General features: G+C 47.8%; 205 protein-coding genes, 6 tRNA genes and 1 other RNA gene (2 of these 212 running past the window's edge). 102 read left to right on the top strand and 110 right to left on the bottom strand.

The window, feature by feature from the left end; genetic code table 11:
- Window positions 1-213: the beginning of a Fe-S cluster assembly protein SufB gene (gene sufB, locus EHS89_RS04395; protein WP_124924859.1), read on the bottom strand. 1,236 nt of this gene lie to the left of the window's left edge; only the first 213 of its 1,449 coding nucleotides appear in the window; the start codon lies at window positions 211-213; its stop codon lies beyond the left edge, outside the window.
- Between the two features lie 27 nt (window positions 214-240).
- Complete coding sequence (locus EHS89_RS04390; protein ID WP_124924858.1) at window positions 241-801, bottom strand: SUF system Fe-S cluster assembly regulator; 561 nt, start codon at window positions 799-801, stop codon at window positions 241-243.
- A 129-nt stretch (window positions 802-930) separates the two neighbouring features.
- On the opposite strand from EHS89_RS04390, the gene EHS89_RS04385 reads away from it, so the two are divergent.
- On the top strand, window positions 931-1,509 hold the full coding sequence (locus EHS89_RS04385; protein ID WP_124924857.1) for a CPBP family intramembrane glutamic endopeptidase: 579 nt from the start codon (window positions 931-933) through the stop codon (window positions 1,507-1,509).
- Between the two features lie 75 nt (window positions 1,510-1,584).
- On the opposite strand, the gene amrS is transcribed toward EHS89_RS04385, so the two are convergent.
- Together amrS and fdxA are read right to left on the bottom strand one after the other, a co-directional pair.
- A complete protein-coding gene (gene amrS, locus EHS89_RS04380) occupies window positions 1,585-2,685 on the bottom strand; it encodes an AmmeMemoRadiSam system radical SAM enzyme (protein WP_124924856.1) in 1,101 nt (366 codons plus the stop codon).
- A gap of 87 nt (window positions 2,686-2,772) precedes the next feature.
- The gene (gene fdxA / locus EHS89_RS04375) at window positions 2,773-3,096 is read right to left on the bottom strand and encodes a ferredoxin FdxA (RefSeq protein WP_124924855.1); all 324 of its coding nucleotides are present in this window, start codon (window positions 3,094-3,096) and stop codon (window positions 2,773-2,775) included.
- 194 nt (window positions 3,097-3,290) lie between these two features.
- Between fdxA and EHS89_RS04370 the strand changes: the two genes are divergently transcribed.
- The 10 genes from EHS89_RS04370 to EHS89_RS04325 all read left to right on the top strand — a co-directional run bounded on the left by EHS89_RS04370 (window position 3,291) and on the right by EHS89_RS04325 (window position 10,782).
- Complete coding sequence (locus tag EHS89_RS04370) at window positions 3,291-3,950, top strand: peroxiredoxin (protein ID WP_124924854.1); 660 nt, start codon at window positions 3,291-3,293, stop codon at window positions 3,948-3,950.
- Between the two features lie 215 nt (window positions 3,951-4,165).
- A complete protein-coding gene (locus EHS89_RS04365; RefSeq protein WP_124924853.1) occupies window positions 4,166-5,314 on the top strand; it encodes a YeeE/YedE family protein in 1,149 nt (382 codons plus the stop codon).
- Between the two features lie 117 nt (window positions 5,315-5,431).
- A tRNA-Glu gene (locus tag EHS89_RS04360) sits at window positions 5,432-5,507 on the top strand.
- Window positions 5,508-5,518: 11 nt separating this feature from the next.
- A tRNA-Gly gene (locus EHS89_RS04355) sits at window positions 5,519-5,594 on the top strand.
- Between the two features lie 278 nt (window positions 5,595-5,872).
- Window positions 5,873-5,948: transfer RNA gene (locus EHS89_RS04350), tRNA-Glu, on the top strand.
- A gap of 11 nt (window positions 5,949-5,959) precedes the next feature.
- Window positions 5,960-6,035: transfer RNA gene (locus EHS89_RS04345), tRNA-Gly, on the top strand.
- A 22-nt stretch (window positions 6,036-6,057) separates the two neighbouring features.
- Window positions 6,058-6,133, top strand: a tRNA-Glu gene (locus EHS89_RS04340).
- A gap of 154 nt (window positions 6,134-6,287) precedes the next feature.
- Window positions 6,288-6,704 (top strand): hypothetical protein, encoded by a 417-nt coding sequence (locus EHS89_RS04335; RefSeq protein ID WP_124924852.1) that lies wholly within the window; start codon window positions 6,288-6,290, stop codon window positions 6,702-6,704.
- Window positions 6,694-7,896 carry a TonB-dependent receptor gene (locus EHS89_RS04330; RefSeq protein WP_124924851.1) on the top strand — a complete coding sequence of 401 codons (1,203 nt, stop codon included), beginning with the start codon at window positions 6,694-6,696 and terminating at the stop codon, window positions 7,894-7,896. The genes EHS89_RS04335 and EHS89_RS04330 overlap by 11 nt, the downstream gene beginning before the upstream one ends.
- A gap of 21 nt (window positions 7,897-7,917) precedes the next feature.
- Window positions 7,918-10,782: a putative bifunctional diguanylate cyclase/phosphodiesterase gene (locus EHS89_RS04325; protein WP_124924850.1), complete on the top strand. Its 2,865-nt coding sequence runs from the start codon at window positions 7,918-7,920 to the stop codon at window positions 10,780-10,782.
- Between the two features lie 81 nt (window positions 10,783-10,863).
- On the opposite strand, the gene EHS89_RS04320 is transcribed toward EHS89_RS04325, so the two are convergent.
- Window positions 10,864-11,259, bottom strand: a complete 396-nt coding sequence (locus tag EHS89_RS04320) for a PA2817 family protein (protein ID WP_124924849.1) — start codon at window positions 11,257-11,259, stop codon at window positions 10,864-10,866.
- 146 nt (window positions 11,260-11,405) lie between these two features.
- Between EHS89_RS04320 and EHS89_RS04315 the strand changes: the two genes are divergently transcribed.
- The 5 genes from EHS89_RS04315 to EHS89_RS04295 all read left to right on the top strand — a co-directional run bounded on the left by EHS89_RS04315 (window position 11,406) and on the right by EHS89_RS04295 (window position 15,319).
- Window positions 11,406-12,341, top strand: a complete 936-nt coding sequence (locus tag EHS89_RS04315) for an ABC transporter ATP-binding protein (protein WP_124924848.1) — start codon at window positions 11,406-11,408, stop codon at window positions 12,339-12,341.
- Window positions 12,334-13,107, top strand: coding sequence for an ABC transporter permease (locus EHS89_RS04310; RefSeq protein ID WP_124924847.1), 774 nt, complete (start codon window positions 12,334-12,336; stop codon window positions 13,105-13,107). Before EHS89_RS04315 ends, EHS89_RS04310 begins: the two co-directional genes overlap by 8 nt.
- Window positions 13,108-13,299: 192 nt before the next feature.
- Window positions 13,300-14,127: an NADPH-dependent 7-cyano-7-deazaguanine reductase QueF gene (gene queF, locus EHS89_RS04305; protein ID WP_124924846.1), complete on the top strand. Its 828-nt coding sequence runs from the start codon at window positions 13,300-13,302 to the stop codon at window positions 14,125-14,127.
- Between the two features lie 144 nt (window positions 14,128-14,271).
- Window positions 14,272-14,826 (top strand): nitroreductase family protein, encoded by a 555-nt coding sequence (locus EHS89_RS04300; RefSeq protein ID WP_124924845.1) that lies wholly within the window; start codon window positions 14,272-14,274, stop codon window positions 14,824-14,826.
- A 31-nt stretch (window positions 14,827-14,857) separates the two neighbouring features.
- Window positions 14,858-15,319: a YiiD C-terminal domain-containing protein gene (locus EHS89_RS04295; protein ID WP_124924844.1), complete on the top strand. Its 462-nt coding sequence runs from the start codon at window positions 14,858-14,860 to the stop codon at window positions 15,317-15,319.
- A 69-nt stretch (window positions 15,320-15,388) separates the two neighbouring features.
- Here the strand turns inward: EHS89_RS04295 and EHS89_RS04290 are convergent, their stop codons facing one another.
- From EHS89_RS04290 to EHS89_RS04280, 3 genes are read right to left on the bottom strand one after another with little or no spacing between them, the layout of a single operon-like run.
- On the bottom strand, window positions 15,389-15,958 hold the full coding sequence (locus EHS89_RS04290) for a peptidylprolyl isomerase (RefSeq protein ID WP_124924843.1): 570 nt from the start codon (window positions 15,956-15,958) through the stop codon (window positions 15,389-15,391).
- A 9-nt stretch (window positions 15,959-15,967) separates the two neighbouring features.
- Complete coding sequence (locus tag EHS89_RS04285; RefSeq protein WP_188885226.1) at window positions 15,968-16,732, bottom strand: DUF4197 domain-containing protein; 765 nt, start codon at window positions 16,730-16,732, stop codon at window positions 15,968-15,970.
- 28 nt (window positions 16,733-16,760) lie between these two features.
- A complete protein-coding gene (locus EHS89_RS04280) occupies window positions 16,761-17,033 on the bottom strand; it encodes a hypothetical protein (protein WP_124924841.1) in 273 nt (90 codons plus the stop codon).
- A 154-nt stretch (window positions 17,034-17,187) separates the two neighbouring features.
- Here EHS89_RS04280 and EHS89_RS04275 point away from each other — a divergent pair, with 154 nt between their 5' ends.
- Window positions 17,188-17,742 carry a cytochrome b gene (locus EHS89_RS04275; RefSeq protein WP_229753463.1) on the top strand — a complete coding sequence of 185 codons (555 nt, stop codon included), beginning with the start codon at window positions 17,188-17,190 and terminating at the stop codon, window positions 17,740-17,742.
- Window positions 17,743-17,850: 108 nt separating this feature from the next.
- Here the strand turns inward: EHS89_RS04275 and EHS89_RS04270 are convergent, their stop codons facing one another.
- The 6 genes from EHS89_RS04270 to hisA all read right to left on the bottom strand — a co-directional run bounded on the left by EHS89_RS04270 (window position 17,851) and on the right by hisA (window position 21,761).
- A complete protein-coding gene (locus EHS89_RS04270) occupies window positions 17,851-18,294 on the bottom strand; it encodes a hypothetical protein (RefSeq protein ID WP_124924840.1) in 444 nt (147 codons plus the stop codon).
- Window positions 18,295-18,464: 170 nt separating this feature from the next.
- Window positions 18,465-19,157, bottom strand: a complete 693-nt coding sequence (locus EHS89_RS04265; RefSeq protein ID WP_229753465.1) for a GDSL-type esterase/lipase family protein — start codon at window positions 19,155-19,157, stop codon at window positions 18,465-18,467.
- Between the two features lie 70 nt (window positions 19,158-19,227).
- Window positions 19,228-19,653 carry a rhodanese-like domain-containing protein gene (locus EHS89_RS04260; RefSeq protein WP_124924839.1) on the bottom strand — a complete coding sequence of 142 codons (426 nt, stop codon included), beginning with the start codon at window positions 19,651-19,653 and terminating at the stop codon, window positions 19,228-19,230.
- A gap of 54 nt (window positions 19,654-19,707) precedes the next feature.
- Window positions 19,708-20,118 (bottom strand): hypothetical protein, encoded by a 411-nt coding sequence (locus EHS89_RS04255; protein WP_124924838.1) that lies wholly within the window; start codon window positions 20,116-20,118, stop codon window positions 19,708-19,710.
- A gap of 192 nt (window positions 20,119-20,310) precedes the next feature.
- On the bottom strand, window positions 20,311-20,739 hold the full coding sequence (locus EHS89_RS04250; RefSeq protein ID WP_170167407.1) for a GNAT family N-acetyltransferase: 429 nt from the start codon (window positions 20,737-20,739) through the stop codon (window positions 20,311-20,313).
- A 257-nt stretch (window positions 20,740-20,996) separates the two neighbouring features.
- On the bottom strand, window positions 20,997-21,761 hold the full coding sequence (gene hisA, locus EHS89_RS04245; protein WP_124924836.1) for a phosphoribosylformimino-5-aminoimidazole carboxamide ribotide isomerase: 765 nt from the start codon (window positions 21,759-21,761) through the stop codon (window positions 20,997-20,999).
- Between the two features lie 172 nt (window positions 21,762-21,933).
- Between hisA and EHS89_RS04240 the strand changes: the two genes are divergently transcribed.
- From EHS89_RS04240 to EHS89_RS04215, 6 genes are all read left to right on the top strand, one after another.
- On the top strand, window positions 21,934-23,292 hold the full coding sequence (locus EHS89_RS04240) for a peptidoglycan DD-metalloendopeptidase family protein (RefSeq protein ID WP_229753467.1): 1,359 nt from the start codon (window positions 21,934-21,936) through the stop codon (window positions 23,290-23,292).
- Window positions 23,293-23,335: 43 nt separating this feature from the next.
- Window positions 23,336-24,268 carry a LysR substrate-binding domain-containing protein gene (locus EHS89_RS04235; protein WP_124924835.1) on the top strand — a complete coding sequence of 311 codons (933 nt, stop codon included), beginning with the start codon at window positions 23,336-23,338 and terminating at the stop codon, window positions 24,266-24,268.
- A 93-nt stretch (window positions 24,269-24,361) separates the two neighbouring features.
- On the top strand, window positions 24,362-25,159 hold the full coding sequence (locus tag EHS89_RS04230) for a DUF1338 domain-containing protein (RefSeq protein WP_124924834.1): 798 nt from the start codon (window positions 24,362-24,364) through the stop codon (window positions 25,157-25,159).
- A 135-nt stretch (window positions 25,160-25,294) separates the two neighbouring features.
- Window positions 25,295-26,482: an acyl-CoA dehydrogenase gene (locus EHS89_RS04225; protein WP_170167406.1), complete on the top strand. Its 1,188-nt coding sequence runs from the start codon at window positions 25,295-25,297 to the stop codon at window positions 26,480-26,482.
- Between the two features lie 81 nt (window positions 26,483-26,563).
- Window positions 26,564-28,828: a dehydrogenase E1 component subunit alpha/beta gene (locus EHS89_RS04220; RefSeq protein ID WP_124924833.1), complete on the top strand. Its 2,265-nt coding sequence runs from the start codon at window positions 26,564-26,566 to the stop codon at window positions 28,826-28,828.
- Window positions 28,821-29,942: an ACP S-malonyltransferase gene (locus tag EHS89_RS04215; protein WP_229753469.1), complete on the top strand. Its 1,122-nt coding sequence runs from the start codon at window positions 28,821-28,823 to the stop codon at window positions 29,940-29,942. Before EHS89_RS04220 ends, EHS89_RS04215 begins: the two co-directional genes overlap by 8 nt.
- Before the next feature lie 160 nt (window positions 29,943-30,102).
- Here EHS89_RS04215 and EHS89_RS04210 read toward each other — a convergent pair whose 3' ends face one another.
- A complete protein-coding gene (locus tag EHS89_RS04210) occupies window positions 30,103-31,164 on the bottom strand; it encodes an arginine N-succinyltransferase (protein WP_124924831.1) in 1,062 nt (353 codons plus the stop codon).
- Window positions 31,165-31,429: 265 nt separating this feature from the next.
- Here EHS89_RS04210 and EHS89_RS04205 point away from each other — a divergent pair, with 265 nt between their 5' ends.
- The gene (locus EHS89_RS04205) at window positions 31,430-31,906 is read left to right on the top strand and encodes an Lrp/AsnC family transcriptional regulator (protein ID WP_124924830.1); all 477 of its coding nucleotides are present in this window, start codon (window positions 31,430-31,432) and stop codon (window positions 31,904-31,906) included.
- Window positions 31,907-32,002: 96 nt separating this feature from the next.
- On the opposite strand, the gene EHS89_RS04200 is transcribed toward EHS89_RS04205, so the two are convergent.
- The gene (locus EHS89_RS04200) at window positions 32,003-32,416 is read right to left on the bottom strand and encodes a winged helix-turn-helix transcriptional regulator (RefSeq protein WP_124924829.1); all 414 of its coding nucleotides are present in this window, start codon (window positions 32,414-32,416) and stop codon (window positions 32,003-32,005) included.
- 157 nt (window positions 32,417-32,573) lie between these two features.
- Between EHS89_RS04200 and EHS89_RS04195 the strand changes: the two genes are divergently transcribed.
- The gene (locus tag EHS89_RS04195) at window positions 32,574-33,224 is read left to right on the top strand and encodes a glutathione S-transferase family protein (protein ID WP_124924828.1); all 651 of its coding nucleotides are present in this window, start codon (window positions 32,574-32,576) and stop codon (window positions 33,222-33,224) included.
- A 116-nt stretch (window positions 33,225-33,340) separates the two neighbouring features.
- Here EHS89_RS04195 and astB read toward each other — a convergent pair whose 3' ends face one another.
- From astB to EHS89_RS04165, 7 genes are all read right to left on the bottom strand, one after another.
- Window positions 33,341-34,675, bottom strand: a complete 1,335-nt coding sequence (gene astB, locus EHS89_RS04190; RefSeq protein ID WP_124924928.1) for an N-succinylarginine dihydrolase — start codon at window positions 34,673-34,675, stop codon at window positions 33,341-33,343.
- A gap of 18 nt (window positions 34,676-34,693) precedes the next feature.
- The gene (astD, locus tag EHS89_RS04185; RefSeq protein WP_124924827.1) at window positions 34,694-36,163 is read right to left on the bottom strand and encodes a succinylglutamate-semialdehyde dehydrogenase; all 1,470 of its coding nucleotides are present in this window, start codon (window positions 36,161-36,163) and stop codon (window positions 34,694-34,696) included.
- Window position 36,164: 1 nt separating this feature from the next.
- Window positions 36,165-37,193, bottom strand: a complete 1,029-nt coding sequence (astA, locus tag EHS89_RS04180; RefSeq protein ID WP_124924826.1) for an arginine N-succinyltransferase — start codon at window positions 37,191-37,193, stop codon at window positions 36,165-36,167.
- A gap of 136 nt (window positions 37,194-37,329) precedes the next feature.
- A complete protein-coding gene (astA, locus tag EHS89_RS04175; RefSeq protein ID WP_124924825.1) occupies window positions 37,330-38,364 on the bottom strand; it encodes an arginine N-succinyltransferase in 1,035 nt (344 codons plus the stop codon).
- Window positions 38,364-38,516, bottom strand: a complete 153-nt coding sequence (locus EHS89_RS21025; RefSeq protein WP_170167405.1) for a hypothetical protein — start codon at window positions 38,514-38,516, stop codon at window positions 38,364-38,366. The genes astA (EHS89_RS04175) and EHS89_RS21025 overlap by 1 nt, the downstream gene beginning before the upstream one ends.
- On the bottom strand, window positions 38,516-39,745 hold the full coding sequence (locus tag EHS89_RS04170; protein ID WP_124924824.1) for a hydrolase: 1,230 nt from the start codon (window positions 39,743-39,745) through the stop codon (window positions 38,516-38,518). The genes EHS89_RS21025 and EHS89_RS04170 overlap by 1 nt, the downstream gene beginning before the upstream one ends.
- 342 nt (window positions 39,746-40,087) lie before the next feature.
- Window positions 40,088-41,332, bottom strand: a complete 1,245-nt coding sequence (locus EHS89_RS04165) for an aspartate aminotransferase family protein (protein WP_124924823.1) — start codon at window positions 41,330-41,332, stop codon at window positions 40,088-40,090.
- A gap of 388 nt (window positions 41,333-41,720) precedes the next feature.
- Between EHS89_RS04165 and EHS89_RS04160 the strand changes: the two genes are divergently transcribed.
- A complete protein-coding gene (locus EHS89_RS04160) occupies window positions 41,721-42,749 on the top strand; it encodes a GlxA family transcriptional regulator (RefSeq protein WP_229753471.1) in 1,029 nt (342 codons plus the stop codon).
- 157 nt (window positions 42,750-42,906) lie between these two features.
- On the opposite strand, the gene EHS89_RS04155 is transcribed toward EHS89_RS04160, so the two are convergent.
- Entirely contained in the window at window positions 42,907-43,335 is a 429-nt protein-coding gene (locus EHS89_RS04155) for a GNAT family N-acetyltransferase (protein WP_229753473.1), read from the bottom strand.
- A 502-nt stretch (window positions 43,336-43,837) separates the two neighbouring features.
- Between EHS89_RS04155 and sbcD the strand changes: the two genes are divergently transcribed.
- On the top strand, window positions 43,838-45,109 hold the full coding sequence (sbcD, locus tag EHS89_RS04150) for an exonuclease subunit SbcD (protein WP_124924822.1): 1,272 nt from the start codon (window positions 43,838-43,840) through the stop codon (window positions 45,107-45,109).
- Window positions 45,106-48,816, top strand: coding sequence for an AAA family ATPase (locus EHS89_RS04145; RefSeq protein ID WP_124924821.1), 3,711 nt, complete (start codon window positions 45,106-45,108; stop codon window positions 48,814-48,816). Before sbcD ends, EHS89_RS04145 begins: the two co-directional genes overlap by 4 nt.
- A 90-nt stretch (window positions 48,817-48,906) precedes the next feature.
- Here EHS89_RS04145 and EHS89_RS04140 read toward each other — a convergent pair whose 3' ends face one another.
- The 3 genes from EHS89_RS04140 to EHS89_RS04130 all read right to left on the bottom strand — a co-directional run bounded on the left by EHS89_RS04140 (window position 48,907) and on the right by EHS89_RS04130 (window position 51,760).
- The gene (locus tag EHS89_RS04140) at window positions 48,907-50,178 is read right to left on the bottom strand and encodes an MFS transporter (protein WP_124924820.1); all 1,272 of its coding nucleotides are present in this window, start codon (window positions 50,176-50,178) and stop codon (window positions 48,907-48,909) included.
- Between the two features lie 134 nt (window positions 50,179-50,312).
- Window positions 50,313-50,603, bottom strand: coding sequence for a putative quinol monooxygenase (locus EHS89_RS04135; protein WP_124924819.1), 291 nt, complete (start codon window positions 50,601-50,603; stop codon window positions 50,313-50,315).
- A 119-nt stretch (window positions 50,604-50,722) separates the two neighbouring features.
- A complete protein-coding gene (locus EHS89_RS04130) occupies window positions 50,723-51,760 on the bottom strand; it encodes a zinc-binding alcohol dehydrogenase family protein (RefSeq protein ID WP_124924818.1) in 1,038 nt (345 codons plus the stop codon).
- Window positions 51,761-51,871: 111 nt separating this feature from the next.
- Here EHS89_RS04130 and EHS89_RS04125 point away from each other — a divergent pair, with 111 nt between their 5' ends.
- The gene (locus tag EHS89_RS04125; RefSeq protein WP_124924817.1) at window positions 51,872-52,771 is read left to right on the top strand and encodes a LysR family transcriptional regulator; all 900 of its coding nucleotides are present in this window, start codon (window positions 51,872-51,874) and stop codon (window positions 52,769-52,771) included.
- A gap of 225 nt (window positions 52,772-52,996) precedes the next feature.
- Here EHS89_RS04125 and EHS89_RS04120 read toward each other — a convergent pair whose 3' ends face one another.
- The 4 genes from EHS89_RS04120 to EHS89_RS04105 form a co-directional block, all read right to left on the bottom strand.
- Complete coding sequence (locus EHS89_RS04120; RefSeq protein ID WP_124924816.1) at window positions 52,997-53,641, bottom strand: DsbA family protein; 645 nt, start codon at window positions 53,639-53,641, stop codon at window positions 52,997-52,999.
- On the bottom strand, window positions 53,638-54,078 hold the full coding sequence (locus EHS89_RS04115; protein WP_124924815.1) for a disulfide bond formation protein B: 441 nt from the start codon (window positions 54,076-54,078) through the stop codon (window positions 53,638-53,640). Before EHS89_RS04115 ends, EHS89_RS04120 begins: the two co-directional genes overlap by 4 nt.
- A 151-nt stretch (window positions 54,079-54,229) precedes the next feature.
- On the bottom strand, window positions 54,230-54,538 hold the full coding sequence (locus EHS89_RS04110) for an AzlD family protein (RefSeq protein ID WP_124924814.1): 309 nt from the start codon (window positions 54,536-54,538) through the stop codon (window positions 54,230-54,232).
- Window positions 54,535-55,245: an AzlC family ABC transporter permease gene (locus EHS89_RS04105; RefSeq protein WP_124924813.1), complete on the bottom strand. Its 711-nt coding sequence runs from the start codon at window positions 55,243-55,245 to the stop codon at window positions 54,535-54,537. The genes EHS89_RS04110 and EHS89_RS04105 overlap by 4 nt, the downstream gene beginning before the upstream one ends.
- A 415-nt stretch (window positions 55,246-55,660) precedes the next feature.
- Here EHS89_RS04105 and EHS89_RS04100 point away from each other — a divergent pair, with 415 nt between their 5' ends.
- The gene (locus EHS89_RS04100) at window positions 55,661-56,848 is read left to right on the top strand and encodes an amino acid aminotransferase (RefSeq protein WP_124924812.1); all 1,188 of its coding nucleotides are present in this window, start codon (window positions 55,661-55,663) and stop codon (window positions 56,846-56,848) included.
- 188 nt (window positions 56,849-57,036) lie between these two features.
- Here EHS89_RS04100 and EHS89_RS04095 read toward each other — a convergent pair whose 3' ends face one another.
- The 8 genes from EHS89_RS04095 to rraA form a co-directional block, all read right to left on the bottom strand.
- Complete coding sequence (locus EHS89_RS04095; protein WP_124924811.1) at window positions 57,037-57,255, bottom strand: hypothetical protein; 219 nt, start codon at window positions 57,253-57,255, stop codon at window positions 57,037-57,039.
- 217 nt (window positions 57,256-57,472) lie between these two features.
- Window positions 57,473-57,622 carry a hypothetical protein gene (locus EHS89_RS21020; RefSeq protein ID WP_170167404.1) on the bottom strand — a complete coding sequence of 50 codons (150 nt, stop codon included), beginning with the start codon at window positions 57,620-57,622 and terminating at the stop codon, window positions 57,473-57,475.
- A 121-nt stretch (window positions 57,623-57,743) separates the two neighbouring features.
- Window positions 57,744-58,334, bottom strand: a complete 591-nt coding sequence (locus tag EHS89_RS04090; protein WP_124924810.1) for a hypothetical protein — start codon at window positions 58,332-58,334, stop codon at window positions 57,744-57,746.
- A 98-nt stretch (window positions 58,335-58,432) separates the two neighbouring features.
- Entirely contained in the window at window positions 58,433-59,005 is a 573-nt protein-coding gene (locus EHS89_RS04085; protein ID WP_124924809.1) for a DUF6037 family protein, read from the bottom strand.
- Between the two features lie 95 nt (window positions 59,006-59,100).
- A complete protein-coding gene (locus EHS89_RS04080) occupies window positions 59,101-59,436 on the bottom strand; it encodes a hypothetical protein (protein WP_124924808.1) in 336 nt (111 codons plus the stop codon).
- 60 nt (window positions 59,437-59,496) lie between these two features.
- Window positions 59,497-60,126 (bottom strand): hypothetical protein, encoded by a 630-nt coding sequence (locus tag EHS89_RS04075; protein WP_124924807.1) that lies wholly within the window; start codon window positions 60,124-60,126, stop codon window positions 59,497-59,499.
- A gap of 98 nt (window positions 60,127-60,224) precedes the next feature.
- Complete coding sequence (locus EHS89_RS04070; RefSeq protein WP_124924806.1) at window positions 60,225-60,860, bottom strand: hypothetical protein; 636 nt, start codon at window positions 60,858-60,860, stop codon at window positions 60,225-60,227.
- Between the two features lie 710 nt (window positions 60,861-61,570).
- Window positions 61,571-62,050 (bottom strand): ribonuclease E activity regulator RraA, encoded by a 480-nt coding sequence (gene rraA, locus EHS89_RS04065; protein ID WP_124924805.1) that lies wholly within the window; start codon window positions 62,048-62,050, stop codon window positions 61,571-61,573.
- A 114-nt stretch (window positions 62,051-62,164) separates the two neighbouring features.
- On the opposite strand from rraA, the gene glmS reads away from it, so the two are divergent.
- The 4 genes from glmS (at window position 62,165) to EHS89_RS04045 (ending at window position 66,792) form a co-directional block, all read left to right on the top strand.
- Window positions 62,165-62,578 (top strand): methylaspartate mutase subunit S, encoded by a 414-nt coding sequence (glmS, locus tag EHS89_RS04060; protein ID WP_124924804.1) that lies wholly within the window; start codon window positions 62,165-62,167, stop codon window positions 62,576-62,578.
- Window positions 62,575-63,939 carry a methylaspartate mutase gene (locus EHS89_RS04055; protein ID WP_124924803.1) on the top strand — a complete coding sequence of 455 codons (1,365 nt, stop codon included), beginning with the start codon at window positions 62,575-62,577 and terminating at the stop codon, window positions 63,937-63,939. Before glmS ends, EHS89_RS04055 begins: the two co-directional genes overlap by 4 nt.
- 8 nt (window positions 63,940-63,947) lie before the next feature.
- Entirely contained in the window at window positions 63,948-65,147 is a 1,200-nt protein-coding gene (locus tag EHS89_RS04050; protein ID WP_124924802.1) for a glutamate mutase L, read from the top strand.
- A 70-nt stretch (window positions 65,148-65,217) separates the two neighbouring features.
- Window positions 65,218-66,792, top strand: coding sequence for an AMP-binding protein (locus EHS89_RS04045; RefSeq protein WP_229753475.1), 1,575 nt, complete (start codon window positions 65,218-65,220; stop codon window positions 66,790-66,792).
- A 96-nt stretch (window positions 66,793-66,888) separates the two neighbouring features.
- Here the strand turns inward: EHS89_RS04045 and EHS89_RS04040 are convergent, their stop codons facing one another.
- The 3 genes from EHS89_RS04040 to EHS89_RS04030 form a co-directional block, all read right to left on the bottom strand.
- Window positions 66,889-67,146, bottom strand: a complete 258-nt coding sequence (locus EHS89_RS04040; protein ID WP_170167403.1) for an HlyU family transcriptional regulator — start codon at window positions 67,144-67,146, stop codon at window positions 66,889-66,891.
- Window positions 67,147-67,280: 134 nt separating this feature from the next.
- On the bottom strand, window positions 67,281-68,828 hold the full coding sequence (locus tag EHS89_RS04035; RefSeq protein WP_229753477.1) for an SLC13 family permease: 1,548 nt from the start codon (window positions 68,826-68,828) through the stop codon (window positions 67,281-67,283).
- A gap of 216 nt (window positions 68,829-69,044) precedes the next feature.
- Window positions 69,045-70,394, bottom strand: a complete 1,350-nt coding sequence (locus tag EHS89_RS04030; protein WP_229753478.1) for an aminotransferase-like domain-containing protein — start codon at window positions 70,392-70,394, stop codon at window positions 69,045-69,047.
- 74 nt (window positions 70,395-70,468) lie between these two features.
- Here EHS89_RS04030 and EHS89_RS04025 point away from each other — a divergent pair, with 74 nt between their 5' ends.
- The 5 genes from EHS89_RS04025 (at window position 70,469) to EHS89_RS04005 (ending at window position 75,230) form a co-directional block, all read left to right on the top strand.
- On the top strand, window positions 70,469-71,083 hold the full coding sequence (locus tag EHS89_RS04025; protein ID WP_124924799.1) for a DJ-1/PfpI family protein: 615 nt from the start codon (window positions 70,469-70,471) through the stop codon (window positions 71,081-71,083).
- Between the two features lie 105 nt (window positions 71,084-71,188).
- The gene (locus EHS89_RS04020) at window positions 71,189-72,124 is read left to right on the top strand and encodes a DMT family transporter (RefSeq protein WP_188885227.1); all 936 of its coding nucleotides are present in this window, start codon (window positions 71,189-71,191) and stop codon (window positions 72,122-72,124) included.
- Between the two features lie 110 nt (window positions 72,125-72,234).
- Complete coding sequence (locus EHS89_RS04015) at window positions 72,235-72,756, top strand: MerR family transcriptional regulator (RefSeq protein WP_124924798.1); 522 nt, start codon at window positions 72,235-72,237, stop codon at window positions 72,754-72,756.
- Window positions 72,757-72,877: 121 nt separating this feature from the next.
- Window positions 72,878-73,822: an AAA family ATPase gene (locus EHS89_RS04010; protein WP_124924797.1), complete on the top strand. Its 945-nt coding sequence runs from the start codon at window positions 72,878-72,880 to the stop codon at window positions 73,820-73,822.
- Between the two features lie 22 nt (window positions 73,823-73,844).
- Window positions 73,845-75,230 carry a vWA domain-containing protein gene (locus tag EHS89_RS04005; RefSeq protein ID WP_124924796.1) on the top strand — a complete coding sequence of 462 codons (1,386 nt, stop codon included), beginning with the start codon at window positions 73,845-73,847 and terminating at the stop codon, window positions 75,228-75,230.
- A 202-nt stretch (window positions 75,231-75,432) separates the two neighbouring features.
- On the opposite strand, the gene EHS89_RS04000 is transcribed toward EHS89_RS04005, so the two are convergent.
- Window positions 75,433-76,620, bottom strand: a complete 1,188-nt coding sequence (locus EHS89_RS04000; RefSeq protein WP_124924795.1) for a pyridoxamine 5'-phosphate oxidase family protein — start codon at window positions 76,618-76,620, stop codon at window positions 75,433-75,435.
- 170 nt (window positions 76,621-76,790) lie between these two features.
- Window positions 76,791-77,777: a cyclase family protein gene (locus EHS89_RS03995; RefSeq protein WP_124924794.1), complete on the bottom strand. Its 987-nt coding sequence runs from the start codon at window positions 77,775-77,777 to the stop codon at window positions 76,791-76,793.
- 126 nt (window positions 77,778-77,903) lie between these two features.
- Between EHS89_RS03995 and EHS89_RS03990 the strand changes: the two genes are divergently transcribed.
- Entirely contained in the window at window positions 77,904-78,851 is a 948-nt protein-coding gene (locus EHS89_RS03990) for a LysR family transcriptional regulator (RefSeq protein ID WP_124924793.1), read from the top strand.
- 263 nt (window positions 78,852-79,114) lie between these two features.
- Here EHS89_RS03990 and EHS89_RS03985 read toward each other — a convergent pair whose 3' ends face one another.
- Window positions 79,115-79,327: a hypothetical protein gene (locus tag EHS89_RS03985; RefSeq protein ID WP_124924792.1), complete on the bottom strand. Its 213-nt coding sequence runs from the start codon at window positions 79,325-79,327 to the stop codon at window positions 79,115-79,117.
- A gap of 383 nt (window positions 79,328-79,710) precedes the next feature.
- Window positions 79,711-82,617: an aminomethyl-transferring glycine dehydrogenase gene (gene gcvP, locus EHS89_RS03980; RefSeq protein ID WP_124924791.1), complete on the bottom strand. Its 2,907-nt coding sequence runs from the start codon at window positions 82,615-82,617 to the stop codon at window positions 79,711-79,713.
- 371 nt (window positions 82,618-82,988) lie between these two features.
- Here gcvP and EHS89_RS03975 point away from each other — a divergent pair, with 371 nt between their 5' ends.
- Window positions 82,989-85,031: a TonB-dependent copper receptor gene (locus tag EHS89_RS03975; protein ID WP_170167402.1), complete on the top strand. Its 2,043-nt coding sequence runs from the start codon at window positions 82,989-82,991 to the stop codon at window positions 85,029-85,031.
- Between the two features lie 312 nt (window positions 85,032-85,343).
- Here the strand turns inward: EHS89_RS03975 and EHS89_RS03970 are convergent, their stop codons facing one another.
- The 8 genes from EHS89_RS03970 to EHS89_RS03935 form a co-directional block, all read right to left on the bottom strand.
- A complete protein-coding gene (locus EHS89_RS03970; protein WP_124924789.1) occupies window positions 85,344-86,432 on the bottom strand; it encodes a lipid A deacylase LpxR family protein in 1,089 nt (362 codons plus the stop codon).
- Window positions 86,432-86,950, bottom strand: coding sequence for a disulfide bond formation protein B (locus EHS89_RS03965; RefSeq protein ID WP_170167401.1), 519 nt, complete (start codon window positions 86,948-86,950; stop codon window positions 86,432-86,434). The genes EHS89_RS03970 and EHS89_RS03965 overlap by 1 nt, the downstream gene beginning before the upstream one ends.
- A 155-nt stretch (window positions 86,951-87,105) precedes the next feature.
- Window positions 87,106-87,438, bottom strand: a complete 333-nt coding sequence (locus tag EHS89_RS03960; protein ID WP_124924787.1) for a YdbL family probable chaperone protein — start codon at window positions 87,436-87,438, stop codon at window positions 87,106-87,108.
- An 11-nt stretch (window positions 87,439-87,449) separates the two neighbouring features.
- Window positions 87,450-87,650, bottom strand: a complete 201-nt coding sequence (locus tag EHS89_RS03955; RefSeq protein WP_124924786.1) for a YnbE family lipoprotein — start codon at window positions 87,648-87,650, stop codon at window positions 87,450-87,452.
- A 48-nt stretch (window positions 87,651-87,698) separates the two neighbouring features.
- Entirely contained in the window at window positions 87,699-90,071 is a 2,373-nt protein-coding gene (locus EHS89_RS03950; protein WP_124924785.1) for an intermembrane phospholipid transport YdbH family protein, read from the bottom strand.
- An 84-nt stretch (window positions 90,072-90,155) separates the two neighbouring features.
- Complete coding sequence (locus EHS89_RS03945; RefSeq protein ID WP_188885228.1) at window positions 90,156-90,608, bottom strand: hypothetical protein; 453 nt, start codon at window positions 90,606-90,608, stop codon at window positions 90,156-90,158.
- 16 nt (window positions 90,609-90,624) lie between these two features.
- Window positions 90,625-91,266, bottom strand: a complete 642-nt coding sequence (locus EHS89_RS03940) for an O-methyltransferase (protein WP_124924784.1) — start codon at window positions 91,264-91,266, stop codon at window positions 90,625-90,627.
- Window positions 91,263-91,586, bottom strand: a complete 324-nt coding sequence (locus EHS89_RS03935; protein ID WP_188885229.1) for a hypothetical protein — start codon at window positions 91,584-91,586, stop codon at window positions 91,263-91,265. Before EHS89_RS03935 ends, EHS89_RS03940 begins: the two co-directional genes overlap by 4 nt.
- A gap of 449 nt (window positions 91,587-92,035) precedes the next feature.
- Between EHS89_RS03935 and EHS89_RS03930 the strand changes: the two genes are divergently transcribed.
- The 10 genes from EHS89_RS03930 (at window position 92,036) to EHS89_RS03885 (ending at window position 100,872) form a co-directional block, all read left to right on the top strand.
- Window positions 92,036-92,389, top strand: coding sequence for a hypothetical protein (locus EHS89_RS03930; protein WP_124924783.1), 354 nt, complete (start codon window positions 92,036-92,038; stop codon window positions 92,387-92,389).
- A gap of 28 nt (window positions 92,390-92,417) precedes the next feature.
- A complete protein-coding gene (locus EHS89_RS03925; RefSeq protein WP_124924782.1) occupies window positions 92,418-93,941 on the top strand; it encodes a DNA recombination protein RmuC in 1,524 nt (507 codons plus the stop codon).
- Entirely contained in the window at window positions 93,941-94,585 is a 645-nt protein-coding gene (locus EHS89_RS03920; protein WP_124924781.1) for a gamma-glutamylcyclotransferase, read from the top strand. Before EHS89_RS03925 ends, EHS89_RS03920 begins: the two co-directional genes overlap by 1 nt.
- Window positions 94,586-95,220: 635 nt before the next feature.
- Window positions 95,221-96,459 carry a cell division protein FtsA gene (ftsA, locus tag EHS89_RS03915; protein ID WP_124924780.1) on the top strand — a complete coding sequence of 413 codons (1,239 nt, stop codon included), beginning with the start codon at window positions 95,221-95,223 and terminating at the stop codon, window positions 96,457-96,459.
- Window positions 96,460-96,579: 120 nt separating this feature from the next.
- The gene (gene ftsZ / locus EHS89_RS03910; RefSeq protein WP_124924779.1) at window positions 96,580-97,785 is read left to right on the top strand and encodes a cell division protein FtsZ; all 1,206 of its coding nucleotides are present in this window, start codon (window positions 96,580-96,582) and stop codon (window positions 97,783-97,785) included.
- Between the two features lie 362 nt (window positions 97,786-98,147).
- Window positions 98,148-98,235: transfer RNA gene (locus tag EHS89_RS03905), tRNA-Ser, on the top strand.
- A gap of 107 nt (window positions 98,236-98,342) precedes the next feature.
- A non-coding RNA gene (locus tag EHS89_RS03900) (RtT sRNA) lies at window positions 98,343-98,483 on the top strand.
- Window positions 98,484-99,159: 676 nt separating this feature from the next.
- The gene (locus EHS89_RS03895) at window positions 99,160-99,567 is read left to right on the top strand and encodes a PilZ domain-containing protein (RefSeq protein WP_124924778.1); all 408 of its coding nucleotides are present in this window, start codon (window positions 99,160-99,162) and stop codon (window positions 99,565-99,567) included.
- Window positions 99,560-99,877 (top strand): hypothetical protein, encoded by a 318-nt coding sequence (locus tag EHS89_RS03890; protein WP_124924777.1) that lies wholly within the window; start codon window positions 99,560-99,562, stop codon window positions 99,875-99,877. Before EHS89_RS03895 ends, EHS89_RS03890 begins: the two co-directional genes overlap by 8 nt.
- Complete coding sequence (locus tag EHS89_RS03885; protein WP_124924776.1) at window positions 99,874-100,872, top strand: AAA family ATPase; 999 nt, start codon at window positions 99,874-99,876, stop codon at window positions 100,870-100,872. The genes EHS89_RS03890 and EHS89_RS03885 overlap by 4 nt, the downstream gene beginning before the upstream one ends.
- A 543-nt stretch (window positions 100,873-101,415) precedes the next feature.
- Here the strand turns inward: EHS89_RS03885 and EHS89_RS03880 are convergent.
- From EHS89_RS03880 to EHS89_RS03870, 3 genes are all read right to left on the bottom strand, one after another.
- On the bottom strand, window positions 101,416-102,318 hold the full coding sequence (locus tag EHS89_RS03880) for a c-type cytochrome (RefSeq protein WP_124924775.1): 903 nt from the start codon (window positions 102,316-102,318) through the stop codon (window positions 101,416-101,418).
- A 10-nt stretch (window positions 102,319-102,328) separates the two neighbouring features.
- Complete coding sequence (locus EHS89_RS03875; RefSeq protein ID WP_124924774.1) at window positions 102,329-102,949, bottom strand: c-type cytochrome; 621 nt, start codon at window positions 102,947-102,949, stop codon at window positions 102,329-102,331.
- A 72-nt stretch (window positions 102,950-103,021) separates the two neighbouring features.
- Window positions 103,022-103,336 (bottom strand): hypothetical protein, encoded by a 315-nt coding sequence (locus EHS89_RS03870; RefSeq protein WP_124924773.1) that lies wholly within the window; start codon window positions 103,334-103,336, stop codon window positions 103,022-103,024.
- Between the two features lie 535 nt (window positions 103,337-103,871).
- Between EHS89_RS03870 and EHS89_RS03865 the strand changes: the two genes are divergently transcribed.
- Window positions 103,872-106,727: an AMP-binding protein gene (locus EHS89_RS03865; RefSeq protein WP_124924772.1), complete on the top strand. Its 2,856-nt coding sequence runs from the start codon at window positions 103,872-103,874 to the stop codon at window positions 106,725-106,727.
- A 139-nt stretch (window positions 106,728-106,866) separates the two neighbouring features.
- Here EHS89_RS03865 and EHS89_RS03860 read toward each other — a convergent pair whose 3' ends face one another.
- Window positions 106,867-108,282 (bottom strand): nucleobase:cation symporter-2 family protein, encoded by a 1,416-nt coding sequence (locus EHS89_RS03860; protein ID WP_229753479.1) that lies wholly within the window; start codon window positions 108,280-108,282, stop codon window positions 106,867-106,869.
- Between the two features lie 401 nt (window positions 108,283-108,683).
- On the opposite strand from EHS89_RS03860, the gene bktB reads away from it, so the two are divergent.
- A complete protein-coding gene (gene bktB, locus EHS89_RS03855; RefSeq protein ID WP_124924921.1) occupies window positions 108,684-109,868 on the top strand; it encodes a beta-ketothiolase BktB in 1,185 nt (394 codons plus the stop codon).
- Between the two features lie 364 nt (window positions 109,869-110,232).
- Here bktB and EHS89_RS03850 read toward each other — a convergent pair whose 3' ends face one another.
- Window positions 110,233-111,243, bottom strand: a complete 1,011-nt coding sequence (locus EHS89_RS03850) for an AraC family transcriptional regulator (protein WP_124924771.1) — start codon at window positions 111,241-111,243, stop codon at window positions 110,233-110,235.
- A 247-nt stretch (window positions 111,244-111,490) separates the two neighbouring features.
- On the opposite strand from EHS89_RS03850, the gene EHS89_RS03845 reads away from it, so the two are divergent.
- From EHS89_RS03845 to EHS89_RS03825, 5 genes are all read left to right on the top strand, one after another.
- Window positions 111,491-112,240: an electron transfer flavoprotein subunit beta/FixA family protein gene (locus EHS89_RS03845; protein ID WP_124924770.1), complete on the top strand. Its 750-nt coding sequence runs from the start codon at window positions 111,491-111,493 to the stop codon at window positions 112,238-112,240.
- 14 nt (window positions 112,241-112,254) lie between these two features.
- Window positions 112,255-113,184, top strand: a complete 930-nt coding sequence (locus tag EHS89_RS03840) for an electron transfer flavoprotein subunit alpha/FixB family protein (RefSeq protein WP_124924769.1) — start codon at window positions 112,255-112,257, stop codon at window positions 113,182-113,184.
- Window positions 113,185-113,244: 60 nt separating this feature from the next.
- A complete protein-coding gene (locus EHS89_RS03835) occupies window positions 113,245-115,014 on the top strand; it encodes an acyl-CoA dehydrogenase family protein (protein WP_124924768.1) in 1,770 nt (589 codons plus the stop codon).
- A gap of 23 nt (window positions 115,015-115,037) precedes the next feature.
- Window positions 115,038-116,741, top strand: a complete 1,704-nt coding sequence (locus EHS89_RS03830) for an electron transfer flavoprotein-ubiquinone oxidoreductase (RefSeq protein ID WP_124924767.1) — start codon at window positions 115,038-115,040, stop codon at window positions 116,739-116,741.
- A 385-nt stretch (window positions 116,742-117,126) separates the two neighbouring features.
- Complete coding sequence (locus EHS89_RS03825; RefSeq protein WP_124924766.1) at window positions 117,127-119,061, top strand: FAD-dependent monooxygenase; 1,935 nt, start codon at window positions 117,127-117,129, stop codon at window positions 119,059-119,061.
- A 236-nt stretch (window positions 119,062-119,297) separates the two neighbouring features.
- Here the strand turns inward: EHS89_RS03825 and EHS89_RS03820 are convergent, their stop codons facing one another.
- Window positions 119,298-120,062 (bottom strand): IclR family transcriptional regulator, encoded by a 765-nt coding sequence (locus EHS89_RS03820; RefSeq protein WP_124924765.1) that lies wholly within the window; start codon window positions 120,060-120,062, stop codon window positions 119,298-119,300.
- Between the two features lie 329 nt (window positions 120,063-120,391).
- Between EHS89_RS03820 and bhcA the strand changes: the two genes are divergently transcribed.
- From bhcA to EHS89_RS03795, 5 genes are all read left to right on the top strand, one after another.
- Window positions 120,392-121,573 carry an L-aspartate--glyoxylate aminotransferase BhcA gene (bhcA, locus tag EHS89_RS03815; RefSeq protein WP_124924764.1) on the top strand — a complete coding sequence of 394 codons (1,182 nt, stop codon included), beginning with the start codon at window positions 120,392-120,394 and terminating at the stop codon, window positions 121,571-121,573.
- Between the two features lie 33 nt (window positions 121,574-121,606).
- On the top strand, window positions 121,607-122,581 hold the full coding sequence (gene bhcB, locus EHS89_RS03810; RefSeq protein WP_124924763.1) for a beta-hydroxyaspartate dehydratase BhcB: 975 nt from the start codon (window positions 121,607-121,609) through the stop codon (window positions 122,579-122,581).
- A 46-nt stretch (window positions 122,582-122,627) separates the two neighbouring features.
- Window positions 122,628-123,785 carry a 3-hydroxy-D-aspartate aldolase BhcC gene (gene bhcC, locus EHS89_RS03805; RefSeq protein WP_124924762.1) on the top strand — a complete coding sequence of 386 codons (1,158 nt, stop codon included), beginning with the start codon at window positions 122,628-122,630 and terminating at the stop codon, window positions 123,783-123,785.
- A 71-nt stretch (window positions 123,786-123,856) separates the two neighbouring features.
- Window positions 123,857-124,888 carry an iminosuccinate reductase BhcD gene (gene bhcD / locus EHS89_RS03800; RefSeq protein WP_211340278.1) on the top strand — a complete coding sequence of 344 codons (1,032 nt, stop codon included), beginning with the start codon at window positions 123,857-123,859 and terminating at the stop codon, window positions 124,886-124,888.
- A gap of 273 nt (window positions 124,889-125,161) precedes the next feature.
- On the top strand, window positions 125,162-126,010 hold the full coding sequence (locus tag EHS89_RS03795) for an isocitrate lyase/PEP mutase family protein (RefSeq protein WP_124924761.1): 849 nt from the start codon (window positions 125,162-125,164) through the stop codon (window positions 126,008-126,010).
- Window positions 126,011-126,047: 37 nt separating this feature from the next.
- Here the strand turns inward: EHS89_RS03795 and EHS89_RS03790 are convergent, their stop codons facing one another.
- On the bottom strand, window positions 126,048-126,707 hold the full coding sequence (locus EHS89_RS03790) for an HAD hydrolase-like protein (protein ID WP_124924760.1): 660 nt from the start codon (window positions 126,705-126,707) through the stop codon (window positions 126,048-126,050).
- A gap of 171 nt (window positions 126,708-126,878) precedes the next feature.
- Window positions 126,879-128,360: a pyruvate kinase gene (gene pyk, locus EHS89_RS03785; protein WP_124924759.1), complete on the bottom strand. Its 1,482-nt coding sequence runs from the start codon at window positions 128,358-128,360 to the stop codon at window positions 126,879-126,881.
- 442 nt (window positions 128,361-128,802) lie between these two features.
- Here pyk (EHS89_RS03785) and EHS89_RS03780 point away from each other — a divergent pair, with 442 nt between their 5' ends.
- Window positions 128,803-129,240 (top strand): GlcG/HbpS family heme-binding protein, encoded by a 438-nt coding sequence (locus EHS89_RS03780; RefSeq protein WP_124924758.1) that lies wholly within the window; start codon window positions 128,803-128,805, stop codon window positions 129,238-129,240.
- 306 nt (window positions 129,241-129,546) lie between these two features.
- Window positions 129,547-130,542: a metal-dependent hydrolase gene (locus EHS89_RS03775; RefSeq protein WP_124924757.1), complete on the top strand. Its 996-nt coding sequence runs from the start codon at window positions 129,547-129,549 to the stop codon at window positions 130,540-130,542.
- 149 nt (window positions 130,543-130,691) lie between these two features.
- On the opposite strand, the gene EHS89_RS03770 is transcribed toward EHS89_RS03775, so the two are convergent.
- The 9 genes from EHS89_RS03770 to puuE form a co-directional block, all read right to left on the bottom strand.
- Window positions 130,692-133,418, bottom strand: coding sequence for an EAL domain-containing protein (locus EHS89_RS03770; protein WP_124924756.1), 2,727 nt, complete (start codon window positions 133,416-133,418; stop codon window positions 130,692-130,694).
- Window positions 133,415-134,548 carry a substrate-binding domain-containing protein gene (locus tag EHS89_RS03765; RefSeq protein WP_170167400.1) on the bottom strand — a complete coding sequence of 378 codons (1,134 nt, stop codon included), beginning with the start codon at window positions 134,546-134,548 and terminating at the stop codon, window positions 133,415-133,417. The genes EHS89_RS03770 and EHS89_RS03765 overlap by 4 nt, the downstream gene beginning before the upstream one ends.
- Window positions 134,549-135,057: 509 nt before the next feature.
- Window positions 135,058-135,480, bottom strand: a complete 423-nt coding sequence (locus EHS89_RS03760; protein WP_124924754.1) for a VOC family protein — start codon at window positions 135,478-135,480, stop codon at window positions 135,058-135,060.
- Window positions 135,481-135,609: 129 nt separating this feature from the next.
- Window positions 135,610-136,230 carry a TetR/AcrR family transcriptional regulator gene (locus EHS89_RS03755; RefSeq protein WP_124924753.1) on the bottom strand — a complete coding sequence of 207 codons (621 nt, stop codon included), beginning with the start codon at window positions 136,228-136,230 and terminating at the stop codon, window positions 135,610-135,612.
- Between the two features lie 272 nt (window positions 136,231-136,502).
- Window positions 136,503-137,681 (bottom strand): urate hydroxylase PuuD, encoded by a 1,179-nt coding sequence (locus tag EHS89_RS03750; RefSeq protein ID WP_124924752.1) that lies wholly within the window; start codon window positions 137,679-137,681, stop codon window positions 136,503-136,505.
- A gap of 112 nt (window positions 137,682-137,793) precedes the next feature.
- Window positions 137,794-138,312, bottom strand: coding sequence for an ureidoglycolate lyase (locus EHS89_RS03745; protein WP_124924751.1), 519 nt, complete (start codon window positions 138,310-138,312; stop codon window positions 137,794-137,796).
- Between the two features lie 10 nt (window positions 138,313-138,322).
- Complete coding sequence (alc, locus tag EHS89_RS03740) at window positions 138,323-139,324, bottom strand: allantoicase (protein ID WP_124924750.1); 1,002 nt, start codon at window positions 139,322-139,324, stop codon at window positions 138,323-138,325.
- A 26-nt stretch (window positions 139,325-139,350) separates the two neighbouring features.
- Window positions 139,351-139,872, bottom strand: a complete 522-nt coding sequence (gene uraD, locus EHS89_RS03735) for a 2-oxo-4-hydroxy-4-carboxy-5-ureidoimidazoline decarboxylase (protein WP_124924749.1) — start codon at window positions 139,870-139,872, stop codon at window positions 139,351-139,353.
- Window positions 139,872-140,792, bottom strand: coding sequence for an allantoinase PuuE (gene puuE, locus EHS89_RS03730; protein WP_124924748.1), 921 nt, complete (start codon window positions 140,790-140,792; stop codon window positions 139,872-139,874). Before puuE ends, uraD begins: the two co-directional genes overlap by 1 nt.
- A gap of 305 nt (window positions 140,793-141,097) precedes the next feature.
- Here puuE and uraH point away from each other — a divergent pair, with 305 nt between their 5' ends.
- Window positions 141,098-141,454 (top strand): hydroxyisourate hydrolase, encoded by a 357-nt coding sequence (gene uraH / locus EHS89_RS03725; RefSeq protein WP_124924747.1) that lies wholly within the window; start codon window positions 141,098-141,100, stop codon window positions 141,452-141,454.
- Between the two features lie 88 nt (window positions 141,455-141,542).
- Here the strand turns inward: uraH and EHS89_RS03720 are convergent, their stop codons facing one another.
- Together EHS89_RS03720 and EHS89_RS03715 are read right to left on the bottom strand one after the other, a co-directional pair.
- Complete coding sequence (locus tag EHS89_RS03720) at window positions 141,543-142,163, bottom strand: LysE family translocator (RefSeq protein WP_124924746.1); 621 nt, start codon at window positions 142,161-142,163, stop codon at window positions 141,543-141,545.
- Window positions 142,164-142,335: 172 nt separating this feature from the next.
- Window positions 142,336-143,784, bottom strand: coding sequence for an NCS2 family permease (locus EHS89_RS03715; protein ID WP_124924745.1), 1,449 nt, complete (start codon window positions 143,782-143,784; stop codon window positions 142,336-142,338).
- Window positions 143,785-144,221: 437 nt separating this feature from the next.
- Between EHS89_RS03715 and EHS89_RS03710 the strand changes: the two genes are divergently transcribed.
- Window positions 144,222-144,950 carry a GntR family transcriptional regulator gene (locus EHS89_RS03710; RefSeq protein WP_124924744.1) on the top strand — a complete coding sequence of 243 codons (729 nt, stop codon included), beginning with the start codon at window positions 144,222-144,224 and terminating at the stop codon, window positions 144,948-144,950.
- A gap of 74 nt (window positions 144,951-145,024) precedes the next feature.
- Here EHS89_RS03710 and EHS89_RS03705 read toward each other — a convergent pair whose 3' ends face one another.
- Window positions 145,025-146,023 (bottom strand): HlyD family type I secretion periplasmic adaptor subunit, encoded by a 999-nt coding sequence (locus EHS89_RS03705; RefSeq protein ID WP_124924743.1) that lies wholly within the window; start codon window positions 146,021-146,023, stop codon window positions 145,025-145,027.
- A complete protein-coding gene (locus EHS89_RS03700) occupies window positions 145,998-146,351 on the bottom strand; it encodes a biotin/lipoyl-binding protein (protein WP_124924742.1) in 354 nt (117 codons plus the stop codon). The genes EHS89_RS03705 and EHS89_RS03700 overlap by 26 nt, the downstream gene beginning before the upstream one ends.
- Before the next feature lie 77 nt (window positions 146,352-146,428).
- Here EHS89_RS03700 and EHS89_RS03695 point away from each other — a divergent pair, with 77 nt between their 5' ends.
- The 8 genes from EHS89_RS03695 to EHS89_RS03670 all read left to right on the top strand — a co-directional run bounded on the left by EHS89_RS03695 (window position 146,429) and on the right by EHS89_RS03670 (window position 157,731).
- The gene (locus EHS89_RS03695; RefSeq protein WP_276330359.1) at window positions 146,429-148,591 is read left to right on the top strand and encodes a type I secretion system permease/ATPase; all 2,163 of its coding nucleotides are present in this window, start codon (window positions 146,429-146,431) and stop codon (window positions 148,589-148,591) included.
- Between the two features lie 134 nt (window positions 148,592-148,725).
- On the top strand, window positions 148,726-149,697 hold the full coding sequence (locus tag EHS89_RS03690) for a hypothetical protein (protein ID WP_124924741.1): 972 nt from the start codon (window positions 148,726-148,728) through the stop codon (window positions 149,695-149,697).
- 356 nt (window positions 149,698-150,053) lie between these two features.
- Complete coding sequence (locus EHS89_RS21320; protein WP_170167399.1) at window positions 150,054-154,982, top strand: calcium-binding protein; 4,929 nt, start codon at window positions 150,054-150,056, stop codon at window positions 154,980-154,982.
- Window positions 154,979-155,125 (top strand): hypothetical protein, encoded by a 147-nt coding sequence (locus EHS89_RS21015; RefSeq protein ID WP_170167398.1) that lies wholly within the window; start codon window positions 154,979-154,981, stop codon window positions 155,123-155,125. The genes EHS89_RS21320 and EHS89_RS21015 overlap by 4 nt, the downstream gene beginning before the upstream one ends.
- A complete protein-coding gene (locus tag EHS89_RS03680; protein ID WP_124924739.1) occupies window positions 155,091-155,474 on the top strand; it encodes a toxin-activating lysine-acyltransferase in 384 nt (127 codons plus the stop codon). Before EHS89_RS21015 ends, EHS89_RS03680 begins: the two co-directional genes overlap by 35 nt.
- A 307-nt stretch (window positions 155,475-155,781) precedes the next feature.
- Window positions 155,782-156,849, top strand: a complete 1,068-nt coding sequence (locus EHS89_RS03675) for an alcohol dehydrogenase family protein (RefSeq protein WP_124924738.1) — start codon at window positions 155,782-155,784, stop codon at window positions 156,847-156,849.
- A gap of 161 nt (window positions 156,850-157,010) precedes the next feature.
- Window positions 157,011-157,187, top strand: a complete 177-nt coding sequence (locus EHS89_RS21010) for a hypothetical protein (protein WP_170167397.1) — start codon at window positions 157,011-157,013, stop codon at window positions 157,185-157,187.
- Window positions 157,188-157,515: 328 nt separating this feature from the next.
- Entirely contained in the window at window positions 157,516-157,731 is a 216-nt protein-coding gene (locus tag EHS89_RS03670; protein WP_124924737.1) for a hypothetical protein, read from the top strand.
- 189 nt (window positions 157,732-157,920) lie between these two features.
- On the opposite strand, the gene guaD is transcribed toward EHS89_RS03670, so the two are convergent.
- The 4 genes from guaD to xdhA all read right to left on the bottom strand — a co-directional run bounded on the left by guaD (window position 157,921) and on the right by xdhA (window position 164,009).
- Complete coding sequence (gene guaD / locus EHS89_RS03665; protein WP_124924736.1) at window positions 157,921-159,231, bottom strand: guanine deaminase; 1,311 nt, start codon at window positions 159,229-159,231, stop codon at window positions 157,921-157,923.
- Between the two features lie 66 nt (window positions 159,232-159,297).
- Entirely contained in the window at window positions 159,298-160,128 is an 831-nt protein-coding gene (gene xdhC / locus EHS89_RS03660) for a xanthine dehydrogenase accessory protein XdhC (protein WP_124924735.1), read from the bottom strand.
- A 49-nt stretch (window positions 160,129-160,177) separates the two neighbouring features.
- Window positions 160,178-162,577, bottom strand: a complete 2,400-nt coding sequence (xdhB, locus tag EHS89_RS03655; protein ID WP_124924734.1) for a xanthine dehydrogenase molybdopterin binding subunit — start codon at window positions 162,575-162,577, stop codon at window positions 160,178-160,180.
- Entirely contained in the window at window positions 162,570-164,009 is a 1,440-nt protein-coding gene (xdhA, locus tag EHS89_RS03650; RefSeq protein WP_124924733.1) for a xanthine dehydrogenase small subunit, read from the bottom strand. Before xdhA ends, xdhB begins: the two co-directional genes overlap by 8 nt.
- 668 nt (window positions 164,010-164,677) lie before the next feature.
- On the opposite strand from xdhA, the gene EHS89_RS03645 reads away from it, so the two are divergent.
- From EHS89_RS03645 to EHS89_RS03620, 6 genes are all read left to right on the top strand, one after another.
- Window positions 164,678-166,108 carry a nucleobase:cation symporter-2 family protein gene (locus tag EHS89_RS03645; protein ID WP_124924732.1) on the top strand — a complete coding sequence of 477 codons (1,431 nt, stop codon included), beginning with the start codon at window positions 164,678-164,680 and terminating at the stop codon, window positions 166,106-166,108.
- 41 nt (window positions 166,109-166,149) lie between these two features.
- A complete protein-coding gene (locus tag EHS89_RS03640) occupies window positions 166,150-167,493 on the top strand; it encodes an 8-oxoguanine deaminase (protein ID WP_124924731.1) in 1,344 nt (447 codons plus the stop codon).
- A gap of 197 nt (window positions 167,494-167,690) precedes the next feature.
- Window positions 167,691-168,407 carry a DUF5020 family protein gene (locus EHS89_RS03635; RefSeq protein ID WP_124924730.1) on the top strand — a complete coding sequence of 239 codons (717 nt, stop codon included), beginning with the start codon at window positions 167,691-167,693 and terminating at the stop codon, window positions 168,405-168,407.
- 256 nt (window positions 168,408-168,663) lie between these two features.
- Window positions 168,664-169,527, top strand: a complete 864-nt coding sequence (locus EHS89_RS03630) for an urea transporter (protein ID WP_124924729.1) — start codon at window positions 168,664-168,666, stop codon at window positions 169,525-169,527.
- Window positions 169,528-169,628: 101 nt separating this feature from the next.
- Window positions 169,629-170,204: a phosphoribosyltransferase gene (locus EHS89_RS03625; RefSeq protein WP_124924728.1), complete on the top strand. Its 576-nt coding sequence runs from the start codon at window positions 169,629-169,631 to the stop codon at window positions 170,202-170,204.
- A 17-nt stretch (window positions 170,205-170,221) separates the two neighbouring features.
- Window positions 170,222-170,797 (top strand): phosphoribosyltransferase, encoded by a 576-nt coding sequence (locus EHS89_RS03620; protein WP_124924727.1) that lies wholly within the window; start codon window positions 170,222-170,224, stop codon window positions 170,795-170,797.
- Window positions 170,798-170,909: 112 nt separating this feature from the next.
- On the opposite strand, the gene EHS89_RS03615 is transcribed toward EHS89_RS03620, so the two are convergent.
- The 8 genes from EHS89_RS03615 to EHS89_RS03580 form a co-directional block, all read right to left on the bottom strand.
- Window positions 170,910-172,535, bottom strand: coding sequence for an NADP-dependent glyceraldehyde-3-phosphate dehydrogenase (locus EHS89_RS03615; protein WP_124924726.1), 1,626 nt, complete (start codon window positions 172,533-172,535; stop codon window positions 170,910-170,912).
- A 95-nt stretch (window positions 172,536-172,630) separates the two neighbouring features.
- A complete protein-coding gene (gene tpiA, locus EHS89_RS03610) occupies window positions 172,631-173,383 on the bottom strand; it encodes a triose-phosphate isomerase (RefSeq protein ID WP_124924725.1) in 753 nt (250 codons plus the stop codon).
- 17 nt (window positions 173,384-173,400) lie between these two features.
- The gene (gene eno, locus EHS89_RS03605; protein ID WP_124924724.1) at window positions 173,401-174,696 is read right to left on the bottom strand and encodes a phosphopyruvate hydratase; all 1,296 of its coding nucleotides are present in this window, start codon (window positions 174,694-174,696) and stop codon (window positions 173,401-173,403) included.
- Window positions 174,697-174,719: 23 nt separating this feature from the next.
- A complete protein-coding gene (locus tag EHS89_RS03600; RefSeq protein WP_124924723.1) occupies window positions 174,720-174,899 on the bottom strand; it encodes a hypothetical protein in 180 nt (59 codons plus the stop codon).
- Window positions 174,900-174,979: 80 nt separating this feature from the next.
- A complete protein-coding gene (gene pyk / locus EHS89_RS03595) occupies window positions 174,980-176,428 on the bottom strand; it encodes a pyruvate kinase (protein ID WP_124924722.1) in 1,449 nt (482 codons plus the stop codon).
- A gap of 19 nt (window positions 176,429-176,447) precedes the next feature.
- Window positions 176,448-177,458: a type I glyceraldehyde-3-phosphate dehydrogenase gene (gene gap / locus EHS89_RS03590; protein WP_124924721.1), complete on the bottom strand. Its 1,011-nt coding sequence runs from the start codon at window positions 177,456-177,458 to the stop codon at window positions 176,448-176,450.
- A gap of 56 nt (window positions 177,459-177,514) precedes the next feature.
- Window positions 177,515-179,035 carry a glycerol-3-phosphate dehydrogenase gene (gene glpD, locus EHS89_RS03585; RefSeq protein ID WP_124924720.1) on the bottom strand — a complete coding sequence of 507 codons (1,521 nt, stop codon included), beginning with the start codon at window positions 179,033-179,035 and terminating at the stop codon, window positions 177,515-177,517.
- A 205-nt stretch (window positions 179,036-179,240) separates the two neighbouring features.
- On the bottom strand, window positions 179,241-179,999 hold the full coding sequence (locus tag EHS89_RS03580; RefSeq protein WP_124924719.1) for a DeoR/GlpR family transcriptional regulator: 759 nt from the start codon (window positions 179,997-179,999) through the stop codon (window positions 179,241-179,243).
- A gap of 233 nt (window positions 180,000-180,232) precedes the next feature.
- Between EHS89_RS03580 and glpK the strand changes: the two genes are divergently transcribed.
- A complete protein-coding gene (glpK, locus tag EHS89_RS03575; protein WP_124924718.1) occupies window positions 180,233-181,711 on the top strand; it encodes a glycerol kinase GlpK in 1,479 nt (492 codons plus the stop codon).
- A 78-nt stretch (window positions 181,712-181,789) separates the two neighbouring features.
- On the opposite strand, the gene EHS89_RS03570 is transcribed toward glpK, so the two are convergent.
- Window positions 181,790-183,679 carry a sigma-54-dependent Fis family transcriptional regulator gene (locus EHS89_RS03570; protein ID WP_124924717.1) on the bottom strand — a complete coding sequence of 630 codons (1,890 nt, stop codon included), beginning with the start codon at window positions 183,677-183,679 and terminating at the stop codon, window positions 181,790-181,792.
- 345 nt (window positions 183,680-184,024) lie between these two features.
- Between EHS89_RS03570 and EHS89_RS03565 the strand changes: the two genes are divergently transcribed.
- The 7 genes from EHS89_RS03565 to EHS89_RS03535 all read left to right on the top strand — a co-directional run bounded on the left by EHS89_RS03565 (window position 184,025) and on the right by EHS89_RS03535 (window position 191,208).
- Entirely contained in the window at window positions 184,025-185,116 is a 1,092-nt protein-coding gene (locus EHS89_RS03565; RefSeq protein ID WP_124924716.1) for an ABC transporter ATP-binding protein, read from the top strand.
- A gap of 1 nt (window position 185,117) precedes the next feature.
- Complete coding sequence (locus EHS89_RS03560) at window positions 185,118-186,218, top strand: ABC transporter ATP-binding protein (RefSeq protein ID WP_124924715.1); 1,101 nt, start codon at window positions 185,118-185,120, stop codon at window positions 186,216-186,218.
- The gene (locus EHS89_RS03555) at window positions 186,215-187,081 is read left to right on the top strand and encodes a carbohydrate ABC transporter permease (protein WP_124924714.1); all 867 of its coding nucleotides are present in this window, start codon (window positions 186,215-186,217) and stop codon (window positions 187,079-187,081) included. Before EHS89_RS03560 ends, EHS89_RS03555 begins: the two co-directional genes overlap by 4 nt.
- A gap of 72 nt (window positions 187,082-187,153) precedes the next feature.
- Entirely contained in the window at window positions 187,154-187,960 is an 807-nt protein-coding gene (locus EHS89_RS03550) for a carbohydrate ABC transporter permease (protein WP_124924713.1), read from the top strand.
- A gap of 14 nt (window positions 187,961-187,974) precedes the next feature.
- The gene (locus tag EHS89_RS03545; protein WP_124924712.1) at window positions 187,975-188,247 is read left to right on the top strand and encodes a DUF2160 domain-containing protein; all 273 of its coding nucleotides are present in this window, start codon (window positions 187,975-187,977) and stop codon (window positions 188,245-188,247) included.
- 163 nt (window positions 188,248-188,410) lie between these two features.
- Window positions 188,411-190,153 (top strand): ABC transporter substrate-binding protein, encoded by a 1,743-nt coding sequence (locus EHS89_RS03540; protein WP_124924711.1) that lies wholly within the window; start codon window positions 188,411-188,413, stop codon window positions 190,151-190,153.
- A 278-nt stretch (window positions 190,154-190,431) separates the two neighbouring features.
- Window positions 190,432-191,208, top strand: a complete 777-nt coding sequence (locus tag EHS89_RS03535) for a CLCA_X family protein (protein ID WP_124924710.1) — start codon at window positions 190,432-190,434, stop codon at window positions 191,206-191,208.
- 11 nt (window positions 191,209-191,219) lie between these two features.
- On the opposite strand, the gene EHS89_RS03530 is transcribed toward EHS89_RS03535, so the two are convergent.
- A complete protein-coding gene (locus tag EHS89_RS03530; protein ID WP_124924709.1) occupies window positions 191,220-192,884 on the bottom strand; it encodes a formate--tetrahydrofolate ligase in 1,665 nt (554 codons plus the stop codon).
- 372 nt (window positions 192,885-193,256) lie between these two features.
- Here EHS89_RS03530 and ubiU point away from each other — a divergent pair, with 372 nt between their 5' ends.
- The gene (gene ubiU / locus EHS89_RS03525; RefSeq protein ID WP_124924708.1) at window positions 193,257-194,261 is read left to right on the top strand and encodes a ubiquinone anaerobic biosynthesis protein UbiU; all 1,005 of its coding nucleotides are present in this window, start codon (window positions 193,257-193,259) and stop codon (window positions 194,259-194,261) included.
- 186 nt (window positions 194,262-194,447) lie between these two features.
- On the top strand, window positions 194,448-195,368 hold the full coding sequence (locus tag EHS89_RS03520) for a U32 family peptidase (protein ID WP_211340277.1): 921 nt from the start codon (window positions 194,448-194,450) through the stop codon (window positions 195,366-195,368).
- Window positions 195,369-195,923: 555 nt separating this feature from the next.
- On the opposite strand, the gene ubiT is transcribed toward EHS89_RS03520, so the two are convergent.
- Entirely contained in the window at window positions 195,924-196,412 is a 489-nt protein-coding gene (gene ubiT / locus EHS89_RS03515; protein ID WP_124924707.1) for a ubiquinone anaerobic biosynthesis accessory factor UbiT, read from the bottom strand.
- 47 nt (window positions 196,413-196,459) lie between these two features.
- Window positions 196,460-197,428, bottom strand: a complete 969-nt coding sequence (locus EHS89_RS03510; protein ID WP_124924706.1) for a DMT family transporter — start codon at window positions 197,426-197,428, stop codon at window positions 196,460-196,462.
- A gap of 140 nt (window positions 197,429-197,568) precedes the next feature.
- Between EHS89_RS03510 and EHS89_RS03505 the strand changes: the two genes are divergently transcribed.
- Window positions 197,569-198,039, top strand: a complete 471-nt coding sequence (locus tag EHS89_RS03505; protein ID WP_124924705.1) for an Lrp/AsnC family transcriptional regulator — start codon at window positions 197,569-197,571, stop codon at window positions 198,037-198,039.
- A 47-nt stretch (window positions 198,040-198,086) separates the two neighbouring features.
- On the opposite strand, the gene EHS89_RS03500 is transcribed toward EHS89_RS03505, so the two are convergent.
- Window positions 198,087-199,037 carry a GlxA family transcriptional regulator gene (locus EHS89_RS03500; protein ID WP_124924704.1) on the bottom strand — a complete coding sequence of 317 codons (951 nt, stop codon included), beginning with the start codon at window positions 199,035-199,037 and terminating at the stop codon, window positions 198,087-198,089.
- Between the two features lie 150 nt (window positions 199,038-199,187).
- Between EHS89_RS03500 and EHS89_RS03495 the strand changes: the two genes are divergently transcribed.
- Window positions 199,188-199,742 (top strand): cysteine hydrolase family protein, encoded by a 555-nt coding sequence (locus tag EHS89_RS03495; protein WP_124924703.1) that lies wholly within the window; start codon window positions 199,188-199,190, stop codon window positions 199,740-199,742.
- Between the two features lie 167 nt (window positions 199,743-199,909).
- Entirely contained in the window at window positions 199,910-200,818 is a 909-nt protein-coding gene (locus EHS89_RS03490) for a hypothetical protein (RefSeq protein WP_124924702.1), read from the top strand.
- A gap of 67 nt (window positions 200,819-200,885) precedes the next feature.
- Here EHS89_RS03490 and EHS89_RS03485 read toward each other — a convergent pair whose 3' ends face one another.
- Together EHS89_RS03485 and EHS89_RS03480 are read right to left on the bottom strand one after the other, a co-directional pair.
- Window positions 200,886-201,593, bottom strand: a complete 708-nt coding sequence (locus tag EHS89_RS03485; protein WP_124924701.1) for a response regulator transcription factor — start codon at window positions 201,591-201,593, stop codon at window positions 200,886-200,888.
- 52 nt (window positions 201,594-201,645) lie between these two features.
- Window positions 201,646-204,498 (bottom strand): cache domain-containing protein, encoded by a 2,853-nt coding sequence (locus EHS89_RS03480; RefSeq protein ID WP_229753480.1) that lies wholly within the window; start codon window positions 204,496-204,498, stop codon window positions 201,646-201,648.
- A gap of 353 nt (window positions 204,499-204,851) precedes the next feature.
- On the opposite strand from EHS89_RS03480, the gene EHS89_RS03475 reads away from it, so the two are divergent.
- From EHS89_RS03475 to EHS89_RS03460, 4 genes are all read left to right on the top strand, one after another.
- Entirely contained in the window at window positions 204,852-205,427 is a 576-nt protein-coding gene (locus EHS89_RS03475; protein WP_170167396.1) for an adenine nucleotide alpha hydrolase family protein, read from the top strand.
- A gap of 826 nt (window positions 205,428-206,253) precedes the next feature.
- On the top strand, window positions 206,254-207,186 hold the full coding sequence (locus EHS89_RS03470; protein ID WP_124924699.1) for an ABC transporter ATP-binding protein: 933 nt from the start codon (window positions 206,254-206,256) through the stop codon (window positions 207,184-207,186).
- Window positions 207,183-207,944: an ABC transporter permease gene (locus EHS89_RS03465; RefSeq protein WP_124924698.1), complete on the top strand. Its 762-nt coding sequence runs from the start codon at window positions 207,183-207,185 to the stop codon at window positions 207,942-207,944. The genes EHS89_RS03470 and EHS89_RS03465 overlap by 4 nt, the downstream gene beginning before the upstream one ends.
- Before the next feature lie 427 nt (window positions 207,945-208,371).
- A complete protein-coding gene (locus tag EHS89_RS03460; RefSeq protein WP_124924697.1) occupies window positions 208,372-208,761 on the top strand; it encodes a VOC family protein in 390 nt (129 codons plus the stop codon).
- 32 nt (window positions 208,762-208,793) lie between these two features.
- On the opposite strand, the gene EHS89_RS03455 is transcribed toward EHS89_RS03460, so the two are convergent.
- Together EHS89_RS03455 and EHS89_RS03450 are read right to left on the bottom strand one after the other, a co-directional pair.
- Window positions 208,794-209,678 (bottom strand): DMT family transporter, encoded by an 885-nt coding sequence (locus EHS89_RS03455; RefSeq protein WP_229753481.1) that lies wholly within the window; start codon window positions 209,676-209,678, stop codon window positions 208,794-208,796.
- Between the two features lie 317 nt (window positions 209,679-209,995).
- Window positions 209,996-210,193, bottom strand: coding sequence for a (2Fe-2S)-binding protein (locus tag EHS89_RS03450; RefSeq protein ID WP_124924696.1), 198 nt, complete (start codon window positions 210,191-210,193; stop codon window positions 209,996-209,998).
- 247 nt (window positions 210,194-210,440) lie between these two features.
- On the opposite strand from EHS89_RS03450, the gene bfr (EHS89_RS03445) reads away from it, so the two are divergent.
- Complete coding sequence (gene bfr / locus EHS89_RS03445; RefSeq protein ID WP_124924695.1) at window positions 210,441-210,905, top strand: bacterioferritin; 465 nt, start codon at window positions 210,441-210,443, stop codon at window positions 210,903-210,905.
- Window positions 210,906-210,915: 10 nt separating this feature from the next.
- Window positions 210,916-211,383 (top strand): bacterioferritin, encoded by a 468-nt coding sequence (bfr, locus tag EHS89_RS03440; RefSeq protein WP_124924694.1) that lies wholly within the window; start codon window positions 210,916-210,918, stop codon window positions 211,381-211,383.
- A gap of 36 nt (window positions 211,384-211,419) precedes the next feature.
- On the opposite strand, the gene EHS89_RS03435 is transcribed toward bfr (EHS89_RS03440), so the two are convergent.
- The 10 genes from EHS89_RS03435 to EHS89_RS03390 all read right to left on the bottom strand — a co-directional run bounded on the left by EHS89_RS03435 (window position 211,420) and on the right by EHS89_RS03390 (window position 223,821).
- Complete coding sequence (locus tag EHS89_RS03435) at window positions 211,420-212,022, bottom strand: YfbM family protein (protein WP_124924693.1); 603 nt, start codon at window positions 212,020-212,022, stop codon at window positions 211,420-211,422.
- A 66-nt stretch (window positions 212,023-212,088) separates the two neighbouring features.
- Window positions 212,089-212,766, bottom strand: a complete 678-nt coding sequence (locus tag EHS89_RS03430) for an SDR family oxidoreductase (protein ID WP_124924692.1) — start codon at window positions 212,764-212,766, stop codon at window positions 212,089-212,091.
- A gap of 31 nt (window positions 212,767-212,797) precedes the next feature.
- Window positions 212,798-213,361 (bottom strand): hypothetical protein, encoded by a 564-nt coding sequence (locus tag EHS89_RS03425; RefSeq protein ID WP_124924691.1) that lies wholly within the window; start codon window positions 213,359-213,361, stop codon window positions 212,798-212,800.
- A 48-nt stretch (window positions 213,362-213,409) separates the two neighbouring features.
- On the bottom strand, window positions 213,410-213,889 hold the full coding sequence (locus tag EHS89_RS03420; RefSeq protein ID WP_124924690.1) for a universal stress protein: 480 nt from the start codon (window positions 213,887-213,889) through the stop codon (window positions 213,410-213,412).
- Window positions 213,890-213,976: 87 nt separating this feature from the next.
- The gene (locus EHS89_RS03415) at window positions 213,977-217,171 is read right to left on the bottom strand and encodes an NAD-glutamate dehydrogenase domain-containing protein (RefSeq protein WP_124924689.1); all 3,195 of its coding nucleotides are present in this window, start codon (window positions 217,169-217,171) and stop codon (window positions 213,977-213,979) included.
- A gap of 229 nt (window positions 217,172-217,400) precedes the next feature.
- The gene (locus tag EHS89_RS03410; protein ID WP_124924688.1) at window positions 217,401-218,708 is read right to left on the bottom strand and encodes a TRAP transporter large permease; all 1,308 of its coding nucleotides are present in this window, start codon (window positions 218,706-218,708) and stop codon (window positions 217,401-217,403) included.
- The gene (locus tag EHS89_RS03405) at window positions 218,708-219,226 is read right to left on the bottom strand and encodes a TRAP transporter small permease (protein ID WP_124924687.1); all 519 of its coding nucleotides are present in this window, start codon (window positions 219,224-219,226) and stop codon (window positions 218,708-218,710) included. Before EHS89_RS03405 ends, EHS89_RS03410 begins: the two co-directional genes overlap by 1 nt.
- Before the next feature lie 57 nt (window positions 219,227-219,283).
- Window positions 219,284-220,264, bottom strand: a complete 981-nt coding sequence (locus EHS89_RS03400) for a TRAP transporter substrate-binding protein (protein WP_124924686.1) — start codon at window positions 220,262-220,264, stop codon at window positions 219,284-219,286.
- Window positions 220,265-220,525: 261 nt separating this feature from the next.
- A complete protein-coding gene (locus EHS89_RS03395) occupies window positions 220,526-221,881 on the bottom strand; it encodes a sigma-54-dependent transcriptional regulator (RefSeq protein ID WP_124924685.1) in 1,356 nt (451 codons plus the stop codon).
- Complete coding sequence (locus EHS89_RS03390) at window positions 221,878-223,821, bottom strand: ATP-binding protein (RefSeq protein WP_124924684.1); 1,944 nt, start codon at window positions 223,819-223,821, stop codon at window positions 221,878-221,880. The genes EHS89_RS03395 and EHS89_RS03390 overlap by 4 nt, the downstream gene beginning before the upstream one ends.
- 184 nt (window positions 223,822-224,005) lie before the next feature.
- Here EHS89_RS03390 and EHS89_RS03385 point away from each other — a divergent pair, with 184 nt between their 5' ends.
- Window positions 224,006-225,073 carry a TRAP transporter substrate-binding protein gene (locus EHS89_RS03385; RefSeq protein WP_229753482.1) on the top strand — a complete coding sequence of 356 codons (1,068 nt, stop codon included), beginning with the start codon at window positions 224,006-224,008 and terminating at the stop codon, window positions 225,071-225,073.
- A 145-nt stretch (window positions 225,074-225,218) separates the two neighbouring features.
- Here EHS89_RS03385 and nhaA read toward each other — a convergent pair whose 3' ends face one another.
- Both nhaA and EHS89_RS03375 read right to left on the bottom strand, forming a co-directional pair.
- Window positions 225,219-226,595: a Na+/H+ antiporter NhaA gene (nhaA, locus tag EHS89_RS03380; RefSeq protein WP_124924683.1), complete on the bottom strand. Its 1,377-nt coding sequence runs from the start codon at window positions 226,593-226,595 to the stop codon at window positions 225,219-225,221.
- A 190-nt stretch (window positions 226,596-226,785) separates the two neighbouring features.
- Window positions 226,786-227,190: a Rap1a family protein gene (locus EHS89_RS03375; protein WP_124924682.1), complete on the bottom strand. Its 405-nt coding sequence runs from the start codon at window positions 227,188-227,190 to the stop codon at window positions 226,786-226,788.
- Between the two features lie 132 nt (window positions 227,191-227,322).
- On the opposite strand from EHS89_RS03375, the gene EHS89_RS03370 reads away from it, so the two are divergent.
- The gene (locus EHS89_RS03370) at window positions 227,323-228,252 is read left to right on the top strand and encodes a LysR family transcriptional regulator (protein ID WP_124924681.1); all 930 of its coding nucleotides are present in this window, start codon (window positions 227,323-227,325) and stop codon (window positions 228,250-228,252) included.
- 102 nt (window positions 228,253-228,354) lie between these two features.
- Here EHS89_RS03370 and modF read toward each other — a convergent pair whose 3' ends face one another.
- Window positions 228,355-229,785: a molybdate ABC transporter ATP-binding protein ModF gene (gene modF / locus EHS89_RS03360; protein WP_124924680.1), complete on the bottom strand. Its 1,431-nt coding sequence runs from the start codon at window positions 229,783-229,785 to the stop codon at window positions 228,355-228,357.
- A gap of 212 nt (window positions 229,786-229,997) precedes the next feature.
- On the bottom strand, window positions 229,998-230,686 hold the 3' end of the coding sequence (gene ilvC, locus EHS89_RS03355; RefSeq protein ID WP_124924679.1) for a ketol-acid reductoisomerase. 787 nt of this gene lie beyond the right edge of the window; 689 of the gene's 1,476 nt are visible here — the last part of the coding sequence; its start codon lies off the right edge, out of view — the gene reads right to left on this strand; the stop codon is at window positions 229,998-230,000.

Here is a 230,686-nt window from a genome sequence, read left to right as displayed (position 1 = left end):
GGACCAACGGGGGACGGGCATGGTCAGCCAGTGAAAATAGGCCTGCAGGCGCCATTGTAGCAGGAATTCTGGCTCGTTTTTTTTCGCGGAAATTTGTCGAATCACCGCTTCACTTAATCCTGGTGCCAAACTGTCAGAATCTACTTCTGTCACAAATCCCTGGCTATAACCTCGCTCGAGCATGCGCTCAAGTGGAGGTGTTGTAGTAGCCATGCGGGGCGCTCCTCCCTTTTCAGGGGCTTATATTTTCAGGTCGAAATACTCTTCGGATTCAGTTGATAGCTCTGTGTTCGTAGCTGATGGCTCCCTGTTATCAGTTGAAGGCTTTGTGTTATTCGCTGAGGGCTCTTTAATATTAGCTGAGGGCTCTTTAATATTAGCTGAGGGCTCTATCTGAGCGGGTTGTCTCAGCAGAGTCTCCAGGCTTACCTGCTGCAGTGCTTTATGGATCACACCATTAATTCCCTGCCACTGCTGGCGAATAGCACAATGAGATTCTAACTGGCACAGGCCGCTATGGCGGCTGCATTCTGTTAATCCTACCGGGCCTTCCAGAGCATTGATTACGTCGGCCAGCGATATCTCCTGCGGTGTCTTTGCCAGTGTGTAGCCTCCATGTTTGCCGCGACTGGAATAGAGCAGGCCGTTACGGCTCATTATCTTCAGCAGTTTGCTGACGGTACTGGCAGGTAATGTAACCTGCTGAGCCAGACTGGCAGCACTATAAGTAGCCGCTGGGCTAAGTGCCATCCGGGCCAGTATGACGGTGCCATAATCTGTCAGTTTGCTTACACGCAACATTGAGTATTTCCTTTACCTTTATACAGTACCAGTATAGTCCCATATTGATTGCCTGCTCAGGTTTATCCCCGGTTTCATGCTGAGTCAGCTAGGCTGATACTGGATCAAACACTAGTCTCTGGAATTGTGATGCGAGGAAAGCCGATATCATCGAACAGGAAAATCATCCGCTTAGCGTTGGGTTTCGAGGGCGGCCTGGTTGTCGTCGCTTTGATGCTGGGCTGGCTGCTTAATTCGCCACCGTTCGTACAATTTCAGTTTGGCTGGCAAGGCGTAGCATTGGGGTTGCTGGCGACGTTACCGCCGCTACTGCTTTTGCTTGCGGCCGTTCAGCTCGAGTACCGTCCTGTTCAGAACCTGTTTCGTTTGAGCCGTGAACATGTAGCAACTTTCTTTAATGGGGCTTCACTACTGGATCTTGCCCTGATCGCCTGTGCTGCCGGTATCGGTGAGGAAGCGCTTTTCAGAGGTGTTATTCAAAGTCGATTGGCAATAGAGTTCTCTCCCTGGGTCGGCGTCGTGATCGCCAGTCTTCTGTTTGGTCTTGTGCATTTTATATCACTGACTTATGCGATATTTGCGGCTTTGTTTAGTCTCTACCTTGGCTGGTTGTTACTTAGTTTTGATAATCTTCTGGTGCCGATCATCACGCATGGGCTTTATGATTTTATTGTACTGGCGTATCTGGTGAGCCACCGGTCCGATTAGACTTATTCTCAATAACCAGGTCGTTTTAAAAAATTATTGAAATAGAACAGACGCTGAAGTTGAAAGCTGGGCTGCTCAGGTTTGCAGAATACGCACCATCTTACGTTGTGGTCCCCATGTGCCGGGGGAGCCATTGAATACACCGGGTAGGGGGGTGTGACATTTGAGACAGTGGCCGTCGTCGGTGAGCCCCCAGTGGCCCAGCTTGTACCAGCAACGCTCAATCAACATGGCTCCACAGTTATGACAATAGGTACTTTCACCCGCAGTATCATAGACGTTGCCCGTATAAGGGTAGCGAATGCCGTTTGCTATAGCGATTTCACGAGCGCGGGTAAGGGTTTCAGGTGGTGTGCGTGGCTTATCCATCATCTTCCAGTCGGGGTGAAAGGCGGAAAAGTGCATGGGAATGTCAGGCCCCAGATGTTCAACAACCCAGCGGGTCATGGCATCGATCTCTGCGCTGGAGTCGTTCTCACCAGGAATCAGCAGGTTGGTGATCTCAAACCAGACATCGGTTTCGTGTTTCAGGTATTCGAGGGTATCGAGTACCGCTGCCAGTTCTCCGCCACAAATTTTCTTATAGAACTTCTCGGTGAAGGCCTTCAGGTCGACATTGGCAGCATCCATATGACGGTAAAATTCAGCTCTGGGTTCCGGGCAGATATAACCGGCGGTAACAGCAACACTCTTTAGCCCCTGTTCATGGCAGGCATCGGCGACGTCCATGGCGTATTCCATAAAGATCACCGGATCGTTGTAGGTGTACGCAATGCCAATACAACCGAGTCGTTTTGCGGTTGCCGCTAACTCTTCTGGCAGAGCCTGATCCGCCAGGGTGTCCATCTCCCTGGATTTGCTCATGTCCCAATTCTGACAGAATCTACAGGCCAGATTGCAGCCCGCAGTGCCAAAGGACAGGATTGAATTGCCGGGGAGAAAGTGATTAAGAGGCTTTTTCTCTATTGGATCGATACAGAAACCACTGGAACGGCCCCAGGTATAGAGCATGACCTGGTCATCTTCGCGGCCACGTACAAAACACAAACCTCGCTGGCCTTCGCGCAATTTACAGGCACGGGGGCATACGTCGCACTGAATCCGATCATCGTCCAGCTTATGCCAGTATCTGGTTGGTAATATTTTGTGGCTTTGCGGAATCATCTGTCTGCCCATCCCTAATGTGCTCAGCACTCTCTATAAGTATAACTTGCGCAGAAAAGTAAGCCTGAAGGCCTTAGGTATGAAGTACTGGAAAGCGCTTTATCGCTCCAGAAGGTGTTTTTTGTCGGGCTCAGTTTCCCACTGTTTTGCGTCCGGGGGGGCTGCTTTCACTTCGTTGATATTAGGCCAGATGGCGGCTAGCTCGGCGTTGAGCTTAATAAATTCCTGCTGATTTTCGGGTACATTTTTTTCTTCCATAATCGCATCGACAGGGCACTCCGTCTCACACAAAGCGCAGTCGATACACTCTTTGGGATTAATAACCAGAAAATTAGGACCCTCATAGAAGCAATCTACCGGGCAGATATCGACACAGTCGGTGTATTTGCACTTGATACAGGGCTCAGTCACTACAAAAGTCATGGCAAGGTATCCTCCTTTTCAAGACATACTTCACTGGTCAGTATAGCTGCGCTGAATGTATGGGTTGGACTCAATAATAGTCATTACTGATTCTGCAGTTTTCCAACTCAACTATACTCATGGGTGCTATGAAGCTTCTGTAGCAGAGGGTTCATAAAGCAGCTTAACTCACTCAACTACTATGGAGGTGTATCATGCCACTGCGTATTGGAGATGATGCCCCCGACTTCTCCACCGAAACGACCGAAGGAATAATCAATTTTTATGAATGGATAGGTGATAGCTGGGCGGTACTGTTCTCTCACCCTAAAGATTTCACCCCGGTTTGCACGACTGAACTGGGCTATATGGCGGGCCTGAAACCCGAATTTGATAAACGAAACTGCAAGATCATTGGTCTGAGTATTGACTCAGTCAGTGACCATGTTCGCTGGGCGAATGATATTCAGGAAACTCAGGGGCATGTACTTAATTATCCACTGATAGGCGATACTGATCTGGCGGTTGCCAAGTTGTTCGATATGATTCATCCCAATGCCAGTGGCAGTTCTGCACAACGAACGGCGGCGGATAATGCAACTGTACGGTCTGTGTTTGTGATCGGGCCGGATAAAAAAATTAAACTGATGCTCACCTATCCGATGAGTACCGGGCGCAACTTTGACGAGGTGCTAAGGGTGCTTGACTCAATTCAGCTGACCGCCAAGCATCAGGTAGCAACACCTGTAAACTGGAAAGCGGGTGAAGATGTGATTATCGTGCCAGCCGTATCAGATGAAGAGGCGAGAAAGAAGTTCCCGCAAGGCTGGAAAGCTCCCAAACCTTACATTCGGATTGTGCCACAGCCTGAATAGGCAGATGTTTGAAGATAGAAATATACCGTATTAAAAACCTTCTTACTAAGGGGTCTGTTCGCAGGCTCCTTAATCCTAGTCTATGAAACTTATTGCTAATATAAACTGCTGACTTATATCAAGCGGAAATAAGCTTATATCTATATAATAGTCTGTTCATAAATTATACAGACTGGCTGCCAGATTACTTTCTGTAGCCGACGCCGGGTAGCGATATGGATTTTGAATGGCTGATAGATAGCTTAGGTGAAGCGGAGACGATGGCTTTCGGTGGTCTGGTGCTTGGCTTTCTATTCGGTATATTTGCTCAGCGTAGTCAGTTCTGTCTGCGGGCCGCTGTACTGGAGTTTTATCAGGGTAAGCTGGGTCCTAAGGTTGCCATCTGGCTGTTGACGTTTTCAGCGGCAGTACTGGGAACCCAGACGCTCTTATCGATGGGGGAGCTGGATATATCGGATTCCCGCATGTTGGCGTCTTACGGGAGTTTATCGGGTGCTGTTCTGGGTGGCATTCTGTTTGGTTCGGGTATGGTACTGGCGAGAGGCTGTGGTGCGCGGTTATTGGTGTTGGCAGCAACGGGCAATTTACGGGCGTTATTTTCAGGGCTGCTATTTGCAACGGCTGCCCAGGCAACATTAAGAGGGATATTTGCTCCGGCACGGGATTCCGTTGCTGGTGCCTGGTTGCTACATGATGATGGTGGCCTGGAAGTCATTTCGTTTCTGGGCTGGGGAGAATATGCCGGTTTTTATATCGGACTTGGCTGTGCTCTGGTTGCTATTCTGATCGGTATTAAAAACAAGCTCACAACCTGGGGATGGATAGGCGCTATCGGGGTCGGCAGTATGGTGGTCGGTGGCTGGTGGTTTACCTATCATATGTCTTATCAATCGTTTGAGCCTACCCAGGTTGAAAGTATGACTTTTACCGGGCCTTCTGCAGATACTTTAATGTACTTCCTGACACCGGGTGGTGCGCCGATGGATTTTGATGTAGGTTTAGTGCCGGGTGTTTTTCTGGGATCCTTTCTTGCGGCTTTAGCTTCAGGCACTTTCAAACTGCAGGGTTTTAAAGATGGGCGCAGTATGGTGCGTTACATTATTGGTGCAGTGTTTATGGGGGTGGGTGGCATGCTTGCCGGTGGTTGTGCCGTTGGTGCAGGTTTGACGGGTGGTTCGGCTTTCTCTATAACTGCCTGGATTGCCCTTGCTTCGATGTGGGCGGGGGCTGGCATTACCTATTTCAGTCTGGATCGTAAAGCGGAACACGCAGAGCAGGCGCTGGTTGATGCCCAGGCTGAAGGTGAGTTAGAGGTAGGGCAGGGGGCAGGTGCAGCTGTCTCAAAGGAGCCGATCAGGGTCTGAGAATATCACCTGAGACAGGGCTGTAAAAAATGTGACTAAATGCAATAAAAGGGCTTGACCGAAAAGGGTCATATCAATATTATACGCACCGTCTTCCGGCAACGGTAGTCACTCAGCGTCCCATTCGTCTAGTGGCCTAGGACACCGCCCTTTCACGGCGGTAACAGGGGTTCGAACCCCCTATGGGACGCCATTTTTTGCGACGCGGAATTAGCTCAGTTGGTAGAGCGGAACCTTGCCAAGGTTCAGGTCGTCGGTTCGAGCCCGATATTCCGCTCCACTCGCTTTTATTTATCTCCCTTACTTATCTTTAGCTCCTTTAATAGCACTTAAGAATAGTCCTCAAGAATAACCCTCAGGTTTCAACTAATCGCCATTATCTCAATTTCATTTTTTGTAATTTAGTCCTGTTTGGCTGCCTGTCTTTTACTCGTTTTATCAACCCATTCTATTATCTGCTTAAAGCCTGAAGTTTTTGCTTTATATGCCTTGACGGCGGATCGGTTAGTCATTAATATACGCGCCTCCTTTGACGAGGAATGTTACAGAAGTATATGTGTCCCATTCGTCTAGTGGCCTAGGACACCGCCCTTTCACGGCGGTAACAGGGGTTCGAACCCCCTATGGGACGCCATCTTTTGTAAAGCGGAATTAGCTCAGTTGGTAGAGCGGAACCTTGCCAAGGTTCAGGTCGTCGGTTCGAGCCCGATATTCCGCTCCAATTTACAGCATTGCCTGTATGCGTCCCATTCGTCTAGTGGCCTAGGACACCGCCCTTTCACGGCGGTAACAGGGGTTCGAACCCCCTATGGGACGCCATTTCTTTTTCTTCTTATATTTTCTTGTTTAATTTCTGTTTTGTACCCGTTATGGGTGGCATTTTTGTTGTGCTACATGTTCTTGTTACTGTGCCTCGTATATACTGTCCCCTTTGTATGTGATTGGTAATCTCTTCATGTATTTGCGGATAAGGATGTCGTTGCTCATATTGGTATTCAGCCTCTGTCTGAATACCAGTTCTGCTGTGGCCGACTCGGTCATAGTGTCAATGGATGTGGAAGAGCTCTCGTTCAATAAGAACTTTCTTCTTGCTGTCTTCTCAATGCGTGTAACCCGCTGGCCCGATGGCCGTCCAATTAAGGTATTTGTCCTACCCGATCGTCACCCAGTACATCATCGTTTTGTAAAACAGCATCTTCAGATATTTCCCTATCAATTGAGAAATAACTGGGATCGTCAGGTTTATACCGGTACGGGTGAAGCGCCGGTGCAGGTAGATGATATTGATGAGATGTATATCAAAGTCAGTCAAACACCGGGATCAATAGGTTATTTAAGCGCACCAAAGGAACTGAGTCTCAAGGAAGTGAGGTCTGTTGATGAATATTAATTATCTGTCGGCACTGTTTGTGTCTGGATTGTCTTTGTTGAGTTTGCCGGCTCTGAGTGACCCCCATATAAGCGATTTAAGTATTAATGGCTTTATTACTCAGGGGTTTTTCTATACCGATGAAAACAATATCTATGGGCAAAGTAGTGATAATGGCAGCTTTGAATTTCGCGAAGCTGGGATAAATACTTCATATCGGTTTAATTCACGGTTGCGGGGCGCAGCTCAGCTAATGTCCCGTAAAGCGGGAGCGGTAGATGACGGCAATCCTAAGCTGGACTACGCTCTGCTAGATTATCGTTTTACTGATTCTGTGGATAATGCTGCAGGTATACGTCTGGGGCGTTTGAAAATTCCTTTTGGCTTTTACAATGAAACCCGTGACGTTGCTTTTACCCGCCCCAGCATAATGTTGCCTCAATCACTTTATTTCGATCAGGCCCGTGATGTTGAGTTGTCAATTGATGGGGTTATTGTGTACAGCTATCTCGAAGTGCCGGGAGGCTGGCTGGATATCGATCTTCTTTATGGTAAACCGCAAACAGACACTAATGTGGAATATACCTATCTGTCTGGGGATGCGCCGGGCAAGTTTGATGATTCTATGGGCTATCTGGGCCGGGTAATATATAACGCAGATGGCGGGCGTGTTCGCTTAGGAGCAATGCTTGCTAATTATGAATTTAGTTACCAGCCAGCTAAGCCAGCGGTCTTTTTGGATTTTGATAAAGGGAACATGAAGTTAGATCTGTTTATCCTTTCGGCTCAATATAATGCTGAAAAATGGACCGCTACCGCTGAATATATGCTCCACGATTTGGACTGGCGTGAGCTGGGTGGGGTATTCGCAGTTAGCCCTCAGACAACCATAGAGTCATATTATTTACAGCTGCAGTATCGTATTGATCAGAACTGGGAGTTACTGCTTCGATACGATGATATGAGACTGGATAAAGATGACCCTAATGGCACAACCAATGCGATATTATTTGCACCAAAGCCTGCCCATACGTTTTATTCTGAAGATATAACCGTCGGTGTTGGCTGGAAGCCTAATCCTGATTGGTCTTTTCGGGCTGAGTTACATAACGTGAAGGGAACGGCATGGGCGGCAGAGCAGGATAATACTGATCCTACAGAACTGCGTAAGTATTGGAATATTTTTGCTCTGCAAGCGACCTACCGCTTTTAATTAAAGGGATGGGATAACCGCATGAAGGAAGGCATTCGCACACTGTTTCTGAGTCTCCGCTGGAAGATATTTATCTTGCTGGTGGTGGTACTTGTGGGGGTGCAGGGGCTTTATGCGTTATTTTCACTTACGCAACTGGAGGAGCAGTTTAAGCTTCAGCGGCAAAAAATTAACAATGCAGAAATTGCCCGCCTTAATGGTTCGGTTGAAGCATCATATCAGCGTCTTTTAGAAGCTGCAGAGCTGTTACCCCTGATTGATATCAGTCAGACGGATGAATATATATCGCCGCTGGTTCAGCTGAGTCAGACTATTAATCTTAAATTTGATGCATTCCAACTGGGTGGCTCAGTCAATGCGGCTTATCTGTATGATGACGAAGCCAGAATGGTTGGCTTCTGGGGCAATAAAGTTCATATCCCCGCCGCTGAGATACAGGCTGTATACGATACCGAGCGACCGTTACGTAAATTATCCTGTAATACTGTTTGTATTCGCTATGTCGCGATTCCAATTCAGCTAAATGGTGCAAAGCAGGGTGTCCTGATGGTCGGACGCTTTCTTTACGATGTTATCTATGGCATTAAACAGCAGACGACTCTGGATATAGGCTTGGCGCTTCAGGCGCCGGGTGATGCTGGTGAGATGCCCGAGTGGGGCCTGCTGATTAACTCGCTGACTAACCGGGCGCGTAATCAGGAACTACTGGAAAAACTAAGTCGTGAGCAACTGTTTTCAGCGACGGGCGGTGTGTATCAACTGAATTCTAATGATCGCCAGTATGAGGTTTTGTTTTCGCCTCTGGAGGGCGTAACAGAGGGGACTGCTTACTGGGTTGTACTTGATGATATTTCCAGTCACCTTGAAAGTATTGAAAGTAGCCTGATAAATTACCTTTTATTGGGCGTCGGTGGCATTTTATCTGCTCTTATTCTGCTGACGATGCTACTCCAGCAACCGATCAATTTCTTTGCTCTGTTGTCACGTCAACTATCGCTATTAAGTCAGAACAAGTTTGGTGAGTTCAGGGATTCCCTGGGGCAACATAACGAGCGCAAAAGCTTGTTTGGCTCTGATGAAAGAGATCTGCTGGTTGCCAGCGCAATTCAATTAAGTGAACAGCTAGAGCGGCTAGGGGATGAGGTTGATGAGCGTACTGATAGCCTGGAGAAGAGTCGTCAGGCACTGACTAAAGAGCGCGACTTCCTGTTTGGGCTACTGGAAACTGCCCCCTTGCTTATTATTACCCAGAACAGTAGCGGTGATCTTCGTAGCGTTAACCACTTCGGTATGCAGCTGATGGGGTTGGAGAGCAGAAATTTCCGTAAAGATAACTTTCTGAAGAGCCTGCAGCGGGAAGAAGAGCGGCAGGAGTTTATAAGTCAGACGCAGCGTCTGATGGATGGATTAGAAAGTCAGGTACGTACTGATAGTGTGTTGCTGGATAATTCAGGTAATCGTCATGATATATCCTGGCTACATGCGCGTTTACGTCATTCCAAGGATGAAGAACCGCTGATGCTGAGTATCGGTATGGATATAAGCGATCGGAAGCGGGCTGAGCGCCGGTTGCACTGGTTGGCCAATCATGACCCACTAACAGAGCGTCCCAATCGGTTGTTTTTTATGAGTTGCCTGAATGATGCGATAGAGAAAAGTCGTGTTCAGCGCAGTCATGTATCGCTTCTGTTTATCGATCTGGACCGCTTTAAAGAGGTGAACGACTCTTTGGGTCATCAGGTAGGTGACAAGCTGCTTAAGGTAGCTACAAAGAGAATTAACGAATGTATTCGTGAGAGTGACCTGTTGGCGCGTTTGGGTAGCGATGAATTTACAGTATTGCTGACCAGTGTCCGGGATCTTGAGGGTGCAGAAGTTGTAGCCAGTAAAGTGTTACAGGCTTTTCAGCAGCCATTCTGGATTGGCGAGTATGAGATTGTCGTCACTGTGAGTATTGGCATCAGTATTTTTCCGGATCATGGAAATGACGCTGCAGGGCTGATTAAGCATGCTGATGTGGCAATGTTCCAGGCTAAAGATGCCGGTAAAAACTGTTATTACATCTATGATGTTGAGAAAGACCATCAACGTTATGAACGGTTCTCGTTGGGTGCCGACCTGCGTAAGGCAATTCAGAAAGATGAGTTGGTACTGTATTACCAGCCTCAGATAGACGCTTCCACCGGGGAGGTGGTCGGGGTTGAAGCGCTGGTTCGCTGGCAGCATCCTACCGCAGGCCTGTTGCCGCCTGATCGCTTTATACCTTTGGCTGAAGAGTTAGATCTTATTATTCCGCTGGGTGAGTGGGTGCTGCGGGAAGCCTGTCAGCAAATGCAGGCCTGGAGTAAAGTGGGCGTGCCGCGAATGAAGATCGCGGTTAATCTCGCGGGTCAGCAGATCGCTCATGAACGGCTCATCAGAAGTGTTGAAGAGGCGTTGGAAGAGTCTGGTCTGAGAGCTGATCAGTTAGAGCTGGAAGTGACAGAAAACTTTGTCATCCGTCAGCCTGAAGTGACCGTCGGTAAATTAACCTATTTGCGTGAGAAGGGTATCACGCTGGCAATGGATGATTTTGGTACCGGTTACTCATCGCTGAGTTATTTGAAGAAATTACCGATAGATAAACTAAAGATTGATCGTAGTTTTGTTAAGGATATCGGGGTTGATCGCAGTGATGAATCGATTATTAAAGCGACACTGGCGATGTGTCATTCCCTGGGGCTGGAAGTGGTTGCTGAAGGTGTTGAAACTACGGAACAGTTAAGCTTTCTTACCGATAACGGCTGCCAGATTATTCAGGGTTATTACTACAGTAAGCCGTTGCCTCCTTCGGAGTTTATGGACTTTATCTGTGATTCGGGTCAGTTATTAGCTGAGCCTGAATAGAGCATTTTGTCGCCACCTGGTGGCGATATCGGGCATAAAAAAAGCGGCTAATGCCGCTTTTTTTGAATCTTACAACAGAGATCAGTTCTGGCCGAAAACTGCGGCTCTCTTGTTAATGTAATCGAACTCTTCACCTTTCTCTTCTGCTTCAAAACGAAGTTCATCAAGGAGTTGGAATTTCTCAATCTCATCGTCAGGCATGTTGTGGAGACAGTTGTTACCGAAGAACCAGAGCAGGTCGCGAGCAATGAGATGTGCGAACTGGGGATACATTCTAAAGGCGCGATCAAGAAAGATTTCACCATCCTGGTACATATGCTCAGATCCATCTTCAAAGTCTTTTACGAGCTGTTGAAAGTCCAGAATGAACTGTTCGTCGTCATTAGAGATCTCTTCTAACGTAAATGGCTCTTGCTTTATAAAGTTGTTGTAAGCAATTTTCAGAAAGTTCAGATGGTGAAACTGATAAGGTGTCATATTTGCCTGATGTACTGTTTAAGTAGTTGTAGGCAGTATTTTACTCCAGAATTTGGTGACAGCAACCGTTGAAAAAATGCTAAATGCCCCAATCTTACCAATTCGAACACAACTCTCCCCACAGACTATCTGTTATAGGATCAGGCATGACGACTGCGCTCTCGATAAAAGACCTGCGTAAGGTTTACGGTAATGGCTTCGAGGCTTTGAAAGGAATCTCTTTTGAGGTAGAAGAGGGGGATTTTTTTGCTCTGCTAGGGCCAAATGGCGCAGGTAAATCAACAACCTTAGGCATTGTCTCATCGTTGGTAAACAAAACCACCGGTAAGGTTGAGGTATTCGGCCATGATCTGGACCACAATGCCACGCTGGCTAAATGTGAACTGGGTGTCGTACCTCAGGAATTCAACTTTAATATGTTTGAAAAAGTTGAAGATATCCTGACCACTCAGGCCGGTTACTATGGTATTTCGGCTGAAGATGCGAAAGAACGAGCGGAGTTTTATCTGCGTAAGCTCGGATTGTGGGATAAACGTGATCAGGTATCACGGATGCTGTCCGGAGGTATGAAGCGCCGCCTGATGATCGCGCGGGCGTTGATGCATGAACCGCGGTTATTAATTCTGGATGAGCCTACTGCCGGAGTCGATATTGAGCTGCGTCGTTCGATGTGGGAGTTTCTTACAGAGCTCAATGCTGAGGGCACCACGATTATTCTGACCACTCATTATCTGGAAGAAGCTGAGAGTCTGTGCCGTAACATCGGCATCATTGATCACGGTACCATTATTGAAAACACCAGTATTCGTAAACTACTGAAACAGCTGAATACGGAAACCTTTATTCTTGATATCAGTCCGGTGCAGAGTAGCTGTCCAGCACTGGAAGGCTATAAAGTGGCAATGGAAGGGGATCATACTTTACTCATCGATGTTAAAAAAACTCAGGGACTCACCTCTGTTTTTAGTCAGTTAGCCGAGCAGGGAATAGAAGTGACCAGCATGCGTAATAAGAGTAACCGTCTGGAGGAGCTGTTTATTTCGCTGGTGGATAAAAACCTGGGAGGGCAGACCGGTGAATAATAATCAACTTTTTATCGCCTTCTGGACCATTGTTGTACGTGAGATACGTCGTTTTACCCGTATATGGGGGCAAACATTACTGCCACCCGCAATTACGATGACGTTGTACTTTATTATCTTCGGTAACCTGATCGGATCGCGTATCGGCGAAATGGGCGGTTTTGATTACATGGAGTTTATTGTGCCGGGCCTGATTATGATGTCGGTTATTACCAACTCATACAGTAACGTGGTGTCTTCTTTTTATAGCACTAAATTTCAGCGACATATTGAAGAACTGCTGGTTTCGCCAACGCCTAACTGGATCATTCTGACCGGTTATGTCATAGGTGGCTCGGTGCGTGGTTTGTTAGTTGGCTTGATTGTAACGCTGTTGTCACTATTCTTTACCGATCTGCATATTCATAACTTCTTCGTTATTACTTCGGTCGTGTTGCTAACTGCAATTTTGTTCTCGATAGGTGGTTTTATAAATGCTATTTATGCGAACAGCTTTGATCACGTGTCGATCATCCCTACCTTTGTGCTGACCCCTTTGACATACCTGGGCGGCGTGTTTTATTCGATCGCCTTATTGCCGGAGTTCTGGCAGGGGGTATCACAGATTAATCCGATCCTTTATATGGTGAATACGTTCAGATACGGCATTCTGGGGGTAAGTGATATCAGTATAGGTTTTGCCTACAGTATGATTATAGGGTTTATCGTTGTGCTGTTCAGTTTTGCGATGTACCTGCTTAATACAGGAAAAGGCATACGTGACTAATGTTTTAACTATGTCACACTAGCATGACAAGTCTGTAAGTTGAGTTGATGGGTTTTGTCTATAAGTTATATTTATGTGTTACATATAATGGCATGAGATCAGAGTGTAGTTATATGTCATATAGTGAGACTGGATAGCAATGAGATCCTCAGATGAAAACTGCTTTAGAGTAAAGTAACAAGAGATAGCATTATGAAGAATACAGAATCCGGATTAGAGCATGCGCCTCTGGGGGCCGATACTGAGTATGTAAATCAGTATGATGCTTCGTTACTTTATCCTATCGCTCGTCATCTGAACTGGCAGGCGCAAGGCGTAGACCGAACCAGCTTACCTTTTAACGGCACTGATATCTGGAATGCTTATGAAGTGTCCTGGTTGAATAATAAGGGCAAGCCGGTGGTACGGCTGGCGGAGTTCAGAATTCCCGCCAGTAGCACCAATATAATTGAATCCAAGTCATTTAAGCTCTATCTGAACTCTTTTAATCTGACCCGTTTTGCTTCTGAAGACGAGGTCGTGCAGCAGATGGTGACGGATCTTTCTGCCGCAGCTGAAGGGCAGGTGGAAGTGATTCTGACAAATCTGGATAGTAAGGCTGATATTCGACAGTTCAGTGGTGAGTGCCTGGATGAACTGGATATAGAGATTGCTGACTATACTCCTACACCGGAACGGCTTTCTGCATCGGGTGACAAAGTTGACGAGGCGCTATATAGCCATCTGCTTAAATCTAACTGTCCGGTGACAGGGCAACCTGACTGGGCCAGTATCAGTATTGAATATAGCGGAGCTGCGATCGATCGTGCCGGCTTGTTACAGTATCTGATCTCTTATCGTGAACATGGTGATTTTCATGAGCAGTGTGTAGAGTCGATATTTATGGATATCTGGAGCCGTTGCAAACCGACCGAGCTGACGGTTTATGCCCGATATCTGCGCCGTGGCGGTTTGGATATTAATCCGTATCGCAGTAGTTTACAGGGACGGCCTGATAATCTGCGTTTGAGTCGTCAGTGATTGGTTTTGTTGGCGAAACTCTAAGGTCGAACCGGTTATCGCTGAATAGATAGTCGGTTTCCTGATAACAACTAAGCCGGCTATTTAAGAGTGACGAGTAAGCCTACTGGTCAGCATGATAAGAAGAACACAACAGGAATAAAAATGGACGCACTGGACAATTTACATCAGCGAGTTTCAATCCCTTTCCTTGAAGCACCAGCACCTAGTTCGGAGCAATTAGACAATATGTACCGGGCGGCGTTACGGGCTCCCGATCATGGTGCCATTCGTCCCTGGCGTTTTCTTAATATTAAAGATGATGCCCGGATTAAACTGGGGCAGTTGTTTGCAAGTGCCGCCGCGGCCAAAGACAGCGAGCTTAGTGATGAGCAGTTAGATAAGTTCAGAAACATGCCGCTGCGTGCACCTTTAGTTATCGTGGCTATTGCCAAGACTAAACCACACCCAAAGGTGCCTCACTCTGAACAGGTGATTGCGGCAGGTTGTGCGGTACAGAATATGTTGCTTGCAGCCCATGCTCAGGGCGTTGGTGCAATGTGGCGTACAGGTGGTATGGCATATGATACAACCGTCATGCAGGGGCTGGATCTGCAGGATGGCGAAGAGATAATAGGTTATCTGTATTTAGGTACGCCGACCCGAGAACGTAAAGTACCGCAACTGGAAGTCAGTAAGTTTGTCAGTGACTGGAGCTGATTAGTCTGGCTTAACCCTAAAGGAGAACAGTATGAGTGATCATCAGCAAACCGCGGATCAGTTTCTGGTCTGGTTAAAAGGCCAGATCCCACTGATTAACCATATGGGCTTTGGTGATCTGCTTTATGATGGTCAATCACTGCAAATGCCTGCAGCGTTGGCGCCTAATGTTAATGATAAAGGCACCGGTTTTGGTGGCTCACTGTCGACTGTCGCCACATTGTGCGGTTGGGCGATGGTAACATTGTACCTGAGGGAACAGGGGCGGGATTGCGATGTAATGATACGTGATAGTCAGATTAAGTATCTGGCGCCGGTTACCGGTGACTTTGCTGCAGTGGCAGAGCTGCCTGATCAGTCTGAGCTGGATACCTTTATCTCCTTTATGGATAACAAAGGCCGGGGCCGCCTGAATCTTGAAATAGAGGTTAGGCAGGGCGATAAAGTTGCGATGACGCTGTCCGGGGCTTACGTCGCTATTGATCGGGTTTAACCCTTTAAATAACTTTGTTGCAGTGCTAAAAAAACCGCCAATTGGCGGTTTTTTTAATTGCGTAGAAACTTATTCAGCCTGCTTCAGTTTTACACTTTGAATAAGGATCGGCTTTGCCGGTACATCTCTATAAGCTCCGCGAGTGCCAGTTTCAGTTGCACCAATCTTGGTAACAATGTCCATACCGCTGCTAACGCGACCAAATACGGCATAACCGGCTTTCATGCTGGTGCCATTCAGAAAGTGGTTATCTTTCAGGTTGATAAAAAACTGAGAGCTAGCGCTGTGGGGATCCTGTGTACGGGCCATGGCAATAGTACCCGTCAGGTTTTGTAAACCGTTACCCGATTCATTCTGAACCGGAGGCAGGGTTTCTTTGCGGTCCATATGCATAGTGAAGCCACCACCCTGGATCATGAAGTCTTTGATTACCCGGTGGAAAATGGTCCCTTCAAAGAAACCGTTGTCTACATATTTAAGGAAATTAGCAACCGTCTTCGGTGCTTGTTCAGGCATCATTTCCAGCTCAATAACACCTTCACTGGTTGTCATAACCACGACTGGATTCGTTTGTTCTGCGGCTGCGGCCTGAATCAGGCTAAAGCTTAACAGGAGTGATACGAAGATTTTTTTAAACATCATAATTCCTTAGAAACTGAAAACTTGTTTTAACAGATCGGTTGTTCGTGCTGCAGGATTCTCCCGAATCTTCTTTTCTTCTGCCGCAAGCATTGTAAACAGTCCGCTCAGCGCCTGTTGAGTCACATAATCTTCAAGATTATAGTTATCTGCCATGTCGCCGACCATTGGTACTGTTTCTGCTTTTTTAGTCAGGTCTCCATAATATTTTGTCACGCCGACCTGGTCCATAGATTGTTTAACAGAAGGTTGAAATAGATCAGTAAGTTGGTCAGTAGTTTTGCCTTTGAAGTATTCCGTTGCTGCGTTATCGGGTCCTTCAAGAATATCTCTGGCATCCTCGATACTCATATCTTTTATCGCATTGACCAGGATTTCAGTCGCTTGCGGGGCCGCCTGCTCTGCGGCGCGGTTCATACTGAGTTCGAACGCTTCAACCTGAGATGACAGACCAAACTTCCGTAACAGGCTACTCGCTTGTTCCAGCTGATCGGGCATTGGGATTTTTATATCAGGATTACCGAAGTAACCGTTTTCCTGGCTAATACCTTCAACTGCACGTCGGCTACCAACATCCAGCGCCTCCTTAAGGCCCGCGATGACGGTGTCGTAGTCTAAAGCTGAGCTGTCGCCAGTGGCTGACGAACTATCTTGTTTTTGTTCTATTAACTGTTTTCCGCCATCTTCTATCTTTTTTAACAGGTCTCCAAATCCGGCTTGCGCAGGAACGGCAATGACAGCAGAGAGAAGGGTAATTGAGAGTAGCTTTTTCATAATAGTGTCCCGGTAGTAGTGAATGGGATCATAGGCTCATTGCCAGTCCCTGCAGTCCGATAATTGTCAGTAAGGAGGGTGATACCAGAATAGCAATAAGGGTCAGTATGACGGCCAATAGATTGTAGCCTATACCAGTCCCACTTCTACCGACGATGGCAAGTAGAAAGCCAAACAGCATAAAGATAAGGGCGGGTGGCACAAAAACCAGTCCATAGGAAAATATCCCAAGTATCGCTAATACCGACGCGATAATTCCTGCGGTTGCACCATGCTTAACCGGCGCTTCAGCCTGATCCATTTTCTTTCCTTGAGTGAAGATATTTGAACGTTGCTTTGTTAAGTGTAACAACACTAGCTGAACATAACTTTACCAAACTTTACCTGGCAGGTGATTACTATATTAGCTATCGCTGATTAAAATAGTCCCATCAGTTTTTATAGGAAATAGAACGATGGGTAGTCAATTGGATAGTCGGACACAGTTAACTAAAATAACGGTGTCTTTGCATTGGGTAATAGCCATTGCAGTACTGGGAAGTCTTTTCTTTGGTATGTACCTTGAAGACCTGCCGCGCAGTCAGGAAAAAGGTGCGTTGATCGGAATTCATAAGTCTGTCGGTATGTTGGTGTTATTTGTCGCGTTGTATCGAATCTACTGGCGTTTAAAAAATAGCTTTCCAGAGCGCCTGACGCCTGTTTCCAGCTGGCAGGAGAAAGTAACATCGATAGTTCACACTCTGTTGTTGGCTACCACGGTGCTCATGCCTGTTTCTGGTGTCATCATGTCAGTGGGTGGAGGGTACCCGGTAGGCATCTTCGGTGTTGAGCTCATTGCGGCCGGTACTGAGAATGAACTGTTGGGCCGAATAGGGCATATCCTGCACGGTGTGGGCGGTAAAGTAATGCTCTTTGCTGTAGCTATTCATGTGCTTGCATCGATTAAACATGCGGTAGTGACCCGTGACGGCACACTGCAGCGTATTCTGGGTAAACGTATTGCCGGTTGAGTTTGCCAGCTAAAGTTATCTCCAGGCTTTTTAGATAAGCCTTATCCCAGACCGGCTCAGAACTTTCTGTGCCGGTTCGCTTTTTTAGATTATTGTCAGTCTGACATTTTAACGATCAACACAGGCGCTCTTAGTCATCAGGCCTTCGGCCAGAATAAAGCCTGTTTTGTCTTTCAGGTATTCTTTTGCGGTAGGACAGTCTTCCGGATCAATGGCGTTACTAGGTAGTACAAGATCCCAGCCATTCTCAATGATCGCTTTGTCTTTTGGTATTTTATAACCAAATACGGCGGTGAAACTTCGACTTTCTGAGGTGGAAACCTGCTTACGCAGAAACAGGTGCCACTGTGCTGTAGAGCCTACATAGTGGGGCTGATGTTTATAAGCGGCAAGGATACGCAGAGAGATCTGGCGGAAATTGGTAATTTCATCTTGCTGGATAACCAGACTATTGGTTCCATCCATTTTTGGCTCCCCCTGCTTTACCGGTTGAGCAACACTGAGACTGCTGGCCATACTTAGTACAACGATGGCGGTAAACTTTAACAACATAGATCGACTAACTTTCTGTAACGGTTTGATAAATGGTAACAATGATGTGGTCTGCTAATCATAGTCTGAAGACTATGACTGTACCTGAGTGAAAAAATTCCCGGCGATTCTATCCGATTAGGATTCACCTTAGAAAGGTTTTTTGAAATGACTTTTCTTTTGTATTATCCCTAGAGAGCACCATGGTCAAGCATTAGCTGATGCAGTCGTTGAGCCAGCTTCTGGTAACCTTGTTGATTAAAGTGAATCGGATCAGACTTATAGCGACTGTCGCGTAACAGGTCGGCTATTATTTCGTTATCGTGAACTAAGTCATATTCCTCTGCCAGCTCTGAATAAAGTGCTGCGCTATCAGAAAAAAGGCTCTTTTCAGGTACGCCAATAAATATAAGATCAATCTCTTTTTGACGGCTAATCTCAATCATAGCGCGAAGGTTTTGTTTAAGTTTTTGTTTGCTCTGATTGCGCAGAATATCATTACCGCCTTCCAGCAGAATGATCAGTGAGGGGGCGTGAGTGTTTAATAGTTCAGGAAGACGGTTCAGACCTGCACTGCTGATCTCCCCTGAAACGCCGGCATTAATCACCTGTCGCCCCGTAAGCTGTTGTAATATAGCTGGATAACTCTGATCAGCAGAAGTGCCAACACCCAGGGTCAGGCTGTCACCAAATGCCAGAATATTGGCCTGTTCGGGAAGGTATCTTAATTCAGGATCACTGCAACCGGTTAGCAGAAGTAAAAAGCAGAGCGCTAAGCCTTGCAGAGGTTTTATTAGCAGAGCTTTTATTGATTGAGCTTTAATAGAATATAACCGGGTAGATCCCCGTCTTATTTGTAAGAGCTTTAGTAATTGCTGTTGCACAGATAACCTTTCTATTTTCAGTTCCTATGCTGATTATAGAAATGATTAGGCGACAACGGCAAGGCCAGAATTAAGGAGCGGTAACTGGCTGCTGTTGTTTGATCCAGTTTTTTATACCGCCATCAAGGTGGTAAACATTTTCCATCTTCAGTTGACCAGCAAGAAAGTTACCTACCCGGCCGGTACGGTTCGCAGAACGGCAGATCAGGACAAAGCTTTGGTTTTTATCGGTGACTAACTGCTCAAATTCCTGAAGCCAGCTATCGATATTGTATTGTCCCTGCGCATCAAAAAACATCAGGGTTTTACTACCCGGAATAATGCCCGTCTGTTGCCACTCTTGTGGCGTGCGTATATCGATCGCAACAACTCCCTGATCCAGCATCCCCTGTAACTGAGCAGGGTTAACCTCTTTTAAACCGGCGCTGGCGAAGCTGCTCAGCCATATCAGCGTGAGGAATGTAATAAACTGTCCGGCAGTTGCAATTTTTTTCATGTGATACTTCTTTGCTTTTTGTTTTGGGAATTCTAACTGTATAGACCCAGGTTATTAAATAAAGTTAGTTGCTGAACGCTGCCTGCGCTTAATGACCAGTCGACTACCCAGTACACAAAATATAACACTACCAAAAATCATCACTGCGCTACCCCAGGTGATATCGCCGCTACTACTGGAGGTTAGCAATGATAGCAAGCTGGTGGACAGGCCAACTAATACCGGTGTTACGGAGTTATTTTGTCCACTTACCAGGCTGGTTAGAATACCGCCGAAGAACATGGTCAGGCTATATACCAACATAGCGGCAATAAACCATAGCTCTGTTTGGTAGGTGGTAAAAAAGCCATCGCCTGAATCATAGTTACTGATAAACGTTGCTAACAGCACATATCCCAGTTGCAGTGTGAGTCCAATTACAATGACACTGATACAGCCAAATATAAAAGCTTTAAAACTGAACATTATCTCTGTTATCCAAATAGTTGAATCCAGAAATGATATTCCGCTCAGATCGGGCTCCTGTACACGACTTTGATCAATTTTGGCTAAGGGCTACATTTTGGCTAAGGGCTACATTTTGCTAATGGTCTTTCTAGATAAGAGCATTGTTGATTGGAACAGTGTTGATAAGAGCTTGGGACAAATCTTATCGATCTATTCTTCAGGGATAGACATGACAAATTTATAGGATGTTTTTTCAAAGCCCAGATGCTCATAGTAAGCATGGGTATTGTGACGTCGCATATTAGTCGTTAGCTCCAGGCTTGAACAACCTTGCTGTATGGCGCTGTCCCGTGCCCGGTTTAACAGAGCTGTACCCAGGCCTTTCCCTCTGAATTTTTCGTCGACCACTAATGCGGTAATACGGCATAGCTTTTGGGCATCGGGAAAGTAAGTAAAGTAAATCAGAACTATAACAGCGCAGATTTTATTACGCTGAATCCCGACATAGATATCATCGTTATGTTGCTGATGGTTATTTATCATCTCAGCAACCTTCGGGGTACTGATTTGATAGCCTAACTGGTGCATTAGGGCTGAGATATGCTGAGAATCTTCTGTTCTGGCGACTCTGATGTTCATATATTCACACTGCTTCAGGCGCATAAATTTACTTAAAAAGAGAGGCTGAGTTGATGCGCTTATACAATTTTAACTGTTTCGTTTAGATTGAATTCAAAGTAGCAGATCGTATGACCGGAATAGGACCTCTTGGTCCAAAGTATGAGTAAAGGTGGGGTAGGTTGAGCTGGGAAGGTAAAACTGATGCTTGCAATAAGGCACAACATAGCTGCTTGTGCCTTACTAAAGTTAAATTATAGAGCTTAACTGAAAGCCGATTAAGCCTGGTTTTGGTTATTCCAGTCGATACACTGCTCAAGTGTTACACCAGAGCCGCCAAAGATATCCAGAGCGCTACCAATAGTCAGGTCGACTTTACCGCCAGATAACTGATCAACCAGTTTCAGGTCTTCCAGTGAACGGGCGCCACCGGCATAAGTCACCGGTATAGGACAGGCTTCCCCCAGTAGCTTTACCAGATCTTCATCAATACCTGATTGCAAACCTTCTACATCGGCGGCATGGATAAGAAATTCGTCACAGTGCTGGCTGAGTTTTGTCAGTGTGTCAGCATTAACTTGTGTTTCCGTCACTGTTTGCCAGCGATCGGTAGCGATATTCCAGCCACTTTCAGTACGCCGACAGCTAAGGTCCAGAATTAATCGCTCTTTACCTGTTATCGCTTTGATCTGTTCCAGTTTTTCCCAGCTAAACTGGCCACCATCAAACAGAAATGAAGTAACGATGACATGGGATGCACCGGCATTAATAAATTCTGCAGCGTTATCGGCATTGACTCCACCACCGAACTGCAAACCATCAGGCCAGGCTGATAGCGCCTTGAGTGCTTGTTCCTTATTGCCAGGTCCCAGAGCGATGACATGGCCACCGGTCAACTGATGCTGGCTGTAAAGTTTGGCATAGTATTCAGCGTCATACTGACTGACAAAGTTAGTATCGGCACCCTGGTCATTAAGGCTACCGCCGACTATTTGTTTTACCTGGCCCTGGTGCAGGTCGATGCAGGGACGAAACTGGGTCAAAGCAAAGGCTCCGTGAGTTTAACGAGGTCGGCAATTGTAGCAGAAGCCAGGAAAGCTATTAATAGCTGCAGAAATAATGTCTCATTTGGGGCATAATCCAAGGAACAATCGGGTAGGTTCCCGGTCACAGCAGCAGGTTTGAACAGAAGGCAACAAGTCAGGTGAAACAGAGTTGAGTAAAGGAAATTTACAGCGGCTTGCAGAAAAAGTTCTGGCGAGTGCTAAAACATTGCTGGGTCATCTGCCCACTGCGCATCGATTGGCTTTGGGCGGTGCTGCGTTCATTATTGTTTTATCGCTGACTCTATCGGATAACAGCTCAGCGGTCGCTACCGCGCCGGGACAGTTCTCGCAAAAGCTAAATCTTAATCTGGATACAGACTCACTTGGTGAGGGACAGCCCCCATCTACGGAGGTCGCAGCAGATGTAGCAGATGTAACAGAAGGGCCTGAAGCCTCTATCAGTTATGTTGTGAAGAAGGGCGATACCCTCAGTACTATTTTTGATTATCTGCGTATTTCGCAGCCTACCCTACATAAGCTGATGGAAGCCGACCTGAACATCCTGGCACTGGATACCATTCAACCCGGCCATGAATTGGGTTTTAATCTTGATCAGCAGGGTAAGCTTAAGCAATTTATCTTTCGCTCCGGGCTGACTTATAAGGTGGTTTTTGATCGGAGTAAGAAAGGCGGTTTTGAGTTTGACGAGTTCATAGAGAAAGGCGGCTATAAGACAGAAATTTTCAGTGGTCTGGTGAAGGGTAATCTGCCTTCTTCTATGCAGAAGGCTGGTGCTAAAATAGCCGAAGCCTATCAGGTTACCAGCCTGTTAAAAGAGCGGATGAATTTCCGAAGTCATCTTCGGGCCGGAGATAAGTTTCAGTTAGCGGTTTCCCGTCAGTATGTGGATGGCGTCTATACCGGTAGTAGTATCATTCAGGGCTTTGTATATAACGGTGCAGTGCGTAAACAGTCGGCCTTCCTGTTTAATGATAATTACTTTGATGCTGAGGGCGAAAGCCTTGAAAAAGCGTTCCAGCGTATTCCATTAAGCAAGCGCTACCGTATCTCCTCAAGTTTTAACCCTAAGCGTAAACATCCGGTGACCGGACTGATCAGACCCCACAACGGTACTGATTTTCCTCTGCGTATAGGCACGCCGGTATTGGCCGCGGGTGATGGTATTGTTTCACGAGTGATAAAACACCGCTACGCGGGGCTTTATATTGAGATTAAACACGGCAGTAAATATAAGACCCGTTACCTGCACCTGAGCAAAGCATATGTCCGCAAAGGACAGAAAGTCTCCCGGGGTCAGAAAATTGCTGCATCCGGTAACTCAGGCCGATCTACCGGTCCGCATCTGCACTATGAACTGCATAAGAATAATCGTCCGGTAAATGCGATGAAAGCGGCGATTCCTGTAGTGCAAACCATCGCGCGTAGTAAACGTGGTGCATTTAAGAAGCAGGTTGCTGCAGTAAAGGCTCAGATGGTAGAGCAGTTGGCACTGCAAACGAAAGAGTAGCCAGCACATCAAATTTGTCTAATTTAACCGCAGGAGCTGTAACGTGAGCGGCAGAATTCCCCCCCTGCGCAGTATGCATATCTTTGTTGTTGCGGCTCGCCATGGCAGTTTTAAGAAAGCAGCGGATGAGCTTTGTGTGACGCCACAGGCCGTCAGCCTGCAGGTTAAAACGCTGGAGGAGCAACTTGAATTGCAACTGTTTCAGCGCCTTCCCGCGGGTATAGTGCTGACTGCAGCCGGAGAGCAGTTACTGGATTATGTGCAGCGTGGTATCAGCCTTATTGAACAGGGTATCGAGGATGTGCAACAGCGCCAGCAGCGGCGTCAATTGCGAATCAGTGCTTCGCCCTGGTTTGCGGTGCATTGCCTGTTACCGAAGCTGGCAGAGTTTGAGCAGCAGCATCCTGAAATCGATGTCGTTGTTAATACCTCCGTCAGGTTTCCTGATTTCACTTCTCAGCGTCTGGACCTTGCGATTCAGTGGGGTTTTGGCGACTGGCCGTTCAGCCGTAAGCAACTGCTGTTGACTGACGATAAGCAACTTGTCTGCGCGCCATCCCTGTTATCTGGCTCTAAGCCACTGAGCAAACCTGAGCATCTGGTGCAGCACCGTCTGTTGTGTACCGAGTTGTCGGTTGATCTGTGGCGCAAGGTATTAAACAACCTGGGCGTCGATACGGTAGTTGAGCGGCAGGTATTACCGCTTGAAAGCCAGGCCGGGCAGATAGAGGCCACGGTTAAAGGTTTGGGGGTGGCGTTAGTTTCGGAAGGTGAAGCCCGTGAAGGTTGCCGGGAAGGGCGATTAGTCGCCCCACTGGGTGACTGGCTGATCAGTGACCTCAATCCTGCACTGATGCCGGGCTATTGGCTGGTGGTTAGGGAGGGGGCCGAACAGGATCAACTGCTGGCCGGGTTTGTCCGCTGGATGAATGGTTGGCTGGAACAGCATCCTCGCGCTCAGGCCAAGTTTATCTGAGCCTTGACACTAAGTTTTTTGGTTTGCTCGTGTCGGAGCCAAACTGCACACTGAGGGTATAACTACATACTCAATACTTGTGCAGGCTCTGACATGAACGTAGAACAATTATTTTCACAACTTTGGCATGATTACACCGAGATAACGCCCCAGGCCGAACAGATTAAGCAGCTGTTCGCCGCCACTGACGGGATTGTAATCAATGATCACGTGGCCTTCCGTACGTTTGCTGATACCCCACTACAGCTGGACAATCTCGAGCCTTTGCTACTTACCCTGGGTTACGAGCGTCAGGATGGTTATCAGTTCGAAGCGAAGAAGTTGCGCGCTTACAGCTTTATCCATCCTGATTCCAATATCCCGAAAATTTTCTGTTCAGAACTGCTGACTGATCAACTGAGCCGTAAAAGCCAGGAAATTATTGCCCGCTACACCCAGCAGATTAAACCGCAAGAACTGGACCTGTCAGTGTTCTGGTCAGCCCGGCATTGGGATATGCCAAGCTGGGATGATTACCAGAGCCTGATGATGGAAACTGAATACGGTGCCTGGTTGCTGGCGATCGGTATCCGGGTCAACCACTTCACCGTCAGTGTTAATCATTTGAGTAGTACCGACTCTCTTGGCGAAGTACTGCAGCGGGTTAAAAGTGCCAATTTCAACATCAACTCAGTGGGCGGTGAAATTAAAGGCTCACCTGAAAGCCTTCTCGAACAAGGCTCAACTATGGCGGATCGTCTTGCGCTTGCCTTTGCCGATGGTGATGTTCATGAGATCCCGACCTGTTTCTACGAATTTGCCCTGCGCCATGAGGATATTGGTAATGAGTTGTATCAGGGCTTTGTTGCGGCCAATGCCGACAAGATTTTTGAGTCGACCAGCGCAGCCTGAGTGCTGATCCCTTAAGGCCGGAATCGAAACAGCTACACTGTTTAGAAGAGCGGTTACACATCTTACATAGCGTTATCGATCATTTGACTATTTCTCCCCTGCACCCAGGGGAGTCTGGATAACAGGATAATAATAATGAGCCAGATTAAAAAAACTCAATTCAACTGGAGTGACCCATTTAGCCTGGAGTCGCAACTCACTGAAGAGGAGCGGATGATCCGCGATGCGGCCCGCGATTATTGCCAGGATAAGCTGCAACCCCGTGTACTCGAAGCGAATCGCAATGAGACCTTTGATACAGGAATTATGCAGGAACTTGGCGAGTTGGGGTTATTGGGCTCGACTCTGCCAGAGCAATACGGCGGCTCTGCCGTTAATTATGTTTGTTACGGGCTGGTGGCACGGGAAGTCGAGCGCGTAGACAGCGGCTACCGTTCGGCGATGAGTGTGCAGTCTTCACTGGTTATGCATCCGATTTTTGCCTATGGCACTGAAGAGCAGCGCATGAAATTCCTGCCGAAACTGGCGTCTGGAGAGTTGATCGGCTGCTTTGGTCTGACCGAGCCGGATGTGGGCTCAGATCCCAACAATATGAAGACCCGCGCGACCAGGGTAGATGGTGGCTACCTGTTGAAAGGCGCAAAAATGTGGATTACCAATTCACCGGTAGCCGACGTGTTTATAGTCTGGGCCAAACTGGAAGGTGTGATACGTGGCTTCATACTGGAAAAGGCGATGCAGGGACTGAGCGCGCCAAAGATCGAAGGCAAGTTTTCGCTACGGGCATCGATTACCGGTGAAATTGTTATGGAGGACGTGTTCGTTCCCGAAGAGAACCTGCTGCCGGGAGCGCAAGGGTTGGCTGGCCCGTTTGGTTGTCTGAATAAAGCCCGCTACGGTATCTCCTGGGGCGCACTGGGTGCCGCAGAGTTCTGCTGGCATGCCGCACGTCAGTACACCCTGGATCGTATTCAGTTTGGCCGTCCTCTGGCTGCTAATCAGTTAATTCAGAAGAAACTTGCCGATATGCAGACTGAGATCAGCCTGGGTCTGCAGGGCTGCCTGCAGATGGGACGTCTGATGGATGCGGATAATTGCCCGGTGGAACTGATCTCCCTGATGAAGCGTAATAACTGTGGTAAGGCGCTGGATATCGCCCGCCAGGCGCGGGATATGCATGGCGGGAATGGTATCTCCGATGAGTTCCATGTCATACGCCACATGATGAATCTGGAAGCGGTTAATACCTATGAGGGAACCCATGATATTCATGCGCTGATTCTGGGCCGGGCACAAACCGGTATACAAGCTTTCAGCGCTTGAAGTTCCGGTTAAGTAGATCCATTTTTTTGGATCTCTGCTAAGGATACTCGAAGTTAGAGGATGGGTAGTAAGGAGAGCAATATGCAAAATCGGGCAAAAGTGGTTGATGAAAATTTTACCCGCAGGGTTGCGCAAGGAGATCTGCCGGAATCAAATATTCCCCTGTCACTGATCGATGTCGGCTTGCAGCCTGTCGAGTTGGTGGAGCTGTTTGAATCGCAGCTGATGAGTCGGCATCTGGACCTGCTATCGCGTCTGCTACAGGCGAGAGGCGAGGCCTTCTATACAATCGGCAGCTCCGGTCATGAAGGCAATGCCGCCATCGGTAGGGCATTTGATTACCGGGATATGGCGTTTCTGCATTACCGGGATGCAGCGTTTCTGATTCAGCGCAGTAAGCAGCTACCAGGCGAGACTATTTTGCACGATATGTTGCTCTCCTTTGCCGCTTCCGAAGATGATCCTGTTTCCGGAGGGCGACATAAGGTGCTGGGCAGCAAGCGCTTATACGTACCACCGCAAACCAGCACTATCGCATCCCATCTGCCTAAGGCGGTCGGTGCGGCGTATAGCATACCGCTGGCTAAGCGTATGAAACATGACGGAGAGTTACCCCATGATGGCGTAGTGTTGTGCAGTTTCGGTGATGCCTCGGCTAACCATTCAACCGCACAGGGCGCTTTCAATACCGCGGCGTGGACGGCTTATCAGGAAGTACCTATGCCACTGGTGTTCATCTGTGAAGATAACGGCATCGGTATCTCTACCGCGACCCCGGAGGGTTGGATTGCGGCGAATTTTTCTCACCGCCCCGGATTGAAATATATCGCCTGTGACGGTCTTAACCTGCTGGATACTTACCAGAAAGCCCGGCAGGCGGCAGGCTATGCCAGACGGCATCGTAAACCGGTATTCCTGCACATGCGGACCGTGCGTTTAATGGGGCATGCCGGTTCTGATGCCCAGACCGCCTATCTGGCACAGCAGGCGATCGATGCGGCAGAAGCCCAGGATCCATTGCTGCATACAGCGAGACTGATGATCGACAATGGCGTAATGAACAGCAGTCAGATCTGTGAACTCTATGAAGTGATGCGTGAACGCACGGCGCGGGTTGCCGAACAGGTGATCCTGCGGCCGAAGTTACAGACGGCCAAACAGGTAATGGCTTCACTGATTCCTCCGAAGTCGCAACGTCCAGTCTATGAACCCGCTACAGAGGCACAGCGCAACGCAACGTTCGGCCGGGACCAGCGTGCTCTGGCTGAACCACAGCATATGGCGCGGCTGATCAACTGGGCCCTGACCGACCTGATGCTGGAACAGGGCAATATAGTTCTGGCCGGAGAGGATATTGGCCCGAAAGGGGGCGTTTATAACGTTACTGGCAAGCTATCGGAGCGCTTCGGCAAGCACCGGGTGATCAATACCCTGCTCGATGAACAGAGTATTCTGGGGCTGGCTATCGGTTTGGCGCACAACGGCTTCCTGCCGATTCCTGAAATTCAGTTTCTGGCCTATGTACATAACGCTGAAGACCAGATTCGTGGCGAAGCAGCCACGTTGAGTTTCTTCTCCAACGGCCAGTTTACCAACCCTATGGTGATTCGCGTTGCAGGCCTGGCTTATCAGAAAGGCTTTGGTGGCCACTTTCATAACGATAACTCGCTGGCGGTATTCCGGGATATTCCGGGCCTGGTAATCGCCTGTCCATCAAACGGCGCAGATGCCGTGGAGATGCTACGCACTTGCGTCAGGATGGCGCAGGAAGAGCAACGTGTCGTGGTTTTTGTTGAGCCGATAGCACTCTATATGACCCGCGACCTGCATGACGAGGGAGATGGCCTGTGGACCCATAACTACCTGTCACCAGAGCAATCCAGGATACCGACAGAGGGTCAGTCTAAGGCGATTAAACCGGGTGAGTTCGGGCAATACGGTGAAGGTACTGAGCTGTGTATTCTCACCTACGGTAACGGTTATTACCTCTCTCGTCAGGCAGCTAAAGTGCTGGAAGATGAACATGGAGTAGCGCTGCGTATAATTGATCTGCGCTGGCTGGCACCGCTCAATGAAGAGCTGCTGGCGGTGACGATTGCCGAGTGCGGTCACTTGCTGATTGTCGATGAGTGTCGAGGCACCGGTTCAATCAGTGAAGCTCTGATGGCTTTAGTCAAAGAGCGGTTGCCCGCTGAATTCAAGGTTAAACGGTTAACTGCCGAGGATAGCTTTATCCCGCTGGGACGGGCAGCGACCTGCACTTTGCCGGGCAAGGAAAGCATTCTGGCGGCGGCACTGAACCTATTGGGTAAAGAAAATCCGTTAACGGTTGTAAAAAGTGCTTAAGCGGCAGGTTGGAGAGAAACGAATGAAGCAGGATGTGAATTTACAAGGAAAGAAACAAAAAGCCTTAGTGATCTGCCCAGGCCGCGGCACCTATAATAAAGAGGAACTGGGCTATCTGAACCGATTTCATATGGGGCAGGAGAAGGACAAGGACAAGGCCAGGTTTGTTGACCGAATTGATGCTTACCGCCAGCAAGAGGGGCAGGTGACGGTCAGTGAACTGGATGGCCGTGAAAGCTATGCCATGCGTGAGCATACCCGGGGGGATAACGCTTCGCCGCTGATTCATGCCTGCGCCTATGCCGATTTTCTTAGTATCGACCAGAGTCAGTTTGACGTGGTGGCGGTAACCGGCAACTCCATGGGCTGGTATATCGCTCTGGCCGCCGCGCAGGCGTTGCCAGAAAGCTCTGCAATCGAACTGATTAATACCATGGGTACGATGATGCAGCAGAGTCTGATCGGCGGCCAGGTAATCTATCCGCTGGTGGATGAAAGCTGGTGTCAGATTCCCGGACGGCGTGAGCACCTGCTGGAACTGATGGAATCTATTAATCAACAGCAAGGGGCTGAGCTTCATATATCTATCGAGCTGGGAGGCATGCTGGTCTTTGGTGGTAACGAAGCTGCGTTGAAACAACTTATGGAGCTTCTGCCGCCTTTGCCTCAGCAGCAGGGGCGCTTCCCGTTGCGGCTGCATAACCATGCTGCATTTCATACACCGTTGCTAAAGAAGATTTCTGACCATGCACTACAGAGATTGCCATCAGAGTTATTTGCCGCGCCGTCGCTGCCTCTTATCGATGGCCGCGGCCATATCTGGCAACCATTGAGTAGTGATACACAGGCGCTGCACCAGTACACCCTGGGCCATCAGGTATTCCAGCCTTACGATTTCTCTAAAGCGATAGAAGTATCAGTTAAGGAGTTTGCCCCCGACAGGATTATTATCCTGGGGCCGGGTAGTACGCTGGGTGGTGCGGTTGCACAGGCTCTGATCAACATTAACTGGCAAGGGCTGAGTTGTAAGGAGGATTTCATTCGCCAGCAGAAAACTGATCCCTATGTGCTGGCGATGGGACTTGAAGAGCAGAGGGCAATGGTCGTTAGTTAATGGTGGTTAGTTGAAGAAAGCTGGTTAAAAAGAGGTAGTGGGATCAGGCGTAACAGTAATTTAAAAGGTCTGCGATGCAGACCTTTTTTATGTACAGGAGGTACGGTATGCCGCGGGTGCAGGGATGCACAGGACGGCGATGTTCCTTTTACCTGATCTTTCAGGCTGCCTGGCTGGTTTGCATAGCACCTGCTGAGCGCGAGCGGGCTGGAATATAGCGTAGCGAATCGCCTTCTTGCAGCTGTAGTCCTTTGGCGGTGTCCGGGCTGATAAGCAAGTTACCCTGGCTATCGAGGCGAGCGGGAGCTAACGCGACACGATAAGTTTCCAGCTTACCGTTACTGATCATGTACTGCTGATCACTATCCGTCAGCTCCTGGCTGAGCTTGTAGCGGCCGGAGCTGCTGTCGCGTACTGTATGAATCTCCTGCGCGGCAACCTGTACCGAGGGGCCACCATCGAACAGATCGACATAGCCGGTGTATTGGAAACCCTCTTTTTTCAGCATGTTCAGCGCCGGGGCCGATGAGTCATGGGGCTTGCCGATCACTTCACGTGCTGCCTGCGGTAGCAGGTCGATGTAGATTGGATACTTGGGCATCAGGTCGGAAATAAACTGGGGACCTTTCAGTGCTGCAGTCGTGACCGCTTGCTGAAAGTCGATACCGAAGAAAGTGTGGCCCAGATGATCCCACAGTGGCGAATTACCCTGGGGGTCCTGCCAGCCGCGCAGTTCTGCGATTATCTGCTCATCAAAGCAGTCTGGGAAATCAGCAATCGTCATGTAACGGGCGCGAGACAGAAACTGGCCGACTCCCGGCTTGCGATACTCCGGTAGCAGAAACAGCGAGCCGATCTCGGTAGTCCCGGTGTAATCGTTGACCATGGTCAGAACCCTGGCCTGCCGGGTTACCTCAAGATCATTACAACTGCTGACCAGTGTCGATACTTTATAGGAGTAAAACGGCTTGTTCAGGCCGACACCGGTATAGATAGCGGTAGTGCCTACGACTCTGCCTGAATCACTGTCTTCCAGCACCATAAAATAGGTGTTATCCGGTTTTTTTCTGGCGTCGGCTGAAAAGGCCAGAATCGAAGCGCTGATTTTTTCTTGCCAGGCGGTTTCGTCTGCTGGCATGGATGTCATACCTCGACCAACTGCGTGAGATATGGCCATCAGGTCATCGAGATCCTTGAAGGTGCAGGGACGAATAAGCAACATAATCTGATCTCTTTTTATTCTGAATATAACGGCAGATTTTACGGCTTATTTTGCAGAATGAGCTTTCTATTTTGGCTGTCTATAATGTAGATTCTGTTTTTTCTACAACTTAAACCGAATATTATTCGGCGGTATGGGCGGTTATATTTTTTGTGCTAAAATTCAATGTCTTTTCTTTTTAGTATCTATAGCTCGGTATTTACAGGGGTTTGCTGAACTTACCTATAATGCCCATACTTATTAGTCAGTTTTTTCGAGAAAATGTATGCAGCTAGACAAGATTAGTCGAAATATTCTTTCGATTCTTCAGCAGGACGCACGAATCACTAATCAAAACCTGGCTGATCGGGTAGGATTGTCCCCCAGTTCCTGCCTGAATCGGGTGCGAAAGCTGGAACAGGCTGGTCTGATCGGTCCTTATCTGGGGGTGGTCGACCTTGCTGCACTCTGTCGTACGGTGACAGTCATAGCGACGGTCAGTCTTAAAGATCAGAGCACAGATGCATTCCGGGCATTTCAGCAGACCGCTGAAGCGATTCCGGAGGTGGTGGAGTGTTACACCGTGAGTGGCAGCTTTGATATATTTCTCAGGATTATCGCGCCTGATATGAGCCGCTATAACAAAATCAATGACCGGCTTTTGGATGTGCTGCCGGGGATGGTGAACATCAGTAGTCATGTGGTTTTGAATACAGGTAAACCATTTCGGGGCTACCCTTTGGATGAGCTGCTGGATTCTTGAACGAGTGCTCGTGAAGAAAAAATACTGGTACAAGCCTGTATAAAGTGAGAAGGGTGGAGCTGCACTGCACTTGGGCGTCTGAGGAAGGAAGAAAATTTACCTTGGTATTTTTTCCATAATTTCTTGTTGCAGCTTTTTGGGATCGTCGCGCAGCTCATTGATAAAGTCTTCTGGCACTTCAGTTACAGGATCAAACTTTTCCGCCCAATCAATCATCGCCAACATCATCGGCATTAGCTCGATACCTTTATCAGTCAGCGTATATATGAACCTTGAACCTTTGATCGGGTCTCTTGATTTGTTAACGATGCCATTACTTTCAAGATCGGCAAGGCGGGTAGCCAGCACATTTGTGGATATCCCTTCGCCAGCCTCTATGAACTCGTGATAGTACTTGCGTCCTTTAAACATCAGGTCGCGGATAATGAGAAAGCTCCATTTATCGCCAAACTGACTCATGCCAAAACGTACAGGGCAGCCAGACCAGGCTTTTGTTTTTTTATCTACCATAAAGCTAATAGTAACCCACAGAAATTAACTTGCAAATTGAAAGTTAAATACTAATATTTACTTGTAAAAAACAAGTGAAAAGCCAGTTAATTGATTCTTCAACATTAATACACGGGTTCTCACGCCATATAAGAAACGTCTATAGCAGGAGCAAAAAATGAAACTATACGTTGTTGCGGGCTCGCCAAATTCCCGCAAAGTATTAGCCGTAGCACACCATGCAGGGGTTAACGTGGAGATAGAGTATCTCGACTTTTTTGAAGGCGACCTCGGTAATGAGGCTTATAAGGCATTAAATCCCAATGCTATGGTACCGACTCTGGTCGATGGAGATTTGAAGCTGTGGGAGTCGAATGCGATTAACCAATACCTGGCAGAGGTTTCTGAGAACGATACATTGTTTCCTCGGGATATAGCGCAGAGGGCGGATATAGTTCGTTGGCAATTTTGGGAGCTCGCACATTTTAATCAAGCCTTCGGGACCCTCGCTTTTGAGACAATCGCCAAACCGAATTTTATGAACACTCAGGGTAATGAAGCAATAATCAGCTGGGCCGGGGATCAGTTAAGTCGATTTGCATCGGTACTGAATGAGCATATGCAGGGGCGCTCTTATGTTGTGGGTGATTCAATTACTCTGGCTGATTATTCAATGATACATGTGGAATATTTCAAAGAGATGGTTCCCTTTGACTGGACACATTTTCAACAGCTTAACGACTATTTTGACCGTATGCGCCAATCCCCGCATTGGGTTGCGACCGCTCCGCAGAACCCAGGCTCTATAGGGCGAATCCCAGAGCACTGAATGGCCCTTTACCTATCAAGAGCTTCATAGTCCCTGGTGGCAGGATAGTTGCCTCCCGAGGGTATACAAGCGCGATAGGCTTGTGCGTACCCCCTGAAGGCAAAAGAGCTACTCCCTTAGCGCTGGAACGGATATACCTGGCCGAGTTGCATGATCTGAGTCAGCTCGTCCAATGCTGCGCGGGATTCCTGCAGGAGCAGAGGATCGGCCAGATCTGCTTCGGTTAACCGGTCACGGTAGTGTTTATCAACCCAGGTATTAAGGGTAGAAAACAACTGATCATTCATCCGTGTAGACTGGTTAAACGCAGTCAATTCCTGCTCATTAAGTACTACGCGCAGACGCAGGCAAGCGGGGCCGCCGCCGTTGCTCATACTTTGTTTCAGATCGAACACTTTCAGCTCATCGATCGGGCTATTGCCTTCCTGAAGTTCTGACAGGTATGTCCAGACCGCAGGGTTGTTCTGACACTCCTCAGGGATGACCAGCAGTGTGCGGCCATCCTGCAGGTTCAGCAACTGACTGTTAAACAGATAGCTACTCACGGCATCTTGCACCGAAACCTGAGTGTCTGGTACTTCAATGACATTGAAGTTACCACCCATAGCTTGGTTCAGCTGCTGTTTGACCTCCGCTTGATTGAGAAACGCCTGTTCATGACAGAACATCAGGTTGCTGTTACCGACGGCGATTACATCATTGTGGAATACACCCTGATCGATCACTGCAGGATTCTGCTGGGCATAGACCACCCGGGATGGATCAAGGCCGTGTTTGCGGGCTACCGCTTCTGATGCTTCATAGGTATGGCGCGCCGGATAGCGGGTCGGTTGCGGCTTGCTGCTATCGAACGCGTAACGGCCGTAAACGAAAAGTTCGACACCAGCCTCGCCGTACTCATGGCAGAAACGGGTATGGTTCGCCGCGCCTTCGTCACCGAAGTGTTCGACACCGGGCAGCGCCGAGTGATGCTGAAAGTGGCGCTCATCGGTAAAGGTTGCCTGCAGAATCCGTCCGGTCACTTCATGCTCAATCGAACGATGAAACTTATTGGTCAGGTTCGCTGGGGTGAAATGTACCTTGCTGTTTGCAGTATCCGCACTTGGGGATACGGTCGCCGCATTAGCGGTCCACATGCTGGAGGCGGAGCAACAGGCTGCCAGTATACGCGGCGCTTGCTTTGCCGCTGCGGCCAGAACATCAGCGTCACTGCCGCTGAAACCCAGCTGGCGCAGCGTGCCGATATCCGGGCGTTCCTGCGGCGCTAAAACGCCCTGAACCAGACCCATATCATGCAGGGCTTTCATTTTCGCCAGGCCCTGTTTAGCGGCGAGTTTCGGATTAGAGGCCTGCGCCCCATGTTGCTGGGAGGCAACATTACCGAAAGATAACCCGGCATAATTGTGGGTAGGACCAACCAGACCGTCAAAATTTGCTTCAAATGCTTTCATAAACATTTACATTCCTGTTTAGCTGATGGTCAGGCCTGGAGACAGGGTCTCAGGTAGATTAAGTTCATCACTTTCGATGCCCGCGACCGGATATGAACAGTAATCTGCTGCGTAATAGGCACTGGCACGGTGGTTGCCGCTGGCACCGACTCCACCGAACGGTGCAGCGCTGCTGGCGCCAGTTAGCTGCTTATTCCAGTTTACGATACCGGCACGGATATGGCGGTAGAAATGATCGAATTGTGCTTCGTCGTCACTGAACAGTCCGGCAGACAGACCATAGCTTGTGTTATTGGCCTGTCTTATCGCATCGTTGAATTCATCATAGCGGATCAATTTCAGCAGAGGGCCGAAATGCTCATCATCCGGCAGGTTTTTGATTGCGGTAACATCGATCAGCCCCGGTGATAGTAAACCAGTGCCTGGTTTAAGTTTCTCCGGCATCTGTAGTGGGGTTGCGCCGAGCTCTATCAGATCTGCCTGAGCAGATACCATGCCATCGGCAGCAGCTTCTGAAATCAGGCTGCCCATGAACGGCGCTGGCTCATCAAACTGGCCGCCTACCTTAATCTGGCTTACAGCTTGTTGTAGCTGAGCGACGAACTCATCACCGGCAGCACCGGTTGGTACGAATAAACGACGGGCGCAGGTGCAGCGCTGGCCGGAAGTGATGTAGGCGGACTGGATAGTTTCGTGAACTGCGGCTTTGATATCACTTATCTGACCGATAATTAATGGGTTGTTACCGCCCATTTCCAGTGCCAGGATCTTGCCCGGATGACCGGCAAACTGCTCGTGCAATATGTGGCCGGTACGGGAGCTGCCGGTGAAGAACAGGCCGTCCAGATCCGGGTTTGAAGCCAGTGCGATACCGGTTTCCTTTTCACCTTGTACCAGATTCAGGACGCCGACTGGCAGTTCAGCCTGATGCCATAGCTCAACCATTATTTGCGCTACTTTAGGGGTGAGTTCGCTGGGTTTCAATACCACTGTATTACCAGCTAACAGGGCGGGAACGATATGCCCATTGGGCAGGTGCCCCGGAAAATTATATGGTCCGAATACGGCCACTACGCCGTGGGGCTTGTGGCGGAGTACAGCACGGGCACCCGCCATGTCGCTGCTGCGTTCGCCGGTACGTTCGTTGTAGGCATTGATTGAAATCTCAATCTTGCCGGCCATCGCGGCAGCTTCGGTACGGGTTTCCCACAGCGGCTTACCGGTTTCTTCTGCGATGGTAGTTGCCAGCAGTTCTTTATGTTCTGCCAGCAGCTCACCGTAGCGCCGTACGATCTGACAGCGGGCTGCAAAACTCAGGTCTGCCCAGTCAAATGCTGCCGCCCGGGAACCTGCAACTGCTTTCTCAACTTGAGCAGGGTCAGCCGCGCCACCGTTCCAGATGCTTTCACCTGTGGTCGGGTTGAGGGAATCAAAAGCCGGACCGTTACCTTCCAGCCACTGGCCGTTAATGTAGATTGATGCTGTCATTTTAGAATCTCCGTCCAGAAGAGAGAGGCACAACGCGAACAGTGCTTCCCTCGGTAATGTTTAGTGCCTCGGCAACATCAGGGGTCAGGGTGACCACATGCTTGCCGACAGATGTCAGTGCGGTCATGCAGCAGCGAAAGTCTTTAAAGTCGTTACTGCTGACCAGATAGAGTTCGCCTTCTGGCGGGTGCTCGTCGATACGGGCTTTAACGTAGTGGCTATCCTGAATGGCACGGATATCATCGGTTCGTGCTACCAGTGTTGGTCCGCCATCAAAGATGTCGACGTAGCCGGTGTAACGCATGCCTTCATTTTCCAGCAGCTTACGCGCCGGCGTGGTGTTTTGATGGGTCTGGCCAATTGCCTGTTGCGCATCTTCCGGCAACAGATTGGTATAGATGGTGTTCTTGGGCATCAATTCGGCGATAAATACCTTGTCCATTGATGACAGCTTATCCGCTTCTGAGAAATCCAGCGAAAAGAAATGACGGCCTAATCCTTCCCAGAAAGGTGAGATACCATTTTCATCAGAGTAGCCTCGCATCTCTGCGATCAGGTGCTCATTAAACAGATGTGAGAACTCCGCCATAAACATAAAACGGGATTTCGACAGCAGTGAGCCGTGTTTGCTGTGGCGTGCATCCGGTGCCAGGAACAAAGTGCATAGCTCGGAATAGCCGGTATGGTCATTGGTGATGGTCAGCGTGTGCAGTTGATTGTAAACCTCAAGCTCGCGGGAGGCATGGACCAGTGTTCCGACCCGGTAGTTATACCAGGGGTCGTTCAGACCGACTGCCGCTTCGATACCACTGATACCGACCACTTCGCCGGTTTCGGTGTCTTCCATTACGAACAGGTAGAGCGCATCTTCCGGTCTCGTTTCGGGATCGAATGTCTGTAGAGCTGAACTCAGCTTGGCAGCGACCTGTTCATCATTGTCCTGCAGTGAAGTAAAACCCGGGCCAGTTTTTCTGGCCAGTTCACGCAGCGCTTCGTGGTCGTCTGCTTGAATAAGGCGAACTACCATCATAGTCAGTTTGCTCCGTTGTTATTGTTTGCGCATATTTTGAGTGAGCGCGGGCTGACAGCCGACATCAAAGAGAGTGTCGGCTGGTGCTGTATTTTGATCTTGGTTTATCGTATTTGAGGCTGAGTTTACTTCGTCTTCAGCCTAGTTCGGCGTCGCTCAATCGCATTATCCTGATCGGATCGCCTTCAGAAACTTGCAGCAGTTCGGCTATCTCAGCGCTGATTTCTGGTTGTTCCGGATCGATCCGGCTGACCAGGCAGCGGTAGTTCTTCAGGCCGGTGTTGCTGATTAGAGCCTGGTGCAGGTTGCTATCATCTGTTGCTGACTCACCGATTCGAGCGGCTACTTGCCGATTCTGAGCGATTGAACGAACGAAGTCGGTACGTGCTTCCATGGTCGGGCCAGCATCGAAAATATCGATATATCCCCGGTAGCTGAAGCCTTCATTTTCCAGCAGTCTCATCACGTTCTGCATATCGGGTCGTGGTTTGCCTAATACATCCTGAGCTTCCTGGCTCAGCAGCGGCACGTATACCGGATAGTGGGGCATCAGGTCGGCGATGAAACCTTTTGAATTGATGCCGGTTAGGTAGTTAGCTTTGGTGAAATCCATTTCGAAGAAATGGCGTCCCAGGCTTTCCCAGAACGGTGATCGGTTATTTTCATCGACCACTCCTTGTAGCTCGGCAATCAGTCGGGAAGCAAAGCGCTCCGGATGTTGCGCGATAAACATCAGGCGAGCACGGGAGAGCAGGTGCAGGTTGACCGGGGTGCGGTGCTCTTTATCGATAAACAGGGTGCACAACCGTGCGACACCGGTATAGTCCTGGCAGAGATGCAGCGCTGGGATCTGATTATGGATCTGCAACTCATTGGAAGCATGCACCACCTTTTCGGTACGGTAACTGTAAAAAGGAGAGCTTATACCGACGGTGGCATCGATGCCGGATACGCCGATGAGCGAGCCGCTTTCGGTGTCTTCTAGAACGAAGTGATAGCTTTCGTCACCCGCCTGTTCGACATCCTTACGCAGGGATTGTTGAGTACCGTTAATCAGTTCGCCGAGGTGATCCCGGTTGGCGGGCAGGGTAGTCATACTGCCGCCGGAGATAACGGCTAAGCGTTCCAGCCCCTGAATATCATTAAAGTTCAGTGGTCTCAGTAACAGCATCAGTTTTCCTCCAGCCAGTTCAGGTCAGCGCTGGTTGCCAGCTTTAGTAATAGCTGAGGCATTAAGCCGCTTAGCTTAGCGCGTTCATTGAGGCTTTTTATTTCCAGGGAATCCTGAATATCATTACAGTCTTGAAGTCTCAGTAACAGCATCAGTTTTCCTCCAGCCAGTTTAGATTTTCACTGGTTGCCAGTTTGAAAAGGATCAGGGCGCTTAGCTTAGCGCGTTCATTGAGGCTTTTCACTTTCAGGTATTCATCGCTGGAATGTATCTTACCGCCCTGCACACCAAGAGTGTCGATATTAGGGATACCGGCGGCTGCCAGGTTATTGCCATCGCAGCAACCACCTGTTGGCAACCATTGCAGATCCATACCCAGCGACTGGCCGCACTCTCGTGCCAGTTCAAACAGCTTTGTGTTGGCCGTGCTCAAGACCTTAGGCTTGCGCCCGAAATTTCCAAACAGCTCGATGCTGATACCATCGCGAGCGTTGATCTTAGCCAGCAGCTTATCGATCTGGCCGAGGCACCAGTCTTCATCTGCGGGATCGACCAGACGAATGTTAAAGCGGTGGATACAGAGGTCCGGCACTATATTGACCGCGCCGCCGCCCTCAATTAAGCCGGGATTGATGGTTACGCCCGGGCGCAGCCCATTCAGGTCATCTAGGTCGGAAACAAAATCACACATAGCGCGTACTGCATTGCGCCCCAGGTGGTGCTCCCGGCCGGCATGAGCCGCTTTACCACGCACCATGACACAGAAATTACCACTACCTTTACGTTCACCGGCAAAATTACAATCCGGAAAGCAAGGTTCATAGATCATCCCCAGGTGCACTTGTTTAGCTGCCTCTGAGATTAATGGCGCAGAGCCAGGGGAACCAATCTCTTCATCTGGGTTGAACAGGATCTGCCAGCCGATCTTATCGGCCCAGGGGCTGCGCTCAAGTGCTTCGAGTGCTTTCAGCATCACCATAATGCCACCTTTAAGGTCGGCGACACCTGGGCCATTGAGGGTTTCCTCGTCAAGCCAGCGAACCTGCTGAAAACTACTATCTTTTGCGAATACGGTATCCATATGGCCGCAGAAAAATATCTGCAGTGGTGCTTCCGGCCGCTTGCGAATTCGTAGCGCATCGCCCAGCGGGAAGCTTTCCATCACACCATTAGCATTCAGGTTTTGATAGGGCGCTACCGGTATAACCTCAATTTCACCTTCCAGTACCTGACAGTATTCGGTCAGCATCTCGCGCACCCGGTTTACACCGTCTGCGTTGAGGCTACCGGAATTTGTCTCTGCCAGAGCAATAGTTTTCGCCAGCATCTCTTCATACTGATCATCCAGCCATGCCAGGAAGGGGGCAAAATCGGTGGTCATATAAGCGGTCCTTTTTTATTATGGCCATCTTTCTGTGATGGCTTTTATGTTATGACTTTTAATAAGAACAGTATTGATGATTACCGCAAAAATATCTGTCAGTGAGGCGACCTGGAATTCAGAAAAAGAGGCCTCTGAGGTTGCGTGAAAACTACTGTGCTTGCCTGCACGGCGTTAAAAATAGTCTCAAACTGCTCATTTACGGAATGTAGACTCCGCATTTTCGACGATTTTTTCCTTGTTCAGCCTTCGCTCGTAACGTTTTCACTCAGCCTCTTGGTTTTTGGGAAACCCGCCGAAAACATCCTGACGGGTTCCTAAGCTTTCAATTACGGTCTTGTATTAAGCGGCAGAATCCGCTTCGATCGCTTTTGCTTGCTCAATAACCTGAGCAATCGCCTGTTCAAGTTTAGCCATACCTTGCTTGATATCTTCGTCCGGAATGATCAGGGAAGGGGTCATGCGCAAAACGTTTGGTCCGGCGACCAGTAACATAACACCGGCTTCACGGGCTGCAGCAAGGAATTTTGCCGCCTGGCCGTGCCAACTTTCGGTCAGCTCGGCGCCAATCAGAAGGCCCGCACCGCGGATCTCTTTGAAGATGCCGTGCTTAGCGTTGATTTTTTCTAGTTCCGCGACAAACAGGGCGCGCTTATCGCCGACACTGGCAAGCAGTTCTGGCGTGTTGATCTGGTCCAGTACTGCTTCAGCAACAGCACAGCCCAGAGGGTTACCACCGTAGGTACTGCCGTGGGTACCGAAGCCCAGGCTTGGGGCGCACTTGTCAGTAGTCAGCATTGCGCCGATAGGGAAACCGCCGCCCAGCGCTTTAGCGGTAGTCATGATGTCAGGCGTTACCCCCATATCCATGTATGCGTACAGCTGACCGGTACGGCCGACTCCGGTTTGCACTTCATCAAATACCAGTAGGGCGTTGTGTTGATCACACAGTTCGCGAACACCGCGAACAAACTCAGGATCAGCTGGAATGATACCGCCTTCGCCCTGAATCGGTTCCATTACAACGGCGCAGGTCTTATCGGAAATAACTGCTTTCAGTGCTTTCAGATCGTTAAATGGGACATGGCCGATGCCGCCGGGTACCGGCTCAAAGCCTTCACGGTATTTCTGCTGGCCACCGACGGATACGGTAAACAGGGTACGGCCGTGGAATGCTTGATTGAATGCGATAATCTCGTTTTTCTCAGGGCCGAAATTGTCGTAGCTGTATTTACGGGCCAGCTTGAAAGCGGCTTCGTTGGCTTCACCGCCAGAGCTGCAAAAGAATACCTTATCGGCAAAGGTCGCGTCGGTCAGTTTCTTCGCCAGACGCAGGGCCGGCTCATTGGTACAGGTATTACTCAGGTGCCAGAGCTTATCAGCCTGTTCCTTAATCGCTGCAACCAGTGCCGGATGCGCATGGCCCAGTGCGTTTACCGCGATGCCGCCGGCGAAATCGATATACTCTTTATCTTCCTGATCCCATACCCGGGAGCCCTGGCCGCGAACGGGTACAAATTGCTGTGGGTTATAGTTAGGAACCATTACTTCGTCAAAAAGGGCGCGGGTTACTTGCTCTGTTGTCATCTCTGTATTTCCTCTTGTTAGGAGAGTCCGATGCCAGATGGGCTTGGCTCGGTTATCGTTATTATTGTGGTGCCTGATTCTGATGGCACTCATTTTGTTTTTATTTGAGGTAGCGATATCAATTGCTACGCCATAAAGGTCTATATTTAGTATCAGCAAAAGTGATGACATATAACAGCGCAGGAATTTATATAGCGCGACATGAACTTGCGCTATTTTGACATTCGATCATCTTTACTGGGGAAAGAGGCCACTATTATCAGTATGCTGTGGCTTCTGAACTGATCTGTTTATCAGCCCGGCTAAAAAGTCCTGCTAAATAGTCTTACTTAATTGGTTTTACGTAATAGTTAACGAGCATGGGAGATGCGTTTTGGTGGATAGCCAGTTGTCACGTGACAATTCTCAAAGCAGACCGCATCGGTTTGGTTTCCTGCTGCTGCCTAACTTTTCCCTGATCGCGTTTTCAGCGGGGATTGAGCCCTTGCGTATGGCCAACTGGGTAACCGGAGATGATTGCTACGAGACTGTACTGATCAGTCATGATGGCGAAGCGGTAGCTAGTAGTTTCGGGGTGAAAACACTGGTGGACTGCAGTTTGGCGGACATTCCCCAGCTGGATGCAATTTTTGTCTGTGGTGCGAGCCCCATCGCTCGCACAGGTAATGAAATGGTGCTCGGTTGGTTGCGACGTCAGTCCCGCTCGAACATGGCTCTGGGTGGTATCGGTACCGGCTCATACCTGCTGGCCTGCGCCGGATTGCTGAATGGCTACCGCGCCACAATCCACTGGTGGGATATGGCCAGCCTGCGGGATGAATTTCCAGATACACAGGTCACCAATAACTTGTTTGAGATTGATGCTAATCGTTATACCTGCAGTGGTGGCACCGCAGCGATGGATATGATGTTGTTTCTTATAGGTCAGCATTACGATATGGATCTGGCTGCATCCATTTCTGAACAGTTTATCTGTGAACGAATGCGCTCCGGTGATGATCAGCAGAGGGTTCCGTTGAAAGCCCGTATCGGTGCCAGCCAACCTAAGCTTATTGAAGCGGTTACTCTGATGGAAGCGAATATCGAAGAGCCACTAAGTACTGACGATCTTGCCTTTCATGTTGGGGTGTCACGTCGCCACCTGGAGCGGCTGTTCAAGAAACATCTGCAGACGGTGCCTTCAAAATACTATCTGGAACTGCGTCTGGAGATGGCGAGGCAGTTGCTACGCCAGAGTGATAAGCCTGCACTACAGGTCGGTTTAGCCTGTGGTTTTTCCAGTGCTTCCTATTTCAGTACGGCCTATCGTAACCACTATGGACTGACCCCCAGAGAAGAGCGTAAACGGGAGTCAGAAGCTTCAGTGCCAGGCGTTAGTGGCGTTAAGCTAGGTCGATCAAGCTTGCTAAGAAATTGAATTTAAAAAAATCCTTCAAAGGGCCCCTGTTTTAACGTATTTTCTGCTTTATGTTCTGCACAGTCGTTATTTCGATGTTCGTCTCGCTGCTGAATATACAGCCGTAACAGAAGTCGTTATGTCTTGTAGTGAGGCTTAAAGAACTTAGTTTCATCTCTTAGTTAAAGCTATTGGCATTACTTTCTAACTGTTCAGGGCCGAAACGATAGATACGCATTTCTTCAACGCTATAAGCATCCAGCTTACGATAGAAGTCGATTGCGGGCTGATTCCAGTCCAGACAGCCCCACTCCAGTCGTTGACAATCTCGTTCCAGCGCGAGTTGTGACATATAGGCCATCATGATCTTGCCCAGGCCTTTTCCTTTCATCGCTTCATCCACAAGAAAGCCATCAATGTATAAACCGGTTTGTCCCGTAAAAGCTGATGAATTTTGATAAAAGTAGATGAAGGCGACGGTTTCGCCATCGTACTGCCCGAAGATGGTCTCACCTCGGCCCTCAGAAAGCAGTCGGTGGAAGTCCTCTTCAGTGGCGGTGATTTTATCTCGCATCTTCTGGTAAGTACCCAGGGAACCTGCGAGCAAACCCCAAGCACCTCAGGCTTATAGAGCGGTTCAAGTTCGAGGCAGCGATTACAGACATGCTGGTTGCCTGTCGAAAATGGCTAACAAAGAAATTGGATCGCTCTGTAAGCCCCCTTCTTTTAAAAAAGAAGGGGTGGACATTAAATCGACTTATTGCTTTGTCTGACTGCTTGGAAAGGACTCGTCATTCCGCTGCGCAGCCATTCGCGCACTAAGTCGATTTACTGTCCACTGAGAAAGCTTAGGGCTTGTTTGCAGGTTCCCTACATATAGCTGAGAACTAAGCCTGCATCATCAGGGGTGGCAAAGCGCAGTGTGAATTCTGGTTTACTGGTTTGAATAAATTCCATCCGTGGTGACACCTGTCATTGTTTGTCGGGAAGTATAAATAGTTATCTGATCGATTATATTCTCTCTCTTCTATGCATAAAAATACCCCTTATAAGTAGTCGCTCTGTGATAGGATATTTGTCCTTTTTTTGACGGCTTACGGGCGTTCGCTATGAAAATCCTGCACACATCTGACTGGCACCTGGGTCAGAGCTTTTTCACTAAAAGTCGTAAGGCGGAACATCAGGCTTTTCTTGACTGGTTGCTAATGCAGGTAGATGAACAACAGATCGATGCTGTGATTGTTGCCGGGGACATTTTTGATACGGGTACACCTCCCAGTTATGCCCGGGAGATGTATAACCGCTTTATCGTCGCAATCAATCAACTTGGCTGCACGTTGGTGGTATTAGGCGGAAACCATGATTCGGTGTCGACGCTGAATGAGTCAAAACAGCTGGTGGCCTGTCTTAATACCCATGTTATTGCCAATGTCGCTACTGAGGTCGGTGAAAATACCTCAGGGCAAGATGGTCAGCTGTTTTCTGAACAGATAATCGAGCTGCGAAACCGCCAAAAAGAGACCGGCGCTATTCTTTGTGCGATCCCTTTTATCCGGCCCCGCGATGTTATCCAGAGTAGTGCAGGTGAATCGGGTCTGGAAAAGCGTCAGGCATTAGGTGATGCAATAAAACAGCATTACCATCAGCTGTATCAGCAAGCTGTGAACCTTAGGGATTCTAAAAGTTTAGCTGTGCCAATTATCGCCACCGGTCACCTGACTGCATTAGGTGTCAGCCAGTCAGATTCAGTACGTGATATCTATATCGGTACTCTGGAAGGTTTCGCTGCCGATGGTTTTCCACCGGCGGACTATATCGCTTTAGGGCATATCCACAGGCCGCAAATAGTCGCTAAGTCTGACCATATTCGCTATAGCGGTTCACCTATTCCATTGAGTTTCGATGAGCTTAAAACCACCAAGCAGGTAGTGATGGTGGAGTTTAATTCCAGCCAACAGTCGAAAGTTACGCCACTGGAGGTACCGGTTTCTCAGCCGATGGCGGTGATAAAAGGTGACTTAGAATCGATAGCCTGTCAGTTAGCAGAATATAAAGATAGAGATGAGTCTCTACCGGTATGGCTCTGTATCGAAGTGCAAGTGCAGGATTATCTGTCTGATCTGCAGCAGCGGGTTCAGCAGATGACCGAAGGCCTGAATGTCGAAGTATTACAGTTACGTCGGTCCCGAAATCGTACGCAACAAGCTTTGTCTCAAATTGAACGGGAAACCTTAGCAGAGCTGACGCCCCAGGAAGTTTTTGCCAAGCGTCTGGAACTGGAAAGTTTTGAAGGTGAAGTTGAAACCGCAAGACGGGTCAGGATGGAACAACAGTTTCGTGAAATCCTCACCGAAGTTGAAAATCCGGAGTCAGCGGCATGAAGATATTAAGCCTGCAGTTCAAGAATCTGAACTCCCTTAAAGATGAATGGAAAGTCGATTTTACCCAGTCACCGTTCGCTGATAATGGCCTGTTTGCTATTACCGGGCCAACGGGGGCGGGGAAAACAACCCTGTTGGATGCGATCTGTCTGGCGCTATATCACCAGACGCCCCGGTTGGGTCAGATCTCTACCTCGAGCAATGAGATTATGACCCGTGGGGCTTCTGAGTGCTCAGCAGAAGTGCAGTTCGAAGTGAAAGGTCAGGCCTACCGCGCCCACTGGAGTATGCGACGTTCGCGGGGTAAAGCGGATGGCAATCTGCAACAGGCAGATGTTGAACTGGCCGAAGTGGCAACGGGTAAGGTGTTGGCCACTCAGATCAGGCAGAAGAGCGAAATCATTGAACAGATTACCGGTCTGGATTTTTCCCGCTTTACCAAATCAATGATGCTCTCGCAGGGTGAGTTTGCCGCCTTTCTGAACGCAAAAGAGGCTGAGCGGGCCGAGTTGTTAGAAGAGTTGACGGGAACCGAGGTTTACGGCCTTATTTCTGAAAAGGTACATCAGCATTTTTCACAAGCTAAGCAAAAGAAAGCTGAACTGGAAGCCCAGGCCAAAGGCGTACAGCTGCTAACAGAAGAAAACCTTCAGCTGCTCAGACAAGAACTATCGCAACTTCAGCAGCAACAGGCGACACAGAAAACCCAGTTAACTGAATACACTAACCATCTTAGCTGGTGGCAGCAGTACGATAGGGCACAGCAGGACAAAACGACCACGACTTCGGGCTTGATGACAGCCAAAGATCAGCTGATACAGGCTCAACCAGACCTGTTGCGATTACAGCAAAGTGAACCGGCAGAAAAACTCAGAACACCTTTTATGTTGCTGCAAGATGCGCAGCAGCAAGCCACTAACAGCAAAGGTTTACTGAACGAGAAACAAGTTGCCGAGGCGGGGCTTAAAGTACAACTGGAAAATGCCGCCGGGCAGCTCAAGCAGGGACAGGAACAGTTATCCACAGCAAAGCAGTTCCATGAACAGCAGGAAGGTTTAATTAACGATAAAGTGGTTCCGCTTGAACAACAGATCGCTGCTATACAGGAAAAATCTAAAGACAGAGGCCGGCTGATCGCTGATAACGGTAGTAAAAAGCAGGCCTGTGATGAACTGCTGAAATCGATCAGTGCTCAGATCGAAAGTCAGACCGTTGAATTACACAGTATTAATCAGTATCTGCAGCAACATCAGGCAGACCGGTCGTTAAAGCAATACCTGGGTCAGTGGCAGCTTCAGGCGCAACAGACACGTTCTGAACAGAATGCTTTAGATAACCTGATTAATAAGGAGAAGGGCCTGCAGCAACAGCTGAGCCAGCAGCAGAAAGCTTTAGCGGAACAAAAACTGCAACAACAGCAGAGTGCGGCAGAAGCGAGCCGCGATGAGCAAGCCTGGCAAGCAGCGAATGAGGCTTGCATTAAAGCCTGTGAGAATGGCGATACTGAGCTGGAACTTGAACGGATTGAAGCTCAGCGTGAACAGTTAAATAGTAATAGCCTGAAACTGCTTACATTGCAGGAGTTAAATCGTCGTTGGCAACAGCTTGAAACAGAATATCAGGAAAAGTGTGCGGCCCGGCAGAACGAGCAGAAGCGACAACAGGTAATGCAGCAAAGCCGCTCTCAGTTGCGTGAGCAATATAAAAAGCAGGAACAGCTGTTTAATGCACTGTGTCAGCTGGTAACCCAGGATGAACAGCTGGCTCAGTTTCGTGCAGCACTGAAGCAGGGTGAAGAGTGCCCCTTGTGCGGTTCGCATGAGCACCCGAAACTGGATGACGGAGCGCCGGACCTGTCGCAGACTGTGAAAGATAAAGATGCGGCTGAAAAAGAGCTTCATGCGATTAAAGAGAAAGGTCAGGAACTTAGTGTCACGCTGGAGTCGCTGGACCGTTATCTGCAAGAGTTGAGTAAACGACAGACTGATATCAGAGCTGAGCAGACCGGTCTGGAACAGCAATGGCAAACAGTCGCAGCGGCCCTGCAAGTCAGTTTTGTGATCGCCGATGGGCAAAGTCTGCAGCAATTTGAAAGCAGCGTACAAGCGCAGTTAAATCAATGCATCACGGCCATTCAAAACCTCAAAGCATTGAATAAACAGCGGGACGAAGTAAAACAGCGTTGGGATAATGCTAAACGAAATGCTGAGCAACTGACCTCCGGACTCAAGTTGACGGAGCAGGCTGTTGCTAATACCTCGAAGGCCTTGCAGGAAGCCCGGCAAGATAAGGTTCAGAGAACCGACCAGATCCGTTTGCAGCAAGAGGCGTTTATTACTCAGTTAACCGAGCAGGGTTATAGCCTGCCGGAAGATGTGCTGCTTCATCCAGATCAGTTTCAGCAGTGGCTGGATACGAAGCGACAGGATGCTGAGTTGTGGGACAGTAATCATGCGAAAAAAGAGCAACTTAGTAGCAGCCTGAATCGACTGGATGCCGAACAGAAAAACAGCCAGCAGCAGCTTAAGGAGCTCGGGACTCAGTTAGCTCAGCTTGACTCCGAACGTCAGAGTCTGGACCTTTCGGTCCAGCAACTGACAGAACAGCGTCGGGAGATATTCGGAGATAAGCGGATTGACGAGGAACGGTCAAAGAGCCTGGCTGCGTTGCAGTCGGCAGAGAAACATTATCAGCAGGCCCAGGACCGAACCCATCAGCTATCCAGTGATCATAAAGCCCTGACAGCTGAATTGAATAGCTTGCAACAAGCGCTTCAGGAACAGCAAAGCCGGGTTTCAGAGCGGCAGGACCGCTGGGCATCACTACTCTCACAAAGCCCGTTTGATACAGAAGCAACATTCCAAGATGCGCTATTGCCCGAGCAAGAACTAAAGCGGCTTATTGAGCGTAAGCAGCAACTGGATAGCGAGCTCGAGCGAGCCACGGCACTGTTGGACAATGCTGAGCAAAGCTTGCAACGGGTTATGGAAAATCCACAGGCTGATGTCTATCAGAAAACTTTAAGAGCCGACGTTGAAGAGCAGATTAGCGCGTTGACTATAACCCTGGAACAGCTGGCGAAACGCGATGGTGAAATCAGTAATGAACTGACTTCTGATCAGGCGCGTCGTAAAGATCAGCAGTCGCTATTCGAAGCGATAGAGCGTTATAGGGAACACTACGATGATATTCAGCATCTGCATTCGCTGATCGGTTCGCAAAAGGGTGACAAATTCCGCAAGTTTGCGCAGGGGCTGACTCTGGATAACCTGGTTTATCTGGCAAATCAGCAGCTGGAGCGGCTGCATGGTCGCTATCTGCTGAAGCGTAAACTGGGTGAGGGGCTAGAGCTCAGTGTATTGGATACCTGGCAGGGTGATGTTGAGCGGGATACTAAAACCTTGTCCGGCGGAGAAAGCTTTCTTGTCAGCCTGGCATTGGCGCTGGCGCTATCTGATCTGGTTAGCCATAAAACCAGTATCGATTCCCTGTTTCTGGATGAAGGCTTTGGCACACTGGATAGCGAAACGCTGGATATTGCACTGGATGCACTTGATAACCTGAATGCGTCAGGCAAGATGATTGGTGTTATTAGTCACATCGAAGCGATGAAAGAGCGTATTCCTACCCAATTGAGAGTCACTAAGAAAAGTGGTCTTGGCGTGAGTCAGTTGAGCGCGGAATATCGGGTCGTGGCTAAGTGTTGAATCGAACTTATGGATTGAGCCGTGCTAACAGACTCTGACTTTAAAGAAAAAGCCCGGTGGATTGATCCATTCGGGCTTTTTTTTAGCTTGTCAGGAAGTTGCTAGCTGGGGCTGACGTTCGGCCCAGGGGCGTTCCTGTATCGGTAGATGCACCAGCGCTGAAAGGGCGCCCACGCCTATACCGACCCACCATACCAGGTTATAGTTACCGTACAGGTCGTACATAGTGCCGCCCAGCCAGACACCGATGAAGCCGCCCAGTTGATGGGAGAAAAATACCAGCCCGTACAAGGTTCCCATGTAGCGGAGGCCGTAAATCTGTGCCACCAGACCGGATGTCAGTGGTACTGTGGCCAGCCACAGAGCACCCATCAATATTGAAAATACTACCACCGATTCGGGGGTGATTGGATTGAGGATAAATGCCGCTGCAACGATAGTTCGTAGCAGATAGATCCCTGCCAGCAGGTACTTTCTTGAGTACTTACTGCCTAGCCAGCCCGCTAAAACAGTACCGCATATATTGGATACGCCGATCAGAGCGATCGCCATAGCGCCCAGGGTCGATGTCGATGAAACCCCCAACGACTGAATAACACTACCCGGGGTAACGACGCTGCACATCTCGGTAATAAACGCCGGGAAGTGCGCGGTAATAAAGGCCAGCTGATAACCGCAGGAAAAGAACCCGACAAAGATAAAGGTGAAAGAGGGATCTTTAACCGCCTGCATAATGACCCGGCCCATCGGCTCGTCATTTTGTTGTTTTGGTGGTGGCGGTGGAATGCGCATAAAGAACAGCGCCAGCAGTGAGATCATTACAAAGCCGGCGAGGAAGATGAATACCGACTGCCAGGGCATCTGCTGTAATAAAAATTGGGTTACCGGTGGCCCTACAATCTGTCCGGCGGAGCCCGCAGCGGTGGTAATACCCAGCGCTAGTGAGCGGTGCTTATCAGAGACTGCGCGGCCCACAACGGCGAGAATAACGCCAAACCCGGTACCGGCAATACCAAAACCGACCAGCATCTCCAGCAGTTGATGTTGCCCGGGCGTGATAGCAAAAGCCGACAGCACCAGGCCGATGGCATAGCAGAATGCCCCCGCCACAATGGCTTTTTTATCGCCATACTTTTCAGCTAAGGCACTGAATATTGGCTGACCAATACCCCAAAACAGGTTTTGGATGGCGATGGCAAATGAGAAGTCAGCCCTGAGCCAGTTAAATTCTTCAGCAACGGGAATCTGGAACAGACCGAATGAGGCGCGAATAGAGAAGCTCACCAATAAGATGACACAGCCGGCAATCAGTATCGGGTTGAACAGAGAGCTTTCTCTGGGCGTCAGGGTTGTCGTATTCATGCTGTTCTCTTATTGATGCCTGGTGGTTCAGCGTGGTTTATTCAAAGCTCTCTAACTCAAGAGGAGGCTAATGCTAAAGGTTCTCAGTTTTAATGCAAAGCTTCACCGAAATAGCCTGAAATTAAGCCAAGGTGTTATATCTGAGCCATCTCATTCAAAGTGAAACCAGCTACAGCGCCCTCAGTTGCTTTAAGGTAAGCTTTGAGGTGATCGCTTTCCATATGGGCCTGCCACAAAGTACGGTTTTCCCAGTTTTCATAAAACAGAAAAACGGCAGGGTCGTTATTATCCTGGTGTAGATCGTACTGAAGGCAGCCGGCCTCTTTTCGGGTAGGTGCGATCAGTTTTTCCAGTTCTGATTTTACCAATTCAACCTGATCCGGTATTGCTTCGATACGGGCGACGATGGTGAGTGTGGTGGTCATAATTGAGAACCTTATATGAAAGATATCATTGTTGATATCGGGTATCTCGCCTGAATTACAGGCGAGAGGAGTTAGTTGCGCGGGTTATGCAAACTCAGCTAAACAAGCTGTTTCGCGTTTTAAAAAACTTCCAGAACAATTTTTCCGATCGCTTTACCCGTTTCAAGATTGCTGTGGGCACGCTTCAGGTTTTCAGCATTAATCCGTCCGTAGTGCTCACCCAGGGTCGTTTTCAGTCGGCCTGCATCAATCAGGTCGGCGACGTTATTGAGCAGATCACGCTGCTTTTCAATGTCATGGGTGTTAAACATTGACCGGGTGTACATAAACTCCCAGTGCAATGAGATCGATTTCATTTTCAGCTTCAGGATATCAAGTGGCAGTGATGGGTCGTCTATCAGTGCCAACTTACCTTGTGGGGCAAGGCTCTCCACTATCTCGTCATAATGCTGGTCGGTGGCGTTCAAAGAAGCAACATGGGTTACATTTTCAATACCGATACGTTTGAGTTCCTGGCTTAAAGGTTTTCTGTGATCGATGACATGATCCGCGCCCAGCTCTTTTACCCATTGCTGGCTTTCAGGACGAGAAGCGGTGCCGATCACCAGGGCATCAGTTAACTGAGCTGCCAGTTGCACAAGAATGGAGCCTACACCACCGGCTGCACCGATGATCAGGATGCGGTTTTCAGTTGATGCTGGTGTCTTTGTTTTTTCTTCTGTCAGGGGTTGCAGAGCTAAGCGATCAAACAGCAACTCCCAGGCAGTTATGGCGGTCAGAGGCAGGGCGGCAGCTTCAGCATCAGATACCGATGCAGGTTTATGGCCAACGATACGCTCATCTACCAGATGATACTCAGCGTTAGTGCCGGGGCGGGTCAGGTCTCCGGCATACCAGACTTTGTCGCCTTTTTTATAAAACTGAGTCTGTTCGCCTGTTTCGATGACCTCACCTACGGCATCCCAGCCTAGTACTTTATGCTCATCGCCAGAGGCCGCAACGTTAGCCCGGATTTTTGTATCCACCGGGTTAACAGAGATCGCTTCAATTTTTACCAGCAGATCTCTTGCTGCAGGTGTCGGTACCGGTATATCGATATCAATCAATGAATTCTGTTGATCAATATTGAGTGAATCTAAATAACCAATTGCTTTCATGGGGGAGCCTCTGTCTTGTTCGGATAACTGTTTCGATGGAGACATTGTGCGAAATAATTATTAAACTAAAAACAGGCTAATGATTTAATTAATTTCAAAAATAATTTGATAATGAATACTTCAGATCTCAATTTGTTTGTCAGAACAGCGGACAGTGGCAGCATTACCGCGTCAGCCAAGCAGTTGGGTATTACCCCAGCTGCAGCCAGTGCGGCATTGAAACGATTGGAAAAGCAGCTGGATGTTCAGCTGTTTATCCGCTCTACCCGCCAGCTGCGAATTACCTCCGAAGGTGAGCGATTTCTGCTCTATTGCCGTCAGTCGCTATTCTCTTTAGAGGAGGGGAAAGCTTCACTTAACGCGATGCGGGGGAAAATTGCCGGAGAGATACGGCTATCAGTGTCATCTGACTTAGGCCGGAATATTGTCTTACCCTGGCTGGATGATGCACTGGAAGAGCATCCGGACCTGTCGTTGCAGTTGAGCATCGGCGATAACCTGTCAGACTTTTACATGGATAGGGTTGATGTCGCCTTACGCTATGGTGAGCCGGAAGATTCATCCATGATCGCGTTTCAGATCGCTACGGTAAACCGGATAGCCTTTGCATCGCCGCAATATCTTGAACAGTATGGTGAACCTGAACATCCGGATCAGCTGCTTGAACACAATTGCTTGCTATACCGGATAGGCAGCCGAGCCTACAATAACTGGGATTTTTATAATGAAAGCGAACGCTTTCGGGTACAGGTGCAGGGAAACCGCGAAAGTAATGATGCAGAGATAGCCCGGCGTTGGGCGGTAGCAGGCAGAGGTATCGCCTATAAATCTGTGCTGGATGTGAGTGATGATCTTCGTACCGGCAGAGTCGTCAGGTTGTTGAAAGACTATCAGACGAAACCTGTAGGCATCTGGCTAATCTGCCCGAGTCGAAAGCAGGTGACCCCCGCCATTTTGATGTTGAGAGATTTGCTACGTAAAAAATGTGCTGAGGTGTTGTCTGGATTGTAATGTTACTTAATTAGCTATCTGTAACAGGCTAGATAAGCGTGAAAGAGTTAATAGGTCTGGGTTTATATCGGGCAGTGTTATCGATAGGTTCTTCTGTTTGTATGAGCGGCATCATCGAAGTGTTTTTGAGTGATAAGGTCGAATTCGATAGGGTTCTAGCGTAGATATAGGCCCGAAACCGGGCCTCTGAAGATTATCTGCCAACTCATCTCTTATAGTGATAAATTATTGGGCAGCTAATTCACTGTCTACCAGCGCCTTTAATTGTTTAGCTCCGAAGGATGGTAGTGCTTTACCATTGACGAAAAAGGTTGGCGTTTTCTCAACACCTACTGCTTTAACATCAGCTGTATCCTGCTGCAGCACTTTAGTAATGGCGGAGCTTTGCATATCCTTTTTTGCTTGCTCTACATTCAGACCCGCGGCTTCGACTGCATCCCAAACAAGTGACAGGTTCGGGTTACCATGATCAGCCCATACCGGTTGCTTTATCAGCACTGCTTCCAGAACGGGTTTAAACAGTTTCTGCAGGCGGGCGGCTTCCAGAATACGTACTACGACATCGGAACCTTCATGAAAGGTTGTGTAGCGTAATACAACCCGAATATCATCGGGATTTTCAGCCATGATTCTTTTTACAAAAGGATAAAAGGCGCGGCAGGCTTCGCAGGCTGGATCAAAGAATTCGACGATAGTAACTTTAGCATTATCAGGGCCAAAGCTAGGTGAATAGGGGCGTTCTAACAGACTATTCTCATGCGCCTGAGCGTTAACTGACTCAGCACGTTGTTGAGTCCAGAAGTATGCTGCAGCAGCGAAAACAATGGCCGCGATGAAGGTAATACTGAGAATGATTTTTGGTCGAGTCATGCGTCTGATTTCCGAATTAATGTGCAAAGTATCAGGCTGACAGCGGTAAAGGCTGCCAGAGAAAGATAGGGTAGTGAGATACCACCGAGAATCGTCATATTACTACCAGTACAGGATGTTCCCTGCCCACATGGAACTATCGGCGTCAGGATATAACCTGCGTAAGTCAGAGAGTGGTATGCAGCAATGAGGGTGCCTATAAGCGCAAGTGGTAGGGTATACCATACAATACTCATGTCTGAGCGTAGCGCTGCAATACCGAGTATCAGCGCAAGTGGAAACATACAGATGCGTTGATACCAACATAATACACAGGGCATCTGGCCCAGAATTTCACCGATAAAAAGTGCGCTTAGTGTTGATACCAGAGCAATACTCCAGGCCAGACTGAGGAGCCACCAACCCATATTGTCTGGTTGATTTTGTGCGAGTGTCATCGTTAAACCTTTTGTTAGTTCGATGGTAGTAAAGCAAGATTATCTCTTGCCAATTACTAATGCCGGGCAGTATAAAACCTCTGGTTACTAGAGGTTCAATAGATTCCTGCAGAAAAATTCTGAGTTTTAGTAATCGCTATGTACAAAATAGTCAGATCTGTCTGAACAGCGCTGCTGCAATTATCCCGGCAGCAATGGCTGGCAGAGGTTTCTTTACAATCAACATAGTGACAGCCGTGGTCAGTAACGCCAGTCGTGCGCCGTTATCACCACTGATAGCCAGTGGAGTGAGTAGCGCAATTAGTACTGAGCCGGACATAGCACTGATAAACTGCTTTACCCTATAGCTGATCGGTACGAAAGACATCACAAAAACGCCGCCCCAGCGGGTTGCCAGTGTTACTACTGCCATGATCAGGATAATAATCAGCGGGCCGTATCCGGTGGTTTCTATGCTCATCGTTTTTTCTCCAACCATATAGCACCCAGAATACCGCCGGCCAGCGCGCCAACAATTACATGGCTATTAGGTGGCAAATACCAATAAGCCAGGAGTGATGAGACCGCCGCGACTATCCAGATAATGAACATACGAAAGTCTTTTTGTCCCCCAACGACCATCGCAAGCAAAAAGCAACCCATGACCATATCCAGGCCTAAACTCACCGGGTCCTGAATAGCGTTACCAAAGTAAAGGCCTAACCAGGTACCTAGTATCCAGAAGGACCAGAGGGCAAGGCCCCCGCCGAATAAAAGCCCCATGGCAGGTTCGCCCCGGGTAAAGGCCTGCATAGACATGGCCCAGTTAGCATCTGAAACAACAAGCATGACGGTATAGCGCTTTGTCGGAGGCAGTTGGCGCAGCCAGGGGTATAACGTCGCGCCCATTAATAGATGGCGGGCATTGATAGCAAATACAGTGACCGCCAGCGGAATAATTGCCACTTCAACGCTCCATAACTCAAGAGCAGCAAACTGTGATGCGCCGGCAAATACCAAGGTGCTCATAACGATAATTGACGAGTTATCCAGTCCGGCCTGCGTGGCAGCAAGGCCAAAGGCAAGTCCGAAGATGACAACAAAGAAAGAGATAGGTACCAGTTGCTTGAAACCGGCCCATATATTCTGGCAATTAAGTTCGTGCAAATGGGGATCTGAGTCTGACAAGAAATGCCTCTTTAACTAATTTCTATTGCACAGGTTCAATTGGGTAATAGATGCTGACCGGTATCGGCTGAAAAAGCCGTATATGCGAGTGCGGATGCTATGCGAAATGGTGGATAAATTAAAGCGATCCTTCAGATCAGTGCAGTTTTAGTATTCGACTGTTTTTAGCAGTAGAAATCGCCCTTGAGGCTGCGTTAGATCAAATCCGCTTGCCAAAACTCTTTTTAGGCATAGAAAGGCGCTAAAACACTGTACGGCAACAGCGTTAAGGAATAATATGTCGCCAATTGACTTTGCAAAACAACAACTCATCGGGTTGCTTAACTTTTGCAAAAAAATGGTCGGTTTGTCAGTAGTACATGGCTAACTGCAATAGATAGAAATGAAGCATAGACATTAAAAGGTACTAAATCTTATGTTTTCCCAGTTACAGCATCCGCCAGCTGATCCAATTTTAGGTTTATCGGTAAAATTCAAAGCCGATACCAACCCTAATAAAATTGATCTCGGTCCTGGTATTTACAAAGATGAGGCTGGTAATACACCGGTTTTAGCTTGTGTAAAAGCTGCTGAAAAATTTCGGGTTGAGAACGAAACCAGCAAGGTCTACTTAGGCTCAGCAGGATCGGCGTTATTCAATGACAAGATAGCCTCACTTATTTTGGGTGATCACAAGGTTATTCGCGAAAACCGTGTACGTACTGTTTCCACTCCGGGTGGTACAGGTGCGCTACGCATAGCTGGTGAACTGATTAACAAAACCAAACCGGGTACCACGATCTGGGTGAGCAATCCGACCTGGGCAAACCACCAGGGTGTGTTTAAAGCTGCTGGCCTGAACATCGAAACTTATCCTTATTATGACTATGAGAATAAGTGCCTGGACTTCGACGCAATGGTTGAAGCGCTGAAACAGATTCCAGCGGGCGATGCGGTGCTGTTGCATGCATGCTGCCATAACCCGAGTGGTATGGATCTTAACAAGGAACAGTGGCAGCAGGTTGCTGAGCTGGCCCGTGAGATCGGCTTTACGCCGGTTGTTGATATTGCGTACCAGGGCTTTGGTCAGGGGCTGGATGTTGATGCCTACGGTCTGCGACTGATGGCAGACTCTGTTGATGAGATGATCATCTGTAGCTCATGTTCTAAGAACTTTGGCCTGTACCGCGACCGTATCGGTGCGTGCTCTATTATCGGTAAAAACGCTGCATCAGCGGATATTATCGGTGCGGTTATGGTGACAGTGGTTCGTGTTAACTACTCAATGCCACCGGCACACGGTGCTGCGCTGGTTGAGACGATTCTGAGTTCCGATGAACTGACTGCACAGTGGCACGGCGAGCTGCAAGAGATGCGTGAACGTATCGCCGGCATGCGTCAGCTGTTTGTTGAGAAACTGGTAGAGAACGGTGTTACCCGTGACTTCAGCTTTATCACCACCCAGAACGGTATGTTCTCATTCCTAGGTATCGATGGCGATCAGATTCAGCGCCTGCAGGATGAGTTCAGCATCTATGTAGTAGGTTCAAGCCGTGTAAATGTGGCAGGCCTGTCTACCAGTAATGTTGACTACCTGACCCAGTCGATCGCTAAAGTTTTATAAGCTCACTTTGTGAGCAGTGGCTAGACGTGCCTTCGGCACTTGCTAGTGACCAGAAGAAAAAACGCGGCTCTTTTTAAGAGGCCGCGTTTTTTTATGGGCATAGTTAGGGGATATGTACAGTCAGTCTTATCTGTCCCCGGTTACTGATCCAGGTTGCTGAGCCAGGTTGCTGGTCTAGGTTATAGGGATCAATCATCATCCTGCATAGGGAAGGAATACTTACCGGCATACAGTCCTGCAATTCGTTCTGCAACGCATGCTACTTCAATATCTGATAACACGACTGAGTCATCGTCGGGGTAGAACAGGTACTCTTCTTTAAAGACATCAAACTTTATCTTCCCGAGAATACGACCGCTACTACTGATGCAATCAAGTTCCTGATTGATTGGGAAGAACAGCACCATCTGATAACTCCTTATTAAACATATTTTCCAGTGGATAATAATCCTAGATGATACTCGATTCAACGTGCCGATAGACGGCCCCTGAATTGACTACTTATTCTGGGAATTTAGCGGTTAGTGGGAAAGTTCAGTACTTGATCTGGTTGGCTAGATATAACGCCTCCAACAAGGGCCGGAAAAAGCCGCAGGTTTGAAAGTCCAGCACCGAAGGTGCCAACTAATTTACTGCAACGAACCCAATAATCATCAACAGCACAGTAATAATCGAGATTAACACCTTGATATCTAGCAGCTTCCACCAAGGTTCAGAGAGCAATTTCTTCCTCGCTTCCCGTTCTTTCCTTGTTCCTTTTCTCTTTTTAGCCATCGTACACCTCCACGCTAGGGATAAACTTAACTATAGAAGGTGTCTACTAATCGTGGGTAACTAGATGGCATAACACCCGCGTAAAACGCGCGAGTTACGAGCATCTCCTTTGATGCGTTTGTTAAGTGGCATCTTTAGATCTCCGGATTTCATCCCTTTCTTCTCTTGAGTCTTTACGCCACGCTAATAGCATCGTTGAGAAACTAACAACCAAGCCAACCAGCACAACTATAAGCTGAAGCGGGTCCTGCTTCTTGCTTTGGCTCGACGTCACAGTAGTGACCCTTTCATTAATTAAACGAACTGAGTCCTGAATCCTTACATCCATTGCAGTTGCTCTTTGATTTAGATCAACAAGTTGTGTTCCGACCTGACCTAATCGATTTTGGATTTCCTGCAATTGTTGCTGCCGTTGTGAATCCGCTTGTTGAACAGCAGAAACAAACTGTTGGTTAAAAGCATTAAGGCTTGGTGTTGGCGTTCTTTGACTACCAATAGCACTAATGGAGGAGCGAATATTTCCAACCTCACTTTCAAGCGGTCTGATTTGATTTCTAAATTCTCCTACAGCCGATAGAGATGACTGAGTAAGTGGTGTAAGAAAATCGGGCGATAGATCTATAGAGTCTGGATCTTTATAATCAATAAATAGAACTGCTATTAAAGTAGCAACTAGTATTACCGAAGATAGAACCCACAAACCTCTTTTCATATTCGATGCCTCATGCCACTTAACGCCGCGCTCTGCAGAAATTTAGGAGCGCTAGCGAGTAAATTTTCCGTAGCAGCGCCTTATTATGAGCTTCTATGTTAGGGCAATGAAACTTCAATTGCTTGATCCTTTTGATCCGTCCAACAACTACTAATATTCTTCTCTTTGCACCTTATGTAAGCACGCGCTCCTAGTAGCTCTTTGGTTTTATCAAGATTAGCCTGCTGAACTGTAGTTCCCCACTTATAATTATCTCGCCAGCCTACGAAATATATTTTGTTTTGTTCTTCTGCAACACTTTTATATGGAGCAACATCTTGTGGCTTTACTTTTTGGTTAGAAAAAGCAGAATTAGGCACTTTTCCATTGAATTCTGAAAAGAAACTCCAAGGACTAAACGGTTTTTCTGGGTCATATTCAAGACCCAATACCTCACACAATTTTCTGTAGGTATCGTTATCAAGTTTGTGATCTATAACGAATCCATTTTCAACTTTTAACTCAAAACTGAAACTGCCACCCTTTACGCCGAAAAGGAGTAAGTAAGGTGAATCATCTATAAAAAAGAACACGTCGAAAATTGCTTTCCCGCATTTGTATTCAAGCCTATATCGGTCAATGCCTTGAGTCTTCATACTTTTATATAGAGGGACTAATCCATCAAGCTTCATCAATACTCCTTTCTGGCAGACTCATAACGCCAAAGCAGCGACGCGCGTTAGCGCGTCCAGCCCGCAGGGCGATGCTGCCTTTGCTTGTTATGTGTTTAGCTTTCATTGCTGGCTTCGCGCCACGTTTTAACGGCTTCAGTTGCTAACTCAGAAAGCTCTTTCGATACATCGCGGCCTTTGTAGATCGATGATGTGTTTTTAGCAATAGGAACAGAATAATGAATATCGTGAGCAAGTTTATTTAGATACTCACGGCCACCATCTTTATATTGTTTCTGCTTCTGCTTCTGCTTCTGCTTCTGCTTCTGCTCATTTAGCTGAATCATATACATATAGTCAAATGCGCTCATGTTGCAGTTAGCATCCAAGTACAAACTACCTTCATACTCAAAAAGAAACCACGCCCAATTTTCAGAATCGATGACTTTCATACTTGTGACACATAACGCCAAAATCAGCCAACGCCTTCAGGCGTCGGCTGTATTTTCTTGTTATGCACCACCTTCTCGGTTTAATGCTTTAGATTTTGATTCTAATTTTAAGGTAGAGGCCTCGATAAGCTTAGCAATAGAAGATTCTACCTGCGCTTCTGATAGCCCCCCATTTGCTTGCAGTAAACAAAGACCGAATAGGCCAGCTGAAAGATAAGTGCTTTGCTCGCTTGAGGATGTTAGATTTGTAATAGCCTCCATTACACTTAAAGCAAGTAGTTTGTCATTCTCGTTATCGCTGTTTAGATCTATTTGCGTGAGTAAATTTAGCAGTGATGATGATATGTCTACTGTCGTATTAGTGCTTCTTGCATAGCTGGCAGCTTGTAAGCATGTTTGCCCACTTCCGTTTACCATAGCCCCATTATATTCGGCACTCCATATAAAAAGCGTACTTCTATCACTAGTTTCTGCGAGGAATTTTGCAATTTTTTGTTTGTCGCCCTCGGCAATCAGTTTCTCAAAAGTTTCTTTAATTAGAGTGGCAGATATACTGTTTGAAGATACTTTTCCCATTTTGTCTATCGAGGCATACGACAAGCCGGGTTTTTTGTCTCCATTCCAAGCTTGATGAACACTACATCCCGATATAAAAAATATACAGCCCAATAAAAATATAATCTTCTTCATCTATGAATTCTCCTTTTCCGATTTAATAACGCCCACATAAAAGGCGAGCGCTAGCGAGTCCAGCCCACGCTTTTTATGGGTGATTTTTAATGTGCTTGTTATGTTTTTGGGTTGCGGAGGTCATAATATGACTGCTCGAAGTTGGAGATGGAGTTTTTTACCCAAACTGACAACTCTTTCGAATTCAAGAGGTCTGAGACCCAGCTTGAACAATCATCTTCAATCCATGTTGCTGAACTTGAGACACCGAAACTTTTCATTAAGCCCGCTATTTTCTTATTAGGAGCTTCATCCTTTCCTAAAAACTCACCCTTGAAGTGAACTAATTCGTTTCTCAATGACGAGATGATTTCGAATGATTGAAATGGTTCTCTACCCTTATCCCATAGAGCCCCATTTGTTCTCAAGGATACTAAATCCCACTTCTCTTGAACTGTAAGCTTTTTCTGAAGATTCTGGATAGTAGACCACTCTTTACTTTCAGGGCTATCTTCCTCAAACCCATAGCATAGAACACCAATTGATATTTCCTCATTGATTCTAGCTTCAAGAAAACATGCGGCATTAATAATAGATGATGAGTTAAAAATTCTTATATCTTGTTCATTCTCAGAAGATCTAGCTAATTCAGCAAACTTTTTACAACCATGAAGAAAATCACCAGAGAAAGGAATCATAGCCGCTTTTATCGGTTTTCCTGCACATGTATTTTCTTCTGAAATATCAGATTCCATGGTGATCCTTAGAAAACATAACAGCTGAATATACGTAAAATTGACGTGATATAACGCGTCAGTTTGATGTATATCTTCAAAACACTATTCGGTGCTCTATCGATTAATGTTTAATTAAAACAGAAGGTTGTGTGAAAAGTCTGTTATTGATGGTCTGTGGAAAAATGTCAGTTTGACGTATATCTACATGACCCTGAGAGGTAACTGCTTGAAGGGGGTATTTCCTTTTCTACCTGTCGCTCAGACTATCCTTATCTGCGTTATACCTGATACTGCTATAAGTGTGGCTGGTAATCAACTGACAATACGAAGGAAGGTGCGAACAAGTCCCTTACGCCTTAGCATGCCCTCTGGGTACTGGCATTCAGAGAGGCTGAAGATCAAGGCAACATACCCAAAGGGCACGATGATTACAGGCATACTGGTTGTACGTCAAAATTGTTAACAGCGATATTCAGTCTCTCTGAAAGCCCCTTTCTTTTAAAAAGAAGGGGTGGGCTCTAAAACGGCCTCCTGCTTTGTTAGACAGTTTGAAAAGGTCCAGACATTTCACTGCACTGTCTTTCGCGCATTAGGCCGTTCTAGAGCCCACAGAGAAAACAATGGACTTATTCGCACCTTCCCTAGCCATTTTCTTAGAGGTGGCATGATTCACTGCAGACATAAAAAAAACGCGGCATAAGCCGCGTTCTTTTATCTCTGAAAAAGAGTTAAACGATCTTTTCAGCGCAAACGATTACACCATCGGTGTCGGCATACAGGTAGTCGCCGTTTTTGAATTCAATACCATCAAAGGATACCGGTACAGCGGTTTCGCCCTGTGTGACCGGGATATATTTTCGAGGGCAGGTACCGATTGCATATAACGCCACCGGGATATCTTTGATCTGGAAAGTATCGCGGATATAACCGTTAACAATGATGCCGGCATAGTTGTTATCGCGGGCAAACTTCATCAGGTTCTCGCCCACAACAGCGTAGTATTCACGATCCACATCAACCACGACAACCTTGCCGGTGCCATCTACGTCCCGCAGGAGTTTGATCAGTTCGGAGTTGTTTTTGTCTAGTTTGACTGTAACTATCTCGCCTTCACATTTATCAGCGCCACCGTAGTTTTTGTAGTCTGGGCCAAGTACAAAGGCCTTTTCGCTGTGCTCATCACAGATATCCGCTGTAAAAAACGACATAAAAGCATCCTGTTTACATTTTTGATGCACAATTCTACCACCGTAGGGCCGTTTTTAGCATAAACATTTGTTATCATTGCGCCTTTGATTTTTTAAGTCAGGCATTAGGGTGATATGAAGGTAGTGACAGGCGTAGTCGGCAACGATATCCATGTTGTCGCGAATCGGCTAATAGATCTTTCTCTTCGGGCGAGAGGCTTTGAGGTTTTTAATCTGGGGGTTAACACCTACCTGGAAGAGTTTTTTGATGCGGTTGTTGAAACCGGCGCAGATGTACTGCTGATCTCATCGCTGAATGGCGAGGCAGAAGGTTGGAGCCGGGAAGTTAAACCGCTGAAAGCTAAATATAAGAATCTTGATAACCTGATTATGATGATCGGTGGCAATCTGGTTGTGGGTAGCGGTGATGCCGAGCAGATCGTGCCTAAGTACAAGAACTACGGTTTTGATCTGGTGTGTCATCAGATCGACCTGAATACCGGACTCGACTGGCTGGAAGAGTTAATAGAAAAGAGAAACCTGAAATGAGTTTGTTGCAAGAAGAAAGGGAGATCATTCTCAGCAATGAATTTGTTGATACTTTTGATTTTGCCGAAGTAACTGAGTTTGTAAAAAACGCCAGCAAAGATCTGTTTATTTCCCACCGTTTTAAAAACAGTGACAAAATGCTGGTACAGCCACGGGGTGGCTTTCCAACCTATAAAAAGCAGTTTGCCCTGAACGAGTTTTTCGTAGAGGCAAATGTTGATGTCCTGCCCCTGACAATCGATTCTAATACCCGTCTGAACGATTACGCTACCGCCAGTAAGATGCTGCGACTGAGTGAAGAAAACGATGTCGATATGCTCAACGGTTACCCACTGGTCAATCATGGTTATCGTACTACCCGTAAGATGATCACTCATTTCAATAAACCGGTGAGCCTGCGTCACGGTACCCCTGATGCCCGCTTGCTGATCGAAACAGCGATCGCGTCCGGTATTTTTGAGATTGAAGGCGGTCCGATCACTTATCTGCTGCCTTACTCAAAGAACTTCCCACTGGATAAAGCGTTTCTGTACTGGAAGTATGTTGAGCGAGTGTGCGCAAATTACTCTGAATTGAACGAACCGATCAACCGTGAATCCTTTGGTCCGTTGACCGCGACCCTGGTTCCGCCGGCGATTACCATCGTAATTCAGTTACTGGAAATGCTGCTGTCACTGGAAGAGGGGGTTAAATCCTTCTCGGTATCTTTCTCGCAAACCGGTTCGATGAACCAGGATATTGTGATGGGTGCTGTGATCAAAAAGATGGCCAGGTATTACGCCGAACAGATCAACTGTGGCGACGCGGATATTCACCTGGTTTACCACCAGTGGATGGGCGCTTTCCCGATGAATAAAGATTATGCCGAGCAGCTGATCAACATGTCGACTGTGATCGCATCCATGGTCGGTGCCGACAAGATCATCACTAAAACCCGGGAAGAAGCGGCCGGTATTCCAACCAAGGAAGCCAACGCTAAAACAGTGGCCAATACCCAGTACACCCTGCGGATTCTGAATGGTTTGCCGACCATTGTTGATGAAGAGGAAGAGGAGATCCTGACGCTTGAGGTAAAAGCGATCATGGAGGCTGTGTTTAACGACCCTGCGGATACCTTGTGGCGTAAAGTATTTAACTCCATTAAGAATGGCATCATCGATGTACCTTTCTCACCGCATATCATTAATCATAACGAGATGATTACCATCCGTGATGCGAAGAAAAATATCCGCATTATTAAGCGGGGTAACGTGCCTATTCCTGATCGTTGTTACGAGTATGAAAAGGCTCAGTGTGATCTGACTAAAGACACCACCAGTATTGTTAATGATATTGTCCACGATATAGGCATTATGCAGTGAGCGATCCTATGAATAAATCGACTAGCCAGGGTAACGACAAACTGCTTATTGATGTGGGCAGTACCTATTTTAAGGTCAGTACAGCAGACAGCATTGAACAGCATTTCCGGGATTTTAATAAAGATATCCTGGATGATCTGGTGCACCGCTGTGGTGATACGATTGATCGTTTTGATAAAGACGATGTACATATCTGTTCATCAGCTAACGGAGGCTTAAGCACACTGATTATCGGTGTGACTAACTCTTTCTCGTTAAAGTATGCGACCAATATCGCGTTTAACTCGGGCATCAATATTATTGATACGATTCTGTATCAGAATATCGAAGAGTACTCGATCCCCAGCGATCTGGTTGATGTGGTTATTATTGTTGGCGGTATCGATTCCTGTGCCGGTATCTTTAATGAAAGCCTGTACAACTATCTGAGCCAGCTGAACTACTCTAATGTCGTCTTTGTCGGTAGCGAGCAGGATGCTCCGGTGCTTAAGCAGAACATCGAAAATATTGCCATTTTGCCCAATATTATCGATAACAAACTGCATATTGTTGAAGAGCATCTGAAAGAGTATCTGACTAACCTTTATCAGCAGGATATCGAAGGTAAGGAAGATATTAAAAACCTGTACGATATTACGGCTAACCAGATCTACTCAACGCCTTATATTGTTAATAAAACCTTGCCTCATATCGATGCTCGCTACTCGGTAGTCGATCCGTTTATCCTGTTGGATATCGGTGGCGCGACGACGGATATCCACTACTCGAAAGATCTGGTTGATGACAATCTGGTTACCGAGAATGAATACGATCGTATGGTATTCAAAAAGCTGGGTGTGTATAAGTCCAAGCAGTCGCTGATCTTTGCTGCACAGAATAATGAGTTTGTTTACGAGCTGCTGATGCACCTGAAGGTGACCGAGAACATCTTCAATGAACAGAGTGAAAAAGCCACCCGTATCCTGATGCAGCTGGCGATCTTTCTGGTGCTGTGCAAGATCTCCCATTACCGCAAGGCCTATATAAACCTGAAGTTGTTGGCGATCAATTCTATTGTGCTTACCGGTGGTATAACCAAGGTTTTAACCACTGAAGAGATCGAGGATATTGTATCCTTCTTCTATAAAAAAATTCTGACCTCTGACCATAAACCTGTGGTGGTTCTGGATACCAACTATGATATCTGGACCCTTGGTGCTAAAGGTTAAAAGTTGCTAAAAGTTAATAGCTGCGAAATGGTAATAGTTGCAAAAAGGCAAGAGTTGCTAAAGGAAAAGAATGATGTCAATTAACTGTATTCGTGCCCTTCTTGAAAGTGCTGTTGAGACCCACAGCGACAAAACGGCGCTGGTGTTTAATGAAAAGAGCATCAGCTATGGCGAACTCTATGCCAGGGTTAACCAGGTCGCTTTTTATCTGAAAGAGCTGGATCTGCCGAAAAATACCCGTATTGGTATCTATTCCAACAAAGGTATTGAGCAGGTGGTTGCGGTACTGGCGATTCTGTCGACCGATTACATTCTGGTCCCGCTGACTAAGATGCTTAAGCCTGAGCAGGTTGAATACATTATTAATGATTGCGATATCAAATGTATTATCACCGATAAGCTTAAGCTGGAAAGCATTGAAGAGATCAACTTCGATGGTCATATCCTTTCTTATGAGACCACGGCGAAAGAGATCGCTTCATTTGAAGAGATTTATAAGTATTACAACAAGCCTTATGTGTGTGATATCAACGGCCATGATAACGCGATAATTACTTATTCGTTTGGTATGACCGGTACACCGAAAGGGATTGTTATTTCACACCGGAACCTGATCGATTCTGCCCGTGTGGTTTCCCAGTACCTGAATCTTGAAGAAGATGATGTGATCTCGGGTCTGTTGATTTTCAACCTGGATTACGGCCTTAACCAGATCTTCTGTAGCTTGTACAAACGGGCTACGCTGGCGCTGCATCGCTTTATCCTGCCGGATGATTTCTTTAATCATCTGATCAACGATAAAGTCACGGTGTTACCGCTGATGCCGGTTAATATCTCACAGATGTTTGAGGACGGTATGCAGCGGATTCCGAGTCCGGAACTGTTTGATCATCTGAAAACCATCACTTCTTCCGGTGGTAATGTTACCGCGAAGATGATCAAAGACTGCAAAAACACCTTCCGTAACGCCGACTTCTACTCTATGCATGGCCTGACCGAAGCGTTCCGTTCTACTTATCTTGATCCCTCTCAGGTACAGATTCGCCCGGACTCTATCGGTAAGGCGATCCCTGATGTTGAACTCTATGTGATCAACGATGAAGGCAAAGAGTGTGGCGTACGTGAAGTCGGCGAGTTGATTCATCGCGGCGGTTATATCTACCGTGGTTTCTGGAACGCGCCTGAACAGAATGCATTGCGCTTTAAGTCGGTTGATATTCTGAAGGATGTCATCAATCTTGAAGGTCAGCTGACCGATGAGATCGTTGTCGCCACCGGTGACTACGTTTATAAAGATGAAGAGGGCTATCTGTACTTCGTTTCCCGCCATGACAATATGATCAAAACCCGTGGTTTCCGGGTTTCTCCATATGAGGTGGAATCGGTTGTTGCTAAGAATATTCCTCAGATCGATCAGTGTGCTGTTTTCGGTCTGGAGAATGAACAGATTGAAGAGGAAATCGTGATGGTGTATTCAGCACCGAGCGAGATCTCCGGAGAAGAGATTATCTTCGAGCTTAAGAAGCATCTGGCCTCTTATATGATTCCTGGCCGGATTATTTATAAGCGCTCCCTGCCATTAGTGCAGAGCGATAAAAACCAGGTGAATAAGGATGCGCTGAAGCGCGAGCTGACAGCTTCATGATTTAGCTAACTTAGCTTGCCAGAAAGGCCCTTCGAATTCGAAGGGCCTTTTTATTTCTTAAAGATTAAGGTATCAGGCTGGATTGGCAGTAAACGTTTAGCTCAGGATACTCAGTGCTTTCTGATCAATAAATATCTTAGCTTTCTGCTGCGAATGTTGTACGCAGAGATCTCTGTCTGCCACCTGATCTACCAGTGTGAAGCTATGCTGCTGGTTTTTCTTACGGATGACCCCGCTGATACGGAACTGACCGCCATCCTGCTCGGGAGTTGCTGTAATGGTAAAGCCTTTATAGCGGATCGCACCCTCGGGCAGTGGGGTAAACAGTGACTTCAGTGTTGATAGTAAGCTCATGATCATCCTCCTCGATTTAACTCCATACTAAGAGTGCCCACAGGCAAAGTGGAAGAGATGATAGACCAAAGTACCTAGCGAATGCGGCTAAATGAGTAGCCGGGTTTCATCTGTCTTACCGTCGCCAGAGAAGGTCATAGGTCAATGTTGAAGACCAGCTTCGCCAGCAGTGTGAACATGCCAAAAGCGACGGCGATAGCCAGCAGATTAAGTAAGAAACCGGCGCGGACCATATCCCGCAGCTCCATCCTCTCGTATGAGAATACGATCGCATTAGGGGGAGTAGCAACCGGCATCATAAAGGCCATAGATGCACCTAATGCGACAGGTACGCAGAGGACGATCGGGTTTAACCCCAGACCAAGAGCAACCGCCGCAAGAATGGGCAGGAAGGTTGCCGTGGAGGCTGTGTTTGAGGTGATCTCGGTCAGGTAGACTATCGCGATAGTGACCAGAAGAACCAGTGCCAGGGTGCTGATCTCGACGCCGCCGACCGAGTTACCTATCCATTCAGCCAGTCCGGTGCCTTTGAATCCGCTGGCAAGAGCCAGGCCACCACCGAACAGTAGCAGCACGCCCCAGGGCACGTTGCGTGCGGCTTCCCAGTCCAGTGCAAACTCACCCCGTTTGCGGGAGATCGGTACTGCGAAGAGTATCATTGCAGCGACTAATGCGATGATAGTATCGGTAATCGGAAGTCCGGTTAGATTCACCAAAAACTTACGGAAGATCCAGCCTAGTGCCGCACCGAGGAAAACAATAGCCACCAGTTTTTCACCTCTGGACATAACGCCAAGTGCAGCCAGTTCACTCTTTACTACGCTGCCTGCATCGCCAATAGCAATTTGATGTGAGGGAAACAGAAAACGTGTCAGAATCAGCCAGGTAGTCGGCAGCATCACTATGACCACCGGTACACCGAGCAACATCCAGTTAAAAAACGTAATCTCGATGTTGTAGGTGTTTTGCAGAAAGCTGGCAAGCAGGGCGTTAGGCGGCGTGCCGATCAGCGTACCTACACCGCCAATTGAAGCGCTGTAAGCAATCGATAACATCAGCGCGACTCCGAAGTTACGCACTATCTTGTCATCGTCGGTATGGTGGGCGACGAAATCGATAACTGAAAGGCCGACAGCAAACATCATAATGGTGGTCGCTGTATTGGAGATCCACATCGACAGAAAGGCGGTGGCCAGCATAAAGCCAAGAATAATCCTCGATGGTGAGGTACCCACCCAGCTCACAATCTTAAGTGCGATACGCCGATGAAGGCCTACGTGTTGCATAGCCGCGGCTAATAAAAAGCCACCGAGGAACAGATAGATCAGTGGGTGGGCATAATTGGCGGCTACCGGTTTTATTTTGTCGATATTGAGCAGTGGCATCAGAATGATAGGTAGTAGTGCAGTAGCCGGGATAGGTATCGCTTCTGTCAGCCACCAGATAACCATCCAGGAGGCCATAGCGACCAAACGCCAGGCTTCGGGTGGCATACCGTCAGGGGGCGATGAAAACAGGATCAGAAGAGCAACAATCGGCCCCGCCAAAATGCCGATAAAACGCAGTCCTTTCACCGGTGAACCGACTGGGTCGGGGCGGTCCTTATAATCCGGGTCGCGTTTATCTCCCGGCATCAGAAAATCCTCGTCATGGGCATGGGTATCCTTCTTATCCGGCGTCATGTCAGATTCTCCTCTTAAGATGCTTGAGCTTTAGACTCAATGCCGTAACTTTTGTAGGGGCTTATGCTGGGCATGTAAAAAAGTATAGACGCTGGAACAATCAATACCCATTTACCGGATTCATTGCGAAGAAAGGGGGTCTGGTTTGATCCTGTTTAAGGGCGACTTTTAATCGACATTAAAGTCAGAGGTTGTTGGATAATAAAGGCCAATGCACTAATAGGCATATCCATCGATGACGCTTCTTACCCGGGTTAAAGCCGTTTGAAGCTTGTCCAGATCTACCGAGCCAAGTGCGATACGCAATGCATGCGGGACATGATCTGTTGTTGCAAAAGGCTCAGCGGTTGAAACTGAAATATTATCCTGTAGCAGCTGCATAACAATCTTATCTGCCCGAATCTCGTCCGGCAGAGGCAGCCAGATAAAGTACGAAGCAGGGTGACTTATATATTCAAAGCCCTGGAATACTTCTCTGGCCATTGATTGTCGGATCATCGCATCCTGACGTTTCTCAGCTTCCAGTTGAATCGCGGTCCCGTCATCTATCCATCGACAAGCGATAGCACTCATCAGTGCCGGGGTGTTCCAGGTAGTTGCTCTAATTGCCCGCTCGATTTTAGGTATCCATTGATCGGGGGCAACGACAAATCCGACCCGTAACCCTGTCGCAATACTTTTAGAAAGACCAGACACGTAGACAGTTATATCCGGGGCAAGAGAAACCAGTGGCGCTGGAGGATTAGGCGCATGGAAGGCATAAGCAGCATCTTCGATAATGAGTAGATTGTGCTGGCGGGCAATTGCAATTAGCTTGTGTCGCCATTCAATATCCATTACCCAACCCATTGGGTTGTGTAGTGTTGGCATTGCATAAACTGCTTTTACTTTACGGCTCTCACATAGCGTTGCCAGAGCATCAAGATCGGGGCCCTGCTCGGTTAATAAGATCGGTGCCAGTTCCAGTTGCTGTACCTCGGCAAGCACTTTGAAGCCAGGATAAATAAGACCATCAACAGCGACCACATCACCCGGATTTAACAGTGCCATAACGCTTGTCGCCAGACCATGCTGCGCACCATTGACGATGATGACGCGATCAGCATCGACATTAATATCCCGATGGTGCAGGTGCCTGGCTATGACTGATCGTTCGTGCGTACGCCCCGCGTGGGGTTGGTAATGCAGCAGGGCTTCCAGATCACCAGCACAGGCCAGCTGTCGTAATGCATCGCGTAGCATATCGGTTTGTTGCGGTAAGGAGGGGGAGTTAAAGTTCAGATCGATCATACCCTCACTAACGGGTTGTTGATCAATACCGTGATTCATGGGCACAGAGGTTTCTCTGACAAATGTCCCTCTGCCGGCTTCCCCGGAAATCAGGCCCATTTTTTCTAACTCAGCATAGACTCTTGAGGCTGTTACCAGGGCGATGCCTTGCTCTGCAGCCAGTTGCCGATGGGTAGGAAGCTGTGTGCCTGGTGAGAGTTTGCCATCTCTTATATCCGCAGCAAAGTTGTCGACCAGCGCTTTATATCGAGACTGACCCATCGCTAATGTACCCATGACAATAATTTTATTGTCATGATATTACGAAGTAGGATGCCTTATCGCAAACTGAATTAAGCAAGGACACCGCTATGCATATCTCAATTCTGACTTTTGATGGCTTCAATGAACTTGATTCCCTTATCGCCCTGGGTGTTCTGAATCGTATTAAAAAGCCTGACTGGCGGGTCACTATCGCCAGCCCCTCTAAGCGTATTGAATCGATGAATGCTGTGGTAATGGAGCGCCACGTATCTCTGCAGGAAGCTTGCACTGCTGATGCGGTTATTGTCGGTAGTGGTATGAAAACCCGTGACGTTGTAGCGGACGAATCAATCATGACGCAGTTACAACTTGATCCATCCCGGCAGCTCTTAGGCGCGCAATGCTCCGGTACGCTGGTACTGGCCAGGCTAGGGCTACTTAATGGAGTACCGGCCTGTACTGACCTGACCACTAAACCCTGGGTTCAGGAGGCGGGTATCGAGGTTTTGAATCAGCCCTTTTTTGCTAAGGGTAATGTTGCCAGCGCGGGTGGTTGCCTTGCATCTTCATATCTTGCCGCCTGGGTAATTGCTCGCCTCGAAGGCGTTGAAGCGGCACAAAGCGCGATTCATTATGTGGCCCCTGTTGGGGAGAAAGAGGCGTACGTGGCACAGATGATGAACAATATAGCGCCCTATCTGGCAGGACATTCTGCTTGTTGATTTAAGCGGATAAATTCAGCGCATTTAATATCAGGGTCATCTGTTGACCTGTCTATAGGTGTAAGCCTCACTATCTCAGTTTAACCGATGATGAGGTTCGTCTTAATGAATCAGATACGATCTAACCAATTGCCTTTTATCTGGATAAAAAATAAATTTGGCAAAGCCCTGTCTCAACCGATGCAGGGCGTCATGCTTGCTCTGGTATCGACAGGATTGTTTGTATTGGTCGGGGTACTGGTACGAATTCTGAGCGAACGAATCGATCTGTTTCAGATACTGCTTTTCCGTCAGATAATATTTGTTGCATTGCTGACACCTGCGATTGTGGTTTCCATCGATACACTGATAAAACCGCGATTGATTCATTTGCATACCTTAAGAATTCTCGGGGCATTTATGGCTCTGTATCTGGGCTTTGTTACGGTGAGTAATATTCCATTGGCCGATGCGACGGCGCTGGGCTTTACCCAGGTGCTGTTTGTCGCCCTTATATCACGGATATGCCTGGCGGAATCGGTTGGTTTTTCAAGAATGATGATAGTGTTGGTGGGCTTTTTCGGCGTAATGCTGATAGTGCAGCCTACATTTGAAAGCAGTACCGCGCTGTATACCTTGGCGGGTTTGTGTGGTGCATTGGGAGCTGCGATAGCCGTTGTTTGTGTGCGCAGCTTGTCTAGAACAGAGTCTCGTATTGTATTACTGACTTACCAGGCTGTTTTTGTCGGATTGATCGCCCTGATACCCAGTTTATATTCATGGCAATGGCCTTCTTTTTACGAACTGATGTTACTTATTCTGGTCGGAATAATCTCCTCGGTTGCGCAGTGGGTCGGGGTTACAGCCTACCAACTGACTGAAGCCAATGTGGTGGCAAACGTTGAATACGCGAAAATAATATACTCGTTGATTTTCGGTTATTTACTGTTTTCTGAAATACCTGATTCTTTAGCATTTCTAGGTGTTTTCATCCTCATCTGCAGCGCTGTGATACCCCTTGTTTTAAGTTTACGATCAAATAAAACCAAGCCGCTTACCTGAAGTGGTTTGTAGCTGGTTATCTGGATGCTTGGTTATTTAGAGTCGGGCGATTAACCTGTCTATAAGTGTAAGCTTTAATTGTAGTGCACCTAATGAAAAGGTAAGAAGTGATGTTGACGGTTTCTCAGCTGGCAAAACAGTTTGGTATCTCGCGAACCAGTATTTTGTACTACGAGCGGGAAGGGCTTTTGCTGCCCAGGACCCGCTCTGAAAATGGTTATCGCTGGTATGGGCCTGAGGAGATTAATCGGCTGGAAAAAATTATGGCATACCGATCATTTGGCGTGCCTGTGGCCCAACTGTCGAACCTGATAGACAGATCTAATGATGCCTGCCAGGAAAAGATTCTGCAGGATCAGTTCAATGCACTAGAGTGGGAGATACAACAATTAAGGCTGCAACAGAAAGCCATCCTGCAGTTTATGGAACAGCCTGAGCTCGTGGAAGAGAAGGTGATCAGTAAAGAGCGTTGGACTCAGATAATGTCAGATGCCGGTCTGACAGATGAAGATCAGCACAACTGGCATATACATTTTGAACAGACAAAACCGGAAGGGCATCAGCGGTTTCTCGAATCACTGAATATTAAACCGGCAGAGATTAAAAGTATTCGAGAATGGTCTAAACCATAAGACAGACTTTGCCTATAGAGGACGCTAAGTTGTACAAGTACAGATTGTAATAAGGGAAAACCCTAGCTTCTTGCCTGGGTCGGTCATACAATCATGTAAATGGGCAAAATAGAGACCTCCGGTGATCATTCGAAATCAGGATAAAATCAACTCCCCAGATACCATCAAACAGCAGTTTGAAGCCTTGGGTTACATCTGTAGTGATGCTATTGCCACTTCGGTTTATCTGGCCTGCCATCTGCAAAAGCCGATCTTAGTCGAGGGTCCTCCGGGTGTGGGTAAAACGGAGTTAGCAAAGAAAACAGCTGACCTGTTGTCTGCTCCCTTAATTCGTATGCAGTGTTATGAAGGACTTGATGAGGCCAAGGCTCTCTACGAATGGAAGTACGGCAAGCAGCTGCTCTATACCCAGTTACTGAAAGATCAACTAGGTGATGTTATGCGGGGGGCTAAAGGACTGGATGAGTCGGTTTCCCGTTTGCATCAGTTCGGGGATATTTTTTACTCGGATGAATTTCTCGAGCCCCGTCCGCTTTTGGAAGCATTAAGATCGGAAGACGGAGCTATTCTTCTGATTGATGAAATCGATAAAGCCGACCAGGAATTTGAAGCGTTTTTACTGGAGCTTCTGTCGGACTATCAAATATCTATTCCCGAGTTAGGCACAGTAAAAGCTAAGTCGAAACCGCTGGTGTTTCTAACCAGTAATAATACCCGGGAGCTGAGTGATGCGCTTAAGCGTCGCTGTCTGCATCTCTATATTCCTTTCCCGTCAAAAGCGATAGAGCAAAAGATCATTACCGCTCAGGTGCCGGAACTGAATGACAAACTTAAACAGCAGTTAGTTGAGTTTATCGGTGAACTTCGGGACATGTCTTTGAAAAAGGTGCCCGCTGTCAGTGAAACGATTGACTGGGCCCGGGCGTTATTATTGCTCAATGTCGATAACCTGGATCACGAGTGGGTAAAAACCACACTTAATCTGCTGCTCAAGTTTCAGGATGATATTGAAGCGGTTGAACCTGAGATACACAACCTTCTGAAAGTAGCTACCAAGCAACGTTAATCGGCTCGGGTCGAAACTGATCATGCAAAAAGTATTAGGCGATTTTATCCATGCACTGCGACAGGCGGGTTTACCTATCTCATCGTCTGAGACGCTGGATGCATTAAACGCAGCTCAGTTGGTCGGCATCGATAACGCACCACTGCTAAAGCAATCGCTGGGTATGACGTTGACTAAATGTCTGGAACATCGGCTGATATTTGATCAGATATTCGACCGCTACTTTAATCACTCTTTTAACCGGGATGATCAGCTTAAAGATGATAATCGGGCAAGCTCAGCGGATAGCGTAGCTAATTACAAGTCTGATAACGAAGCGATAGAACCTGTTTCAGAGCTCGTTAATCAGCTGGAGTCACCTCTGGCGCAGCAACTGATGAGCAATGACCCGTCCGCGATGCAGGTCATGATGACCAGTGCCGCAGCAGCGGCCGGGGCTCAGGACGTGACCTTTATGACCCAGGTGCCGATGGTCACTTATCGGGTGATGCAGGCGCTGGGTGATGGCGAGTTACAACAGGAATTAGCTGAAATGGCCGATTCTGATGAGAACTGTGCCGAAGTGCAGTTACTTCGCCAGCGTAGAACCCGGCTGCAACAACAGGTGCGTGACTATGTTGAACAGCAGTATCTGCTGTTCAATCAAAATGAACCGCATAAACGACGCGAAAGTAACATACAAAAAATTAGCCTGACCAGTATCGATCAGCGTAATTACAAGCTCATGGGTGAGTTAGTACGCAAGGCGGCTAAACGTCTTGCCAGTATGCATAGTCGCAGAAGGCGGATTACCAAACGTGGTTTACTGGATGTCAGGCGCACTATCGCTGCCAACGCCGCCTACGATGGTTTTCTGTTTCATACCAAGTGGAAATCTACCCGGGTTGAACGACCTAAGGTGATGGTGATATGTGATGTCAGTGGCTCGGTGAGTAAAGTGGCCAGGTTTCTTCTGCTGTTTCTCTACTCTCTGCAGGATGTTCTACCGAATGTACGTTCTTTTGTATTTTCATCGGATATGGCTGAAGTGACGCAGCTGTTTGAGCAGCAGGATATGGACCAGGCGCTGGCAGAGGTCATACATCATTGGGGCAATAAGTCGACTAACTACGGTAAGTCACTGGCAGATTTTGAGCAGATAGGACTTGGTGATATCGACAATAGAACCACTGTGATTATGCTGGGTGATGCCCGGAATAATAATGAGGATGGCAATGTCTCTGTGTGGGAGGAACTCTACCGCCGAAGCCAGCGTGTGCTGTGGCTCAATCCTGAGGGACAGGTTAGTTGGGATAGCGGCGATTCGATCATGAGTCAGTACGCCCCTTATTGCTCCCATGTTGAAACCTGTAATTCGCTGAGAGATCTCAATCGAATCTTAGGTTCAGTGTTAAAGCATGAGGCGTGAAGGGTATAGGTTTAAGTTGTATCAGAGATAACTGAGAGCTGAATGGGTAGCCACTCTGGGACTAACCAATAAATTATCAATAATATTGAGAGGCTTGTGATAGATAGTAGGCGTCTGATGTGCTTTTTCAGGCGCTTGTAAGTGTCATATTGCCGTCATTATAGCTTTGTGGCGCATACGAACAGGAAAGTTACTGGGCAGTTTAGTAATGCCCCTTAAGAACAGGAACGTGTTCATTTTCTCCTTCCAGGTGGTGCGCCAGATACCCCTGACGTTTCCAGATCAATGCTTCGTAGAGTTCGGGAAAATCGTGTACTACTGAGTCGATCACTGATGGTAGCGCTAATAGTCGGTCGCTCCATTGTGCGACCTTTGGCAATGCTATCCTGTCGAAAACCGGGAGTAGACGCTCGATAAGCGCCAACCGGGTGAAAAGCGGTGCGTAGGCAGCATCGACTAATGAGAAGTCGGCGCCGTTAAAGAACGGGCCTTCACCGAGTTCAGCCTCCAATATTTCGAGTTTAGTTTTATTCGCGCTCACCACGTCGCGAAACGCCTCTTCGGTTTCAGCGGTTGTCATGTGCAGAGTGTCCACCAGGCAGTTTGAACTGAATTCGATCCAACTCCGGTTGCGTGCACGCTGTATCGGATCAGCAGGATGAAGCCGGACAGGTGTTAGTTCATCAATCAGTTCGTTTATCACGGTTGACTCGTAAATCACGTTGCCATCCACCAACAGCAAAGGAACCTTCCCGGTTGGAGACAGCTTCAGGAACCAATCGGGTGGCTCAGAGAGATCCACGTAACGGATGCGGAATTTCACTTGCTTATGCAGAAGCGTTATCACAGATCGCTGTACGAATGGACACAGCTTGAAACTGACCAGCTCGAAATCTACAGCGGCCAGCCCCGTGAGTCTTTCCCGGGCGAGATGTTCGTAATGACTCCCGAAGTGTTGCAGTAGTGCATCTTCACTTACTCCGATGTCATATGCCGGTGATGTAATGCTGAGCGCGCGTTGTACTTCTAGTACAACCACCCCTCGTACCTTCTCTTTTAGGGAACCCCATTGTTCGAAGTGCTGGTGTATCTTCGGATACAGCTCGTCGAACGCTGACGAATCCCGCTCTATATACTGTGCATCACCTTTGAACCTGAACCCCTTTCTGGAGAGCGGATCGACGATGTTTATTTCGAGAGCGGGATTTTGTTGTAGGTTCGATATTGTGTTCGGGGAGCGAACCTCGCCAAACAGAATACGATTGTCGTCGAGAACAACCATGGTCCCCTTCGGCGAAAGATTCGGTGAGCTATCCACATCAACTGTTGCCACGAACCCCAGGCGGTGTTGTGCAACCAACAGCTTCATTTCTTCCGTTAGGATACCCATTAGTAATTCTCCATTGGTTCATTTTGAGATTTATTCTGTGACCCTGAAAACTTTGCTGGAAAAATGACACTGCAGACCCTCCGTCATCTCTCATAGGAGGACCTGCTGAAACAGTCAAAAAGAAACAAGTCACAGAATCGCCGTTGTAGCGAGGCCTGGAATTATGATTCTCAGCTAGCCGTATCGTCTGCCTGGCAAACCGCCATAACACGTGCCGGGCCACCGGTACCACCCACATGATTTAGCGCCCCCACCATCAGGCTGCATTGGCCCTGATGTTGCGACAGTTCGCCCAGATTGGTGAGGTTTTCAACGATCAACACATCCCGCTGATATAAGCGCACATGTGCTGGCCATGCATTGCTCCATTTATCATCTGTGCCTTTAGCGCCCTGACCGGAGTCGGTACTGAAGCTGTCAGCAGCAATACCTGAGATTTTGATCTGTTTTTCATCCATGATTTTGATTATTTCTTCAATCGCTTCAGCACTGAATCCAGGGTGATTCAGGCTGTTGACGTAGCGGGATTGATCCCAGTCTTCGGTGCCAGAAAAATAGAACTGTTCCCAACCCACCCGGCCAACCAGCCACACGCCATCTTTTATCTGATCGGCAACAGCGCGAATATCAGCGGCTCGAATAGTCGCCTGGGAGCTGTCTGAAAAGTCGGTGACACTCGTATCCGGGCTTGGGTTTCCGCCATTTTTTTTCAGTTCTTTTTCTACGCGCTGCGAGACATCGATTAATACGATATCACCGGTCAGTTGTGCTGTGGTCAGCTGATGAGCGGCTTTACGTTCTGCGAAAGGTATAGCGCTTGTTTCTGCACTTTGTTCATTATTCCAATAATGATTCGGGGCGTTAAAACTGGTGCCGTTGTGCTCCTGAATCAAAATTGCGCCACTCTCGAAGTGCCCCTGATTAGTGGCCCACTTGTCGACCGGATATAACACCGCCTGATGATAAAATCCGGCTATAGGAGTGCTGTTGGCAATGGGCCTGCTTAAATCGGGTTTAGTGGCATCCTCTGTGCTGGGCGCAAAGGTGGGGATGGGGTGGCTCAGGTCAATAAAGCTAAGCTCGACCTGAGTTTTTGCATGGATACTGCCTGCGCTAATGCTGGCCAATATGGCTGCGGTAGTCAGCAACTTTTTCATGGTGGTACTCCTGATAATTGGAAACTTACTTAAGTGATTGAGCCGGCTTGATAAGCGCATATTAAACCTGTGCCGCATGTGATTAAATGTCATCTTATTCTTAATAGTTGTGATGAAATTTCACTTATGGATAAACTCAGTCTACTGAAGCAGTTTGTCGTATCGGTTGAACAGGGTGGGTTTGCTGCCGCCGCTAACCACTTAGGTTTATCCCCTTCGACGTTAAGCAAGGGCATGGCGCGGTTAGAAGAACACCTGAATTTCAAGCTGTTTCACCGCTCGACCCGGCAGGTAAGTTTGACCGAAGCCGGTAGTCGATACCTGATTACCGCTCGACAGATCCTAATGGAACTGGAGCAGTGCGAACAACGAATTCAACAAGCCAATGATGAGCCCAAAGGCCGGATAAAAGTTAACCTCCCGGTATCTTACGGACGCCTTTATGTGATGCCGTTATTACAACGTTTTATTCAGCAATACCCGGAAATTGAGCTGGAACTGTCATTTAACGACAGCTATGTCGATATGCTGGAACAAGGGATCGACCTGACAATTCGCAGCGGCAGCCTTGAAGACCGGCGCCTGGTCGCTCGTAAGCTGAGCCCTGTCGATTTTTTGATCTGCGCCGCCCCCGATTATCTGACAAAGAACGGATGTCCAACGACGGCAGCCGAATTCAGCGACCACCCCTGGATCCGCTTTCGTTATCGGCAGACGGGACGATTAATGCCAGTGACAATGCCCGATGGAGACGACGAGCAGAACTATGATCCTGGGCAGCAGTTTATTGTCGATGACGGCGAAGCTTTGGCAGAACTTTGCGCTCAGGGATTGGGACTGACCCAGCTACCCCATTTCATAGCCCGGGATTGGCTAAAAGATGGTCGTATTGTTCCGATTCTGCCCTACCACCGGCCACAAGGACACGGCGTTTATTGCATTTATCCGAAGCGTGAATATCTACCGGCAAAGGTCCGGGTACTGGTCGAATTTATGATTCAGCAGATCGAAGCGAATGGCGAGAGTGCCTATCGAACCTGGGTAGAAGAGTTGGACAGCGACTGGGATAAATAGGAAAAGAGCGGGTAACTCATTCTTTAAATGCTGTTCTCTATTCTGAGCGAATGTAATTGTCGAGAGATTTGTCGATTTTTATATATGTGGAAGATCGGTTAGAGACCAGTAGGCACTTAGTAGAGCCAAGCCAATCTGACCGTCGTTATGTGTCATTTGGCGACATTCTGGTTCGATGAACTGAAACATTCAAAAGCTAAAGCGATCCCCCAAAACTGACGTTAAGTAGAAGGGCAAGGTTCGACTAATTAATGCTCTAGGTGTCAACTTGTCGTTACATTCGTCGAACTGGCGTCGTGCTGTTTGAAAATGTCTTCAATCTCCGGCTTGGTTTCATCCGCTATCATCACCTTGATCTGTTGGTTTTCCTCATCAACATAAATTTGTTCCTGTGGAATTCCGATTGCAATCAGGTCGTTTCGTACGTTCTTAATTTGATTAGCTGACTCATACGTTCCGGTAACGGTTTTAGTCATGGAAGTAGTCCTCTCGGATTCTGACTAAGTTTACTTAGTCTCAAATTTAGAATAGCTGCTCTTCATAGCGTGCGTCCAGAATGCCGTCTATTTTCTATCTTGAGCCGCTGGTGCGGTGTTAAAAGTAGCTAGTATTGAATATGCCGTACGTTATGCGCAAACTGAGTGCGTCGTAAGCGATCTCACAGGCACTAAGGCAACAAAGATCAAGCTTCAGGTCGGTTTTGTGCGAATGACAGACGTGGTATCTGGTTCTGATAATTTAGAGTTAGAACGAATAAGGCCGTTCAGTGAACGGCCTTATCGGTCGGGTTACCAGATTCAATCTGGGTATTAAGCTTCAAGATCGCGGTTTCCAACTTAAATAGCCGTGATTAAAAGCCTTAATCTTGCGCATAACTCTCCATCGAAGGGCAAGCGCAGAATAAGTTACGGTCGCCGTAAACGTTATCGATACGGTTGACGGTAGGCCAGAACTTATTGGCTTTTACTGAATCAAGCGGGAAGGCACCGAGAACCGGAGAGTATGGTCGATCCCATTTGGGGTCGATCAGGTCTTCCATCGTATGGGGTGCACCTTTGAGTGGGTTTTGTTCAGCGTTTAGTTTACCTGCTTCAACATCTGCTATTTCCTGGCGAATAGCGATCATCGCTTCAATGAAACGATCGATCTCGGCCTTAGGTTCGGATTCGGTCGGCTCGATCATCAGGGTGCCGGCTACCGGGAAGGACATAGTCGGAGCATGGAAACCGTAGTCCATCAGGCGCTTGGCAACGTCTTCTTCAGAGATGCCAGAGCTGTCTTTCAATGGACGCAGGTCGATGATGCATTCGTGGGCAACCTTATCGTTACGGCCGGTATAGAGAACAGAGTAATGCTCGCCCAGTTTCTTGGTCAGGTAATTGGCATTAAGGATGGCAACTTCAGTTGCCTTACGCAGCCCCGGCTGGCCCATTAATGCGATATATACCCAGGTGATCGGCAGAATACTGGCGCTGCCCCATGGCGCAGCAGAAACGGCACCATTATCTGGCTTAGGACCATCGATTTTCTGTACCGGATGGTTGGCAACAAAAGGCGCCAGGTGGGCTTTAATGCCGATAGGGCCCATGCCCGGACCGCCACCACCGTGAGGAATACAGAAGGTTTTGTGTAAATTGAGGTGTGATACATCAGCACCGATCTCGCCCGGCTGACTGATCGCAACCTGAGCGTTCATGTTGGCGCCATCCATATACACCTGACCACCATTCTCATGGATGATCTCGCAGATCTCGCGAATGCTCTCTTCGTATACACCGTGAGTCGACGGGTAAGTGATCATCAGGCAGGAAAGGTTTTCAGCATGCTGTTCAGCCTTAGCCCGCATGTCATCCATATCGACGTTACCCTGATCATCACAACCAACGATAACCACTTTCATATCAGCCAGCGCGGCAGAGGCTGGGTTAGTGCCGTGGGCGGAGCTTGGAATCAGACAGATGTTACGGTGATCATCGCCGTTGGCGATATGGAAGTTCCGGATCGCCAATAAGCCTGCGTATTCGCCCTGGGCTCCGGAGTTAGGTTGCATGCAGATCGCATCAAAACCGGTGATCGCTTTGAGCATCTCTTCTAATGAGTTGATCATTTCGCTATAACCAGCGGCCTGATCAATGGGTGCGAAGGGGTGCATGCTACCGAATTCTGGCCAGCTTACCGGAATCATTTCAGCGGTGGCGTTTAGCTTCATGGTGCATGAACCCAGTGCAATCATCGCATGGGTCAGCGAGATATCTTTGTTTTCTAACTGCTTCAGGTAACGCAGCATCTCAGTTTCACTGTGATGCGTGTTGAATACAGGGTGGGTCAAAATGGCTGAGGTGCGAACCAGTGCTGCCGGAATAGAAACGGAACCATTGGCAACCAGTTCTGAATCAATGGCTTCCAGGTCCAGGCCATGATCAGCTCCGATAATGGCCTGCCACAGGTCCAGTATCTCCTGTCGGCCAGTTTTCTCATCGCAGCTGATACCCAACTGATCGGCGCCGACCTTACGCAGGTTGATACCCAGTGCCAGTGCCGCATCATATGCGCTGTCACGCTTGTCGCCCAGGTTCAGGGTGATGGTATCGAACCAGGTGTTATTAACCAGCTCGACGCCTTTGCTTTGCAGGCCTGTTGCCAGAATGTCAGCCATACGGTGAATGCGGCTGGCGATAACTTTCAGACCCTGGGGGCCGTGATACGTGGCATAGAATCCGGCCATATTGGCCAGTAGTACTTGCGCAGTACAGATGTTTGACGTCGCTTTCTCGCGTCGAATATGTTGCTCGCGGGTCTGCATTGCCATGCGTAGTGCCTGGTTGCCACGGCTATCGACAGAGACGCCAATGATCCGGCCAGGTACTGAGCGCTTATAGGCATCGCGGGTAGCAAAGAAGGCTGCGTGCGGACCGCCATAGCCCATAGGTACACCGAAGCGTTGGGCAGAACCGAATACCACATCGGCACCCAGCTCACCCGGTGATTTCAGCATTATCAGACTCATGATATCGGCACTGGCACAGAACAGGGCTTTTTTCGCGTGGGTCTTTTCGATCAGTTCGGACAGGTCTTTTACATGACCATAGGTACCCGGATACTGGGCGACGACACCAAAGGGATCGTGTTGCTCAATCAGTTCATCCAGGTTGCCGACAATGACTTCGTAGCCCAGTGGCTCAGCACGGGTTTCGATGACGCTGATGTTTTGTGGATGGAGGTTTTCATCGACCAGGAATATATTCGCTTTACGCGCTTTGGACATCCGCTTACAGAGTGTCATTGCTTCTGCCGCAGCGGTAGATTCATCCAGTAGGGAAGCATTGGCCAGATCCAGTCCGGTCAGATCGAGTACCATCTGCTGGTAGTTCAACAGCGCTTCGAGGCGGCCCTGTGCCACTTCTGGCTGATAAGGTGTATAGGCGGTGTACCAGCCGGGATTTTCCAATACATTACGCAGGATTACGTTGGGCACGATTGTATCGCTGTAGCCCATGCCAATCATCGAACGGTTAATCACGTTTTTAGATGCGATCTGTTTTAGTTCGCTCAGTACGTCTTCTTCTGTCCGGCTGTCAGCCAGATCGATCGGCTGTGCCAGTTGAATACTTTCCGGTACGGTCTGCTCAATCAGCTGATCGAGTGATTCCAGCCCCAGTTCAGCCAGCATCGCTTGCTGTTCAGCAGCGTTAGGACCGATATGTCGGCCGATAAAAGCATCAGTTTGTTCCAGCTGTGCCAGAGAAAGGGTGTTATCTGCGCTCATGGTGTGTGTCCTGCGTAGATCGATAGAATTGTAATTAAACTTCTCTTAGTATTTTGTAATGTCTAAGTAAAAGCTTTGTTTGGTAACCTGTAATTTAGGGCTTTAAAAAGCCTCTTTTATTGGTCGCGTATCATACAGGCTTTTTGTTTCCCTCTGTATTAAAAAAACGTCGTAATTCCACTATTGGAAATTATTACCCCTATGATTAACCGGGACATTAAATTGAGCTGAATCAGCTTAACTCAATGTTACTCCCCTGATCGGGGAGGCTGCGACAACATGTCACATCCGTAGGTTCAGGCAGATCATTACAATGGCGCCCATTACTTAAGATGCTGCTAATAAAGCAGTTTTATATGAAGGAATATGGCGTGATTAAAAAGACTTTAGTACTGGCTGTAGCCGCTGTGGTTTCTGGTCCTGCGTTAGCTGGCCATGATGATCAGAATCTGGTTATTCAGATTAATTCAGGCTTGCCTCAGGTAGAAAATACCCTACAAAGCGAAACGTCAGCGGTACAGGCATCACCGACGACTGATGGCGGACAGCTACTGAAAAGTTTGAGCGGTGTATCCGGTATCCGAATGGGCGGCCGTTCTATTGATCCGATTATTCGGGGGCAGAGCCAGAATCAGCTGAATATCCTGTTAGACGGTGCTTATATCCATGGTGGTTGCCCTAACCGTATGGATCCGCCTACGTCATATACCTCTGTTGATAGCTATGACAGCGTTACGGTAATTAAGGGTAATCGTACGGTGGTTTATGGTGGCGGTGGCTCCGGTGGTACGGTGCTGTTTGAACGTCAGTGGCCTGAACTGAATGAAGATGGCTATAGCGCTGAGCTGAGCAGTAGCTTCCATGGCAATGGTAACCGCTATGAGCTGGGTGCTGACCTGGCTGCAGGTAATGATGACGGATATATCCGTGTCATAGGTCATAAAACCGAAGGTGACAACTACGAAGACGGAAATGGCACAGAGATTCGTTCTTCTTTCGAGAGTTTGTCGAAGTCTTTGTTGGCCGGTTACCGATTGACTGACAATACAACCATTGAAGCCAGCTATGAGCAGCAGGAAGAAGATGATGTACTGTTTGCCGGTGCTGGCATGGATTCCCCTTATGCGGATTCCGATACAGCCCGACTTAAGCTGACCCATGAGTTTGAGCAGGGTGCTTTGCAGATGATGGAGTTTGAGGTCTATAAATCTGATGTTAAGCACAATATGGATAACTACAGTTTGCGTCCTGCTGGTGCTATGCAGATGCAGGCACCTTCTACTTCAGATACCGAAGGCATGCGCCTGATCTTTGATGCGCATATGGTAGATATCGACTGGACCTTTGGTGCGGATATTCAGAATAACAGTCGTGATGCCGAACTTCAGAATGCAGCGGGTACAGCGTTAAGGATCTTGTGGGCTGGTGCTGAAATAGATCAGACCGGGGTATTTGCAGAGGGTGAAAAGACTCTGAGTCAGGACGATATAGTTAAAGCGGGTCTGCGTTATGACCGGGTTAAAGCTGAAGCGACCCGCAGAGATGAAACTGCAGGTGGTGTACCTGGCTTTATGACTATGAGTTCAGATGCTATCTGGCAGACTGCCGGTGCGCCGGCGGGTGCTGGTGAACAGCGTACCGAACATAATGTGGGTGGTTTTGTTAGCTGGACACACCGATTGAATGAGCAGTACAGCGTTGAAAGTACAGTGTCACGTAGTGTGCGTACAGCTGATGCGACCGAGCGTTATATGGCGCGTACTACGATGATGAGTGACTGGATTGGTAACCCATTGCTTGAACCTGAAAAACACCATCAGCTAGAGGTTAGCCTGCAGGGTAATCATGAGGCGATGAGCTGGTCTGCTAGCAGTTGGTACAACCGGGTAGATGATTACATACTGCGCCAGACCATTAATACGGGTAAAAATCAGGATGTTTATAGCAACGTAGATGCCGAGCTTTACGGCGCTGAACTGGAATTGGCTTATCAGTTAAACAGTAACTGGTCCTTGGGTAATTCATTGGTTTGGACTGTCGGTAATAATCTGGACGATGACAATGCCTTGTCGCGTATTGCGCCATTGGAGTTGACAACATCGTTGGATTATCAGCGTGATCGTCTGCAAGCAGGTATCGAGATGAAGCTGGTGGATACTCAGAACGATATCTGTCTGAGTGGTGCGGCTAATTGCGGTGGTCAGGATGTGCGTAAAACACCGGGCTACGGTCTGGTTAATCTGCATGTGCAGTATGAGTATGAGAACGGTCTGAATTTGGTGGCGGGTATCGACAACCTGACCGATAAAGCTTACACCGTACATGAAAGCCGCGGAGATGTTACATCTGGAGAGAGCTTCCAGGTAACTGAACCGGGTCGCAGTGCATGGTTCCGGATCAGTAAGTCATTTTGATTTTCAATCAGGGCAATCACCAGCAGTGCAGACTGCTGGTGATTTTTAGATTGAGGGGAGTTGATGCTGATGATTTTGAATAAGGTGCGACATCGTGTCACATACCCCTGAGCATTAATCTGAATATAATGGATTCAGGTTTGCTTTCCGGTGTGTATTTAAAGTCTGAACAGCAATAGCCACCAAATTTAAGTTTTTTGATCTTCCGAAAAGATCTCCACAGCCGGGTCCTAAGACCCGGTTTTTTTATGCCTGAAATAAGTTGAAGAATCAGCGTTAAGAACTTTCAGACATGGAGATCAGAAACAGAGATCAGAAACTATAAGAGACGGAGAGGGAACCAAAGCTATGGGTATCTTGTTGGGTCTTAAACTCCTGGCTACGGTAGACCTGGGAGTAAGAAATTTTCCAGTCATCAATCAGCATACTGGCACCCACACTCAGATCACCGACCCAATTCTCCTTATCAACCGAATGGCTGTTACTAAAGGTACTGCCATCGAGGAATATATCGCGCAGTACCCAGCGTCCATCTACTGCAACAAAACCGTGTAGGCCAAAGTTATTATCTTTGCTATAGCCCGTGCCATTTATAATGCGGGGATCGTTGCTGCCAGGTGCACTGTTATCGCCACCCGGACGTAATGAGGAGGTGCCGAAGTCATCGGGCAGGAACCAGCCTAAACGTAGTTCGGCTCCGACATTCAGGTAGGTTGCCACGTTACCCAGGCTTGCCCCGCCATGCCAGATAACGTCATATTCCAGAGCGCCGCTGATGCGCTTAGTAGGTACCCTGTATTTGCGTTCGTATACCAACTGCAGACCCAGTTCATTACTGAGCTGATTATCCCAGCCGTTAAACTTGTCAATGCCCCGCAGGTCATGAATGAAGTCTTGTGCTTCCTGGGCCATGGCAGCCGGGCCCACGACGCCGACATTGAATATGGCTGAATCCATGCGTTGTTTATGCTTCAGGTGATAACCCATGCCCAGATAGAGCCAGCCTGCATAGGGGCGGTCATCTGGGTCTATGGTTGTGCGCAGGTTATCTTCCGGGGTATACATCTGTTGTCCCAGGGTAATAACCAGGTTTCGGACAATTTCATCCTGTTTTGGCGGTGTCTCGTCAAAAATACCCAACGGAGAGGTGATGTATTCGTTGTAGCGCCGTGCCCAGACCGGTAGCCGTTTATCATCCAGGTAGCTGGTCAGGTCGGGCGAGGTCCAGGATGCTCTGACGCCATTGGTATACTGCTGATCAGTATCAGCGAACAGGTCATTTTCCAAATAGAGTGTCAGGGTGCCGGGATTATTCTGATTGCCGTATAGGGCTACCGGCGACGCGAGTACTGGCGTAGAGACAAGTACAGCTATCGCTAGCATAAGAGCCGATTTATTCATTAAAAGAATGTTTTCTTCTGTTGTTTTTTAGTTAAGATCTGCCAGATCACAACAAACAGTATGGCAAACAGGATCAGGGACATATGAGCTACGCCAAAGTCATAGATGTTCCAGCCTAGTTTAGGGCAGGAGACAGCACTGTTAAGGGCGACGATAATCTGATCAGGGGACTGAATATCTAGCAGGTCTGAGCTCGTCATATTACAAGAAGTGCTGCTGGTTCCGGTAGAGAACAGGTGCCGGATTAATGTAACTAAACCGGTACAGACCAGCACCATGTTGGTAAGAGCGATCAGACGTTGGAGAAAGATAAACCTGTTTATTATAAAGCCGGACAGAAACAGCCCGGCCATGGCGACAAGTAATAAACGGATAACGGCACAAAGTAAGCAGTTTTGCAGGTCTGCCAGAGGTTCGAGATAAAGTTCAGCGGTAACCAGTGCTACAGCACAGATTAAAAAGCCAAACGCATTATCCGAACGATATGAAGGCGTACTTAAAACCCCAATAGTAGCCACTCTACAACCCTGTACTGTCGTTATGTTAACTTTCTTTATAGCAGAATATTTGCTTATAAGCAGATTCGGGAACCTGCGAACAAATCCGAAGCTTTCTCTGAAAGCCCCTTCTTTTTAAAAGCAGGGGGCTTTCAGGCTTATTTGCAGTTTCTTAGCTACTTTTTGATCCAGCTTCCGCTAGCATCCTGAACATACTGGCCTTTAGCCGCACGCTGGATCAGGCGTTCTCCGATACGTATTTCGATCACATTGATATCGACACCTGCTTTACGGGCTTTTTCTGCATAGGCTGCCCGACGCTTAGTGTTTATCGATTTAGTCAGAGATTTAGCATCAGCGGTATTTTTTACAATGCCAAGATAGCCATTTAGCTGCTCACCAACCAGGCCTTGCTGTTTTGCATCGTTCAGGCCTATAGCCCAGACCGGCGTAACCATCAGGCTTAGCAGCAGAGTGGCGAATGTCAGTATAGTTTTAATCTGTTTCATGTTGCTGCTCCTCAGAATAGGTCACTGTTTTCTTCAAACAGGTCATCAATCTCTTTATCAACCTTGATCAGTATTTCATGTTCAATTTTTACATTCAGATTGATTGTGATCGGTTCGTTTGGAACAGCGACCTGGACCGTAGGGGCACAGGCTGCCAACATCAGCATCAGGCTGCACAATGTCAGCGATTGTAGTGTTTTTGGCATTTGCATATGCTGCTCTCCGTCAATGATGAAGCACATCGTTTTGTTGTTAGCAGGTTAACGGTAGCGCTTCTCAAGTGTTTCCGTCAATTTATCAGTAAATTGAAGGGCTTGAATCAGTTTTGGTATGTTTTCCTCAATATTGACCGTAAAGTCAACAGGTTGTGCGTTATTCCAGTCGGGATTATGCCCTTTGAGATGAGTTTTCAGCAGGGCAGTACCGTCCGGCAGATAGTCCAGTTTTATCCCCAGGCTCTGGTATTGCAGGTTACGCAGCGCATCAAATGCTATGCCCAGTGCCGGATTAGTTTTTTGTAAAGCAATAAAGGAGGGCGGCGGATCAAATCGGATCCAACCCCCGGCCGGTGTGCTGTTTATCTGGCCATCACTAATACTGAGTTCTCCTCCGTTATAGCGTATAGGTAGCTGACCGTTGAGTGTGCCTGACCCGGTGAGTCCCTGTTGTTGTTCAAGGGCGATCAGCTGAGCCAGATCTATATGGGTAACCGCAATGGCGGTATTTATCTCAGGTTGTATCGGGTCAAAGCTGACCGGTAAGCTGGTGACCTGGCCTCCTAATAGCTCAACGGTGCTGCTATCAAGGCTGAGTTGTTGTTTGCCTGAACGATGTTGTATGAACTGGTAACCCCCTGAAAAGTTTTCCAGTGGTGCACCTGCATCAATAAAGGCGATCGTTAACTTACCCATATCCTGAAGCTTACCGCGGTGGCTCTTAACCGTTTCTGAATCCCAGTTAATATCGTAAAGATGGGTTTGGTCATAACTCAGGCTGGTTTTTCGGGCTCTGTTGAGAAAGCGCAGGGCGATACCGGTTTTATTCATATCCAGCCAGCCCTGATGTGTCAGGCTACCTTCATTAATAATCAGCTCGGGCGGAAGTTCAGGGATATAGCGTTGCAGGAGCTTCTCAATTCCTGTGAGCGATAAGGGGGAGGCTTTCCATTTTGCAGTGCTGTGTGCCGACTCGAAATCTGTTTTGCTGCTACCGCTAATGTTGATCCCGCCCGGGGGCAGGTGCCGGTCATTCAGGCTGAACTTAAAACGATGCACCATCCTCTTTTCAGATAGTTGGGCTGTGGTTTTAAATGCCACGTCAGGAAAGGTGGTATTACCCTGAGAGAGCTTAATGTTAGCGCTACTAATTTCCGCTTTGGCCGAAAGGGACGCGGCAGAAAGCTCCGTCAGTCTGATATTCAGTGGCTCATATTTCAGCTTGTAATCAGGCTGACGGGATATTTTTATCTGTAACGGCTCACCACTAATTTTGAGTAAAACAGGCTCTATTTCTAATTCCTGCAAATAATTCTGTTGAAGTTGTGCGAGGGTGCCGCGGGCGATAACTGGCTGAGTTAGCCCGAGTTCTGTTTTGGTTGTTGATAGAGTTGGTTCAGGTTCTATATTCAGGTTAATTCCAACACCGGAAAACTGCTGTAGCTCGGCTTCGAACTGCTGATCTTTCACTGTGATGGCGGCAGCCAGATCAATACTGAGTAGCTTCAGTCCGGATACCGGCTGCTGTAGTTTTAGCTGACTGCCTAGCTGATACTGGTGTTCAGCTGAAGTGCTATTTATAAGCAGGCCAGATAATGACATAGGGAAAATGCTTTGTCCTTGCAGTTCAATATTACCTGTCAGGGTTTTTAATCCGATCGCCAGACCGTTTTTATCAATGCTGTTATCTGTGAGTTGTTGGATCAGAGGAAGTTGTAATAGTTGGGCAAGCTTATCGGTATTAAGCTGGCTTGTACTGGTCAGCTTTAATTGGTTGTTCGTGATTAAAGGAGACAGTTCACTGGTCAGTAGAGCTGAATTATTAAGACTGAGGTTTAACTTTACCTTATCCTGCCGGGTCGCTGTGAGTCTGGCGCTTAGCTCTGGTGCCGAATCAATACGATTAATACTAATCCCTGCCTGGTTGCTGTTTATCTCAGCCTTGCCGGAGAATCCGAGCCTTTGAGCACCTATACTAATACTCATGTCATAGTGGGATAGGCTGACCTGTTCTGCGGGTAACTGTGCCAGAATCTGTGATGGCAGGGGCAGTGCGGGTAAAACAGTACTGGCCTGATCGTCTTCAGCTAATCTGCTGTTCAGAATCAGTTGAACCGATAGCCGGGCAATATCCAGGTTCTTTATCCGTTGCTCAGTAATCAGTAACCAGGGGGAGAATGTTAAACTGACAGAGTGTGCCGTCAGATCAAGCTGCTGTTGATCGTCTTGTTGTTGGAAGCTAAGTTCTGAAACCTCGATTCTATTCCAGTGAGGGTGCTGTAATACAAATGTCCGCGTATTTATGCCATAACTGTTAAGGCTTTGCCGCACGCTGTATTCAGCCAGTGCGGGTATTGCTACATAGAAACCACCGAATAAAAAAACAAGGAGAGCCAGTGCAAACATTGATCTGCGCATAGAATCCTCCCTGTTAATCAGTTATCGATACTCTTAATTCACACTAACAAATTAATACTAATATGGACTATTAAATCGCCAGGGCTAAAGTTCTTCTAACTCAAGCTCCCAGAGCCGGTCGACCGCATCCTTCAGGTGAAAGATTATCTCCGTATACTGGTCACTGTCAGAAGCGATATCAAGGTCGCTGAGTCGATCGGCGGTCTCTTCCAACGACGCTCCTTCTGCTTTAATTCCTTTTTCATTCAACAGCCAATATATAAGACCATAAATTTCTGCCGCTGACTCAACTTCATCCAGATCGTCAATATATCGGCTACGAATTTCAATAAGAGCCGGGAACAGAGGGCTGTCAGGCTCTGTAGCAACATAGAGCCGTAGTAGCGTATCGGCATCGGGGATAGATAACTCATCTGCCCCTGCTTGGAGCTGTTCTGGCTGAGTATCTTCTGGCAAGTCGTCTTTTAGCAGAGTCTCAGGGCAGGCTTCAGCCTGATATGACTGACCATTTTCATTCTTACGAATAATAAACTGCATGGCTGAGCTGCCTTTGTTAGCGAATTTTACGCACTACATTAAGACCGTCGCGAACCGTTAGAAATACATTTTCCACATCCGGGTCTTGTGCAATCCTGTGGTTAGTCTCAACCAGAATGTCGTCAATCTCTGATTCAGGCTGAACCACTTTGCCAGACCAGAGCACATTATCAAGAATAATGAGTCCACCGGGGCGGGTCATCTCTTTTACTTTATTGTAATAGTTCAGATAGTTGCGCTTGTCAGCATCGATAAAGGTGAAATCAAGTTCCAGATCAAGCTGTTCAATGGTTTCCATCGCACGCCCAAAAATCACTTCAATTTTATGGCCATGCTCGCTGCGGTCATAAAAGGTTTGGGCAAAATCTATCGCCCTGGGATTGGTTTCGCAGCAAATTAAGCGGCCGTCTTCAGGCATGCCCTCGGCAATAGACAACGCCGAGTAGCCGGTGAACATACCGATCTCCAGCGCTACTTTAGGCTGGTGGATAGCGCTGAGCATTTTCAGCGTGCGACCGACCAGACGACCGGACAACTTCTGTGGCCAGCCCATATTCTCGTTGGTTTTATCTATGAGCTCCTGCAGTAGCGGGGGTTCTTCGCAGGTATGAATAAAAGCGTAATCCTCAATGGTTTCATCAACCAGGTACTGGGTCATTCTATCTCTCTCAACATCACTTTACTGGCCCAGACCTCGATGGCATTAGCACCATCTGGCTTCAGGCTAAACTGGCACAGGATAATATCACTTTCGGGGCACTGAAGGATAATGGCTTTTGCCCCGGTAGGGGCAAAGAAACAGCCCTGATCAGGAGCCTTACCAACGCCGTATAGTGAGTAGTTGAGTAGTTGGCGATATTGCTGTTCAGTATTACAAACCTGGTAGCTGTTATCTCTGACTTCAAACGTGACTGGTTCCGCGCTATGCACAGCGCTGAAAATGAGAGATAAAAACACGAACAGAACTGTTTTAGTCATAGTGATTTCTTAAACTGTAGGCTGACAATTAAAGGGTAATAGACGGTTATAAGTGTGGCTATATGTTGTTGCTATTTTGCAAAAAAACCGTCGTTGCAAAAAAAACCGCCAGCCATCGTTAACGGTATGGCTGGCGGTGAATCCTTTGAGGAGTCAAAGCGCTGTAAACAGCGTTACAATCGCCCGTGAAGACAATCGATAGATAGGTAACTAACCCGTAAATAGTACAAGAAAAACTCTGGTTATATAAATTAGCAATAAGTATATATCTAAAACGAATATGCGGTTTTGGTACGGATGCTTTGCATGTGGGGAGCTAGTGAGCGGGTCCCTGGCCCTTGGGCATATCCACTGAGAAAGCTCAGGACTTATTAGTAGGTTCCCTAGGTTGCAACTTAAAAATCACTTACAATGCGCATTTACACCTTCCCTAACTTTGGAGTAGTCCTTTGGAACCGTTAATTCTGTTTCTGTTTGCCGGTTTTGTCTCTATGTCTGCAGCCTTGAGTGCAGGTCAGTTGAATAAGCTTGCCGATGAAGATAAGCCTGCGTTTATGCAGAATCGTAATGGTATGGTACTGGTGATAATGGCGGGTAATCTGGGTGCGTTAACCCTTATAGGTGCCTTGGCCTACGGTTTTCGTACACTGGAATGGTGGATTCCGTTATCCAGCATTCTACTGTCTTTTCCTGCGCTGTCGGTGGGAATCACGCAACGGTTGTTTGGCGATAAATTAAACCTGTTTATTACTTTGCCTCTGACATTGCTTTCAGCAGGTCTGCTATATCAGTTCTGGCAATAACTCGCTGTAGTTTGCTTGAGGAGATCCTATGACCCCGGCCCAACTAACCGAACTCTTTAGCGATCCTTTAACCACAGCGGTTACCGGGATTATATTTGGCTTAGTGTTCGGTTTGTTGATTATGTTGTTGGTGAAACTCAGGCTAAATGGCCGACATCAGCAACTGTCTCAGCAGCAGGTACTGGAGCAGCAAAAGCTTCAGGAACAGCTTGAACGCACCAAAGCCGATCTGGATATGGTTCAGGATCGGGCTCAGTTTCTTGAAGAGGAACTACTGGGGAGCCGCAGCAGGGTACGTCAGCTTGAATTGGAGCAGGTTCGCTTACAGCATGTCGAGAAGCATAAGCATGACCTTGACGAACATATGGGCGAGCTTCAGGAACAATTAGAAAATCTGCAACGTTTATTAAGTCAGCGACAGGCGCGTATTGCCGAGCTGGAAAGCCGGCTGGAATCTGAACGGCAGTCTCAATCTGAAAAAATACAGTTGCTTACTGAAGCCCGTGATCAGCTAAAGGTCGAATTTCAGAACCTGGCAAATAAAATCTTTGAAGAGAAATCAGCTAAGTTCGCCAGTGCAAATAAAGATTCACTGGGGTCCTTGTTAACGCCCTTGCGTGATCAACTCGGTGATTTTAAACGTCGGGTTGAAGATGTGTATGACAAAGAAGCCAAGGATCGACGTTCTTTGTATGAACAGATTACTCAGCTGAAAGAGCTGAACCAGCAAATGAGTAGTGATGCTGTTAATCTGACTAATGCACTTAAAGGTGAGAGTAAAACCCAGGGTAACTGGGGTGAAGTTATTCTGGAGCGGGTGCTGGAACAATCGGGTCTGCGCAAAGGCTATGAGTACGAAACACAGGTATCCCTGACTGAAGAGGGGCAACGTTATATGCCGGATGTGATTATCCGGTTACCTGATGAAAAAGATGTGATTGTCGATGCGAAAGTATCGCTGACGGCTTATGAGCAGTATTGCTCTTCAGACGATGCCAGCCTTCAGGGCAAAGCGTTGTCAGAGCATCTGCAATCGATACGTAACCACGTTCGGGGCTTGAGTGAGAAGGCTTATGAGGGACTTGAAGGTGTCAGGTCACTTGATTTTGTGCTTATGTTTGTTCCGGTTGAAGGGGCGTTTTTGCTAGCGCTGCAGCAAGATAAAGAGCTGTTTAGCTTTGCCTATGAACGCAATATTATTATAGTCAGCCCGGCGACCTTATTGGTGACCTTACGCACGATTAATAATATCTGGCGCTATGAGCGGCAAAATCGTTACGCCCAGGAAATCGCCAAGCGTGGTGGTGAACTGCACGATAAGTTTGTCGGCTTTGTTGAAGCGTTGAATGAAGTGGGTAAGCATATAGACCGGTCTCAACAGGCCTTCGATACCGCTCAGAAACGCCTCAGCAGCGGTAGAGGCAACCTGGTTAATCAGGCTGCAGCGCTAAATAAGTTGGGTGTTAAGAGTAAGAAACAGCTGGATAAGAAGCTCACCGATAGCGCCGCTGAATCGGATCCGGATACAGAACAACTGGAGATTCTGGACTGATGATTTCGGTAGTGGGCTATGGGTCATTGTTATCAGAAGCGTCGGCGCGTCAGACAATCCCTAATCTGCAAAACTTTCGGTTAGTCCGGGTGCCTGGTTTCCGCCGTATCTTTAATAAGGTTGGTATCGTCTTTCTCAGTCGTCATAACGCAGCACCTGACAGCCTTTATCTGGCGTCCTGTTCAACCGAGGCTGTGACTGGCAGTGAAATTATCTGTAGTCAGTTTGAGTGCTCTGCAGAAGACTTTGTTGAGCTTTATGAAAGAGAACACCGGTTTCGCTGGATCGAAGTGGATACCGTTATGTTTAACGGTGAGGCTGGCCTAGGCCGGATGTGTACCGGTTACGATGACCTGGAATACCGTTTGAATAAGTGCATTACCCCTCAGGAGTATGAGGTCAGGGTAGGGCGTTACTATACGGGTCGCATCTGGCGTGATGATATATTGCCTTTTCCCCGCTATTTAGCTTTCTGCCTTCAGGCCGCAGAGTCTCAGGGTGCTGATGTACTGGATAACTTTATGGACAGTAGTTATCTGGCTGATGGCCTGACCAGTATCCGGGATTACTTGCGAAATAACCCTGAAATACAGGGCTGGCGTGAGGTTGATACGGGCTATAGTTATCGTCCTGAGTCTGTTTAATCTTTCATCGAACGCTCTTTGTTTTATCTCTGAATACCCTCCGAACTCTGCCGATTTTGCCTCTGTATTATCTCTGAATATTATTAAACATTTGCGTCGAAATTAAGTTTTGATTTTTACTGAAAAATCAAAACTTAATATTGAAAATTATTAAAATCATCAATATTAAGTTTTGAAAAATAGTAAATTAATCAAAATTAAATCTTGATTGTTATATTTTAAATCAAAACTTAATATTGATTTTTGTATATTTTTTGTACAAAAAAAAGTCTATATGTGTTAAAAATAGAGGGTCTGCTCAGAAAAGGTGAAAGTTGCCGCAATAGCAGAGGAGGCAAGGGAAATTGCCGCTAAAGATGGCAGAAAATTGCCGATATAAGAAAACAGGGAGTCCGTTGATAAAATGTTTTTTTGCTAAACTGTTGTCTTTAAAGAATTACCCATTTTCAGCAATTAATTGGTTTATTTTTTGCTTTAATTGTAAATAATGGTGCAGATAGCAAAAATAACCGTGTTAAGACCAATAATTAATGCTGTTTGGTTAGAAAGTGTTCATTGTTGGTTAAAAAACAAACGGACGAGTGGTTTTCTCTGTGAAGTTGAGAAACCAAAATGCTAAATAAGATGAATTGTATATGGCGATGACGAGTAACATGATCGTGGCACTGGATATAGGCACCTCTAAGGTGGTTTGTCTGGTGGGCGAAATTGGCCTTGATGGCACGATCGATATCGTTGGCATTGGCTCCCATGAGTCCCGGGGTCTGAAACGCGGTGTAGTGGTGAATATTGAATCCACCGTGCATTCGATTCAGCGGGCGGTGGAAGAAGCCGAACTGATGGCGGGCTGCAAGATCCATTCAGTTACCGTTGGCATTGCCGGCAGCCATATCAACAGTATGAATTCCCATGGCATCGTTGCCGTACGCGACGGTGAAGTGATGGAACATGACCTGGAACGGGTGATTGATGCTGCCCGTGCAGTGGCTATTCCGGCGGATCAGAAAATTCTGCATATCCTGCCACAGGAATATGTGATCGATAATCAGGAAGGTATTCGTGAGCCGCTGGGTATGTCCGGTGTGCGCCTGGAAGCCAAGGTACACCTGGTGACCGGTGCTGTGAATGCGGTACAGAATATTGAAAAATGTGTACAGCGTTGCGGTCTGGTAGTGGATAACTCCGTACTGGAGCAACTGGCATCCAGTTACTCGGTACTGACCGAAGACGAGAAAGAGCTGGGTGTCTGCATGGTGGATATGGGTGGTGGTACTACCGATATCGCTATTTTTACCGGTGGTGCGATTCGTCATACGGCGGTGATCCCTATTGCGGGTGATCAGGTAACCAATGATATCGCGATGGCACTACGTACGCCGACACCGCATGCGGAAGATATCAAGATTAAGTACGCCTGCGCTCTGGCGCAGCTGGCCAGCGCTGATGACACGATTAAAGTGCCGAGCGTTGGCGACCGTCCTGCCCGGGATCTGTCCCGACAGGCGCTGGCGGAAGTAGTTGAACCCCGGTATGACGAACTGTTCACCCTGGTACAGGCTGAGCTGCGACGTAGCGGGTTTGAAGATTTAGCCGCGGCAGGCATTGTACTGACCGGCGGTACGGCAAAGATGGAAGGTGCGGTTGAACTGGCGGAAGAGATTTTCCATATGCCGGTACGTTTAGCGATACCTAAAGGGGTACGGGGGATGGAAGATATTCTGGCCAGCCCGATCTATGCCACAGGTATTGGCTTACTGCAGTATGCAAAACAGGATAATCAGCATTTGGGCGAAGCGGTAGTGGTCGAGGAAGTGACTGAACCGGGTCCAAATGTTCTGAACCGGATGAAATCCTGGTTTCAGGGGAATTTTTAAAGGGGAGTCTGCAGCGGTGCTGTGGGCTTTGGCTTTATTGTTAATGGATTGGCATAAAGCCAGATTAAGAAGAATGTAATAAGTAGGTGCAGGTTGGGCACGAACCTGGAGGAAAGGGATATGTTTGAATTAGTAAATAACGTAGCGCAGAACGCGGTCATTAAGGTGATCGGCGTTGGCGGTGGTGGCGGTAACGCTGTACAGCACATGGTCTCGACGGACGTTGATGGCGTCGAGTTTATCTGTGCTAACACCGATGCACAGGCACTCAATAATATGGGGGCGAAAAACGTACTACAGCTGGGTGGCGAGATCACCAAAGGGCTGGGTGCAGGCGCTAACCCGGATATTGGTCGTCAGGCAGCGTTAGAAGATCGCGAGCAGATCATCGATATGCTCAGCGGCGCTGACATGGTATTCATTACCGCAGGTATGGGTGGTGGTACCGGTACGGGTGCGGCACCTATCGTTGCTGAAGTGGCCAAAGAACTGGGTATTCTGACTGTTGCGGTAGTGACTAAGCCGTTTCCTTTCGAGGGTCGTAAACGACTGCTGATCGCTGACGAAGGGATCAAAGAGCTATCCGAAAACGTTGATTCCCTGATTATCGTGCCAAACGAAAAATTGATGCAGGTGCTGGGCAAGAATTGCAGCCTGATCAACGCCTTTAATGAAGCTAACGATGTACTCAAAGGTGCGGTGCAGGGTATTTCTGACCTGATCATCCGTCCGGGTATGATCAACGTTGACTTCGCCGACGTACGTACCGTGATGTCTGAAATGGGTATGTCGATGATGGGTACTGGTTCTGCGCGCGGTGAAAACCGTGCTGTTGAAGCCGCTGAAGCCGCTGTGCGCAGCCCGCTGCTGGAAGATGTAGATCTGATGGGCGCTCGCGGTATTCTGGTTAACATCACTGCAGGTCTGGATCTGGGGCTGGGTGAGTTCTCTGAAGTAGGTCAGGTAGTTGAAGAGTTTGCTTCTGAAAACGCGACCGTTGTTGTAGGTACCGTTATCGATCCGGAAATGACCGAAGAGATAAAAGTCACTGTTGTAGCAACAGGTCTGGGGGGCTTGGAAGAACAAGACATCCGGGTGGTAAGTAATGGTACTGCTGCAGTCGCTGGCTCTCGACGCGCCGCTAGCGCGGTAAGTGATTACAGCCAGTTAGAGTTACCAACAGTCATGCGCAACCGTAATGATTCAGTACGGGCAAAAGATAACCCGGTGGTTGAGCCTGAACCGGCTACAGAGTCCCGTAAAACAGGCACCGACGATATGGAATTCCTGGATATCCCTGCATTCCTGCGTCGTCAGGCGGACTAACCGCTGGCCTGAATAAATCGTAACAGGGATCGTCCCGTCCCTGACAGAACATAGCCAATCTTTCCCCACTTGCGGAGTTATCCCGGGCGGGGTTTTCTTTTTTAGCCACGCTGAAATCATAACTTTTTAGTGGTTTCACAGCATCGCAGAATAAAGTCATAAAAATCTATCTAACAGGTTTGATTTACCACGCGATTTACATTAAAGTACGCGGCCTCTGAGTTATGCTCAGATCTGCGGTGAGGTGTCCGAGTGGTTGACTCGGAGGCGAAGCCGGAGAGAACGTCGGAGTTTACGACGACGGTAACGAGCACGCAGGCGTGCAGTTATAAAGTCTGAAAAGATGATGTAAACAACATTGCGGTGAGGTGTCCGAGTGGCCGAAGGAGCACGCCTGGAAAGTGTGTATACGGAAACGTATCGAGGGTTCGAATCCCTCCCTCACCGCCATCTAATTTAAAACGAAAAAGCCTAGTCTAACGACTGGGCTTTTTTGTGTCTGTAACATGAGGGGAGGGTGAGAGTCGAACGCAGTGAGACAACATTGGAGCTTGCGACAATGGCCCCGAAGGGGTGAGTTGCGCAGCAGAGAATAACCCTCGTGGTTCGAGCCGAGCGTAGCGAGACCACGTCGGAGCTTGCGACGACAGCCCGAAGGGTGAGGAGTGAAACGACGAGTAATCCCTCCCTCACCGCCATCTAATTAAAAACGAAAAAGCCCAGTCTCTGACTGGGCTTTTTTGTATGTGTTTTTTAGCAAGGTGAGGGTGAGAGCCGAACGCAGTGAGACAACATTGGAGCTTGCGACAATAGCCCCGAAGGGGGGAGCTGCGTAGCAGAGAATAACCCTCGGCAGGGTTCGAACCGAGCAAACTTGTTTGCGACACACGCAGCCGCAGGCAAGTAATCCCGACCTGTTGTATTTATATCTTTAATACATCGCCATCTAATCTAAATCGAAAAAGCCTGGTCTAACGACTGGGCTTTTTTGTGTGTGTAATCTGCATTGAAGGTGAGAGCCAAGCAAACTTGTTTGCGACACATGCAGTCGAAGACAAGTAATCCCTCCCTAACCTCAATCTATATAGAAGCTTGGTCTAACGACCGGGCTTTGTTGTTTAGAGCAGCGTTCGGCGATAGCCCTGAGATAAAGTGGGTCGTCTCTTCGAGGACGCTCTACTGCTTATTGTTCTGTTATTTTTAAAGTCGAATGGAAATTTAATCTTAATTTTTCCTAAGTTCCCGATCAAAACGTACTGCTCTATAGTACTCATTCTAAGAGGTGGTGAATTGAGTGTCGTTGCAACAGTTGTTTTAATGAATGTAAGTGAAGCTAGAAATTGTAGAGAAAGCAGAGCCTTTAGAGGTTAGTAGATGGAAATAATCAGTGACGACTCCCTGGAGCTAGAAGAGATCCCCGGTGATTCTGAGGCCGAACAGGTAACCCGTAAGTTTTATCGCTTGCCGGTCAAACGTGATGATTCACTCTATCTGGAAGTCGATTGTTCCCGTTTCCCCTTGCTGGATATTAGTGAAAGTGGTGTTTGTGTCGCGGTGGAAGCCGATACTGAATTTCCGCAGGACGCCAGACTGAGAGGATGTAGCCTGGTTCTGCGTGATAAGACCTTTGCCGATATGGAGGGTGAGATAGTCCATATTTCGGTTGATGGTGATGGCAACTGGGTAAGTGGTATTCAGTGGATAATAGCGGATGATGTGATTCAAGCGGAATTGAATGCTACGTTAGCTGACCTGCGTAAAGAGTTCTTTAAAGATGTCTGATAATAAATACACCGATATTATGGGGCTGTTGTTGAGTGAAGAGGTCGGTGATGATATCGATGAGCTGCAACAGCTGAATGACATAATTTTCTGTAGTTCCGAAAAACTGCCTATGGAAGTGGGAAATACAGAAGAGGGAGAGCTTATCTGGCAGACTGAAGAAGATCAGTTTGCGTTACATCTATGGAAAATTGAGGGTAGGATCAGCCTGAAGTTAATACCTAAGTCAAAATCAAACTACTCAGTAGAAAGATTGGCTAAGGTTGCGATTGCTGCCGTCCTTGAAGATCTGAAGAAGGCGGATTCATGACTATTATAGTTTGTCCAAACTGCTCTAAAAAATACCGCGCAGATACCAATAAGCTAACCACCAGGAAAAAGTTTCTGGTGCGCTGTAAGACTTGTGAGCATAAGTTTGTAATCAATCTTGAGCAGCCGGCATTGGTCCAGCCACCAGTGGTGGAACAGAAAGTCGTTGAACCTGACTATGCTTCGACCCCGAACAGTAGTAAATCTCCCAGGAAAATCTGCGTTACCCTGAGTAAGGGGGGGGTAGGTAAGACAACTACCGCTGTCAATCTCAGTGCTGGGCTGGCGACGGCGGGTTATAAAGTTCTGTTAATAGATACTGATACTCAGGGACAGTCCTCGTTCATGTTGGGTAAGAAGCCACCTGCGGGCCTGACTGAGTTGCTAACCGGTGAACTGCCGCCTAAAGAGACTATTTTTCCTGCGCGTCCTAATCTTGATCTGTTGAGTGGTGGACGATCTCTGGCGGGAGTTAAACGGATTATTGATAAGAAGAGCTTCGGTTCGGAATGGACCCTGGCTGAAGCGATGGAAAAAATCGATAGTGATTACGATTATGTCATTATTGATACATCGCCGGGCTGGGATCAGCTGACAGTTAACGTGCTGTTTTATGCTGATGAAATCCTGACTCCAGTCGCTCTGGAAGTGATGGCTCTGCATGGTCTTTCGGAATTCATTAAAAACCTTCACGCTATTAAAAAGTATAAAGAGATTGACCTGAAATATATTGTACCTACGTTTCTGGATACCCGGGTCGAGCAGCCAAAGAATATCTACCGTAAGCTGCAGGGGCTCTACGGTGATAAAGTCTGTACACCGATCCGTTATGATGAGGAGCTGAGTAAGATCCCGTCTTATGGTCAGACAATTTTTGAATTTATTCCAGATGGGGATGGTGCTGCGGATTATGGCGCATTAGTGAGAACTATCGCCAAGAACAAGAACATCCTGCTGGGTGGCCATAGCTCAGACGAGACTTCACAAATAGCCTGATTAGTCAGAAGAGTTATTCTGTATCCGCTATTAAATTGATCTCCAGTGCTAGGATTGAAACGACGAGTAATCCTCCCTCATCGATATCTAATTTAAATGAAAAGCCTTGGTTCTAACCAGGGTTTTTTTGTATCTGAAATTTGATAAGTCTGCTCCTGAAATCATCATCCATCTCTATATGCAGTACTCGCTATAGCGATAGTAAATAATCGATCTTAGAAGAATTTTTTCTTATGTATATCCAGAATGAGTATGATTCTAATGTTAAGTTAATTGCAAATCTATATAAGAATCATTATCACTTGCTTAAATGTGTAGGTATGCAGATCTTGCAGGGGGTGGTTTATGAAAGAAAAAATACTGAAATTTGAAGTGTTTATGACTATACCAGTCGTTGCTCTGATGGGTGGTGCTTTGTTGATGGGGATGTTTTTACCGGGCTTGTGAGTTTCACCGCGGGTTACGTCTGAACTTGTAAAACCAATACTATCCAGACGAGAGAACAGGGCCCCTTAAATTGAGCCCTGTTTATATGTTGATGTCCTATTTCCGATTAAACAGATAATAGGCGATAGCATCCCGATCCTGCTTTTGCAGGAAGGATGTTCCATCGCGCACTACCTCAACCATACTGCCGCCAAACACATCACCATCAGCTTTGACCCCGGATTGCAGGGCATATGACAGATCCGACTCTGTCCAGCCTTCTTGCTTAAGCACTTTGGCTGTAATGGCGGGAACAGAACCTTCACCTTCCAGTACTGAGGGGCTGCCCTCAAATAGCTGCTCAGTATCCAGAGCACCCAGCAGGTTGCGGGGACTGTGACAGGCTGCGCAATGTGCAGCGCTTTCAACCAGATACTTACCTCTGTTGTAGGCTTTGTTTTCTGTTATAGCTGGAGTAAATGGCTGGTCTTCCATGAATAATAACTGCCATAGAGAGACGCCCTGGCGGATATTGTAAGGGAAATTCAGCTCATGGCTCAGGTTGTTCCTATTGACTGGCGGTACGGTAAGGAATGCAGCCCACAGATCGGCAATATCCTGATCGCTTAAGCGAGTGTAGAAGGTATAGGGAAAGGCCGGATAGTAGGGGCGTCCTTCAGGGGATACCCCGTGACGCACTGCTGCAGCAAACTGAGCCTGAGTCCAGTTACCGATTCCCTGTTCCTTATCTGTTGTCAGGTTAGGGGCATAGAAAGTACCAAACTCTGTTTTGAGTGGGCTACCTCCGGCCAGAGGCTTACCGCCATTTTCAGTATCGGTGTGACAGGCGATGCAGCCTGAAGCGCGGGCCAGATATGCCCCTCGGGCTACATTGCCGGGTTCTGCAGTGAACTGAGAACGATCGACCTTAGCCTGTAATGGAAGATTGTTCCCAAATGTGATCAAGAGGACCGCAACGATGAGAGGGGTTACACTAAGCCCCAGCCAGATTTTTCTCATGGCGGTAGCCCTACATCTCTACACGATAGCGTTCGTGGCAGGCTGAGCAGTTATCGGTGAGCATTTTAAATACTTGATTGGCCGGCATGGTACCCAGGTAATCGGGGTCTTCCATGTGGAGCATTTTCTCGTCGGCTCTGATCATGGTATCGGTTCCCATCATGGCGCTGGTAGCTGCCGGGTTTGTTGCAGGTTGCCCCATCATTGATTGCGATCCCATCATAGATTCTGACCCCGTCATAGATTCCTGCTGGCTTTTGTTCTCTGCGGCGTTGTACAGCCCTTGTGCCAGTTTAATCTGGCGATCTGATAGCTGGTTAAAACGTTCCCATTCTTTCCAGATGGCTGGTTTAGCTTCGCTATGGCTCGACAGACTATCCTGTGGGAACAGTCGGGTCATCGCTTCACCTGAATGATCGCGGATAACCACTGCGGCATTACGAATAGTGTCAGGGTTGTGTTCAGTTTCCCCCTTAAATATGGCGCTGATCTTTTTTACCGCACCCTTCATGTCATCCATCAGGTCCATACGTTCTTTAACGATGCCAGTGGCACCGCCGTGGGCGGTTACAATCTGGGAGGTGAGAATAGTAGAAAAAATAAAAAGTGTAGCGATAACTGTTCTGAGCATGGTGTTTAATTCCGTGACAATAGACTGAGCCTGAGAGCAGGCCTTATTTTTTAAAGCGAACTAATTTGAACATTATGAAACGAAGTGTCGCGGAGGTGGCGGGTCTCTGATCAGATCGATAGACAGGGCTTTTTCAACTAAGGCCACTGAGGTATAAGGGAAAGGTAGCGCAGTGCTAAATTCGTAATTTAATGGGGGCGAAAGTGCATGTACAGGGTGACATTCAGAAGCTTGATCGGCACTGCCTGCATGATGAGAATGGTCATGAGTGCCTGAGTAATCGCTTGCATGGGTTTCTGTGAAAATGGTCGCTTCAGTGATAACAGGTTGTAACTGAATAGATAGCATCAATAGTAAAATGGTTATTTGCTGTAAGCGTTGTATCACAGGGGCGGTAACTCTTGGCTATGTTTAACTGGCATTTAGCCAGATTAGCTGTTGGCTTCATTTTTTATGTCGGACAACGCTATTGTAAAGCTTTACCGGCCACTTGAGTATCAGGGAATGTGCGAATATCGATCTTGTATTCTGACTGACAAGACGGCCTATCAAATAGGCCACATAGATCAGATATGCCATTAAATTGCGTACTCCTTGTTATGTGCTCATATGAGAAAGCGCTATGCAAAAGCGTGAAGATGTTGTTGTTTGAGCAGCATGTACCGCAATCGGTCGTTATGGTGGTAGCCTGAAAGAATAAGTCGCAAAGCCACGAATAACCTTGGTGGTTCGAGCGAGGCAAATTTATTTGCGACACAGGCAGCTAAAGCCAGGTGACCCCAATCGCTTTTAAATGTTTATCAGATATAACTTAAGCAAAAGCCATTAAATAAAAGTTTCGTGTTTAACGTTTTTCTATCATTTTCCGTCTTAGACGCTCTCCTATACTAGTATTTGAGCAATTACTTTTGGGAGGATAGCTTTGAAGGACAATTCAGACCGGACTACACAGGCTGTTGCCACCCAGATCCTGCACAAGGTAAAGCAGGTCGCACATGAGCTGCACCCTCAGCAACGTTTCTCTGCTGAGCTGAATCTGGACAGTTCTCTTGATCGGGATTTTGCATTTGATAGTTTAGGCCGGGTCGAACTGTTACTGCGTCTGGAACGCACTTTTGACGTGGCGCTGTCCGACGCGTTGTTGAATACAGCAGAGACTCCCCGTGATCTGCTACGTGCTGTTCTGGGAGGACAGCGTCGGATATCAGGCTCTGTATTGCCCGAGATCGAAAGCGTTGATGCGGTATTGAAGGAAGCCTGTATTGTGCCTGAGCAGGCAGAGACTCTGACCGATGTGCTGGAGTGGCATCTGCAAAATCATTCGGATCGAACCCATATCAAGCTCTATGATCCGGATGGCGCGGGTAATACGATCAGTTTTAGTCAGCTGAAGGCGGGCGCGATTCGGGTTGCAGCAGGTTTGCAAAAACTGGATCTGCAGCCCCAGGAACCGGTGGTATTGATGCTGCCTACCTGTGAAGATTATTTCTACTGCTTTTTTGGTGTGTTGTATGCGGGCGGCATCCCTTGTCCGATCTATCCACCGGGGCGGGTCAGTCAGATAGAAGAGCATCTCAATCGTCATGTCAGCATAGTGCAGAATGCCGGTGCAGGTATCATGCTGACTCTGGCAGAAGCCTTGCCGTTCGCTGGTTTGTTACGCAGCCGGGTGAGCTCGTTACGTCATCTGGTGACGGCCGAGCAGGTGCAAACAGATTACGAGAACCTGGTTCTGCCGAAACTGCATGCTGAAGATATCGCTTTCTTACAGTACACATCGGGCAGTACCGGTACGCCAAAAGGCGTGGTGCTGAGCCATGCCAATCTATTGGCAAATGTACGTGCCATGGGGGAGGTGGTGCAGGCCAGTTCTAGTGATGTGTTTGTCAGTTGGTTGCCGCTCTATCATGACATGGGATTGATCGGAGCCTGGTTCGGTAGTCTCTACCATGCTGCGCAACTGGTCATTATGTCGCCTTTGAGTTTTATTGCCCGGCCTCAGCGCTGGCTGGAAGCGATTCATCGCTTTCGGGGCACCCTGTCGGCTTCGCCTAACTTCGGTTTTGAACACTGTGTACGACTGATTGATGATGAGACACGGCAGCAGCTAGATCTCTCCAGTTGGCGCTGTGCGTTTAATGGAGCAGAGCCGGTCAGCCCACAGACCCTGAGCAGGTTTTGTGACAAGTTTACCAGCTGCGGATTTAACCCTGTGGCGATGATGCCTGTGTATGGTCTGGCAGAGAACACCGTGGGGCTGGCGTTTCCTCCGCTGCAGCGGGGGGCCATAATAAGTCTGATCAATCGGGATCGTTTTAACCGTAGTGGTTGGGCGGAATCCTGCTCTGCAGAAGATAAAGATACGTTGGAAGTGGTTGCCTGCGGACGGGCCTTGCCGCGGCATCAGCTTAGGATTGTGGATAGTACTGACCGGGAGCTGCCGGACCGACAAGAGGGGCGGATTCAGTTTAAGGGGCCCTCATCAACCAGTGGCTATTATCGTAATCCGGAGCAAACCTCCACCTTGTTTCATGGTGATTGGCTCGAAACCGGTGATCTTGGTTATATCTTGGAAGGTGAGCTTTATGTGACTGGCAGACAGAAGGATCTGATTATTCTGGCGGGACGTAATATTCACCCGTCTGAACTGGAAACCGCGGTCGGAAATATGGAGGGGATACGTAAAGGCTGCGTGGTCGCTTTTGGTAGCCGGAGTATTGAGCGGGGCACCGAACGTTTAGTCCTGGTGGCTGAAACCCGCCAGAAGAATGAAGCTCGCCTTGCCGGATTAAGTACAGAGGTCAACCGACTGGCGGTGGATCTGTTGGGGCAGCCGGTAGATGAGGTGTTACTGGTCGCACCAAACCGGATATTGAAAACGTCCAGTGGCAAGGTACGCCGTTCTGCCTGTAAAGCCTTGTATGAGGAGGGTAACTTCCAGGGGGCACCTGAAAATCGTTGGTTACAATGGCTGCGTATTGGTTGGGGAGAATTCAAAGGACGGTTGTTAAGGTTCTGGCAGCGATCTCTGGATTATGCTTTTGCTTGTTATTGCTGGGGGCTTTATGGCTTGTTACTTTGCCTGATAATTCCGCCGTTTCTGTTACTCCCGGGTATAGGGTTACGCTGGTGGATTATCCGTCAGGGGGTTCGGTTGCTGGGGTTGCTAACGGGCACTTCGGTGCGGCTTGAAGGTGCTGAACATCTGCCGCCGCCCGGTGAGGCCTGTGTTTTTGTCTGTAATCATTCCAGTTATCTGGATGGCTATGCCCTGGTAGGCTTTTTACCGCGCTGTGTGCGGTTTGTCGCTAAAGGTGAGCTGAAAAGAAAAAAGCTGATCGCTTTTCTGCTACGTAAGATAAACATCGAGTTTGTTGAGCGTTTCGACCCTGATAAGGGCAGTGCAGACTCCGCCCGGCTGACGCAACAGGCCAGGACGCATGCGCCTCTTTTCTTCTTTCCCGAAGGTACCTTCACCCGGGTGCCAGGGCTCAGATCCTTTCACCTCGGTGCATTTACCACCGCCTGTCAGCAACAACTTCCCGTTGTACCTATGGCAATACGCGGCACCCGAACGATGCTTCGTGCAGAAAGCTGGTTTCCACGGCGTGGCCGTATCATCATCTCAATTGGTGAGCCTATCCCCAGCCATGTAGTGAAAGGGGATAGCTTGTGGCAACAGGCGTTAGCACTACGAGACCATGCGCGGGCGGAAGTGCTGATGCTTTCTGGTGAGGCTGACCTGAATACGGAAACAGGGTTTGAAAGAGCTGAGTAAATTGCCGTGGCCTGGAACTGATAGATAACAGTTCGATACTCAACGAATACATATTCACTCTGTATTTATGAGCGGCTTATAAGCGCTGGGTACAGCGGTGAAGAACAGGCAGTAGAAACCTTATAAGAGATATCCCCCGTTATGAGTCTGGATCTTTATCTATCCCTGATATTTCTGAAGTGTCATCCGGCAATGTTTTTTCTTTTTGTAATACCAGGCTCAGGACTATTGCAGTTAAACCGCCGACAGTAATCGATGAGCCGAAAATGACCTGCAGGATCTCCGGGAAGCTGCTGATAACTTCAGGTACGCCGTCTACTCCCAGCGCAAGACCAAAGGATACAGCCATGATCATCAGGTCGCGCCGGTCCAGGTCCGCGGAGGCGATTATACGCATCCCCGCAGCGGCTACGGTGCCAAACATTATCAGGGTAGCGCCGCCCAGTACGGGCTTTGGAAGGGTTTGTAGCAGGGCGCCGATAATGGGAAATAGCCCCAGCAGAACAAAGAAACCGGCGATAAAGTATGCAACGTAGCGACTGGCTACTCCGGTTAGCTGAATCACGCCATTGTTCTGACTGAAAGTGGTGTTGGGAAAGGTATTAAAAGTCGCAGCGATAAGTGAGTTTATACCATCACCCAGTACACCGCCTTTGATACGTGCAATATAAACCGGGCCTTTCACCGGTTGATCTGAAACCATAGAGTTAGCTGTCAGATCGCCGGAAGTTTCAATGGCTGTTACCAGATAGATAATGGCGATAGGTATGAAAACGCTAAACTCAAAATCGAATCCATATCTGAAGGGGACAGGTAAACTCAGCACCGGCACCTCGGTGACTCTGTTGAAATCAACCATGCCCAGCAAGAGTGCAATGATATAGCCGACAATCATGCCGATCATAATTGCTGACATACGGATCATCGGGTTGTGAAAACGGTTTAGTATGACAACGGTAACCAGTACTGAGCCACCAACAGCCAGGTTGTGGGGGGAGCCCAGATCTTCAGCGCCAAAGCCCCCGGCCAGATCGGTCATACCAACCTTGATCAGGGACAGACCGATAATGCTGATCACGATACCGGTAACAATCGGAGTGATGATGCGTTTGAGCTTTTCGATAACAAAACTCAGGCCAATTTCAACGAATGCGCCTACCGCGCAGATACCAAAGATCATTGCCAGAATATCATCTGCAGAGCCGCCTTTGCTTTTGACAATAAAGCCAGCGGCAAGAATTGAGGCCAGAAAAGCGAAACTGGTGCCTTGTATACAGAGTAAGCCTGAACCCACCGGGCCAATACGGCGAGCCTGAATAAAAGTGCCGACCCCGGATACAATTAACGCCATGCTGACTAAATAGGGAATCTCACTACCTAACTCCAGGATCCCCCCGATGATAAGGGTGGGGGTGATTATGCCGATAAAACTTGCCAGTACGTGCTGTAACGCTGCTAAAAATGCTTTTGCCGGAGGAGGCCGGTCATACAGGCCATAGAGTATATCGCAGCCTTGTGATGGGTCTGGCATATGGCTATCTGACGGATCTCGCATACGGCTTTCCGGGTTATGTCATTATTCAGTTAGTTTAGTGCAATAAAATGCCGACCAAAGGTTGGTTGATTCAGTGAGACTACATTGGGGTTTGCAATGATATCCCTGAAGGGAGGGGGCCGCGTAGTTGAGAGGTCTCATAGTAGTTTCAAGTCGAGTAAATCTGCTGGCGCTACCGATAGCCGAACATAAAAAGTTTTTTCTCTGCTAATCAAATTAATCTGTCCTTATTTGTTAATAGTTAAGCTGCATTCATCATTGTTGTTCTATCCGCTTGTATAGACACTGTATGGCATAGATCTGACTAATCAGAAGGCTTATCGGATTCGGATAAGTCAGCGGGTTCAGATATGTCACAAATACCGCATGCCCGCTGTGGTGTGTATATACGAGAGAGTTTTATGCAAAAGCGTGAAGTAGTAGTGGTTAGTGCGGTACGTACTGCAATTGGTAGTTACGGCGGCAGCTTAAAAGGTCATAAACCGACTCAGTTAGCTGCGGGTCTGGTGGCCGAAGTGGTAAAGCGTGCTGGTGTCGCTCCTGAAACTGTAGGCCAGAGTGTGTTCGGTAATGTTATCCACTCTGAACCTGCGGATATGTACCTTGGCCGTGTGGCTGCTATTGAAGGTGGGTTAGCTGAAGAAACACCTGCGTTAACTCTGAATCGTCTCTGTGGTAGTGGTCTGCAAGCAGTTATTACTGCGGCACAACAGATCGAGCTGGGCGTGAGTGATACGGTTGTTGCGGGGGGGGCTGAATCAATGAGTCGTGCGCCTTATCATCTGCCAACCGCACGATTTGGTCAGCGTATGGGCGATGGCCAGATGGTTGATCCGATGGTCGCTGCGCTACATTGTCCCTTTAACCATATTCATATGGGTATCACAGCTGAAAACGTTGCTGAGAAATACAATATCAGCCGTGAACAGCAGGATGAGCTGGCGGCGCTGAGTCATAACCGGGCTCAGAATGCGATAGAGCAGGGCTATTTCAAAGAGCAGATCCTACCAGTTGAGCTGAAAAGCCGTAAAGGTGTGAAACTGTTTGATACCGATGAGCATGTTCGTATGGACTGCACCGTTGAAGAGATGGCCGCCTTGCGACCTGTATTTAAGAAGGATGGTACAGTCACTGCGGGTAACGCTTCCGGCCTGAACGATGCTGCGGCTGTGATTCTGATGATGGATCGCGAGAAAGCTGAGTCTGAAGGCCATCAGGTGATGGCTCGTCTGGTGGATTATTCTGTTGTAGGTGTTGACCCGAAGATTATGGGTATCGGTCCTGTGCCTGCGATTAAGCAGATTCTGGAACGCAACAACCTGTCGGTAAATGATATCGATGTTTATGAAGTAAACGAAGCCTTTGCAGCACAGGCTGCTGCTGTTGCCCAGGAACTCGACCTGCCCCGCGACCGACTCAACCCAAATGGTAGTGGTATCTCCCTGGGTCATCCTATCGGGGCTACCGGTGCGGTGATTACCGTTAAAGCATTGCATGAGCTGACCCGGGTGAACGGTCGCTATGCTGTTGTAAGCCTTTGTATTGGTGGCGGTCAGGGTATCGCGGCACTATTTGAAAGAGGCTAAAGCTAAAGACGGGTTACACAAAAAAGACAGCACTATAGACAGATGGTGCTGTCTTTTTTTTGTGTGCATAGAAGGCTCATTGATAAAAAAACCGGCTTTAGAAGAACTAAAGCCGGCATAAGCAAGAAGAGGCAATACAGAAAGTGCAACTGCAGCGGGCAGGGATATAACCCGCAACCTCAAGAGGCATGCATTTCAGCAATCAAAACAACCTGTGAGCATTGAAACAGGTTGCTTTAGAGGGGAATATTCTGGCGTAGAAGCTAATGTTTAGCGATGGCGATTACAGTCATTCTCTGAACATATAAGGACAGTCTGACTGTCTTGTTAATCGTTCATGACTGTCCTGTTAATCGTTCAGTTATCACTCTTTAGATTTTCGATACATACTCGGTGAAATACCGGTCCAGTGCTTAAACGCACGGGTAAATGCGGCAGCCTCGGTAAAGCCAAGCAGTCGGGCAATCTGTGATATGGGTACGTCTGGCTGGCTGAGGTAATGGATCGCTTCATCCCGTCGAACACCGTCTTTCAGTTCCTGAAAACTGGTGCCTTCATCCAGCAGTTTGCGCCGTAGGGTGCGGGTTGTTGTATGTATCTGGCTGGCTACGCCTTCCATGCTGGAGTCCGCCATGTTTTCAGCGTTTTCCAGGTAATCCATCACTTTACGGGTATAGACCGGGTAGTAAGACTGGCGCTGGAACCAGTCCAACGGACAACGTCTAAGATAAGCACTCAGGTTTTGTTGGGTTTGAATGACCGGCGCGTTGAGGATTTCCCGGTCAAATTCGAAGTAGTTTTCAGCCTGACCATAGACCGCTTCGCAGGGAAACATCAGTCGGTACTCTTCAAAATGCGCCGGCTTTTCATGCTTGAAACAGATCTTTGTTAACGGAATTTTCTGACCGATTAGCCAACTTGGAAAGCGGTGCCAGAGCAATAATAGAAAGTCCACCAGAGTATGGTCAGGATCAAGTTCCGGATCAGCCAGCTTAAGGTAGAAGCGGGCGCCGTTTTCGGACTCTTCAAAATGTAAATCTGTCGCTGCCGCGACCAGATTATAAAACCGGGAACCCCGGCGATATACCTGTCTCAGATTACCGCTGGGTAATACCTGTTTAGCCATCATGCTGAACACACCATGCCGTGAAGGCTGGCTCCCCAGACAGAGATACTCATCATCAGCATGGCGCCATACCGATTGCATCAGCCTGCTGAGTTGCTGAGGCGTGATACGTACCTCGTTATTGTGCAATAACGCCTTAGACAGGCCTGCGTCATGTAGCAGTTGCTGCTCATTTAATCCCTGTTGCAGGGCTGCCTTTACAACAGCCTGAGCAAAGTGAATCGATATTGAGTGATGTTTATGACTCATTAAGCACCTGCGTGGGATGAATAGTTGTGTCCGTATTTGAGAGGTTTTTTTATATTTGCCCCGGCGTTTTGCTATTCAAACTAATAGGATTGACCTTTTATGTCAATTGTTAGGCTTTTTTTGATATTGAAGCAATATCGAATGCAGGACAGACTAACTGCCATGGTTTCAGGATTCTAAAACCGCTGAATAAATAAGAAATAATCAGGGTCTTTACCCACAGGCTGGTAAGCAGAGTGAGATGCAGATGAAAATATTAGTTCCGGTAAAGCGAGTAATCGATTACAACGTAAAAGTTCGGGTCAAGGCTGATAACAGTGATGTTGATCTGGCTAACGTTAAGATGGCGATGAACCCTTTCTGTGAGATCGCTGTTGAAGAAGCGGTACGTTTAAAAGAGGCAGGTGTTGCTACTGAGGTCGTGGTGGCATCAATCGGTGATAAAGCCTGTCAGGAACAGATTCGTACCGCACTGGCGCTGGGTGCCGATCGTGGTATCCAGATCGAAACTGACACTGCACCTGATGCACTGTCTGCCGCGAAGTTACTCAAGGCTGTAGTGCTGGAAGAACAGCCACAGCTGGTCATCATGGGTAAGCAGTCAATCGACTCTGATAACAACCAGACCGGTCAGATGCTGGCCGCATTGCTGGATCAACCACAGGCAACCTTCGCCTCTGAAGTAAAAGTTGACGGTGACAAGGTTCAGGTGACCCGTGAGATCGACGGTGGCCTGCAGACTCTGGAACTGGATATGCCGGCGGTGATCACCACCGATCTGCGTCTGAATGAACCACGCTATGCATCCCTACCGAACATCATGAAGGCTAAGCGTAAGCCACTGGATGTGAAAACGCCGGACGATCTGGGCGTTGTCGTTAGTAATAACATCACACTGATCAGTGTTAATCCTCCGGCCGAGCGTCAGGCAGGCATCAAGGTTGAATCGGTCACTGAGCTGGTCGAAAAACTAAAAAACGAAGCTAAGGCTATTTAAAGGGGATTATTGATATGACGATTTTAGTAATTGCAGAACACGACAATCAGTCGTTGAAGCCGGTAACCCTGAATACCCTGGCTGCTGCAGAGCAGATCGGTGGTGATATTGAACTACTAATAGCAGGACACAACTGTCAGGCTGCTGTCGATGCCGCGGCGAATATCCCGGCTGTGACAAAAATACTGCATGCGGATAACGCCGCTTATGAGCATCAGCTGGCGGAGAACGTAGCTAAGTTGATTACAGCGCTTGTCAGCGGCCACAGCCACATCCTAGCTCCCGCGACAACCAACGGTAAGAACTCTCTGCCCCGCGTCGCTGCCCTGCTGAATGTTAATCAGCTGTCTGATGTGATCGGGGTTGAATCTGCGGATACCTTCCAGCGCCCCATCTATGCCGGTAATGCGATCGCAACGGTTAAGACCGATGATGCTATTAAGCTGTTAACGATTCGCGGCACAGCGTTTGATGCTGTTGTGAGTGAAGGTGGCTCTGCACCTGTAGAAGTGATTAGTGAAGTCTGTGATGCAGGTAGCTCGCGTTTTGTCGCTGAGGAGCTGGCTAAATCCGACCGCCCTGAACTGACCGCCGCTTCGGTTATTGTTTCTGGTGGTCGGGGTATGGGTAATGGCGATAACTTTGAACTACTGTATGCAATGGCGGATAAGCTGGGTGCTGCCGTCGGTGCCTCCCGTGCGGCGGTAGATGCAGGCTTTGTTCCTAACGATATGCAGGTCGGACAGACCGGTAAAGTGGTTGCTCCGGATCTTTATATCGCCGTAGGTATATCGGGTGCGATTCAGCATCTTGCTGGTATGAAAGATTCCAAGGTGATCGTGGCCATTAACAAAGATGAAGAAGCGCCAATTTTCCAGGTTGCCGACTATGGTTTAGTGGCTGATCTGTTTGATGCCGTCCCTGAGCTAACCGGCCAGATCTGAGGCTTTTCTCGAGAAAATAAGTCAGAGAAATGCGCCAGAGAATAAAGGAAGAAATGTATTATGAGCGACTATATTCACCCGCAGCGCGATGCTGAGTTTGTTCTGAATGAGTTGGTGCAGTTTGACCAGCTGTGCAAAGCCACTGGCCAGGATGAGGTTAATGCTGAACTGGCATCCGTTATTCTGACCGAAGCGGGAAAACTGGGTAACGGCGTACTGGCTCCTCTGAATAAAGTGGGCGATCTGAACCATCCGACTCTGGTTGATATCGATGGTCAGTCAGGCGTTGAGTCAGGCGTAAGGGAAACCGCTGGTTTTGCTGATGCCTATCGTGAATATATGGACGGTGGCTGGTCATCCCTGACCGGCGCCGAAGAGTTCGGAGGCCAGAACCTGCCGAACGTTCTGGGTACCGCGGTGAATGAGATCTGGCAATCAGCTAACCTGGCGTTTGCGCTTTGCCCGTTACTGGGACAAGGGGCAATCGAATCGATCTCCCATCATGGCAGCGACCAACTGAAGCAGGCTTATCTGCCGAAAATGATCAGTGGTGAGTGGACCGGTACCATGAACCTGACTGAGCCGGATGCGGGTACCGATCTGGCGGCAGTAAAAACCAAAGCGGTTCCTGTGAATGATCACTATCTGATTACCGGTCAGAAGATCTTTATCACCTGGGGTGATCATCAGATGACCGATAATATCGTTCATCTGGTACTGGCACGTCTGCCGGATGCACCAGCGGGTGTCAAAGGTATCTCGCTATTCGTTGTGCCTAAATTTATGTTAGATGAGCAAGGCAACCCGGCGCAGCGCAACGATGCCTATGCAGTGTCTCTGGAGCATAAACTGGGTATTCATGGCAGCCCGACCTGCGTCATGTCTTTTGGCGATAATGGTGGTGCTGTCGGTTATCTGGTAGGTGAGCCGAATAAAGGCTTAGCTTACATGTTTACCATGATGAACCATGCCCGTCAGGGTGTTGGCTTACAAGGGTTGGCTGTCTCTGAGGCGTCTTATCAGCATGCCCTTGAGTATGCTAAAGAACGTATACAAGGCACTCAAAAAGATGGCAGCCGTTACTCAATTATAAAGTTCCCGGATGTGCGCCGGATGCTGATGCAGATGAAATCATCAACCGAGGCGATGCGTGCGCTTTGCCTGGTCGCATCAGCCGAGATTGACCGGGGAAATAGTGCCCGGGTTGAACTGCTGACGCCGATTGTTAAAGGTTGGGTGACTGAGCTGGCGCAGGAGCTAACCTATCTGGGTGTGCAAATTCATGGTGGTATGGGTTTCATCGAAGAGACCGGGGCGGCACAGTTCTATCGTGACGCGCGTATCCTGACTATTTATGAAGGCACGACCGGTATTCAGGGGCTGGACCTGGTAGGTCGCAAAACACTGGCGAATGGTGGTCAGCATCTGGCTGAACTACTGGATGAGATCGCCGAAGGTATCAGTCGCTTTGAAGCGTTGGGCGGTCAGTTTGATCTGGCAGCACAACAGTGCCGTATCGCACTTGAAAACGGTATTGCAGCACGTCAGTGGTTACTGGATAACAAACAGGATCTATCTGCGCCAGGTAGTGCCAGCGTTAGCTTTATGATGTTGTTTGGTTATCTTTGTGGTGGCTGGTTGATGGCAAAGAGTGCCCTTCAGGCTAAAGCTAAGCTGGATGCTGGTGAAGGTGATCCGGAATTCCTCAATACCAAGCTGACCTCTGCCCAGTTTTTCTGCGAGCATATGGTACCGCGCACTCAATCCTGTCTGGCATCAATCCAGGCAGGTAGTGAGAGCATTATGAAGCTTGATGAGCTGCAGTTCTGATAACGGTTATCGAGGAAAAGAGTATGCAACGCGAAGCGATGGAGTTTGATGTAGTTATCGTAGGCGCAGGACCGGCCGGATTATCGACCGCGTGCCGCCTGATGCAACAGGCCAATGAGGCGGGCACAGAACTGACCGTCTGTGTGGTGGAGAAAGGCTCCGAAGTCGGTGCTCATATTCTCTCTGGTGCGGTGATTGAGCCCCGTGCCCTGAATGAGCTGTTCCCCGATTGGAAAGAGCAGGGTGCACCGCTGAACACCGAAGTCACTGAAGATCAGATCTTCCTGCTTAAAAATGATCAGAAAGGCAGCAAGATCCCAAACTTCCTGGTGCCGAAGACCATGCACAACCACGGCGCCGGTTATAAAAACTATATCGCCAGTGTCGGTAACTTATGCCGCTGGTTGGCAGATCAGGCCGAGCAACTGGGCGTTGAAGTATTCGCGGGTTTTCCAGCTTCTCACATTATCTACGGTGATGAGGGACAGGTAGCCGGAATCGGTACCGGTGATATGGGACTGGATGAACAAGGTAACCAGAAAGATAGCTACATGCCGGGCATGGACCTGTTGGCTAAATATACTATTTTCAGTGAAGGTTGCCGCGGTCATCTGGGTAAAGAATTGATTGCCAGATACCAGTTGGATGCGGGCAAAGATGCCCAACATTATGGGCTTGGCATTAAAGAACTGTGGGATATTCCAGTAAGAGAAGAGGATGATCCTGCTAAACATCAACCCGGTCTGGTGTTACACGGTGCCGGCTGGCCGCTAGCCTCTAAAGAGTCTGACGGCAGTGCCAGTGGTGGCTTTTTCCTCTACCACCTGGAGGATAATCAAGTGGTGGTCGGACTTATCACCGACCTTAATTACGATAACCCGCACCTGAGTCCGTTCGATGAGTTTCAGCGCCTGAAACATCATCCGGTATTGGCTCAATATCTTAAAGGCGGTAAGCGGGTCTCTTATGGGGCCAGAGCGATTACCAAAGGTGGCTTTAATGCATTACCTAAGATGACCATGCCGGGGGCGTTATTGCTGGGGTGCGATGCAGGTACCCTGAACTTCGCTAAGATTAAGGGCACCCATACCGCCATGAAGTCCGGCATGATTGCAGCAGAGACTATCTTTGCTGCACTCAGTGCCTCAGACCAGGAAAGCAGTGAAGGCGGTAAAGATCTGACCGCGTACACTGAAAATTTTAAGAACTCCTGGGTTTATGAAGAGTTGTACCGCAGCCGTAATTTCGGTCCTGCGTTGCATAAATACGGCACAATGGTTGGCGGTGCACTGAACTTTATCGATCAGAATATTGTTAGTCTGCCGTTCACTATTCATGATAACTATCCTGATTATGCCCAGATGAAAGCGGTCAGCGAATGTGCCCCTATCAGCTATCCAAAACCGGACGGTGTACTGAGTTTTGACAAGCCTTCTTCGGTGTTTTTGTCGAACACTAACCATGAAGAAAACCAGCTTTGCCATCTGAAACTGACTAACAGCTCAATCCCTCTGGCGCAGAACCTGCCAAAGTTCAACGAACCTGCGCAACGTTACTGTCCGGCGGGGGTGTATGAAGTGCTGGAAGACGAGCAGGGAGAGAAACAGTTTCAGATTAACTCTCAGAACTGTGTGCACTGCAAAACCTGCGATATTAAAGATCCGGCCCAGAATATTACCTGGGTAACCCCGGAAGGGGGCGGTGGGCCGAACTATCCAAACATGTAATCGATACCGTCGATTAGATGTTTGGTTGCCAGAACGCAAAGCCAGCTTTCCTGCTCCTGGCTAGAAAAAACAAAAAACCGCCAACTGGCGGTTTTTTATTCCTGGTTCCTGGCTAGAAAAAATAGAAATCCGCCTACCCGGGCTATTAACTCAAACTGAGGCTACAGATCTTTTTTGAACGCATTGTTCTGTGAATTCAGTGGGTCGTTGCAATACATTGAATTCATAGTCAAAAGCGTTCACTTGAAGAAGCAGCAATACCGCTGTTAATAAGCTCTTTCGAGCAAGTTGAGTACGTACTGGCTCGCATTCTCTTAACTATATTGGCATATTAACTACTATTAAATACATCAGTAGCAGGACCATAAGCCAGGAGGGTCGCGTAATGCAATATCATCTGAATGGGTTCAAACCCGGCAACTATGAGGTGCCTGATGAGGCGAGGGAGCCTTATCCAGAGCCCCCCATTGTGGATCTGCCAACAGAGGTGGATGTTCTGATCATCGGTACTGGTCCGGCGGGTCTGACCATGGCGCGACAGTTGTCTGAGTTCACCGACATTAAAACCTGCATTGTAGATATGGACCCTGGCCCCTTGCTGTTTGGCCGCGCCGACGGTATCTCCTGCCGCACCATGGAGATTATGGAAGCCTTTAACAGCAGCGAAATGGTGGTGAAAGAGACCTACCAGCTGAAGCAAAACACATTCTGGGAGCCGGACGAGGCCAATCCCCAGAACATCAAACTCACCCACAAAATCGCAGATGCCCGGGCCGGGCTTTCCGAGTTTACTCACGGCATTGTTAATCAGGCGCGCCTGCATGAGCTGCTGGTGGATGGCATGGAAAGATCAGTTACCCACCTAAGCCCCCATTACAGCCGTGAACTGGTTGAGATGAAGATAGATGACAGCCTCACTCAGGATCTTAATGCCTATCCTATAACGGCAAGCTTCAAGCGTACCGATGACGCCGGGGCCGGCAAGAGCGAAACGGTTAAAGCCCGTTATGTCGTAGGTTGCGATGGCGCCAGAAGCAACGTTCGCAGAAGCATGAACATCCCTCTTGAAGGCGATTCCGCCAATAAAGCCTGGGGCGTCATGGATATTCTACTGAACACGGACTTCCCGGATATCCGTGTTAAGAGCTTTATCCAGTCCAAAGACCACGGTGCTGTTATGACCATCCCTCGCGAGGGCGGCTACCTGTGTCGGTTCTATGTCGAGCTGGATCTGTTAGGCAAAGACAAACGCGCAGCGGATGTTAAGTTGAACGAGCAAGACCTTATCGCCAAAGCCCAGAAGATCTTTCACCCTTACACGCTGGATGTGAAAGAGGTGGCCTGGTGGTCAATTTATGAGGTGGGGCAACGCATAGCTGAACGCTTTGATAACCGCCCGCTGGGTAGCTCAGAGGATATTATTCCCCGGGGTTTTGTGGCAGGGGATGCCTGTCACACGCACAGCCCTAAAGGCGGCTGGGGGTTGAACACCTCATTGCCTGACACCTTTAATCTGGGCTGGAAACTGGCTGCTGTGCTACAGGGCAGAAGCGATCCCCGGTTACTAAGCACTTACTGTACGGAACGACGTAAAGTGGCACAGCAACTGATTGATGCTGATCGGGAACTGTCCAAGCTGGTTGCTACCCGGCCAACCGCCGGCGATGATTCCGAGCAGGCTAAGATCGACACTGCCAAGATTGAAGCTTTTATGAAGCGACAAAGTGGTTTTGTCTCTGGTACATCGATCGAATATTACCCGTCGTACATCTGCACTGGTCAGGAAAACCAACACCTGGCTACGGGTTATAACATTGGTCAGCGCTTCCACTCGGCTGAAGCCACGCGCGTAGCCGACGGCAGAAGCCAGCATCTGGGACATCTGGTAAAGGCCGATGGTCGCTGGCGAATTTTCCTGTTTGGCGGCAGTCAGGACCCAAGAGATCCGTCGTCAACGGCGTATCAATTTATCGACTTCCTGGCCATGGATGAATCCTCACCGGTGCAGAAATACACACCGGAGGGTTCCGATATCGATTCGGTGTTTGATACTTATGCTGTATTTCAGCAGCAGGATTTGTCGATGCACGAGCTGCAGGGCTATTTATGGCCTGCAAAAGGAAAGTACGGGCTGCGGGACTATGAAAAGGTTTTCCAGGCTGATACAAGCAATGATATCTATGACCTGCGCGGCATTGACCGTTCCGCGGGTTGTGTTGTGATTGTGAGGCCTGATCAGCATATTGCCACTATCTTGCCCGTTACGGCACACGCAGAGCTTACGAAATTCTTTGATGTCTTTATGATTGATCAGAGATAACAGTCTGATCATGTGATCAATTGTATCTTTAAGCCCGCCGGGTCAGACCTAGCGGGTTTTTTTATCCCCATTGAACCCACAGCACGTAGCTGACATGGCCTATAGCTTCTGATAGATATCGAAAGCTGACGTTTATTATTCTGGAGCCAAAGTCATAGTACTGTTAGTCCCGGTTTTGGTTATTAGCCCGCGCCAACGGGCGGTTGTTTGTTTTAACTGAACTCCGTTTAAGCAGTTTACTCCGCCACATAACCCAGTTGTGCAGATATAGCTTTACCCGCCTCAACTAAGTCGTTTATCCACTCATCTTTGCGTCTTTCCATCGGCGCTGATAACGACAGGCCTGCGGTCACATTTCCGCTTCGGTCATAGAGTAAAACACCGATGCAGCCCACGCCTATTTCGGCCTCTTCATTATCCAGTGCATAGCCTCTTTCGGCAGAGCGTTTACATTCTTCTATCAGAGGCTCCAGAGAGGAGAATGTATTACGGGTGTAGGCCGGAAGGTTAGTACGCTGTGCATAACTGGTAATTTCATCGGTTGTTCCCATGCCCAGCATCAGTTTACCGACACCGGTGACGTGCAGCGGTGCGCGACTTCCCACTATCTGTTGGACATGCATCATTCTGTTAGGGTTAGCTTTCTCAAAGTAGATAACCACATCGCCTTCCCGGATGGTCAGGTTAATCGTCTCGCCTAGCTTATCCCGAAGCTTTTCCATATAGGGCACCGCAACAGCCCGCAGGTCGACATCGCTATGTAACCGGTTACTCATCTGTAACAGACGCTGGCCTAGCTTGTAGTCGCCATTATCATCACGATCAACAAATCGATTACTGATTAGTGAATGAAGAATACGGTGCGCAGTTGATGGATGCAGCCCTGTATCTGCACTGAGTATTTTTAACTTTACCGGCTTGGAGTAACGGGAAATTGAGTCCAGCAACAAAGCGGCCCGGTCGATTACCTGGATGCGGGATTCCGGTTTCGAGTCTGACATATTAAAGCCTCTCTGGTTTTCGTAAGTGATGTTTCAGCCTTATTAATATTGCTTAAAACTATCACATTGCAACATCAGAAATCTATATTTCATAATGTGAAAACTAACTCTTCTGTCAGGTTTGTATTATTAAATACTTATAAATCAATTGCTTGAATGGGTATAAAGCGCTAACAATTATAATTTCACTATGTGGGATTTGTTGCGTATTGCGGAATTTGAAATGTTTTTTTATGGTGAATAGCAACTTAAGTATGAGTGTTACGACAGCAGACCGTTGTGACAAACCATTCGGCAAAACCATTTTCTAGACATAAGAGTTAATCACCATGACAGATCAGAATCCTGTTTTTATTCCTGGCCCGACCAATATCCCTGATCGGTTACTTAATGCGATGCACATGCAGACCCGTGATCACCGTGCGCCGGATTTTGTTGAAGCGTTCGCCCCGGTACTGCGCGACTGCAAGAAAGTGTTCGGCACTGAGACTGGTGAGGTCATTACTTTTCCGTCAACCGGTACCGGCGGCTGGGAAGCTGCGATCTGCAATACGCTGTCACCGGGTGACAAAGTACTGATCGCCCGTTATGGCATGTTCTCCCACCGTTGGATCGACCTTTGTCAGCGCCACAATCTGAATGTAGAAATAATCGAATGTTCATGGGGTAGCGGTGCACCGGCGGAACTGTTTGAAGACGCGCTGCGTGCAGATACTGATAACGAGATTAAAGCGGTATTGGTAACCCATAACGAAACAGCGACCGGCGTAAAGAGTGATATTGCGGCAGTTCGTGGGGCGATGAATGCAGCCAGTCACCCGGCGATGTTGTTTGTTGATTGCGTAAGCTCATTAGCTTCTATGCCATTTGAGATGGATGCCTGGGGCGTTGATATCGCCATTTCAGGTTCCCAGAAGGGCTTCATGTTAACGACCGGAATGGCCATTCTGGCAGCCAGTCAGAAAGCGTTAGCTGCGATGGAAACCGCACAGTTGCCACGTACCTTCTTTGATTTTCGCGACATGATGGCAGCTAACAGCAGTGGTGGTTTCCCTTATACCCCGCCGTTGCAGTTGATTCACGGTATGAAAGCCAGCCTGGAGATGTTGTTCGAGGAAGGTCTGGAGAATGTTTATGCCCGTCATAACCGTCTGGCAGAAGGTGTTCGTAAAGCGGTTGACGCCTGGGGGCTGAAGTTGTGCGCCAACTCACCGGAACTGTACTCCGATACGGTTAGTGCGATCTATGTACCTGAAGGTTTCGATAGTAACCAGCTGACCGAGCACGCCTTTAATGCCTACGGCGTATCTTTCGGTATTGGCCTGGGTGAGATGAACGGTAAAGCGTTCCGTATTGGTCACCTGGGTTCTTTGACCGATGTAATGGTGCTGTCGGGTTTAGCGACTATTGAGATGGCGATGGCTGACCTGAATTATCCGATCAAACTGGGTTCCGGTGTTGCCGCCGCGCAGGAGTATTTCCGCAAAACGGCTAGCAAAGCGACGGCCTGAGGTTTAGCTAATTATCAATTTGTGAGGTGTCTGATGACTGATGCAACTGAACAAAAAATTACGATCCCGACCTACGATGATGTGCTGATCGCCCATGAACGGATCAAACCTTATATCCATGAAACGCCGGTGCTGACCTCGCGTTTCCTGAATGAGCTGACCGGGGCTGAGCTGTTCTTTAAGTGCGAGAACCTGCAGAAAGCCGGGGCTTTTAAAGTACGTGGCGCATCCAATGCTGTGTTTGGCCTGACTGAAGAAGAAGCTGCCATTGGGGTAGCGACACATTCGTCTGGCAATCATGCGCTGTCTCTGTCTTATGCGGCGGGTCAGCGAGGTATTCCGGTCACGGTGGTTATGCCCCGTACCGCACCACAGGCGAAGAAAGATGCCGTCAATGGTTACGGCGGCACTATCGTGGAATGTGAGCCGTCCACCAGTTCCCGTGAAGCTGTTTTTGCTGAAGTAGTTGCTGAATCCGGCGCTGATTTTGTGCATCCCTATAACGATCCCCGGGTTATCGCGGGGCAGGCGACCTGCTCAAAAGAGTTACTGGATCAGGTGGAAAATCTGGATGCGGTTATCGCCCCTATCGGCGGTGGCGGGATGATTTCAGGCACCTGTCTGACCATCTCAAATATTGCACCACAAGTGAAGATCTATGCGGCAGAACCCCTTAATGCTGATGATGCAGCACGTTCTTTTCGTGCTGGTCATATTATCGCCGATGATGCGCCCGAAACCGTCGCCGATGGCCTGAAAGTACCTCTTAAAGACCTGACCTGGCACTTTGTCAGCAACCATGTCACCGACATCTTTACAGCGACCGAAGAGGAGATTGTCGATGCCATGAAACTCATCTGGAAGCGCATGAAGATCGTTATGGAACCGAGCAGTGCAGTACCGCTGGCCACCATTCTGAAGAATCCAGAAGTATTTAAAGGTAAGCGGGTCGGCGTAATTATCACCGGCGGCAACGTAGATCTCGACAAACTTCCGTGGTTGAGCTGATAGGCGAGAAGCATCACTGATTAAGAATTTTTACAGGAGAACAATAATGAATGCACAGAATGATCTGCAAAACCTGGAAGTAGGCTATGACGTACCGGCGATACCGGGTATGGATGAGGCTGATATCCAGACTCCTTGTCTGGTAGTTGATCTGGACGCCCTGGAAAAGAACATCCGCACTATGGGCCAGTACGCTAAAGAGATGGGCGTACGTCATCGGGTTCACGGCAAGATGCATAAGTCTGTTGATATTGCATTGCTGCAGGAAGAGTTAGGCGATAGCTGCGGTGTATGCTGCCAGAAGGTATCTGAGGCTGAAGTATTCGCCCGTGGCGGTATTAAAGACGTACTGGTTTCAAATCAGGTACGTGAGCCTGCCAAAATTGATCGTCTGGCACGTATGCCAAAACTGGGTGCTCGTACTATCTGCTGCGTAGACGACATTGAAAACGTAGCGGAGCTGTCTGCTGCGGTACAGAAGCATGATACGCAGATCGAATGTCTGGTTGAGATCGATTGCGGTGCTGGTCGCTGTGGTGTTCAGGCGGGGCAGCCCGTTGTTGATATCGCGTTGGCAATTGAAGCTGCGCCGGGCCTTAAATTCGCCGGTATTCAGGCGTATCAGGGGGCTATGCAGCACTTGCAAAACTATAACGAGCGTAAAGAGAAGATCGAGATCGCCGTTGAGATGGTAGCCCGTTCAATTGAGCTGTTAAAGGCAGAAGGGCTGGAGTGTGACATCGTTGGCGGTGGCGGTACTGGTTCTTATTATTTCGAAGGTAACTCGGGTGTATTTAACGAACTGCAGTGCGGTTCATATGCCTTTATGGATGCTGATTACCAGACTATCCATGATGAGAATGGCGAGCGGATCTCCGAGTTTGAAAACTCGTTGTTCATCCTGACTACCGTGATGAGCCACACCAAAGCAGACAAAGCGATCTGTGATGCTGGCCTTAAGGCGCAGTCTGTCGACAGCGGCCTGCCATATATCTTCGGTCGTGATGATGTTGAGTATATCAAGTGCTCCGATGAGCACGGCGTTATTACCGACCCGAATGGTGCTTTGAAAGTGAATGAAAAACTGAAGTTGGTACCGGGTCACTGTGATCCAACCTGTAACGTACACGACTATTACGTGGGCGTACGTAACGGCAAGGTAGAAACTTTATGGCCGGTATCTGCCCGCGGTAAGGCGTTCTAAATTTTTTATATTCAGGCGATTCCCTGCTTAATCACTGTGGGATCGCCAGAACAACCTATAGGAGTAAATCTATGGTTGCTGCTTGTGAACAACTCAAAATGGATGGAGCTGATAGTGCCAATGCATCAGAGCAGGGTGTCGCAATTGTATCTGAAGCGATCTGTGAAGAGATTATTGGGCGCCCCGAAGCATTTACGGCGGTTGAAAATGTATTTGCAGCGATGGCGCGTGATAATGCGTATAACTTTCCGGTGGTGCGAGAAGCGATCGGACATGCCGATGCTTTGTACGGTTTCAAGTCCGGTTTCGATCGTGCCGGGATGGTACTGGGGGTTAAGTCCGGTGGTTACTGGCCGGGTAACGTCGATAAGAACCTGACTAACCATCAGTCTACGGTGATTCTGTTTGATCCGGATACCGGTCAGCTGAAAGCACTGGTGGGTGGTAACTACCTGACTGCTGTACGTACAGCGGCAGCATCTGCCGTTTCAATTGCCCATCTGGCGCGCAAAGATGCCAAAGTACTAGGTATGGTAGGGGCTGGTCATCAGTCTACTTTCCAGCTGCGTGCTGCGGTTGAGCAACGTGATTTTGAAAAAGTCATTGCCTGGAATCCTCACCCGGAATACCTGCCTCGTTTGGCTGCGGTATGCGAAGAACTGGGTCTGCCATTTGAAGCGGTGGATCGCGAACAGCTGGGCGCAGAAGCGGACGTTATTATCACTATTACCTCCGCGTTCGAACCTTTGTTGATGAAAGACTGGATCAAACCGGGTACTCACATTGCCTGCATGGGTACAGATACTGCGGGTAAGCAGGAGGTTGACCCACAACTGCTGGCTGCAGCGTCAGTCTTTACCGATGAGGTAGCGCAGTCTGTCTCAATCGGTGAAGCACAGCATGCGATTGCTTCTGGCCTCATCAGTGATAGTGATATTACCTCGGTGGGTGAAGTGATTAACGGTACTCACCCCGGTCGCCGTAATGAACAGGAAATAACCTTGTTCGACGGCACCGGTGTTGGTCTGCAGGATCTGGCAGTGGCTTCGGCTGCTGCGGAGCTTGCGCAACAGAAAGGTCTGGCTAAACAGATCTCTCTGTAAATAGATGCATTGGCTGCTTTTCCCTACTGCCGGCATATTCTATGCCGGTAGCCAGGTCCCCAAATCGCAGTCACCCGATAGTGCGTCTTCCTGTTGCCGGGCATATGTAACTGGCATATGTCATGGATTCTGCTCACGGCCAGAATCTGGCGACAAAAGCGCTCTCTCCTCCTCGTATAGGGAAGGGGAGGGGGCGTTCCCCCTTATTTAAAGCTGCATCAATTAAATCCTTCCGCAATCGCTAGCTTAAGCGATGCTGAGTAGAGGCCAGATATGACGACTATTTCCCGACAACGAATGCGTGACCTGCTCGACAGAGAGCAATGCATAACCTGTGCATCAGTGTTTGATCCGCTTTCTTCAAGGATGGCCGAAGAGATAGGCTTCCAGGCCGGAATTCTTGGCGGATCAGTGGCATCGCTGATGGCGCTGGGTATGCCTGATATCTATCTGCTGACGTTGAATGAGTTGGCTGCCCAGGCCAAAAGGGTATGTCAGGCATCGGATCTGCCGGTTATCGTGGATGGCGACAGTGGCTATGGTAACTCACTTAATGTTATGCGTACGGTTGAGGAGCTTGAGCACGCCGGCGCTGCGATGGTAACCATTGAAGATACGATTATCCCCAAGCTTTATAAACAACCTGAAATGAACCTGAGCAGTGTTGAAGAGGGCTGTAGCAAACTGAATGCCGCATTGCAGGCACGCCGGGATCCGGCTCTGTCTATTTTTGCCCGGACCCATGCACAACAACCTCTGGAGCAGATGCTTGAAAGGGTGAAGGCGTACAGCAGATTAGGGGTGGACGGAATTTGCATTTTTGGTCTGACGGAGCGGGAAAAACTGGTAGAGCTGTCCGGATCTACTGATCTGCCAATTATGCTGATCAGCTACGGTGAGACTCAACTGGGTTCAAAAAGACAGCTGGCAGAACAGCAGGTAAGAATTCAGTTTGCCGGTCATGCTGCATATGAAGAAGCGGTTCAGGCAGTGTATCAATCTTTGTCAGAACTGTATGCGGGTGAAACCTCAACCAATCCATTGCCGGAAGCGAGGGATCTGATCAGTCGTTTCTCTGAAAATGCAAAGTATCATGAGATGACTGCAGACTGTTTCCTTTGAGGAGGTCGGAATACCTGGCTTGCATAGACAGACCGGTTTACGCCGGATATAGAAGTTTAAGCAGCTCAGCAGGCTCTGAAATAACATGATCGCTGTTGGCATCGGTCAGCTCGTTAATATCGCCATAACCCCAATACACTGCTACAGAAGCAGCCTGGTTAGCCTTTGCTGCTGCAATATCACTGGCTCTGTCGCCTATCATCCAACAGTGATTTTGTAAGGCAGGTTGCTGTTTCAGAATAGCACCAAGGTAGTCAGGCTTATGGCTGTTTTTTCCGCAATCATCACTACCGTGAACGCTGTCAAAAAAATGATTCAGTTCTGAATGAGCAAGTAATTTCTCAGCCTGAAACTGTGGTTTAACCGTTAATACCCGCATACTGGTGCGTTGATGTTCGACGCGGGATGCAATCTCCAGTAGTAGCTCTTTAATACCCGGGTAGATCTGATAATTGTAGATCCCTTCGCTGATATAGTGTTGTCGGAACAGCGTTACTGCCCGGGCGATGAGCTCCGGTTCATGGCTACTTAATAACCGTGCAAAGCTTTCTCGAATCGGCGGACCAAAGCAGGCCTGTAGCTCAGCATCAGAGACAGAAGTACGGCCCAGCTGACTGAGTGCGATCCGGATAGATTCAGCGATACCTGCCTGAGTGTTTAGGAGTGTGCCGTCCAGATCAAAAAAAACGGTAGTCATAATTGTAGTGGCCTGAAACTGTCATCGTTGTAATGAAATAGAAGTATGCCTGAAATGCCGGGCATAAAAAAAGAGACAGCTAAGCGCACGTTTGTTTAGGAAACGTAAAACCCGCTTAGTGCCTCTTAAACCCTCTTCGAGGGGAGTCAACTGGTTTGCAAAACCTGAGGCTTAAGTGACCACCTCAATTCGCATCATATTTGTGCTACCGGGTTTACCAAAGGGCATACCAGCGGTGATGACTACCGTATCGCCGATACCCGCCATACCCTGACGTTTAGCTTCCTGAAGCGCTGTCGGGGTTATCTCTACCGTTTGAGTGAACTCGGCATTAACCACCGAGGATATGCCCCAGGCCAGTGTTAACTTACGGGCGGTTGCAAGGTTCGGGGTAAGACTGAGAATGGGGGCTTTAGGTCTTTCCCTCGCGGCTCGTAGCGCGGTTGATCCGGTATTAGTAAAGTTTACCAAAGTAGAAACCGGCAGAATTGCGCTGACCCGACGTATCGCACAGCTAATTGCGTCTTCTGCCGTTGCATTAGGCTGCGGGCGGTTGATATCCAACTGGGCGTGGTAACCGGGATCAGATTCAATATTGCGGATGATTTTGCTCATCATATCGACCGCCTCGACCGGAAAGTCTCCAGAGGCTGTTTCGGCGGATAACATAACCGCATCGGCACCTTCATATACAGCATGGGCAACATCGGTTACTTCTGCTCTTGTCGGAGCTGGGGAAAATCGCATCGATTCAAGCATCTGGGTTGCTACCACGACAGGACGGCCATTGTGACGACAAGTCTGAATAATTCGTTTCTGGGTTGCAGGTATCGTTTCGGCGGGCAGCTCTACGCCAAGGTCACCCCGGGCTACCATGATGGCGTCGCTGAGTTCCACAATTTCGTCCAGATGTTCGACCGCCGAAGGCTTTTCAATTTTAGCCATTAAAAAGGCGCGGCCTTTAATCAGGTCGCGGGCTTCTTCAATATCTTCAGGGCGCTGCACAAAAGATAGTGCCACCCAGTCAACGCCGATCTCGAGACCGAACTTCAGGTCTTTGCGATCCTTGTCGGTCAGTGGGCTCAGGTTGAGTATCGCCTCCGGCACGTTAACACCTTTACGGTCCGACACTTCGCCACCCACGATAACCCGGGTAATAATCTGATCGCTGTTTTTCTCAATCACCCGTAACAGAACCTTGCCGTCATCTATCAGCAGATCCATGTTTTTTTCCAGCGCCTGGATTATCTCCGGGTGAGGTAAATTTACCCGTTGGTTGTTACCCGGTGTGGGATCAAGGTCCAGAGTAAATGTCTGGTTATTATTGAGAATAACAGGGCCTTCGGTAAAAGTGCCGAGCCGTAGTTTAGGGCCTTGCAGATCCATTAGGACGCCGATCGGAGTATTCAGTTCTCTTTCCACACTGCGAATCCAATTCAGGCGTTCAGCGTGGTCCTGGTGTTCACCATGGCTGAAGTTGAGTCGAAACAGGTTTGCTCCACTTTCCACCAGTGCCCGGACCTGTGCTGCAGATTGTATAGCGGGGCCCAGTGTGGCAATTATCTTAACTTTTTTACTGCTACTTCCTGTTCTGTTAGTACTTTCTTTTCTACTGGTGCTTCCTTTGCCATTGGCGCTTTGGTAATTACTCATCGGTCTTATCCTTGATTATTCGGGCGAAAGGGCGGGGGGTGATGGATCAGGGGGTTATTGTTCGGTCGTTCGCGCCATTGCCAGATAATCTTTTTTATTTTGCAAAGAGCCGTATCAAGGGGTCACAAATAGCAGGCTCTTGATTATTGTATACAACAATTTGATTATGTATTTGACTAAAAGTTGACTTGAAAGTCAATTTATTGGTTTTCATAGTATGAAATGTCTATTTGATAGACTTTTTATAGTGAGTGATTAAAAAATGAACCACAATATGAAAATTCAATTTGTATACAATTTTTTATGGTGGTTGTACTTTGGTAGGCATTAATGGCTAATTTAAGAATGACTGGCTTAAGGATTGAGGCTGTTTTGTATATTGCATTCGGTGATAGCTATTGCAGATATTTTTTATGATTTTTAAATTATGGGAGTAAATACAATGAGCAGACTGGATCTTGATAAGTCCATCACGATTACCCGTGCCGCTTTTAATAAAAGTCAGGAATTAAGCACTTCGCCCTTAACCATTGCTATCCTGGATAACGGTGGCAAGCTGATCTCTTTGCAACGCCAGGATGGTGCAAGCATGATGCGCCCTGATATAGCCATAGCAAAGGCCTGGGGGGCTGTTGCACTAGGTAAATCATCCCGCTGTCTGGGGCAGGATGCAGAGAATCGCCCAGCTTTTATTTCAGCGTTGAATACGCTGGCGCAGGGCAACCTTGTACCGGTACCGGGTGGGGTGCTTATTCGAAATGATTTAAATGAAGTCGTCGGTGCTGTGGGTATCAGTGGTGATACTTCAGATATCGATGAACTCTGTGCGATCAGCGGTGTGCAGGCTGCCGGTCTGGTGGCTGATGCAGGGCCGGTCTGAAATTAATACAAATCAGACAGGCTAATGCCTGTCTGATAAAGCATGAACGATCAAATAACCGGATTTTGATCTTGTCTGGTAAGTTAAATTCTCGCCTAAAGCCCGGTTTATAGGCTGTTTGATAACCACTAGTTCTACTTCTTTCAGCGTCCAGATGTTTATATCTGCATCAGCGAAGTGTTACGTTTTGTAAAGCTGTTTGAAATCCACCTGCTGGCTGCCTAGTATGGTTTCTCTGTTAGGGAGACTTTTCATCGGGTCTTTCTGAACTCCATTTCGGCGTTAATAGGTTTATTGGTAAACAGCATGGATTCAGTTACGCAAATAGCCTTAGGTGCTGCTTTAGGTCAGGCTGTACTTGGCAATAAAGTGGGTTATCGTGCGGCTGTTTGGGGCGGCGTTTGTGCAACGTTGCCGGATCTGGATGTGTTTCTGTCGATGGGTGGCGCGGTTGCTGATTTTACTTATCACCGGAGCTTCAGCCATTCACTGATTGTTTTAACGCTGCTTTCACCCGTTATCGCCTGGCTGATTAATCGTATGCATGGCCAGTATTCCGGACTTCAAAAGCAGTGGATGTTACTGGTTTGGCTGGTGCTGGTGACTCATCCGATTCTCGATAGCTTTACTGTTTACGGTACCCAGCTGTTCTGGCCATTGCCGATGGAGCCCATAGGCTTTGGCAGCGTTTTCATTATTGATCCTTTATATACATTGCCATTACTGATCGGTGTTGCGTTGGCGTTAAGCTCAAGGCATGCAGCATGGGGGCAGCGTAGCAATCGGTTAGGCCTGATCGTCAGTAGTTTGTACTTAATCTGGGGGCTTTCTGCGCAATCCTATGTTACCCATATCACTGAAGAAAATCTGGCGAATAACCATCAACAGGGTGAGGTGCTGGTGACTGCCGGGCCATTTAATACTTTATTATGGCGAGTCGTGGTGATGCAGGATAATGGCTATCAGGAAGGCTTTTATTCCCTGTTAGACCCTGATCGCCTGATTGAATTTAAGCAGTACCCTAATCAGCCGGAGTTACTAAGCGGCATTCAGGATCATTGGCCTGTAGGCCGTTTACAGTGGTTTAGTAAGGGTTTTTTAAAAGTAGAAAGTACCCGTAATAATGATCTGGTTGTTTCAGATCTGCGAATCGGGATTGAACCCTCTTATGTGTTTTCGTTTAAGGTCGCTGAGATAAATGGTGATGAAGTAAAACCGGTTGATGATCAACTTGTCACCCAGTCTCTTGATTTTGGTGATGTTGGAAAGCTGTTACAGCGTATTATTAGCCGCAATAACTAGTACTGCTTAAATCGCCCTGTCTATGAGATGCTTTTCGACGATTCTTTTTCATAGGAGGAAAGCTTTGTGAGTGGAAAATATTTCATTCAGAACTTATAGGCGAAGCAATCAAACAGATAGTAGATTGCGGTTATTCTATCCCTCAGGTCTTAAATCGATAGGGGAGAAACTTCTACTGTTCTTTCAGTAACCCAGGTTTCAAACTCGCCTGCCGGTATCGGCTTAGAAAACAGAAAGCCCTGAGCGTAATCACAGCCCCAGGCTCTCAACAAATCATACTGTTGGGTTGTTTCAACCCCTTCAGCGATGACTTGTATTCCCAGCTTGTGCGCCATCATTATGATGGACTCACACAGCGCTGCTCCGTCAGCATCATTCTCAAGGTTCTTAACGAAAGACTGATCAATCTTTAGATAGTCGATATCGAATTTTTTTAGGTAGGCTAATGACGAATAGCCTGTTCCGAAATCGTCCAGCGCCACCTCCATACCGGCGTCACTGAGTAAAAATAGTTTGCTGGAAATAATCGGATTGCTATCCATCAGTAATCCTTCGGTCATTTCTACTACTATCGCATTGCCCGGCAGACCTTGTTGGTGAAGAAAATCAAACCACTCATACATGCAGTTACCTTCATAGCGGAACTGGGCGGGTGACTTATTTACGCTGATCTGAAAATCGCTCTGGAATGATTCGCGCCATGATTTCACTTGCCATGCTGCTTGCCTGAATACCCAGTTACCAATATCAATGATTAACCCGTTTTCTTCTGCGACAGGAATAAACACAGCCGGGCTGATGAAGCCTCGGGATGGATGTTGCCAGCGAAGCAGTGCTTCTGCTTTATGAACTGAATTATCAATCAGGCTCACTATTGGTTGGTAGAATACAGTCAGTTGATTGTCGGCAAGCGCGGTGCGTAAGTCGTTGGCCAGAGCTATTTTATTCTGAACAGAATCTTGCATTGCTGGTGTAAAGTAATTTCTACGGTTGCGGCCTTGCTCCTTGGCTGTATACATGGCTTGATTAGCACATTGAATCAATGTCTCTGCAGTATTTGCATCGCCCGGATAGAAGGCGACACCAATACTGCTGGAAAGGTAAATTTCTTCCTTACCCTGCTTAAAGGGTTTAGCCATTTCCGATAATAAATTCTTCGTTATTTCTTCAACACTGTTTATATGTTTCAGGTTGTTAAGAAATACAGCAAATTCATCTCCTCCTATGCGTGCTACTGAGCTTGAATTTAACATACAGTGCTGTATTCGTTTGGCTGAACCTTTGATCAGCAGGTCTCCTGTATCACGGCCTTTACTGTCATTAATTTCCTTAAAGTGATCGAGATTAATATATAAAACAGCACTCAATAGGTCTGGATTCTGGGCTTTTTCAATGTCCTGCTCGACACGATCGAGGAACATTCGTCGATTAGGTAATCCAGTCAGAGCATCAAAATTTGCCTGACGCCAGATCAGTGCCTCAGACTCTTTCTCTTTGGTGATATCTGTCGCGATACCACCTATAGCATAAGGCTGGTCATGATCATCAAGAATAGGGAATTTACTGACCAAAAAAGTGCGGGAGCCTTTTTCTGTATTAATCGGGATCTCATATTGAACCGGGAGTAAATTGCTTAAAATCTGTTGATCCCATTGCCTCACTTTTGCAATCTGCTCACTGTTCCAGAAGTCTGAATCCAGGCCGCCGACCATCTGCTCAGGATTTAGATTTACTAACTTGGCCATCTGTTTACTGACCAGGTGATATCTATGCTCTGTATCTTTTATAAATATGAGGTCTGGCGAGTTATCAACAATACTGGATAGTTGTTTATCATGCTCACGGATACGCAGTAGCATCTTTTCGATTGCGTGGCCGACTCGGATAAATTCATTAAAACGTCCACCTATATAGGGCGGTGGCGCTCCGCTCTCCGGGATATGTTCAGCATAACTGGTTAATTGATGTAATGAACTTGTGATCAGATAACGGAGGATCAGCATGGTTGCGATACTCAGCATTACAACCAACGTGGTGGCGAAGTAAAGGTTGTCCGTATAAGCGTCTTGCAGAGCTAAGGATGCTCGGTTGGGTAGGAGCGAACGTACTGCATACACATTGCTGCTGCCTATGTGCAGGTAATGTTCCCTTAAAATATTATTTTCGGTGGTGAGTACGCCAGATTCCATCGAGATGGGTGAACGCAACCGTTGTAACTGTCCTGGCTGGCTTTCCATACTATCGAGGATATCTTCACTGTTGCTCAGTGATATAGCCAGAGAACCGAAGAGCTCCTGAAACTGATTAATGATCCAATAGTTATTATTTAACAATACATAGGTATGTAATTTACCGATCACTTGTCCGAATTGTTCATCGACGACTGGTAAAGTCAGGCGTAATAAATTAAATCGCCTACCTTCAAATTCGGTCTGTGTGCTTGTCCAGGTTGAGAGGGGGCTGTAGTTTTTGCTGAGCTTCGCCAGAGGAAGTTTCAGGTTTAACATGCTGGCATTGGTGGTAACAATGCTGGAGCCGTCGATATCCTCCACAACAATAGCATCGATGTGTTGGCCGCTCACATCGGAGAGTAGCTTTTGTACAACTTGAGAAATGTTGTCAGGATCGTTTTTATTTAACCCCTGGTGCACTTCATAGGTGTTGCTTAACTCCTGACTGATCTGTTCGATATTCTTAAATTGAGCCTTTATCAGGCTGTTAAGGGCACGTTGATCGCGCTCATAGGCAAGCTTGATCTCATGCTGAAGTGCTTCTTCTGCACCATTGAAAGCCGGGATCAGAAGTATTGTTGAGGCAATGGTCAGTAAGGCGAGTACCAGAGATAGAATAACCGTTGAGAAGCGCGTTGTTTTCACTGGTTAGCCTCCAGCGGTATGTTGCTGAGCCGGAATGCTTGCCGTTTTAACTGGTTTATATCAGCCTGTAATTGATCCTTGGTTAGCAGTTTTATATCACCCGAAAATATGTGTGGAATGTGTTCTGATTGGCTTTGCTGGTCCAGCTTAATCGCTTCAGCCATGGCGATGCCATTATCGTCATTGATACGCATTACAGTAACATCCAGTCCCTTCTGCTGAAGTTCGATCAGTTCTGCTTCACCCCCACCCCATCCATTGAGTAACACATCAAGTCGGTTTGTCTCCCTTAAAGCCTGCAGTGCACCAAGCGCGACATCCGTTGAGTTGGCAAAAATCATTTTCAGATCAGGGTGTTGTTGCAATGTACGCAGAGTGGCCTGATAAGCTTTGTCGCGGTTCCCTTGGGTATAATATGCGGCAACTTGTGTAATGTCGGGGTGTTTTGCTGCTTCATTAGCGAAGGTGTCCCCGCGCATCTGACTGACATAACCGGGAGAGAAGTAGAGCATCAGATACTTACCCTTATGATCAATCTTATTTAACATCCACTCTGCCATTAGTCTGGTACCTTGAGCATGGTCGAAGCCGACATACAGAAAAGGGGGATGAGTTTGCCAGCGCAGCAGTGGTGTCGTGATATTTTGCAAGATCAGTTTTGGTGTTCCCCGCGCCAATATTCGCTCGATCATTCTGCTTTGAGGTGCGGTGTCCAGGGTGAAAACAAGGTAATCCGGTTGCCAGGCCAACGCTTCAGATAACTGCTGGCTTTGAAGAGCTGAATCAACGGAAGGTCGGGAGAAAAATGATTTTAATTCATAAGGTGTCCGGGTGTTTCGCATTCGGTGTTCGAAAGAATTCTGGCTCCTGCGCCAGTAGTCTGACGTTTGCAGGCCTGGGTAGATAATCGCGATGCGAGTCGGGCGCTTGAGTGACTTTGTGATGGGGGTTGCAGGTGCGCGAACTATCTCAGCAAACTTACCCATAATACTGTTTTGTTCTGGGTGCTGATCAATGTAAGTGTTGATGCGGATATAATCTTCAGCAGCATAAGCCATTGAGCTATGCAGTGCTGTAATAATCACTGAAAATATCACAGCTAGTAACTTGTTCCATGAAAACCGTGCCATGAACACTAATCTCCCTTTAGTTTTCATCCAGTTTATTCAGTGGGCGGTGTTTCCCACTATGAATTACAGATTAGTACAGGCAGATAGTTTTTTAATCCTAGAGTCCCCATTTTGAGGATAGCCTGAAGGGGCGGGCGTTTATTTCATTAGCGATAAAAGAGTGGGGCAGAAAAGGTATTTACTGAATATAGTTCAGCTTTAGACGCAATTATCATTTTTTCCAATACTATTCATCAGCAATGATTCATCAGTGAAAATTACGAATGTTAGAGATGGGCTATAGAATCGGGAGAGTCAGAACAGACTGAACCCATAGAGAAGGCGGTTTCACTTTGTACCACTATGAGTTAACCCTATTATTCTAATGAATCTTCGGTTTTGGCAATGTGTGGTTAAAGTGATGCACGATTTATTGCACCCTGATGTAGCCCTTTGGCACAGACCGGACTATAAGATTGAACGGTCTGTTAGACCGATTCCGACTGTGTATTCACCTGGTAATTGTATTTTCAATAGTCGTAAAAACGTATTTCAAGAACATTGCCGTCTGGGTCATTAAAATAGGTTGAGCGTACAGCTTGACCCTGAGCCCCGAAAACATCCTCCCCACCTGGTGTAAGTTTAACACCACGAGTTTCAAGCCGAGCAATGATAGAATCGTATTCTTTATGGCTCATTGACAGGCATATATGATTTATAGGAAACCCACCAATGCCTTCACCGGCTCCTGTAAAATTCTGAACAAGCGGCAGTAATTTGTCATGCTCCATTATGTCAAAAATAGTTTTCTCATTAATGCGTACGCTAGGAAAGCGTGCTTTACCCTCTGAAAACTCTTTTTCTCGAACCGGTTCAAATCCTAGAGTATTTACATAAAATTCTAGAGAGCGTTCGGCTTTCTTTACCCAAATTACCGCATGATCTATATTCACGAGCCTCTCCTTTTAAACTAAGCTCACACTAGGAAGGATAGACTCCATAACGGCTAAATACTAAAAGGAACTTCCGCTTTTGGCATGGAGCAGAGATAGCCTAAATGATTCATTAGCCAAATAAAAAAATTATGCGGGCCTTGGTGCGCGAACGTTACAGCCTTTCAGTACCAGCTGAACAATCAGTTCGGCGGCGGCATCATAATCGTCCTGTTCCATCTTTTCCTTGCCGGTGACCCGGGAGATCTGCCAGTCGAAATCGGCATAGGTCTGGGTGGATGCCCAGATAGTGAAGAGCAGGTGGTGGGAATCGACTTTGTCCATCAGGCCACGTTCGATCCATGATTCAATTTTAGCGCTGCTCTGTTGCGTCTGTTCCATCATCTGCGCTGCAATATCTTCGGGCAGATGCGGGGCGCCGTGCATGATCTCACTGGCGAATACCTTCGATGCGTAAGGATACTGTTGGGAAATGCGGATCTTGGCGCGAATGTACTGTTCCAGTGCGGTGACCGGATCATCATTTTCATAAAAGGGTGTGGCGGCGTGCAACAGAGGCTCAATGACGCTTTCGAGCACGCTACGGTATAGGTTCTCTTTGGTCTTGAAGTAGTAGTAAACATTGGCTTTAGGCAGGCCGGCAAGTTTGGCAATATCGACTGTCTTCGTCGCAGCGTAACCTTGTTCGGCAAATGTTTTACTGGCAGCCTGAATGATCAGCTCCCGGTTACGTTCCCTGATTCTGGCCATTGAGTTGTTCTGCTCCCGGATTGGCGGACTTAGGTTGCTGGCTGGGCTCTCTGATTCAGAGCTTTCTGACTTACAAGTCATCTTCCGAAATATGGTAGCACCCGGTATGGCGTTTACTCAAGATGAATTCAGGCCTGAGTGACTTGTTATATAAGGCTATGGCGTAAATAGAACAGTCGCTACAGTTTGCTCACGTAATAAAAAAGCCCTGCTTAAAAGTTATTTTAAACAGGGCTTTGTATAGCGTGAAATACTGTTGTTAAAACGTCAGATCAGTGTATCGGTGCACCTTTGGAGATCCAGGTAGCTACGATATCCCGCTCCTGTTGAGTCATCTGAGTGATGTTTCCCAGTGGCATTGCCTGAGTGGCAATCGATTGTGCGTGAATCTGAGGTGACAGTGTTTTCATCTGTTCAGGCTTGTCCAGAATAATGCCGGCCGGAGCGGTACTGAAACCTGCGTAACTCGGGGTTGCAGAATGGCAAACCGTACAGCGTTCACTGATCACCTGCTCAACCTGCTCAAAGCTGACCTGCTGAGTTTCGCTCTGCAACGTTTTCTGCGGTGCTACGACAAAGGCCAGGGCGATCATGCCGAAGGCTGTTGCTGGCAGAGTCCAGGCGTATTTCTGGGACTGATGACGGGTATTGAAGTAATGGCGTGCTAATACGCTCAGTACCCCCAGTGCTGCCAGTACGGCCCAGTTGTATTCGTGACCATAAGTACTCGGGAAGTGGTTGCTGATCATAATGAACAGCACTGGCAGAGTGAAGTAGTTGTTATGGCGTGAACGCAGCAAGCCTTTGGCTGGCAATGCCGGATCTGGCTCTTTGCCTGCTTCGATCGCACCGACAAGTGCGCGCTGGGCCGGCATAATGACGCGGAATACGTTACCCACCATGATAGTGCCGATGATTGCGCCGACATGGATAAAGGCGCCACGGCCGCTGTATACCTGAGAGAAGCCCCAGGCTGCGACGATCAGCAGAACGAACAGTATCGCAGCCAGTAGCGCTGGCTTTTTACCCAGTGCAGAGTCACACAGCGTGGTGTAAATAAACCAGGCGGCAATCAGGCTACCAATACTGATAGCGATAGCTACGCCAGAGCTCATGTCCGAGCCTGGTGCAACCAGATACAGTTGCGCATTGAGGTAGTAAACAACGGCTAACAGGAAGAAACCGGTCAGAAAGGTCGCGTAAGCTTCCCACTTAAACCAATGCAATGTTTCGGGCATTTTCGGCGGTGCCAGTTTGTATTTCTCCAGATGGTAGATGCCACCACCGTGGATCGCCCACAAGTCGCCGGACAGGCCTTCGCGGGGCTTACTCCGGTCCAGATGGTTTTCCAGCCAGTTAAAATAAAAGGACGCGCCGATCCAGGCGATGCCTGCGATCATATGGGCCCAGCGAACCGCGAGGTTCAACCATTCAGTAATATGCGGATCCATTGTTTACTCCTCATAGATATTTGACCTTATATAGTCAGCAAAAGGTCAACGCTATTATTTTTATAAGTTCTAATTCGGTGTTATTTCTTTGCCCGATGAGCTCAGGGCATAATTATTCTGCCGCCTCAAGGTAAATCTCGGTTGTGTCAGCGAAGTAATGCTCATCACAATTATTGCCTTCGCCTTCCCGGTCTACGACCAGAAAGTCGTCTTCAGCAACACAGCTCAGTACCGGGTGGTGCCAGACGCCTGGGTGATAGTTCACCCCCTGAGTCCCGTCAGTAATAAAGGCGCGAATAGCTGTCTGATCCGGGACATCTCCCGGTTCTGCTACCAGTAGCAGAAACGGGTTTTGTTTCATTGGAATAAATGCCTGGCTACCAAAAGGATGGCGTTCCAGCAGTTTGATACGCAGTGGTATTGTTAGCCCCTGCGCACGAAAAATACTGATAATTGCCCGGTCATCTGGTTTTCCTAATATGACTTCGCCCAAACGATGAAAACGCTTAGTAGAACCGTTATTGATCATGAAAAAATCACGATCACCGGTTTCTATCACATCGCCATAAGGGGCAAATGCTTCTGCGGTCAGGGGTTCTGGCCGAAGAATCTGCCTGGTTAGTTCAGTCATCAGAGCCACCTCAGTCGGTTTTCTTGTTTGAGATGTTGCCGAACAAACGTAAACGGCTCACGCCACCATCAGGGAAAATGTTCAGACGGACATGGGTAATCGGACCGATGTTATTAATCTGCTCGGCAAACTCATGCTCCTGATGCATTTCCAGCTTTTGTGCGGGTAGTAGCTCTTTCCAGAACAGACTTTGTGTTTCGATCTGCTCATCGGTACCGCCCTTAACATAGGCCGCCTGAATAGAGCAGCTGTCAGGGTAGTTACCTTTAAAGTGCAGGGTGTCGACCACAATTCGGCTAATCTCACCGGGATGACCCAAAGCGACAATAACCCAGTCGTTACCCGGGGTGCGGCGGCGGGCTGTTTCCCAGCCATCTCCCATGTTGATGCCGCGGCCCGGATTCAGGATGTTGCTCATGGTACCGAAGTGTTCATCGCTACAAGCGAGGGCTCGACCGCCGCTCAATGATGCTACAAGGTCGATCTCCTGATCGTTGCCAATCTCTGACCAGTCCAGATAAGGGATACCGTAAACTTTCAGACGAGCGACACCGCCATCCGGGAAAATATTAAAACGGATATGGGTCCATGGTCGGTCGTCATTAATGGCATGCAGGTGCTGGCTATCTCCTTTCAGGCTGACAGCACTCAGCAGTTCGGTCCACTCGGCCGTATCAGTCGGGTCACCTTCAGGGCAGAAGCATGCTTCCAGTGATGCGGATGGCGGGAAGTTACCGGTAAAGAAAGAGGTATCGATATCCACGCCTTTGATAACACCTGGTACACCCAGCTTAATGACAGTGAAGTCATAGCCTTCGAAACGCTTGCGGCGGGATTCCCATCCGTCCATCCATTTGCCGTTATCGTCGAAGACGCCTTCTTTCCATACCGGAGCTTGCGGTTGTAGCATGCGATCAACTGCAGCAAACCAGTCGTCAGTTACATAGATCGCCTTACTTCCAAGACGGGCATCGGCCAGGTTGATATGTTTTAGAAATGTTGTTGTGCTCATTATTGTTTTCTCACCTAGCTGATGGGTTACATGATTTCCAGACGGAACCGGGCAATTTTATTAATCTCCTGCAGTGCGCAGGCAAATTCTTGTTCCGGACTGTTATGAATACGGTCTTCAAATGCCGCCAGTATCAGATGACGGTTACTGCCTTTGACAGCCATGATGAAGGGGAATTTGAATTTAGCTTTATAGGCATCGTTCAGTTCGGTAAAGCGGGCGAACTCTTCTGAGGTGCAATCGCTGATACCTGCGCCCGCCTGCTCGGAGGTAGATGACTCTGTCAGTTCTCCGGCTACCGCCGCTTTACCGGCAAGATCCGGGTGGGCATTTATCAGGTCCAGTTGGGCCTGTTTGTCTGCTTGCAGCAGAATATTAGCCATACGTTGCTGTAGGCGGTCGATCTCGTTGTGGCTGCTATCGATACCCAGGTCATAGGCTTGTTCGGCAACCCAGGCTGAATGCTCATAGATATCACCGAAGTTGCTGACAAACTTTTCACGGCTCATCTGGCTTGGGGTGCAGCTTTGAAAGTAAGCCTTGCTCATTATGCGGTCTCCGGGTTGTAAGGATGGTTTTCGTGCCAATGCTTAGCGATGTCGATACGGCGACTAAACCAGACCTGATCATGGCTTTTAACGTAACGAATAAAGCGTTCCAGCGCGGCGATACGAGCGGGACGTCCCAGCAGACGACAGTGCATACCGATGGATAACATCTTCGGTGCATCTGCACCTTCTTCATACAGGGTGTCGAAACTGTCTTTAAGATACTGGTAGAACTGTTCGCCACTGTTGAAACCTTGTTGTGTGGCAAAACGCATATCATTGGTATCCAGGGTATATGGGATGACCAGATGCCCTTTACCTTTATTGTCGACCCAGTAGGGCAGGTCATCGTCGTAGGCATCGGAGTCATACATGAAGCCGCCTTCTTCCATCACCAGATTGCGGGTGTTAGGGCTATTTCGACCGGTATACCAACCCTGAGGACGTTCGCCGGTAACCCGGGTGATGATCTCTATAGCGCGATTCAGGTGATCTCGTTCTTCTACTTCATTGGTGTATTGATAGTCGATCCAGCGGTAGCCGTGGCTACAGATCTCGTGGCCGGCTTCCTTCATTGCACGGGCAACGTCAGGGTGGCGTTCTACCGCCATTGCTACGGCAAAGATTGTTAGCGGGATATCATATTTACTGAAAAGTTTTAGTAAACGCCATACACCCGCCCGGCTGCCATATTCGTAACATGATTCCATGCTCATGTTACGTACACCGGGAAGCGCCTGGGCGCCGGGCATCTCTGACAGAAACGCTTCGGATTCATTATCGCCATGTAAGATGCAGCGCTCACCACCCTCTTCATAATTCAGTACGAAGGATATAGCTATACGGGCCTGACCAGGCCAGCGGGGGTGGGGTGGGTTGTTGCCGTATCCGATCAGGTCGCGTGGATATTCATTGCTCACGGGTCGACTCCTCAAAGATGCTGAATGACATTAGTTTAGTTATCAATCTAAACTGGTATTCATTAATTGTATACAATAATCGCTAATAATATCAATTAATAAATTGTCTCAGGAGTCAGGAATCGGCTTTTTTACGGGCTCTAATTATTCTTACACGCCGTTATTCAAGGGTTTAAGCAGGTTTCTATAATCGATTTCAAATTGTGCAATGTATTATGTATACAATTACTTGTGATTTTGTTGTTTTGTTGGTGTTGGTTGTTCTATAGTGTAGTTATCTGAAAATAAGAGAGGATTAAGGATCTATGGGTTATCTGACTACGCATGTACTGGATTCAGCTCATGGCTGCCCAGGTAGTGAAATTCCGGTAGCACTGTACCGTATTGGTAATGAGGGTAGCCGCGAGCTAATTAATCACGCAACCACTAATAATGATGGCCGTTGTGATCAGCCGGTACTTGAGGGCGAAGGCTTTATAAAAGGTGTGTACGAATTGATATTTAGTGTCGGTGATTATTATCGTCGACGGGGCGTTGAGCTGCCCGAGCCTGCTTTTTTAGATGAAGTGGTATTGCGTTTTGGTATTGCTGATGAGGCTGAACATTATCATGTGCCGTTGCTGATTTCGCCTTACAGTTACTCTACATACAGGGGCAGTTAATTCTTTCTTCTGATAACAGCTTCGGGCATTAGCCTAAAATTTTATATTAGCCGTTGGGGAAACCCAGCGGCTTTTTTGTAACTGAAAGCTAGCGTAAAAATACCGCGGTGCCGGCGCTGACAAAGAGGCCGGCGCTAAGGCGATTAAAGCGCTGCATGTTTCGTTGTTTTTGCAATGCCGGCGCCAGTAGGCGGGCAGAACTGCCATAGGTCAGTTTGCAGAACAGATCCAGTACACACCAACTGGCAGACATGACAATTAACTGAGAGATCAGTGAGCTTTGCGGGTCGATAAACTGAGGCAGAAAAGCGATAAAGAACAGTATGTCTTTTGGGTTACTGATGCCCAGTAAAAAAGCCCGGGAGAACATGCTCCTGAAAGTCGGGCTGACAGGTTGTTCCGTTTTGTTTGTTGATACTTTGTTTCTGGCTTCCATCCAGGCCTGGTAGCCCAGCCAGATCAGATAGACAGCACCACAATAGCGAATCAGGCTAAAGATTTGCTCCGATGCCAGTAGCAGAGCGCCAAGGCCGGTTGCAGAAGCAATAAGCAGAATCAGTGATGCGCTAACCCCCCCCAGAAATGCTGGACTGCTGCGAACAATGCCATGATTAAGACTGTTAGTTACCATCAGTAATGACAACGGCCCTGGAATCAGGATCACCAACAGGGAGGCGGAACAGAACAGAAGCCAGGTTTCTAATGACATATATTTATCTCAAATTAGCGGGCTATTTAGCGAGCGCTAGTGTTGTTATCAAATACAAAAAGCCTTCCCGCAGGAAGGCTTTTGAGGTTTTTCTATTTCAGCTTAATAAAGAAGCCCTTAAAGTTTAGGTTCTAAGGGCAGATTGTAAGGTGTGGATTTTAAGGTGAAAGCCTTACGGCAGGAAGATAAACTTCGCAACAAAGAGTGCGGTCAGCACCCAGACACCGTTAGAGATCTGAGATGATTTACCCGTAAATAGCTTCAATGCAGTGTAAGTAATGAAACCTACCGCAATACCATTTGCAATAGAGAAGGTCAGGGGCATCATGATGGTCGTCATGATCGCCGGAGCAAACTCGGTCATGTCTTCCCAGTCAATTGCAGCCAGTGAACCCATCATCAGCATGGCGACATAGATCAGTGCGCCATCCACAGCAAAGCCAGGCAGCATCTGCGCCAGTGGCAGCAAGAACAGACCCAGCAGGAACATCAGACCGATAACAACCGCCGTCAGACCCGTACGGCCACCAACAGATACACCGGCAGCAGACTCTACATAAGAGGTTACCGGTGGGCAACCGAAAGCAGTACCCAGAACAGAAGAGATGGAGTCAGCTTTCAGAGATTTGCTCAGGCCCTCGATCTTACCGTTTTCATCCTGCAAGTTGGCCCGTTGAGCAACGCCCATCAGGGTGCCGGCCGTATCAAAGATATTTACAAACAAGAAGGTAATGATGACCGGGATCAGAGCTACATCAAGGGCGCCCATAAGGTCCAGTTTCATGTAAATAGGTTCGATCGCTGCAAAATCAGGCACCGCTACCAGACCGCCTTCAGGCCAGGATACGAAACCTGAAGCCGGCGCCCAATCGACGCTGACGGCGAAAAATTCATATGGCAGTACTGCAGACATCAGAAATGCGATAGCAGTGGTCAGGCCGATGCCGATGATCACGGAACCAAACACCCGGCGGTAGCTCAGGATCGCAATCAGCAGGAAGCTTAACAGGCCTAGTGCAGGCGCTTCAGGACCAAACTTACCGAAGCCGAAGTGAGTCAGATCGGCCAGAGCAACCACATTGTCCGGGTTAGGTACGATCAGGCCGGTGAAACGCAGACCGATAAAACCCAGAAACAAACCCACACCGGCAGTCATTGCCAGACGCAGGCTTAATGGAATGCTATCCAGCATCCACTCACGCAGTCGGGTGACACTCATCAGGACAAACAGACAGCCTGACCAGAATACCGCCCCCAGTGCGATCTCCCAGCTGTAGTTCATCTCTAGTACTACGGTGAATGTGAAGAACGCGTTCAGGCCCATGCCCGGAGCAAGTCCGATTGGCCAGTTGGCATACAGGCCCATGAAGATACAAGCAATCGCGGCACCGATACAGGTGGCCAGGAACAGGCCATCAAATGGCATACCTGTTTTAGACATGATGATCGGGTTAAGGAACATGATGTAAGACATGGTGACGAATGTTGTCAGGCCGGCAATCATCTCAGTTTTTATGCTGGTTTTATGTGCACTGAGTTTGAAAAAACGGTCCAGAAATCCGGTGGTACTTGACTGCGGAGAGTTATCTGCCGCTAGTGGTTCTTGTTGTATGCTTTCCACAACTGTTACTCCTGGTGGGGTTGTATGGCCCCGTCTTATTTTTATGTATGGCCCCTTTAGGGAAGGGATAGGTATCGTTGTGTTTCACTCCATGGAAACAGGCACTGTCCAATAAGATTGTGCTTAGAACCATAATAGAATTGTATACAAAAAAATCAACCCGCGGGTCAGGTTTTTTCGTTGTGTGAAATTGAAAAATGATCAAGATGGTTGTTTAACTAGGGAATAATCGTCGGAGAAAGAATGTGGGTAAGCGAGTAGTTACGGCGAATTTACGGGTATAAAACTGTTGTGAGTCATGGCTTTGTGCGGCTCAGGCTGTGTACAAAATAAAACCTTTTATGTACCATTTATGAAGATCTACCAGTGGTTTTTGTAACTGGTATTGTTTATCCATGACCGGATATATGTGCTCACTAGCTGCAGCTGAGGCTTTAATGAACCAGACACTCGACTCCATCAAAACTGACAAGAAGCGCGGCAGTAAAAAAACCCAGGATGATATTGTTTATGCGCATATTTTTGATGCCATTCTGGAGCAGCGTCTGGCGCCGGGAACAAAGCTGAACGAAGAATCCCTGGGTGAGATTTTTGGTGTTAGCCGTACCATCATTCGACGTGCGCTTTCCCGTTTGGGCCATGAGCAGGTTGTTGTGCTACGCCCTAACCGGGGGGCGGTGGTTGCCAGCCCGACTATAGAAGAAGCCCGGCAGATAGTCTTTGCCCGTCGTGTAGTTGAAAAAGCAGTCACTGAACTGGTGTGTGAAAATGCTGAATCCACCCAGGTTGATAAACTAAAGAAACTGGTCGAAGAAGAGCAGGCCTGTTTTTCCCGTGGTGATAGGGGCGCAGGTATACGTTTATCCGGTGAGTTTCATCTGTTGATGGCTGAAATGGCCAACAATCCACCGCTACTTAGTTTTCAGCGCAGCCTGGTATCGCTTTGCTCACTGATCATTGCGCAATATGAAAGCGGTGCTAAATCTCATTGTTCTTATGATGAACACTATGAACTGATTGAGGCGATCCGTAAGCGGGATAAGAATAAAGCGGTTAGGTTGATGATGCACCACCTGGACCATATCGAAGATAAACTGAGTCTGGATGATGAAAATGCATCGGATGATCTCAAAGCGGTGTTTTCGGGTCTCTTAAGTGGCAAATAGTTGAATGATCAATAAACGCGGCTTTCTGAGATCGGTTTTATCCGACTCGCACGCTTAGGGAGAGTAATTTCTGGCTATCTTTCCCTTATAGCTTCATCTTTATAGCGTAACAATGGTGAAATAAAGAAGTCGAGGAGTTGTCGTCGACCGGTCTTGATCTCTACAGACGCAACCAACCCTGGTGACAACTGTATCTCTTTCCCCTCAATCTCCAGTGTTTGTTTATTTAGCTCAAATGTGGCCTTGTACACTGGGCCATAACTTTCATGAATAATGGCATCGTGACTCAGGGTTTTAAGCTTGCCGTGGGTTATGCCATAACGCGTAAATGGGAAGGCTTCAAATTTAACCTCAGCCTCCTGACCTGTTTTTACAAAACCAATATCTTTATTCTGGATAAATGCTTCAATCTCCAGAGGCATATTATCGGGAATAATAGTGAGTAACTTTTGTGCGCTATTAACAACAGCGCCAACAGTATGAACCTGAAGCTGATGGACTTTGCCGGTGACCGGGGCGTACAGCTTTGAGTGATTATAAATCTGCTGCTCCTTCTTAATATCTTGCTTTAAAGCTGCGATAGAACGCAGAGACTGTTGCAATAAGGATGAAGCTGATTGGTGGTAGGATGCTTGAGTTTCAGTCTGCTTTGCTTCAAGCATTCTGATCGAAGCGGATGCCTGTTTTCTGGCTTCTATAGCACTATCCAGAGCAGCTTCATAATCGAACATCTGTAACCGCAGATTGTTTACATCATTTCGTGAAACAACACTCTTTTTGAGCAAAGACTGATTTGCTAATAGTTGCTCCCGTATAATCGGGATCGCATTGCGAAACCGGGTTTCTGATATTTTCGAGGAATTCAGAGTAGCCTGATTTTGTGATATTTCTGATTTGATTGCTGCCAGAGTAGCCCGGTGTTTATTCAGTGTATCCTGTAGGACCAGTAGGGTAGCCCTGAAATCATCAGAGTTATGGGAAGGGGATAGTTTAAAGGCTGTTTCCGGGGTATCGCTCAGTAGCGCTTCTGCCATTAGCATATCCAGCTCAGACTGTTGCAGTTGCTGTTGCAAGCTTGATGTCGCTACCGGAAGGGTCCAATTGTATTAGTAACTCGCCCTTCCTCACCTGCTGGCCATCTTCAACGTTGATCGCTCTAACGACTGCTGTTTCAAGAGGCTGTACTATTTTGATCTTACCCGCCGGAATGGTTGTACCCTGAGCGGTACTGATAACATCGATTGAGCCATACCAGGCCCAGATTACAGTAAGCACAAAGAACAGAGAGATGATGACTGCTAGTATTCTGCCAAACGGGGCTGGCGGACTTTCGACAACCTCTAACGCTGCCGGTAGAAATTCAAGTTCAAACGCACGTTTACTTTGTTGGCTAATAATCATATATTCCCTTATCAAGTTAAGTTATCTGATCCATAGATAACTGAGTAAAAAGGATTTTTACTGTAATTGGGGCAAATGTGAAGGCTAACTTAGCCTATATCACACCACAACCACAAGTATCTGAAACGGCTCAGGATTCAGGCGTTGCCTGTCTGTGCCTGTTACTGACCTATCATGGTCTCAGAGGTGATTATCAGCAGATCATCCATGAGTTTGGTGGCAACAGGCCACAGCTGGATAACATCGCGTTGATCCGTTCCGCCAAAAAGTACAAGCTCAAATCCCGCTCAGTCACCACCAGTGTAAAACGGTTAGCAAAACATCCACTGCCTGCAATGGCAAAAGATAATAACGGCGGCTATTTTATAATTGCCAAAGTTGTCGATGATCAGGTGTTGATTCAGCGACCATTTAATAGTCTCAGTGAAAAATCATTTGAACAACTGGAACAGTTCTGGAGCGGAGAACTCCTGCTGGTCACCCGCAGGGCAGAGGAGACTGCGACCAGCCTGAAGTTCGGCATGAAATGGTTTATCCCGGTATTGGCAAAATACAAACTGCTACTTACAGAGGTATTGTTTGCTTCGTTTTTTCTGCAGAGTTTTGCCCTGATTACACCGCTTTTCTTCCAGGTCATCATAGATAAGGTGTTGGTGCACCGGGGGGTAACAACTCTTGATGTGCTGATGACTGGGCTGATAGGTATTATTCTGTTCGAAGCGGTGTTGGGTTTCCTGCGTACCTTTATATTCTCCCATACCACTTCGCGGGTGGATGTTCAGTTAGGTAGCCGGTTGTTTAAGCACCTTCTCGCCCTGCCAATATCATACTTTGAGAGCCGGCCAGCAGGGCAGACCGTTGCCCGGGTCAGGGAGCTGGATACCGTCAGAGAGTTTATTACCAGCTCCTCCCTTACTGTGCTGATAGATCTGGTTTTCACAGTGATATTTTTTGCTGTGATGTGGCTGTTCTCACCTTTGCTAACTCTGATTGTTTTAGGCTCAATCCCCGCTTATGTACTGATTTCATTGCTTATAACCCCCTCACTACGAAAACGCGTTGAAGAACGTTTCTATCGGGGGGCTGCAAATCAGGCTTTTCTGGTAGAAAGCGTGACCGGCGCTGAAACATTAAAAGCGATGGCGGTTGAGCCGCAGATGCATGATCGCTGGGATGAAAGTCTGGCTGCTTATGTTAAAACATCCTTTAAAACCACGGTGCTTTCGGCGGCGGGTTCCCAGGCAGTGCAGGTTATTAGTAAAGTCACTATGGCGCTAATACTCTGGTTTGGCGCCAAACTGGTAATGGCCGGGGATCTGACTGTAGGTCAGTTGGTGGCGTTTAATATGCTGGCAGGTCAAGTAGGCCAGCCAATAATCCGTATCGCCCAGTTATGGCAGGATTTTCAGCAGTTCAGAATCTCTATTCAGCGCCTGGGCGATATACTTAATACCAAAACCGAGCATGATACCAGTTCTATGCCCGATCATATGCCGGCTATCAAGGGCAGAATAGAGTTAAAGGATGTAACCTTCAGATACCGCCCAGAGGAGCGGGAGGTGCTTAACAATACCTCACTCAACATTGAAGCCGGCCAGATGATCTGTATCGTAGGGCGCTCAGGTTCCGGAAAATCCACCGTCACTAAACTGATTCAACGGCTGTATAGCGCTGAAAAGGGTCAGATATTGATCGATGGTATCGATATCAATCTGATGGACCCCGCCTGGCTCCGCCGCCAGATCGGAGTAGTACTACAGGATAATATACTGTTTAACAAAACCGTACGGGAAAATATCGCCCTGGCTAACCCAACCCTGGGTATGGATAGGGTGATGCGGGTGGCGCAACTGGCCGGCGCCCATGATTTTATAATGCAGCTGCCCAAAGGTTATGAAACTCTTTTAGAGGAGCGGGGGGCTAACCTTTCCGGAGGCCAGCGTCAGCGCATTGCCATTGCCCGGGCATTAGCGATCGCCCCTCGTATTCTGATTCTGGATGAAGCCACCGCCGCACTGGATTATGAGAGCGAAGCAGAATTTCAGGAGAACCTGAAGAAAATCGCCAAGGGCAGAACCGTAATTATTGTTGCCCATAGATTATCAACAGTAAGGGATGCGGATCAGATTATGGTTATGGATCAGGGGCAGGTGGTTGAACAGGGTTCTCACATGGACCTTGTGGAATTAAATGGTGTTTATGCAGGCCTGAATGGCAGGGATAGGTTAGAACTTGGTTAATAACGATTTTTAAAAAAATTTTAACTCGAAGTTTTTTTAGATTCCGTAAATAACAAATTAAACTAAATCTTAGTTGCTTGGTAATAAAATGAGTAAGTAATCGTTAAGTTGATTGTTCTCTTTAAGGAGGAGGTATGAGATATTTTATCATTCTTATAAAACTGTTTTTTTTGTCGGGCTCTTTGCATGCTGGTGGTATATCAGAGTCAGTGAGAGAAGCACTGTATGAAAATGGATTTCAGGCTGCAGTTAATATGGTAGATAGTGCTGAAAACCCGTCTTTGGATGAGATTTATCTATCACTATACTTAGTTGATGGATTTGATGCTAAGACAAGTCGATTAGATTATTACATTAAAAGTGATTATAAGCAGTCAGAATCATATCGGATTGGATATTATATAGGAAATTTTTTAAGTTTAGATGAGAGTCAGATATATGATTTAAAGTCGATCTCTGAAAGTAATCATTTGGCAAAAATAGTATATGGAGTGAATTCTTATTTTAATAGCAGGGTTTCTGACTCTGACTGGGATATCAAAGAGCTTCAACCAATAATCTTGCCAACATATAAAGAAGAAGCTTTATCTGTGACCTTAAGTAGTATGCTTACCGGAGCTTATTTTTACAAAGTATACGGGAGGGGAGACTGTGAAAGTTTAAAGAGAGGGAGCCCGATAGCATATAATTTATATAGACTATATGGGGTTCAGGCTTTTAGTGGTTGCGATATAAGTCCTGAGGAACTAGAACATTATTTTCTTGTTTTCCCATCTTCGGATGGAGTCGAGAGATTACTTTCGTTGGATGAACATCATATTGGTGATGCTTTTTCATTTTGGGAAGAGAATAGCAAATATTCTCCATATAAAGATTTTGATAAACCTCTGTGCCTTAAAGAGTATTCTGATAATGAAAGCTTTAAGAAATGTTTTTTACTATCGCAAGCGGTTGCAGAGTACTGCTCATTGCCATTTTGGAGTGAGTTAGATACTAAACAATATGATGGCAAGGAAGTATATTCAATTAAAGGGTGGCGTGATTCTGACCAGTACATAGCCTGCAAGAAAAAGAATATTAGGGATATTTTGGAGAATGGAATATGAAGGGAAGAGGAACACCAAAAGCAGTTCTTGATGCTCTTAAAGAAATTTAGGCTGCATATAATACTGCAAATCAAAGCTCAACCCCTGGGCAAGATAAGGCAAAAGAGCAAGGGCTCGTTGTAGATAATGCATTTTCTATTGTTGAGGATGGTTTGAAGATACGCGGTATAGTTGCTGCGGAAAAGTATAACGTTGATCCTAATAAGATGACTTTTACGCCAAGCCTGGAGCCCAATAAGCTTGCAGTGGAGCATTTAGCTATAGCAGAATTGGTTTTTTCAGGTGTTCCATCTAGTGATGGTCAAGTCCATAGCGGGGATATAGAAAGACAAATATATGCGGAAAGAGTGGCATATATGATTGAGAAAAACCCTAATATGAACTTCAACGAAGTCGAAGAAGCAAGATTAGCTGAATATAATGGTATCTCACGGCAAGGCCATCCCAATACTCTAGGCGTTGGATATGAAGGATACGGTGGCCGAATTTCTGCTTCAGCTGATAGCAACGGTGATGGTATTGCTGGAAATGAAACATCGTTTGGAAACTATGCCGGTAATACACTTGGTGTGGGTAATGCTGGACTTGGTTCTGTTATTTCTGCATTAGCTGATCCAGACGGCGATGGGGTTGCTGGTGCTTCTGAAAATGGTAGAACATCTGGAGAAAATACCAACGGTTTTGGAAATTCTTTAGGAATAGGTTATGCAGGTTTTGGCTCAGAGGTTTCAGGTTCTGCCGATACTAACGCGGATGGAGTAGCTGATTCTGCTGGCTCCAGTAGCGGATCATCAGGGGGCGGTTATGCCGGAGCCTATGGCTTTCCTTTAGTCATTGATATGGATGGCGATGGCATAGAGCTGACCCCCGTTGATGAATCAGTTACCACCTTTGATTTTGATAACGACGGTTATAACGAACTAACCGCCTGGACCTCCTCTGACGATGCCCTGCTGGTATTTGATCTTGATAACGATAATCAGGTTACCCAGGCCAAAGAGATCGCCTTTGCGCAATGGACCGAAGCTGAGGATACCGACCTTCAGGCGCTGGCCAGTGAATTTGATACCAATCAAGATGGTGTACTGGATCAGAATGATGCTGGCTGGAGCTCGTTTAAACTCTGGCAGGATCGGGACCTGAACGGTCAGGTGGATGAGGGCGAGATGCAGAGCCTGGATGAGGCGGGTATCCGTTCTATCAGTATGACTCCTCGTGAAAATACCGGTTCAGTGCTTTCGGATGGTACAGAAATCCACGGTCTGGTTGATGTTGAACGGGACAACGGTGAACTGCTCAATGGTGCCGATGTGGCATTCCGCTATAACTCCAAGGGCTTTCGTACTGTTATCGATGATAGTGGTAACAGGGTTTATGAGTTTGAGGACGGTAGTGTCCTTAAAAGCAGGGTGCTGGCTGAAAGCGAGCAGGACTTTGATCTGGGTACTTCCGAAACTGACTGGATCTCCGCTGAGGGGAACCAGCTTGCAAACCTTCTGAATGGTAGTGCTAAAACAGAGAGTATTCTGCTTTCCGGTGGCGATGGCGATGACCAACTGTTAGGTGGTGCTGGGAATGATTTTATTATCGGTGGCGCGGGTGCCGATACCCTAACCGGTGGCGCGGGCCACGATATGCTGTTTGTGGATGCTGATGATTTGTCGGTAGCCGGTCAGGTTGATGGCGGTGAGGGATATGACCAACTGATTCTAACTGATAATGCAGCTGTAATAGTTGATGTCGAGTCACTGGGCGTGGAGGCTGTTGTTTCCGGCGATGGAGCTGATCAGCTTAGTGGAAGTATCGGTGATGTTAGCTATATCTTTAACAGTGGCGGTGGAGATGATCAACTACAAACCGCTGGGGGCCATGATGTTCTGATCGCTGGAGAAGGAGATGACACACTATCGTCTGGTGCCGGGCAGGATACCCTGATCGCCGGACAGGGTGATGATCTGTTAAACGCAGGGGATGATGATGACTTCCTTGCCGGAGGTGCAGGTCAGGATACCCTGAATGGCGGTGCAGGGAATGATACCTACCTCTATAACCGGGGTGATGGTCAGGATCGTATCCATGATTATGCCGAAGGTATCTACCAGGAAAAATATGATTATAAAGAGTCGGTCGATTATCAGGAACAATATAGTTATTACGAACGGGTTAAACGAAAGTCAGGAAAACGTACCAAATGGGTGAATGAACTGCGTACCGGTTATCGAACTGCCACAAGAGAGGAAGATAGAACCGGTTACCGAGAAGTTTACGGCGAGATTGATGGCGGTATAGATACCCTACAGTTTGGTATTGGAATAGCACTGTCAGATTTGGTTCTGAGCCGATCCGGTGAGGATATGGTTGTTCAGTTAAGAGATCAGGAGAGTCCGGATCAGTTATCCGATGACCAGGTAACCATTGTTGATTGGGCTGATCAGAAAAACCGTATCGAAACCTTTGCTTTTAGCGATGGTAATCGCCTTGATTTCAGCCAGATTATGCAGGGAAAGCATGGTTTTGCTGCGGATGATCAGCTGGAAGGTAGTGATGAGGGGGATTTTCTGTCCGGTGGTGCCGGTGCTGATAACCTGAAGGGTAATGGGGGTAACGATATCCTTACCGGCGGCGATGGCGCTGACCAACTGCTGGGTGGTGAGGGTAAAGACCTGTTGTTTGGTGATTCCGGCGATGATCATATTCAGGGTGAATCCGGGGATGATTATCTGATTGGTGCTGATGGCAGTGATAACCTGGACGGAGGAGATGGTGATGATGTAATTGCCGGTATGAATGGTGATGATACCTTGTCTGCTGGTGAGGGTGATGACCTGCTACTCGGCGGTGCCGGAAATGATCTGCTACAGGGGGGGGCTGGTGATGACACCTATATATACTTCCGTGGTGATGGAAAGGATGAGATCTACGACTATAAAACCGTAGAAGAGACTTACCAGGAACGCTATGTTTCCGGGCAACGCTATCGGCGTTCAGGAAAATCGGGCCGTTGGGTGAATGAATATCGCACCCGAACTAAAACCCGTACTGTTCATCAGGATGCAGGTAATGATAGTTTGCAGTTTGGCTATAGTATCGCTCTGGCAGATCTTTTTTTTGAAACCCAGGGCGATGATCTGCTTATCGGTATCCGGGATCTGACTGATGCTGATACTGCTTTGTCTGAGCTGAATGATCAGTTAACCATCAAGCGCTGGGCCCATGAAGAGAACCGGATCGAAACCTTTGAGTTTGCCAATGGTCTTGAACTGGATATGTCTGCTATAACTTTTGCCCGATCGGGCTATGAATCAAACGATCAACTAGAAGGTACTGACGCCGGGGATATTCTTTCTGGTGGGGGCGGCAATGATTCACTGAATGGTTTTGCTGGCGATGATTATCTGATCGGTGGTTCAGGAGATGACCTGCTCTCAGGTGGTGCAGGTGATGATGACCAGTTCGGTGGTCAGGGCAACGATACACTTAGCGGTGGAGAAGGGACTGACTACCTGCTTGGCGGTGAGGGTGATGACACTCTGGATGCTGGTGTAGGTAACGATGTGATTACCGGTGGTCTGGGTGATGATCTCCTGAAAGGCGGTTTAGGTAATGATATCTACATCTTCAACCGCGGTGACGGTAAAGATGCTATCGATGAATCGGCCTACACAGAGGTGGAAGAGACTTACACCTATACCGAACGGGTAACCCGTCCTAAATATACCTGGAAAGGTAGTAGCTGGGGTGGAGTGGTGACAGTGAATGAAACCCGGACCGGCTATAAAACCGTAAGCCGTGCTGTCGAGGGTGGTGATGATACCCTTCAGTTCGGTGCCTATATAGATATCTCGGATCTGATAATCTCAATGGATGGCAATGATCTGTTGATTCAACTGAAACCACTGGATATTGATGCAGAGGTTAGTGATCAGATTACCGTTAAAGAGTGGCTGACACCAGAATTCCGTGTTGAGCATCTTCGCTTTATTAATGATTTTGCAGTCGATATTGCCGATATAGAGTTTGCCCGGACCGGTGCTTCTGCAGATGATGTTATTGCCACTGAAAGTAATACCTCTAGCTGGCTTGCGGGGGCAGACGGTAATGATCAGATCAGCGCATCCGATAGTGCTGATATTCTGTTCGGCGGTGAGGGAGATGACAGCATATCTGGCGGCCAGGGCGATGATATCTATATCTATAATCTTGGCGATGGTCACGATACTCTGAGTGATACTGGTAGTAGTGCTGTTGGTGAAAATGCCTATGCTCCGGGTGGCGATAAACTACTCTTCGGCGCCGGTATTACCATTGAGCATTTGGTACTACAGCGATCCGGCGATGATCTGCGTATCTACGTACGGGAATCGAGTGAGTCCAGGGTATCTTTATCAGAATTAAACGACTCAATACTGATAACTGACTGGGCTCAGGCTGGTAATCGAATAGAGGTATTGCAGTTCTTTGATGGTAAGGATTTTGATATTTCTCAGGTAACCCAAACCTTTATTGGCTCAGACCTCGGCGACAATACAGGCCCAGTAAATGATCAGCTAACAGGCTCTGACGATGCAAACTGGCTGGATGGTTTCGGCGGTAATGATAGTCTTAAAGCTGCGGAGGGTAATGATTACCTGTTTGGTCGTGCAGGAGATGATTTTCTGGCAGGTAATCAGGGTAAAGATATTCTGAGTGGAGGTAGTGGTGATGATCAGCTCATGGGTGGCATGGGAGATGACCTTTTGGCTGGCGATGCAGGAAATGATGCACTATTCGGCAATCAGGGCAATGATATCCTGTTAGGCGGTGCCGGTGATGATCAGGTTAATGGCGGTTTCGGCGATGACTATATTATCGGTGATAAAGGTTCCGATACCTATACCGCAAGCGAAGGTTTCGATATCTATAAATTTGGTTTTGGTGATGGCCAGGATACCTATATCGGTGCCAATGAGTCTGAAGTAGTGAACTCTGATCTGCTTCTGCTGGAAGATGATATATCGAAGGGTGCGCTTTGGTTTGAGCGGGTTGATAATGATCTGGTGATGCGGCTTCTGGGTAGCGACGACCAGATTCAATTCAGTGATTGGTATGCACAGGAAAGTGATGAGAAATCGGTTATTGCATTCCAGGCGGGTGAAGATCTGCTCTACGCTAAAGATGTAAATACCCTGGTGTCAGCAATGGCATCTTTTACACCAAATGATGGCACAACCGCATACGGCATAAGATCCACAGCGTTGCCGGAGCCGATTAAGCTGGCTGTCGATTCAGCATGGAGGGCTGCATGATGGAACAGCAGAAGACATTGAATAGCAGCCCGGTAACAGAGGCATTGGGAGAGATTATCTGGTTGATGGGGCACTCTGAATTACATCGGGACTGGCCGATAGGGGGGGATTCAGCAATGGGTATACCCCGCCATTATAAATAAGCAGTTCCGTATTTATCGGAATAAAGGCAAACCTTGTGGTTATGTTTCCTGGGCCTGGATGTCTGAGGCGGTTGAACAGAAGTATATTCTGGACACGGGAAGTTTGCTTCCAGAAGGTTGGAAATCCGGAGATAGGGGCTGGTTGATCGACTTTATAGCGCCGTTTGGTGATACGCGCAGAATCGTGAATGACCTGAAATCTAATGTGTTTTGTGATGATGTCGGCCGCTATCTAAGGGTTAAGCCTGGCTCGGATACCATGCAAGTAAAATATGTACATGGTGTGAATGCGATTAAAACTGATAATCCAACAGTAGATCTGAAAAAAGCGGAGCAGTTATTTGGCTGAAGAGCATTAAGCTCAAAGGATAAGAATAAAGCGGTTAGGTTGATGATGCACCACCTGGACCATATCGAAGATAAACTGAGTCTGGATGATGACAATGCATCGGATGATCTTAAAGCGGTATTTTCAGGTCTTATCAGTGGTAAGTAACTGAACGGGAAAATTTAAACCGTTGGAAAGAGCTTCAGGTTATACCTCAGGCTCTTTTTTATGCCTGTCATACAGTGACGGATAGCTATAGCTGATTGATATTTGTATCTTATCGGGCAGGTATCAAGGCTTAAGGCTTAGCATTAAGGAAAGGAGCGTTATGACAGAGCTGATGAAAGCGGTAGTGACGACCGGCAACGGTGGCTATGACAAACTGGTCTATAAAGATGTCGCTATGCCTGAGTTAAGCGAGGGTGAAGTACTGATAAAAGTATTAGCCGCCGGCATTAATAACACGGAAATTAACACCCGACTTGGTTGGTATTCCTCCAGTATTAAGCAATCGACCAATGCGACTTCAGATCAGACACTAGATATAGAAACCCCTGATGGTGGCTGGAATAAGGCGACCCCTTTCCCCTTTATTCAGGGGACCGATTGCTGTGGGCAGGTTGTAAGCATCGCTGATGATGTTAAAGCTGACCTGGTCGGAAAGCGGGTATTGATTCGCTCCTGTATTCGTGAACAGGATTTCAACTCGCTGGATAATGTCTGGCTGGGGTCGGACTTTGATGGTGCTTTTGCCGAGTATGTGAAAGTACGGGCCTCAGAGGTATTTCCTGTGGACTGTGACTGGAGTGATGCTGAATTAGGTACTATTCCTTGTGCTTATGGTACCTCTGAAAATATGCTTCACAGAGCTAATTTAAAAGCAGGCGAGATCGTCCTGATTACCGGAGCATCGGGTGGCGTCGGCTCTGCAACAGTGCAGCTGGCTAAACGTCGGGGTGCTAAAGTCATCGCTGTCGCCGCTCTTGAAAAGCATGCTGAGGTTGCCCGGCTGGGAGCCGATGTCTTGTTAGACCGCTCTGCTGATCTGCTCGCTGAGCTGGCTGAACAATCGATAGACCTGGTTGTGGATAATGTTGCGGGAAGCACTTTCCCAACCATGCTAAAGCTTTTGAAACGAGGCGGCAGATTTGTGTCCTCAGGGGCAATTGCCGGGCCTGTAGTCGACCTGGATATGCGGGATATGTATCTGAAGGATATCTCTCTGATAGGTACGACTGCCTGGGATGAACCGGTGTTTCCAAACCTTATACGTTATATCGAAAAAGGGGAGATCCGTCCGGTACTGGCGAAAACCTTTTCACTGGCTGATATTGCGGAAGCACAAAAGGAATTTCTCGAGAAAAAACATGTCGGGAAGTTTGTGCTTATTCCTTAATACTGATTTCGACGCTATACATTCCAAGAATCAGAGTAATAGGTATCGGCTTATAAAATATATACTTGTATAGAGTGTACATTTTACTTGGATTTAAACTTCGGTGAGCAAGGCAGAAAAATGTTACTATAGCTGGTAATTATAATAACGGAGTTATTTTCATGGCGGCTAAGCCTAAAAAACCAGCAGCAAGTGAAACTCACGATTCAATAGAGGAACAGACGGCAGCCTTTCTCAAGGCGGGCGGTGAAATTCAACAAATCGCCAAAGGCGTTTCTGGTCGTGATAACGACGCAGGTCCTCGTCATATAGACCTGAGAAAACCAGCAAGTAAGTAAAGCAAGTCGTACTCGACGAACCGATTCGACAGCGTGAATTAGATAAAAATCCAGATTACCCCAATAACTGGTATTTTTGTGTGTGGGCCCTGTTTGAGTTTAGTGCTTGAACTCAGAACCTGTTTAGTTACTCTGGGTGCTTCTATTGCCGCTAACTTATAGCGATAGTGTTGAGTTGATGTATGTTGTAACTCTGCCTTTTATAAGCTTTCTCCCTGTGCTTTAAGTCAGATTAAAAAACTATTTTATCAAAAAAAATGGTGACAAATTATTAGTAATAATTTGTTGCCTGAGAAAAAATTAACCCCCTCGATTGGATAATGAATTAATGGCGAGTAAGGCTTTTTTACTTCAGCGGATATGTGTTTTTGCAGGCAAAGAATTAGACCCGAATTCTGATGATCAGGTAAATGAAGTTCTAAGAAATAAGTTTAATATTCTACTGCCTCAGCGTCGTTCGATGACTGAATCGATGCAAGCGGTAGCCAGTGATCATGAAATTATTGGATTGATTATTCAATATCGAACAATGGCGAAGAATTAAAATCGATTATCTGTGAGTCAACCCGAACTAGTACGTTGAAACACAAGGATAAATTGAAGAGTAGAGGCTGGGCGTTGCATGTGAGGATTGAAGCAGGAAATAGCCCCGCTGGACTACTTATACAGGTAGAAAAATGGCCATGTATTATTCAGATAACATGACCATTTAAGTCAAAAGAGCAGAGCATGATTAGTCGCGTTTAAATACGCTTTGTCCCATCGCAAATGTCTCTTTAACCGCCCGGTCATCGCCCAGCGTCATCATGACAAACAGGCGTTCCTCAAGGCTTTTTGCCTGCGCCATCCGATAGCCCATCAGCGGTGTCGAGTTATAGTCCAGCACCACAAAATCAGCTTCGCTACCCGGTTCCAGGTTACCCACCTGTTCATCTAACTGTAGCGCTTTCGCACCCCCTAAAGTCGCCAGATATAGCGATTTAAACGGATTCAGTTTTTCGCCCTGTAACTGCATCACTTTGTAGGCTTCATTGATGGTCTGCAGAATTGAAAAGCTGGTACCTGCTCCAACATCGGTACCCAGACCTACTTTAATTTTATGCTGTTCCATTTTCGGCAGGTTGAACAAACCGCTGCCGAGAAACAGATTGGAGGTAGGACAGAAGGCGATCGCTGAATCTGTTTCTGCCAGACGCTTACATTCGTCGTCGCAGAGGTGTACTCCATGGGCGAATACCGAGCGCTCGCCTAGCAGATTGTGGTGGTCGTAGACATCCAGATAACCGTTCTGCTCAGGGAACAGCTCTTTTACCCACTCGATTTCGTTTTTGTTTTCTGACAGATGAGTATGCATATACAGACCGTCATACTCCTGCAGTAACTGTCCGGCCGCAGTCAACTGTTCCGGGGTACTTGTCGGCGCGAAACGTGGTGTTACCGCATAGTGCAGACGCCCTTTGCCATGCCAGCGCTCAATCAGCGCTTTGCTCTCTTCGTAACCGCTTTCGGCTGTATCCGTAAGGGTTTCAGGTGCATTGCGATCCATCATCACTTTGCCGCAGATCATACGCAGGTTACGTTTTTCCGCGCAGCTGAAGAATGCATCTACAGACTGTGGGTGGACAGTGCCGAATACCAGCGCGGTGGTCGTACCGTTGCGTAGCAGCTCGGTGAGGAATATGTCAGAGACCTCTTCGGCGTGGGCAGGATCGATAAACTTATGTTCAGCCGGGAAGGTGTAATTCTCCAGCCAGTCCAGTAGTTGCTCGCCGTAGGACGCGATCATGCCGGTCTGAGGATAGTGAATATGGGTATCAATAAAGCCCGGTGTGATCAGGGCATCTTTATACTCAGTGACATCGATATCAGCCGGCAGGTCTTTAAGCAGATCGGTGGCATTGCCCAGCGCACTGATCTGACCATTATCCACGACCAGCAGGCCATCTTCGAAATAGCGGTAACTCTCAGGAATGCCCAGTTCTGCCGGATCACCCAGACTGTCTAAGATGGCGGCGCGGTAGGCTTTTATAGTGGATTGTGTCATAGCTGGCAGGTCTCAGTATCGTTGTCAGTATTGTTACATGTTTGGTTAGTCATCAGTGATTAATCGTTATATTGCAAGACGATTAACCACTGCTGTTTCTGCTGGTGTGGTTTGCTGTTGGGTCCCGAATGCAGCGTTGTAGTGTGCTATCACTTCGCCGGCAACTGACACGGCGATCTCCGCCGGTAGTTTGCCTTTTATTTCCGGGATACCCATCGGGCAGGTCATACGATCGATCTGTTCGCTGCTAAAGCCTTTGGCCTGCAAGCGGTGGACAAATTTATTGCGTTTAGTGTTCGAACCGATCAGACCGAAATACTTGAAATCATTGCGCGTTAGAATCGCTTCGGTTAGCTCCTGGTCCAGCTGATGGTTATGGGTCATGACGATGAAGTAGCTGTCAGCAGGCTGATTCTCTACCTCATCAACCGGGAACTCATTAACGACCTTTTCTACGCCATCGGGAATCAACTCCGGAAACTCCTCTTCGCGGGCATCGATCCAGCGGATCTTACAGGGCAGGCTGGCCAACACCGGGATCAGCGCTTTACCTACGTGACCGGCACCGAACAAAGTAATCTGTACGGTGCTGGTCGCCATAGGTTCGAATAACAAAGTGGTCGCACCGCCACAGCACTGACCAAGGCTGGCGCCCAGTGAAAAGCGTTCCAGCCGCGGCTGGGTCTGTTTCTCTGCCAGAATCTGACGGGCGATTTTAATCGCCTTGTATTCCAGATGGCCGCCGCCGATAGTATCAAACCGCTGCGCTTCACTGACCAGCATTTTGGCCCCGGCATTACGCGGCGTTGAGCCCCGCTCTTCCACGACGGTGATGATGACCGCGGGGGTAGCGTCGGCTTCCAGCTTGCTTAGCGCTTTGATCCACTCAGTATTCATATTAGGGCTCCCACTCTTATTATTATCGCTATCGTTATGTTCAGGAGGCTTATGCTTCGGTTGTTTCCAAAGACGTTTCAGCTTGTGGTTGTTGCTGCTGTTTTTGCACATCCTGAATCGCCCATAACACTCGCTCTGGTGTTGCCGGAGCGTCGATCGACGGACTGATGCGGTAACCGGTCAAACTGGAAATCGCGTCTTTAATGGCGCAGAACACGGAGATACCCAGCATAAATGGTGGTTCACCCACCGCTTTAGAATTAAACACGGTATCTTCTTTGTTCTTACGGTTTTCCACCAGGCGTACCCGGAAATCGATCGGCATATCGGTGACTGCCGGAATCTTGTAACTGGCAGGTCCGGATGTCATGAGTCGGCCCTGATCGTTCCAGACCAGTTCCTCGGATGTCAGCCAGCCAGCGCCTTGGACAAAGGCGCCTTCCACCTGGCCGATATCAATCGCCGGATTCAGTGAAGCGCCGACATCGTGCAGGATATCCGCACGTAAAATCTTATATTCACCGGTCAGACTATCCACTACGACTTCGCTGCAAGCTGCGCCATAGGCGTAGTAATAAAACGGTCGGCCCCGGGCCTGATCGCGATCGTAGTAGATCTTAGGCGTGCGATAGAAACCGGTGCTGGAAAGCGATATCTGGTTGAAATAGGCCAGCTCGATAAACTCAGAAAACGGCATCAGCTGATCACGAATAATCACGTGGTTATTGCGGAACCCGATATCTTCTTCCGAGACATTGAAATGGCGTGCAGCAAATTCAACCAACCGCTGTTTAATGTTCAGGGCTGCATTTTGCGCAGCTTTACCATTCAGATCGGCGCCGGATGATGCGGCAGTCGGCGAGGTATTAGGTACCTTGTCGGTATTGGTCGCAGTGATATGGATAGTATCAAAATCAACCTGAAACTCTTCTGCAACAATCTGGGCGACTTTAGTATTCAGACCCTGACCCATCTCAGTACCACCATGGTTAAGGTGGATACTGCCGTCGGTATAGATATGAATCAGTGCGCCTGCCTGATTAAGGAAGGTTGCGGTGAAAGATATACCGAATTTAACCGGCGTCAGTGCCAGGCCTTTTTTCAGGATCGGGCTGTTGGCATTGTATTCACTGATCTCCTGACGGCGCTTTTGATACTCACAGCTCTGCTCCAGATCTTCGATCAGTTCTGGCAAAACGTTGTCTTCAACCTTTTGATAGTAGTGGGTGGTATCGCGGCCTTCGCCACCATAGAAGTTGTTCTTTCTCACTTCTAAAGGATCTTTACCCAGAGTGCGGGCGATATCATCGAGAATAATCTCCGGCATAATCAGGCCCTGGGGTCCACCAAAACCACGGTAGGCCGTGTTAGATGCCAGATTAGTTTTACAACGGTAGCCGGTGATAGTGGCATCACCTAAGTAATAGCCGTTATCACTGTGAAACATTGCCCGGTCAACAATTGAGTTGGACAGATCGGGGGAGTAACCGCAGTTACCTGCCAGTTTCATCTCGCAGCCGGTAATACGGCCATTATCATCATAGCCAACCTCATACTGATTGAAGAACGGATGCCGTTTACCGGTCATCATCATATCTTCCATGCGGGGTAAGCGCATTTTGGCCGGACGACGGGTCAGATGGGCAACCACTGCCGCCAGACAAGCCGGGCTTGATGCCTGGGTTTCTTTACCGCCGAAACCGCCACCCATGCGGCGCATATCGATCTGAATCTTATTGAACGATACGCCCAATACTTCAGCGACCAGTTTCTGGACTTCGGTCGGATTCTGAGTGGATGTATAGACGATCATACCGCCATCTTCGGTGGGTATAACTGAACTGATCTGGGTTTCCAGATAGAAGTGTTCCTGTCCGCCAATGTGGACGCTACCGGATACCTGATGTTTGGCTGCGGCTAATGCGGTAGCAGAATCACCCCGTTGATGGGTGTGGGGTTCACTAACGTAATGCTCTTTTTCCAGAGCCTCTTCAACCGACAGGACCGGTTCCAGATCTTCGTATTCGACAATAGCGGCCATAGCAGCTTTACGAGCGGTTTCATGATCGTTAGCAGCAACGGCCAGTACCGGCTGTCCGTAGAATTCGACGATGTCATCGGCCAGTAACGGATCACCAGGCAGCACTGCACCTATATCCAGCTGACCAGGTACGTCTTTAGCTGTGATCGCGATAGCGACACCGGGGAAGTCGTAACAGGGGCTGACATCCAGCTTGGTAATCCGGGCGTGGGCTTTGTCAGACATCCGCGCATAGACGTGGAGTTGATTCGGGAACTCCAGACGGTCATCGATGTAGAGCGCTTCGCCACTTACCTGCTTGGCAGCACTTTCATGTTTAACACTACGACCAACGCCGGTTTTCAAGTCCTGCTTAACCAGTTCCAGCATCTCGGCCTGGGTTTTCTTATTGTTATGATGATTAGACATATGCGGTTACCCGTGTTTCAACTTCTGGGGTTTCAATCTCAACAAAGTAGCGGGTTAGCATGTTCGTTGCTGTTAACATGCGATATTCCCGGGAAGCCCTGAAATCTGAGATTGGATTGAAATCCTGTTCCAGTGCCTGCTTTGCCTTTTCGATAGTTGCCATCGTCCAGGGGGCTCCGGTTAATACCTTCTCGCACTGGCGGGCCCGCATAGGAATGGCAGCCATACCGCCAAATGCAATTCGGGCTGATTCGATCTGGCCATTGTTGATACGCAGATTAAAGCAGCCGAGTACGGCTGAGATATCATCATCGATACGCTTAGATATCTTATAGCTGCGAAACTCTCCGTTATCGGTTGAGCGGGGCAGGATAATTTTTTCGATAAATTCACCCGGTTGCTGAGCGGTGACTTTATAGTCAATAAAGTAATCCTGCAGAGCGATGGTACGACTCTGCTCACCTTTGCGAAGTACTAACTGAGCATTCAGTGCGATCAGCGCCGGAGGCGAATCACCAATGGGTGATGCGTTACCAATGTTGCCACCCAGTGTGCCCTGGTTTCGGATCTGCAATGAGGCAAAACGATGCAGTAGTGCGCCAAAGTCCGGGTAATCACTGTTGAGTGTTTCATAGCAATCGGTCAGAGCGGCACTGGCACCCAGTTCAATCCTGTCATCAAATACTTGGACCTGTTTCAGCGCATCTATATCCCCGACGTAGATCAGGTTTTTAATCTCCCGGTGGAACTGAGTGACCTCTAGCGCAAGATCGGTACCGCCAGCGACCAGACGGGCATCTGGGTACTGTTCAAGTAACCCGGCCAGCTCCGTGATGCTGGTTGGATTGAACGCATGGTTAGTACCATCGGAAATCTGAGTCTGCTGCTGTGGTTGAATGCCGCGCAGTTTCTCAACGGTCTCAGTCAGGTCAGTATCGAACTTGTCCGGTGTAACATCTTCATACATCTGTTCAGCGGCATCGATAATCGGACGATAGCCGGTGCAGCGGCATAGATTGCCTGCCAGCGCTTCATGAATATCTTCTTTATCTGGCTGGCCTACGTTTTTGCCCAGGGCAAACATCGACATAACGATACCCGGGGTACAGAAGCCGCATTGGCTGCCATGACAATCGACCATCGACTGTTGCGCCGGATGAAGCTGATCACCCTGTTGCAGATCTTCAACACTGATGAGTTGTTTACCGTTGAGTGCAGAGATAAATGTGAGGCAGGAGTTGATGCTTTTATAGTGAATGCGGTCACCGTCCAGTTCACCCAGTACGACAGTACAAGCGCCACAATCTCCGGATGCACAACCCTCCTTGGTACCTGTCTTGCCGACTTCGGAACGCAGGTAATTCAGCACAGTCATGTTGGGGTCTAAGTTCTGCTCAACCCGCAGTTCCTTATTTAGTAAGAACCTGATCAAGGCGGACCTCCTGATATAGTTATATTTGTTATGGAGTTTAGTTTGAATACAATCATTAAAGTAAAAGCTGACTTTTAAGTCAATATAAAGCTGACCCAAAAGTCAGTAAATGTAATATCTAAGGCCTTTAAATATTTTTCGTTTAGCGCCAGTGGCCCGGTAATCTCCTGTCTTAGCGGAGATTGCCAAGTGAAATTTCTGCTATCAGCGGGAAATATATTATGTATACCTTTATTTGGTGTTTTTTGTATACAACTGTGTTTTGTATACTTTGGGTTTAATTCTCATTGAATTGTCAGACCTGCTTATTCAGTGGGTCGTACTTCATTGTTGTTTCTGATTTATAGTCACGCTGTTTTAGTTAACAAAAAGGCTATCATTCTGCAGTGGCGAAAAGATGTTGATATGCCATGTGACAATGCTTTTAGCACTGTTTAGGTAGTTTTTAGAGGTGGGGTGTAACCTGGTTGGTTATTTGGTGGATACAATGATTCAGATAGTATTTCATAATGTGAATATTAAATTGTATACATAATTGTGGACAAGGTGCGTCGCCTGATTTAACTTTAAGCTTGTGCAGATCATTTGATCTGAAAAAACTTGTGAGAACCCGGTTTGGCACAGAAGCCGGGGAATAACCGAAAAAAAATAACTAGGGTGATATCACAATGGCTAAAGGCAACTCATCATCAAACGATCTGGTTTTCGGACTAGACGATAGACCCGGATTTTCTGTTTCAACCTTTGCAGCTTTACAGCATGTGCTGGCAAGCTTCATTGGTATCATTACACCAACCCTGATTGTTGGCGGGGTGCTTGGCTTAGGTAGTGAAATACCTTACCTAGTCAGCATGGCGCTAATTGTGTCGGGTATTGGTACTTTTATTCAGGCGCGGCGGTTTGGTCCGATTGGCTCCGGGCTACTCTGTGTGCAAGGCACCAGCTTTGCATTCCTGAGCTCCATCCTGGCGGCCGGCTTTATTGTTAAAAACAGAGGCGGGACACCAGAAGATATTCTGGCAACTATTTTCGGCGTCTGCTTCCTGGCGGCTTCCGTAGAAATTATCCTAAGCCGTTTTATCGATAAGCTTAAAAAAATCATTACGCCGATTGTGACAGGTACCATTATTACACTGATCGGCTTACACCTGATCAAGATTGCAATGACTGATATTGCCGGTGGTTTTGGTGCTCCTGACCTGGGTTCTCCGGTGAATCTGTTACTTGCTTCCTTAGTGCTGATAACCATTGTTATCTTTAACCGTTTCCAGGTGCATCTGCTGCGTTTAAGTGCAGTGATTATGGGTTTGACAGTTGGTTTTGTCGTCGCATGGTCGATGGGTAAGGTTGATTTCAGTACGCTGAGCACATTGCCACTGGTATCAGTGCCTGTACCCTTTAAGTATGGCTTTAACTTTGATCTGGCCGCTTTTATTCCTATCGCTATTATTTATGTGATTACTGCACTGGAAACCACTGGTGACCTGACGGCTAACAGCATGGTTTCTAAGCAACCTGTCACTGGTCCGTTGTTTGTTAAGCGTATCAAAGGTGGTGTTTTGGGTGATGGTGTAAACTCTGCTATCGCTGCATCTCTGAACAGCTTGCCGATGACCACCTTTAGTCAGAATAACGGCGTCATTCAGTTAACGGGTGTTGCCAGTCGTTATGTGGCTGTCTTTATTGCAGGGATTTTGGTACTGCTTGGTCTATTCCCTATTATCGGTGGTGTATTGCAGCAGATGCCCAAGCCGGTGCTTGGCGGTGCTACTCTGATCATGTTTGGTACTGTAGCGATGGCCGGTGTTAAAATTATTGCTGAGAGCGGCCTTGATCGCAGGGCGATGTTCATTACTGCCATTTCAATCGGTATGGGTCTTGGTGTTGATTTTGTACCTGAAGTACTGTCTTCAATGCCTGATCAAATGAAGAACATTATTGGTAACCCGCTTACAATCGGTGCTTTTGCAGCTATCTTCCTGAATATTATTCTGCCGGAAGACCTGGGTGCAGAGGAATCAGAAGCTCAGGCTGAAGAGGTTTTCAGTGAGTCGGAAGCTGAAGCTCAGGTGGTTGTTGTTGAGCCCAATAAAAGTTAATTAATGCTGATATTAAAGTTGAATGATTGGAGAAACAGCCTGTGAGTGCGCATAGACTCTGGATAAAAGATCCCCTGGCAACCCTTACAAGCGAGTGTGCTGGTGGTGTTGTTATTGAAAACCAGCAAATAGTTGAGCTGGTGGCCAATGGAGGAACGCCGACAGTAGCGGTGGATGAGGTATTTGATGCCCGTGAACATGTTATGTTGCCGGGACTGATTAACAGTCATCATCACTTTTATCAGACGCTGACCCGTGCCTATCCACAGGCGCTGAATAAGTCACTGTTCAGTTGGCTGAAGAGTCTTTATCCGGTGTGGGCCAAGCTGGGGGAAGAGATGATTGAGGTGTCTACCCAGGTGGCACTGTCAGAGCTTCTGTTGTCCGGCTGTACCACGGCAAGTGATCATCACTACCTGTTTCCCCAGGGGCTGGAAAATGCCATTGATATTCAGATGGTACAGGCCGCAAAGCTGGGGGTGAGGGTTCATTTGACCCGGGGTTCTATGAGCCTTGGCGAAGATGACGGTGGTTTGCCGCCACAGTCCACGGTGCAGGATGAGGATACTATTCTGGCGGATAGTGAACGTCTGATTCAGCGCTATCATAAAGCTGAAGCAGGGGCGATGACCCGGGTTGCTCTGGCGCCATGCTCTCCATTTTCGGTTAGTGAAGAGTTGATGCGGGCCAGTGCTGCATTAGCCGAACAGCACGACGTACGCTTGCATACTCATCTGGCCGAAACCCACGATGAGACAGCTTTCTGTATCGAGATGTTTGGTCTGCGTCCATTGGATTATCTGGAGAAGGTAGGCTGGTTAAACGACCGGACCTGGCTGGCCCATGGTATTCACTTTAATGATGATGAAATACGTCGTCTGGGTGAAGCGGGTACCGGGATTGCACACTGCCCATCTTCGAATATGCTACTGGCCTCAGGGCTCTGTCCGACATTGGCGCTGGAACGTGCCGGTAGTCCGGTCGGGCTGGGGGTCGATGGTTCTGCCTCCAACGATGGTTCTAATATGATTCAGGAGGTGCGTCAGGCGTTTTTGCTGGGTCGATTGAAGTATGAAGCGTCTGAAATTACCCATCAGAAAGTGCTTTCATGGGCGACTGAAGGATCGGCCCGGTGTCTTGGTCGGGATGATTTGGGAGCGCTGAAAGTAGGGAAGCAGGCCGATATAGCACTCTTTAAGCTGGATGAACTGCGCTTTGCCGGTGCCGGAGATCCACTGGCGGCGCTGGTACTTTGTGGCGCTAATAAGGCCGATAGGGTGATGGTAGCAGGCCAGTGGCGGGTTATCGATGGAGCAATTCTGAATCAGGACCTGAATCAGCTGATTGAGCGCCAGAAAAGCCTGGCGCAAAGGCTGGCCAGTTAGTCCCTCCTTTCTGGACTAATAACTAAGCAAGATTAAACAACAGTTCTGTACCGCCCCCGGATATTCGAAGCGGGGGTAAGTGCGGTCTGTGTTGTACAGCACTTTCCCAACCCAATACTCAGCAATGCCTTCAGGACTGGTCGGCAGAGCTGTGTGCGCTCGAAAAAACTGAAAATAAAAATAAGGAAACGGCAATAATGAAAATATCAAAATCAGCAGCATGTATTCTGGCTGGAGCCCTGCTATCCACTTCAGCATCTGCAGAACAGCTGTGGAGCTCTTTCAGTCTGAGTTACCTGAAAGGCAGTGATTATGAGGTAGGGGATAATGAGCGTCAGGTAGTGACGATAGAGCATGCCAGTGGTCACAGTTGGGGAGATAATTTCCTGTTTATCGATCGTCTGGAATCAGATAACGGTGATAGCAGTAATTATATGGAGCTGTCGCCACGACTGAGTCTGGGGAACCTGACTGAGAATGGTCTTTCCTTCGGGCCGGTTAAAGATGTTCTGTTAGCGGGTACCTGGGAAAGCGGTGAAGGCTTTGATAACTTCCTTGCCGGTGTCGGTGTGAGTCTGGACGTGCCTGGTTTCCGTTACGTAAACCTGAACCTTTACCATGCCAATAATGAAGGTAAGGATAATGATCGTCAGTTAACGCTGACCTGGGGCCTGCCATTTGAGCTGGGTAGTTCTGAGTTTCTTTATGATGGCTTTATCGACTGGTCGACTGAAGAGTCAGACCATGCATCAGAGATGAACTTCACCTCTCAGCTTAAATGGAATGCAGGCAAGCTGATAGGGACTAAGCAGCCTGTTTATGTCGGTGTCGAATATGCTCACTGGAATAATAAGTTTGGTATCGACGGGGTTGATGAGCGTAACCCGGCGCTGTTACTAAAGTGGCATTTTTAATGCCTGGCTATCTGATCTCGGTTTTGCCTGAAGGGCTTATTAATAGTGCTTATTAACAGGGCTTATTAATAGGGCTTTATAGTTGCAGAGTTTTACCCCTTCAAAGCTCTGTGATTTTAAAGCGTTGCCGCTACAATCTTATACAGGCAAACTGAGTTGATACAGCGCTGCTCCGTAATAACGGAGTGGCGCTTCTTTTTTACCCTGGTTTATTTGCCCTTGTAATACCCACTTAGCTATTTGACAGAGAGCCAGAATGCCAGCCGTATCTCATATTTACTTTAAGCCGTTGTTTCGCGGTATTGGACAGATAATGCTGCAGAACAATGCGCTGACGGGGTTGCTGTTTCTGGCCGGTATCGCTGTTAATTCAGTGGAGATGTTTATAGCTGCGTTGATTGGACTGATTAGCGGGCATTTAAGTGCGACGGTTCTGGGTACTGAAGCGGAACACCGGCAGCAAGGATTATATGGTTTTAATGGTGCGCTAACAGGTCTGATGATCTGTTTCTTCTGGCCGATATCCGTTCTTAATCTGCTTATTATATGTGCAGCGGCGATGCTGACATCGGTATCTATGAAACTGTTTCTTAAGTGTTCTGTATTGCCGCCGTTTACCGCGCCTTTTATTCTTTCAGGCTGGTTGATTTTGCTGTTGTGCGACAGGGGGGCTGCAGCGGTTGCGATAGCCGGTGATGTGAGTTTTCTGTCGTTGGTTGAGGCTTTATTTAAAGGGCTGGGGCAGGTCATGTTTCAGGACAACGGGATCAGCGGCCTGTTATTTCTGGCTGGCCTGTTTGTCGCCTCGAAAACGGCTGGAAGCTGGGCGCTTCTGGCCACCGTTGTCAGTGTTATTGCCGCTTTTCTTATGAACTTTTCTGACACCCGGATTTTATCCGGTCTCTACAGCTATAACGCTGTGCTTGTCGCTGTAGCACTATCAGCGAATAAGACTATTTCTCCTGTGTTTGTCTGCTTGGGTATTCTCCTGACTGTGTTAATAGCAGAGCTGTTTCTGATGTCAGGCATTATTCCGCTAACAGCTCCTTTTGTCATCGGAGCCTGGTGTATGTTGCTGATCGAACAGGGAGTAAAAAACAGAATGAAGAGCCAGACTTAATAATTTTATTTGACTATAAAGTCAGTTATTGTCAAATCCTGATTCAGTATCGGCCCGGTGATTGTTATGATGTCTGATGTTGACTTAAGAGTGTGATGACAATGGTTCAGAAAACATACCTGGATGCACAAACGCTGCTGGAAGATTCCTTTCGCCTGGGTGCAAAAGTTCTAAATGATGGCTTCAAGCCCAGCTACATAATTGCTATCTGGCGCGGAGGCACACCAATCGGTGTAGCAGTGCAGGAGTTTATGGCTTATTACGGTGTTCAAAGTGACCATATTGCTATTCGTACATCATCGTACAGCGATGGCATTGACGGCCGCTCTAAGACTGTATTGATTCATGGTATGGATTACCTGATTAAGAACATCACCGCCGATGATCAGTTGCTGATAGTGGATGACGTTTACGATACCGGTCTGACTATCCAGGCGGTTATTGCTGAGTTGAAACGTAAGTGCCGTCTTAATACGCCACATGATATCCGTATTGCGGTGCCGTACTTTAAGCCGTCACGGAATAAAACCGGGGTTGATCCTGAGTACTATCTGCATGAGACTGAGGAGTGGCTAAAATATCCCCACTCGCTGGAAGGTCTGGGCGTTGATGAGATCAAGGAACACCGTCCGGAGCTGTTTGAAATAATTGGTCATCTGATACCTGAACAACATTAAACAGGCGGGATAGTCTCTTGGAAAAGCAATTTATTACAGAGCAGGCGCTGATTAATGATTCGTTTCGTTTAGGCGCACAAATTTTTGAAGCGGGTTACCGGCCTGACTTTATTGTCGGTATCTGGCGTGGCGGCAGTACCGTAGGTATTTATGTGCAGGAGTGCCTGCAATACCTGGGGGTTAAAACCGACCATATTTCGATTCGTACCTCTTACCGTGGACTGCCGAGTTATCAGTCTATGATCGATGGTGAAAACAGCATTAAAGTGCATGGTCTGAAGTACCTGATAGAAAACCTTAACCGTGACGATAAGCTGTTAATCGTTGATGATGTATTTGGTTCTGGTCACAGTATCAGTGCGGTGATTGAACAGATGTCTCAGCGACTGCGACTGAATATGCCAACCGATGTGAAAGTCGCTGTACCCTGGTTTAAACCTACCGAAAATCGTACTGAGCGCGAACCGGATTTCTTTGTGAATACCTCAGAAAACTGGCTGGTTCTGCCTTATGAAATGGTGGGTCTGACTGAAGCCGAAATTCACGATAATAAGGCCGGCCTTGAGTCTATTATGGCTACTGTGAAGGTCTGATCTGCACTTGTTTGATAAAAAGCCCTGATCTGTTCAGGGCTTTTTTTATGAGCGTATAAAACAGCTTTAGAGCAAACCTGTAGAGAGGTTTAACAGAATAATACTTACCAGGCTAGAAAATGAAATCGGTAGATAAAAAAGCCGAATCCCGGTCTCTGATAATATCTCTAATCAGGTTTTTGCCGTTGTCACAATGTTTGGTGGCGACAACGGATCTGATGGAGAAAACACGCAGCGCGTCGGATACCGATAGTGTGCCTTCAGCAGAGTCTTTTCGGCCATTAAAAGGGAACAGGTCCGGTCCGCGCTGGCATTGGCAGTTAAGGTTGATTCGACCCACCTGGTGCGAAAAAGTATCGATCAGTTTTGCTACTTCAGAGGGGTTGTTACCGAAAATACTCAGTTGTTGCCCGAACTCTGAATCCAGAACGTATTGGGTCACTTCAGATATATCTGTATAGGGTACGATCGGGATAACCGGGCCAAACTGTTCCTCTTTATAGATGCGAGAATCTGGGCTGACAGGCGATAGTACTGCGGGATGGAAGTATGTCCCTGAGTGTTGGCCGCCTGACTGATTCATAATCGTAGCGCCATGACTAACAGCGTCTTCAACCAACGCATTCAGATAGGTTGTTTTACCGGGCTCCGGTAACGGGGTAAGTTGCACCAGGTTGGACCAGGGCATGCCGGGTGTAAGTTTTTCAATAGTGCTGACAAACTTATCTATAAATGCATTTTGTTGACTTACGTGAACAAAAATAATCTTCAGTGCGGTGCAGCGCTGGCCATTAAAAGACAGAGCGCCGGCAATACACTCGTTAACGGCATTGTCCAGATCGACATCAGGTAGAATAATACCAGGGTTTTTAGCGTCCAGGCCTAATACTGCTCTTAGTCGATGGGGCTTAGGGTGCATTTTTTTCAGAGCACTGGCGGCTTTATTGGTACCGATAAAAGCGAATACATCAATTTTTCCGGAGGACATCAGACAAGGAATAGTGTCTCTTCCACGACCGTAAATTATATTAATAACGCCCTTAGGGAAGCTTTTCTGAAATGCCTCAAGCAGAGGTGTCATTAACAGCACACCAAATTTTGCCGGTTTAAAAATAACTGTATTGCCCATGATCAGTGCTGGAATTAATGTGGTGAAGGTTTCATTCAGCGGATAATTATAAGGCCCCATACAGAGGACTACGCCTAGTGATAGGCGTCTGATCTGAGCCAGGGTTCCCTGCTCAATTTCAAAACGACTGGAATTTCTGTCCAGATCTTTTAGTGCATGGATAGTATCGACAATGTAGTCGCAGGTACGATCGAACTCTTTTTCTGAGTCTATCAGTGGTTTACCAATCTCCCACATTAAAAGCTTTACTACTTCTGCACGCTTGCTACGCATGTTCTGAAGAAACAGTTCAATATGTTGAATGCGATCGGCAACTGTCATTGAAGGCCAGTTTCCGCAACCTTGAGAATATGCAACAGTTGCTGCATCCAGGGCCTTAAGGGCAGCTTCCGAATCCATCAACGGAGAAGATCCCAGGGTGACTTGCTCTAATCCTGAATCAGTTGAAATACAGACTGGGCTTTGAATCGGTGTGACATCACCATGCCATTGGAGAATCTCACCGTTTAAAAGATAGCTACGTTGATCCATAGAACCATTTAGTTTATATGCTGTAGGAATCTTGTCTTCAGACGGAAAAATAGAATTTTGAACGAGCTGATCACTCATGAAATGCCTGCATTGTTATTGTTTGAGTAGGTAAAAAAGGCCCTCACGATGATAAATACCGTGCAAGAATAGTATCGGAGGGCCTGAACTGGGAGTTAAGCTGCGGCGTTACAGATGCTGATAAACTGATCGGCATCCAGAGCGGCGCCACCGACCAATGCGCCATCAATATCGATCTGACTGAACAGTGCTTTCGCATTAGAGGCTTTTACACTACCGCCATACAGAATGGCTATTTTGTCAGCGAGGATATTGTCATAGCTACGGATCAGAGTGCGGATGGCCAGATGTACTGCCTGTGCCTGTTCTGGTGTGGCCGTCTCTCCGGTACCTATTGCCCAGACAGGTTCATAGGCGATAATTGCTTTATTGAAAACACTGATGCCTAGTTGCTCTATGACAGAGGTAATCTGACCGGTAACAACAGATTGGGTTAAACCGGCATTTTTCTGATCCAGCGTTTCGCCGACACAGAGTACTGGTGTCAATCCGGTTTCAATTGCAGCTGCAAATTTTGCTGCAATCTCTGTATCAGATTCGTAGTTGTCTGCTCGTCGTTCCGAATGCCCCAGAAGTACGTATGAGCAGCCCAGTTCGGTCAGCATTTGCCCACAGACTTCGCCGGTATGCGCGCCATAATTATGTGCACTGACATTCTGAGCGCCAATATTTATTTTCTGGCTTAGAAGCCAGCCTGCTACCTGTGACAGAAAAGGAAATGGAGGACAGACTACTACGGCACAGTTGTTTTGCACCGAAAGCTCTTTCTCCAGACGATCCAGAAGTTTAATGTTGGCTACCCGATCACCGTTCATTTTCCAGTTTCCAATGACGACACTTGTTCTCATGGTGATACCCTCTGTAGTTACTGGCCTTTGATTTCAGAACGACCATTTAAGATTGCACTGTCACCCAGTTGCTCTTCGATTCGAAGTAAGCGGTTATATTTAGCAACCCGGTCAGAACGACACAGAGATCCGGTTTTTATCTGACCTGAGCAAGTTGCAACGGCAAGGTCGGCGATGGTGGTATCTTCGGTTTCACCTGAACGGTGAGAGATAACGGCGGTATAGCCCGCGTCCTGCGCTTTACGAATCGCTTCCAGGGTTTCTGTCAGGGTGCCGATCTGATTAAATTTAATCAGAATTGAATTACCTACCTGATTGTCGATTCCTCGCTGCAGCGTTTTTGCGTCAGTGACAAACAGGTCATCACCGACCAATTGAATTTGTTTCCCCAGTTGCTCTGTCAGATAAGCCCAGCCACTCCAGTCAGACTCATCTAGGCCATCTTCAATTGAAGTGATTGGATAGTGTTGGCATAGCGAGGCTAGGTAGTCAGAAAACTCATTGGATGAGAATGATTTATTTTCACTGTATAGGTGATACTCATCATCTTTGTAAAACTCTGATGCAGCGCAGTCCAGAGCTAGCGTAATATCTTTACCCAGGGTATAGCCGGCGTTACTTACCGCTTGTTTAATGACGCTCAGGGCTTCCTCATTAGATGCCAGATCTGGTGCAAAGCCGCCTTCATCACCAACTGCAGTGTTCAGTGAGCGGTCTTTAAGTACAGATTTCAGGCTGTGGAAAACTTCAGCGCCCATGCGCAGTGCTTCTTTAAAACTGGTGGCTGACACTGGTTGTATCATGAATTCCTGAATATCGATGCTGTTGTCGGCATGTTCACCACCATTGATAATATTCATCATTGGCAGAGGCATACTGAACCGGCCAGGCTGGCCGTAGAGTTCAGCGATATGCTGATATAGCTCGACGTTTTTATGATTGGCTGCAGCCTTTGCTGTTGCCAGTGAAACGGCCAGGATCGCATTAGCACCAAAAAAAGACTTATTATCTGTACCATCTTTCTCGATCAGCATAGTGTCAATAAGGCTCTGATTGGTTGCATCAAAACCATAGAGGAGCTTGCTGATCGCATCGTTAATATTGGCAACGGCTTTAGTTACACCTTTACCCAGGTAGCGGTCTTTATCATTATCCCTTAATTCCAGCGCTTCTCTGGAGCCGGTACTTGCACCTGACGGTGCGCAGGCCAGCCCGATAGCGCCAGATTCAAGAATAACCTCGGCTTCGACAGTAGGGTTGCCTCGTGAATCAAGAATTTCCCGTGCGATAATTGTTTTTATTTGAGTCGTCATTTTGGGCTCTTATTAATTTATTTTTAAAAGTCGTATTCAGAACATGTCAGTGGCTGGGGAGCTTGTTTATTTGCTGCGTCAGGAGTAATTATTTCCTGCTGCTCTGCCACTTCAGTACGGAAATCGAAATCCCTGGGCCAGTCCTGGTTTTGATATTCCGGGCTGTTTTGATCTTGTTTTGAATAAGCATGTTGTTGATTCATCGCTTCAGTCTCCTGAGTTTACGAGTCTGTGAATTGAGTAGCTCGATAGCTGCAATCTGTGATTGAATTATTGTTATCTGCTACTGGATAGTTGCGCCGACCCGAATGACTTTCATTGTATTGGTGCCGCCCTGAGCGTTGACGTAGTTGCCCTTGGTAATGATCACCAAATCACCTTCGCTGACGATAGCCCTACGTACCAGTTCATCAACTGCGAATTGGTTGATCTCTTCATTAGGAATGTTTTCGCTGTTAAAGGGTACGGTCTTCACACCCCGGTAAATAGCAACGCGACGCTGGGTTTTAGGGTGGCGAGAATAGGCAAAAATAGGCTGCCCAGAACGTATACGTGACATCAACAGGGGAGTTGATCCACTCTCGGTCATACAGATAATCGCTTTAACGCCATCCAGATGGTTGGCTGCATACATAGCTGACATCGCAATGGTTTCATCGGTATGAGAAAATGATTCATTGATCCGATGATTAGATTTGGTAACTGTCGCTTGTCGCTCTGCGCCTATAATTACACGGGCCATCGCTTCGACTGTTTGAATAGGATAATCACCAGCTGCAGTCTCGGCTGAGAGCATCACAGCATCGGTACCATCTAGCACGGCATTAGCTACATCGAATACTTCAGCCCGTGTTGGCATTGGACTGGTAATCATTGATTCCATCATTTGAGTTGCAGTAATAGCGAAGCGGTTAAAGGTACGTGCCCGGTTGATAATATGCTTCTGTACTCCGATCAGTTCTGCGTCGCCGATCTCAACACCCAGATCACCACGGGCTACCATGACGCCGTCAGAAGCTTTGATTATCTGGTCCAGTACATCGTGATCTTCGACCGCTTCAGCCCGCTCTATCTTGGCGATGATGTCCGCCTGACCGCCGGTCTCCAGTAGAAGATTTCTTGCATATTCGATATCGGCAGCATCGCGTGGAAAAGAGACCGCCAGATAGTCGACATCAATGTCGGCAGCAACACATATGTCGCGCTTATCCTTCTCGGTTAAAGCGGCGGCTGAGAGACCACCGCCTTTACGATTGATACCTTTGTTATTGGACAGAGGACCAGCAATTTTAACTTCGCAGTGGATCGCAGGGCCTGCTACTGAGTGAACTAAGAGTTCGACCCGACCATCGTCCAGTAGCAGAATGTCACCGGGGCGACTGTCTGTGACCAGCTCTTTGTAATCGATTCCCACCTGGTTTTCATCGCCGTCTTCACGACCTAAGGAAGCATCCAGAATAAAATCCTGGCCCGGTTTCAATTCGATCTTGCCGTTTTTAAACTGCGAGATACGGATCTTAGGGCCTTGCAGATCACCCAGAATGGCAACAAAGCGGCCCTGCTTTTTAGCGAACTCTCTTACCAGTTCAGCCCGGGCTTTATGATCCTCAGCTGTCCCGTGCGAAAAATTCATTCTAACGACGTTAACGCCAGCTTTTATCAGTTGCTCAATTGCCTCAGGGCTGCTGGTAGCCGGCCCTAAGGTGGCAACAATTTTTGTTCTGCGCTGCATACTAATTGCCCTGTTTATATTATTTTGCCGCTTCAATGAGCGCGATAGTGTTATCTAACATACGGTTTGAGAAGCCCCATTCGTTGTCGTACCAAGACATTACTTTTATCAGTCGGCCATTTACTTTGGTCTGGCTGCAATCAAAAATGGATGAGGCCGGGTTGTGGTTAAAATCAACAGACACCAGCGGGAGGCTGTTAATTTCCAACACCCCTTTCAGCGAACCGTGGGCGGCTTCCTGAATAATGGCGTTGACTTCTTCAACGCTGGTATCGCGCTCAGCAACAAAGGTTAAGTCAACCAGTGAAACATTAATGGTGGGTACCCGGACCGCCATGCCATCGAACTTGCCATTCAACTCTGGTAATACCAGGCCTACCGCTGCAGCAGCGCCGGTTTTAGTGGGGATCATTGAGTGACCTGCCGCACGGGCCCTATAAAGGTCAGAATGGTATACATCACTCAGGTTCTGGTCGTTGGTATAGGCGTGAATGGTGGTCATTAGCCCGTTTTCGATGCCTAAAGCATCGTTAAGCGGCTTGGCTATTGGCGCAAGGCAGTTGGTGGTGCAGGATGCATTTGAAATGATCTGATGATCTGCACTCAGAATGGCGTGATTAATGCCATATACCACAGTGGCATCAACGTCGCTGGCGGGTGCAGATATAATAACTTTCTTTGCGCCTGCGGTGATATGTGCGGATGCTGCTTCACGGCTGGTGAAAATACCAGTGCACTCATAGACGACATCGACATTCAGGTCCCCCCAGGGAAGGTCTGCCGGATTACGTTCTGAGAATGTTTTAATAAGATCGTTATTTATGACCAGCGAATCGCCATTTACTTCGACCTCACCGTTAAACTTTCCATGTACGGTATCGAAACGGGTCAGGTGAGCATTGATTTCGGCATCACCCAAATCATTAATAGCGACGATTTGAATCTGATCGCGATAGCCACCTTCATACAGGGCCCGCAATACATTGCGGCCAATACGACCAAAGCCATTGATAGCAACTTTAATAGACATGAAATCTCCTGGTTATTTATCGTTATTAGGATGATTGTTGTTTGATGAAACCGTCTCTATAAGCAGGAGGCGGTTTTGATATTCTGATTGAAATGGTTATCAAGGTATTGAGTAAGGTTTTTGGTTTCCTGATCACTCATTCGCAGGCCTTGCTTGGTTCTCCGCCAGATGATGTCTTCGGTCGTCAAAGCCCACTCGTGGTTAATCAGGTAGAGAATCTCGGCTTCGTAAAAGCCGTCAGCAAACTGTAATCCCAGTTCGCTGAGTTGATTTGCATCTTCCAGCAGTTTAAAAGTCAGGGTGCCGTAGGTACGAACGAAACGCTTTACCAGTCCCGTTGGTAACCAGGGGTATTGCTTGCTGACTTGTTTTCGCAGGCTGAGTTGATCGGTAAAGTCGCCACCGGGTAACCGGGCATCTGCGGTCCATTTTTTACCGGCTTTAGGGAAGTGTTCGCAGAGTTTATCTACCGCTGCTTCTGAGAGCTTTCGATAGGTCGTGATCTTGCCTCCAAAAATTGAGATCAGTGGTGCTTGCTGACTCGGTGCATCAACCTCAAATGTGTAGTCGCGGGTGACTGCCTGAGCAGAGTCTGCTTCATCATCCAGAAGTGGTCTGACACCAGAGTATGTTCTGACAACATCGGATGCACTGATCTGGGATCGGAAATGCTGATTGGTAACATCGACCAGATAGTCAATCTCATCCTGATCTATCGCGACCTTAGCAGGATCGCCGTAGTATTCTTTATCGGTTGTGCCAATCAGGGAGAACTCATCTTCGTAAGGGATCACAAATACAATTCGACTATCTTCATTTTGTAGAATATATGCTTCAGCTTCGTCGTGAATCCGGGGCACAATAATGTGGCTGCCTTTTACCAAACGAACTTTCTTAGGAGGCTGAATACTGATGACTTCATCAAACAGGCTGGATACCCAGGGGCCGGACGCATTGACAATGGAGCGCGCCTGCAGTGTTTCGATCTGACCGCTTATATTGTCCTGTAGTCGTACTGTCCATAATCCGTCAGAGCGTGTTGCACTGATGCATTTAGACCGCGTTCTGATAGTGGCGCCTTTGGCCTGAGCGGCCAGGGCATTCAGAGTTACCAGGCGTGCATCATCAACCCAGCCGTCTGAGTATTCAAAGCCGCGTTTCATAATGCTTTTTAGCGGACTTTCGCTACCGAACTTTATACCTTTAGAGCTGGGTAGAGTGACCCGTTTTGCCAGATGATCATAGAGAAACAGCCCTGCTCTTATCATCAGTGCGGGCCTGAGATGAGGGCGATGGGGCAGTCTGAAGCGAAGTGGCCAGATAATATGAGGGGCGTTTTTGAGCAACACTTCCCGCTCAGCTAACGCTTCCCGGACTAAACGAAACTCATAGTACTCAAGGTATCGCAGCCCACCATGGATCAGCTTACTGCTATTTGAAGATGTTGCAGAGCCCAGATCATTCATTTCACTCAGTATTACAGAGAGGCCTCGTCCTGCGGCGTCTGCTGCGATACCTGCGCCATTTATACCACCGCCTACGACGAGTAGATCATAAACCTCATGTTTAAGGCTCATCTTTGTTTCTCCTCAACGGGCTTCCTGTTGAATACCGTTGTAATAAGTTCTTATGGTTCGTTTTTAAACACTATAATGTTCTTTGGTGAAAAAAACCAATCAAAAACGAACATTTTAAGGTGAAAAAAATTCTCGCCCGAACTTACGAGGCGATTAAATGGTCATTAATATCCGCTCAAAAAGAGCGGATGAGAGAGTGAGGTTCTTAGATAATATGTAATGCGATGTCATTACTATTGAGAATATCAGTAATGCTTTCCGGTGGAGTCTGATCAGTGAAAACCTGATCGATTTGAGAGATAGTCCCCAGCTTTACCATAGCACTGCGACCGAATTTAGAATGATCAACGGCCAGGATAACATTATTTGAATGTTCGATAATCGCCTGAGCAACCCGGACTTCGCGGTAATCAAAGTCGAGTAGTGAGCCTTCAGGGCTGACGCCGCTGATACCTATGATGCCAAAATCCATCTGAAACTGACTGATAAATTCACTGGTTGCTTCACCTACAATGCCGCCATCCCTGTGTCGTACTTCGCCTGCTGCAATAATAACCGAGAAATCTTCTTTAGCTGACAGCGTTGCCGCGACATGAATATTATTAGTAACTACTTTAAGGTTGTGGTGCTTAAGTAATGCTCTGGCGATGGTTTCAGTTGTTGTTCCAATATTAATAAATAGGGAGGAACCATCGGGAATCATTTTTACCAACTCTTCTGCGATGCGCTCTTTCGCTTCCAGGTTCATGATTTTACGGGACTGATACGAGACATTCACCGTGCTGGAGTCCGAACCTGCACCACCATGATGGCGACGTAGTTTCTTAGCTTCTGCCAGTTGGTTAAGATCCCTGCGAATCGTCTGAGGCGTAACTTTGAAGTGATTAACTAATTCATCGATACTGACAAAGCCTTTTTGCTGGACCAACTCCATTATCTGCAGTTGACGCTGGTTCTGAGTCATTATAAAAGTCCTTTCAGTTACTATCTCGGCTTTGCTTAACTGGCTGATTCAGCTCATTATATGGGCGACTGAATATGCTGGAAATTATCGCATATAGTGGTTGGAATTGTTAACGGACATCCATTTAAGTTTATAGATAGGTTCGAGTAAGAAGCTTATTCGTTGCCTGTTTGTTCGTTTTCGTGCATTATCGAACAATAAAGAACATAAAAAATAACAATAGGGCTGTGTTCATGTCTGGTTACATATTATCCGTGGATCAAGGTACTACAAGTTCAAGAGCCGTTCTGTTTACGACAGAGGGGCGGGTACACGGACTGGCTCAGAAAGAGTTTTCACAACACTTTCCTAATGACGGTTGGGTTGAACACAATCCCGACGACCTTTGGGGTACGGTGTTAGAAACCTGTCGTAAGGTGTTGAGTGAAAATGCTATATCAGCTTCAGAGCTGATCGCTGTAGGTATTACTAATCAACGGGAAACCACAATAGTTTGGGACCGTAAAACAGGCAAACCTGTCTATAACGCTATTGTATGGCAAGATCGTCGCACATATGAATATTGCCAGTCTCTGACTGAACAGGGATGTGCAGAACTGATTAGCGCAAAAACCGGGTTATTGATTGATCCTTATTTTTCCGCGACCAAGATTCGCTGGATACTTAATGAAGTACCGGGTGCCCGGGAACGGGCTGAACGAGGGGAGCTGGTATTTGGCACTGTAGACAGTTATTTGTTGTGGCATCTGACTGAAGGTAAAGAGCACCGTACAGATGCAACAAACGCTTCTCGTACTATGTTATTCAATATCCATACGCAGGAATGGGATGATGATCTGCTGGAACTGTTCGATATTCCTGTTTCAATGCTGCCTGAGGTGATGGATTCTGCAGCTCATTTTGGGGTAACGGGTAAGACGCTACTGGGAGAGGAAGTCCCTGTTTTGGGGGTTGCTGGTGATCAGCAAGCCGCGCTGTTTGGCCAGACCTGTTTTAATGAAGGGATGGCAAAAAGCACTTATGGCACTGGCTGCTTTCTGATGCTTAATACCGGTGAAAAGGCGCTGATATCAAAAAACCGATTGCTGACGACTGTCGCCTACAGGCTTAACGGCAAACCTACATATGCATTAGAGGGCAGTATTTTTATTGCCGGTGCGACTATTCAATGGTTGCGTGATGGTTTGCAGTTGATTAAAGGCGCCGCAGATGCAGAGCCTTTAGCGCAGCAAACACCACTGGATCATGGTGTTTATATGGTGCCGGCATTTACCGGGTTGGGGGCGCCTTATTGGGACCCTAATGCGCGAGGAGCTATTTTTGGTCTGACTAGAGATACCGGTATTAAGGAGATAGTGACTGCGGGTCTGCAATCGGTATGCTTTCAGACTAAAGACCTGCAAAAGGCGATGGAAAGTGATGGCGTTAGGCCGACAACCCTGCGTGTTGATGGAGGTATGGTTGCCAATAACTGGGTATTGAGTCATCTGGCAGATATTCTGGGTGCCAATGTAGACCGACCGGAGATTATTGAAACTACGGCTCTGGGTGTGGCATATCTGGCAGGCTTGCAAGCGGGAGTGTTTGAATCTCTGGAAACGTTGCAGTCGATGTGGCACTGCGATAAGCGTTTTGAGCCTGGGATGTCTAAAGCAACTCGTGATGATTTTTATGCTGGTTGGCAGGATGCTGTAAGGCGGGTGCAGAGCTAGCTACTATTGAAATGACATGGCGGGGGAGCGTTAGCTTCTGTTGAGAAAGCTGGCTTTTCGGATTGTTTTACAGTTGGGCTATTGTCTTACCCCCATGCCTTTTAAACGTTTATACAAGGTGTTGCGACTGATCCCAAGTGCCTTTGCTGTGCGCGAAATATTGCCTTTATTCAGGTTGTATTCCCGCAATGTATCTTGATTGGTGCGGCTTTCTGAGTGCGATGTTAAGAGTTGCTGGTCATAGGATTCAGGGTGATCCGTGTTTGGTTGATTGTTTCTGTCCCGTTGAGTGTTTCGGTGTGTATCGCTATCAGAGAAGAAGTCATCTGGCAGATGCCAGGGTTGGATGCTGTCATTGCCAGCCATTGAAAGGGCGATGGAGATAACGTTCTTAAGTTGTCTGAAGTTGCCGGGCCAGGGGTGTTTTTCCAGTAGATTGATGACTTCATCAGAGAGTGATTCATGTTGATCTGTTTCACGCAGACCTTTATGGATCTGCTTTATCAGTTCCTGTTTATCAGAACGCTCTTTGAATGCTGGAAGCTGAATATTCAGTCCACTTATTCTGAAGTAAAGATCATCTCTGAACATGCCTTTCTCTATCAGTTCTTTAAGATCCTGTTTGGATGAGGAGATTATTTTAATATCCACAGGTACTGAAGCAGTAGACCCCAGAGGTGATACCTTCTTATCTTCCAGGACGCGCAGAAATTTACTTTGTACTGAGAGAGGGATTTCACTGATATCGTCCAAAAACAGTACGCCCTTATGCGCTTGTCGGATCAGACCTGTGCTGCCCGGCTCGTCTGAGTCGTAGCCAAACAGTTCAGCATCAATAGTTCGTTCAGAAATTGCTGAGCAGTTTACTGTGATGAAAGGGTGCTGAAATCGCTTACTACTGGCATGTAGCTGTTTACAAAACTCTTCCTTACCTGATCCGGTTTCGCCCTGTAGTAAAATCGGAATATCTTTATCGAAGACAGTGGTTGCCATTTTTAAGCTGCGATCAACCTGAGGGTCGCCGTAGCTTATTGCTATTTGTGGCATTGTTCTCATTGGTTCTTCTGGCTGCAGCTGCCGTTCTCTGTAATCAGGTGCAACAGTGTAGCCTTTTACTGGCCGTTGAATAGTTGCGTACATTTTATATTTGCCGAGTGCGACAACGGCAATGGGTTGTCCCTCAGGCTGATTCTTTAACTCAAATAGTTGGCAGCCAAAGATATCTTCGACGCTCTTCAGAGCAAGTTCAAATCTGAGTAGCATCTCGGCACGTTTATTAGCTGAGATGATCGTGCCGTTTTCATTGAAAGCGATAAATCCTATCCACTGACTGTCCAGATTTTCGGTGCTGGTATTGAAGCTCATCAGAAAATGTTCTTCGCTGAACTTACTATAGATAAGTCGATTTTCAACCGACTGTGACATCATCTTAACCATGCCAAAAGTGTGGGCCTGAGGCAGGTAGGCGTCACTGGAAACATCAAGTACGGCAAGAAGATTGTTATTTGTGTCATAGATCGGTGCGGCAGAACCGATCATAAACCGATTATGTTTCAGGTAATGCTCATCCCGTTGAATCTGAACGGCCTGGCCGGTTGCTATTGCTGTGCCTATAGCGTTTGTTCCGTTTATTTGCTCTGACCAGTTAGTGCCTTCATTAAGGGCCTGTTTCTGTTTGTTGCTAATAAAGCGCTTATCCCCCCAGCAATTCAGTACCTGGCCGCTTTGATCGGCAAGCATTACCAGGCAGCTGGAATTAGCCAGAATGTTTTCATAATAGGGTAATACTTCTTTGCCAGTAGTGCCCAACAGGTACTGGTGCTCATCTTGCAGGTCTCTGATTTCTCCGCTTGGGATAGCTGTATGGTCGGCTGCTGACTCATGATTCAGACCGTAGAGGTCGCAGCGCTGCCAGGACGAACTGACCATCTGGAACTGCTCATTCGGCGTTTTATTTTTATTATTCATAGCGTTTGTATTTGCTTATTAAGCGGTCAGTGTAGATGGATAACTGATCAATTTGTAGTGATTATTGTTCATATAAAGTGTTCAAAATTGTTCATGCTAAGCACTTTAATGAACAGTGCTATTCGAAAAGGAAATGTAATTGTGCGGAAAGGAAATTGTGAATTAAAATAATATCGCTAAATATCAGTAGCTTATAAAATTATTATAATTTTTCTTTATTTTTTTAAGTGTTGTGTCATTATGTAAGTTCGTTAACGAACATTCGTTTTCGGATTTGCCTCACAAATTTGAGCAAGTGCTGTTACATGTGAGGAACAATGAATAAGAATAATAAAGGACAACATAATGTCTCTTTCTCTTCAAAACGTATCGCGTATTGTTGATGGTGAGTATTACATTGATGATGCGAATATAACGCTTGAACCTGGTTCGTTTAACGTCCTTTTAGGGCGGACCCTGGCAGGAAAAACATCTTTGATGCGTTTGATGGCTGGCCTGGATAAACCAACTGAAGGGCGTGTCATGATGAACGGTGTTGATGTAACTGGCGTGCCGGTTCAGCAGCGCAACATCTCAATGGTGTATCAACAGTTCATTAATTACCCCAACTGGACTGTGTTCGAAAATATTGCCTCTCCTCTGCGTCTGGAAAAAGCCTCGGAATCAGAAATTAATCAACGTGTTAAAGAAACTGCGGAAATGCTGCATATAGAGCAATTCTTGCAGCGACGACCTTTGGAATTGTCAGGTGGGCAGCAGCAGCGAACGGCGATGGCCCGCGCACTGGTAAAAGATGCCAGCCTGATTTTGTTCGATGAGCCGCTTGTTAACCTCGATTACAAGTTGCGGGAAGAACTTCGTCAGGAAATTCGCGAGCTACTGAAAGTACGTAACTCAATTGCTGTTTATGCCACTACCGAGCCAAATGAAGCGCTGGCGCTTGGTGGAACTACCACGCTTTTGCATGAAGGCCGGATTATTCAATCGGGTATCTCATCTGATGTTTATCGCTTTCCGGTTAATGTCGATGCTGCCGGGTTATTTAGCGAGCCGCCGATTAATCTGATCAAGGGTTTTGTCTCGGAATCCGAAGTGACCTTTGATGAGTTTGTTCACTTTCCGTTGAATCAGGATCTGCGTGGCTTTAAGCCGGGTGATTATTACTGTGGTGTTCGTCCAAGTCATATCGGGCTTGTACCCCATGCCGATGATGATCTGGAAATATCTGTCAGAGTGGAGGTTGCTGAAATCAGCGGTTCAGAAACCTTTATGCACGTAAAAAATGAACACTTCAGTTTAGTGTTGCAGCTGTCTGGCGTGCACGAGTATCACACGGATACACCAATCAAAGTTTATTTGCCGACCCACAAACTGTTCATGTTTGGGCTGGATGGCAAGATGCTTCAGGCACCTGGTCGCCTGCATAAGGGGGCTTAAGATGGCTGAAATACATCTGAAAACACTAGCGCATAGCTACAGTGCTAATCCGCAGTCTGACACTGAGTATGCTATTCGGGAAATGGATCATGTATGGGATCAGGGTGGAGCTTATGCGCTACTGGGCCCTTCAGGCTGTGGCAAAAGTACTTTGCTTAATATTATCTCAGGCCTGTTATCACCTTCAGAGGGCGAAGTGCTGTTTGATGGTCAGCGGGTCAATGAGTTAAGTCCGGCAGAGCGAAATATTGCTCAGGTTTTCCAGTTTCCTGTCATTTATGACTCAATGACAGTATTTGATAATCTGGCTTTCCCTTTACGAAATATGAAAGTCCGTGAATCTAAGGTTCAGAAAAAGGTTCTTGAGATTGCTGAAATTCTTGAGCTGCAGGACGTACTGAAGAATAAGGCGAAAAACCTCACCGCCGATGAAAAGCAAAAAGTCTCTATGGGGCGGGGGTTAGTGCGGGATGATGTATCCGCCATTCTTTTTGATGAACCGCTGACCGTTATCGATCCACATCTGAAGTGGAAACTACGACGTAAACTGAAACAGATTCATGAACAGTTTAATCTCACTATGGTGTACGTCACTCATGATCAGTTAGAGGCGGCGACCTTTGCTGACAAAATCGCACTGATGTATGGCGGTCAGATAGTACAGTTTGGTACGCCACGTGAGTTGTTCGAAAAACCTAATCATACCTTTGTGGGCTACTTTATCGGGAGTCCGGGCATGAACTTTATCGAAGTGAAACGCAGCGAAAGCGGTGTTGAATTTGATGGCCTTAAAGTGTCGCTGGATGAAGGGCTTCAGGATTTTCTGGAACAAATTCCGAGTAGTAACCTGAAAATTGGTATCCGGCCTGAGTTTGTGCATGTTTCCGTTGAATCTATTACCGGATCTTACGAGTGTGCTGTTACCCATGTTGAAGATCTGGGTACCTATAAAATTGTCACTCTGGACCTGAAAGGGCGTAGCTTAAAAGCACGTTTGGATGAAGATCAGCAAGTGCCTGAACATAAAGCCTATGTCAGCTTTCCCAAGCAATGGCTAAAGCTTTACGTCGATGAATACCTGGTAGAGGGGGATTCAGAATGAATAAAGTTGAGAATAACAAAGCCTGGTTCTTAGTACTTCCGGTCGTACTTTTAGTTGCTTTTTCGGCTGTTGTGCCACTGATGACAGTGGTGAACTATTCAGTTCAGGATATATTTGATGTCAATACTGCCTATTTTGTCGGAGCCGAGTGGTATCGGGAAATTCTGCAGGATCCACGGTTACAGGATTCGTTAGTCAGGCAGTTTATCTTTTCGTTTTTTGTTCTGCTAATTGAGATTCCACTGGGTATTGCGGTGGCGCTTATGATGCCGACTAAGGGGCGAGGTGCTTCGTTGTGCCTGATCTTGTTGGCGATCCCTCTGCTAATCCCTCTTAATGTTGTCGGTACTATCTGGCAGGTGTTTGGCCGCACAGATATCGGCTTGTTCGGCTGGGCGCTTACCAGTATAGGTATCGATTATAACTATGCATCAAATCCTATTGATGCCTGGTTCACCGTACTGTTGATGGATGTCTGGCACTGGACCTCTCTGGTGGCGCTGCTCTGTTATTCCGGCCTACGTGCTATCCCGGATGCCTATTATCAGGCGGCTAGTATTGACCGGGCATCTGGCTGGGCAATCTTCCGCTATATACAGTTACCTAAGTTACAAAGCGTGCTGGTTATCGGTGTACTGCTGCGCTTTATGGATAGCTTCATGATCTATACCGAGCCTTTCGTTCTGACTGGCGGTGGTCCGGGTAACTCGACAACCTTCCTTAGTCAGACGCTGACACAGATGGCGATTGGACAGTTTGATGTGGGGCCGGCGGCAGCTTTCTCATTGATTTACTTCCTGATTGTACTGTTGGTTAGCTGGTTGTTCTTTACAACTATTTCTCACTTGGACAAGGCGAAGTAAGGGGGCGAAATGACTTCAATGAATAAACAATCCCTTGTACTTGGCTCTGCGACTACAAGTAGGAGAAACATAATGAATAAACAAACAAAGAAAAAGCTGGGTATTAGCGCTTATATATTTTTTGTTCTATTGCCAATTTACTGGCTTCTGAATATGTCATTTAAAAGCAATGAAGAGATTCTTGGCACACTAACGCTGTGGCCTGAAAACTTTACCTTTGATAATTATGCGGTGATTTTTACCGATCCGACCTGGTACATGGGTTATGTGAACTCAATGCTATACGTGACCATGAATATGGTTATTACGTTGGTTGTAGCGCTACCTGCTGCCTATGCCTTTAGCCGATATAAGTTTACCGGTGACAAGCATCTGTTTTTCTGGCTACTGACGAACCGTATGGCGCCGCCTGCAGTGTTTCTGCTGCCTTTCTTCCAGCTTTATTCATCGGTTGGTCTGTTTGATACCCACCTGGCGGTTGCTCTGGCGCACTGTCTGTTCAGCGTGCCATTGGCGGTCTGGATTCTGGAGGGCTTTATGTCAGGTGTGCCGCGTGAAATTGATGAAACAGCTTACATCGATGGCTATAGCTTTCATAAGTTTTTTATCAAGATATTCCTGCCGATGATCGGTTCAGGTATCGGGGTGACAGCATTCTTTAGCTTTATGTTCTCCTGGGTTGAACTGTTGCTCGCCAGAACGCTTACCTCTGTAGAAGCTAAACCAATTGCGGCAATTATGACCCGTACTGTAGGCGCTACCGGCATTGACTGGGGCGTACTTTCTGCAGCAGGCGTACTGACCATTATTCCAGGATTACTGGTTATCTGGTTTGTACGAAATCATGTGGCAAAAGGTTTTGCTCTCGGACGCGTGTAATTGAGGTATTAGTTATGAACTGGATGGCTTGGACATTACCTACGGCAGTTTTCTTTATCTCAATTGCCGTAATTTTGATCTGTATGACTGTGTATGAAATTAAATCGCCCTGTGTTGAAAGGAAGGGGTTCTTACCCATCGAAACAACCCGTGGTGATCGCTTATTCATAGGCTTACTGGCAAGTGCGTATATTCACCTGCTGTTTGCCGGTTTCTCAGAAATGAGCCTGTGGATCGCGTTAGGAATTTCCTGTGTATGGCTGGCGATAGTCCTGCGTTGGGGATGATCACTCTATTAGACATAGTGTGTGTTGATGACCGGCTGAATGCATGGAATGCATGGAATGCATGAAGCTTTAGTTTTTGCCTTTCGGGGTAGAGCCCGCAATGACTGGCCTGACAGGTCGGCTGTTGCACCAATAAATTGCAATCTTCATCTATGAGGTTGATATGAAAAACAATAATAACTGGTCAAAGTTGCTTATTCTGAGTGCTGCTGTATCTGCTGCAAACATGAGCTCTTATGTTCAGGCTGATCAATATAGTGATGCCGCAAAGCAGTGGGTAAGTACTGAATTTGTGAAGTCTACTTTGTCCGAAGCTGAACAGCTGGAAGAGCTGAAGTGGTTTGCTGAAGCAGCTAAACCTTTCCGTGGTATGACCATCAATGTTGCATCTGAAACCATTGCGACTCATGAATATGAGTCCAAGGTTTTGGCCAAGGCATTTGAAGAGTTAACAGGGATTAAGGTTGTACATGACCTTATTCAGGAAGGTGATGTTGTTGAAAAACTGCAAACCCAGATGCAGTCTGATAAAAATATTTATGATGCTTATATCAATGACTCTGATCTGATCGGAACTCATTTCCGTTACGGCAAAGTTGTGCCTGTATCAGACATGATGGCCGGGGATGGTAAAGACTATACGTTGCCTACCCTTGATCTGCCTGATTTCATCGGCCTTGATTTTACGACTGGTCCTGATGGCAAACTCTATCAACTGCCTGATCAGCAGTTTGCAAACCTCTATTGGTTCCGTGCCGACTGGTTTGAGCGTGAAGATCTGAAAAAGCAGTTTAAAGGTATTTATGGTTATGAGTTAGGTGTACCAAAGAATTGGTCTGCCTATGAAGATATCGCCGAATTCTTCTCCGTACATGTAAAAGAGATTGATGGTGAACGTGTCTACGGTCATATGGATTATGGTAAAAAAGATCCGTCTCTGGGTTGGCGTTTCACTGATGCCTGGTTCTCAATGGCAGGGGCGGGTGATAAGAGTCTGCCAAATGGTTTGCCTGTTGATGAGTGGGGTATCCGGGTCGATGGTTGTAAACCTGTAGGTTCAAGTGTTTCTCGTGGCGGCGCAACTAACGGTCCTGCTGCAGTATATGCAACGACTAAGTATGTTGACTGGTTGCGTGATTATGCACCACCACAAGCTCAGGGTATGACATTCTCAGAAGCAGGTCCGGTACCGGCGCAAGGTGCCGTTGCTCAGCAGATTTTCTGGTATACCGCCTTTACAGCGAGTATGACAAAAGAAGGTTTGCCGGTTGTTAATGAAGATGGCACACCAAAATGGCGTATGGCACCATCGCCTAAGGGCCCATACTGGGAAGAGGGCATGAAGCTGGGTTATCAGGATACCGGCTCATGGACCTTTATGAAGTCTACGCCGAAAGAGCGTCGTCTGGCAGCCTGGTTATACGCGCAGTTTACGGTGTCTAAGACCGTATCGTTGCAGAAAACGCTAGTGGGTCTGACGCCGATTCGTGAGTCAGATATTTTCTCTGACGCTATGACAGAAGCGGCTCCTAAGCTGGGTGGTTTAGTCGAGTTCTACCGTAGTCCTGCTCGTACGCAGTGGACACCTACAGGAACCAACGTGCCTGACTATCCTAAGCTGGCTCAATTGTGGTGGCAGTATATTGCTGAAGCAGCTAATGGTGAGAAGACTCCTCAGGAAGCACTTAATGGTCTGGCAACTGCGCAAGATAAGGTACTGAAGCGCCTTGAACGTGCCGGTGTCCAGGGTGAGTGTGGCCCTAAACTGAATCCTAAAGTTGATCCTCAGGAGTGGTTGAGTCAGCCAGGTTCTCCGAAAGCGAAGCTGGCTATCGAAAAACCTCAGGGTGAAACCGTTGCCTATCAAGATCTGCTACAAAGCTGGAAAGAAGGTGCAACTAAGTAAAATCTAGTGCTTATCCGGTCAGAATTTCTGACTGGGTAAGCATTTTTTATAAAATAGATGACTTATTTGATAAACGTTTCGAAAGTGCTCATCACTTGGTTTATCAATTCTGTGTCATTTTCTGTTTTACCTGAAGCCAGAAGTAGTTCTGGCGCTGACGCTTGTCGGGTAGTTAATATCTGACAGGTTTACCTCCTTTGTTTCACGGCAAAGGAGGTTTTTTTATTATGGTAATCTGTTATTTTTACAGGCCTTTGGTTTTAGATATCAAGATTGGAATGGTCAGTTCACGACAGTTTTACCGCCGCAGTCCGCACCAGCGAAGTGATCAGTCAATCAGCTTTGTTGATCTGCGCCGGCGGTTCGATTTCAGGTCAGTACGTATTGGGCGTTGGGTGACTGATGCCGAGCGGGATCGCGCCAGTGGTTTATTCTACGATGCGCTGGTGGATCTGATGACCATCCTGAACGGTCCGGAACAGCTGATCTCATTACGGGGCAATCTTTCGTTTCAGTATGGTATCGGTGGTCAGCCAGGTGTGGCTGCGCATTATGATGCATCAAATCGCTGTTTTTCACTGGCGAAGAATGCCGGCCCCGGCAGTATTGCCCACGAATGGTTTCACGCACTGGATCACTATCTGGGTGATAAAGCCTTCAGTGATGTAGGGACGAAGATGTTTGCTTCTTCTGCCTGGCTCAATGACGCGACACCGGTCCCGCATCCGTTAAATGACTATCTGTTCCGTTGTTTCAAAACCATTATGCTCAGCGAAGATGGCTCACAGCCCAGTGAGCTTTTTCAAGCATCTGTGCGTATGGATAAAAGCCTGAAAACAACTTACTACAGTAAGCCGGAAGAGCTGTGCGCGCGGGCATTCGAAGCCTTTGTTCAGGATGCTGATATTAGTAACAACTTTTTGGTGTCGGGGACTAAAGCCACGGCGGAAGCGCAGCAGGGGTTATATCCCCGGTTTGAACAGCGACAACAGATCAACGTCGCCTTCAGTGACTATTTCAACGCCCTGGGGCGAGCGTTGAAAAGCCAGGGATAATTTACTTAGTCTTATTCAAGACCTTCAATGATACCGCTCTCCATCAATTGCATATTACTGGCGGCTGGCTTTTTCGGTAGCCCCGGCATCCGCATGATCTTACCGGTTAAAATTACCAGAAAGCCGGCACCGGCATTGATCTGAATTTGCCGTACCGTTACCTCAAAGCCCCGGGGGCGACCGTGTAGTTCAGGGTCATCGGACAGCGAACTGGGCGCCTTGGCGATACAGATCGGTAGGTCTGTCAGACCTAGCATCTCAACATGTTTAAGGTCCTGTTCGGCGTCTTTGGTGAAGGCAACATCATCGGCACCGTACATCGCTTTACACACCGCTCGCACTTTTTCCACTACCGGAAGGTCAAGATCATAGAGTGGCTGGAAAGGGCTGTTTTTCTTGATTGAAGCCATCACCACTTTAGCCAGTTCTACCGAACCTTTACCGCCATCTGCGTGGTGAGTAGTTTCGGCAAAAGAAACGCCTAGTGCTATACAGCGTGCGCGAACCAGAGCAACTTCGGCATCGGTATCTGAAGCAAAGCGATTAAGGGCTACCACTGGGTGTTTATTGAATAGCTCGACGCTCTCTATATGCTTATCCAGATTACCCAGTCCTTGTTGCAGAGCCTCCAGATCTTCAGATTCCAGATTGTCTTTGGCTTTGCCTCCGTGCATTTTCAGTGCGCGAACAGTAGTAACCAGTACTACAGCATCAGGATCCAGTTCAGCAATACGGCACTTGATGTCGAAGAATTTTTCAGCGCCCAGGTCAAAGCCAAAGCCGGCCTCGGTGATCGCCCAGTCGGCATGTTGCATCGCCATGCGGGTCGCAATGACGCTATTACAGCCGTGGGCGATATTGGCGAAAGGTCCGCCATGAACAAATGCCGGTGTCCCTTCAAAGCTCTGTACCAGGTTAGGCTGCATGGCATCACGCAGTAATGCCATCATGGCCCCGGTAACATCCAGCTGTGCCGCATAAACCGGTTCATTCTGGTAGTTATAACCGACCAGAGTTCGGTCCAGACGACGTTTCAGGTCCTCAGCGTTATCAGCCAGACAGAGCATCGCCATCACTTCTGATGCGGCGGTGATATCAAAACCACCTTCACGGGGAATACCCTGGTTTTTACCGCCCAGGCCGACAACGATTTTACGCAGGCTGCGATCATTCATATCCATTACCCGGCGCCAGGCGATCTGACGGGGATCGATACCTAGCTGGTTGCCATGGAATATATGGTTATCAATCGCTGCTGAAAGCAGGTTATTGGCACTGGTGATTGCGTGAAAGTCACCGGTGAAGTGCAGATTGATTCGGTCGGCAGGTATGATCTGGCTGTAGCCGCCGCCGGTTGCGCCACCTTTCATACCCAGGCAAGGCCCGAGGGATGGTTCACGCAGTGCCAGGCATACCGACTCATTTAACTGAGTAAAGGCCTGACCCAGACCGATAGTGGTGGTGGTTTTACCCTCACCAGATGGCGTTGGGGTTGTTGCTGAAACCAGTATCAGGTGACCTTTTTTACCAGACTTACCATTCAGAGCCTTCAGATCGATCTTGGCTATATCACGGCCATAGGGGTGCAGATGTTCTCTATCGATACCTAAGGCGTCGCTTATCTCAGTGATCGGTCGGGGAGTGAACTGTTGGGCGATCTCTACGTCTGTGGCCATGGAAGGCTCCTTGGTATGAAGAATTATTTGGCGTTAATCTAGACCTGTTTTCTTAGCAAATAATTGATAAATGGTAAGTTTCGAATACTGTCTTCATTGAATCCAGATATCAATTTTATCTTTATCAGCGGTAATAAAATTTGTGGGCTAAAGAGTATATCCAGAAAAACATTTTGGCATTGTTTTGTCTGCGTCTATTTAGAACTGTTTTTGTCTGTATGCGACAGATGATCGTTACTTCATCCTTAATGCTTGAAATACCAGAGGAGTCGTCGCGCTCTATGCAGATTTTTAATCATTGACTGCTATCAAGTCTTCCTCGGTTGCAGGTTGTTAGACTGGCGCTCCGCTAAAAAGATTGTGGAGTAAGTGATGGAGCTGGTCTGTCCGGCAGGTAGTTTCCCTGCCCTAAAAGCCGCCGTAGATAATGGTGCAGATACAGTGTATTTCGGTTTCAGGGATGCGACTAATGCACGCCATTTTGCCGGTCTGAATTTCGATCGTCGTAAAGCAGAGAAAGGTATCGATTATGCCCGTAGCCGGGGTGTGAAAGTACTCTGTGCGATCAATACGTTCCCGCAGCCGCAGGGCTGGAAAGTTTGGCAGCAGGCTGTTGATATGGCCGCTGATCTGCAGGTGAATGCCTTGATCGGTGCTGATATGGGGGTGTTAGGTTACGCTGCTGAACAGCATCCTGATCTTAATCTACACCTGTCAGTACAAGGCTCTGCAACTAATTATGAAGCACTGAATTACTATAAGCAGCAGTTCAATATTAAGCGCGCGGTACTGCCCCGGGTGTTATCCCTGGCACAGGTTGAGCATCTGGCGAAGCACAGCCCGGTTGAGCTGGAAGTCTTTGCCTTCGGCAGCCTCTGCATCATGGTCGAAGGCCGCTGTTATTTGTCTTCCTATCTTACTGACGAGTCGCCTAATACCTGCGGCGCCTGTTCCCCTGCTAAAGCAGTACGTTGGGAAGAAACCTCCAGAGGCCTGGAGTCCCGCCTGAATGATGTACTGATCGACCGTTATGCGGATGGTGAAAAAGCGGGTTATCCAACCCTTTGTAAGGGACGCTTTGATGTTGAAGGCAATGTTTATCATGCGATGGAAGAACCAACCAGCCTGAATACTCTGGATCTGATTCCGCAGTTGGAGTCGATCGGTATCAGTGCGGTAAAAATTGAGGGACGACAGCGCAGTCCTGCCTATGTCGCAGAGGTTGTGAAGATCTGGCGTCAGGCTCTGGATCTGGCTAAGGCACAGCAACAGTCACCTGAAAACTTCCAGGTTAAGCCGGAGTGGAACCAGGGGCTGACTGATCTGTCAGAAGGTTCAACCACAACCATCGGCGCTTATCACCGCAGCTGGCAGTAAAGGGGCAGTAGTTGTATGGCTGATCAAATATCATCAGAAGATTCAACCGCAGCATTTATCGGCGCTTATCACCGCAGCTGGCAGTAAAGAGGCAGTAGTTGTATGGCTGATCAAATATCATCAGAAGATTCAACCGCAGCAATTATCGGTGCCTATCACCGCAGCTGGCAGTAGAGGAACAACAGTATGGATAATTCAAAGCAATTAACTATGGGGCTGACATTAGGCCCGCTGCTCTACTTCTGGCCGAAGCAGGATGTCTATAATTTTTACGCCCAGATGGCTGAAACTGAGGTAGAAACTATCTACCTCGGTGAAACCGTATGTTCTAAACGGCGACAACTGAAAACCGCCGACTGGATCAGTCTGGCGCAGGAGCTTAAGTCCTGCGGTAAACAGGTAGTCTTGTCAGGACTGGCGCTTTTGGAAGCCGAATCAGAGATGAAATCGCTGCGCAGGATCTGTAGCAATGGTGAGTTCATGGTTGAAGCCAATGATATTGCTGCAGTACAGATGTTAAGTGAGCAGGAACTGCCTTTTGTGACCGGGCCTTCGGTGAACATCTATAACCTGCAGGTGCTAAAGCAGTTGTATAAGAGTGGTATGCGACGCTGGGTTATGCCGGTGGAGCTGGGAGCCGATACATTACAGGAGCTGTTACAACAGGCTGAAGAAGATGGTGGCCTGCCAGAGTTGGAAACCGAGGTGTTCGCCTATGGTTGTCTGCCGCTGGCTTACGCTGCCCGCTGCTTTACCGCACGCTATCGCAATGTGCCAAAAGATAACTGCGAGTTCTGCTGTATCGAATATCCGGATGGACTGGTGATGCGTTCACAGGAAGGTAAAGAGCTGTTTACCATGAACGGTATTCAGACGTTATCTGCGGAACATTACAATCTTGAGCATCAGCTGAACAGGATGCAGGAGATAGGTGTAAATAAGGTACGTCTTAGTCCTCAGCGTGAAGGTATGAGTGAAGTGATTGAGCGGTTTGCCAGTCGTTTAAAAGGTGAAGAGCCTTCCACTATCAGTCTGGTCAATCAGGATCATTGTAATGGTTACTGGTTTGCTGAACCGGGCATCCGCTGGATGGAGACGAATGCTTAGTCGTGCTTCAATACATCTTCCGTAATGCTCTTCTCTGTGCTCTCCGTGGTGCAAGCTATTAAAGATTATTTACCACAGAGGACACAGAGGGCACAGAGGAAAGATAGGATAATAAGGGCTGAAGTCCGAATGCTTTGCTTGTCCGAATGTCGCTAACGCGCCGTGTCCGATCGCTGCGAAGCAGCTGTCTGTAGTGGTCTGAAAGCCTAGAAGATAAGGGCTATTCAACACGGTATCCAAGGAGCATGCCAAGGGCTCAGAAGTAAAGAGAAAATTCCTAGATTAAGCTTACCGCATAATCCTTAGTGCTCTTCTCAGTGCTCTTCTCAGTGCTCTTCTCAGTGCTCTTCTCAGTGCTCTCTGTGTCCTCTGTGTCCTCTGTGGTGCAATTTATTATGATTTTAGCTAACGAACAGACAAAAAAATGCCGGTCACTGACCGGCATAGTTTTTGATGAATCTATCTGCTGATCTTTTGAAAGCTAACTGTGGGGCAGTTGCTGTCAGTTTGATACTGCGTTCATCGAAAGGGGAATTGTTTCCATCAATTCAAGTGTTAGATTGGCAGTTTCTGCACCATTGCCAGCCCTTTACGAACTGAGTCCGGCAGATCATCCCAGTCGATGCTATCTAATAGATTTTTTACCGCTAACCCCAGCTCGGTGTTTCCTTCGATCAGTAAGCGACGCTGAAAGAACAGGGTGTCAGGGTCGAGTTCACGGTTGGCCAGCTTGATCAGATCTTCAGCTTTACCTTTAATCCAGGCATCAGCATTGTCCTGCTGACAGACAATCAGGCGTTCAGCGTTACAGCTAATCACAACCTTAATACCCAGATCCGTTACTTCAACACCCAGATACTGGTTCTCCAGAAACCAGAACTCATCATCCTCAAGGGGCTGGTGGAATGCCTTGTTCAGGCCTTTCTCAAGCGCCTTCTGTTTGAACCGAAAAGGGATGACAGACTCAGTCGTGCGGATTACCCGGCTGACAACAGAGTGCAGGTTCGGGCGGGGTAAGGGAATTTGGGCGATGTTAGCTAGCATCAGTTTACTCCTGTTAAGAGCCGACCATGATAAGTGCTGGGCCGTATTTATCCCTTGATGCCTGTCAAGGTTGGCCTTGTCCTTGTTGCTCTGAAGGTTTGGCGTAGGGCGCCGCTGGCCAGTAAAACGCCGGTCATAATCAGGGCAACACCGCTAATAGTGGTTACCGATAGCTGCTCGCCAAGTACTGGCACAGCGATGATGGCAGCCAGTGCCGGTGTCAGGGACCCCAGTGCTGCTGTTTTCTCAGCCCCCAGCGTCTTGATGGCGATGCCGTAGGTGATGCCGCCGATGATGCCGGCTCCCAATCCCTGACTAAGCAGGTGGGGCCAGATCTCCTGCCAGCTCACATTGGCAATATTGCTCTCACTGATACCCAGCGATAACGATAACATCAACCCCAGCGTGGCACTGCAGCAAAGTAGTGCGGTTGCCAGTAGCGCATCGATCCCGGCGACCCTGAGACCCAGGGTATAGATCGCCCAGACCAGGCTGGCGCCGAGAAATGCAAGGTGGCCAGGTCCGTAATTTAATTCAGAACTGAATTGTGAGTTGAGTTCAGCAGCGAATAACGTTGCTGCCAGCAAGATAGTTACACCACCGAGAATGACGCTCAGACCCAGGCCGCGATAGCGGGGCAGGGGCTCCCGAAAAATCAGCACTGCCAGCCCGGTCACAAATAGCGGAGCAGTGCCGGGGACCAGTGCGCCTGCATGGGCGACCGGAGCGTATTGACTACCTAATGATACCAACAGGAAAAATGGCAAGCCGCCGCAGATAATCATCACCAGATAACGTAATTTTACCCGCAGCAGGGTTTTAAAATCGCGTAGTAACCAGGGTAGGAATACCAGTGTGGGCAGGGCAAAGCGCATCAGTCCCAAATCGGTGGTGGTCAGCTCTGACTGAGCTTCAGCACGCATCGATAGCAGAAAGGCAACCCAGATTAGAATTGTGATCAGCATGATCGAAACGCCTTTTATACTGAACTCTGGTTCACCGCGGTACTGTTCCATAGGGAGCTGCTCTGAGTAATGTTGAAGGGCTATTATCAGTCAGTCGTTGAAGCGTTATCTTGCTAGTTTGATGGCTAAAAGGTGATTTATTGGCATATACTGCCAATAAATCTACATTTATTGATATTTAAGGTCTGCTGATGAAGCTTGATGTTACCGATCGAAAGATACTTAAACTGTTGCAGCAGGATGGTCGCCTGAGTAATGCCGAGATTGCAGAGCAGGTTGCACTGTCGCCTTCACCTTGTTTGCGTCGGTTACGCCGGTTGGAGCAAGAGGGTATTATCGAGGGCTATCAGACTCAGCTTAATCGTCAGAAAATTGATCTGGGAATGACCGTTTTTGTGCAGATTAAAATGCATGATCATCATGCGGCATCGGTAAAAAACTTTGAGCAGGCGATCCATGGCATGGATGCCGTTATCACTGCCAGTACGGTATCAGGGTCAGCCGATTATCTGTTAGAAGTAGTCGCCAGCGATCTGGAGGATTATGACCGGGTCGTGAGTAAGCTTCAGGAACTGAAGATGGTCCGTGAGATTGAAAGTAACTTTGCCCTGCGGCGGGTTAAAACCGCGGCCCCCCTACCTTTAAAGCGCTTGAGTGATTAGGCAGGGGTCTTCTCTTTCCTTAGTTCAGTTTTCTTCGTTCAATATGCTTAGTTAAAAGTACCAAACCGTGAACGAAACTCCCGGGGTGTGAGTCCGGTTATTTTGATGAAAGTTTTTCTGAAAGCGCTGACATCTTCATAACCGGTATTTTGAGCGATCAGGTCGACGGTATCCTGGGAACTTTCTAATGCATCGCAGGCTTTACTGATCCGTAGCTGCTGCATGTATTCCTTAGGTTTGTAACCGGTAGCGGCGACAAAACGACGTAGAAAAGTGCGCTCGGTAAGGTGACAGTTTTCAGCTAAGGCCGATACCGTTAACGGACTGTTAAAGTGGCGTTGCAGGTAGTGCTGGCACTGGAGAATAGTCCGGTCCCCATGATTAAGCCTCGGTATAAAGCATCGATAATATCGCTGTTCCCGAGGACCGGTATCAACCACTAAGCGCTTACCTAACTGACGCATCAAAGCGGGGTGACTGAACTGTGCCACCAGTTCCAGGCCCAGATCCAGCCAGGCCATTAAACCGCCGGTAGTAATCAGGTCATTGTCATTGATCAGTATTTTACTGTCATCTAGCCGGACCTGTGGAAAACATTCAGCGAAAGATGCTGCTAAGGCCCAGTGTGTGGTGGCTGGGCGCTGATTCAATAGTCCTGTTTGCGCCAGAATAAAGGCGCCGGCGCAGACTGAACACAACAGAGTACCCGCAGCATGTTGCTCGCATAACCAGTCAGCTAGTCGGGATTGCGGTTGCTGATAAAACTCGCCACTGAGACAGGGCGGTAAAATAATCACTCTGGGGATAAGGCATGCATCAGTCGATTCAGGCTGCACTTTAGCTATGGCTTCTGCGTGCCATAAATGGATGTTAAATACAGGCTGGGAATCCTGTTCAATTAGCAGTTTGTTAGCGAGCTCGAATAGTTCCCGCAGGCCTTCAATAGCCGACTTCATTGCTCCCGGATACTGAATGATTGTTATGTTAACGGGGCTCATCAGTCTGCCTTTTTCAGTTCTTTCAGGTTATGTTTCTATGAGATTGATGTCAGTTTTTGCGCTTAATGTGTCGAATGTGACTCCAGTATATAACTGAGTAACGCCATAAAATAGCGTTATCGACTGAGTATATAAACCGGAGAGAAAGAGATGACTAATACCGCGCTGTTACTGATAGATTTTCAGAATGATTATTTCCCAGGTGGAAAATGGGAACTTGAAGGAGCTGAGACTGCCGCCGCGAAAGGCGCAGAATTACTCGCAGTTTTTCGTAACAAAGGGTTGCCTGTTATACATGTTCGCCATGAATTTGAATCTGAAGAGGCGCCTTTCTTTGTGTCCGGTTCCGATGGCGCCTTGATACATCCAGTGGTAGCGGTGCAGGGTGATGAGCCGGTAATACTTAAGCATTCGGCTAATAGCTTTAAAGATACAGACCTGAAACAGGCTCTGGATAATCTTAATATTGAGAACCTGATCATTGTAGGAGCCATGAGCCATATGTGTATCGATGCGGGGGTACGTGCTGCGGCTGACTTTGGCTATCAGGTTAGCGTCGCTCAGGATGCCTGTGCGACCCGGGCCCAGGAGTTTAATGGCGTTACTGTAGGGGCAGAACAAGTTCATGCATCTTATATGGCCGCGCTGGCGTTTGCTTATGCACGGGTTGTGAATACAGATGAATTGTTAGCTGAAATGGTTTAAAGGCTCTATCAGACTGAAAGAGTCAGAGCTGATTTAAGGGCCTGCAGAGCTTGAGTGTAGCTTGCTTGCAGGTCCCTTAGTCAGATTTAGGCCGGTTAGTGTTTCCAAGACTGACTGCACGTTGCTAACATAGTCTTTTTGATCAAAGCAGTGCGGGACTAAGTACGATGGCTAACTTTTATACAAAAGAGAACATCAGCATTAAATCACTGGAAGATATCGTTAATCGTCCCAATTACGTAGATACACTATTGCCGAGAAAGTCGCTGATCAGTTATGTACTGGCCGCCTATTCATTCCCTCGGAAAATTGCCTGTTGCTGCGTCAGTAATTGTTACCAGAACCATAAAAAAGGCTACCTGGTTCGCACAACTAAAGGTGGCGAATGCAGTATTTGTGACAGTTGTGCAAAACGGTATATGGATCCTGCCGCATTAAAGCCACCAAAGGCGACCCGGGCCCGTTCCACCACAACGGCTTCGACCAGAAGCCGTTCACCTGCGGCCCAAACCCTGACCCGTCAAATGAGCCTGGATGACTTTGTAAATTTAAGTGGCAGAATCAAAGAGCGGGTAAAAGAGCTTAAGGAGATGCCCCGGGGGGCCAACTGGCTATACCAATCCCTGAATAACTTTCAAAAAGCCAGCCCACCGGATCTGCTTAGCGCATTAAAGGAATTACAGGCAGAGAAAGAGGAAAGCTCAATATTAGAAAGCCTGATAGAGAACAATGCCAGCGACCAACAGCTAGAGGATGTAGAGCAACTGGAAGGGCTGGATATTTTTACCGGGGACATTCGGCAGCTGTTAATTGAGCAGGTGCTTAAGCCTTTGCAGGCTCTGGAGTCTAAGGCAAAGCAAGCCGGTTCGCAGCAGGCTATCAGTGTGCCCATTGACTGGACTGAGCAGGTCGATCACAACTTAGGCGCGGCAGAAAAACTGATTGCTGACGCCCGGGTATTTTTTACCGAAGAGAATATTAACCGACTCAAGAGTATTCCGCTGGATGATAAAGCCGCCCGTGCTGTTCGGGCCCTACGATGGGATCGTGATAAAGAGATGGTAAAAGGCGGCTGATAAATTCCTCAGGGCTACTGATATAGCCCTGTAGTGGAACAACGTTCAACGGAATTGTCAGGCCCGATCAGCTATTCCAGCTGACATCGGTAGTCAGGATATAGCCCACACCATAGATAGTTTTGATGATCTCCGGATTCTTCGGGTCCTGCTCGATTTTCTTTCGAACCCGGGACATGCGTACATCGATACTACGATCAAAAGGGGATGCCTGATCACCGAGTAACTGATCCCGCGAGAGGATCGTTTTGGGAGCTCGCAGTAGCTTTATCAATAGCTCGTGCTCGGCGGAGCTGAGCTCTTCAGCGTCACCTGTTGCGGTGGTTAGCGTCAGGGTTGCCGGGTCATAGCTAAGGTCGGAGAAAAAGGCCTTACTGGAACTGTCCTGTGGTGCGGGGCCGGCTTTTTCTAATCGTCGTAGCAGGCTTTTTACCCGGGCGACCAGTTCACGGGGGATAAAAGGTTTGACGATATAATCGTCAGCGCCCAGCTCTAAGCCTAATACTTTGTCGGGCACGCTGTTACGTCCTGATAGAATCATCACGCCGACGTTATGCTCTTCACAAAGCTGTTTAACCAGCTCCATACCATCCATATCTGGCAGACCCAGATCGATAATACAAAGCGCTGGTGGTCGGTTACGCAAGGCATGTACAGCCTGAGCACCGGTGGTGAAGGTTTGCACCGTATAGCCAAACAGCTCCAGTTCCTGGCTAACCAACTGGCAAATATCAACTTCGTCATCGATAACGTAGATGGTTTTATTACTTCTCAACAGTGTCTCCTTTCACTAATACCGTACGCCTACAGTACCGTAGCTGTTACATTTATAATACCCTGGTGGCTCTGGAAATTGCCTGCTTTAACTCAGCCGCAGCAAAAGGTTTATTCAACAAGGTATAAGCCGGATCGATTGGCGTACCTTCACTTTGTTGATAGGAGTATCCGCTAATGAGAACGATGCGACACTGACTGTCTTGTGGTTTCAGCCAGTCTGCCAGCTGTATACCGTTAAGCTCGCCAGGTAGCATGATATCGGATACAAGCGCGTAGAGTTCCGGTAGCAGGGGTATCAGCCGTACCGCTTCATCGGCACTGTGTGTATCGATAACATCAAACTCCATATCGATCAGTTGCTGGCGGATAATGGCCCGGACATCATGATCATCTTCAACCAGGAGAACCAGTTTGCCTGAGGCTTGCTGAGGATGATCTGTCTCGGCTTCAACAAGCTCAGGGATGACCGCTGCTTCGCTCCTGGCAGGCAGTAACAGTCTAATCGTTGCGCCTTGGCTGAGCTCGTTCTCAATACTGATATAGCCTTTTGATTGTTTAACAAAACCATACACCATACTTAACCCCAGCCCTGATCCCGCGCCCCCTGTTTTAGTGGTAAAGAAGGGTTCAAATGCCTGCTCTTGCGCCAGCGTAGAAAAGCCGCATCCGGTATCACTGATACTGATCTGGATGTAGTTGCCAGGGTTGACCTGCTCGTCCATAACCAGAAGTGAGTCGACTTCGAGATTGCAGGCACTGAACCTGAGTTCGCCGCCGTCGGGCATCGCATCACGGGCATTGAATGCCAGGTTGACCAGGGCATCTTCGAGACGCCCCGGATCGGCAAAAGGTGATAGCGCGTCTGTTGAATTGATAAAGTCGATTTTGATCTTGTCTGGCAGCGAATTACTGAGTAACTGAAGGGTTTCATTCATCAGGGTTTCAAGATCGATCAGGCAGGGGGATAGCGGCTGTCGACGTGAAAATGATAGTAACCGGCTGGTGATATCTGCACCGCGTCGGGTCGCCCGTATGGCTGGATCCAGGTAGCGTGTCAGTTCGTCGTCATGGCGGTAGTGATCGCCGGCGGAGTAAAGGTTGCCAAGAATAATGGTTAGCAGGTTATTGAAGTCGTGGGCCAGTCCTCCGGCCATCTGTCCGACAGCATTCATCCGCTGGGCCTCGTTAAGATGGCGCAGCGCATCTTTCTCAGCGGTAATATCGATGGCAAGAATCAGGATACCGTTGACGCTGTTATCAGCGTTACAGAAGGGGATAAGGGTGCGCTTAAATATCAGCTCCTTGTTGTCTCGAATATCCTTATATTCAACGATCGAGGGCTCACCGGGTTGCGCTTCATCCAGTTGTTTACTGATTGCGCTGAAGATCTTAGGGCTTATCATTTTATGCAAAGGCCGGTTAATGACAGCGGTTTTGTCGCGCTGCACCCGGTCGGCAAAACGCTGATTGACGAACAGTATATTCATATCGCTGTCGGTAAAGACGATCTGCGCAGGCAGGGCATCCAGGATCAGCCGTTGACGTTGTTCAGAAAGTGCCAGTGCTTGCTTGGCATTGGCCATCTTTCGGGAGGCATCTTGAAGCTCCAGGTTTTTTTCGGCTAACACCTGGGTTCGGTGCTCAACTTTGGAGTCCAGGTTGTTAATATTATCCCGTAGGCGGTCGACCATATCGTCGAAAGTGCGGGCTAACAATCCCATTTCGTCATCACTGCGAATGCCACTTTTGGCACTAAGGTCACCTTCAGTGACTTTGACGGCGGTTTCGGCCAGTTGCTTTATGGGGCGGGTTACCCACTGACTGAATAATAAGAGCAGTATCAGTGCGATAACCAGAGCGATAATGGCAATCGTGAGTATCCGCTCGGCAAGCAGCTCAGAGCTGCTACGCAGTTCATCGACATAAACAGAAGAGCCTATATACCAATCAAAGCCGGGGAGATAGCGGACCAGTGACAGTTTGTCGTAAATATAGTTGCCTGGGTCATCGGGTCGGTCCCACTTATAGCTCAATTCAGTGCCGGTATCGGCAACCTGAATCAGGTCTTTGGCAATTGGATTGCCAGTGGATGGACTGATCAGATCGAGAAAGTTCTTACCATCGATATTAGGGTTTGGGTGGACCAGCATATTGGTATCGGCATCAAAGATAAACAGATAGCCGGAGGAGGCTATTCTGATCTCTTTCAGGCCTTCGCGGAGCTCTTGGATGGCTTCTTTACGTATTCTGGCAATATCACCTTCCAGGTCATCAAGATAAACACCTGATCCGATAACGATGCCCCATTGTGGATAATTTTTTACAAACGAGACTTTGTCCTGCTGGCGTTCGGCATCCAGTCGGAACCACTGATATTGATGGAACCCCTGGCCTTGATCCAGAGCGATCTTAACCATGGTTGGAATGGCGGCTTCACCGTCGTTGCTTAGCCGTTCAGATACATCCTGACCGTGGTAGCGGGGATCAGGGTGCGAAAGAATGACCGAGTTGTAATCGGATATCCAGATATAATCATTGCTACCGTATTTTAATTTTCTGATTGTATCGAAGGCTTGCTGTCGGGCCTGTTGTTCAGTTTTACCCTGATTGCGAGCTTTTTCGTATTCAGTGTCCAGGTAGGATTCAGCCAGTTCAACCACGGCCTGTAGTTGTTGTTTATGAGAGTTTAGCGCCTGAGAACGGAGTTTTTCGGTATCGAAATACATCTTATTCGCCAGAGAGAAAACACTGTCCAGTACGATCCGGCTGGACGTCAGCTCGATATCAAAGACCTTCTTTTTGATCACTGGTACCGAATAGAAGTAAAGCGCTGTAAAGATCATCGACAGGATGATCAGCAGGGCAAAAAACAAACGTTGCATCAGTTTAGATCTGAACAGCATACTTTTACCGTTAAATAGAGTGACTGTTAAATAGTTCTACTGTGAATAAAAAAGGACTCTGACTGGTCTCTGTCTTCTTATCATTCTATAGGAAATACGAGGCATCTTAAGGCTTTGTTACATTTCGTAAGGATTCGGACAAACTACGGCAATGGTTGTGTTCTTTACTGTATGCACTAAAGAAGGAGCTTGTTAGTACCTTCCTTTTAATCCCAGAAAAATAAAAATACTGGTTGGCAAGATCGATCTGATGGCAGTCACGATACCTGTAGCTCTATGGCTATCTGTATCGCAGTCTCATTTATTCTATGAGTCTCCATCTCCTGATTGACGGTCAGCCCGGGAGCACAAAGATGAAAACAGTCGTAGTACTGGCACCAGACAGTTGTGAAACAGTTGCTGACCTGACCGATTCGGTCTTTCGCAGAGTCAGCGAGCAGGACCTTGAAGTTGTTAACGAAGCGCTACAGCAGAAACATTCTGGCTCGGTTAATGAAGTCATTGTCGTTGCGATAGGTCAGCCACTTTGTAGTGATGATCTTAATCGTTTGTTCCGCCTGGGCGTGGACCGGAGCAGACATACACCCTGTGACCTTATCCCCAGCAATATGGAACTGGCAGAAACCCTGGTTGAGGTTATTCGCAATGAAAGCCCGGATCTGATTCTTATCGGTCGACGTAGTAACGGTCAACAATGTCTGCTGGGGAAAATGCTGGCAGAGCTGCTGGATTTCAGATCATCGCAAGCGGTTAGCAGCGAGAGTCAGCTTTATCGGGTGTTAGTTATAAGAGAAATAGGTAGCGGTATGCAAACCGTTGAAATGCCGTTAATGGCACTGCCAGGTGGCAGTAGTACCCGACCTGTGATTACCGGTTTAGACCCGCAATCAGAGCCGGTGGTGTTACAAAAGACTGCCTGTTTTGGCTAAAAGAATATACGAGGTTTAACCGTCGTGAACTGATAGCAGTTTTTCCCTGCTAGCCAGTCGCTGGAATCTGTAATTGCTGATTACACTTTGCCAGGTCGACTGGCGTGGACCATCTGGTGATATCTTAGCTTGTGAACATCAGATGTTTATGGCCCTGAACGGGGCCTTTTTTTTGCCTACGAAAGTTGAAAAAATATTTACCTCAGTATTCAAAGGGCATGCTATTCACACTGAGATGTAGATAAAAGCTTTGGAGCTTCTTATGCACTTCTTTGTGTCCTCTGTGGTGCAAGCTTTGAAAAGATTATTGACCACAGAGGGCACAGAGCACACTGAGGTGTAGATATATGCTTTTTGGAAATCCTTATGCATTTCTCCGTGCTCTTTGTGTCCTATGTGGTGAAAGCTTGAAAGATTATTTACCACAAGGGTAAAGATAAGATCATAAGAGTCGAAGTCCGAACGCTTCGCTTGTCCGATCACTGCGAAGCAGCTGTCCGAAAAGTCTAAAAGATAAGAGTGATTAACCACGGTACCCAAGGGGCATGCCAAGGACACTGAGAACACGGAGGTAAAGATAAAAGTCGTTGGCGCAGTATTCTCTTGTGCTCTTCTCCGTGGTCTCTGTGCTCTCTGTGGTGTAAGCCTTTGCGGTACAGCCTTAGAAAGGGTACTCCCTTCAAGGGGGTAGATAGAGGTATTTCAGGACGGTCAGTTTCAATCTTTATCCTCAGTTTGAACATCCCCGCTTGTCAGACCGATATTTTCCCGGCTTAATCTTCTCTTATCGCTCTGTTTATATGGGCTGTTCTGAATAGAGAACTATATGTCACACATCATAAAAGTCAGCGGGCTGGGTAAAACTTATAAGTCCGGTTTTACTGCATTACGGGATGTAAATCTTGATATCCAAAAGGGTGAAATCTTTGCGCTGTTAGGCCCAAACGGCGCAGGTAAAACCACCCTTATCAGTATTATTTGCGGTATCAGTAGTCCGACGTCGGGCCAGGTGACTGCGCATGGATTTGATATCGTTAAAGACTACCGCTTAGCACGTAGCAAGATAGGTCTGGTGCCGCAGGAGTTGAGCACCGATGCGTTTGAAAGCGTCTGGGCGACAGTGAACTTCAGCCGGGGCCTGTTTGGCAAAGCACCCAACCCAGAATATATCGAACAACTACTACGCCAACTTTCACTATGGGATAAGAAAAATGCCCAGATGCGCGAGCTGTCCGGCGGTATGAAGCGTCGGGTAATGATCGCTAAAGCACTTTCTCATGAGCCTGAGATTCTGTTTCTGGATGAGCCTACAGCCGGCGTTGATGTTGAACTGCGCCGGGATATGTGGGAAATGGTACGTGGTCTGAGAGAACATGGAGTGACCATCATCCTTACCACCCACTATATCGAAGAAGCAGAAGAGATGGCCGATCGTATCGGGGTGATCCGTCAGGGGGAAATTTTGCTGGTGGAAGAGAAACAGGCTTTGATGGATAAGTTGGGCAGTAAGCAGCTTAATCTGCACCTGACCTCTCCGCTAACCGAAATTCCAGCCGCGCTGGCTGAGTTTAACCTGCAGTCAGAACTGGAAGGTAGCTTCCTGAGATACAGCTATGACAGCCGTCAGAATGGCGATAGCGTGGCGCGTTTATTCCGCATTCTGAGTGAGCAGGGGATAGGGATCAGAGACCTGAATTCCAGTGAGAGCTCACTGGAAGAGATCTTCGTTAGCCTGGTACATGAGGAAACAGCAAAATGAATATTTATGGAATCCGGGCGATCTATTATTTTGAGATGGCACGCACCATGCGTACTCTGATGCAGAGTATCGTCTCGCCGGTGCTATCGACGTCGCTGTACTTTATAGTGTTTGGTACTGCTATTGGCTCCCGTATGGGGACCATCGATGGTGTAGGCTATGGCGCCTTTATTATCCCCGGCCTGGTGATGCTGGCTTTGTTAAGCCAGAGTATTTCCAACGCCTCATTCGGTATCTTCTTTCCTAAGTTTTCCGGCACTATCTATGAGGTTCTATCGGCGCCGGTATCGCCGCTGGAAATCGTCTTGGGCTATGTCGGTGCTGCGGCCACTAAATCGGTGGTGCTGGGTATTCTGATACTAATCACGGCCCGGGTCTTTGTCGATTACAGTATCGAGCACCCGGTCTGGATGATGGCCTTTCTGATACTTACCTCCATCACTTTCAGTCTGTTCGGCTTTATTATCGGTATTTGGGCCGATGACTTTCAGAAGCTGCAGGTTATTCCTCTGATGGTAATTACCCCGTTAACCTTCCTCGGCGGTGCATTCTATTCCATCAGCATGTTACCCGAGCCCTGGCAGACCCTGACCTTGTTTAATCCGGTGGTCTATCTTATTAGCGGTTTCCGGTGGGCATTCTATGGCGTGGCTGATGTAAATATCGCAGTCAGTCTGGGGATGACTATGGTGTTCCTGCTAACCTGTATGGCAGCGATCTGGTGGATCTTCCGAACCGGATACCGAATTCGTACTTAATAAAAAGGCGCCAAGTGGCGCCTTTTTATTAAGTGCAGACTGCAAAGCTTCGCTTTGCTAGCTAGAACCGCCGAACTAGTTCGGCTTGCCAGACGTGACTGCCTCACTTGCTAGTTGTTAGCAGGGCCTTCTTAATTTGTTTAATCGGGTGACTGTAGTTTCAGCTTCGTAAGGTTATTACGGCCTTTCCTTTGTTGCTGATGGGACTAGCTATTAGCCGCAGACTGAACGAAATCGCTCAGCCCTCAGTTATTAACCATCCTATCTTCATGTCAGTAATTGACCCAAACAAGATCCAGCTTGTTCTCTATGGATAAGCCCAAAAGGAACGTCGAAAACTGCGCAGTTGAAAAGTAAGTCTGGTGAGCAAAGGTTATTTTTCAGACTCATCTACACTGTTCAATATGAAATCAAATTGGAGAAAGCAATGAACGACGTATTTAAGCAACATGGCGCTTTCAGCTGGTCTGAATTGATAACCGACGATGTTGAAGCCGCCAAGACCTATTATGAAAACGTTATTGGCTGGGACATTGAAGAAATGGACATGGGTGAGATGACGTACAATGTGCTAAAAGCCGGGGGAGAACCGGTTGGTGGTATCACCGGCAAACCACCCGGTACTGAGCAGGAACCCAACCGTTGGGGCACTTATATTACTGTGGACAATGTTGATGAAACTCTGTCTAAGGCAGAAGCCGCTGGTGGCAAAATAGTGTTTCCGCTTATGGATGTTCCGGGGGTAGGGCGAATGTGCACAATGATGGATACTACGGGAGCAGTGGTTTCCATTATCACCTATGAGGCAAAAGACTAAAAAGCAGTGGTTAGAACGCTGCTTTGCTGCTGCTATTTTAAAGTCTTTCTCTGCTCCGCCCGTACATTGATATAGTTTCCACTCAGCATGATCAGGGCGCCAAACAAGACAGCCCACTCTATTGATTCACCGTATAGCAGAAAGCCGATGACTGTTATCAGGGGCAGCCTTAAAAAATCCATCGGTACGACGATTGAGGCGTCTGCCTGTTGCATTGCGCGGGTGATGCAGTAGTGGGCGCTTAATGCGGTGACACCGACTAACAGAACCCAGGGCAGCATGGTAATGGACGGAAGTTTCCAGTCGATCAGGGCTGGGATTAAGCCGATGGGTAGCTGGATAACTGTCATATAGAACAGAATACACAGAGGAGTATCAATATGGGCCAGCTGCTTGGTTTTGATATAGGCAAACGCGTAGCAGACAGCACCCGCCAGCACCGCGAACGCGGCCGGTTCTACTGCATTAAAACCGGGTTGTAGAATGACCAGCATACCGGTGAATCCTAGTGCTATCGCTATTAACCGGGGCGGGGTTATTTTTTCATTAAGCAGCAGCGCGGCAAAACACAAGGTCCAGATCGGTAGTGTAAATTCGATTGCAAACACCTGACTCAGCGGTATAAATGCCAGCCCATAGAACCAGCCAAACTGTCCGCCAAAGTGGGAGATGTTCCTGATCATGTGATCAGAAAACTTAGTTGTGCGAATCTGAGCCCAGCCGCTGTGCTGTAATATACAGCTGATAATGAATAAGCTGATGACACTGCGAAAGAACAGAATCTGGAAGGTATTGAGTTCTGCAGAGAGTTCACGTCCGGCGATCGCCATACCGGTAAAAGATAATAAGGCGCCTGTCATCCATAGCGCTGCGTGAATGACCGGACTGTTAATAACCGGACTAGCTTGCTTAAGCACTGATTCGTAACCTTATTAATAATGGAATCAGCTACAAGATAGCAATCAGACGAACAGTGTTAAACCCCGTTGATTGGTTTTTAAGCCCACCATGGAAAGCGGTACAGGGTCTGCTCTAAAATCTTTTTCGGACAAGTGACGCAGTCACGTCGGACCACGGACAAGTCATGTAATGACGTTCTAGCGACTCTCACTTTGCGAGCTATGTTTTCTTATTGAATTTTTTTACTGCAGATCGATAGAAGAATACCACGCAGATCACGAGCCAGAGGCTGAATCCAGCGGCGGTGAGGAGGATCTCAGTCAGGGTCATGGGATTACCCGTTAGCTGCAGCGCAGCTTGTGTTTTCTTGGTTCAGATGACTGTGAATAACCTGGCGGGCAGCCCGGGTACATTTGCCACAGGTACCGCCAACACAGAGCTCACGGTTAAGGTCACGCACATCGCGGGCGCCATTTTCTACCGCTTGTTTTATCTCGCTGTCAGTAATGTTGCTACAGATGCAGATGTACATAATCAGTGTTACCCGTGACTTGGAATTTTTTAATGCAAGTGATAATACCTCTCATTTAGATTTGCTTCAACCCAGTGTTAATTCCATTAAAAATCACAAAAACTAATAAAAACAGATAGTTAAGCTAATTTCGCTGCTGTCTGCTTATATGAAATATTTTCTAGTTAGATTTTTAAATTATTAGTTTTCCTAAACTAGGCTTTAAGCTCACGTCTATATATGGCTTTTATACGCCAGGAGAGCCCCTGTGAAAGAGGATAAGAAAGTACTTAGTTATCTCAATCAGGTTCTGACAGTCGAACTAACCTCAATTAATCAGTACTTTCTCCATGCGCGGATGTTTCGCAACTGGGGATTGGAAGCACTGAATGAATCTGCTTATAAGAAATCCATTAAAGATATGAAACAGGCGGATGAGCTGATTGAGCGAATACTGTTTCTGGAAGGCCTGCCTAATTTGCAGAACCTCGGCCGCTTGCGAATTGGTGAACACGCCGAAGAGATGATGCAGTGTGATATGGAGATGCAACTGGAGCAGCTGAGCCTGTTAAAAGAGGCGATCGCTTTCTGTGAAACTGCTCAGGATTATGTCAGCAGAGAATTACTGGAGGCTATTCTTAAATATGAAGAGGACTATGTTGATTGGATAGAAACCCAACAGTACCTGATCACCAATACCGGTATTGAGAACTACCTTCAGTCACAGATGTGAGGAGAGCGCTATGAAAGGTAATGCTAAAGTTATTGGTTTGCTGAATCAGCTATTAGTGGGTGAGCTTACCGCCATGGATCAGTACTTTGTTCATTCAAGAATGTATCAGGACTGGGGGCTGGAAAAGCTATTCGAGCGAATCGATCATGAATTTGATGATGAGAAGGGTCATGCAGCGATGCTGATCGAACGCATATTATTTCTCGAAGGTACGCCGGACCTGAGTAAGCGGGATGGTCTGAAGATCGGCACAACAGTACCGGAAATGCTTGAACATGATCTGCAGCTGGAATATTCCGTCGACAGGGCGCTGAAAGATGGTATTAAGCTGTGTGAAGAGGAGCAGGATTACCATTCTCGGGAATTGCTTGAAGCACAACTGAAAGACACCGAAGAAGATCATGCCTACTGGTTGGAGCAGCAACTGGGGCTGATTAAGAAGGTTGGCTTGCAGAACTATCTTCAGTCACAGATGTAAAACGCAGGCTCTAAAGAAACGCTTTGTTAATTGTTTTTAGCAGAGATAAATCGCCATGCCTAATTTATGTTTTGCACACTGAGCGACAAAGCGTTTCAGGCATTCAAAGTATTCGGCAATATATTCAAAACCTTCTTCGTCATCCCGTTCCCAGATATTGGGGTAGATATCCAGCTTACTCATCTCAGTTGGCAGGTAATTAGCTCTTAGCTGATCTGTACTAATAGCTCTGATGAGACTATCGATCTCTGTTACCGTTTCGCTATTGAATAACCGGGCAGGGCCGTAGCCTACTTCAATATTTCCCGCTTCTTCCCCGCCAAGGGTAATAAAGTCCATCGGTTTGGGGGCTTCATACTCGGTTTTATTCAGACAATAATGGATGCCATGCCAGGACTTATCCAGATCATCATCTATATTCTCACCTTCTATAAAATTCAGATCGATGACCTCGATTTGAGGTGAAGATGACTTGCCAAATAATCGGGCCAGAAAGCCTGGTTTATTGCGTTCTTTCATAGCGCTGATATAGGTATCCGGGTCTTCAGAGGCAATCAGTCGCCAAATCAATTCCGGCTGGCCCAGTATCTTTTCAATGTTCCAGTCGGAAACGCTGTGCAGTGCCAAACACATTCCCATTCTCTGTCCCTTTTTTCATATTCAGCAGCTGATAATTATGCCTTAAGCTCAACTATAGCAGCAGTATTACCAGGGAATATTGCTACCGTCGTAATCAAAGTAACCACTGTCCATATCTGCCGTGTAATCGGGATTGATTCTGTCGACCAGGTTTCGCATACCGGTAATACTGGTTGGCAGATCAATTTCGCCTTCCGGTCCTCCCATGTCGGTTCTTACATGACCGGGGTGCAGTAACAAGCAGTTGATCCCTTGTGCTTTATGATCCTGAGCAAAACAGCGTACTGCCATATTGAGAGCCGTTTTAGAAGAACGATAGGCGTACGCCCCTATACCGTTACCCGCCAGTGATGCCATCTTACTGGTGGTAAAAGCGAATACTTTTCGCTCGGAGATACGTACGTTTTCCATCAGCGCTTCTGCGATACGGATAGGGGCGATACAGTTGATTTCAAATGACCGTAGCCAGTCCTGGTTATCGACCTGATCAAGGGGCTGATTCTTATCCAGATAGACACCCGCATTATTCCAGACAATATCAATAGGCATGCCCGCAAGTGATTGTTGTAACGCTTTAATTGAGTCCGGATCGGTCAGATCAAGCGGCAGGGATTCAGCGCCTTGAATCAGAGATTCATCGGGCTTGCGACTGGTTGCTAAGACACGCCATCCGTCTTTAACGTATGATCGCGCCAGGGCAAGCCCGATACCCCGGTTAGCACCGGTAATTAATATAGTTGGCATCTGCTCCGGTTCCTTTAATGTGGTTTTATTTCTATGCACTCAGGCTGGTATCTTCCCGAAAAAGTGGCTGCAGCGTTTTGTACAAGAGTTCGATATCCGGCATCGTTGTTTTGAGCTCAGATGAGAGCGCCCATGGATAAGGCAGGGTATCAAACCAGCTTAATATTTCAGATTCCATACCTTCAGGTAAAATCTGCATATCATCGATAGTGATCGTTAATTGACTGATCAGGCCTGAAGATTTCTCTTCGAAACACCAATGGTAATCACCATAACCCAATCGTAATGATCCGCTTGATTTCTCTGTCATGCAAACCAGCCAGCGGCAGCTGAGGTGATTATGGTGCTGATATTGATCAACCGAATCCGTGATACATAGGGTGTAGATATTATCGTAGCTGTTGTTGAAATCCTGAACCAGTGTATGGGTTATCTTATCCACACCTAGTACTTCAGCCGGAAACGCTATGTTGTCGGTCTGCACATTCATTTTAAGCACTGCCTGCTCAGCGAACACTTTAGCCATAAGGTGAGGCTTACTGTTATCTTTGGCTTTTATATATTGGCTGATCAGGTTCTGATATCGCTTATTCATAATACTTCTTCAGTTGTATTTATATTAAGACTCAACAATCGATGGCTGTTAGTTTCGGGTCGGGATTACCATTACCGGTTGTGTTGCATATTTAATTACCTGCCGGGTGGTGCGACTGCTGCGGCCAAAACTGTTATGTGAACCGATCAGTATCAGGTCGGCATCCACCTTATTAGCCAGTTCGACAATAACATCGGAGCGATTTCCTTCGCCTACGATCTGATCGATCTCTATGTCGGGGATCTCTTCAAGTTTCTCGATTTCGTCCTGATAGAATTTTCGCACCCGTTCTTTCATATTCAGTTTAACTGTCTTCAAGCCCTCGTCATGAACTGTTTTTATCAACTCTTTAGGCAGATATTTCTGTATTAATACCTGGCCAGTTTCACCAATAGGCTCCACCACATGCAGCATAATAATTCTGGCTTTATAAAGGCTGGCCATCTTCACCGCTTGCCGAAAAACCGGGCGCGTATGCTTACCCAGGGAAGTGGTATAAAGGATCGTTTTAATTTCAGGTAGAGACATAGTGTGCTCCTTACTCGCTGATAAGAAGAGTGTTTATCAGCGAACAGTTATCGGTTAATACGAAGGTTCTCGGATGTTAGTGGTCGCTTAATGATCGTTTAATGATTCGCGAATCTGATTAACCATAACCGTCATCATCGCCATGTTTATGCGGGGTTCTGATTTAATGTCGCGAATCAGATCTGTCAGTTGTCTAAGGCCAGCTGATTCTGAGATAGCGGCATTAAAGTCGGTCAGGTTGTTTAATTCGGTACTGCTGTTTATCAACTGAATAATTTTTTCCTGAATACTGGTATCCAGGTTCTGAATCAGTGCTTGTCTGGCCTTACGGTGCCACTTATCGATCGCCGGTAACTGGTCGATCTCGCGCCGTAGCCAGAACAGTTCCAGCTGAGTGTTAAGGGTAAAAAAGGCCGCTGCGGCAAAGCTAAGATTACAGCCTGTCGTTGCTGAAATTCTGGCGATATCAAAGCCGTAGTAGAGAAATTCGAGCACTTCGACTTTCGCTTGGGTGTCACACTGAGGTGTTGTGACAGTGTCACTATTATCCCGTTCGCGTTGATTTAGCCGGCTCAGGTGTTTGCTGGTATGACCTACAGCCTGTTTGAAGTGGGCAATAATCGCCGCTGTTGTCATCGACCAGTCTGCGTTTTTTAATAGCCAGTGAGTCGCTTTTTCCAATGGATGGTGAATCCTCAGTTGCAGCGACATCTGTTGCTCGTTAGTGATCTGGAATCCTAACTGATCGATCTCTTTTACTATGTCTGAAATGCCCAGCGCTTCGCGTGCCACGGTGTAAGAGCGGATCCATTGACCACAATTTGTTCTGACCTCTTCAAGCAATAAAATGCTGAAGGTCGAACCCATGCGATTCATGACCTGATTGGTCAGTTGCGCGGCGAGTATTTCCTTGCGCAGCGGATGTGCTGCAATCTCTTTGCGATACTGTTGTTGTAGCAGGGAGGGGAAGTAACTAAGCAGTTCGGCTGCGATCTGGTCGTCGTCGATAAGATCGGTGGCAATCAGTTTTTCGAATAAGCGACTTTTACTATAGGCCAGCAGCACCGCTATTTCAGGACGTGTCAGGCCTTCCTTGTTGGCGATACGTCGTTCAATCTCGGCATCGTCGGGCAACTGCTCCAACTGTCGGTCGAGCCGCCCCTCACGTTCCAGTAATTGAATCAGTTGCGCATGTTTGGCGATAAACAGAGGCGCGGTCTGATTTGACTGGCTGAGCATCTTGCTCTGTCGGTAGTTGTTAAGCAGTACCAGCGCAGAGACGTCATCGGTCATCTGATCCAGTAGTTGATCGCGTTCAGCGGCATCCATACGGCCGGACTCAACCATTGGATTCAGCAGGATCTTGATATTGACCTCGTGATCGGAGCAGTCGACTCCGGCTGAGTTGTCCACAGCATCGGTATTAATCAGACCACCCTTACGGGCAAATTCGATGCGTGCGGATTGAGTCAGGCCCAGATTACCGCCTTCAACCACTACTTTTGCACCTAGCTCAAGCGCGGTTACCCTTAGGGCATCGCTAGCCCGGTCGCCGACATCCTGATCCCGTTCATGGCTGGCACGAACATAGGTGCCTATCCCGCCATTCCATAGCAGGTCGGTATCGGCTCGCAGGATGGCGCGAATCAGTTCATCTGGGCTGAGTTGTTCTATCTCTTCAGCTAAGCCCAGACGTTGTCGAATAGGTGTCGATAGCGGAATCTTCTTCGCTGTGCGTGAAAACACCCCGCCCCCTTGTGATATGAGTGCCGGGTTGTAATCACTCCAGGATGAGCGTGGCAGATTGAATAGCCGCAATCGCTCATTAAATGAAAGCTTAGGGGTAGGGTTGGGATCTAAAAAAATATGGCGGTGATTGAAGGCTGCGACCAGACGGATCTGATTCGACAGCAGCATACCGTTGCCGAATACATCACCCGACATATCGCCGATTCCGGCTACGGTAAAAGGCGTTGTCTGGGTATCGTGCCCCAGTTCTTTAAACAGCCGTTTGGTTGACTCCCAGGCACCACGGGCGGTGATGCCCATTTTTTTATGGTCATAACCCTGGGATCCACCGGAGGCGAACGCATCGCCCAGCCAGAATCCTCGCTCACAAGCGATAGCGTTGGCGGTATCAGAAAAGGTGGCGGTGCCTTTGTCAGCAGCTACCACCAAATAAGCATCGTCATTATCGTAGCGGATGACATCTTTTGGCGGTTGGGTACAACCATCAATACGGTTGTCGGTCAGATCAAGCAACGCACGAATATAAGCCGAGTAGGCCTGACGGACCTGTTGCATTCTATGTTCAGGGATGGCGCTTTCTTCAAGGTTTTTACAGACAAAACCACCTTTGGCTCCCGTTGGTACGATAACCGCATTTTTAACCATCTGAGCTTTTACAAGTCCCAGTACTTCGGTACGGTAATCCTCCATCCGCTCCGACCAGCGCAGGCCTCCTCTGGCAACTTTTCCTCCGCGCAGGTGTACTCCTTCAACTTCCGGACTGAAGACAAAAATTTCATAAGCCGGTGCCGGTTTTGGCATCAGGGCGATTTTTGCAGGTAGTAACTTAAATGCCAGACAGCGTGAACTGTCGTGCCAGATTTCCTCGCAGAAAAAGTTACTGCGTACCATCGCCTCGATCACCTCAATGAAGCTGTTGAGGATACGATCATCATCGATAGATTCGACCACATCGATATGGCAGTTCAGGGTCGTGCGAATATCACTCAGTTGCTGTTCTGAGGCCCGCTTTTCAGGGTTGAACTTACGGATAAAAAGTTCAGCAATCTGTGTCGCAATCTTTGGATGCCGACATAAGGTGGACTCCATTGAGGTCAGGCTGAAAGGCAGGTTGATCTGTAACAGGTAGCGGGCAATTGAGCGGAACAGAACGCAGGTACGCAACTCAAATCCGCACAAGGTAATCAGCTTATTAAAGCCATCGTTGTCGACGGCTTTGCTGGCAATGGCTAACAGTGTTTCAGAAAACTGACGTTGCATCGGTTCTGAGAGTAGTAGCTGCTGAGCTTGTGGTCGCAGCGTCAGCCTGACCTGCCATGTCTTATCTTCTGTCTGGCTTTCAGACGTCAGTACATCAACACCCAGGTTTTCGATCATGGGTAGCAGGTCCGATAGTGCGATCAGATTGCCGCTACCCATAACCGAAAAATCAATACTCTGTTGTGACGGAAAGGCTTCACTAAAGCTGCAGCGGTGGATGAGTGAAGGGCCTGTTCCGGTCTTATTGTTGTTCTTATCAAGTTGCGCTTTCATGACCTGTTTAACCTCTTAAAGGGTGATCAAACCCGGATGTATCTCTGTCAGTTTTTGGTTTGAATCTGTGTGTGCCAGATTCGGTTATGCTCAGGGCTAGCCGTTTTGTCAGGCAGCCGTCCTCCTTGCTTTGTGTAAGCGCAGGAGACAGGGTTAATTAGTGAGAAGATTTAGCTGATATGGATAAAACCGAGAGCCGTAACATTGCATCGTTGCGGCCCTCTTTAACTTATCGTTGGCTCATGGACATTGGTAAGTGGGTGACGATCTCTGGGAACAGATAGATCAATATAACGGCAAACAAAATCAGCAGGAAAAACGGCAATGCAGCGCGAGCTACATACAGAATGTTCTTACCGGTTAGTGATTGAATGACGAACAGGTTGAAACCGACCGGGGGGGTGATCTGAGACATCTCGACAACCAGAACGATATAGATACCGAACCAAAGCAGATCGATACCCGCCTGCTGCACCATTGGCAGGACAACGGCAACGGTTAGTACAACCACCGAAATACCATCCAGGAAACAGCCCAGTGCGACGAACAGTACTGTCAGGTAAATCAGCAGAAGACCTGGAGAAAGTGACATATGCCCGATCCACTCAGCCAGCGCCCGGGGAATCCCAAGGAAGCCCATAGCCAGAGTCAGGAAGTGAGCGCCCGCTAGAATCATACCTATCATACAAGAGCTTTTAACTGCCCCGGTGAGGCTTTCACCGAAGCTGAACTTGTCCAGCGAACCGGTAACGGCAGCCAGGAACAATGCGCCGACAACACCCAGAGCAGCCGCTTCAGTCGGCGTGGTTAAACCACCATATATTGAGCCCAGGACAAACCCGATCAGGCCCATTATCGGTAACAATAGTCGTAGCGCTTTTATCTTTTCAGCAAAAGAGACATGGGTTTTATCGTGCTTAGGCAACTCGTCTTTATTCAGCAGTGCCCAGATAGAGGTGTAGCCCATAAACAAAGTTACCAGCAACAAACCCGGCAGTGCGCCAGCGATGAACAGACGACCGATGGATACCTCGGCAGCAACCCCATAAACGATCAGGATAATGGATGGTGGGATGAGTAGTCCCAGGGTACCTGAACCGGCCAGGGTGCCCACCGCCATACGGTCGCTATATCCCTGAGCTTTGAGCTCTGGCAAAGTCATACGACCGATGGTCGCGGCAGTTGCAGCGGAAGAGCCAGAAACCGCAGCAAAAATGCCACAGCTAAGAACGTTTACGTGCAGTAGTTTTCCTGGCAAACCACTCAACCAGGGTGACAGACCTTTAAAAAGATCTTCAGACAACCGGGTGCGAAAAAGAATCTCTCCCATCCAGATAAATAACGGCAGAGCTGTCAGGGACCAGGAGGTGCTGGCACCCCAGGTTGAGGTCGCAAAAAGCAAACCGATCTGATCGTTACCTGACAGAAGCAGGCCCAGAACACCAACGCCAAACAGAGCCAGTGAAACCCAGACTCCCAGCGCCAGCATAAGCAGCATAAATACCGCCAGAGAAACGCCAATAATTGTAATATCCATTAGATTTCCTCCAGATGAAGCTCGCCTTCATGGGCTTTATAAGAAGGGGTATGGCGCTTAATCAGAGCAATTACGTCATCCAGGACGGCAATATTTAACACCACAATACCCAGTGCAACAGGCACCTGAGGCATCCAGATCGGAATTGATATATAGCCTGAGGAGACCTCTTCAAAAATATATGATTCCCAGACCATATGGATTGAGTAGAAAGACATAAAGCTGACTAACAGCAGTGCAAAAAACAGTACCAGTAACTCTTGAATGTAGCGTGAGCCGCGAGTCCAGTGCTGGATAACCAGAGTAACCCGGATATGTCCGCCTTCACGAAAGGTATAAGCAAGGCCAAAAAAGGTAGCGGCGGCCAAAGCGTAACCGGAAAAATCTTCAGCTGAAGGCACAATAAAGCCAAACAACCGACCGACAATTTGTGCGGTAATGATTAACGTAATCAGGACAATACAGAACCCCGACAAGTACCCTGATGCCAGATAAAGCTTATCGAGTAGAGAGCGCATAATAATAAACCTCTTAAATGGGTCCTGCTGAATCAGCAGGACCTGTTGCGACGAATATTACTGGTTGAAGTTAGACAGTATTGCTTCAACTTCAGGTGCTTCTGCTTTCCATTCCTCGATCATGGTGGCGCCGATCTTATTCAGCTCAGCCATCAGCTCGGCAGAAGGTTTTGACACCACGATACCTTTCTCAGCCAGAGTCTTAGTATCTTCCTGTGCTTTACCACGAACACCTGCCCAGCCTTTCACTTCGGCATTGGCTGCCGCTGCAAGAATGACCTGTTGGGTTTTCTTATCAAGGCGCATGAAAGAGCGCTTATTTACAACCACAACGTTTTTAGGGATCCAGGCACGGACATCGGTGTAGTGGCTCAGGTAATCCCAGGCCTGACCGTTAACGCCGGTCGAAGGCGAGGTAATCATCGCATCGATAATACCGGTGCTGAATGCCTGAGGAATTTCTGGCACCTGAACGGTCGTTGGAGAGGTATTCATCAGATCAGCCAGACGCGAAGTTGAAGGGCTGTAGGCACGCATTTTTGAGCCTTTCAGATCGGCTAAAGAGTTAACCGGTGCTTTGGTATACAGGCTCTGAGCAGGCCATGCCACGGTATACAGCAACATCATGCCCTCTTTGTTAAGCTGCTTTTCAACTTCAGGCTTAGCCGCATTCCAGAGTTTTTCTGCACTGTCATAAGTGGTGGCTAAGAAAGGAATGTTGTCGTGTTTGAAGACCGGGTGGGTGTTACCCATGATGCCGATAAAGACTTCACCCAGCTGCACCTGGCCTGTTTTTACGGCACGAGGAATTTCAGGGTGTTTGATCAGCGAAGCGCCGGAATGAACCGTGATGTCCAGATCGCCTGCGGTGTTACTTTTGATCTCTTCAGCAAACTGGTGGGCGATCTGTGTAGGAAGGTTAGCATCGCCATAAGGGGTAGGCATATGCCACTTAGTCTCTGCTAAAGCGCTGCCTGCCGATCCCAGTGTCAGTAGGGATGCTAGCAGGACGGCGGTTTTCTTAGGTACAAATTTCATTATTATTCTCCAGATCAATAGTTTGTTAGCGATACCAAAGGCATTTGCTACCCTGATAAATTGCAAACCTTGTACCAGACCTGAAAATTAAAAATTATTGCTTATAAAACAAAGGATTATGTTTAGTTGGTTTGGGCTTTAATCTCTTTTGTGGGTCAGTTTTGACTCAACCTTAGTGGTCTTGCTGAGTCAGTATTAACTCATTCAGCTATCTGACGAGTTACCTATTGAGTTACCTAATGAGATAAGCCGCATTACAAACTAGTTTTTGATAAAGTCATTCCGTTCGAGACCATGCTTTTTCATCCTCAGATAAAGCTTTTTACGTGGTATCCCTAAAGCTTCAGCGGTCAGTTCGGCCTGACCGTTATTGGCCATGAGAGCTGCTGCAATAAGTTCACGTTCATAGCTGTCGACCAGTTCATCCAGGCTTCCATCATTGCTGGTCGGCGCAGTATCAGTATCTGCCCCGATCGACAGACCCAGAGTCCAACGCTCTGCAGCATTACGTAATTCCCGCACATTACCGGGCCAGTTCTGCGTACGTAACTGCCGTAACAGTTGCTCGGGTATAGGTCGGCTGTCACGGCCGAAGCGTTGATTAGCCTGTTCGACGAAATGGCTGAATAGCACCGGAATATCTTCTTTACGCTGATCCAGGCTGGGGATCTCGATACTTGCCACATTCAGGCGGTAATATAGATCTTCCCGAAATGTTCCCTGATCCGCAGAGTCGCGCAGGTTCACTTTGGATGCTGCAATAACCCGGATATCAATGTCGATAGTGGCATTGCCGCCTAACCGTTGCAGAGTTCGCTCCTGTAATACCCGTAGCAGTCTCACCTGCAGTGAAGCCGGCATACTTTCTATCTCATCCAGAAACAGAGTGCCGCCACTGGCGTACTCTATTTTTCCAATCCGCTTTTTATTGGCCCCGGTAAACGCCCCGGCTTCATGACCAAACAGCTCGCTTTCAATGACTGATTCCGTTACCGCACCACAGTTAAGCGCAACAAAAGGCTTTTCAGCACGGGGACTGAAGTCGTGCAGACACTTCGCCACAACCTCTTTACCGGTGCCCGTTGCGCCATTGATAATCAGATCCACATCGACCTGCGCCAGTTGTAAAGTGGTTTCTCTCAGCCTGACGATGGCCGGCGTTTGACCCACCAGGCGATTATCAATTTCGTGCTGTCCCTCTATCGCCTGGCGCAGACAGCGGTTTTCAAGCACCAGTTGACGTTTTTTCCAAGCCCGCTGTACGGTATTAATCTGGTGTTGAGGGTCATCGGTTTTTTCCAGGAAGTCGTATGCGCCCAGACGTATTGCCTGAATCGCGATGGCGATATCTGAATGACCACTAAACATGATTACCGGGATCTCCGAATCAATTTCGAGGATCTTTTGTAACACCTCAAGTCCGCCCATGATATCCATCCGCACATCGCAGATAATGACTCCTTGCCAACTCATTGAACACTGCGCTATCGCGCTCAGAGGGTTTTCAAATGCTATCGCGTCATAGCCCTCGAGTTGCAGTGTCTGAGTCATAGATTCACGGACTATTTCCTCATCATCAATGATAATTACCTGGCCATCAGCTAGGGCTGAGTTCATGACTTACTTCTCCGGTATTCGGGTAACTGGATACAAAATGATGCGCCGTTGGCAGATTCATCTGCAACGGTGAGTCGGCCACCAAAGCTTTTGATAATGTTATAGGAGATGGACAAGCCAAGGCCCAGGCTCTGTCCACGGCGTTTGGTAGTAAAAAACGGCTCGAATATCTGCTCTCGTAATTCTCGACTGATTCCCGGACCGTTGTCACTAACCTGAATATCAAACCGGTCCTGAATATGCTGGCATTTAATCGTTATTTGTTTTTCTGGCTGATTGTTTATCGCATCCAGTGCATTGGTGATCAGGTTAAGCACAACCTGTTCAAGTTGCACCTGATCGGCTTTTACCAGACTCTGATCACTATCAAAACTCACGTCTATTGTGGTGAGCTTCCTAACCTCATCCCCTTCAAGCATCGACAGCACGTTATCCAGCACCAGGCGCAAATCGACCATAACCAGGTTTTCCTGCTGCTTGCGGGCCAGTGACTTAAGGCGCGTAATGATGGTGGTTGCCCGTTTGGTTAGGTTAGATATCTGGTTCAGGTTTTTCTCTGTTTCATCCAACCGGCCTGATTTCATCAGACGTAAGCCATTATGTGAGTAGTGCCCGATTGCCGATAGCGGTTGGTTAATTTCGTGGGCAATACCCGCGGATAGCTGGCCGAGCGCCGCCAGTTTACCTGCCTGAACCAACTCTTCCTGCTGGGCGCTTATCTGATCCCGGAAGCTGACCAGTGAGCGCGCCATAGTGCCAATTTCATCACTACCTTTAACCTGTACCTGCTCTTCCAGGTTGCCGTTGGCGATCGAACGCATACTGGCATCGAGGCTGGTAATTCTGCCTACCATATTCCGGCCAACATAGAGCCAGACAATCAGAATTGAGAAGATTAAACTGGCGGCAACCATTAACAGCATCCAGATACGGCCTTTCTTAATGGTCTCCCGGGCGTTTTGTGCGGAGATCTGGGCAGCGGCTTCGGTCTGATCGGTTTGGAGCTTAATCTGCTGATTCAAAATCCCCAACTCTTCTCTTATACGGCTGAGCAATAACTCCCCTGACTGTAAAATGGCGCGTTCCTTACTGCGGATGGTAAACATATTGTTCTCCCCCCGGGTCAGATAAACGATATTGATGATGGTCTGCTTCAGGGCCTGAATGCCACGTAAATTTCCCACCGCTTCAATGTCTTGTTTAATCCGCTGAATAATCTCATCGGAATGGGTTTGTGTTGCTATCAAAGAGTTAAGGTCTGGCAAATGTTGAGCCCGGTCGACCAGGTTTATCAGCAGGTTTACATCGGCCTTGATACGGTACAGCCGCTGCAAATCAGAATTAATCGTGCTGACAACATCTTTGCCAAAGTTGTTCATCGTGATCCATGAATCTGGCGATTCCTGATTAAACAGGCTGAACAGGTATTGCTGCTCATCTTCTATGAGCCTGTTTATATCACTGAGAAAACTCGATGCGACCCATCTGAGACGTTGGTTCTCTGCGCTTTTTTTCTGTTGTATTTCGAGCTTCTGGATGACATTAGTATCCAGTTCAGTCAGCGTGTTATTGAGTGTTTTAATCTGTTCTGAAAGAATTTTCTGTGCCTGATGATCCTGGGTAACTGATGAAATCTGTGGCAGCAAATCGGCCATCATCTTGATATTGAGGTTCAGATCCTGGCGAATGAATTGACGGTTCGATTCACCTGTAACCGCTAACAGAGTAGGGGCCGTGAGTGTAATGGTTGTGCCCCGTTCTTTAAGGTCAGTCATCAGGCTAAGGGTGTGTATATTACCTTCAACCACGTGGTTTAATTCGTCGCCCAGACGGTTATATGATGCCCAGCTGACAATACTGGCAAGTAGGGTGAGAGCACTTAATGCGCCAAACGCTAAGAATAAACGGCCGCGAATTCCCAGCCGATACTTGCTTCTCATATAAGTGATGCCTTGATTGATTTATGTTGCATCATAGTCATTTCGGCGATTAATTAGCAATTATGCGACGGCAAAACAGCTGCCGTAACCTGCTTGCGCAAGCAGTAATAGGCAAGCGCTATAATTAACGTTACCCTAAAAAACCACTTATACATTATTCAGGCGGTCGATTAAGCCGGTGTTTATGAAAACAATAAAAGCATACTCAGTATCACTTTTTTTCTGCTTGATGGCGTCCGCTTTCAGCGGTTTCGCTGCGGCGAACGATACTATCATCATCAAGGCTGTAGGTACCTGGGATTACTTTACTAATTATCAAAAGCACGAGGGGCCTTTCTGGAATCAGCGTATTGCAGACGTCAGTGACGGACAAATTGTTGGTGAGATAAAGCCGCACACCGAGCTGGGCTTGCAGGGCTATGAAATCATGCGCCTGGTAAAAAATGGTGTATTTGATTTCGCTTTTGGTTTACCGGGTTATGTTGTTCCTGAAAGTGAGATATTTGAAGGTGCAGATCTATCGTCACTGGTACAGGATATTGATGTTCAGAAACAAGTGGCGAATGCATATTTCCCAACTCTGGAGCGCGCCTTTGCTGAAAAGTACAATGCAAAGTTGATGATGTTGTACCCGTTTCCGAGCCAGATGCTCTGGTGTAATAGTCAGATAAGCAGTATTGAAGACCTGAAGGGGAAACGGATAAGGGTATTTCTGACCACCCTGGGGGATTTTGTCGAAGGCGTTGGCGCTGTTCCTGTGAGTGTGCCTTATAAAGATGTGCCCGATGCTCTCGAAAAAGGCATCGTTGACTGCGTAATTACCGGCACGATGTCAGCATATACCAGCAAATTGTACAAAGTTGCCTCCCATGGCTTTACCCTGCGGGTAGGCTGGGGGCTGGCATTCGGTGCAATGAATATGAATAAGTGGAATCTGTTGAGTGAAGAACAGAAGGTTCTTCTGCAAAATGAACTTTCAGCATTAACCAAAAGTATGTGGCAGGAAACCGCCACTGAAGATGCCATTGCTCTGGCATGTTTGTCAGATGGGCCATGTTCTATTGGAGAAGTCGGTAATATGAAGTTAGTAGAGCCGTCTGTGTCCGACCTGAGGGTGCGAAATAAAGTGGCTACGGAGGTTATCCTGCCGCGTTGGGCTGAACGTTGCGGCCCTGAATGCGCCGCTAACTGGAATCGGACAGTCGGTAAGGTGCTCGACCTTAGGGCTGAGGCGAAAGATTTAAATCAGTAGTTAGAAAGCAGCTTTGCGGCTGCTAGACGTGACAACGGCGCTTGCTAAGATCCGACTAAGCGGTGCTAGAACAGAAAGTATTTTTTCCTGCTAGGAACAGAAAAGGGCGCCATCGGCGCCCTTTTTACTTGTCTTTGAGTCCGGATTATTCAGCCGGATCCTCTTCTTTTTTGGCTTTCAGCCAGAGCCAGACGAAGCCGATCAGACCGGCGATCAGCGAGGCGAACAGGATACCTGTTTTAGCCATCAGCAGGTCTTCCGGGTGTTGGGCGAAGCCCAGTTCGGCGATAAAGATCGACATGGTAAAGCCGATACCGCCCATGAAGGCGACGCCGATAATGTGGTTAAAATTAAGGCCTTTAGGCAGTTCAGTTACCCCTATTTTTACTGCCACCCAGGTGAAGCCTGCAATACCGATCAGTTTGCCCAGTACAAGGCCTGCGCCTATACCCAGCGCAACCGGATGGGTCATAACACTACCGATTTCAGACCATTCGATGGGTACACCAGCGTTGGCCAGGGCAAAGATCGGTATGATCAGATACGCGGATGGCAGGTGTAGTTTGTGCTCCAGAGTCTGGGCTGGTGCCTGTACTTTGAAGATCCCTTCACCCAGTGCCCGGACCCGGGCTCTCAGGGCATCATTGACGATAATGTTTTCGTTCTGTCTGAACGCACTTTTAATCTGCTCAGAACTATCCTGGATCAGTGAGAGCAGTCGCTGTGGGTTGTATTTGGGTTTCATCGGAATGGTAAAGGCCAGTAACACCCCCGCCAGTGTTGCGTGAACGCCACTTTTAAGCATAGCGATCCAGAGCAGCGTGCCGATTAGCAGATAGGGCAACATTCGTCTCACGCCACCCAGGTTGAGGCAGATCAGGGCAAAGATAAAGAATCCGGCCAGCATCAGGGCAGTGAAGTTGATGGTTTCGGTGTAGAACAGAGCGATTACGATAACCGCACCCAGGTCATCAACTATTGCCAGGGCGACCAGAAACATCAGCAGGTTTTTAGGTATTCGGTTGCCCAGCAGGGCCAGTGCACCCAATGCAAACGCGATATCGGTTGCCATCGGTATACCCCAGCCATTGAGGGTGTGTCCGCTTGGATTAATGGCGACGTAAATCAGTGCTGGTACCAGCATACCGCCAACTGCCGCTATGATCGGCAGGAGTGCCTGCTTAACGTTGGCAAGTTCGCCTACCAGCAGTTCGCGCTTTAGTTCCAGACCTACAACGAGGAAGAACAACGCCATAAGACCGTCGTTTATCCAGTGGTGCAGGGATTTAGACAGTTGAAAACCGTCCATACCAATGGTCAGGTAGGACTGTAGGAAATGATGGTAAGGCTCGTTGAGCTGAGTATTGGCAATCACCAGTGCCAGAACCGCAAACAACATCAGTAAAATACCACTGGTGGTCTGCCGGTGAATAAATTCTTCGAGAGGTGTCAAAACAGTATCGAATGCTTTTTCCCATGGCGCGATATACTCTTGGCCTGCATTCCTGCGTATTCGTCTCATTCTCAACTCCGTACTCATGTATTCAATTGTTCGATCAATTGTCTGTTGCGCCCAATTAGTCTTGGCATCCAGGCTGACTAGCCCAGCTTATATCAGTGAATCTGGGCTGGAAAGCCTGTTATAACGTTGTCGTTGAATTATTTCGGGTAGTTCTATTGCCACCTTAACCGAGCCCCCCGATTAAGTACGTTTAATAGTTGCATGGATATCGCATCTTAACTGCCCGGTAAACCATAGATTCTGGTGAACTGTTCTGACCAGGCTCAACTAGTTTAAGTTGATCGATAATGTTGTTGACGATGGATGCATGGGGTTTATCATCTGGTATGCAGAAACCGGCATAGTAGGTTGCCGGAACGGAGGACGGCTGTTTTCCTAACCGGGTTTTGAATGCCCTCTCCAGAAATCCGGAACTGCTATCATCGGTTTTTTTGATATGTTCAATGATTTCGCCGTCGGTAAGTCGTGCTCCGGCAAGAAAGCCCGCAACATAGTCTTTACTGATCTGTCCGGAATTTTTTTCCATAGCCATTGCCGGGGTAGTACCTATGCCCAAACAGATCGTCAGGGATAAAATGCAGTTGATTTTTTTCAAGGTGATTCTCCTTTATTTCCATGCTGTCACAGAGTAACGACAGAGAATTATCAATCTTTTTTAAAATAGATAAAAATCGATATTAGCTATAAAGTATATAGATATTTATCTATGTATTGAAATAGGAAAAATATGTCCCGCTTTCATGCTCGGCTTGGTACCCTGCGTCAGTTGGAGATCCTTCTGGCCGTTCATAGAACCGGTTCTGTTACCGGTGCTTCAAAACAGCTTTTTCTCACACAACCTACCGTCTCTATGCAGTTGAAAAAACTGTCGGATGCAGTTGGGGCGCCACTGTATGATCAGGTAGGCCGTAAACTGGTGTTTACTCAGGCCGGTGAAGAGGTAGTGAAAAGTACCCGAGAGATTATGGGCTGTTTTGAGCAGCTGGATATGAAGCTGGCAGATTTGAAAGGTCTTAAGTCGGGGACACTGAGGCTGGCAGTAGTCACCACCGCTAAATATTTTATCCCCCATCTACTGGGCGATTTTCTTAAGCATTACCCGGATATCGATGTAGATTTTAAAGTGGGCAACCGGCAACAGATCATCGACTGGATGGAAAACGGTGAAGATGATTTCTACGTGTTCAGTCACCCACCTAAAAATCGTGAACTGGATCTGCAGGATTTTATGCCCAACCCGCTGGTAGCGATAGCGCCACAAGATCACCCCCTGGCTGGCCTGGATCAGGTGCCGTTACAGCAGTTTGCTGAGCAACCATTCCTGATGCGTGAAGAGGGGTCAGGCACCCGGGATGCCATTGAAAAGCAGTTTGAAGATCTGGCTATCCAACCGAATGTACGGATGGTGATTGAGAGTAATGAAGCGATTAAACACGCGGTTATGTCAGGCCTTGGGGTGTCGATACTCTCCAGTCATACCCTTGCTTTTGGTGGCAGTAGCGGCCTGGTTCAGCTTGATGTTGAGCAGCTACCGATAGTCACCCGATGGTACCTGGCCAGCCTGAAGGGGAAGAAGCTATCTGTCGTGGCACGAACCTTTATGGACTATGTCGCAAAGAACAGCAGCATAGATAGTCTGGATGAACTGAACACTTAAAAGATCGACAGGTATCTGAGCAGATTTAATCTGACAGGGGAGCCTGTCGTTCTATTGTGTTACAGAGTGACGTTCTGGCCACTCTTGCAGAATACCTCTTTATTACTTGCCAGGTTCTCGTTTCTCCAGAGCCAGATAGTTTTCGATTCCCTTAATCTGATCTTCCGGATGGTGATTCACATACAGCACTGATGTCTCGCTACCGGCGCAGATCTTTTCGATCAGGGCCAGAACCAACTGACGGTTCATATCATCCAGACCCAGACATGGCTCATCCAGAATCAGCAGCGGTGGGTGTTTGACCATGGCGCGGGCGATCAACAGCAGGCGCTGGTCACCGTAGGATAGTTTGTTGAATGGGGTGTCGGCACGGTCGGTCATGCCTAACAGGGCCAGCCATTCATCGGCGATCTGTTTCTGCTTGTCGGTAGCTTTAGTATACAGACCGATGCTGTCGTAAAAACCTGAGATGATGACGTTACGCAGGCCGGTGCCGACTTTGTATTCCCACTGCAGGGCGGTGGAGACATAACCGATAAACTGTTTGATCTGCCAGATGCTTTCGCCACTGCCGCGCTTGAAACCGAATACAAAGATATCGTTTACGTAACATTGCGGATGATCACCGGTGATCAGCGACAACAGACCCGTCTTGCCGCTGCCGTTGGGACCACTCAGCTGCCAGTGCTGGTTGCGTTCGATGGTCCAGTCCAGTGAGTCGATGATCTTGTGGCCATCGTAGGTGATGTTAATACCGTTGAGGCGTACCAGCGGCTGGTTGGAATCCAGGCGAGGGATATCATTATCAGGGTCAGCACCGGGTACTGCCAGATCGGTAGTCTTCAGGTGCAGCAGCTTATACAGCTCGTTGTACGCGGTTTCGTCACTGCGATCGATCTGGTGTTGCAGGCGGCCATGATCAACGTAAGCGATATGGGTGATGAAGTCGGGGAACTCGTCGAAGCGGTTCAGTACCATCACCATCGGCACGGTCTCGACCAGTGTCGCCAGGTACTCTTGCAGCATCTCAAGGGTGTGGGCATCGAGTCCGTCAAAGGGTTCGTCCAGTACCAGCAGATCCGGTTCGCTGGCCAGCGCACGAATCAGCATAACCTTGCGGGATTCCCCGGTGGATAACTTACGAAACGCCCGGTCGACTAATGATTGCAGCTGGAACTTCTCGACCAGCTCGTCGATTAGTTGCTGATTGCTGTTTCCGGGATTGAGGATCTCATGGACCGGGGTACCTTCGGCGATAACGTCCATGATATCGGCGTCATCTTTCTTCAGCTCGGCTTCGATCAGCTCAGCCTGAGCTTCAAACGAGACAAGACCGACTTTCGCAGGCAGGCCTTCGATACTACCCGACAGGTTTTCACCGGCGCCGGCTAATACTGCCGCCAGCGCAGATTTGCCTGAACCGTTAGCGCCAGTGACGACCCAGTGCTGGCTGTCGTCCAACTGCCAGTTGATCTGGTCTAATTGAAAGCGGTCGTCAAAATTAACGGTTAGGTTGTCCAGGCGAATGTTCATAGGTCATAAGCTCAATTATTAGTTATCCGGCATCAGCGTATAACAAGCAGGTGTTTGGCTAAGCGTGTTTTATAAGCAGGTATTTAAGAACGCATATTTAGGTGCATTTATGAGTTTCGATAAAATGCTTATAAAACAGGCCTAAAAAATAAGCTCTAAAAAAAAGGCCAGGCGATTAAGCCCAGCCTCTTTCTAAGAAGTAAGAATCGTTATCAAACGATCTTCTTCATGTCAGCCATGTGACCACGCAGGGTAGTACCGATCGCTTCAACCGGGTGAGCGCGCAGTGCAGCGTTCACTTCGATCAGGCGAGCGTTGTCTACGCCAGTGTCTTCCAGATCCAGACCCTTACCGATAACGTCGGTCTTGATGTCCTTCATGAAGTCAGCCAGCAGAGGCAGACAAGCGTGGTTGTACAGGTAGCAACCGTATTCAGCAGTATCAGAGATAGTAGCGTTCATCTCGTACAGCTTCTTACGTGCGATAGTGTTAGCGATCAGTGGAGTTTCGTGCAGAGACTCGTAGTATGCAGAATCAGCGATGATGCCCGCAGCAGTCATAGTTTCGAATGCCAGTTCAACACCCGCTTTAACCATAGCAACCATCAGGATACCGTTATCGAAGTATTCCTGCTCAGAGATTTCTACATCGCCAGCCGGAGTCTTTTCGAATGCTGTTTCTGCAGTTTCTGCGCGCCAGCCCAGCAGGTTAACGTCATCGTTAGCCCAGTCAGTCATCATAGTGCTTGAGAAAGTGCCATCGATGATGTCGTCCTGGTGCTTGTTATATAGAGGACGCATGATTACTTTCAGCTCTTCAGACAGATCGTATGCTTTGATCTTAGCTGGGTTAGAAAGACGATCCAGCATGTTGGTAACGCCGCCGTATTTCAGTGCTTCAG

Origin of the sequence: Amphritea balenae (genome assembly GCF_003858655.1) — a bacterium.
Classification (GTDB): domain Bacteria; phylum Pseudomonadota; class Gammaproteobacteria; order Pseudomonadales; family Balneatricaceae; genus Amphritea; species Amphritea balenae.
This window is presented reverse-complemented; position numbering and strand designations above follow the sequence as displayed.

Bases quoted from the DNA above. Each gene is read 5' to 3' on its own strand.
- EHS89_RS04165 (WP_124924823.1), bottom strand. From the start codon at position 41,332: ATGACAACAGAGCAAGTAACCCGCGCCCTTTTTGACGAAGTAATGGTT.
- EHS89_RS03820 (WP_124924765.1), bottom strand. From the start codon at position 120,062: ATGTCAGACTCGAAACCGGAATCCCGCATCCAGGTAATCGACCGGGCC.
- ftsZ (WP_124924779.1), top strand. From the start codon at position 96,580: ATGTTTGAATTAGTAAATAACGTAGCGCAGAACGCGGTCATTAAGGTG.
- EHS89_RS03600 (WP_124924723.1), bottom strand. From the start codon at position 174,899: ATGAATCAACAACATGCTTATTCAAAACAAGATCAAAACAGCCCGGAA.
- EHS89_RS03405 (WP_124924687.1), bottom strand. From the start codon at position 219,226: ATGCGCTCTCTACTCGATAAGCTTTATCTGGCATCAGGGTACTTGTCG.
- EHS89_RS04210 (WP_124924831.1), bottom strand. From the start codon at position 31,164: ATGTTGCTTATTCGTCCCTGCACCTTCAAGGATCTCGATGACCTGATG.
- EHS89_RS03790 (WP_124924760.1), bottom strand. From the start codon at position 126,707: ATGACTACCGTTTTTTTTGATCTGGACGGCACACTCCTAAACACTCAG.
- EHS89_RS04140 (WP_124924820.1), bottom strand. From the start codon at position 50,178: ATGAATACGACAACCCTGACGCCCAGAGAAAGCTCTCTGTTCAACCCG.
- EHS89_RS03520 (WP_211340277.1), top strand. From the start codon at position 194,448: ATGGATAATTCAAAGCAATTAACTATGGGGCTGACATTAGGCCCGCTG.
- EHS89_RS04335 (WP_124924852.1), top strand. From the start codon at position 6,288: ATGTCGTTGCTCATATTGGTATTCAGCCTCTGTCTGAATACCAGTTCT.
- EHS89_RS03860 (WP_229753479.1), bottom strand. From the start codon at position 108,282: ATGCGAGATCCGTCAGATAGCCATATGCCAGACCCATCACAAGGCTGC.
- EHS89_RS03550 (WP_124924713.1), top strand. From the start codon at position 187,154: ATGAATAAACAAACAAAGAAAAAGCTGGGTATTAGCGCTTATATATTT.
- EHS89_RS03420 (WP_124924690.1), bottom strand. From the start codon at position 213,889: ATGTCTCTACCTGAAATTAAAACGATCCTTTATACCACTTCCCTGGGT.
- EHS89_RS21025 (WP_170167405.1), bottom strand. From the start codon at position 38,516: ATGCTGTTACTGAGACTTCAAGACTGTAATGATATTCAGGATTCCCTG.
- EHS89_RS04130 (WP_124924818.1), bottom strand. From the start codon at position 51,760: ATGAAAGCAATTGGTTATTTAGATTCACTCAATATTGATCAACAGAAT.
- EHS89_RS04135 (WP_124924819.1), bottom strand. From the start codon at position 50,603: ATGACCACCACACTCACCATCGTCGCCCGTATCGAAGCAATACCGGAT.
- EHS89_RS03690 (WP_124924741.1), top strand. From the start codon at position 148,726: ATGAGATATTTTATCATTCTTATAAAACTGTTTTTTTTGTCGGGCTCT.
- EHS89_RS04295 (WP_124924844.1), top strand. From the start codon at position 14,858: ATGAGTGATCATCAGCAAACCGCGGATCAGTTTCTGGTCTGGTTAAAA.
- EHS89_RS04205 (WP_124924830.1), top strand. From the start codon at position 31,430: ATGCAGCTAGACAAGATTAGTCGAAATATTCTTTCGATTCTTCAGCAG.
- xdhC (WP_124924735.1), bottom strand. From the start codon at position 160,128: ATGAATACTGAGTGGATCAAAGCGCTAAGCAAGCTGGAAGCCGACGCT.
- EHS89_RS03755 (WP_124924753.1), bottom strand. From the start codon at position 136,230: ATGGCCAGAATCAGGGAACGTAACCGGGAGCTGATCATTCAGGCTGCC.
- uraD (WP_124924749.1), bottom strand. From the start codon at position 139,872: ATGAGCAAGGCTTACTTTCAAAGCTGCACCCCAAGCCAGATGAGCCGT.
- EHS89_RS03675 (WP_124924738.1), top strand. From the start codon at position 155,782: ATGACAGAGCTGATGAAAGCGGTAGTGACGACCGGCAACGGTGGCTAT.
- EHS89_RS03390 (WP_124924684.1), bottom strand. From the start codon at position 223,821: ATGAGAAGCAAGTATCGGCTGGGAATTCGCGGCCGTTTATTCTTAGCG.
- EHS89_RS04000 (WP_124924795.1), bottom strand. From the start codon at position 76,620: ATGGGTATCCTAACGGAAGAAATGAAGCTGTTGGTTGCACAACACCGC.
- EHS89_RS21015 (WP_170167398.1), top strand. From the start codon at position 154,979: ATGATGGAACAGCAGAAGACATTGAATAGCAGCCCGGTAACAGAGGCA.
- EHS89_RS03475 (WP_170167396.1), top strand. From the start codon at position 204,852: ATGAAAACAGTCGTAGTACTGGCACCAGACAGTTGTGAAACAGTTGCT.
- EHS89_RS04080 (WP_124924808.1), bottom strand. From the start codon at position 59,436: ATGAAAGTCATCGATTCTGAAAATTGGGCGTGGTTTCTTTTTGAGTAT.
- ubiT (WP_124924707.1), bottom strand. From the start codon at position 196,412: ATGCTAGCTAACATCGCCCAAATTCCCTTACCCCGCCCGAACCTGCAC.
- EHS89_RS03775 (WP_124924757.1), top strand. From the start codon at position 129,547: ATGGATTCAGTTACGCAAATAGCCTTAGGTGCTGCTTTAGGTCAGGCT.
- EHS89_RS04040 (WP_170167403.1), bottom strand. From the start codon at position 67,146: ATGAGCTTACTATCAACACTGAAGTCACTGTTTACCCCACTGCCCGAG.
- uraH (WP_124924747.1), top strand. From the start codon at position 141,098: ATGGGTTATCTGACTACGCATGTACTGGATTCAGCTCATGGCTGCCCA.
- EHS89_RS03615 (WP_124924726.1), bottom strand. From the start codon at position 172,535: ATGAGTGATCAGCTCGTTCAAAATTCTATTTTTCCGTCTGAAGACAAG.
- EHS89_RS03875 (WP_124924774.1), bottom strand. From the start codon at position 102,949: ATGCTCAGAACAGTTATCGCTACACTTTTTATTTTTTCTACTATTCTC.
- EHS89_RS04095 (WP_124924811.1), bottom strand. From the start codon at position 57,255: ATGGTGCTGTTCTTCCCAATCAATCAGGAACTTGATTGCATCAGTAGT.
- EHS89_RS03710 (WP_124924744.1), top strand. From the start codon at position 144,222: ATGAACCAGACACTCGACTCCATCAAAACTGACAAGAAGCGCGGCAGT.
- EHS89_RS03990 (WP_124924793.1), top strand. From the start codon at position 77,904: ATGGATAAACTCAGTCTACTGAAGCAGTTTGTCGTATCGGTTGAACAG.
- EHS89_RS03530 (WP_124924709.1), bottom strand. From the start codon at position 192,884: ATGGCCACAGACGTAGAGATCGCCCAACAGTTCACTCCCCGACCGATC.
- EHS89_RS04200 (WP_124924829.1), bottom strand. From the start codon at position 32,416: ATGGTAGATAAAAAAACAAAAGCCTGGTCTGGCTGCCCTGTACGTTTT.
- amrS (WP_124924856.1), bottom strand. From the start codon at position 2,685: ATGGGCAGACAGATGATTCCGCAAAGCCACAAAATATTACCAACCAGA.
- bfr (WP_124924694.1), top strand. From the start codon at position 210,916: ATGAAAGGTAATGCTAAAGTTATTGGTTTGCTGAATCAGCTATTAGTG.
- EHS89_RS03845 (WP_124924770.1), top strand. From the start codon at position 111,491: ATGAAAATATTAGTTCCGGTAAAGCGAGTAATCGATTACAACGTAAAA.
- bhcC (WP_124924762.1), top strand. From the start codon at position 122,628: ATGAATGCACAGAATGATCTGCAAAACCTGGAAGTAGGCTATGACGTA.
- EHS89_RS03890 (WP_124924777.1), top strand. From the start codon at position 99,560: ATGTCTGATAATAAATACACCGATATTATGGGGCTGTTGTTGAGTGAA.
- EHS89_RS03780 (WP_124924758.1), top strand. From the start codon at position 128,803: ATGAGCAGACTGGATCTTGATAAGTCCATCACGATTACCCGTGCCGCT.
- EHS89_RS03415 (WP_124924689.1), bottom strand. From the start codon at position 217,171: ATGAAAGCGCAACTTGATAAGAACAACAATAAGACCGGAACAGGCCCT.
- astA (WP_124924825.1), bottom strand. From the start codon at position 38,364: ATGCTGTTACTGAGACCACTGAACTTTAATGATATTCAGGGGCTGGAA.
- EHS89_RS03700 (WP_124924742.1), bottom strand. From the start codon at position 146,351: ATGATTATTAGCCAACAAAGTAAACGTGCGTTTGAACTTGAATTTCTA.
- EHS89_RS03765 (WP_170167400.1), bottom strand. From the start codon at position 134,548: ATGGCACGGTTTTCATGGAACAAGTTACTAGCTGTGATATTTTCAGTG.
- EHS89_RS03500 (WP_124924704.1), bottom strand. From the start codon at position 199,037: ATGAGCCCCGTTAACATAACAATCATTCAGTATCCGGGAGCAATGAAG.
- EHS89_RS03580 (WP_124924719.1), bottom strand. From the start codon at position 179,999: ATGACTCAGAACCAGCGTCAACTGCAGATAATGGAGTTGGTCCAGCAA.
- EHS89_RS04230 (WP_124924834.1), top strand. From the start codon at position 24,362: ATGAACGTAGAACAATTATTTTCACAACTTTGGCATGATTACACCGAG.
- ubiU (WP_124924708.1), top strand. From the start codon at position 193,257: ATGGAGCTGGTCTGTCCGGCAGGTAGTTTCCCTGCCCTAAAAGCCGCC.
- EHS89_RS03630 (WP_124924729.1), top strand. From the start codon at position 168,664: ATGCCAGCCGTATCTCATATTTACTTTAAGCCGTTGTTTCGCGGTATT.
- glpK (WP_124924718.1), top strand. From the start codon at position 180,233: ATGTCTGGTTACATATTATCCGTGGATCAAGGTACTACAAGTTCAAGA.
- EHS89_RS03830 (WP_124924767.1), top strand. From the start codon at position 115,038: ATGCAACGCGAAGCGATGGAGTTTGATGTAGTTATCGTAGGCGCAGGA.
- glmS (WP_124924804.1), top strand. From the start codon at position 62,165: ATGAAGGTAGTGACAGGCGTAGTCGGCAACGATATCCATGTTGTCGCG.
- bhcD (WP_211340278.1), top strand. From the start codon at position 123,857: ATGGTTGCTGCTTGTGAACAACTCAAAATGGATGGAGCTGATAGTGCC.
- EHS89_RS03410 (WP_124924688.1), bottom strand. From the start codon at position 218,708: ATGGATATTACAATTATTGGCGTTTCTCTGGCGGTATTTATGCTGCTT.
- EHS89_RS04220 (WP_124924833.1), top strand. From the start codon at position 26,564: ATGCAAAATCGGGCAAAAGTGGTTGATGAAAATTTTACCCGCAGGGTT.
- EHS89_RS04390 (WP_124924858.1), bottom strand. From the start codon at position 801: ATGTTGCGTGTAAGCAAACTGACAGATTATGGCACCGTCATACTGGCC.
- EHS89_RS03720 (WP_124924746.1), bottom strand. From the start codon at position 142,163: ATGTCATTAGAAACCTGGCTTCTGTTCTGTTCCGCCTCCCTGTTGGTG.
- EHS89_RS03505 (WP_124924705.1), top strand. From the start codon at position 197,569: ATGAAGCTTGATGTTACCGATCGAAAGATACTTAAACTGTTGCAGCAG.
- EHS89_RS03920 (WP_124924781.1), top strand. From the start codon at position 93,941: ATGATTTCGGTAGTGGGCTATGGGTCATTGTTATCAGAAGCGTCGGCG.
- bhcA (WP_124924764.1), top strand. From the start codon at position 120,392: ATGACAGATCAGAATCCTGTTTTTATTCCTGGCCCGACCAATATCCCT.
- EHS89_RS04030 (WP_229753478.1), bottom strand. From the start codon at position 70,394: ATGGGTACATTAGCGATGGGTCAGTCTCGATATAAAGCGCTGGTCGAC.
- astD (WP_124924827.1), bottom strand. From the start codon at position 36,163: ATGACAGCATCAATCTACATTAACGGCCAGTGGCTGGAAGGTAACGGT.
- EHS89_RS03480 (WP_229753480.1), bottom strand. From the start codon at position 204,498: ATGCTGTTCAGATCTAAACTGATGCAACGTTTGTTTTTTGCCCTGCTG.
- EHS89_RS03370 (WP_124924681.1), top strand. From the start codon at position 227,323: ATGTCCCGCTTTCATGCTCGGCTTGGTACCCTGCGTCAGTTGGAGATC.
- gap (WP_124924721.1), bottom strand. From the start codon at position 177,458: ATGTCTATTAAAGTTGCTATCAATGGCTTTGGTCGTATTGGCCGCAAT.
- EHS89_RS03510 (WP_124924706.1), bottom strand. From the start codon at position 197,428: ATGGAACAGTACCGCGGTGAACCAGAGTTCAGTATAAAAGGCGTTTCG.
- bktB (WP_124924921.1), top strand. From the start codon at position 108,684: ATGCAAAAGCGTGAAGTAGTAGTGGTTAGTGCGGTACGTACTGCAATT.
- EHS89_RS03540 (WP_124924711.1), top strand. From the start codon at position 188,411: ATGAAAAACAATAATAACTGGTCAAAGTTGCTTATTCTGAGTGCTGCT.
- EHS89_RS04250 (WP_170167407.1), bottom strand. From the start codon at position 20,739: ATGAACATCAGAGTCGCCAGAACAGAAGATTCTCAGCATATCTCAGCC.
- EHS89_RS21010 (WP_170167397.1), top strand. From the start codon at position 157,011: ATGGCGGCTAAGCCTAAAAAACCAGCAGCAAGTGAAACTCACGATTCA.
- EHS89_RS03880 (WP_124924775.1), bottom strand. From the start codon at position 102,318: ATGAGAAAAATCTGGCTGGGGCTTAGTGTAACCCCTCTCATCGTTGCG.
- EHS89_RS03625 (WP_124924728.1), top strand. From the start codon at position 169,629: ATGGTTCAGAAAACATACCTGGATGCACAAACGCTGCTGGAAGATTCC.
- EHS89_RS03750 (WP_124924752.1), bottom strand. From the start codon at position 137,681: ATGGATCCGCATATTACTGAATGGTTGAACCTCGCGGTTCGCTGGGCC.
- EHS89_RS21320 (WP_170167399.1), top strand. From the start codon at position 150,054: ATGATTGAGAAAAACCCTAATATGAACTTCAACGAAGTCGAAGAAGCA.
- EHS89_RS03435 (WP_124924693.1), bottom strand. From the start codon at position 212,022: ATGGGAATGTGTTTGGCACTGCACAGCGTTTCCGACTGGAACATTGAA.
- EHS89_RS03885 (WP_124924776.1), top strand. From the start codon at position 99,874: ATGACTATTATAGTTTGTCCAAACTGCTCTAAAAAATACCGCGCAGAT.
- EHS89_RS04090 (WP_124924810.1), bottom strand. From the start codon at position 58,334: ATGAAAAGAGGTTTGTGGGTTCTATCTTCGGTAATACTAGTTGCTACT.
- EHS89_RS03570 (WP_124924717.1), bottom strand. From the start codon at position 183,679: ATGAATAATAAAAATAAAACGCCGAATGAGCAGTTCCAGATGGTCAGT.
- guaD (WP_124924736.1), bottom strand. From the start codon at position 159,231: ATGACACAATCCACTATAAAAGCCTACCGCGCCGCCATCTTAGACAGT.
- EHS89_RS03995 (WP_124924794.1), bottom strand. From the start codon at position 77,777: ATGAAAAAGTTGCTGACTACCGCAGCCATATTGGCCAGCATTAGCGCA.
- EHS89_RS04255 (WP_124924838.1), bottom strand. From the start codon at position 20,118: ATGTTCAGTTTTAAAGCTTTTATATTTGGCTGTATCAGTGTCATTGTA.
- EHS89_RS04120 (WP_124924816.1), bottom strand. From the start codon at position 53,641: ATGACTCGACCAAAAATCATTCTCAGTATTACCTTCATCGCGGCCATT.
- sbcD (WP_124924822.1), top strand. From the start codon at position 43,838: ATGAAAATCCTGCACACATCTGACTGGCACCTGGGTCAGAGCTTTTTC.
- EHS89_RS04275 (WP_229753463.1), top strand. From the start codon at position 17,188: ATGGGTAGTCAATTGGATAGTCGGACACAGTTAACTAAAATAACGGTG.
- fdxA (WP_124924855.1), bottom strand. From the start codon at position 3,096: ATGACTTTTGTAGTGACTGAGCCCTGTATCAAGTGCAAATACACCGAC.
- EHS89_RS03395 (WP_124924685.1), bottom strand. From the start codon at position 221,881: ATGAACTCAGCCCTAGCTGATGGCCAGGTAATTATCATTGATGATGAG.
- EHS89_RS03970 (WP_124924789.1), bottom strand. From the start codon at position 86,432: ATGAATAAATCGGCTCTTATGCTAGCGATAGCTGTACTTGTCTCTACG.
- bhcB (WP_124924763.1), top strand. From the start codon at position 121,607: ATGACTGATGCAACTGAACAAAAAATTACGATCCCGACCTACGATGAT.
- alc (WP_124924750.1), bottom strand. From the start codon at position 139,324: ATGAGCACAACAACATTTCTAAAACATATCAACCTGGCCGATGCCCGT.
- EHS89_RS03545 (WP_124924712.1), top strand. From the start codon at position 187,975: ATGAACTGGATGGCTTGGACATTACCTACGGCAGTTTTCTTTATCTCA.
- EHS89_RS04125 (WP_124924817.1), top strand. From the start codon at position 51,872: ATGAATACTTCAGATCTCAATTTGTTTGTCAGAACAGCGGACAGTGGC.
- EHS89_RS03670 (WP_124924737.1), top strand. From the start codon at position 157,516: ATGGCGAGTAAGGCTTTTTTACTTCAGCGGATATGTGTTTTTGCAGGC.
- EHS89_RS03490 (WP_124924702.1), top strand. From the start codon at position 199,910: ATGGCTAACTTTTATACAAAAGAGAACATCAGCATTAAATCACTGGAA.
- astB (WP_124924928.1), bottom strand. From the start codon at position 34,675: ATGAAAGCATTTGAAGCAAATTTTGACGGTCTGGTTGGTCCTACCCAC.
- EHS89_RS03825 (WP_124924766.1), top strand. From the start codon at position 117,127: ATGCAATATCATCTGAATGGGTTCAAACCCGGCAACTATGAGGTGCCT.
- EHS89_RS04075 (WP_124924807.1), bottom strand. From the start codon at position 60,126: ATGAAGAAGATTATATTTTTATTGGGCTGTATATTTTTTATATCGGGA.
- EHS89_RS04225 (WP_170167406.1), top strand. From the start codon at position 25,295: ATGAGCCAGATTAAAAAAACTCAATTCAACTGGAGTGACCCATTTAGC.
- EHS89_RS04280 (WP_124924841.1), bottom strand. From the start codon at position 17,033: ATGGATCAGGCTGAAGCGCCGGTTAAGCATGGTGCAACCGCAGGAATT.
- pyk (WP_124924722.1), bottom strand. From the start codon at position 176,428: ATGCAGCGCAGAACAAAAATTGTTGCCACCTTAGGGCCGGCTACCAGC.
- EHS89_RS03960 (WP_124924787.1), bottom strand. From the start codon at position 87,438: ATGAAACAGATTAAAACTATACTGACATTCGCCACTCTGCTGCTAAGC.
- EHS89_RS03560 (WP_124924715.1), top strand. From the start codon at position 185,118: ATGGCTGAAATACATCTGAAAACACTAGCGCATAGCTACAGTGCTAAT.
- EHS89_RS21020 (WP_170167404.1), bottom strand. From the start codon at position 57,622: ATGGCTAAAAAGAGAAAAGGAACAAGGAAAGAACGGGAAGCGAGGAAG.
- EHS89_RS03895 (WP_124924778.1), top strand. From the start codon at position 99,160: ATGGAAATAATCAGTGACGACTCCCTGGAGCTAGAAGAGATCCCCGGT.
- EHS89_RS04100 (WP_124924812.1), top strand. From the start codon at position 55,661: ATGTTTTCCCAGTTACAGCATCCGCCAGCTGATCCAATTTTAGGTTTA.
- EHS89_RS03925 (WP_124924782.1), top strand. From the start codon at position 92,418: ATGACCCCGGCCCAACTAACCGAACTCTTTAGCGATCCTTTAACCACA.
- EHS89_RS03795 (WP_124924761.1), top strand. From the start codon at position 125,162: ATGACGACTATTTCCCGACAACGAATGCGTGACCTGCTCGACAGAGAG.
- EHS89_RS03555 (WP_124924714.1), top strand. From the start codon at position 186,215: ATGAATAAAGTTGAGAATAACAAAGCCTGGTTCTTAGTACTTCCGGTC.
- rraA (WP_124924805.1), bottom strand. From the start codon at position 62,050: ATGTCGTTTTTTACAGCGGATATCTGTGATGAGCACAGCGAAAAGGCC.
- EHS89_RS03635 (WP_124924730.1), top strand. From the start codon at position 167,691: ATGAAAATATCAAAATCAGCAGCATGTATTCTGGCTGGAGCCCTGCTA.
- EHS89_RS04195 (WP_124924828.1), top strand. From the start codon at position 32,574: ATGAAACTATACGTTGTTGCGGGCTCGCCAAATTCCCGCAAAGTATTA.
- EHS89_RS04070 (WP_124924806.1), bottom strand. From the start codon at position 60,860: ATGGAATCTGATATTTCAGAAGAAAATACATGTGCAGGAAAACCGATA.
- EHS89_RS03565 (WP_124924716.1), top strand. From the start codon at position 184,025: ATGTCTCTTTCTCTTCAAAACGTATCGCGTATTGTTGATGGTGAGTAT.
- EHS89_RS04050 (WP_124924802.1), top strand. From the start codon at position 63,948: ATGAATAAATCGACTAGCCAGGGTAACGACAAACTGCTTATTGATGTG.
- EHS89_RS04035 (WP_229753477.1), bottom strand. From the start codon at position 68,828: ATGACGCCGGATAAGAAGGATACCCATGCCCATGACGAGGATTTTCTG.
- tpiA (WP_124924725.1), bottom strand. From the start codon at position 173,383: ATGAGAACAAGTGTCGTCATTGGAAACTGGAAAATGAACGGTGATCGG.
- EHS89_RS03985 (WP_124924792.1), bottom strand. From the start codon at position 79,327: ATGACTAAAACCGTTACCGGAACGTATGAGTCAGCTAATCAAATTAAG.
- EHS89_RS03935 (WP_188885229.1), bottom strand. From the start codon at position 91,586: ATGACTAAAACAGTTCTGTTCGTGTTTTTATCTCTCATTTTCAGCGCT.
- EHS89_RS03425 (WP_124924691.1), bottom strand. From the start codon at position 213,361: ATGAATAAGCGATATCAGAACCTGATCAGCCAATATATAAAAGCCAAA.
- EHS89_RS04325 (WP_124924850.1), top strand. From the start codon at position 7,918: ATGAAGGAAGGCATTCGCACACTGTTTCTGAGTCTCCGCTGGAAGATA.
- xdhB (WP_124924734.1), bottom strand. From the start codon at position 162,577: ATGTCTAATCATCATAACAATAAGAAAACCCAGGCCGAGATGCTGGAA.
- EHS89_RS04300 (WP_124924845.1), top strand. From the start codon at position 14,272: ATGGACGCACTGGACAATTTACATCAGCGAGTTTCAATCCCTTTCCTT.
- EHS89_RS04015 (WP_124924798.1), top strand. From the start codon at position 72,235: ATGTTGACGGTTTCTCAGCTGGCAAAACAGTTTGGTATCTCGCGAACC.
- EHS89_RS04170 (WP_124924824.1), bottom strand. From the start codon at position 39,745: ATGACCACCGATTTTGCCCCCTTCCTGGCATGGCTGGATGATCAGTAT.
- EHS89_RS04260 (WP_124924839.1), bottom strand. From the start codon at position 19,653: ATGAAAAAAATTGCAACTGCCGGACAGTTTATTACATTCCTCACGCTG.
- eno (WP_124924724.1), bottom strand. From the start codon at position 174,696: ATGACGACTCAAATAAAAACAATTATCGCACGGGAAATTCTTGATTCA.
- EHS89_RS04370 (WP_124924854.1), top strand. From the start codon at position 3,291: ATGCCACTGCGTATTGGAGATGATGCCCCCGACTTCTCCACCGAAACG.
- EHS89_RS03940 (WP_124924784.1), bottom strand. From the start codon at position 91,266: ATGACCCAGTACCTGGTTGATGAAACCATTGAGGATTACGCTTTTATT.
- EHS89_RS03835 (WP_124924768.1), top strand. From the start codon at position 113,245: ATGAGCGACTATATTCACCCGCAGCGCGATGCTGAGTTTGTTCTGAAT.
- EHS89_RS03535 (WP_124924710.1), top strand. From the start codon at position 190,432: ATGGTCAGTTCACGACAGTTTTACCGCCGCAGTCCGCACCAGCGAAGT.
- EHS89_RS03385 (WP_229753482.1), top strand. From the start codon at position 224,006: ATGAAAACAATAAAAGCATACTCAGTATCACTTTTTTTCTGCTTGATG.
- EHS89_RS04115 (WP_124924815.1), bottom strand. From the start codon at position 54,078: ATGACACTCGCACAAAATCAACCAGACAATATGGGTTGGTGGCTCCTC.
- modF (WP_124924680.1), bottom strand. From the start codon at position 229,785: ATGAACATTCGCCTGGACAACCTAACCGTTAATTTTGACGACCGCTTT.
- EHS89_RS03955 (WP_124924786.1), bottom strand. From the start codon at position 87,650: ATGCAAATGCCAAAAACACTACAATCGCTGACATTGTGCAGCCTGATG.
- EHS89_RS03840 (WP_124924769.1), top strand. From the start codon at position 112,255: ATGACGATTTTAGTAATTGCAGAACACGACAATCAGTCGTTGAAGCCG.
- EHS89_RS04270 (WP_124924840.1), bottom strand. From the start codon at position 18,294: ATGTTGTTAAAGTTTACCGCCATCGTTGTACTAAGTATGGCCAGCAGT.
- EHS89_RS04145 (WP_124924821.1), top strand. From the start codon at position 45,106: ATGAAGATATTAAGCCTGCAGTTCAAGAATCTGAACTCCCTTAAAGAT.
- EHS89_RS03495 (WP_124924703.1), top strand. From the start codon at position 199,188: ATGACTAATACCGCGCTGTTACTGATAGATTTTCAGAATGATTATTTC.
- EHS89_RS03645 (WP_124924732.1), top strand. From the start codon at position 164,678: ATGGCTAAAGGCAACTCATCATCAAACGATCTGGTTTTCGGACTAGAC.
- EHS89_RS04315 (WP_124924848.1), top strand. From the start codon at position 11,406: ATGACGACTGCGCTCTCGATAAAAGACCTGCGTAAGGTTTACGGTAAT.
- EHS89_RS04385 (WP_124924857.1), top strand. From the start codon at position 931: ATGCGAGGAAAGCCGATATCATCGAACAGGAAAATCATCCGCTTAGCG.
- EHS89_RS03430 (WP_124924692.1), bottom strand. From the start codon at position 212,766: ATGCCAACTATATTAATTACCGGTGCTAACCGGGGTATCGGGCTTGCC.
- gcvP (WP_124924791.1), bottom strand. From the start codon at position 82,617: ATGAGCGCAGATAACACCCTTTCTCTGGCACAGCTGGAACAAACTGAT.
- nhaA (WP_124924683.1), bottom strand. From the start codon at position 226,595: ATGAGACGAATACGCAGGAATGCAGGCCAAGAGTATATCGCGCCATGG.
- EHS89_RS04285 (WP_188885226.1), bottom strand. From the start codon at position 16,732: ATGAAAAAGCTACTCTCAATTACCCTTCTCTCTGCTGTCATTGCCGTT.
- EHS89_RS03460 (WP_124924697.1), top strand. From the start codon at position 208,372: ATGAACGACGTATTTAAGCAACATGGCGCTTTCAGCTGGTCTGAATTG.
- EHS89_RS04290 (WP_124924843.1), bottom strand. From the start codon at position 15,958: ATGTTTAAAAAAATCTTCGTATCACTCCTGTTAAGCTTTAGCCTGATT.
- EHS89_RS04025 (WP_124924799.1), top strand. From the start codon at position 70,469: ATGCATATCTCAATTCTGACTTTTGATGGCTTCAATGAACTTGATTCC.
- EHS89_RS04055 (WP_124924803.1), top strand. From the start codon at position 62,575: ATGAGTTTGTTGCAAGAAGAAAGGGAGATCATTCTCAGCAATGAATTT.
- EHS89_RS03400 (WP_124924686.1), bottom strand. From the start codon at position 220,264: ATGAAATTTGTACCTAAGAAAACCGCCGTCCTGCTAGCATCCCTACTG.
- EHS89_RS03470 (WP_124924699.1), top strand. From the start codon at position 206,254: ATGTCACACATCATAAAAGTCAGCGGGCTGGGTAAAACTTATAAGTCC.
- EHS89_RS04005 (WP_124924796.1), top strand. From the start codon at position 73,845: ATGCAAAAAGTATTAGGCGATTTTATCCATGCACTGCGACAGGCGGGT.
- EHS89_RS04365 (WP_124924853.1), top strand. From the start codon at position 4,166: ATGGATTTTGAATGGCTGATAGATAGCTTAGGTGAAGCGGAGACGATG.
- EHS89_RS03745 (WP_124924751.1), bottom strand. From the start codon at position 138,312: ATGACTGAACTAACCAGGCAGATTCTTCGGCCAGAACCCCTGACCGCA.
- queF (WP_124924846.1), top strand. From the start codon at position 13,300: ATGAAGAATACAGAATCCGGATTAGAGCATGCGCCTCTGGGGGCCGAT.
- EHS89_RS03945 (WP_188885228.1), bottom strand. From the start codon at position 90,608: ATGCAGTTTATTATTCGTAAGAATGAAAATGGTCAGTCATATCAGGCT.
- EHS89_RS04110 (WP_124924814.1), bottom strand. From the start codon at position 54,538: ATGAGCATAGAAACCACCGGATACGGCCCGCTGATTATTATCCTGATC.
- pyk (WP_124924759.1), bottom strand. From the start codon at position 128,360: ATGAGTAATTACCAAAGCGCCAATGGCAAAGGAAGCACCAGTAGAAAA.
- astA (WP_124924826.1), bottom strand. From the start codon at position 37,193: ATGATGGTAGTTCGCCTTATTCAAGCAGACGACCACGAAGCGCTGCGT.
- EHS89_RS03850 (WP_124924771.1), bottom strand. From the start codon at position 111,243: ATGAGTCATAAACATCACTCAATATCGATTCACTTTGCTCAGGCTGTT.
- EHS89_RS04320 (WP_124924849.1), bottom strand. From the start codon at position 11,259: ATGACACCTTATCAGTTTCACCATCTGAACTTTCTGAAAATTGCTTAC.
- glpD (WP_124924720.1), bottom strand. From the start codon at position 179,035: ATGAGCCTTAAACATGAGGTTTATGATCTACTCGTCGTAGGCGGTGGT.
- EHS89_RS04020 (WP_188885227.1), top strand. From the start codon at position 71,189: ATGAATCAGATACGATCTAACCAATTGCCTTTTATCTGGATAAAAAAT.
- EHS89_RS03950 (WP_124924785.1), bottom strand. From the start codon at position 90,071: ATGCGCAGATCAATGTTTGCACTGGCTCTCCTTGTTTTTTTATTCGGT.
- EHS89_RS03450 (WP_124924696.1), bottom strand. From the start codon at position 210,193: ATGTACATCTGCATCTGTAGCAACATTACTGACAGCGAGATAAAACAA.
- ftsA (WP_124924780.1), top strand. From the start codon at position 95,221: ATGGCGATGACGAGTAACATGATCGTGGCACTGGATATAGGCACCTCT.
- EHS89_RS04045 (WP_229753475.1), top strand. From the start codon at position 65,218: ATGATGTCAATTAACTGTATTCGTGCCCTTCTTGAAAGTGCTGTTGAG.
- EHS89_RS04085 (WP_124924809.1), bottom strand. From the start codon at position 59,005: ATGAAGCTTGATGGATTAGTCCCTCTATATAAAAGTATGAAGACTCAA.
- EHS89_RS03465 (WP_124924698.1), top strand. From the start codon at position 207,183: ATGAATATTTATGGAATCCGGGCGATCTATTATTTTGAGATGGCACGC.
- EHS89_RS04330 (WP_124924851.1), top strand. From the start codon at position 6,694: ATGAATATTAATTATCTGTCGGCACTGTTTGTGTCTGGATTGTCTTTG.